This window comes from Vibrio sp. TAP-3B (assembly GCF_057784735.1).
Window position 1 is genome coordinate 2,133,671 of sequence record NZ_CM173495.1, and the last position, 230,686, is coordinate 2,364,356.

Consider the following 230,686-nt stretch of genomic DNA (forward strand, 5'->3'; position numbering starts at 1 on the left):
CCAAGAAACACCTTATCAATGGCCAGCACCATATCTCCGGTGCCGTATTTCCAATTTTCTCTTTCGTAATCAAGTTCTAAGCGATAGTGAATTTTGTCTTTCTTGCCTTTTACACCCATGGTGGCAAACGAATCATCAATAAAACTCTGATCAGTGTAAAACTCACCATAATTATAATTTGCACCAATATGCCCACCGACACCCACTTCGCCATACAGCTTGAGGAAGTCTCCATTTTCTTCTTTATATATGGTCGCAGCATTCACCGCAGACGCTACAAATAGCGAAGAGATCGCTATCGCCACTGCATTTCTTTTCAGCATTGTTATGTCCTTTATCTACTTGAAAATGTGATCTAACGGTTAAACCTTGCTTTGGTCACGGCTCATCTACAATTGGAAGTGGTGAATCGGTCGCAGTTCGCTCTAACTTATAAAGCAAGATCACGATTTATCTAAACTTGGCTTTATCGAGATAAATATCTCTTTTTAATGAAATTAATAAAGGTGCGTGCATTCTGAGTGCGATTCCTTTCACAAACATTTACTGGTTATTATGAATACACCGATACATCCAACACATATTGTTATTGGTAAAATTAACAAGGACATAACAGCATTATTTTTAGAGTTAAAACTCTGTTTTAGAGTGAGGGATATGCTATGAGAATCTGAATGAAAGATGCTTGGTATACGCATAAAAAAACCCTCGCCAAGGCGAGGGTTAGGAATGACAATGTCGTTATTCTTTAGGAGAGATGGTGTTATGGTCGAGCCACAAAACCGACTGCTTTGTATGCTTTTTTCAGCGTTTCAGCGGCACGAGCTGAGGCCTTTTCCGCACCTTGCTTCATTACGGCATCCATGTAAGTGCGATCAGCACGGATACGGTGATATTCTGCTTGAATTGGCTCCAGCATAGCAACAACCGCTTCGCCTACATCTTTCTTAAACGGACCATACATTTCAACGCCTTTGTACTTCGCTTCGATGTCTTCAAAGCTCATACCTGTCGCCGCAGAGTAAAGACCCATTAGGTTGGCAATACCCGCTTTGTTCTCGATGTCATGATGGATGCTCGGTGGGGTTTCGGTATCGGTTTGTGCCTTATTGATCTTCTTGATGATTGACTTTGGCTCTTCAAGCAATGTGATCACATTCTTACGGTTGTCATCTGACTTCGACATTTTCTTCACCGCATCTTGAAGGCTCATAACGCGTGCATTTACCGTAGGAATGTACGGCTCTGGCACAGTGAAGATCGGGCTTTCTGGCGCGTAGATATTATTGAAGCGCGTTGCTATATCCCGAGCAAGCTCAAGGTGTTGTTTCTGGTCGCTACCGACAGGTACTTGGTGCGCGCCGTATGACAAGATATCTGCCGCCATGAGTACAGGGTAATCAAACAGACCCACATTGACGTCGTTCGCGTAACGCGCCGATTTGTCTTTGAACTGGGTCATACGGCTCAATTCACCCATTTGGGTGTAACAGTTAAGAAGCCAACCTAGTTGAGCATGCTCTGGTACGTGTGACTGAACAAATAGCGTGCTCTTCTTCGGGTCAACACCAACAGCTAAACAGATCGCCAGTGCGTCTAGTGTCGCTTCATGCAGAGCTTGAGGATCCTGACGAACCGTAATCGCATGAAGGTCTACCACACAGTAGTGGCAATCATAATCGTCTTGCATCTGATGCCATTGACGTAGAGCACCCAAGTAGTTACCGATACTTAGTTCACCTGACGGTTGAACACCACTCAATACAATGGGCTTGCTCATTAGAATGATTCCTTTGACTTCTTAATCTAATTAAAATGAAAAAACCGTGCGATCGTTAGCGCACGGTTCACTCAGTGTACTCATTAACAAGTATTTTGGAAGATCTTTTGTTGTCGTTATACAGAAACGGCGACGACTTCCAATAATTCCGCTAATCGGTTCGCCACAACATCTGGACTCGATTCTGCAATTGGCTCACCATGGTTGTAACCGTAAGTTAAACCAAATGAAGCGCAGCCAGCGTTTTTCGCTGCCAGAATGTCGTTTTTTGAATCCCCAACCATCAGCATTTCAGTGGGTTTTACCTGATGTTTTTGCATTAACCAGTTTAACGCGACTGGATTTGGTTTTTTCTCAGGAAATGCATCACCACCCAGCACATCGACAAAATATTTCGCGATGTCATGTTGCTCTAAAATTTCTGGAACAAACTTCGATGGTTTATTCGTGACAATCGCCATGATAAAACCCGCTTGATGCAACTCTTCTAACGTCTCTTTTACCGTTGGGTAAAGATGGCTTAGCTTATGGCCGCTTTGCTTGTAGTATTCATCAAACAATGTACGAGCCTTGGCTCGTAGTTCGTCATTCAAGTCATCGTTGACGGTCATGCTTTGGCTTAGTGCTCGGCCAATCAGTACATCTGCACCATTCCCAACATAGTCGCGCACTTGCTCTTCAGATACCGAAGGGTAACCAAGAGCTTGCACAGTTTGGTCTGCTGCTACTGTCAAATCTGGCACGCTGTCTAGTAGCGTGCCATCCAAGTCAAAAGCAATCAGTTTAATCTCTTGTTGCATCGAAAATTCCCTAGCAAAAATAACCAAGGATGGTTTCCCACCCTATGGCCTTAATCTTTGATGCCACTCAGTGTCAAACTCAGCGACGTCTGGCTTTGCTCGCCTTATTTGGTTGCCAAACGCTGGCGAACCGATTCAAACAAACAGATACCAGATGCAACGGATACGTTCAAGCTTGATACGCTGCCGACCATTGGGATCTTGATCAGATCATCACAGGTTTCACGAGTCAGACGACGCATGCCGTCACCTTCTGCACCCATAACGATCGCCAGTGGCCCCGTGAGTTTGGCTTGATAAATATCGTGTGTCGCTTCACCTGCCGTGCCAACAAACCAAATCCCTTTTTCTTGTAACGTTCGCATCGTGCGCGCAAGGTTAGTAACACGGACCAATGGTACGACTTCGGCTGCACCACATGCCACTTTGCTGACGGTCGCATTCATTGGTGCCGAGCGATCTTTCGGGACGATGATCGCGGCAACACCAGCTGCATCGGCATTACGCAAACAAGCTCCGAGGTTATGTGGATCAGTGACCCCATCAAGAACCAACAGTAATGGCGATTCATGCTGTGCTAGGATGTCATCAATGTCATTTTCGTTCAGCTGTTTTGCTGGTTTTACGCGAGCAATAATACCTTGGTGATTGGCACCACGTGCTTTGTCGTCCAATGTTTTGCGCGTCATTTGCTGAATAGAAACGCCACACACCTGAAGATCATTCAGGATTGGCATCAGGCGATCGTCTTGACGGCCCTTAAGGACAAATGCTTCGATAAAACGCTCTGGTTCGCGCTCCAATACCGCCTTCACTGCGTGAATGCCGTAGATAAATTCGTTACTCATTATTTAACCTGTTGTTCTGGTCATATCGCCTACGCCAGCCGAGTTTGAACTTAGCTGGCGCTTCAGCCTACTGCGCTTCTTTTTTAGGGCGCTTGGTTTTCTTCGGCTTACTGTGTGGCTTTTTCTTGTTCGTTTTTTTCACCTTAGGCTTTTTTTTGCCTTCAGCGTCGTCACGTTTACCTGCCGCTCCCGTTTCTTCCGGACGTTTGGTTGGCTCAATCGCTGGGATGGCACGCGTAGCCCCTGCTTCTTTCGATGAAGAACGCGTCGCTGTGCGTTTTTTCTCTTTGGCTTTGCGCTTTGCGTCCGCTGCTCGCTTCTTCGCCGTCTTCCCTTCGCCGCGTAGCTTACGACTTGTTTCAGTCAATTCAAAGTCAATTTTCTTATCATCGAGGTTAACGGCCAGTACTTTAACTTTTACTGCATCACCCAGACGATAGATATTACCGAAGCTTTCACCGATAAGTCGTTGCCCAATAGGATCAAACTGATAGTAGTCATTCGCGAGTGCCGAAATATGCACCAAACCATCAATGTGGAGATCGGTCAAACGCACGAAAAAACCAAAACTGGTGACGTTCGCAATTACCCCGTCGAGTTCGTCACCAACGTGATCTTGCATGTATTCACATTTCAACCAATCGGCCACATCACGAGTCGCATCATCGGCGCGGCGTTCGGTCATCGAGCATTGTTCACCGTAAAAGTTCATGTCATCAAACGAGTAATGATAGCCACCCGTTGGTGTCCAGCGATCTTGATTTCGCCCTTCTTGCTTCGCGATGAGGTATTTAATCGCGCGATGAAGTAATAAGTCAGGGTAGCGACGGATTGGCGACGTAAAGTGCGCGTAACGCTTGAGTGCCAAACCAAAGTGACCCACGTTATCAGCACTGTACACCGCTTGCTTCATCGAACGTAATAGCATGGTTTGGATCAGCTCTTGGTCTTGACGTCCAGAGATTTGACGCGCGAGATCCGCATAATCCGTTGGCGAGGGTTCTAATCCACCTTTGAGATCCAAACCAAGCTCGCTCAAAAAGTCACGGAAACCTTGTAAGCGCAATTCGCCTGGAGATTCATGAATACGATATAACGCCGGCTCTTTGGCTTTCTCGACCAGCGATGCAGAGGCAATGTTCGCCATGATCATACACTCTTCGATGATCTTGTGCGCGTCATTGCGAATGACTGGCTCAATACTTTCAATTTTACGCTCGGCATTGAAAATAAACTTAGTTTCAACCGTTTCAAATTCAATCGCGCCGCGCTGATCACGTGCCTCTTTCAGCACTTTGTACATGTTGTGTAGCTCTTCCAAGTGCGAAACAACTGGCTGATAGCGTTGACGAAGCTCTTCGTTACCTTCAAGAATGCCACTGACTTTGTTGTACGTCAGACGAGCGTGCGAGTTCATCACTGCTTCATAATGCTTGTAGCCAGATAGTTTCCCTGTGTCAGAAATCGTCATCTCACACACCATACACAAGCGATCCACTTGTGGGTTAAGTGAACATAAACCGTTGGAAAGCACTTCCGGTAACATTGGCACCACTTGCGATGGGAAGTATACCGAGTTACCACGATTAATTGCTTCTTTATCTAGCGCAGAGTCTGGGCGCACGTAGTAACTAACGTCAGCAATCGCGACCCAAAGCCGCCAACCGCCATCTTTGTTCTTCTCACAATAAACGGCATCATCAAAATCTCGTGCGTCTTCCCCATCAATCGTCACCAGTGGCAATTCACGTAGATCCACACGACCCTCTTTGGCTTCCTCTGGCACTTCTTCGCCCAAGTTTGCGATTTGTTTATCGACGGCTTCTGGCCACTCGTGGGGAATTTGGTGGGTACGAATCGCAATTTGCGTTTCCATCCCTGGCGCCATATTTTCACCCAGAACTTCAACCACTTTACCCATCATGCCGCGTGAACGAGAGCCCCGATCGGTAATTTCAATCACGACCACATTACCCATGCGTGCACCTGCTTTGTGCTCATTTGGGATCAGAATATCTTGGCTAATACGCGAGTCATCAGGCACAACATATGAGTAGCCGTATTCTAAAAAGAAACGACCCACAATCTGAGTGTTGCGCTCTTCCAGCACTCGTACCAATCGCCCCTCGCGACGCCCACGTTTGCTGTTGTCTGTCGGTTGAGCAAGAACAAAGTCACCGTGAATGATGTTTTTCATCTGATGATGCGGTAACAGAATGTCATTATCCTTGCCGACGCTGCCTTCTGGACGCACCCAACCGTGGCCATCTTTATGACCAATCACGTAACCTTTTACCATTTCAAGTTTTTCAGGCAATGCGTAGCACTGACGGCGGGTAAACACCAGTTGGCCATCTCGTTCCATCGCACGCAGCCGGCGACGCAACCCTTCGTATTGCTCTTCGCCCTCAAGCTTTAGTGCCTCAAACAAGTCGTTGCGATTCATCGGAACGCCCGCTTGCTCCAGAAACTCGATGATAAACTCTCGGCTTGGAATTGGATTTTCGTAATTTTTCGATTCACGATCCGCAAAAGGATCGTTTGGGATATTGTCTGACATAGGCACGCCTATCTAGCAAGGAAGGTATAGAGTTAGTATATCTGAGTCTCTCGATAAGCTACAGAATTGCTTTGAAAAAAGAATGATCGCGTTCGACTCTAAGTACCCGAGTCAACTAAGGACGAGCCAGTAGGATCAAAAGTTCCGAATTACCACTAAGTAGGGATTCTATTGTGCTGTCATCTAGCTCCGCGAGAAAAGCGCGTTTCGCTTTGGCTAGCTTGTCTTTGAGTCGACATGCTGGCGTAATATGGCAAAAATCTACCCCACAGTTAACGAGCTCTAACGGTTCCAAATCACGCACCACACCTCCTACCGTTATCTCCGATGCGGGCTTCATAAGCCGAATACCGCCGTTCTTACCACGCACCGTGTGGACGTACCCTAACTGCCCTAAACGGTTGATAACTTTAACCATATGGTTACGAGAAACACCAAATAAATCCGTCACTTCCGTAATATTAGTTAATTCATCTTTTGGCAATGAAGCCAAGAAAATCAAGGTTCTTAACGCGTAATCAGTGAAGCTAGTTAACTGCATATTCTCTCCCAAAGTACGACCCGATAACTCACCACCGTGAGTAAAACGGCGAACTGAGGTTATCAATAAAAGTGTAAATCTTTTCTTGATCGAAAGATACATTTGAGATACAACTTTAAACATACATTATAAATACAAGTTTAAACAGGAACTCCTTATGCTCAGCAATCAAACCATTGAGATAGTCAAAGCGACTGCACCACTTATCGTAGAAACGGGGCCAAAACTGACCGCTCACTTTTATGATCGTATGTTTGCTCACAACCCCGAGTTAAAAGATATTTTCAATATGAGTAACCAGCGCAATGGTGATCAACGAGAGGCATTGTTCAACGCGATCTGCGCGTATGCTGCGAACATTGAAAACTTACCGGCCCTGCTTGGCGCGGTAGAAAAAATAGCCCATAAACATACCAGCTTTTTGATCACCGAAGATCAATATCAAATCGTGGGTCAGCATCTGCTTGCCACGATTGATGAGTTGCTTAACCCAGGTCAAGACGTATTGGATGCGTGGGCAGAAGCATACGGCGTGTTGGCAAATGTATTTATTCAGCGCGAAGAACAGATTTATCAGGTTAATGAAGCCGTAGAAGGCGGCTGGCGTGGTCTACGTGAATTTGAATTGGTTGGCAAGCAAGCCGAGAGCGAGCACATTTGCAGTTTTGTGTTTAAGCCTATCGACGGAAAAAAAGTGACGGCGTTTAAACCGGGGCAATATTTAGGTATCTACATCAATAGCGACCAATTAGAAAACCAAGAAATTCGCCAGTACAGTCTGTCCTCCGCTCCACAAGAAAATACTTACCGTATCTCTGTTAAGCGAGAGCAAGGTGGCAAAGTATCCAACTACCTGCACGATGCACTGCAAATTGGCGATAACGTTAAACTCGCTCCTCCTGCCGGTGACTTCTTTATGGATGTTGAACCGCAAACGCCAGTGGTTCTGATTTCTGCGGGTGTTGGACTTACGCCAACGCTGTCCATGCTAGAAAGTCTCTCAGCTCATCAAGCTCCCGTCACTTGGATTCATGCAACAGAAAATGGGCAACAACATGCGTTTAAGCAGCACGTAACCCAATTAATCGATTCAAAAGAAAACATGAACGCATTTGTTTGGTACAACCAACCAACGGCAGAAGATAAACTGGGTGAAGATTTCCACTTCACTGGCTTTGTGAATTTGCATGAAATTGAAGCAGCACTTAAGCAAAACAATGTGCAGGTTTATTTCTGCGGACCTGTGGGGTTTATGCAGCACGTCGCGAAGCAGTTACTTGATCTAAACGTACCGCAAGCGCAATTCCATTACGAATGCTTCGGTCCACACAAAGTGATATAGCGTACGCTGGTTTATCAGTAAAACAACCAAGCCCACATGATGTGGGCTTGGTTGTATGAAGTGACCATGTTTTACCGAGGAGTTCTACCAGAAGGTGTCGCGTCGTTTCGCTCGCGCAATAATATTCTGAGGCATACGCTGCTCAAGACCATTTCTTAACACACGAATACGTTTGTGTTGTCTTTTATCTGCTGTAACCGAATTATATAACCAACGATAAGCATCTTCATAATCAAGCGGACTGCCGTAATCACGCAGGAGTAACTCTGCAAGATGAATACGCGCATTCAAATTTCCCATCGAGGCTGCTTCTCGTAAATATGGAATTGCACGTTCTTTGTCTTGCTGCACTAAGGTACCACGTGAGTAATATCGACCTATCTGCTCCAGCGCCGCTGGCAAACCTTGGTGTGCGGCGTTTTCCATATAGTAAAGCCCGAGCTCTACGTCTTGCTCAATACACACACCCCACGCCAACATATCTCCGTACAGAAACTCATAAGCGGGTAGGCTAATTCGAGTCGCACGAGCAACGATATCCTCCACCAACTGGCAGTTATCAGCGCGCACACGTTGTAAATGCTTATTTTGCTCAATAAGCTTTATCAGCTCTGCTTCAGTGTAGATAGGGACTGGCGCACCTACATCAGCAACATTGGCGTTCGCGGTCGTGGAAACCAACGTCATTAACAGTGAAGCAGCCACTGTTCGTAACTTCATAAACGTACCCTTTAAGGTATCTCAGAAACCAAAGATCGGCGAAGGATCTCCTCTGCTCGATAACCTTATCGGCAAAGGTCAGCGAAGCTTTAGACAATTTTTGCCTCTTGTTTAAGCTTAACGGCAACAAATTGCCGTGTTACGTATATTTTTTCACCTACTTACACACACAAAAAAGCCGACTATCAAAGTCGGCTTTACAATCTCTAACGAGTATCAATTACGATTCGAATGGGTGAACCTTAATAATAGTTTCGTTACGGTCAGGGCCTGTTGAAACAATATCTACTGGTACGCCTGTCAGCTCTTCAATGCGCTTGATATAGTTTAGAGCCGCTTGTGGTAGCTCTTCTAATGTCTTAGCACCGAATGTGTTCTCAGACCAACCTGGCATGGTTTCGTAGATTGGCGTTGCTTTGTCGAATGCTTCAGCAGCCATTGGAGAAACTTGCAGTACAGAGCCGTCTTCCATCTTGTAACCAGTACAGATTTTTAGCTCTTCTAGGCCATCGAGTACGTCTAATTTGGTTAGACAGAAGCCCGTGATAGAGTTAATTTGGATAGCGCGACGCATCGCAACTGCATCAAACCAACCAGTACGACGTAGACGACCTGTGGTAGCACCAAACTCATGGCCAACGTCGCCTAGGTGCTTACCAATTGGATCTTGCTTATCGAGACCATCATATAGCTCAGTTGGGAAAGGGCCAGAGCCTACTCGTGTACAGTATGCTTTTGCGATGCCGAGGATGTAGCCAAGGTAACGAGGGCCGAAACCAGAACCAGGGGCAACACCACCAGCAGTCGTGTTAGAAGACGTTACGTACGGGTAAGTACCGTGGTCAATATCCAGCAGTGTACCTTGCGCACCTTCGAACATGATCTTGTCGCCACGCTTACGTGCTGCGTCTAATTCGTCAGTTACATCGATAACCATTGAAGTCAGTAACTCAGCGTAGCCTTTGGCTTGCTCAAGCACCTCTTCGTAGCTGACTGGGTCAACTTTATAGAAGTTAACGAGTTGGAAATTATGGAATTCCATGACTTCTTTTAGCTTCTCTGCGAAGGCATCCATATCGAATAGATCGCCAACGCGTAGACCACGACGAGCAACTTTATCTTCGTATGCTGGACCAATACCACGGCCTGTTGTACCGATGGCTTTTTTACCGCGAGCGATTTCGCGAGCTTGGTCCATTGCAACGTGATAAGGCAGAATTAACGGACATGCTTCAGAAATGAAAAGACGCTCGCGTACAGGAATACCGCGCTCTTCAAGAGGTTTCATTTCTTTAAGTAGAGCTTCAGGCGACAGTACGACACCGTTACCGATAACACATTTTACGTTATCGCGAAGGATACCTGATGGAATTAAGTGAAGAACGGTTTTTTCACCGTCAATTACGAGAGTGTGACCTGCGTTGTGACCGCCTTGGTAGCGTACCACGTATTTTGCATCTTCAGTTAAAAGGTCTACGATTTTACCTTTACCTTCGTCACCCCATTGGGTGCCTAGAACGACTACGTTATTTCCCATCTTTCCAAGTCTGATTGCTAGTTAAAAATGGATTCTAGCACCGAATTACGCTTCTTGCAGTCATTTTTGTTCACAGAGATGTGAGCAGAATGTAATCTTGCTACCTTATATATTTTGAAATCAGTGTATCATTGCTAGTATTTCATTTTCTTTATTCAACTAGGAACCTGTATGTCTGAGTCCATATGGCTGGCTATTGGGCTAGTACTGATAGTTGAAGGGATTGGCCCTCTCATCGCGCCCAACGGATGGCGAAACATGGTGGCCCAGTTAAGCGAACAACCCAATAATCAATTGCGTCGCATCGGTGGCTGCCTTGTGGTTGCAGGAGCAGTGATCGCCGTCATGATGAGCTAATGAGCTTGCCAATAAGATGTTATTGACAAATAAAAAAGGCTCCATCAAGGAGCCTTTTGTTTAATTAGACGCGGCGATCACTTCGCGGCCCCACCTTTCGACTGGTTCATGTACTGGAAGAACTCACTGTTCGGATCCAATACAAGAATGTCACTCTTCGAACTGAAGGATTTCTCATACGCTCTCAACGAACGTAGGAAGCTAAAGAACTCAGGGTCCTTATTGTAAGCTTCTGCGTAAATCTTCGCTGCTTCTGCATCTGCCCCACCTCGTGTCACACGAGCTGTTTTATCGGCTTCCGCCAAAATCGTTGCAACTTCCAGCTCAGCCTGCGCACGAATCACTTCCGCCTTCTCACGACCTTGAGAACGGTGCTTACGCGCTACTGACTCACGCTCCGCGCGCATACGACGATAAATTGACTCACTGATTTCATCAGGAAGGTTGATTTTCTTCATCCGGAAATCAACAACGCGAACACCCAAGTCTTTCATCGCACTTTGGCGAGTGTCTTTCAACACTTCAGACATGATTAGGTCACGCTCACCATCAATCTCCAGCGCTTGACGTGCCGCTTCAGTTGCCACGACATCGGCGCTTGCATCTTCTGGGAGTACAGCATCGTTACGTGGACCAGAAACAATTTGCTTGATTTCACGAGCACCGATTTCAGAACGAAGCACGTCCGTTACTTTACGCTCAAGAAGTGCTTCAGCCGTTAGCGAGTTACCACCACCGGTTGCTAGATAGTAACGACCAAAATCGTCGATACGCCATTTTACATAGGTATCAATGATCACGTCTTTTTTCTCTGACGTTACAAAACGGTCTGCACGACCATCCATTGTTTGAATACGCGCATCCAGTTGTTTCACACGGTCAAACAAAGGCATCTTGAAATGCAAACCAGGATCATAAATTCGAGTGATATCGTTGTTGTCTTTAAGAACACGACCAAATCGAACCACAATACCGCGCTCACCTTCAGGAATCACAAACAGAGACATCAATAACAATGCCAGTGCGATTACCAATACAGGGATCATTAACTTACGCATTCTTAGTATCTCCCTTGACGTGAACCAGTTGAACGAGGCTGCGTGTCCGAAGTATCTTGTGGTTGTGGGCGCTCAGACTCTAGTTGAATGTGATCGTAAGCTGAAGACGACTTCGATTTACGTTTGGTGTCGGTTTGACCTGCTTGACCTGCCAGCTTATCAATTGGAAGGTACAGTAGATTACCGCTTGATTTAGAGTCAATCAGCACTTTCGAGGTGCTTGAGTAGACTTCTTCCATCGAGTCAATGTACAGACGGTCACGCGTTACACCAGGCGCGGCTAGGTATTCTGGTAGTAGTTTTTCAAACTGCGCTACCTGACCAAGTGCTTCATTGGTGACACGCTCGTTATAACCTTGCGCTTCTTTCTTCAAACGCTCAGCACGACCTGTTGCTTTCGGCAAAATCTCGTTTTTATATGCTTCTGCTTCACGGATGAAACGCTCTTCATCCTCACGCGCTGCAATAGCATCATCAAACGCATCTTTCACTTGCTCTGGTGGACGTGCAGACTGGAAGTTCACGTCAACAAGCACCAGACCCATATCATAACTATCAATGATTTGGTTCAGTGTTTCTTGTGTAGTTTGACGAATTTGCTGACGACCACTGGTTAGGATGCTATCCATCAATGAGTCACCGATTACTGCACGAAGTGCAGAATCCGTCGCCTGACGTAAACTGTCGTCAGCATTAGTTACACGGTACAAGTATTTGTATGGGTCCGTAACACGGTACTGAACATCCATCCCGACCGTTACTACGTTTTCATCTTTAGTCAGCATCAGACCAGATGCACGTAGCGAACGAATCGCTTGCACATTTACCGCTTCATATTCATCAATAAAACGAGGACGCCAGTTAAGGCCAGGGTCAACGAGACGATCGTATTTACCTAAACGCAGTACAACACCACGCTCTGCTTCACCGATAGTGTAAAAACCAGCAAAGACCCAAACTGCAACAGCAATCAGAGCAATCACACCGAAGCCAATTGCACTACCACCACCGCCGCCGATTGGAGAACCACCGCCGCCTTTTTTACCAAACTTGCCGCCCAGCTTTTGACTCAGTTTATTGAACACTTCATCTAAGTCTGGCGGACCTTGATCTCGGCCACCAGGACGCTGGCCACCACGATTATCATTACCCCAAGGGTCTTTATCGCGGCCATTGTTGCCGTTATTATTTCCAGGCTCATTCCACGCCATTAGAAAGCTCCATCATTTGATATGACGTTATACTGTAGCAGTCCTTTAAGTGACTATAAAGCCAGTCAAAACTGCCCCTTCTCTTTTTTCAAGTCTAGACCAATCTACTTGCTGCATTCGAATATCGATCAGCAAGTTACCATCCGGGTCATATTCTTCACGTTGGATACACTTCATTTGAAAGAAGGTACTACGTAATCGTCCTTGAGACTGTGGAGGAATTCGCAACTGATACTCAACCATTTGGGACGCTAAACGTTCGGTCAGTGCCTCAAATAGCAGATCAATGCCTACTCCTTCCATTGCTGAAACCCAAACTGTACGAGGCACGCCTTCCTCATCTCGCTCTATACGCGGTTTCTGCGAATCTAGATTGTCGATTTTGTTCATGACGACTAGCGTCGGCACTTCGTGTGCGTCGATCTCTTCCAGTACTTCATGAACAGCTTGAATATTCTCACGAAAACGCTCGTCACTGGCATCAACAACATGTAACAAAATGTCAGCTTCTTGCGTTTCCTGCAAGGTTGCTTTGAAGGCAGCAACCAAATCGTGAGGCAAATGTCGAATAAAACCAACCGTGTCTGCCAATATGGCAGGGCCAACATCCGCTAATTCGATCTTACGTAAAGTCGGGTCCAAAGTAGCAAATAGTTGATCCGCGGCATATACGCCAGCTTCTGTAATACGGTTGAAGAGTGTCGACTTACCCGCGTTGGTGTAACCCACGAGAGAAACCGTTGGGATTTCAGCTCGATTTCGGGCACGGCGTCCTTGTTCACGCTGCTTGGATACTTTATCTAAGCGGCGCAGGATGGCTTTGATTCTGTCACGCAATAGGCGACGGTCGGTTTCCAGCTGGGTTTCACCCGGCCCACGTAAACCAATACCACCTTTCTGCCTTTCAAGGTGTGTCCAACCACGAATCAAACGACTAGATATGTGACGAAGTTGAGCCAGCTCTACCTGTAGCTTACCTTCGTGTGTTCGAGCTCGTTGAGCAAAGATATCGAGAATAAGACCAGTGCGGTCGAGAACTCGACATTGGCACAGTGCTTCGAGGTTGCGTTCTTGGGCAGGAGAGAGGGCGTGATTAAAAATCACAATTTCGGCACCCGTCGATTGCACCGCAGTAGCAATTTCTTGGGCCTTACCCTCTCCGACATAGTATTTCGGGTGTGGGGATTGACGACTACCAGTCACAACTTGTAGCGCCTCTACCCCAGCAGAAGAAACCAGCATTTCGAGCTCAGCCAGATCTTCCCACTCACCTTCTTGCGTGAAGTTGATATGAACAAGTACGGCTCGCTCACCGGATTCATAACGGTCAAACAAGCAATCAACTCCTTATTTTAAAAATACTCGATGAAAAATTAATCTTCTGTTTTCTCTTGTGGACGTTCACCTTGGCTACGTTCACCGCTGTGGTGGCTCACAGGACGAGCCGGCACAACTGTTGAGATCGCGTGCTTGTACACCATTTGATTAACTGTGTTCTTCAGCAGAATCACGAACTGATCGAATGACTCGATCTGACCTTGTAGCTTTATCCCGTTCACAAGGTAGATAGACACTGGGATACGCTCACGACGTAGAGCGTTTAGAAATGGGTCTTGTAAAGATTGCCCCTTAGCCATTTTTATTTTCCTTATTAATTTGTAGTTGTAATTATTTAGCTAGTGGTGCAATGCAAAAAATACTGCTTTTGCATCTGAGCTAAACGAATCAAAAATGCACTCTAAGTAATTAGCAGCATAGTATAAAAACTGCCAACAACAGATCCTTGGAGAGTGCATTCACGCAAAAACGATCACATTATACACAGCTATGTCAATCAGATGCTATTGCTTCTGACATCGTTTCCAGTGCCTGCTCAATGCTCTCGCTATCCAACCAAGTTAAGTCATCCCAGCTGCGTAACCAGGTGATTTGACGCTTGGCCAATTGACGAGTCGCGCATACACCACGAAACACAGCTTCGTCACGTGTACACTCCCCGTCTAAATACTCCCACATCTGCCGATAACCGACGCATCGTATTGAAGGAAGATCAGGGTGAAGATCTTCACGTGCATACAATGCTTTTATTTCATCTTCAAAACCCGCTTCCATCATCTTCTCGAAGCGCAACTCAATTCGGCGATGAAGTTCTGCCCTATCCTTGGGGGCTATTGCAAACTGTTTGACACGATATGGTAGGCTGTCGCCTTTAGTTTGAGTCAACTCAGTCAAAGTTTTACCTGAAATACGAAAAACTTCCAACGCCCTAGACAAACGCTGCGGATCATTGGGGTGAATTCTCGCAGCTGACACAGGATCAACCTCTTTGAGTTCATCGTGCAACACTGACCAACCTTTAGTCAATGCTTCTTGTTCAATTTGCTGGCGAATATCAGGGTTTGCAGCAGGAAGTGGGGATAAGCCTTCAAGTAACGCCTTGTAATACAGCATCGTCCCACCGACAAGAAGTGGGATTTTTCCTTCTGCAACAATATCATCCATCGCCTGTAATGCATCTCGGCGAAAGTCCGCTACTGAGTAAGATTCACTTGGGTCTAAGATATCAATCAAGCGATGAGGTGCTAAACTTAACTCTTTTTCGTCTGGCTTCGCCGTGCCGATGTCCATTCCCTTATATATCAAAGCAGAATCGACACTGATGATCTCAACAGGAAACTTTTGGCGAAGACGAATCGCAAGCTCTGTTTTGCCTGATGCAGTCGGCCCCATCAAGAAAAGAGCCAAAGGGAGTTTATCTGTCATGGTTTTAATTTGGCTATCGTGGCAGAGAAATCAACAATAGATACAAATTTCGTATCTTCTAATGGCAATTGACCATGCCTTAACTGTTCAAGTTCCGCAATAATTTGAATCGCTTCGGAAAAAGTATAGTGGCTCTTCACCTTTGTGACCTGCAATGCCAGCCAATCGATCAACTCGGATAGCATCTGAGCCGTAGCTATCTCTTCCTTCACACAAGATTGCACGTAAGATAACAGATCTGGTATCAAATTTTGTAAGTTTTGTTGGCGTAAAGGGGCTGGAACCCCCATGATCATTAAGGCTTGCTCATTTCTAGTCTTCAGTTGAACTCCTAACAAAGCCAAGTCTTGCTGGTAATCTTGAGCCAGCTTCACCAACTCGACATCCAACTTAATCGATAATGGCACCAGTAATGGCTGCGCCTTCAATGGGCCCTCACTTGGCGTGAGTTGCCCTTTTATGCGATAAAACTCCGCGCGTGGTAACGAGACTAAGGTCGTACCGCTGTCGCTACTCATCAATACGTACTGCTCTTCGACCATTGCCAACGCTTTACCCAATGCCTTTACTGGGGGTTGTTGAGCTTCAGCACTATAAGCAACTTCGGTTTTCTCAGCAGTCGTTTGAGGATGTGATTCCGGTGTTTTCAACAACTCATGATAGGCGCGAACTTCTTGCTTGTTTGGAGCAGATTCAATATGACGTGCTTGGTTTTGTGTTGGCTTGGAGTCCACCCAGTCATTACGTTTGAATGATTCGGCAACGCGCGGCTCTCTTACCGAGGAGTCGGCCGATGTATGCGAGGCGGATTTCGATTCGTAATCGCGGCGTCCTGGATAAGCAGGCGTGTTGTCTATCGCTTGATAGACACGTTCCGGTACAGGCGTCGCCTCAGCTACAGGCACTTCTGAAGGCGAGTTAATATCTTGCGCAGGCTCAGTGTGATGGAACGCTGATTCGTTAACGTGTGGCTTTTCTATCACTGCACTTTGCGCCAAGGCATCTGTGAGTGCTTGATATATAAAATCGTGCACTAAGCGAGCTTGATGGAAACGCACCTCATGCTTAGCAGGATGAACATTGACATCTACCTGATGCGGATCAAGCTCGATAAAGAGAACGTATGCGGCAAATTGATCCGGTTTTAAGCTGGTTTCGTAACTCTGACGAATCGCGTGATTGATCAGCTTGTCACGCATCATACGGCCATTGACATAACAGTACTGCAAATCGCTTTGCTGCCTTGCGCCATCTGGCGTTGTTATCCACCCATGTAGTTTTAAGCCTTGATGTTCCAGCTCAACCCTCAACATATGGCGGACAAAGGCATTGCCACATACCGCCGCAATACGCTTCTCGGTTTGCGGCTGATTTTTCGCCGCACGGTATTGACGAATGATTTTACCGTTATGGCGTACATTGATGGTGGCATCAAAACGACTTAAAGCGATACGCTTGAGTAGTTCATCAATATGAGCAAATTCAGTTTTCTCGGTACGAAGGAACTTACGACGAGCAGGCGTATTAAAAAATAAATCCAACACTTCGACAGTGGTGCCAATTGGGTGCGCGGCCGGCTGAAGTTTGACCTGCATATCTCGCCCTTCAGAGTAAGCACTCCAAGCCTCCTCTTGCGTCGCTGGTCGCGACGTGAGAGTCAAACGCGATACGGAGCTAATACTCGCTAACGCTTCCCCACGAAACCCTAAGCTCATGATCGCTTCGAGATCATCTAAGGTGTGTATCTTCGACGTTGCATGACGACTAAGTGCTAAGCCAAGCTCATCTTTCGTGATACCTTTGCCGTTATCGCGAACCCGAATAAGCTTAGCGCCCCCTTTCTCAATATCAATATCGATTCGAGTTGCACCTGAATCAAGGCTATTTTCAACCAGCTCTTTGATCACTGAGGCAGGTCTCTCGACCACTTCCCCTGCGGCTATTTGGTTTGCTAACCTCGCTGGCAAAATTTTAATCGTCATAATGACTTAAAAGCTCACTTACTTATTTGGAATGATCAAGAACTGCCCTACAGAAAGTTGGTCTGAGCGTAAGTTATTGGCTTTACGAATGCTTGAGACGCTGACTCCGTATTTAGCAGCTATCTTACCAAGATATTCACCTCGAGACACTTTGTGCTTACGAATCGGCTTGTCTTTGACTGCAACGGTAATTTTGAGCTTCTGTCCCACCCATAAGGTATCAGACTTCAAGTGGTTCTCACGCCGGATGTCAGATACTTTCACTTTATAATGGCTCGCAATTTTACCTAAGTACTCCCCAGGCTTAACCGTATGAGTAATGGTTTCTGTCTCAACCGTAATCGGTTTACTTGGCACCTTAATCGAGCCAGTCGAAGGAATTCTGAGTTTCTGACCTATTGCCAACCCTGTCGACTTCAATTTGTTTGCCGACATCAGCGCCTTTGAGCTAGTTCCATATTGATGCGCAATCACCGACAAAGATTCTCCGCGTTTAACTACGTGCACCAGCGGTTTCGCTGAAGGCGAAAATACCGTGCCTTCTGGTGGGTTCTTTTTCAAATATTGCACTACTGCCTTGGTGATCGCTTGGGCCAACTTATCCTGATGGGCTCGTTGGAAGAGCAATCGCTCTTCCGTAGGGTTGGAGATAAACCCTGTTTCCACCAGTACAGATGGAATTTGCGGAGAACGCAAGACCGCGAGACTGGTATTGATTGGCTTCGTATTGTGCAAGTGCGCAACGCGTCCCATTTCACCCAAAATCTCGGTCGCGAGGTTATAGCCTTCTTTCTTTGAATGACTAAACTGCAGATCCAATAAGGTTTGGTTCACGTTACGATCTTTGGTCTTAGTGGCAAAGGCATTACCCGAACCACCTAACAATTCCGATTGCTTCTCATGATTTTCAACCCAACGAGCAATCTCGGTGTTTGCACGGCGAGTGTTCAAAACGAAAACGGAACCTCCACGTGGCTTAGGAGACGTAAACGCATCTGCGTGAACAGAGATTAGCAAATGTGCGTCATTTTCCCGAGCAATCGCGACGCGACGATTCAAGTTAACAAAATAGTCCCCAGTACGAGTCATTCGGGTTTTGATTCCCGGCGTTGCATCAAGCTGAGCCGCTATTTTACGAGAGATACTTAATACCGCGTCCTTCTCATACTTACGACGAGACGGACCAATTGAACCGGGGTCTTCACCACCATGACCGGGATCGATCACAATCAACACTTCTTGAGCACGTTGCACTGTACTCATGTTTTTACTGTTTGCAGATGCTTTACTCGCCTTGGAGGCCGATGTCGACTTTTTCTTACCGTGTGATAGATCAAGCACCAAACGATGGCCATATTGCCCTCCAGGTGTCGGACTTAATGTAAATAACTCTGCTTGAGCACTTCTTTTGAGCTCAAAGACCAAACGATACGTCCCCTTTTCTGGCGGAGTGCTTTTACGTACGAGCTTCAGGACAGGGCTATCAGAAACCGTGACTGGCAACTTCGCTTGCATCGTGGTGTTTTTCAGATCCACCACAAGGCGATCCGGTCCAGATAATGAGAAATAGGAATAGTCCGCTTCCGAGCCTAAATCGATGACAACACGGGTTTCATCTGGTGAAGGCCAAACTCGAAAGCTCTTAACGACGTTAGCAAATGCTAAGTTGGGGATGATAAGGAGAAAAGTGGCGACAAACGTCGCCACCACTCTAAAATTTAAAAAACTCAACATTGCTCCAATCGACTAAGTAACTGCATGCCATAATTATTGTTCGCGGTTAGTTCGGCAACACGCTGCTCACCTTGATAGCGAAGGTTCACATCAAGATCCGGCTGAGGCAGCAAACCATGCCCTTTTTCAGGCCATTCAACTAAACAAATGGCATCGTCAGTGAAGTAATCTCGAATACCCATAAACTCAAGCTCTTCAGGATCAGCAAGACGATAAAGATCGAAATGATAAACTTGCCACTTATCCAATTGATACGGTTCGACTAAGGTATAAGTCGGACTTTTCACATTACCTTGATGCCCAAGAGCACGGACAAAACCACGGCTGAAGGTCGTTTTACCCGCCCCCAAATCACCATGCAGATAGATCGTGGTTTGTTGAGAACAAAGGTGAGCCAATGCGGCACCCAGAGCTACCGTATCGTGTTCATCTTTTAAATTAAATTGTTTCGTGCTCATTGATGCTTCTCTAACTAATGATCGCTGACTATATAAAAATCAAAAGAACAGGGATAGTAAACCGTGTTGGTTTTGAGAGACAAGCTTTCAAATGTCATATGTGCGAAAAAAGTTGTATCACAATTGTATCTTAACCTCCGCAATATCAGTCTAGATGTATAATATACTTAAATAACTTCAAAATGCAGGATTCAAAGCGATGCCACCGACACGAGCTCAAGAAGAAAAGTGAAGTGCTGTGGCAAGCCCAAAAACGAACATAACTAGGTAGCACCAAAGCTAGAGATCCGTTAAGATCCGCCCCCATTTATTTTGGTGGTTAACATGAACAACGAACAACTCGCACAACAAATCAAAATTTGGGGAAAAGAGCTTGGCTTTCAAAAAGTCGGAATCTGCGATGTTGACCTTAGTGAGCATGAAGCCGCACTCCAGAAATGGCTCGACGCCGGTTATCACGGTTCGATGGACTGGATGGCTCGTCATGGAATGATGCGCGCCCGACCTGCGGAGCTGTTAGCAGGAACGATGCGCGTCATTAGCGTGCGGATGGACTATCTCCCACCAGAAGCACAGTTTGCATCCAATCTCGCGAATAAAAATCACGCTTACATTAGCCGTTATGCGCTAGGACGCGATTATCATAAACTGGTACGCAAACAGCTCAGCAAGTTGGGGAAGTTAATCGAACAAGAGGTTGGTCAATATGGTTACCGCCCTTTTGTTGATTCCGCCCCGATATTAGAACGTCCTCTTGCCCAAAAAGCCGGGCTAGGCTGGACAGGTAAGCACTCTCTCATTTTAGATAAAGAATGTGGCTCGTGGTTCTTCTTAGGTGAACTTCTGATTGATCTGCCGCTACCAGTGGACGAACCCAGTACCGACCAGTGTGGGAAATGCACAGCGTGTATTACATCATGCCCAACTCAAGCGATCGTTGAAGACAAAGTCGTCGATGCAAGACGCTGCATTTCTTATCTGACGATTGAGTTTAATGGGGTTATCCCAGAAGAATTTCGCAAACCTATCGGTAACCGAATCTATGGTTGTGATGATTGCCAGCTGGTGTGTCCTTGGAATCGCTACGCCGATATAACCGAGCAAAGTGATTTTCATCGCCGTGAAAGTGTCAGCAATCCTGACCTAGTTGCTATGTTTTACTGGGATGAAGTGACCTTTCTAAAAGCAATGGAAGGCTCTGCTATTCGTCGAATAGGACATTTACAGTGGCTACGTAATATTGCTGTCGCACTTGGCAATGCCGAATACAGTCAACGAGTCATTGATGCTCTGGAAACTCGGCAAGGTGAAAGTAAATTACTTGATGAACACATCGAATGGGCGCTTGCCCAGCAACTGAATCAGCTCCCTATTGAAGACAAAATATCTATAGAGACAAAGAAAAAGCGCTTAATCAGAATTATCGAAAAAGGCTTACCAAGAGACGCATAGCGCGTAGCCTATATTCAAGAGATTGAAATGAATTTTGCATGATCAATTCATGACCTTGTTCTCAATTTTTAAATGTGGAAAAAATTTTGAGATTCAATAGAAAAGAACTTGTCGGGAAAAGTTAAACACATCTTGAATAAATGACTAGGATCAAAAAAACATAAGGTAATGATCCTATCGCAATACATCCGATCCGAAGAAAAACTTATTTTCTTTTTATTTAACAATGGTTTAAGAGTTATTTCTTCATCATCGCCGTTATTTAATAACGAAAAGATCTTTCTCTCCCCCCAAAAAAAGTTACACTAAAAACACTTTATCAACCAACTTATCCACAGAACGCCGTATGTGGATAACTCTGTTAATTAAAGTAGATAAAACACGCCAAACATCACTATTGCTTATACGCCAGCCGATTCATATCATGTTTTAAACACGAACAAAATCGTCCGACACCATATAATGCGGATTGAAACTTATTTTTAGGGATTGATGCTTCTCAGCATTATGAAAAGAGCGATGTGATTTGGTTGCGAGATATCCATATAAATCAGGTCACGCATCCGGAGACGAAATGAAGATTAGAGAAACTGTAACCACGTAAATTATCGTCTTGAATTGGTTGCGGGGGCTGGATTTGAACCAACGACCTTCGGGTTATGAGCCCGACGAGCTACCAAACTGCTCCACCCCGCGTCCGTATTGTGTCACCGTTGGGTACGATGAAGACCTGACTTTCTGTAAAGAAAGAAACTGGAGCGACACACGAGGTTCGAACTCGTGACCTCAACCTTGGCAAGGTTGCGCTCTACCAACTGAGCTAGTATCGCATATTAACAGCAATCGCTATTAATGAAATGTGGTTGCGGGGGCTGGATTTGAACCAACGACCTTCGGGTTATGAGCCCGACGAGCTACCAAACTGCTCCACCCCGCGTCCGTATTGTGTCACCGTTGGGTACGATGAAGACCTTACTTTCTAACGAAAGAAAGTGGAGCGACACACGAGGTTCGAACTCGTGACCTCAACCTTGGCAAGGTTGCGCTCTACCAACTGAGCTAGTGTCGCATATTAACAGCAATCGCTATTAATGAAATGTGGTTGCGGGGGCTGGATTTGAACCAACGACCTTCGGGTTATGAGCCCGACGAGCTACCAAACTGCTCCACCCCGCGTCCGTATTGTATCATCGTTAAGCACGATGAGGGCTTTACTTTCTAACGAAAGAAAGTGGAGCGACACACGAGGTTCGAACTCGTGACCTCAACCTTGGCAAGGTTGCGCTCTACCAACTGAGCTAGTGTCGCATATTAACAGCAATCGCTATTAATGAAATGTGGTTGCGGGGGCTGGATTTGAACCAACGACCTTCGGGTTATGAGCCCGACGAGCTACCAAACTGCTCCACCCCGCGTCCGTATTGTGTCACCGTTGGGTACGATGAAGACCTTACTTTCTAACGAAAGAAAGTGGAGCGACACACGAGGTTCGAACTCGTGACCTCAACCTTGGCAAGGTTGCGCTCTACCAACTGAGCTAGTGTCGCATATTAACAGCAATCGCTATTAATAAAATGTGGTTGCGGGGGCTGGATTTGAACCAACGACCTTCGGGTTATGAGCCCGACGAGCTACCAAACTGCTCCACCCCGCGTCCGTATTGTGTCACCGTTGGGTACGATGAAGACCTTACTTTCTAACGAAAGAAAGTGGAGCGACACACGAGGTTCGAACTCGTGACCTCAACCTTGGCAAGGTTGCGCTCTACCAACTGAGCTAGTGTCGCATCAACAACGTTTCCGCTGTTTAGGGCTGCGAATTATAAGAGCATTTTTTTGTGATGCAAGTCCTTCCTTCAAAAAAACTTTATTTTTTTACTGAACGATGAAAAAGCAACCAAAAGCAACACAAATACCTACACTTTGGATCGCAACCTTAACAGTTAAATCTTAAAAATGGTCTCTCGATAGTACTTAAGTTCCGCTATTGACTCCCGAATATCATCCAAAGCCATGTGAGTGCCTTTTTTCGTGAAGCCATCTAAGATCTCTGGCTGCCAGCGACGAGCCAATTCTTTCAGAGTGCTCACATCAATATATCGATAGTGGAAATACTCTTCTAATTCTGGCATGTGCTTGTACAAGAAACGGCGATCTTGGCCAATACTATTGCCACAAATTGGAGAAGCTCCCTTCGGCACCCACTCTTCTAAAAACTGAATCGTTTGTTTTACGGCGTCTTGCTCTGAGGCTTTACTGTTGCGAACGCGCTCCACCAAACCACTTGCCGTATGCGTATTGGTACACCAGTCATCCATTTTGGTCAGCTCTGCCTCTGGCTGATGAACCGCCAATACTGGACCTTCAGCTAAAATATTCAGCTCACTGTCCGTGACAATAGAAGCAATTTCGATGATTTTATGCGTTTCAGGATCGAGCCCTGTCATTTCTAAATCAACCCAAATTAGGTTTTGATCATTAAAGGACATGGTTACGCCGCCTATTTGTTTATCGATAAAAGAGGTACTATACCTGAAAATACTCGAAACACGATACTCTCACACGGAGCCTAAACTAAGGCTCACTCTTTTGAGTAAATTCACATAAAGTACAGAATTGTGGCAAAAAAGAAAAAGTTAACCAAAGGTCAGGTGCGACGCGTACGCAACAACCAACAAAAGCGCTTAAAAAAACAAGATGACTCCATTCAATGGGATGAAAACATGCTCGGCGCGAGCAAACAAGGCCTCGTGATCACTCGTTTTGGTCAACACGCGGACATCGAAGATCTTGAAACCGGTGAGATTCAACGCTGTAATCTTCGCCGTGGTATCGAATCTTTGGTCTCTGGTGATCGTGTGTTATGGCGCGAAGGGTTGGAGTCCATGGCGGGTATCTCTGGTGTTGTCGAAGCCGTTGAACCTCGAACATCAGTACTGACTCGACCTGATTATTATGATGGCCTCAAACCCGTAGCAGCAAACATTGACCAAATGATCATCGTCTCTTCGGTTTTGCCAGAACTTTCGCTTAATATTATTGACCGTTACTTAGTGGCCTCCGAGACCTTGAACATCTCGCCAGTATTGGTGTTAAACAAAGTCGATCTGCTGACAGCTGAAGACCGTGCCAAGTATGAAGAGTGGCTAAAGGCGTACGAACGTATTGGCTATAAAGTCTTATTGGTAAGTAAGAAGTCTGGTGAAGGTATTGTTGAATTAGAAGCGCTATTGAGTGATCGCATTAACATCTTTGTGGGCCAATCTGGTGTGGGTAAATCGAGTCTCGTCAATGCCCTGATGCCAGAGCTGGAACAAGAGATTGAAGAAGGTGAAGTGTCTGAAAACTCAGGCTTAGGCCAGCATACTACGACCGCTGCGCGTCTATATCATATTCCTACAGGTGGTGAGCTCATCGATTCGCCAGGAGTGCGTGAATTCGGACTGTGGCACTTAGAAGCCGAAGAAGTCACTAAAGCATTCGTTGAGTTTAGACCTTACTTAGGTGGCTGCAAATTCCGAGATTGTAAACATAATGACGATCCAGGCTGCATCTTACGCGAGGCGGTAGAGAAAGGTGATATCAGTAAAACTCGCTTTGACAACTACCATCGCATTTTAGAGAGCATGGGCGAGAACAAAGCGAATCGTCAGTACTCACGCAACAAGAAAGCAGATCTATAACTGAGTTACGCTTGCAACTGTGTAAGAATTCTTCAACTAATACTGACAAGCAAATTAAATTTCAGTAACATCACGCGCCCTAAAGCGCGTATCTAACAGAAATATCGGAAATATAAAGATGGACAAGTTTAAAGTTGGACTGCAGTACTGGATCCCACAACATGGCCTCACTCGCCTAATGGGCAAACTGGCTTCAGCCAAGGCAGGCAGTCTAACAACAGCGGTTATTCGTTGGTTTATCAAAAAATACAATGTGAACATGGATGAGGCAAAACACTCAGATCCTAAGCATTTCAAAACGTTCAATGATTTTTTTGTGCGTGAATTAAAAGAAGGCGCACGTCCAGTCACTGAAGGCGATGAGGTCATCACCCATCCTGCCGATGCTTGCGTTAGCCAATTTGGACCGATTGAAAATGGTCAACTGATTCAAGCAAAAGGTCATTATTTCTCGGCACAGGAATTACTTGGTGGCGATACTAATTTAGCCAACGAATTTCAAGACGGCTCATTCGCTACGCTGTATTTGTCACCGCGCGACTACCATCGTGTTCATATGCCATGTGACGGTACGTTACGTCAGATGATTTATGTTCCTGGTGACCTTTTTTCTGTGAATCCATTAACCGCTGAAAACGTGCCAAACCTATTCGCACGTAACGAGCGCGTGGTATGTATTTTCGATACAGATTTTGGTCCAATGGCACAAGTACTTGTAGGTGCGACTATTGTAGGTAGTATCGAGCAAGTGTGGGCAGGTACGATCACACCACCACGCGGAAATTCGGTCTACAAATGGGATTACCCAGCCCGAGGTGATAAAGCGGTTATCCTGAAGAAAGGCCAAGAAATGGGCCGATTCAAACTTGGCTCTACCGTTATCAACTTGTTCGCTAAAGATGCCATCTCTTTCGATGAAAGTATGGTGAATGGCAAGCTGACGGTTATGGGCACTTCTTACGCCCACAAAAAGTAACACTGAATCAATTGGTAAGAGCCCTAAAATTAGGGCCCTTTTTTTATTGATGAAAAGCAAAATTCCGACCGATATTCACACTCACTTTCTCAAACTCGTACTTGCCTCTAAGACCCTAAAAGCACAATCAATTACCCTGCGATTAGAAATGAATACGTAGAGGGATTGCCAATGCCAACGATGCATGTAAGTACCCTAGCAAAACTGCTGGTGTGCTTTTTTATTCCACTTGGTGTCTTAATGATGCCGATTGATGCCATACCCATCGAGGATCTCACGCTCATACAGCACCGCCTTTTAGCCATTTTTCTTCTCGCTGCGTTACTGTGGGTTCTTGAGCCTGTTCCTGTTTTTGCCACTTCCATTCTTATCATCGCGCTTGAACTGATCATGATTTCCGACAGAGGCTTACATCTCTTTCGTAAACCACCTCCGGGACATGATCTGGGTGAGTTGATTCCTTACACCGACATTTTCTCTGCCTTTTCTTCGCCGATCATCATTCTTTTCATGGGCGGCTTTGCGTTGGCGATTGCGGCCTCTAAATATGAGTTGGATAATAACCTCGCCCGAGTACTGCTTAAACCGTTTGGCACCCAACCTAAGTTCATTATGCTCGGTTTAATGTTGATCACCGCCGTTTTCTCGATGTTTATGTCGAACACTGCAACAACGGTAATGATGCTGGCGCTGCTTGGCCCTATTGTCGCTTCGGCACCCAAAGGCGATTTAGGCATTAAAGCGTTAGTTCTGTGCATTCCTATCGCGGCCAATACCGGCGGCATTGCAACTCCAATTGGTACCCCTCCCAACGCGATTGCGCTGCAGTATTTAACCGGAGAAAACGCGATCAACTTTCTTTCTTGGATGACAATGGGTCTGCCATTTGTGTTGATACAATTGACCATTGCTTGGTTCTTGCTCCAAAAATTGTTTCCGTCAAGCGAAGCTGAAATGCAACTCAAGCTGGACGGCACGTTCAAAAAGAGCTGGCGCGCGATGGTGGTTTATATCACTTTTGCCCTCACCATATTGCTGTGGATGACGACTCAAGCTCATGGGATGAACACTTATGTAGTGGCCATTATTCCACTCGCTGTTTTCACCCTAACGGGCATCATGGGTAAAGAAGAACTCAAGCAGATCAACTGGGATGTTCTGTGGTTAGTCGCAGGTGGTATTGCGATTGGTATCGCCTTAGACAAAACGGGGTTAGCAGAAGCGTTAGCCCACGCGATTAACTACGAAGCACTCTCGCCATTTTCGGTTGTATTGACGCTCTCTGTTGTCTGCTGGCTCATGGCAAATTTTATGTCGAACACGGCCACCGCCAACTTATTGATGCCTATTGCCGCAGCGATTGGAGCGTCAATGCCAAGCTTAGTCGCGATAGGAGGCCTGCAAGGCTTGCTGATTGTGGTGGCTTTCTCCGCTTCACTTGGCATGATCCTCCCCGTTTCGACTCCCCCTAATTCACTGGCTTATTCGACTGGCCTCATCGAAAGTAAAGATATGGCAAAAGTCGGCCTTATTCTCGGCTTAATGGGTCTATTCATTGTTTATGGTGCAATTCTAATTTTCTTCTAATCGCAAAGCTCCGTGACAAGGTGGGTTATCACGGAGCTTATATGCCCATCATTGCCATCACTGAGCGGCTTTTACATCGATAAAATTTCGTGCATATTAAGGCTTCTCGACTCTACAAGGACGTCATTAATCATGGGTTATGAATGGCTTGCTCTGGGCGCCGCTTTTCTGTGGGCGGTTTCTAGTCTAATTTCCGTCATTCCTGCGCAACATCTGGGCGCCTTTTCTTATAGTCGCTGGCGTATGGGCTGCACGGCAGCGATCCTATCCATCATGGCTTGGGTAACAGGTGGCTGGCTGACTGTTTCGATAGAACACGTTACTCCAATGATGGCTTCTGGTTTGATTGGTATCTTCATTGGCGATACCGCCCTGTTTGCTTGCTTGAATCGGATGGGACCAAGACAAGCAGGCTTACTGTTCTCGTGCCATGCGGTGTTCTCCGCTCTCTTAGGTTACTTCCTATTTAGTGAGAGCATGACCGCACTCGAATTGACTGGCGCAGCACTTGTGTTTAGTGGTGTTGTGATGGCCATTTTTTTTGGCCGGCGAGGACAAACCTATAATGTCCTTGAGGAGGTTAAGGGCAACCTCTGGGTAGGCGTAGGACTGGGACTAACGGCCGCAATGTGCCAAGCATTAGGAGGCATCATCGCTAAACCTGTGATGCAAACTAGCGTCGACCCTATCGCCGCTTCAGCGATTCGTATGATCAGCGCCTTTATTGCTCACGGCATGCTGCTAATCGTTGGAGTCAAAGTTGCCCGTTCTACTCAACGTATTACATGGCGCGTTTTCGGTATTACCGCACTGAATGGCTTTCTTGCTATGGCCGTTGGTATGACCTTAATTTTATACGCTTTGCAGCAAGGAAATGTCGGCATGGTTGCGCTGCTATCTTCCACCACTCCTATCATGTTATTGCCACTCCTCTGGGTTTATACCAAACGCAGACCCAATCGATTCGCTTGGTTGGGGGCGGCACTAGCCGTAGTCGGCGCAGGAATTTTAGTCCAGTAACATCACATCGCCCTTACGATCCCCTTAAGCATAAACCGTGTAAGCCCTCTTCTCTAAACAACAAAAAAGCCCGAGCTTTACTCGGGCTTGTGTCTTTTTGAATGTCCGTTAATTATTTAACGAGCACATCGCCAGACATTTCAGGCGGAGTTTCTAGGCCTGCGAGATAAAGCATGGTTGGTGCTAGATCAGACAGTTTACCACCTTCTTTGAACTCAACCGCTTTGTCGCCAACGTAAATGAGCGGTACTGGTAGGCTAGTGTGCGCGGTATGCGTGCCGCCCGTTTCTGGATCCACCATCATTTCTGCGTTACCGTGATCGGCCGTGATCAGTAACTGTCCTCCTACGGCTTTGATAGCTTCAACGACTTTACCCACACTTTCGTCTAGCGCTTCAATGGCTTTCTCCGCCGCTTCATAAACGCCAGTGTGACCAACCATATCGGCGTTCGGGTAGTTACAGATGATAGTGTCAAACTTACCAGACTTGATAGCCGCAACCAGCTTTTCGGTAAGCTCAGAAGAGCTCATCTCTGGTTGTAGGTCGTACGTCGCGACTTTTGGTGACGCGACAAGCTGACGCTCTTCGCCTTCAAACTCGCTCTCAACACCACCATTAAAGAAGAAAGTCACGTGTGCGTATTTCTCTGTCTCAGAGATACGAAGCTGAGTTTTACCTTGTTTAGATAACCACTCACCGTATGTGTTTTCTAGTGACGCTGGAGGAAAGGCAACGGCGAGAGGGATATCAGCCGCGTATTGTGTCAGCATTACGAAGTTAATGGCTGGGAATGCTGCACGCTCAAAACCGTCAAAGTCAGGCACGAATGCACGCGTGATTTGACGTGCACGGTCAGCACGGTAGTTCATGAAAATAACCGCATCGCCATCTTGCATGGCTGCATCTTCTTCGCCTTCCGCCTTGATGACGGTGGCTTTCACAAATTCGTCGTTTTCTTCACGAGCGTAAGCGGCTTCTAGACCCGCCACTGCCGTTTCAGCGGTGAACTCGGCTTTCGCTTGAGTAAGCAGATCGTAAGCAACTTGAACGCGGTCCCAGTTATTGTCACGGTCCATTGCGTAGTAACGTCCCACCAATGAAGCAACGCGCCCTTTGCCTAATTTCGCAAACAGATCTTGGAAACGTTGTAGAGAAGCTTCTGCGCTGCGCGGCGGCGTATCACGGCCATCTAAGAAGCAGTGTAGATAGATCTTTTCAGCGCCACGTGCTGCTGCCATCTCAACGGCGGCGTAAATATGATCTTCATGAGAATGTACGCCACCAGGAGACATAAGCCCCATAATGTGAACGGCTTTCTCTGCTTTCACTGCGGCATCAACCGCTTCAACTAGCGCTGGGGTTTCTGCAAACTCACCGTCAGCGATAGACTTCGTAATACGAGTTAAATCTTGGTATACAACGCGACCTGCGCCAATGTTAGTGTGACCAACTTCAGAGTTACCCATTTGACCGTCAGGCAGGCCAACATCTAAACCTGAAGCAGAAATTAGTGTATGTGGGTTGTTCGCAATCAGTGCATCCAATACTGGTGTTTTCGCATTCGCAATTGCGTTACTTGCTGTGTCTTCACGGTAACCGTAACCGTCAAGGATAACTAGAGCCAGTGGCTTCTTAGCTGACATAGTGATGACCTCATCAAATTTAAGTAACTTTTGGCGTAGAGCTTCGCTGCCCTTCTAACCTTGAAACAAAACTAGCGTAATTTTACTACACTTTGTAGCCAAAACTGTAGGTTAAGATCAAATAATGTTCGCGATTTATTGTTGTTATCTTACAAGTTACCGGGCAACAAGTCAGCGCCGACAAACATGTCCCACAAGCATAGTCATTCTCAATACGCTTTGTACACTCATGGCTACGTTTGATTTCCTTGCTCTCTATTTGCTCCGTTATCACAGACAAAATGCACACGTGACTAGGAGCGTCAAACGTTAATAGTGAGTACATAAGACCCATTGTTGTCTTTACTTCAGCAAAAAAGAAGTCACTTACACCGATGGACTCAATAGACAAAAACAATCAACAATCGTGGCGCCAGCCAAAGGACAGCAACGATGTAGGGAATTTATAGAGATCTCAATTATTCGTTAGAAAATTTTAACCCTCTCGCCTAAAACGCTTAACCTCGCTATACTCCTGCTTTATTTTTCCGCCAACAGCGTAAGAGCTCAAGACATGCAAGAGTACATTGAATTTTTCCAACAGAACATGATCCTATCTTTGGTTTGGGTAGGTCTTCTTGTCGCATTTATCATGAACCTCATGAAGTCAGCGACAGCGGCATACAAAGAAATCAACGTAAACCAACTGACTCACCTAATGAACCGCGAAAACGGCGTAGTCGTAGATATCCGTACGAAAGACGAGTTCAAAAAAGGTCACATCACCGACTCACTTCACATTTTACCGTCCGAGATTAAAGCGGGTAACTTCGGTAGCCTTGAAAACCACAAATCAGACCCAATCATTGTGGTATGCAAGACGGGCCAAAATGCTCAAGAAAGCGCCAACCTACTGGCCAAGGCAGGATTTGAAAAAGTCAGCCTACTGAAAAATGGCTTGACGGCTTGGAATGAAGCCAATCTACCTCTAGTTCGTGGTAAAAAGTAAGGCTCGTATTCACCGTAACTTTGCCAAGCCTCATGGGTAATAAACTGAGCAAATAGAAAGCACTTGAAGCATTAAGTTGTGACGCTTTGCACGTAATACATGCTTCATCTAGTCAAGGTAGGTTTGCTCAGTTAGTCTCAGGACAAACCAGTTTTCTGAGTTTAGACGGTTCTAGACTCAACCAATGTTTATTAAGGATTAAAAAATGGCTGAAGCAGCACCACAAGAAGCACAACAAAACTTCGCAATTCAACGTATCTTTCTAAAAGACGTTTCTTTTGAAGCGCCTAACTCTCCAGTAATCTTCCAAAAAGAATGGAACCCAGACGTTAAACTAGACCTAGACACGCAAAGCCGCGAGCTTGGTGAAGGTGTTTACGAGGTCATTCTGCGTCTCACCGTTACGGTTAAGAACGAAGAAGAAACTGCGTTTCTATGTGAAGTTCAACAAGGTGGCATCTTCACTGCTGAGCAAATGGAAGCGGGTCAACTCGCGCATTGCCTAGGTGCATTCTGCCCGAACATCCTATTCCCATACGCTCGTGAAACTATCTCAAGCTTAGTGGTTAAAGGTACGTTCCCTCAACTGAACCTAGCGCCCGTTAACTTCGATGCGCTATTCATGAACTACTTGCAACAGCAAGCTCAGCAAGACGAAGTTGAAGCGTAATTCACGTTTTGTTAGTGGCGTAGCGCAGTAAGCATTCCCGCCACACATCCGAATAAAATGCACATAGCGTCCACAATCTGATGCAATGTGCATTTTTTATTTCTGGTTCCTCATCGTCATAGCGCGTAAAATTTGACGATGAAGAACTAGATTATACTAGTAGAAAGACTATTAGGCGGTAGCATGACACAAGCAAACACTCACAATGCTTACGGTAAAGACATCGCTATGACGGTGATTGGAGCTGGCTCGTACGGCACATCATTAGCGATCTCTCTCGCTCGTAACGGCGCAAACGTTGTTCTTTGGGGCCACGAGCCAGAGCACATGGCTCGTCTTGAAGCCGATCGAGCAAACCACGCGTTTTTACCCGACGTTGATTTCCCTAAAAGCTTGATTATTGAATCGGACTTAGAAAAAGCCGTTCAAGCCAGTCGGGATTTGTTAGTGGTGGTCCCAAGCCATGTTTTTGGCATCGTACTTAACAGCTGTAAGCCTTTCTTACGTGAAGACTCTCGTATCTGTTGGGCAACCAAAGGACTTGAACCAGAAACAGGTCGCCTTTTAAAAGACGTGGCATTCGATATCATCGGCGAAAACTACTCTCTGGCAGTATTGTCCGGCCCGACTTTCGCGAAAGAATTAGCGATGGGTATGCCAACCGCAATTTCGGTTGCGTCTCCTGATGCTAAATTTGTTGTCGACCTACAAGAGAAGATTCACTGCAGCAAAACCTTCCGTGTTTACGCCAATAGTGATTTCATCGGCATGCAGCTTGGTGGCGCAGTGAAAAACGTGATTGCCATTGGTGCCGGAATGTCTGACGGCATCGGTTTTGGCGCCAACGCGCGTACCGCGTTAATCACCCGTGGCTTGGCAGAAATGAGCCGTCTCGGTGCCGCACTCGGTGCAAAACCAGAAACCTTTATGGGCATGGCTGGTTTGGGCGACCTTGTTTTGACGTGTACCGACAACCAATCTCGTAACCGCCGCTTTGGTTTAGCGCTAGGCCAAGGTAAAGATGTCGACATCGCTCAAGAAGAAATTGGTCAAGTGGTTGAAGGTTATCGCAACACCAAAGAAGTGTGGATGCTGTCTCAACGCATGGGGGTTGAGATGCCAATTGTTGATCAAATATATCAAGTATTGTATCAAGGGAAGGACGCACGCCTGGCAGCGCAAGATTTACTGGCTCGTGACAAAAAAGCCGAAGGGAAGTAACCCCTTCGCACCTCACCTGAAAGAAGAGAAGTTGTCGGGTCACGGAAGAACCACTCAGGACATTGAGAATGAAACACTGCGAAAAACAAAAAGTCTGGAACAAAATTGTCTCAGAAGCCCGTGAAATGTCAGAGCAAGAGCCCATGTTGGCCAGCTTTTATCATGCCACCATCATCAAGCATGACAGTTTATGTGCGGCGCTGAGTTACATTTTGGCCAACAAGTTAAATACGGCATCAATGCCCGCGATGGCAGTACGAGAAGTGGTAGAAGAAGCATTTGCTGCCGACCCGACCATTACCGATTTTGCGGCGTGTGACATTTGTGCAACCGTTAATCGTGACCCAGCGGTGTCTATGTACTCAATGCCATTGTTGTACTTAAAAGGCTATCATGCGCTTCAAGGCTATCGCGTCGCAAACTCGTTGTGGAAGCAAGGCCGCCATGCGCTGGCGACCTATCTGCAAAACCAAATTTCGGTCGCATGTCAGGTCGATATTCATCCTGCTGCTCGTATCGGTAGTGGCATCATGTTAGACCACGCAACGGGCATCGTTATCGGTGAGACTGCCGTTGTATACAATGACGTATCGATTCTGCAAGATGTGACTTTAGGTGGTACGGGTAAAGAATCTGGCGATCGTCACCCGAAAATTCGTGAAGGCGTGATGATCGGTGCGGGAGCCAAGATCTTGGGTAATATCACCGTAGGCGAAGGAGCAAAAATAGGCTCTTGCTCTGTGGTATTGCAAGCCGTGCCACCGCACACTACTGTAGCAGGCGTACCTGCAAAAATCGTCGGTCGTCCAAAAACGGACAAACCTTCTCTCGATATGGACCAAGGCTTTAATGGCACACAAAGCTTTATCCATGGAGATGGTATTTAATCATCACCTAGGGTCGATTGACCTTATGCTTTGAAATAATGTGGTAGGTCTCTCAAGTGCGAACAAAAAATCATCCAGTGCTACGCTCGGCTATTTTATTAACTTGTGCTTTATCTGCCACTTATCCCCTGCTCTCTTCTGCCGCTAGTCAGCAAGAGCTCAAAGGCGTATCCAGTGAGATAAGCCGCCAACGCCAAGCGCTCACTTCTCAAGAAAAACAACTTAACGATCTGCAAAAGTCCTTGAAAGACCAAGAGCTCGGTATTGCTAAGCTGGAACGAGAAATAAGGCAGACCAAAGCGGAGCTCGCCCAAGCCGATCAAAACATCAGCCGACTCGAAGAAAAAATTGCGCGACAAGAGACTCAACGCCAAGCACAGGAAGAAGAACTTAAACAACTGCTGCAAACGTACTATGTCACAGATCGTGCCAAAGCCAATGGTCACCTATTGAATCAAGGTGTGGAGGAAGACCGTATTAGCCAATACTTCCAACACTTAGCCAAAGCACGCGCAAAAGTGATTGATGCGATCACTACAACCACTCAAGATCTGGCGCACAACAAAAACCAGCTTGAGCTAGAAAAAGAGCAGATAGAAAGCTTACTCAAGCAGCAGTCACGCAAACGTACGGCGTTGGCAAGCACCCAATCGAAACGTAAACAAACACTGAATAAAATTCAAAGCCGCATCACAAACGACCAGCGTTACCTAGCAGAACTGCAACGCAACGAAACCCGCTTAAAAGCAGAAATCGCCAAAGCGGCGAAACGCAATGCCGTCCCCATGGATGGCTTGGGTAAACAACGTGGCAAGCTGCCATGGCCAGTGAACGGTAGAGTCCTGCATAATTTCGGCACTCGCCAAACCGGACAAGTGAACTGGAAAGGCATGGTGCTTTCTGCTAATTATGGTCAACAAGTCAAAGCCGTCTATCCGGGCACAGTGGTGTTTGCGGAGTATCTGCGAGGTTACGGTTTGGTGGTACTGCTCGATCACGGCCAAGGTGATATGACACTTTACGGCTACAATCAAGCTTTGACCAAAAAAGAAGGCGACAGAGTCACCGCAGGTGAAGTGATCGCCTTAGCAGGTGACACTGGTGGTCAAGACCGCGCATCACTCTACTTCGAAATTCGTCGTAATAGTAAAGCGCAGAACCCTAAGTCCTGGTTGAAGCGTCTATAAATACTAAATAAAACAGGAGCCGCTCGGCTCCTTTTTTATATTCAATTGTCGTGGCGGCGTGACGAGTAGTACGTTTCTACTGCATCAATAAACGCGTTCACATCGCCTTTGTTTAATGCGTTGATACCGGCCGCCGCCTCTCGACCGCCTCCCGTCGGGAACTGACCACACACCGCCATAGCACCTTGTTTGTTGTGTAACGGCGCGCGCAGAGATACCGTGTACGTGCTATCGGCATTTTGCGTTAATACGGCGTGAGCGACCTCTGGGGTCTGGTTGGCCAACCAGTTACCATACACTCCGCTGATTCGGCGTGAGGCTGCACAATTCGACAGTTCAAACAGCTTCAACTTATCGCTTTCATACGTCGCTCGTACTGCTTGCGCTGCATCCATATCTTGTTGATAAGCCGCTCGCAGTTGATAGTAAGGCGACCCTGTATCAGCAATTACATCAAATGGCGACGGGTATTGGAGTAAAGCTTGATACAAATCCGCAGGGTGAAAATGTAAATCCTCGACTTTCGATCCGTAGCCGTTGTAGTTGATCAGCGTGCCGAGCTCTTTAAGTTGCGCTTTCTGCTCCGATGACAAACCCGCTTGATCTGTCAACTCATCGGCCTTAGCTATCAGGTTATCGCCATAAGCCGCCGTAATCGCCCATGTGTGAAAACGTCCATTTAGCAATTGATCGACAATTAAAGCGGTACACATATTGGCATCGAGATCGATGTGTGACTCCAAATTGCCATGCAGAGGAATATTGCCCGCTTTATGGTGATCGACGTAAAACACGTGCGCGCCTTGAGCCAATGCTTGCTCTAGACCTGCCATGTTCTTTTCCATCGAGATATCTAACACTGTCAGCTCATCTCCCGCTTGCGCAGCCACTTTTTCCACCAGCTTACTATCACGTTTGACACCTGTGATTAACTGGGCGTCGATTGGCTCGATCAAACGCAATTGCAGCAAAGCGATGATGCCATCGGCATCACCATTAAAAATGTCGTAATTCATGAAGCGATAGTTCCTTTATCCTGAATCGAACCCCAACAAAAAACTGGGGACGGGATACATGCTGGCAAGTGCGATAAGTCAACTTAAGTTATGACCGAAGATGAACACAACTCTCGAAATATCGCGACAATTTGAAGTTTAACTATGCAGATTGCTGACCGCATCTTCTAACAATAGCAGCTGCTCTAAACCTTGCTCAGTCGCGACAGGCTTCACGACGTTAAGCATCTGCAACATCCCTTGCTTGACCATCTGCTCGGTAATACGAGTTTTCGATGCCATCGCTGATTGATACGCCAACCAGCTACAAGCAATCAAATGCAGCGTGCACACCAGTGACTTTAATTGTTGTTGATCAACATCAAGCAGTTTCAGCGACACAAATTCCTGCATGATCGCAATAAGGTTCGCTTGTAGCTTTTCTTGCACATCAATGTACTGCTCATGCAGTTGCTCATCACGTGATAAAATTTCTGGCAGATTGGCGTAGAAAAAACGGTATTTCCACATCAATGTGAAGATGGAGTCTAGGTAGCTCTTCAGCATCGTCAGGCTTTCTTGCGAGCCTTGGATAGGGGCAAACCTTTCTAACAGTTCTGCTGAATACAGCGCAAAGATCTCACGCACGATTTCTTGCTTATTACGGAAGTGGTAATAGAGATTACCCGGGCTGATTTCGATGTGCTCGGCAATGTGGTTAGTGGTGATGTTACGTTCACCATGTTGGTTAAACAACTCCAGTGCCGCGTAGACGATTTTATCGCGCGTTTTCATTGTTATCGTATTCCCTCTTCATTAACGAATCGAGTATAGCGACTTCACCAACCTAGGTCGATAGAGGCTCCAAATACGGTAACATAACAGACCAGTTAGCCTACCTATTAAGTGAGCGACAAGGTCTAACTCACAGGCTTGCTTTCCGAGGTATGCCCTTGCCACCATTGAATGGCGACACTCACCCGCAAAATGCCGATCGCCCACGCCATACTCAAAAAACAACCTAAAAGCGCTAAACTGCGATGACTAAGCAGAGCGAAGAATACAAACATGCCGCCGCCAAGTTCACCGTGTGTTCTTATGCGATTGGAAATGGAAAAGCGGTCACTTGATCAATATGGTCACAGCCAAGAGCGAGCATGATCAGGCGATCGATCCCTAGCGCCACTCCGGCACAATTTGGCAACCCTGCCTTTAGTGCAGCAATCAGGTGATAATCGATCGGCTGCGGTTTTAACCCCATCCCCACTCGCTTCGCGTTGTCTTGTTCAAAGCGCGCCAATTGTTCGTTCGGGTTGTCCAGTTCATGAAAACCGTTCGCCAGCTCAATGCCTTTAAAGTACACCTCAAAGCGATCCGCTACACGGTGATCGTGAAGATTGATTTTCGCCAGCGCGGCCTGCGATGCTGGGAAGTCGTACACAAAAGCCGGCGCATCCTGACCAATTTTTTTTTCCACTCCTACGCTAAACAGCAATTGCAGTAAGGTATCGCGGTCTTTTTCTTGCTCTGCGATGTCACTCAATCCTAGTTTCCCCGCTGCCGTTTTGAGCTCTGTCATGGTGCCGTCAAGTGGGCACACTCCCAATACATCCATAAACGCTTGTTGGTAAGTCAGTCGCTCGGCGGCGGCGCATTTCAACACCAGTTGCAGCAGATCATCCATTTCATCCATGAGCTTATGGTGATCAAAATCAACACGGTACCACTCCAGCATGGTGAATTCTGGATTATGATAGCGACCGTTTTCTTCATTACGAAACGCTTTGTTGATCTGATAAATGCAGCCACTGCCCGCTGCCAATAAGCGCTTCATATGGAACTCTGGGCTGGTCATGAAAAACAGTTTACTGCCATCGGCATAACCTGGGCCAACAAACTCGGTTTGAAAAGTATGCAGATGAATATCGGTGACGGTCGCGTGACTCATCGCAGGTGTGTCAACTTCCATCACCTGTCGTTCGGCAAAGAATTGGCGAATAGCCTCGATTAACCTCGCACGTTGACGCAGTTGTTCAATGGAAGCCGTTGGTCGCCAGTTAGGTTGCATAACAAGTCTCTCAAACTCTAATTTAGTAAAGAAAACCTTATTCTACATGCTTTTTCCTACTGAGGAGCAAGGAACCTCCTCTCTGTTGACTCGCTTCGCTTACTTTTGAAACAAGCATTACTCGTGCTGCAGTACAAAAATCTCTCAATCACAATGGGGATATCAATGCAATTAATATCAGCAACACACGCTTAACATTCGTTGCAATAAACGCTTAACCGTCAAGAACCTCGTGCCGTGATAGCAATCACATAACCTATAAATTCTATGCTCTTAAGTGCATTACCGGAGCAAAAACCCAAATACATCAATTTTTTTGCTATGTCGCTCCTCTACACTGGCCCTAATACTTTTGGGGAGTTCGCTTTATTGAGCACCTCGTAATGACAATAACAAGCGGTTTTCCGCAATCACACACTGGAGGATAACTGTGCAAATTATCACCACAGATATCGCAGTCATCGGCGCAGGCGGCGCTGGTCTTCGTACTGCTATTGCGGCGGCTGAAGCAAACCCTGACTTAGAAGTCGCGTTGATTTCTAAAGTCTATCCTATGCGTTCCCATACGGTCGCAGCAGAAGGGGGCTCAGCAGCAGTTATCAAGGATGAAGATAGCTTAGACAACCACTTCAACGATACCGTTGGCGGTGGCGATTGGCTATGTGAACAGGACGTAGTTGAATACTTTGTAGAGAACGCGACTCGCGAAATGGTCCAAATGGAGCAATGGGGTTGCCCATGGAGTCGTAAAGAGAACGGTGAAGTCAACGTACGCCGCTTTGGTGGTATGAAGGTTGAACGAACTTGGTTCGCTGCGGATAAAACTGGCTTCCACATGCTTCACACCTTATTCCAGACATCCATGAAGTACAGCAACATCAACCGCTTTGATGAGTATTTTGTGTTGGATCTGATTGTTGATGAAGGCGAAGTACAAGGCCTGATTGCGATTCACATGTCTGAAGGCGAACTTGTGACCATTAAAGCGAAATCGGTTGTACTTGCAACAGGTGGCGCGGGTCGTGTTTACCACTGTAACACCAACGGCGGTATCGTCACGGGTGATGGGATGGCAATGGCTTACCGTCATGGTGTTCCTCTGCGTGATATGGAATTCGTTCAGTACCACCCAACGGGTCTTCCAGGTACGGGCATTCTAATGACCGAAGGCTGTCGTGGTGAAGGCGGTATTATTGTCAACAAAGACGGTTACCGCTACTTACAAGATTACGGTATGGGCCCTGAGACACCAGTCGGTCAACCGAAAAACAAATACATGGAACTGGGTCCTCGTGACAAAGTTTCTCAAGCTTTCTGGCACGAGCAACAAAAAGGCAACACCATCAAGCACCCGCTCGGTGATGTGGTACATCTAGACCTTCGCCACCTAGGCGAAGAGTATCTGCAAGAGCGCTTACCGTTTATCTGTGAACTCGCGAAAGCTTACGTGAACGTTGACCCTGCGAAAGAGCCAATCCCAATCCGTCCAACCGTTCACTACACCATGGGTGGTATTGAAACCAACGGCGGCTGTGAAACTCGCATTAAAGGTCTGTTCGCCGTCGGTGAATGTGCTTCGGTTGGCCTGCACGGTGCTAACCGTCTCGGCTCTAACTCTTTAGCTGAGTTCGTGGTCTTTGGCCGTGTAGCCGGTGAAAACGCGGTGAAACGCGCGGCAGAATTCAAAGGCTGGAACGAGTCGGCAATTGATGCTCAAGTTAAAGCCGTTGAAGAACGCATCGCCACACTGATGAACCAAGAAGGTGACGAGAACTGGGCAAATATCCGTACCGAAATGGGTCATACCATGGAAGCGGGTTGTGGTATCTATCGACAAGAAGATTTGATGCAAGAAACCATCGACAAGATCACCGAGCTAAAAGAGCGTTACAAGCGCATCAGTATCAAAGACAAAGGCAAAGTGTTCAACACCGACCTTCTTTACGCGATCGAAGTCGGCTACGGCCTAGAAGTCGCAGAAGCAATGGTTCACTCTGCGATTCTGCGCAAGGAATCTCGTGGTGCGCACCAACGCCTAGACGAAGGCTTTACCGAACGTGACGACATCAACTACCTAAAACACTCGCTTGCTTTCTACCAACCTGATTCTTCACCAAGCATCGACTACAGCAACGTGACCATCACTAAGTCACAACCAAAAGCTCGTCTATACGGTGAGGCAGCAGATAAGGCTGCAGCGGCGGAAGAGAAGAACGCAGAGGAGCAAGTATAATGTCAGCAAATCGCATTCAAAAAGTAGACATTCTGCGTTACGACCCAGAAAAAGACGCAGAACCATATACTCAAACGTTCGAAGTACCATTTGATGAAACCATGTCGGTACTCGATGCGCTAGGCTACATCAAAGATCACCTCGATAAAGATCTGTCTTACCGCTGGTCTTGTCGTATGGCGATCTGTGGTTCTTGCGGCATCATGGTAAACAACGTCCCTAAACTTGCGTGTAAGAGCTTCCTCCGTGATTACCCCAATGGCGTGACTATCGAGCCATTAGCAAACTTCCCAATCGAGAAAGACTTGATCGTGGATATGACGCCATTCATTGAGCGCCTTGAAGCCATCAAACCCTACATCATTGGTAACGACCGCAAACCGGAAGACGGCACCAACTTACAAACGCCAGAACAAATGGCGAAGTACAAACAATTTGCCGCCTGCATCAACTGTGGTCTGTGCTACGCAGCCTGTCCTCAGTTTGGTTTGAACCCTGAGTTCATTGGCCCTGCGGCACTCACACTGGCGCACCGTTACAACCTAGACAGCCGTGATAACGGTAAAGACGAACGTATGACGCTGATTAACGGTGAAAATGGCGCTTGGGGTTGTACTTTTGTTGGTTACTGCTCTGAAGTTTGTCCGAAGAGCGTAGATCCAGCAGCCGCAGTAAACCAAGGCAAAGTGGAGTCTTCCATGGACTTCGTTATTGCGATGTTGAAACCTGATGGTTCGCCAAAGAAAGTGGAGGCATAGGATGAGCAACCGTAAACCTTACGTTCGTGAAGTAAAACGCACTTGGTGGAAGAACCATCCTTTCTACCGCTTCTATATGCTACGTGAAGCCACGGTGCTTCCGCTGATCTTATTCACGTTGTTCCTAACCTTTGGCTTAGGCTGCTTAGTCAAAGGTCCTGAAGCCTGGCAAGGTTGGTTAGCGTTTATGGCCAACCCTATCGTTGTGGCGATCAACATCGTTGCATTATTAGGGAGCCTATTTCACGCACAAACCTTCTTCAGCATGATGCCTCAAGTAATGCCTATTCGTTTAAAAGGCAAACTGGTGGATAAGAAGATCATCGTATTAACTCAGTGGGCCGCGGTGGCGTTCATCTCACTGATTGTTCTCATCGTGGTGTAAGGAGCGTTCGCAATGAAACCAAATTATAGTGTAAATAAAACACCAAAGCGTTCTGATGAACCCATCTGGTGGGGACTGTTCGGCGCTGGCGGTACGTGGTTTGCGATGATCACCCCAATCACGGTACTGGTGTTGGGCATCTTAGCACCATTAGGGGTGATTGATGCCGAAGCGCTAAGTTATGAGCGTGTCTCTGAATTCGCAACCAGCATCATCGGAGCATTGTTCATCATCGGTACGTTAGCCCTGCCAATGTGGCACGCCATGCACCGTTTTCACCACGGCATGCATGACCTTAAATTCCACACTGGCGTGGTGGGTAAAATCGCATGCTACGCGTTTTCAGGCCTGATTACTGCACTGGCGATTATTTTTATTTTCATGATTTAAGATACTGACGAAAAAGAAAAGCTGGCTATATGCCAGCTTTTTTATTGCTTTAGGTCAGCGAAGAACTTTTGGGCTTTTTAAGCTTTTAGTCATCCATGATCTATTTACTCTCTAAGCTATTTATCATTCTGCTTATGCCGCCTACATCACCAATGTGAAACGGATTATCTCACTGAGTCACCTTATCCTCAGGCAATAAAAAAGGTCGCTAACGCGACCTTTTCTTTTAATAAGTTTGAGGTGAATTACTTAACACGACCAACGTATTCGGCAGTACGAGTATCAACTCGAATCACTTCACCGATTGAGATGAACAGAGGAACACGAACAACTGCGCCAGTTGATAGTGTCGCTGGTTTACCACCCGTACCTTGTGTGTCACCTTTTAGGCCAGGGTCAGTCTCAACCACTTCTAACTCGACAAAATTTGGCGGTGTCACCGTAATTGGGTTACCGTTCCAAAGTGTTATCATACAAGTGTTGTTTTCTACCAGCCACTTGGCGTTTTCACCTACCGCTTTCGCATCAGCTGCGATCTGTTCAAAGGTTTCGTTGTTCATAAAGTGGTAGAATTCGCCGTCTGAATATAGATAATCTAGATCGATATCCATTACGTCTGCCACTTCACAAGTGTCACCAGATTTAAATGTTTTCTCTAGCACTTTACCAGAAAGAAGTTTACGAATTTTAACACGGTTGAACGCTTGGCCTTTACCTGGTTTAACGTATTCGTTTTCCAGAATGACACAAGGCTCATTATCAAACATTAACTTAAGACCGCCTTTAAATTCATTGGTGCTAACTGTAGCCATTTTTTCCTCTTACATTCTTAGAGCTAAATTCAATGCCGCACATAATAACCCGAAAAGTCGATTCTGTTGAGCAAAACTGGCTCAAACAATTGGCGAATGGGATCTCTGATCCCGCAACATTGCTCGAAATATTGGAAATTGATCCTTCACCGTGGCAAGACGGGTTTGCCGCGCGCAAGCTGTTTGCACAGCGCGTACCGCAAAGTTTTGTCGATAGGATGGAAAAAGGCAATCCTAAAGACCCTCTTTTACGTCAGGTTTTACCGTTAAGTGACGAATTCGAGGTTCATTCAGGCTATTCCAACGATCCGCTCGATGAGCAGGACAACAACGTTCCCGGTTTGCTGCACAAGTATCGTAACCGTGCGCTCATGATTGTCAAAGGTGGCTGTGCCGTCAATTGTCGTTATTGTTTTCGGCGCCATTTCCCGTATCAAGAAAATAAAAGCGGTAAACAGGCGTGGAGCAAATGCCTAGAATATATGGCTCAACAACCGGAACTAAACGAAGTCATTTTCTCTGGTGGTGATCCGCTAATGGCAAAAGATGATGAAATTCATTGGCTGTTAGAGCACATCGCTCAAATACCCCATATTAAACGTCTGCGTATTCACAGTCGTTTACCAGTGGTGATTCCTGCTCGCATCACCGACGAACTGTGCCAACTGTTGCAAGCATCGAGGTTACAAATCATCCTCGTCACCCACATCAACCACGCCAACGAAATCAATGACGAATTCGCTGAGCAGATGTTCAAGCTCAAACGAGCAGGCATCACATTGCTCAATCAAGGTGTACTGCTAAAAGGCGTGAATGACTCCATTGATACCCAAGTAGCACTCAGCGAAGCTCTGTTTGATGCGGGGATTCTGCCTTATTACCTTCACGTTCTTGATAAAGTGCAAGGCGCGGCGCACTACTTTATTTCGGACCAAGAAGCGAAAACGATTATGCGTGGACTCATCACACGTGTATCGGGTTATCTGGTACCAAAACTGACACGAGAAATTGGTGGCAGGCCAAGTAAAACGCCATTGGATTTGCATTTAGAATAGGTCCTGACGCTCAATTAAATTTGTCGTCACGACCGTTCCTTTTTGTTCGCTTTGCACGGTAAGTCTATGCATACTCCGCTCTTTTGGAGGTCAAGATGCATACAGCACTCGAACAAATTTTCGATCTTGGCCCATTCAGCTGGCCTGCCCTACTATGCTGCGCCATTAATGGGCTAATGATCGGTATCGAACGCCAAACTCGTGGTAAAGCTGTGGGGATCCGCACGGCAATTCTTATTATTTCAGGCACTTACCTGTTTATGTCGATGGCAGTATCGTTATCGCCAAATACACTCGATCAAGCACGCGTGCTTGGTCAGATTATTACTGGCGTCGGCTTCTTGGGCGCAGGCGTGATGATGACACTCGATGGAAAAATCCACGGCGTAACATCCGCAGCGGTTATTTGGGTACTGGCAGGATTAGGGTTGATGATCGGTTTGGGTTATTTAACGCAGTCGGTGGTCATTACCCTACTGGCTTTAACGGTGTTACTGGGCGTGGATAAAGCAGAAAACCACATCAAAGCATTGCGCCGTGGGGTTCACCAAAGAATTCAACAACGCAAAACCTCATCCCGCTTAATTAAATAGTTAACGCGCCGATAAACTCGCTTCACCCCATCAGTAATTAAAAAGCCCTCGACGAATATCGAGGGCTTTCGATATCTAAAGATTCTGACTTGCTCAGAGATTATTTAGCGAAGTTGATGAGTGGGAAACACTTGAAGAAGCCATTGTCGGCACAGTTCAAAAGACCAATTTGTACGCCATCAATTTGATCGGTCATGTTGAAGAAACCAAACTGGAAATTAGACTTTTTAGAGATGCTTGCTAAACCAACATCCGCCATGGTGTAACCTTCAGAGTAGTTCACCGCACTCCAGTTTAAGCCCTTCACGTTGTTGGTGATGTTTACCGCCCCTAAATTCACGCCAGTTGTTTGGCCTTGGTTCCAGTTGACTAAGCCCAGCGATGCGCCTTTCATTTCTTGATTTACTTTTGCTGCACCAAAAAACAGACCGAAGTTAACACCCGTCGTGCGATCCGTTTCAGACATACCAAGCAGTGAAAAATCGATACCTTTGACTTCATTTACCTGACCATGTAGCACCGCTAAACGAACGCCGCCGACCTCTGAATTAGAGGGTACGTTGGTATTATCGATAGTAGAAAACATCACAGGTGTGCTGTCAGCAAAGGAAACTGGTGATGCAATAGCGCCTGCAACAGCCAATGACGTAATAAGCTTTTTCATCTTCATCTCCATGATAGTAAGCAACAATTTACAACATAGTGTAATGTTCAGATTTTGCGCTATCTACACTCTAAAATTGTTAGCGGTCGGTCAGATTTAACCATCTGAGTAAAAAAGAAAAAAATTCTGCGACTATTGTCCTGTATTTACGCTGACATTTCGTAAACTTACCGCTCACACTCTAAAACGCTTTAACAAACCAAATTCAACATCTCTCACGCATAAAAAAAGTCGAGGCTAACAGCCTCGACTTTCATATGGTTTAATCGGTTATCTTTACACTATAAGGCAAGCCTCAAAGCGAAGAGATAGATGGCTACATCATGCCACCCATACCACCCATGCCACCCATATCTGGCATCGCTGGTGCATCTTTTTGAGGTAGGTCCGTCACCATGGCTTCAGTCGTGATCATCAGACCCGCGACTGATGCTGCGAATTGCAGAGCAGAACGCGTTACTTTTGTTGGATCTAGGATACCCATTTCTAACATGTCGCCATATTCGCCTGTCGCGGCGTTGTAACCGTAGCTACCTTCACCCGCTTTGACGTTATTCGCTACAACTGAGTCTTCCTCACCTGCGTTCTTCACAATTTGACGAATTGGCGCTTCCATTGCACGGAGTGCTACACGGATACCAACGTTTTGCTCTTCGTTGTCACCTTGAAGATCAACAATCTTAGAAGCCGCACGGATTAGCGCAACGCCACCACCAGCAACCACGCCTTCTTCAACTGCCGCTCGAGTTGCAGAAAGTGCATCTTCTACGCGATCTTTCTTCTCTTTCATTTCAACTTCAGTTGCGGCACCAACTTTGATGACAGCAACGCCACCTGCGAGTTTAGCAACGCGCTCTTGTAGCTTCTCTTTGTCGTAGTCTGAAGTCGCCTCTTCGATTTGTTGACGAATCTGCGCGACACGGCCAGAGATCATCTCTTCTTCACCGATACCGTCGATGATAGTGGTGTTCTCTTTCGTAATAGAAACACGCTTCGCTTGACCTAGGTCTTCTAGCGCGACTTTTTCAAGTTCTAGACCGATTTCTTCAGAAATGACCGTACCACCTGTTAGAACAGCGATGTCTTGTAGCATTGCTTTACGACGATCACCAAAACCAGGCGCTTTCACTGCAGCCACTTTCACGATGCCACGCATGTTGTTCACAACCAGTGTTGCTAACGCTTCGCCTTCTACGTCTTCTGCAATGATGAGCAATGGACGTGATGCTTTGGCTACGGCTTCTAGCGTTGGTAGAAGTTCACGGATGTTTGAGATCTTCTTATCAACGAGAAGGATGAATGGGTTGTCTAGCTCGACACTGCCAGCTTCTTGGTTATTGATGAAGTACGGGGACAGGTAACCACGGTCGAACTGCATACCTTCGACAACGTCTAATTCGTCTTGTAAGGCCTGACCTTCTTCAACAGTGATAACACCGTCACGACCTACACGCTCCATTGCCTCCGCAATGATGTTACCAACGCTGACATCCGTGTTCGCAGAGATTGTACCAACCTGTGCAATGGCTTTTGTGTCGTTACATTCAACAGACAGCTCTTTCAGTTGCTCTACCGCTGCAGTCACCGCTTTATCGATACCGCGCTTAAGATCCATCGGGTTCATGCCTGCAGCAACCGCTTTTAGACCTTCGTTGACGATAGATTGGGCGAGTACTGTTGCCGTTGTTGTACCATCACCCGCTGCGTCATTTGCTTTAGACGCAACTTCTTTAACCATTTGTGCGCCCATGTTCTGGAACTTGTCTTCTAGCTCAATTTCACGCGCGACAGATACACCATCTTTCGTGATGCTTGGTGCGCCAAAAGATTTATCTAGAACAACATTACGGCCTTTAGGTCCGAGGGTTACTTTTACCGCATCAGCCAGAACGTTCACACCCTCTAGCATTTTAACTCGTGCGTCATTACCAAATTTAACGTCTTTAGCAGCCATCTTTGATTTCCTTTCTAAAATTCTTTGTGTTTAATCTCGTTATTGAATCTGAGCAAAAAATTACCCAATGCTTGCTATTACTCAACGATTGCCATGATGTCGTTTTCAGACATGACAAGCACTTCTTTATCGTCGATTTTTTCAGTCTTTGTGCCGTAACCTTCGGCGAAGATAACGGTATCACCAACTTTAACGTCTAACGGTAGCACTGTGCCGTTTTCTAGGATGCGGCCTTTACCCACAGCTAGAACAACACCGCGAGTTGATTTTTCTGCAGCAGAACCAGTCAGAACGATGCCACCAGCAGACTTGGATTCAACTTCTTTACGTTCAACGATAACTCGGTCATGTAATGGACGAATGTTCATCGGTCGTCTCTCCTGAAAATTTCCATGTTTATTTGATAATTGCCCGCCTTAGGGCACGTGATCACTATATAAGGGGTCGAAGCAACGATCCCAAGGGGCGGGTATGATTTTTTTGTGACTTAGTTAAAAGATCGCAACGGTTTGCGCGAGAAATGCGCACTCGCTCACTTTCTTGGTTTCTTGTATCCTTGCAGTTTGCTCACCAGATAGACGTCCAACATGCAGGAAAATAACAAACCGGAAACTCAAGCGACCGATAAGCATGGTTTGTTGACCGCTCCTATTCCTGAAACACTGCGGAAAATGACCGTCCCAATGACCTTGGGCATGGTCGCTATTTTGATGTTTAACTTGGTCGATACATTCTTTATATCGCTCCTTGGCACCCATGCTCTGGCGGCGATCAGTTATACTTTTCCGGTCACTTTCGCCGTTAACTGTATCACGATGGGCATTGGGATGGGGCTTTCGACCAACATTGGTCGTCTACTCGGGCAAGGCCATGCGCCACAAGCCGCTCGGTTTACGACTCACGGCCTGCTGTTAGCCGTATTACTGGTGGCGATAGCATCTTCGGTTGGCTTCGCGACGATCAGACCACTGTTTCACTTTCTGGGCGCCACTGAAGACCTAATCCCGCTTATCGAACAATACATGCAGGTGTGGTACTTGACCATCCCTCTGTTGGTGATCCCAATGGCTGGCAACAGTGCAATACGCGCCTCTGGTGATACCAAAACACCGGCTAAGATCATGATGCTGGCAGGCCTGATCAATGGCATGCTAGACCCATTGTTGATTTTCGGCTTAGGTCCATTCCCAGAGCTTGGTATCCAAGGGGCCGCGATTGCCAGTGCGTTTAGCTGGTTAGGTGCCTTGTTGGGGTCCTTCTACGTATTGGTTAAACGCGAGAAGCTACTCGCTCAACCGCAATGGGGATATTTAAAGCAAGACTGGCAACAAACATTAAAGATCGGAACGCCCGCGGCTCTGTCCACTGCGATGAACCCGTTATCAGGGGCCGTTTTGATGATGTTATTATCACATCACGGAACCGCTGCGGTCGCGGCCTATGGCGCGGCACAGCGAATTGAGTCCATACTGATTCTGGTTTTGATGTCATTAACTTCAGCATTAACCCCCTTCATGGCGCAGAACTTAGGGGCAAAGAATCCTCAGCGGGCTTTCTCAGGGCTCTTTCTCAGCATGCGCTTTTCCGTCGTATTCCAAGGTTTCATTTTCTTAGCCATGGTGCCTTTGAGCATTCCTCTGGCGGCGCTGTTTTCACAAGAAGAGACCGTAAAAAACCTGCTGTGGCATTACTTGCTCGTCGTGCCATTTAGTTACGGTTTTCAAGGCATCGTGATGATGTTGATCAGCGGGCTCAATTCAATGCACAAGCCGTTGCGTGCGTTCCAATGGAGCTTCATGCGTCTGTTCGTCTTTACTTTGCCTTCCGCTTGGATCGGCAGTCAGATTTATAATATTGAAGGCTTATTCATTGGCATCGCCGTCGGTAATACGATCGGCGGAGTGTTGGGTTACCTGTTTGCGCTACGCGAACGAAGACGGATGCTTATGAAGCAAAACCTGACTTCTTAAAGATCATTATATTACGAGCCAACCTATTAGCACTAGAATACAAAAAAACCGCGGAGAGCCGCGGTTTTTGTATTTTTGATTGTCGAGTTCAACCTTACTTAGAATAGCTCTTCCGCAACTTTGTATAGATCACTACGTACTGGACGCTTCATGTTTTCGATAGCATCGATGATATCGTGGTGAACAAGCTGCTCTTTTACGATACCGACACAACGCCCGCCATGACCTTCGATCAATAAATGAACCGCGTAGTTACCCATACGAGACGCCAAAACGCGGTCGAAGGCCGTTGGACGACCACCACGCTGGATATGACCAAGTACGGTTGCGCGTGTTTCACGACCGGTTGCTGCTTCGATATCACGTGCGAGCTCGTTGGCGTCCATCATCAGCTCAGTAAGCGCGATAATGGCGTGCTTTTTACCTTTTGTGATGCCATCTTTGACGTTGCTGATCAGCTTCTCTTTATCAAGACCCGTTTCTGGGGTGATGATGTACTCACAGCCGCCAGCGATTGCAGACATCAGAGTGAGATCACCACAGTGGCGACCCATAATTTCTACAATTGAAATGCGTTGGTGAGATGAAGAGGTGTCACGTAGGCGGTCGATAGCATCAATAACTGTATTTAGCGCACTTAAATAGCCAACGGTATAGTCAGTACCCGCGATATCGTTATCGATGGTGCCTGGCAGACCAATACATGGGTAACCCATTTCAGTCAGCTTTTTTGCCCCCATGTACGAACCGTCACCACCAATAACAACCAGTGCGTCGATACCATGTTTTTTGAGGTTCTCAATCGCTTTTTCACGCACTTCCACTTCTCTAAATTCAGGGAAACGTGCAGAACCTAAGAACGTACCACCTTTGTTGATCACATCTGAAACACTAGAACGATCTAGCTTTTCGATGCGGCCTTCGTATAGGCCTAGGTAGCCGTCGTACACGCCACATACTTCCAATCCCTCGGATAGTGCTGTACGTACCACGCCGCGTATTGCAGCGTTCATACCAGGAGCGTCACCGCCACTTGTTAAAACACCGATCTTCTTAATCATGCTCACCCTCGATCTTTGGCAATCAATTATTTAATTTTCTTTTAGGCCCCTCGTTACCAAGCAACCTGCATAATCCAGAACTGTGCGTTATGTTACATTTCCTCTACCGGATTACCAATGAAAACGCACTTTTTTATGTAACTTTTCTACTTATGTAAGAGTATTACAGTTTCTCTATAAAACTTTGTTGATTCACATCAGGATCACGATTCTTAGCAAGTATAGTTGGAAAGATAGTCAATAAGCGCCTGTTTGTCGTCAGACACCGATTGATTTCTCGCACACTACCAATCTTGAGCTTTTTGCTCTTTCTCCGAGCCAAAAACCACCGACAATGGATCTTGGTGGATCAACACATCCGCTTCAGGAAACAAAGTCAGTAGACTTGCCTCTACTTTATCTGCGATGTGGTGCGCTTCAATTAAACGTAAGTTATCGTCAAGTTCTAAGTGCAACTGAATAAATCGCGTCGGGCCTGACATACGAGTACGCAGCTGATGCACCCCGAGAACCCCTGTCACTTTGAAGCACTCGGCTCGAATTTGCTGTAACTCCTCATCCGGCAACTTTCTATCCAGTAAGGTTTGGATAGCCTCGCTCACCATTTTGAAAGCGCTGTACAGAATATAGATGCCAATACCAATGGCAAACACCGCATCGGCCTGCGTCACCCCAAAATAACTCAAGCCAAGTGCAACCATAATCGCCGCATTCATATATAAATCGGTTTGATAGTGGAGTGAATCCGCCGCAATGGCTTGGCTGCCGGTCACGCGTACCACATGTTTTTGGAACATCACCAAGCCAAGTGTGACCACAATGGCAAACAGCGATACATAGACACCGAGCTCCGGCGCATGTAACGCATGCGGACGGAAAAAGCGATCGATCCCATTGAGGATCAAAAAGACCGCAGAACCGGAGATAAACATCGCCTGAGCCAAGGCCGCCAACGATTCAGCTTTACCATGACCAAAAGTATGTTCTCTATCTGCTGGCTGTAAGGCAAAGCGGACGACGATGAGGTTGACCACCGAAGCGGCGATATCCAACATCGAGTCGATCAGTGACGCCAACAGACTGACCGATCCTGTCACCCACCACGTGATGACTTTTACAATGAGAAGAAGCGTCGCCACAATGGTTGCCGTCCAAGCCGCCGTCGTAACTAATCGTGCATATTGCTGTTTCATAATCAAATAGTTAACTCAAACCATACGTTGAGTATATTGAATGCGTATGAAATAACCAGATCAAAAAGAGGCAACCCATGGCTGCCTCCTTAATATGATTCGATAATGGCTTAATTATTACGATGCTTACCCATGCGCTGCTGCATTCTGTCACCACACTCTTGCATGCGTTCGTTTTGCAGTTTCATAAATTCGGTTTTTTGCTCTGGCGTCAATACACTTAACATCTGATGTTTTCTTTCCAGCATTTTTACGCGGTGCTCAGTTTGGCGTTCCACCATTTCTTTGGCTAACGCCGTTGCCTGCGCTTGATCAAAATCATCTGCCATCATGAGGGATTGCATTTTTGCGTGGTGCGCTTGACGTTCTGCCTTATACGCTTGACGATTTTCAGCGTATTTACCTTTCATCTCAGCGCGGTTTGCATCACGGAAAGACTCAAACTGACCTTTTTGAGCATCCGTCAAGTTCAGTTCACGCATGATGCCACGGTCCATTCCCACACCGCACTCATCGCGTGCGCCTCTATGATGGTCTTTACCACCGTAAGCTAATGCGCTTGTAGCACCTAACGTGAGAGGTAGAACCACAGCAGCTAACACAAGTTTTTTTACAGATTTCATAATTCTATTCCTTACCCCGGTGAGTGATTTTTCTGAGCTGTTCTCACAGCGCTTGATTATAGAATACGACCTCCTAGGTAAAACGACGTATAGAGAGCGTAAAGAATCGTAAAGAGTGATTTTTATTCTCTCCGCAACCCCTCATTCCAATGTAATATGACATCATTGGTAACTTACGGCGGATGCCCCCATGGCAAACATTCTTTTGATTGATGATGATATTGAGCTAACCAGCTTATTAAAAGAAGTACTCAGTTTTGAAGGGTTTGAAGTCAGCGAAGCGAATGATGGTGAAGCGGGCTTAGCCGCCGTCAATCGCGAGATTGATTTGATTTTATTGGATGTCATGATGCCTAAACTCAATGGTATGGAAACACTCAAACGCTTACGTGAAAACTGGGACATCCCGGTCTTAATGCTGACCGCCAAAGGCGAAGAAATTGACCGCGTGATCGGTTTAGAACTGGGGGCAGATGATTATTTACCAAAACCTTTTAGTGACCGCGAGCTATTAGCGCGCATTCGTGCCATTTTACGACGTACTCACAGTACGCCCAAGCACACCAAAAGCAGTGACTTCATCGAATACCAAGAGCTTCGCCTTTACCCTGGAAAACAAGAAGCGTATTGCGACCAACAATTACTCGATCTCACTGCAACCGAATTTGCACTGCTGACGCACTTTGTTCAACACCCAGGGCATATCCTCACCAAAGAAACGTTGAGCTTGGATGTACTGGGTAAGAGACACGCAGCCTTTGACCGGGCGATCGATATGCACGTATCGAACTTACGTAAAAAATTACCAGATCAGAGCAATGGCAAACCACGCATCAAAACCCTGCGTGGTCGAGGCTATATGTTACTAGAGGAGGATTAATGCGCCTATCTCGCATCAAACTGCCCAGTATTAATAGCTTATATGGACGCATCTTTGCCATCTTTTGGTTCACGATGTTATTGGTGCTGATAGCGGTGTTGTCACTGCCACATTTGGACCCACGTAAAGCCCGAGACATTCCTGAAGAGCATTATCAACGCATGGTAGAAACGCGTGACGCGATTCAAACAAAATACCGGCAACAAACCGATTTAGGCCGGATTTTATTCCGCATCGAGGGCAATCGTCATGGCAAACATGACGCTCGTCCAAGAGTGTTTTTCTCAGACTACAATGGCAACGTACTCACAACGGATAAACGCAGTAATTTTCAGTTGCGTGCGATGCAAAACTTTGTCACCAGCATCGAAGATTACAACCACCCCAAACAAAAACTCTACGGTCGATACATGATTGCAGGCCCCATTCCCATCACTCTAGCTGAGTCAGAGATATTGATGTACGTAGGGTTTAAATGGAATGAGACCCCACCGCTGTTATTACGCCTGTTCGATCACCCATTACAGCTCCTGTTGGCCGTCATGCTGGCCAGTACACCGCTGCTATTGTGGCTTGCGTGGGCGTTAAGCCAACCTGCACGCCGCCTTGAAGAAGCCGCTCACCGTGTGGCAAAAGGGGAATTTGTCATTGATCCTAACCTAGAGAAAGGCACTGCCGAATTTCGCCAAGCAGGCAGCAGCTTCAACCAAATGGTCGAAGCCGTTAACCAAATGATTTCCGGCCAACAACGCTTGCTTTCGGATATTTCTCACGAGCTGCGCTCACCTTTAACGCGTTTACGCATGGCCAGTGCCTTAGCCACTCGTAAACAAGGGGAAAGCCCAGAACTGACGCGTATAGATACCGAAGCACAACGCCTTGAGCAGATGATCAGTGAACTGTTAGAACTGTCTCGCATGCAAGCGAACAGTCATATGACACGAGAAACTCAACCACTCGAAAGCTTATGGGAGGAGATCATTAAAGACGCGCAGTTTGAAGCCGAACAAATGGGTAAGCAGCTGCACTACTCAGATCTGCCTAAACGTAGTATCTCAGGCAACCCTAAATTACTCATGAGCGCCGTTGAGAACATCGTTCGTAACGCGATTTACTATGGTAAAGATCACGTGCAAATCGATATCCACGCAGACAACGACACTCTCCACATCATCGTCGACGACAATGGCGATGGGGTGCCAGAACAAGAATTGGAAGCAATTTTCCGCCCGTTTTATCGTGTATCCACCGCTCGCGACCGCCACTCAGGAGGCACAGGGCTTGGCCTAACGATTACCGAAAGTGCTATTCGCCAGCACAGCGGTACTATCATCGCCAGTCGCAGTCCGTTAGGTGGTTTACGAATGAGCATTACGTTACCGCTTAATACATGACCTGAGCTCGCAACACTCGAAGCCGAATACCTCACGTGGTGCCTAACGCGCCCGAACTCGAACGCAAGGCGTTAAGAGTAATGAGCGAACGGCAATCTAAAAAGCAGGCAAACACGTATAGGGTATCCGTCATTGGAAGGGTATTGGCTAGCCAGCCAGCGCCCTTTCCTATACCCAAACAGCCGCTTGGGTATATACTCCCTCTCTCTTTTGACTAATTCTATTTCCAGACCATGTTTGATATCGCTTTATACGAACCAGAAATCGCGCCGAACACCGGCAACATCATTCGCCTGTGTGCTAACTGTGGCGCCAATCTCCACCTGATTGAGCCTCTGGGTTTCGATCTTGAAGAGAAGAAAGTCCGTCGTGCCGGTTTGGATTACCACGACTTAGCCCGCGTCACACGCCATAAGAATTATCAAGCCTTCCTAGAGTATTTAGAGAAAGAGAAGCAAGGTAACTACCGCTTATTTGCGTGTACGACCAAAACCACTGGCCATCACGTCGATCGACAATACCGAGAAGGGGATGTCTTGATGTTTGGCCCAGAGACACGCGGCCTACCTGTGGCAGTGATCGATAGCTTGCCAATGGATCAACGCATCCGTATTCCAATGATGCCAGATGCACGCAGCCTCAACTTATCAAATGCAGTGGCGATCATCGCATTCGAAGCGTGGCGTCAAATGGGGTTTGACGGCGCGTTATAAGTCAAGCAACGAGCCTTCCAGACACAAAAAAGGGCGCTACTGCGCCCTTTTGCTTTTCTCTACTTGCTGAGTGAATCAGTTGAGCTTATTACGATCATTGTCGTCTTTACGCTCATATTCCCCTTCGAAGGTCTTGCCATCATCCGGTTTAGAATCAAATGGATCACGGCGAAACGGATCTTGTTCAAATGGATCTTGGCTAGAAAACCCACCGTGGAACCCTCCACCTTGGACCGTTTTAACCACTATCTTGCTCATCAAGTATTTCGCAATGGCCGCTCGAGGAGCTGGCACCAGCACTAACATACCAAGTGCATCAGTCATAAAGCCTGGAGTCAGTAGCAACACGCCAGAAACCGCTAACATCACGCCTTCAAAAATTTGCTGCGCAGGGATCTCACCTTGCTCAAGGCGACCTTGCACCGACATCAATGTTTGAATGCCCTGACTGCGCACCAATGACGCCCCCACAAATGCAGTGATTAAGACTAAGGCGATGGTCGGCCATAGACCTAAAAAGCCGCCCACCTGAATAAATAAGCCGATTTCGATGATCGGGACGAAAATAAACGCCAATAATAAGATAGGAAACACACGCCCTCCTTTGTTCAATTCAGTGTAATGGCAAAAGCCAGCTAACCTCAAACGAATCGTTGTAAAAAAGCGTGTTCATACTCTGCCTTTTTTATCGAAGACCTTTATACCAACAAAATTAGCACGCAAACACATTATGTTTAATACCATTACTATATGTGCATACGGTTTTTTCTGTGCTGAGCTCCCCAATTTCAGACTCTTAAAATTCAGATTTGTCGAGAAAAAATGCTTACCCACAAAGGGTTATTAATAACCCGTTCATAGTTTGCAAAGTATTGACTCATGAAAAACGAAAAAGGTGATCTAGTTACTATTTTTATGCGCTAGGTGCAGTATCATGTGCCACATAAGTCAGGACGGATTTTCCAGCCAAAAATTCTGATGAATGGATTCTAGATTGCAGAAATGGCTAATAAACAACGTTATTATCAGAATTATTATCTAAGGATCCTGCTATGGCTACTCTATCTGATGCTCCAAAAACAGCAAACCCAGCCACTCGTATTGAAGAAGATCTATTAGGTCAACGTCATGTCCCAGCAGATGCGTACTACGGTATTCATACGCTACGTGCGATCGAAAACTTCAACATCTCTAATATGACCATCTCTGACGTGCCCGAATTTGTACGCGGCATGGTCATGACCAAAAAAGCCGCAGCGTTGGCCAACAAAGAACTTGGCGCCATTCCAAAAGACGTAGCGAACTACATTCTAGAAGCGTGTGATTTGATCTTAGAAACAGGCAAGTGTATGGATCAATTCCCATCAGACGTATTCCAAGGTGGTGCGGGCACTTCTGTTAACATGAACACCAATGAGGTGATCGCGAACCTTGCGCTTGAACTCATGGGTAAAGCAAAAGGCCAATACGAGTTCATCAACCCGAATGATCACGTTAACAAGAGCCAATCGACTAACTGTGCGTACCCAACCGGTTTCCGTATCGCCGTTTACAACAGCATCCACAAACTCATGGAAGCGATTGAGTACCTAAAAGGCGCCTTTGAGCTTAAAGCAGTGGAGTTCAAAGACGTTTTGAAGATGGGTCGTACTCAGCTTCAGGACGCGGTTCCTATGACTGTCGGTCAGGAGTTTCACGCTTGGGCAGTCACGCTAAACGAAGAGATTCGAGCGCTTGATTACACCTCGAAACTGCTCCTAGAGGTCAACCTAGGCGCAACCGCGATCGGCACCGGTTTAAATACACCAACAGGCTACCAAGCACTCGCCGTAAAACACCTCGCGGAAGTGACAGGCCTAGAAGTTGTTGCGGCAGAAGATCTTATCGAAGCAACATCTGACTGTGGTGCATACGTCATGGCGCATGGCGCGCTAAAACGCCTTGCGGTTAAGCTCTCTAAAGTTTGTAATGATCTTCGTCTGCTGTCTTCTGGCCCTCGTGCAGGCCTCAACGAATTAAACCTACCTGAAATGCAAGCAGGTTCTTCAATCATGCCGGCAAAAGTCAACCCGGTAATCCCTGAAGTAGTCAACCAAGTTTGCTTCAAAGTGCTCGGTAATGATAACACGGTCTCTTTCGCAGCCGAGGGCGGTCAGCTACAACTGAACGTCATGGAGCCGGTGATTGCTCAAAGCATGTTTGAGTCTGTCTCTTTGTTACACAATGCCTGTGTGAACCTACGTGATAAATGTATCGACGGTATCACGGTAAACAAAGAAACGTGCGAGAACTACGTTTACAACTCTATCGGCATCGTCACTTACTTAAACCCATACATTGGCCACCACGAAGGTGACATTGTGGGCAAAATCTGTGCAGAAACAGGTAAGAGTGTTCGTGAAGTCGTCCTTGAGCGCGGCCTACTAACCGCAGAAGAGCTTGATGAAATCTTGTCAGTAGAAAACTTCATGCATCCAACTTATAAAGCAAAACGCTACGAGTAATCATTTATTAAAGGGGGCCAACTAGGCCCCTTTTTTAGAATTTCATACGGTTAAGTGCATTTTCTAGGCCTTTATTACCGTAATACAATAAGGCTCTGATTCTCTGAGCATTTATTCCTTTCCTGAGTGTTCAAAAAATCAGAATCAATAAAAAAACTAAAGAGGTATCAATATGGTCATGTTCGAACTATTCGTGGTCCTGCTCTTCATTTATTTGGGGGCAAGAATCGGCGGCATCGGCATTGGTTTTGCTGGTGGCGCCGGGGTCATTGCGTTGTCTTTGATCTTGGGCGTACCAACAAGCCAAGCCTACATTCCCGTTGACGTCATCTTAATCATCATGTCGGTTATCACTGCTATCGCTGCTATGCAGGTAGCGGGTGGTTTAGATTGGATGGTACAAGTGGCAGAAAACTTTTTGCGCAAGCATCCTGAACGCATCACCTTTTACGCACCTATCGTCACCTTTCTAATGACACTCTTGGCGGGTACTGGCCACACCGCGTTTTCGACACTGCCTGTTATCGCTGAAGTAGCGAAAGGCCAAGGTGTTCGCCCGTCTCGTCCTCTGTCTATTGCCGTAGTCGCATCACAAATCGCTATTACAGCATCGCCAATCTCAGCGGCCGTTGTCGCATTTGCCGCAATGCTGGCACCGGTGGGGGTGGATTACCTTACGCTGTTAGCGGTTTGTATCCCAACCACGTTCATCGCTTGTATGATCGGCGCATTCGTAGCCAACTTTATGGGTAGCGAGCTGAAAGACGACGCCGAATACCAAGACCGTTTAGCAAAAGGTCTCATCAAGCTTAATACTGAGTCTAAGCGTGAAATTTTGCCAACAGCGAAGAAAGCAACGTTTATCTTCCTAGGTGCGATCGCATTCGTAGTGTGCTATGCCGCGGCCATTTCTGGCTCTGTGGGTCTCATCGAGAACCCGGCACTAGGTCGTAACGAAGCCATCATGAGTGTCATGCTTGCAGCCGCCGCTGCGATCGTATTGAGCTGTAAGCTTGATGCGGCGAAAGTGCCCGCAGCCGCGACATTCCGCTCAGGTATGACGGCGTGTGTGTGTGTGCTGGGTGTGGCATGGCTAGGTTCTACGTTCGTTAACGCGCACGTTGACGGCATCAAAGAAGTGGCTGGCGCGCTATTGGCTGACTACCCATGGATGCTGGCACTGGTTCTGTTCTTCGCGTCGATGCTGCTTTACTCGCAAGGTGCGACCACGGTGGCGCTAATGCCAGCCGCATTAGCCATTGGTGTGGCGCCGCTAACCGCCGTTGCGTCTTTCGCAGCCGTTAGTGCGCTCTTCGTACTTCCAACTTACCCAACGCTACTGGCGGCGGTTGAGATGGATGATACCGGTTCAACTCGTATCGGTAAGTATGTCTTCAACCACCCATTCTTTGTACCCGGCGTGGTTACCATCGCATCTGCCGTTGCGCTTGGCTTCGCATTCGGTGGGCTGTTGATCTAGTCACAAAGAGTCTTACTCGGGGAGCTTCGGCTCCCTTTTTTATTGCCAACAGTCTTGAATTGCGCTCAACAAATCTTCACATTGATGAAACTTATTGACCCGCCTACAGGTCTGATTGAGTTACACTAACGGCAATTATCTAAGATGAATTGAACCTTTTTATGCGTGCATTATTCTCCGTTTTACTCTTAGGGCTTATTACCTTCTCCGCACCGTCTCTTGCATTATTTGGCAAAGACCAGCTTAACAATCCCCAAAACAACAGCTTTGCTAGCAGCAGCGACAGTTTTGTTCCGGTCGATCAAGCGTTTCCGTTTAACTTCTACCAACAAGATGACCAATTGATGCTCGACTGGCAGGTGCGTGACGGGTACTACCTGTATCAAGAGCGTTTGTCTGTCGCGGGAGAAAATATCACTCTCGGCGAACTGCAAATGGAAAACGGTACGCCGCATAAAGATGAATTCTTTGGTGATGTACACATCTATACCACCCCTTTATTCGTAAATGTGCCGCTAAAAGAGTGGCAAGAAGGTGCTCGCGTGGTGGTTCAGTACCAAGGCTGCGCTAAGGCTGGCTTTTGCTACCCACCGGAAACTCGTGTGATACCGATTAGTGCATTCACATCATCGGGATCAGACGCATCAGCAGACCGCGCGCTAAACACGCCGAAGGTTGAGCCCGTTCCATCTATCGCCCCTGCAACGACCAGCAACACCACGCCGGTGACAGAACAAGACCACTTGGCAGCGAACCTAGCGGATAACTGGTGGACTCCCCTGCTATTTTTAGCTCTCGGCGCTGGCTTGGCATTCACTCCATGTGTACTACCGATGTACCCGATTTTGACCAGTATTGTACTGGGTAGCGGAAAGCTCAACCAACGCCGTGCTCTGGGTTTATCATTCGTATACGTGCAAGGCATGGCGTTGACTTATACCTTACTCGGCCTCGTTGTGGCATCAGCAGGCATGCAGTTTCAAGCGGCCATGCAGCACCCATACGTCTTGATCGGTTTGAGCGTATTGTTCCTCACTCTTGCAATGTCGATGTTTGGGCTTTACTCACTGCAACTACCGAGCAGTGTGCAAACTTGGCTGAATAACGTAAGTAATAAACAACAAGGCGGCAGCAGCGCAAGCGTCTTTGCGATGGGCGCGATTTCAGGCCTCGTTTGCTCTCCGTGCACCACCGCACCGCTGTCAGGCGCCCTACTTTACGTGGCACAAAGTGGCGATCTACTCACTGGTGGTATCGCGTTGTACGCCCTCGCAATGGGAATGGGGATTCCTCTGATCCTCATTGCTGTATTTGGCAACAAGCTACTCCCAAAAGCAGGCGCTTGGATGGCTCGCGTGAAGACGCTCTTTGGCTTCATTCTTCTTGCGGCGCCACTCTTTTTACTTGAACGCATCTTGCCAGAATTGTGGTCGACGATGTTATGGTCTGCCCTAGGGATTGCCGCGTTTGGCTGGTTATATCACGTAAAAAATAGCTTAGCGTTTGGCGGTTGGAAGCAGAGCACCATTGGCATCATTGCAGTGTTAGGTTTGCTTGCTTCAGCACAACCGATCATGAACTACTGGTTTGGCAACGGAACAACACACACTCAACAAGCGACGGTGAGCTTTACTCGTATTACGAATGTGGCGGCACTGGAAGAACAACTCGCTCTCGCCAAAGCGGCAGGCAAGCCTGTGATGCTCGATTTCTACGCCGATTGGTGTGTGGCTTGTAAAGAGTTTGAGAAGTACACCTTCCACAACCCGAGTGTAGCCGCCAAGCTCAAAGACTTTGTGTTACTCCAAGCCGATGTGACCAAAAACCAAGTACAGGATATCGAATTACTCCAACACATGAACGTGCTTGGCTTACCAACCATTGAGTTCTGGAACAGCCAAGGGGAACATGTTTCAAACGCTCGTTTAACCGGTTTTATCCAAGCCGAGCCTTTTTTAGAGCACATTAACCAATTCTGAGTACCATCAATTCAAACGCCAGTGAAAGTCATTGGCGTTTTTTGTTGCACAGATTTGAATGATAAAATTGAGCTTATATGCATTTTTACTAATAAAAGTCGATTTGGTTCAGACTTTTAGCGAATAAATATTGTCCACTTTCTCTAAGCTGGACAATAATAAATTTAACGAAACAGTCAAAAGTGTTTAACGTCATGGATTCGACCTACACCATCATCATCGCCGATGATCACCCCCTCTTCCGCAATGCCTTGTTTCAATCGATCCACATGGCAATCAGTGGGGCAAATTTGCTTGAAGCCGACTCGCTAAATGCTCTATTAGCTTTGTTAGAAAAAGAAGAAGAGCCCGATTTGGTGCTATTGGATCTCAAAATGCCGGGCGCCAATGGGATGTCCGGTTTGATTCACTTACGCGCTGAATATCCTGATTTACCTATTGTCGTCGTCTCCGCCAGTGAAGAGCCTGCGATTGTGACGCAAGTAAAAAGCCATGGTGCCTTTGGCTTTATTCCTAAGTCGAGTGACATGCGTGAACTGGTTAATGCGCTTAACCAAGTACTCAACGGTGACCCCTACTTCCCAGAAGGGCTGATCACCAATAACGCGGCGTGCAATGACTTGGCAGAAAAGATTGCCGCGCTCACACCGCAGCAATATAAAGTGCTGGGCATGCTGTCAGATGGCTTGCTCAATAAACAAATCGCTTATGAGTTGAATGTGTCAGAAGCCACCATAAAAGCGCACATGACGGCGATTTTCCGGAAACTTGGGGTTAAAAATCGCACTCAGGCGGTTATCATGCTAACGGAGATGAGCAGCTAGAGTGACTGCTCATCGATGAGTTCCTCTTCTTTAGGTAAACGTACACCGACCTTCGTCACTTGTCGGTCGACAACATCGGCAATAATCCATTGCAATCCTTGCCATTCAAACTGGTCACCTAACACCGAGGTTGTACCCAGTTGCTCCTCGACTAAATTACTTAAGTTTTTGTCCTGCAGATCATCGCCCAGATTCAAACCATACATCATCGCGACATCGGCCAGCATTACGTCGCTATCCAAAAAGAAGTCACCAAAGAACCGGGTGTGTGAGGCTTTTTCTGGCGCTTCACTGAACAGCAAACTGAGCGCATCCAAGTCCTTCTCTTGTGCAAAGACACACAAGGTGTCGCCTTCTGCCAATCGGGTACTGCCTGACGGGTGCAATAACTCTTGGCTACGAAAAACCGCGACAATGCGAGTCCCTTCTGGCATCGATAGACTGCGCAGCGGCTCCCCGATGCACCATTTATCCACTTTTAGCTTGTAGATAAACAGCTCCCACTCACTTGTTGGATAGATGTCCACTCCCGTACGAGAAATGGGTTCTGGCTTTGGCGGCAGTTCCACCTTCGCAAGCGACATCGCTTTGGTCAGGGTTCCCCCTTGAACAACCAAAGACACCATGACGACGAAGAAAGCTAAATTGAAGTACAACTGCGCATCCGGTAGCCCAGCCATCATAGGGAACACGGCCAAAATGATCGGCACCGCACCGCGTAACCCCACCCAAGAGACAAACCATTTCTCACGTGGCGTGAAACTCTTGAATGGCAGTAAACCGATCCAAACCGAGATTGGACGTGCAAATAAAATCATCCCGAAGGCCAGCGCTAAACCTGGCAACGCAATAGAGAGCAAGTTGGAAGGCGTGACCAACAAGCCAAGCACGAGGAACATGCCGATTTGAGCTAACCATGTCATGCCATCCAGCACATGAAGAATCGAATGGCGGCTGCGTGTTGGACGATTCCCCAACAACAGGCCAACTAAGTAAATGGATAAAATTCCACTGCCGCCCAACGTGTTGGACAAAGCGAAAATCAATAGGCCCCCACTGACCGTAAGAATCGAGTACAAGCCTCCCGGTAATTGATTGCGATTAATAACTTGCCACAATACCCAACCACCAGCAAAACCGAGCAAAGCACCGATACCAAACTGTTTCACAAAACTCAGAGCGACAAAAACCGCGCTCAACTCCGAGCCTTGGTTGGTCAAAATAGCAATCAGGGTAATGGTCAGAAAGACTGCCATTGGATCGTTGGTGCCAGACTCAATTTCTAGCGTTGCGCCAACACGTTCGTTGAGGCTACGACCTTTTAGTAGAGAAAAGACCGCGGCGGCATCAGTCGAGCCAACAATCGCGCCAACCAGTATCCCTTGCAGTAAATCCAGATCAAACAACCAAGTCGCCATCAACCCAGTTAAGATTGTAGTGATCGCAACACCAAACGTGGCCAGTGACACCGAAGGCCATAACGCCACCCGAAAGCTGGCAACCCGTGTTCGCATGCCGCCATCGAGGAGAATAATGGCTAACGCGAGGTTGCTGACCAAATACGCAATAGAAAAATTATCAAATAAGATCCCACCTAAGCCGTCTTCCCCCGCCAGCATCCCTACCGCTAAAAACACCAAAAGAATCGGAATGCCCAACTTAGAGGAAACCGGGCTTAAAAGAACGCTAACTGCGATTAACAACGCCCCTATAAGAAAAAAACTGTTAATGCTGTCTGCATCCATTCTCACCCTCCCTTAATGAAAACAATAAACCACCTCAACATGTAAGGTCCTGCGAGGATAACCTAGCAATATTACTTTATTGTGCATGAAAACGGTTCTACGGCTCGAAAACTTTATGTAAATAAATCCATTGTGGGCACTCCACTTCCTCGTTCAACGTCATTGCCAAGAAAATCTTTGGACAGACGCTCTACAATCCATGACGAAAAGGGGCATGACTGCAACTTATTGAAACTTTTAACGCGGTCCATATTAGACCTTAGGCTAATTTAACACATCGTTAACATTAAAAATCTATCAACATTCCTGTATAAATGCCCATATCACTGCGATTTTTTGTTTTTATCGCCCCGACTAAAGTTGAAAAGAGTTATTGCCAACACCTTGCTAAGGTACATGATGAAACATTCTTTTAACAACAATACCAATCGTAAGGAGACGGCAATGGCATTTGAAAGCAAAGAAAAAGCCAAAGCCTATTGGGACAAAAACGTGAAACTCATGATCGGCCTAATGGTCATCTGGTTCCTCGTGTCTTTCGGCTGCGGCATTTTATTTGTCGACGTACTGAATCAATTTCAATTAGGTGGATACAAACTGGGCTTCTGGTTTGCTCAGCAAGGTTCCATCTATGCGTTCCTCGGCATTATTTGTTACTACGCATGGAGAATGCGCAAAATTGACCGTGAATTCGGCGTAGATGAGTAAGGAGTCACTCAGATGGATTTGAAAACAATTACCTACCTCGTTGTTGGGGCAACGTTCGTCCTGTACATCGGTATCGCGATCTGGGCGCGCGCTGGGTCAACAAAAGAGTTTTACGTTGCCGGTGGCGGCGTCAACCCTATCGCTAACGGGATGGCAACCGCAGCCGATTGGATGTCAGCGGCCTCGTTTATCTCGATGGCAGGTTTAATTGCCTTCATGGGTTACGGGGGGTCCGTATTCCTAATGGGTTGGACCGGTGGTTACGTTCTGCTTGCTCTGCTGCTGGCACCTTACCTACGTAAATTCGGTAAGTTTACCGTGCCAGAGTTTGTCGGTGAACGTTTCTACTCTAATACTGCGCGTATCGTGGCGGTAGTATGTCTTATCATCGCATCGGTGACCTACGTTATCGGTCAGATGAAAGGCGTAGGGGTGGCGTTTGGCCGCTTTCTAGAGGTGGATTACTCTACAGGTCTACTTATTGGTATGTGTATCGTCTTCATGTATGCAGTACTTGGCGGCATGAAAGGCATCACCTATACGCAGATTGCTCAATATTGCGTACTCATTTTAGCTTACACTATCCCAGCAATCTTTATCTCTCTGCAATTAACGGGCAACCCATTGCCACAGATCGGACTCGGAAGCACGATTTCAGGCACCGATGTCTATCTGCTCGATAGGCTCGATCAAGTGGTAACCGAACTCGGCTTTAGTGAGTACACCACGCAAGTTCGTGGCGATACGCTGAACATGTTTGCTTACACTATGTCTCTGATGATAGGTACAGCAGGTCTGCCACACGTTATCATCCGTTTCTTTACGGTGCCAAAAGTGCGTGATGCGCGAACCTCCGCTGGTTGGGCATTATTCTTCATCGCGATTTTGTACACCACAGCACCTGCGGTATCGGCAATGGCGCGCCTAAACCTAATGGATACGGTGAATCCTGCACCAGGGCAGCATCTTGCGTATGACGAGCGTCCCGCATGGTTCAAGAACTGGGAAACCACGGGCTTGCTTGGCTTTGATGATAAGAACAGTGACGGTAACATTCAGTACACCTCAAACCCAGAAACGAATGAGCTAAGAGTTGACCGCGACATCATGGTACTGGCAAATCCAGAAATCGCGAAGCTACCCAATTGGGTAATCGCGCTGGTGGCAGCCGGTGGTCTCGCCGCGGCACTCTCTACCGCCGCTGGCTTGCTATTGGCAATTTCTTCGGCCATCTCGCACGACTTGATTAAAGGGGTGATAAATCCCAATATTTCCGAGAAGAAAGAGCTACTCGCCAGCCGGATCTCGATGGCGGTCGCGATTGCAGCCTCAGGCTATCTCGGATTAAATCCACCGGGGTTTGCCGCTGGTACGGTAGCGTTGGCCTTCGGGCTCGCCGCATCGTCCATCTTCCCGGCCTTGATGATGGGTATCTTCAGTAAGACCATCAATAAAGAAGGTGCAGTGGCGGGGATGATCACCGGTATCAGTATCACGCTGTTTTATGTATTCCAACACAAAGGCATCCTGTTCGTGGCTGACTGGAAGTTCTTGGAAAGCTGGGGCACAAACTGGTTCTTAGGTATTGAGCCAAACGCATTTGGTGTCATCGGGGCCATATTTAACTTCGCGGTGGCGTACGGTGTGTCTAAAGTGACCAAAGAAACCCCACAAGAAGTAAAAGACTTAGTCGAGCACGTTCGCGTACCAGTTGGTGCTGGCAACGCTGTGGACCACTAAAACATAACCAAAACCACAAAAGCCCCGTCTGGGGCTTTTTTATTCTTATTTTTCAGTTACCGTATTCATAGTCTGTTGTTGCAAGGAAGCCAAGATGTTCAAAAATAAGCACTTTATTCTCGCCCTGTTGATAGCGCCGGTTCTTTCTTTGATCGCCTACTTTGGCGCGGATATGGCGCTCAGTGAGAAGCCGCATGCTGCAAAGGAAGGCGAAAGCTACAAGCTGGCAGGTCAGTCAAACTGTCGCTACACCAGTGGCTTGTGTGATATGAAAAATGGCGATTTTAAAGTTAAATTTCGCTCAGAGCGGTTAACATCAGACAGTCTCGAATTGTCTCTCAATGCCGCTTATCCGCTGGAAGGGGTAAAAGTCTCGCTCGTTGACGATCCTGAGCAAACCTCACAACCCATCGCGATGCAGCCAGCCGACCAAGCCGGAAAAAACTGGTACATCACTTTGCCAAAACCGGCCTCTGAAGAAAGCTGGTTGAGGGTTGTTATTCAATCTGAGGGCACCCTTTACTACGGTGAAACTCAAACGGCATTTGTGAAATACGAAACCTTATTTACTGAATAGCACTTAAGCGATCACTGAACGCGAAGTCAAACATCTGAGCTTTAACGTATAGAGACCAAGCTCAACTGTTGCTGCCGGCGCCCTGCGTCGGTTTTTTTATCCCCATCAACTCACTGCTCAAATAAAGTACTAACCTATAATACATTGACCATCATGATTACAACAAAGAGGTTTATGACCCCGACAGGCCACCTTTACGCCTTTTTGAGCCCATTTAAAACTCAACATGTTGACCGTGTCTGTCTCGACTTGATTGATAGGTCATTATTTTGCCTCAAACATGATAACTCACAATGTGAACAGAGCGACGTAACGTTTCTCGCATTGCCACAATCATGACGTCTGATTTAAATCCGACTCGATTAACCAAAGGACCCGACCATGAGCCGCGAATTCCGTATAGAAACCGACAGCATGGGCGACGTGAATGTTCCATCAGAGGCGCTATATCAAGCCCAAACCCAGCGAGCAGTCGACAATTTCTCCTTCAGTCGACATGTTATGCCAACCGGCTTCATCCAAGCCTTAGCCCACATTAAACAGACGGCAGCACGAACAAATGCACAATTAGAGCGACTCGACGGCGATATTGCGAAGGCCATTGATGAAGCCGCTCAGGCCATCATTGAAGGTCAACACATCGACCAATTCCCAATTGATGTGTTCCAAACGGGGTCAGGGACCAGTTCAAATATGAACGCTAACGAAGTGATTGCGACGTTGGCTTCGCAGCACTTGGGCGGCACCGTGAACCCGAATGACCACGTCAACATGGGGCAAAGCAGTAACGATGTGGTACCAACCGCCATCCAAGTCAGCTCGGCATTAGCCATCGAAAAGCAGCTATTCCCGGCACTCTCTCATCTCAGCCAAACGTTAGAGTCCAAGCGGCAAGCATTGCAAGGCATCGTCAAGACAGGTCGTACGCACCTAATGGACGCGATGCCAATTACCTTTGCTCAAGAACTCGGCGGTTGGCAATTCCAAATTGAACACGCGAAACAGGCGATTGAGCATACGCTCCCAGCCGTGAAAGCGCTCGCACAAGGTGGCACGGCAGTCGGCACCGGAATCAACGCGGATCCACGCTTTGCCGATTTATTCGCGAGTAATTTGACTCAATCGACTCGGATTCAATTCACGGCCAGTAATAACTTCTTTTTCAACCTCAGCAGCCAGGACGCGATCGTGGCACTATCTGGACAACTCAAAACCGCAGCCGTCGCGATCATGAAGATCGCCAACGATCTCCGCTGGATGAACTCCGGCCCACTGGCTGGCTTGGGTGAAATCGAACTGCAAAGCTTGCAGCCAGGCTCTTCCATCATGCCGGGTAAAGTAAACCCCGTGATCCCAGAGGCGGCAGCGATGGCCTCGGCACAGGTAATCGGCAATGACACCACCATTACCGTGGCAGGCCAAGCGGGAAATTTCCAGCTCAACGTGATGCTGCCCGTGATTGCTTATAACGTATTAGAGAGTGTCGAGTTACTTTCTAATAGCGCAATTGCATTGGCAGACAAAGCCATCGCCACGTTCGACGTTCGCCAAGATAACTTAAACATTGCCTTGGCTAAGAATCCGATTCTGGTGACCGCACTGAATCCCGTGATCGGCTATCTCAAAGCGGCAGAGCTGGCAAAGGAAGCGTATCAACAAGGCCGTGCGATCATTGATGTCGCAGAAGAAGAGACCGATTTAGATCGAGCGACACTAGAACGCTTGTTAAATCCTGCTAAGCTGACCCAAGGCGGCGTTGCTAAATAAGCGGAAGACGCAGAGACCGCCATCAGGAGGTCTCTGTCGGTTCAATCGTTGAACTATCCAAACCTACGCAACTCGATTGAGTATCGAGCGTAACTTGAGTGGTTTCACAGGCTTGGCAATAAAGCTGAACCCATCTGCTTTGATCCCATCGAGCATTTTATCTGTACGATCGGCACTGATGATCACCCCTTCAAAACGGTCACCCAACCGCAAGCGACATTGTTGTAGCACTTCCAGACCGGTTCGACCATCATCGAGTCGATAATCAGAAAAAATGACATCCGGAACCCAGTCATCCTCTAACGCTTGTAAACTTTCCACCAAATCGAGCGCCACGCGCGTATCGCATCCCCAGCGAGAAAGCAGGTTCTCCATGCCAACCAGAATATCCGGCTCGTTATCGACGCATAAAATTCTCAGATGACATAATTCAGATTGAGGGCTTGCTGCGGCCTGAACAGGATGCGGCTGAACATAATCCGCCTTATCCAACGTGATGGAGAATACGCTGCCTTTGCCAAACCAAGAACGCATCGAAATTTCATGCCCAAGCACTTGGGCAATGCCTTTAGAAATCGCCAAACCAAGCCCCAAGCCTTGATCGGAACGCACCTGCGTACCGCGGTTAAACTCTTCGAAAATCTCTTGCTGCTTTTCCTCTTCAATGCCCACACCGTTATCCCACACATCAATGCGCACGCGCCCTTTCACGCGGCGAACCCCCAAGGCGACCTTGCCATTGGGGTTATAACGAAACGCATTGGTCAGAAAGTTTTGCACCACCCGGCGCAACAGTTTCGGATCAGATTTGACCATTAAAGAAGAGGGGATCATCGAGAACGCGATTCCCTGTTGTTTGGCCAGAGCACTGAATTCAGCATTCAAATTCGACAACACATCATTAACCGCAAAGCCATGTCGATTCACTTCAAGCTTGCCAGATTCGAGACGAGAAATATCCAGCAGATCACCAATCAAATCTTCAGCAGCGCCGAGTGCACTTTCAATATGTGCCGATAACCGTTTCGTTTCATTGTCTTTCGCGACTTCAGAAAGAGAAGAAGCAAAAAGTCGCGCTGCATTAAGCGGCTGCATCAAGTCATGACTCACCGCAGCCAAGAAACGTGATTTAGATTTGGACTCCAAATCTGAGCGCTGAGTTGCTGCCACCAGCTGTTTATTAAGTTGCTCCAGCTCCCGCGTCCGCAGTCGTACTCTTTCTTCCAGGGTCTCGTTGGCGTCTTTCAACGCTTGTTCTGCATTACGAAACACGGTGATATCGGTAAAGCTCATGACAAAGCCCCCACCCGGCATTGGGTTGCCCTGCACTTCAATCACTCGTCCATCGGGACGCACTCTCGAAGAGGTATGCCGCGAGCCTTGCTCTAAGTAATGGACCCGGCGACGCACGTGATCATCAGGGTCACCAGGACCACACAAACCTTGCTCCGCATTATGCCGAATCACGTCCGCTATCGGTCGCCCAACTTGGATCAACCCAGGCGGAAATTCAAATAACTCTAAGTAGCGTTGGTTCCACGCTACCAAGCGTAATTGCTTATCGACGACCGCAATACCTTGACCAATATGCTCGATCGCACCTTGGAGCAATCCACGGCTAAAATCGTACAGTTCAGAGGCTTCATCGACGATGGTCGCGACCTCTTCCAACTGCATGTTTCTTCCTTGCAACGCGGAAGTGAGTACTAACTTAGCAGAAGAGGCCCCAAATACCCCGGCGAGCACACGCTCGGTATGCCGAATCAAGGAAGATGGCGCTTGCTGATTTGGCATCAACTCTTCTCTCTGCTGACTCCAGTAAGCTTGAAACGCTGCCTTCACTCGCGTTCGCCCCACAAAGCGCGATGCCAGCATTTCTAATTCTGCCACCGTCACTCGACTCTGATAAAGGCTCATGTTTTCGCTTTCAGGGAGCGGGGTTCCAACAAAGGAAGCCGATTGTAAGCGCTCACTTAGGCTTGGCTTGGTTGCCATCGACACCACCAAAAAACACACAGCATTGGCGACGACACTGAGGATCATCCCCCAATCTGAAATCGCCACGTCAAAGCGCGTGAATACATCTGGTGGCGTGATTAACCAAATCAAAAGATTATTGCTGGCATCCCCCGCAAGCATGTCGGTTTGACTCATTAACGTGACTAACCAAATCGTGAAGCCAACCGCGAGCCCAACGTATACCCCTTTCTTATTACCCCGACGCCAATACATGCCACCAATCAACGCTGGCGCGAACTGGGTAATAGCAGCAAACGAGAGAAACCCTATCGCCGAGAGTGAATGAATCGTATCTAACGCTTGATAAAAGCCCCACGCGCCAATCAACAAGATCAAAATCAGCGCGCGGCGGATACGCAACAACAATTCAGAAAAGTGATGATGGTTGCGCTGAGTTAGGCGCATACGACGCAGCAAAAGTGGCATGACCAAGTCATTCGACACCATGATCGCGAGTGCAATCGTGGATACGATCACCATCCCACTCGCGGCCGATGTGCCGCCTAAAAACGCCAGCAAGGCGATTTCACTGGCACCCACCGCCATCGGCACACTGATCACATAAGTATCTGGCGCCGTGCCGCTTAACAGACCTTGCCCTACCCACGCGATGGGTAAAACGAAAATGCCCATCAGGATCAGATAAATAGGAAACAACCAGCGCGCGGTATGCAAATCTTGCGCACGTTCGTTTTCGACAACCATGGTGTGGAACTGGCGTGGCAAACAGACAATCGCCAACATGGTCAGTACGGTATGAATCAGTAAGGTCGGCACGTTAGGAGATTGATAGGTCTGCGCCGCCACGTTCATTAAGCTGAAGTTATCGGTATTCATCGCTAACCACACAATGAAAATCCCGACCACCAGAAATGCCAACAGCTTGATGATCGATTCAAACGCAATCGCCATCATCATTCCTCGGTGATGTTCAGTATTATCAATATGGCGAGTCCCGAACAACATGGTAAAAATCGCCAGCGCGACAACCACAAACCAAGACACACTGTCGTTTTGATATCCAAAATCGCTGGCTAGCTCAGGGGCTATGATTTCTAATCCCATCGTAATACCACGCAGCTGCAACGCGATGTAAGGCAGGATACCGACAACGGCAATAAGGGTGACGATCACAGCCAACCCTTGGGATTTGCCGTAACGCGCACCGATAAAGTCAGCAATGGAGGTGATGTGCTCTCGTTTAGCAATCAAGATAAGCCGAGCCAGAACGCGCCAACCAATGGTGAAGACCAAGATTGGCGCAATATAGATGGGCAAGAAGGACCAAGGGTTATTGCTGGCCTGCCCGACCGTGCCGTAGAAAGTCCACGAGGTACAGTAGACCGCAATGGAAAGGCTATAAATCCACGGCCGCCAACGCGCTAACCATTTTTTCTGAATGTCGCCGTACCACGCGATGATAAATAAGGCCCCCAAATACGCCAAAGAAACGGGAACCACCAGCCATCCTTGCATTCGATATCCTTTCTTACAGAAATAAAAAAACCTCTCCACCGGGAGAGGTTTTATTTAACACTGCTTTCACAATGGTGACAAAGCTTAGTTTTTAACCTTTGTCACAGAAGTCTAATTCTGTGTTTCAAGAGACTTGTCAGAGACATCAACCACATGAGGCTCTTGCGGGTCCAGCTTGATGAACAACGCCAACAATCCCATCGCGGCCATACCCCAGAACACAAGCGCTCCCCAATGCTCATAACCCCAGCCGCTGAGCACTGTCATTAACGCGATAAAGGCCCCTAGTGGAATCGCGTTATACAACGCTTGCAGCGCCACCATTTTATTTTCTTCCGAGTATTGGATGTATTGGATGGCAGCGATGTGCGCCGTCGCAAACGTCACACCATGCAATAACTGAACAACCACAAGCGCAACAATTGATGTGGTCGATGCGGTGATGCCCCAACGCATCATCACGCCAAAGGCCGCAACAAGAAACAGAGCGCGCAGTGTCCAACCGACGAACAAGCGCTTACTCAATGCAAATATCGCCACCTCGGCCGCCACACCTAAGCTCCACAAATACCCAATCACATCTTCTGAGTGACCTGCTGCTTTCCAGTGAATGGCACTAAAACCGTAATACGCAGCATGACTGCCCTGAATCAATGACACTAACACTAAGAACTTAACGACGGGTTTATCGGTCAAGAGTGCAGTCAACTTGGGACGTTCAGCACTTTGCCCACCAAGAGTGACAGGCATGGGATTGGTCGCCCGCATCACGAACAGTAACGAAACGAAAACCCCCACCATCGCGGTGTACAGAATCATATCAGAGCCAAACTCGGCCACCAGATAACCCACGACGGTCGATCCTGCGATAAAGGCTATCGACCCCCATAGCCGTGTGCGGCCGTAGTCGAGCATTTTCAAACGCGCATAGTAGTTTGCCATTGCATCAGATAACGGCACAATCGGTCCACAGCAAAGGTTAAACAACACCGTGGCTAACGCCATCAACCAAAAACTGCCCCCTGTAAAAAAGTGAAATCCAACAAAAAGGAGGGCAGCAAAGCTCAACCAACGTAAAGCCGGCATAAGGTGCTCAACTTTATGAACTCGCGGAGTGATAACGATATTGGCCACGCAACGCGTCGCCAGACCTAACCCGACCAACAGGCCGATGTCTGTCGAGGAGACCCCCTGTTCTTTAAACCATAACGACCAGAATGGCAGGTACACGCCATACGCAAAAAAGAATCCGAGAAAGTACTGGGAAATCCAGCCATACGGAGAAGGTTTCAACATTTCTAATATCCTAAAATGGGAACATCAACGTTCGAACCATGAATTATGGATCGCTATGCGTATTAGAAAAAGGGAAGAATAGACAACTTATCATTTCCTCGATGGAAGACCAATATTGCGACATTCAGTCTCTTGCAGCGAAATCAGCCTGATTAGACCAAAGTCGTCTGGCTTCCGAGAGGAAATTTGTCAGACTTAGAATGTGTTCCTTACACTACTGGTGCTCTCATGCCTGACAAATTTAACATGCAGTCTCCACCGTTCGACCGTCTGACCGAGGCGCAGCAAGCGCGACTTCGCTCGTCCCTTGATGTGGCCTACTATCGAGCTCGAGATGTCATTTTGTCTTGTGGGCAAACCAATTCACACCTGCATATTCTCATAAAAGGTGCGGTTGAAGAACGTTCAGAAGATCAACAAGAAGTGTTCGCGCATTACGCCAATGACGATATGTTCGATGTACGCTCGCTGTTTGAAGACAACATCCGCCATCAATATATTGCGCTTGAAGACACACTTTCTTACTTGTTACCCAAAGAAACCTTCCTCGAACTTTACAACCAGAATGGTCAATTCGCGGCCTATTTCGATAACAACTTATCAAAACGACAAGAACTCATCGAAGCGGCGCACCAACAACAGAACTTGGCGGAGTTTATTCTGACCAAAGTTGATAGCAGCATTTATCACCCACCAATGCTCCTTACTCCAGAAACGCCGATAAACGAGGTGACACAAACCCTTAAAAAGAAAGGGATTGATGCCGCACTGGTCGAACTCAATCTAGACGACCCGCGCGTTGAGCAATCACCGTCGGCCCATCCTTACGCCATTGTGACTCGAACCAATATGCTTCACTCCGTCATGTTAGATGGCTGCGCGCTAGACACGCCTGTGGGTGACATCGCCACGTTTCCGGTTTACCACGTAGAGGAAGGCGACTTTTTGTTTAATGCCATGATCACCATGACTCGCAATCGAATGAAGCGACTGATGGTATGTGATGGCAACCAAGCCGTCGGCATGTTGGATATGACTCAAATACTCAGTGCGTTCTCGACCCACTCTCACGTGTTAACGCTCAGCATTGCCAGAGCCAGCAGCGTCGAAGAGCTCGCGCTGGCGGCTAACCGACAACGTCAATTAGTCGAAAGCTTATTGAAAAATGGCATTCGAACCCGCTTTATCATGGAACTGATTTCTGCGGTGAATGAACAAATTATTGAGAAAGCGTTCGAGTTGGTTGTTCCTCCAGCTATGCATGACCATTGCTGCTTAATCGTGCTCGGCTCTGAAGGGCGTGGAGAACAAATCCTCAAAACCGACCAAGACAATGCCCTCATCCTTCAAGATGGGGTGGAATGGCCACAATGCGAGCCAGTGATGCAATCTTTCACGCACACTTTACAGCAACTCGGCTATCCACTTTGTCCGGGCAACGTGATGGTCAGCAACCCTAAATGGGTCAACACCCAACAAGCATGGATCAACACCTTAGATGCTTGGATTAATAAAGCCGAGCCAGAACAGATCATGGATTTGGCGATTTTTAGCGACGCGCATGCGGTGGCGGGGAATCGTGAACTGCTCACCCCAATCGCCACGCACCTTCGAGACTCCATGAAAGGCCGCATGTTAATCTTGTCTGATTTTACTCGTCCAGCATTACAATTTTCAGTGCCCCTTACCCTGTTTGGTAACGTAAAAAGTGCCAAAGGTGGACTCGATATTAAGCGGGGCGGTATTTTCCCGATTGTACATGGAATTCGCACCCTCTCTTTGGAATACGCCATTGAAGAAAAGAACACCTTTGAGCGCATCGAAGCACTAAGAAAAAAACGCATCTTAGAGTCAGAAACTGCGGATAACCTTAATGAAGCGCTGAAACTGTTCTTCAAAATCCGTCTCAGTCAGCAGCTTAAAAAACAAGAAGCGCTGAATAATATCGATATCAAACCACTCGATAGAACCGAACGCGATTTACTGCGCCATAGCTTGCATGTGGTGAAGAAATTTAAGCAATTCTTAGGTTTTCATTATCAAATTCGTGATTAAGAGTGTTTTGAATAAGTCAGACATAAGGCGTCAGCGATGAACTGGTTACAACGCAAATATTGGCACTACAAACTGAAAGGCTCGCCTTATCAGTCATTGTTTTGTACCCCGTGCAAAACTGAATTCGTCTCTCTTGACTGTGAAACCACCAGCCTTGATCCCAATCGCGCCGAGTTGGTGACCATTGCGGCAACGAAGATCATCGATAACCGCATCATCACCAGTCAGCCGTTTGAAGTGCGATTACGTGCGCCGCAATCGCTCGATTCAGGATCGGTAAAAATACATAAAATTCGCCATCAAGACCTCGTCGATGGGATCAGCGAAAAACAAGCGCTGCTTAAGCTGCTCGACTTTATCGGCCACCGCCCTCTTGTCGGCTATCACATTCGTTACGATAAAAAGATCTTAGATCTGGCGTGTCTAAGGCAATTCGGATTCCCACTGCCAAACCCACTCATTGAAGTCAGTCAGATTTATCATGACAAGCTAGAACGACATTTGCCCAATGCGTACTTCGACTTAAGTCTGGATGCCATTTGTAAACATCTTGAGCTACCGATCCAAGATAAGCACGATGCATTGCAAGATGCGATTTCAGCCGCATTAGTCTTTGTCCGCTTAACCAAAGGTGATTTGCCGAACCTCACGGCGCCGTATCCTTAAACCAGTTGACCTGGCTCCCAGAATCACCTCTGTTTCCGCTATTTCCCTGCACTCTGCTCACTCTCATCCTAAAGTCTAATTGTAGAAATGCGCGCGGTGACTGACAGTTATAGGCACAACAACGCCGTGTTGGTCACGGCACGTCTTAAGAACCAAAAACAGCCCTACAAAATGCATACTCAAAATCTTATCTAGATTGGTGTAAGGCCGAAAAATAAAGGCACAAGGAGAGAAGCCATGAGCGAAGCCCACGTTTATCCGGTAAAAGAAAATATTAAAACTCATACCCATGCGGATAATGACACTTACTTAGCCATGTATCAGCAGTCGGTCACCGATCCAGAGGGCTTCTGGAACGAACACGGCAAAATTGTTGATTGGATCAAACCTTTCACCAAAGTAAAAAGTACCTCTTTCGACACTGGCCATGTCGACATTCGTTGGTTTGAAGATGGCACACTGAACGTCTCTGCCAACTGCATTGACCGTCACTTAGCAGAACACGGTGATGACGTGGCAATTATCTGGGAAGGCGATGATCCAACCGACGACAAAACACTCACGTTTAACCAGCTTCACAAAGAAGTGTGTAAGTTCTCCAACGCATTAAAAGAGCAAGGTGTGCGCAAAGGCGATGTGGTGTGTTTGTATATGCCAATGGTACCCGAAGCGGCTGTCGCCATGCTCGCTTGTACTCGTATTGGCGCGGTTCACACGGTTGTTTTTGGCGGTTTCTCACCAGAAGCACTATCTGGTCGTATCATAGACTCCGACGCTAAAGTGGTGATCACGGCTGATGAAGGCGTACGTGGTGGACGCGCTGTGCCACTAAAAAAGAACGTAGATGAAGCCTTAACCAACCCAAACGTAAAAACCATCGACAAGGTTATCGTATTTAAACGCACTGGTGGCGATGTTGAATGGCATGATCATCGCGACGTTTGGTGGCATGAGGCAACCGCCAAAGTCTCTGACGTTTGTCCACCAGAAGAGATGAAAGCCGAAGACCCACTGTTCATTCTTTATACTTCCGGTTCAACTGGTAAGCCGAAAGGCGTACTGCACACGACTGGTGGTTACCTCGTCTACGCCACGATGACTTTTAAATATGTGTTCGACTATCAGCCAGGTGAAACCTTCTGGTGTACCGCCGATGTAGGTTGGATCACTGGCCATACCTATCTGATTTACGGACCACTCGCGAATGGGGCAAAAACCATCTTGTTCGAAGGGGTGCCAAACTACCCAAATACTAATCGCATGAGTGAAGTGGTTGATAAGCATCAAGTTAACATTCTGTATACCGCACCAACGGCAATTCGTGCGCTAATGGCAAAAGGTAATGAAGCGGTTGCAGGAACGTCTCGAACTAGCCTGCGGATCATGGGTTCAGTAGGTGAACCTATTAACCCAGAAGCATGGGAGTGGTACTACAAAACGATTGGTAATGAGAACTCTCCGATCGTCGATACTTGGTGGCAAACGGAGACAGGCGGCATTTTGATCGCCCCACTACCTGGCGCCACGGACCTAAAACCAGGTTCTGCAACCCGTCCATTCTTCGGTGTACAACCGGCGCTTGTCGACAACATGGGTAACATCATTGAAGAAACCGTCGCAGAAGGTAACTTGGTGATTCTCGATTCTTGGCCCGGCCAAATGCGTACGATTTATGGCGACCACGAGCGCTTCGAACAAACTTATTTCTCAACCTTCAAGGGTATGTACTTCACCAGTGATGGTGCGCGTCGTGACGAAGATGGCTACTACTGGATCACTGGTCGTGTCGATGACGTGTTGAATGTTTCTGGCCACCGAATGGGGACCGCAGAGATCGAGTCGGCTTTGGTCGCACACCATAAGATTGCAGAAGCCGCGATTGTCGGTATTCCTCACGATATTAAAGGCCAAGCGATCTACGCTTACATCACACTCAACGATGGCGAATTCCCATCCGCAGAGCTGCACAAAGAAGTCAAAGATTGGGTGCGTAAAGAAATTGGCCCAATTGCCACACCTGACGTGCTGCACTGGACGGATTCCTTACCGAAGACTCGCTCTGGTAAAATCATGCGTCGCATCCTACGTAAGATTGCGACAGGCGACACCAGCAACTTGGGTGATACCTCAACCCTCGCAGACCCAGGTGTAGTGGATAAACTCATTGCAGAAAAAGCAGAACTGTCCTAATTTCAACCGACTGTTTTAAAAACGTTAAAAACCGCCATCACTTATGGCGGTTTTTTTGCTTATGCGTTCAAATTGCCATAAAAAATACTGGGTTGTTATATGGTTTTTGTTAACTTGGTTACAGAAACGAGGAAGGCCACTAGGTGATTAGACCAGTAAATTGCTGCTAATTGCTGTGAATTAGCTATAATCTTGGTCGATTTTTAAAAAACTGTTCGATTTTAACAAAAAAATCGTGCTGAATTATCGTATATTTGGGAATATACACGCTTCACTCACGATAAGGGAAGATAGCCACATAATGTCTGCCAAGTTACGGATTCTTGTCCTAAACGGACCAAATATTAACCTATTAGGCCTGCGCGAACCGACGCACTATGGAAACAATACCTTAGTACAAGTGGTGGGGACTCTTACAGAGCAAGCTCACAACGCTGGGGTAGAGCTTGAACACCTGCAATCCAATCGTGAGTACGAACTGATTGAAGCCATTCATGCCGCATACGGCAAGGTTGACTTTATCATCATCAACCCAGCCGCTTTCACTCATACCAGTGTGGCGCTGCGAGATGCATTACTTGGCGTGGCCATCCCATTTATTGAAGTGCACCTATCAAACGTTCACGCACGTGAACCATTTCGCCATCACTCTTATCTGTCTGATAAAGCAGAAGGCGTAATTTGCGGTTTAGGCGCACAAGGTTATGAATTCGCTCTGTCTGCAGCGATTACCAAGCTACAGACGAAGTGACCCTAACACTCTGCAACCTCAAGGGGTTGTCTTAATCACAAGATAAAAGAGAAAGAAAAGATGGATATTCGTAAAATCAAGAAGCTAATTGAATTAGTTGAAGAGTCTGGCATTGCTGAGCTAGAGATTTCTGAAGGTGAAGAGTCCGTACGCATCAGTCGTCACGGCACAGCACCAGCTCCAGCACCCATTCACTACGCTCCAGCTCCAGTAGCGGCACCTGCACCTGTTGCAGCTCCAGTAGCCGAAGCGCCTGTGGCAGCAGAAGCACCAGCGGCGCCTACAGGTCACCAAGTTCTGTCTCCAATGGTTGGCACTTTCTACCGCTCTCCAAGCCCTGAGTCGAAGTCATTCATCGAGGTGGGTCAGAAAGTCAGTGCTGGTGATACTCTATGTATCGTTGAAGCAATGAAAATGATGAACCAAATTGAAGCGGACAAATCTGGCGTTGTAACAGCAATCCTTGCTGAAGACGGCCAACCAGTTGAATTCGATCAACCTCTTGTTGTAATCGAATAAGCGAGGCTTGCCTTATGCTAGATAAAATAGTCATCGCGAACCGAGGTGAAATTGCACTTCGTATTCTTCGCGCTTGTAAAGAGTTAGGTATTAAGACCGTCGCTGTTCACTCAACCGCTGACCGTGACCTTAAGCATGTCCTACTTGCCGATGAGACCGTATGTATCGGTCCTGCTCGTGGTATCGACAGCTACCTAAATATCCCACGCATTATTTCTGCGGCAGAAGTCACCGGCGCCGTTGCGATTCACCCTGGTTACGGTTTCCTGTCTGAGAATGCAGACTTCGCAGAACAAGTTGAGCGCAGTGGCTTCATTTTTGTTGGCCCTAAAGCGGAAACGATCCGCATGATGGGCGACAAAGTGTCCGCGATCAATGCCATGAAAAAGGCGGGCGTGCCTTGTGTTCCTGGCTCTGATGGCCCTCTAGACGACGATGAAGATAAAAACAAAGCGTTTGCTAAACGCATTGGTTACCCAGTCATCATCAAAGCATCTGGCGGCGGTGGTGGCCGTGGTATGCGTGTGGTCCGTTCAGAGAAAGAACTGATCCAAGCTATCGCCATGACCCGAGCGGAAGCAAAATCAGCCTTCAATAACGATGTGGTTTATATGGAGAAATTCCTAGAAAACCCTCGTCACGTTGAGGTGCAAGTGATCGCTGACGGTCAAGGTGGTGCTATTCATCTTGGTGAACGTGACTGTTCGATGCAGCGTCGTCACCAGAAAGTTGTGGAAGAAGCGCCAGCACCAGGCATCACTGAAGAGATGCGTAAGTACATCGGTGAACGTTGTACTCGTGCGTGCGTCGAGATTGGTTACCGCGGTGCAGGTACGTTCGAATTCCTATACGAAAATGGTGAGTTCTACTTCATCGAAATGAACACTCGTATTCAGGTAGAGCACCCAGTGACAGAAATGGTAACGGGCATCGATCTTATCAAAGAGCAACTGCGCGTTGCTGCAGGTCAGCCGCTGTCATTCACTCAAGATGCCATTAAGATCCGTGGCCACGCGATTGAGTGTCGTATTAACGCTGAAGACCCAGAACGCTTCCTGCCTTCTCCAGGAAAGATCGAACGTTTCCACGCCCCTGGCGGCATGGGCGTTCGCTGGGAATCGCACATTTACTCTGGCTACACAGTACCGCCTCATTACGATTCAATGATTGGTAAATTGATCACTTACGGTGAAAACCGTGATGTTGCGATTGCGCGTATGAAGAATGCCCTTGGTGAGATGATCATCGAAGGTATCAAAACGAACATACCGCTTCAGTTCGCGATTATGAATGATGAGAGCTTCCAGCATGGCGGCGCAAACATTCATTACCTAGAGAAGAAGCTCGGCCTACAATAAGCGGTGTTAACCTCATAAAAATGCCCACAATGGTGGGCATTTTTGTTTTGTACACTGTCTATACTGAAACAATTCATGGAGTTCTGGTAAACTCTGCCCTACTTCATTCACTTTGAGATAAAAAATCAATGCCTTGGATTCAAATCAAACTCAACGCGACCAATGAAAACGCTGAACAAATCGGCGACATGCTAATGGAAGAGACTGGTGCGCTGTCTGTGACGTTCCTAGACGCGCAGGATACACCTGTATTCGAACCTCTACCTGGCGAAACTCGCTTATGGGGCGATACTGATATTCTGGCACTGTATGACGCAGAAGCGGACACCAACTTCATCATCGACCAAATCAAAGCAAGTAACATGCTTGCCGACAATTTTGCTTACAAAGTTGAACAACTCGAAGACAAAGACTGGGAACGTGAATGGATGGAAAACTTCCACCCCATGAAGTTTGGTGAGCGTTTATGGATTTGCCCAAGCTGGCGTGACATTCCTGAACCCGACGCGGTTAACGTAATGCTTGACCCTGGCTTGGCATTTGGTACTGGTACTCATCCAACCACGGCCCTCTGCCTTGAATGGCTAGAAACGCTGGATCTCTCAGGTAAAACCGTTATCGACTTTGGCTGTGGATCGGGCATCCTAGCGATCGCTGCGATCAAGCTTGGGGCAGAAAAAGTAGTCGGGATCGACATCGATCCTCAGGCACTACAAGCTTCTCGCGACAACGCTGAACGTAACGGCGTTGCAGACAAGCTAGAAGTTTACCTACCGCAAAATCAACCACAAGGTCTGATTGCTGACGTGGTAGTCGCCAACATTTTGGCAGGCCCCTTACGCGAATTGGCCCCTGTCATCAAAGGTCTAGTTAAGCCAAATGGCGACCTCGCCATGTCCGGCGTATTAGATACTCAAGCCAAAGATGTTGCGAATTATTACCGTGACGAACTTCATCTTGACCCTATTATTGAGCAAAGTGAGTGGTGTCGCATCTCTGGTCGTAAGTAAGGCTAAATAAGGTTTTTAAAGTTAATTGCTTGAAATTCATACGATTTACAAAACAATTTGTAAATGCTCAAATATTAGTCTTTTCACGCAGTGAAAAAATGCGTAAAATGCGCGCCCTTGCTAGTACAGAACTGTGATGACGTTTTGAAAATCGGAAACTATCAACTTAAGAACAATCTAATCGTAGCCCCTATGGCTGGTGTAACGGATAGACCGTTCCGCGAGTTGTGTCTTCGGTATGGTGCGGGAATGGCCGTCAGTGAAATGATGTCTGCCAACCCAAAACTATGGAAAACGTCGAAGTCGAAACAGCGCATGGTACACGAGGGCGAATCGGGCATTCGCTCTGTACAGATTGCCGGTTCCGATCCACAGCTTATGGCGGACGCGGCTCAATTCAGTGTTGAAAACGGTGCGCAAATCATCGACATCAACATGGGCTGCCCGGCAAAAAAAGTGAACAAGAAGCTGGCGGGCTCTGCTCTGCTTCAATACCCAGACATTATCGAAGAGATTTTGAAAGCGGTCGTGAATGCAGTAAACGTTCCTGTAACGTTGAAGACTCGAACTGGCTGGGATACAGAAAACAAAAACTGCATCCAAATCGCTAAATTAGCCGAAGACTGCGGCATACAAGCTTTCGCTCTGCATGGCAGAACAAAAGTCTGTATGTACAAAGGTGAGGCCGAATATGACAGCATTAAAGCGGTAAAAGAGGCTATATCCATTCCGGTTATCGCGAACGGTGATATCGATAGTCCGGAGAAAGCCAAGTTTGTACTGGAGTATACCGGTGTGGACGCTTTAATGATTGGACGTCCTGCCCAGGGTCGTCCTTGGATTTTCCAGGAAATCCATCACTATTTGGAAAACGGCACCGCAATGGATGAACTTCCAAAACAGGAAGTAAAAGCCATTATGCTTGGTCATGTGAATGCTCTGCATGCATTTTATGGAGAGTACTTAGGGCCGCGTATCGCGCGCAAGCACGTAGGGTGGTATCTAAAAGAACATGAGCAGGCCAGTGAGTTTCGCCGTACCTTCAACGCACTCGATGCAGCTCCGCTGCAAATTGAGGCGCTAGAAGGTTATTTTGATAACGTTGCATCATAATTAAGAGAAGAGCTAGACCGAATATGTTCGAACAAAATCTGACTTCAGAAGCATTAACAGTAACTACAGTAACGTCACAAGACCAGATTACTCAAAAACCTTTACGTGACTCTGTTAAGGCGTCTCTTAAAAACTACCTTGCTCAACTCAATGGCCAGGAAGTAACTGAACTATACGAATTAGTTCTAGCTGAAGTTGAACAGCCATTACTAGATACCATCATGCAATACACTCGCGGCAACCAAACTCGCGCAGCAACAATGATGGGTATCAACCGCGGTACTCTTCGCAAAAAACTTAAGAAATACGGCATGAACTAAGACCGAATTTCAGAAGTATTTGGAACAAGCCGTTACCTTTTAAAGTAACGGCTTTTTCTTTATCTACAGCTCCCTCTCTGTATGAGCAGCGTTCACTTTGCAAAATAACGGACTCGCTTGAGATAGCGATAACAAAGATGTACCCTCTCTACCACGCCCTCCCCAGCAAGCTGGGCACTGACCTAAATACATAGTTAAAATCGCTCTAAAGACACAGGAGCCTCAAATACTCTCCATCACAGTAGTAGTTCACTGACTGATACAAACCTAAATTACAATCACCATCGAATTAAGGTTTTTATTAAGTGCGATTCGCTTTGTAAAACCTCAACAATATCGACTTTAAAAGCTCGCCAGCCAAACACAAACCACCCAAATAAAATAAGATAACTCGCCTTAATACACTTCAAAGAAGATCCACCTAAAATGACTAAATGGTTAAAGGTCAGTCACACAAGCGTCAATAAATGAGTTCAGAAATGAGTTCAGAATGCTTAAAGAAGGATGACGGCCTGCAAGAAAAGACACAGATGGATTCGTGCCCCTCAGGAGCCGATTCATTGGTAATGATATTCACGCCCGAAACAATCACAACAAACCCCGCCGGAACTTGACCTAAAACGGCAAAGTCTCAATACTCAATAATTCGAATACACTCATCTACTTGACTCTCTCTCCTTTCAAGGGGTTTTGGTAAGGTATCGTTGTATCTTGGTGTAGAGCAAGACATCACGAATGAGCCTCTAGCACATGCATCAGAGGCGACAGCAAAAGGCCGTCATGCTGTTGTGATAAAGGATAGCCTAGGTTTAGAGCTGGCGGCGTGCGAACCAAAGCTCCACAGGTTCCAGTATATTGGCAGGATTTGTGCGGTATGAAATCGCTTTCTAGAATGTAATTGCCGTCGCATTACCAAATGGTATCCGAGTAATTGGAGAGACCTAAACCGTTACTTTTCCAAACTGGTATAAATAAGAAACGATACACTAGAAACGACAAAAGCCCAGTCTTTCGACTAGGCTTTTGAATAAATGGCGGAGTGGACGGGACTCGAACCCGCGACCCCCGGCGTGACAGGCCGGTATTCTAACCAACTGAACTACCACTCCGCAGTGGTATCACCCGTTGTAAAAACGAATGTCCATAATGTAAAGCCTGGCGATGTCCTACTCTCACATGGGGAAACCCCACACTACCATCGGCGCTATTTCGTTTCACTTCTGAGTTCGGCATGGAAGTCAGGTGGGTCCAAAACGCTATGGTCGCCAAGCAAATTCTTTTTAACTACCGCCAACGCAGTAATTAATAATCTGGAAAGCTGTTTCAGTTCTTAACACAATCAAGTTTTCTTGTATTGAGCCCATCAAAACCCCTTGGGTGTTGTATGGTTAAGCCTCACGGGCAATTAGTACAGGTTAGCTCAATGCCTCGCAGCACTTACACACCCTGCCTATCAACGTCGTAGTCTACGACAACCCTTTAGGATACTTAAAGTATCAGGGAGAACTCATCTCAAGGCTCGCTTCCCGCTTAGATGCTTTCAGCGGTTATCGATCCCGAACTTAGCTACCGGGCAATGCGTCTGGCGACACAACCCGAACACCAGAGGTTCGTCCACTCCGGTCCTCTCGTACTAGGAGCAGCCCCTTTCAATTCTCCAACGCCCACGGCAGATAGGGACCGAACTGTCTCACGACGTTCTAAACCCAGCTCGCGTACCACTTTAAATGGCGAACAGCCATACCCTTGGGACCGACTTCAGCCCCAGGATGTGATGAGCCGACATCGAGGTGCCAAACACCGCCGTCGATATGAACTCTTGGGCGGTATCAGCCTGTTATCCCCGGAGTACCTTTTATCCGTTGAGCGATGGCCCTTCCATTCAGAACCACCGGATCACTATGACCTGCTTTCGCACCTGCTCGAATTGTCATTCTCGCAGTCAAGCGGGCTTATGCCATTGCACTAACCACACGATGTCCAACCGTGTTTAGCCCACCTTCGTGCTCCTCCGTTACGCTTTGGGAGGAGACCGCCCCAGTCAAACTACCCACCAGGCACTGTCCTCACCCCCGATAAGGGGGCTAAGTTAGAACATCAACACTACAAGGGTGGTATTTCAAGGTTGCCTCCACACATACTGGCGTACGTGCTTCAAAGGCTCCCACCTATCCTACACATGTAGGGTCAATGTTCAGTGCCAAGCTGTAGTAAAGGTTCACGGGGTCTTTCCGTCTAGCCGCGGGTACACTGCATCTTCACAGCGATTTCAATTTCACTGAGTCTCGGGTGGAGACAGCGTGGCCATCATTACGCCATTCGTGCAGGTCGGAACTTACCCGACAAGGAATTTCGCTACCTTAGGACCGTTATAGTTACGGCCGCCGTTTACCGGGGCTTCGATCAAGAGCGTCGACCGAAGTCTAACCCCATCAATTAACCTTCCGGCACCGGGCAGGCGTCACACCGTATACGTCATCTTACGATTTTGCACAGTGCTGTGTTTTTAATAAACAGTTGCAGCCACCTGGTATCTGCGACTCCTAGTAGCTCCATCCGCAAGGGACTTCACCGCCAAGAGCGTACCTTCTCCCGAAGTTACGGTACCATTTTGCCTAGTTCCTTCACCCGAGTTCTCTCAAGCGCCTTGGTATTCTCTACCCGACCACCTGTGTCGGTTTGGGGTACGATTCCATCAAATCTGAAGCTTAGAGGCTTTTCCTGGAAGCATGGCATCAATGACTTCACATCCGTAGATGCTCGACGTCGTGTCTCAGCCTTAAAAAGAGCCGGATTTACCTAACTCTTTAGCCTACGCACTTGAACCTGGACAACCGTCGCCAGGCCCACCTAGCCTTCTCCGTCCCCCCATCGCAATTTGATTGAGTACGGGAATATTAACCCGTTTCCCATCGACTACGCCTTTCGGCCTCGCCTTAGGGGTCGACTCACCCTGCCCCGATTAACGTTGGACAGGAACCCTTGGTCTTCCGGCGTGGAGGTTTTTCACCCCCATTATCGTTACTCATGTCAGCATTCGCACTTCTGATACGTCCAGCATGCCTTACGACACACCTTCAACCGCTTACAGAACGCTCCCCTACCCAATACTCGAAGAGTATTGCCGCAGCTTCGGTTTACTACTTAGCCCCGTTACATCTTCCGCGCAGGCCGACTCGACCAGTGAGCTATTACGCTTTCTTTAAATGATGGCTGCTTCTAAGCCAACATCCTGGCTGTCTGAGCCTTCCCACATCGTTTCCCACTTAGTAGTAATTTGGGACCTTAGCTGGCGGTCTGGGTTGTTTCCCTCTCCACGACGGACGTTAGCACCCGCCGTGTGTCTCCCGGATAGTACTTACTGGTATTCGGAGTTTGCAAAGGGTTGGTAAGTCGGGATGACCCCCTAGCCTTAACAGTGCTCTACCCCCAGTAGTATTCGTCCGAGGCGCTACCTAAATAGCTTTCGGGGAGAACCAGCTATCTCCAGGTTTGATTGGCCTTTCACCCCTAGCCACAAGTCATCCGCTAATTTTTCAACATTAGTCGGTTCGGTCCTCCAATTGATGTTACTCAATCTTCAACCTGCCCATGGCTAGATCACCTGGTTTCGGGTCTATATCCAGAGACTAAGTCGCGCAGTTAACACTCGCTTTCGCTACGGCTCCCCTAGATGGTTAACCTTGCCACTGAATATAAGTCGCTGACCCATTATACAAAAGGTACGCAGTCACACCACGAAGGTGCTCCTACTGCTTGTACGTACACGGTTTCAGGTTCTATTTCACTCCCCTCACAGGGGTTCTTTTCGCCTTTCCCTCACGGTACTGGTTCACTATCGGTCAGTCAGTAGTATTTAGCCTTGGAGGATGGTCCCCCCATATTCAGACAGGATATCACGTGTCCCGCCCTACTCGATTTCACTGCATATGCGTCGTCAGTTACGGGGCTATCACCCTGTATCGCCAAGCTTTCCAGCTTGTTCACCTGACGCCTATAAAGCTTAAGGGCTAGTCCAATTTCGCTCGCCGCTACTTTCGGAATCTCGGTTGATTTCTTTTCCTCGGGGTACTTAGATGTTTCAGTTCCCCCGGTTCGCCTCGCTACGCTATGTATTCACGCAGCGATACTTACTTATGTAAGTGGGTTTCCCCATTCGGAAATCCCAGACTCAAGTGGCTTTTACTGCCTAATCTGGGCTTATCGCAAGTTAATACGTCCTTCATCGCCTCTGACTGCCAAGGCATCCACCGTGTACGCTTAGTCACTTAACCATACAACCCGAAGGAGTTTCGAGTTGATGTTCAAATCACCAAAGTTGTCTCTCATTATTTGAATGAGCGAGAGACATTTCGATTTTGCCGGACTCAATTTCGAATAATCACTGCAATAGTGATATTCCCAAGAACACTTGAATGTGTTGTTTTGGTGTTTATCTTAAAGATAAACATTGAGAACTTTATTTGATAACAACGTTGTTGTTATCAGTCAGCTTTCCAAATTGTTAAAGAGCTAGATTTTCTAATGAAAACCATGTTTAAGCACACTCATTAAATGCACTTAAAGATGGTATCCCGTAGGGGAGTCGAACCCCTGTTACCGCCGTGAAAGGGCGGTGTCCTAGGCCTCTAGACGAACGGGACACAAAAACATTATGGTGGAGCTAATCGGGTTCGAACCGATGACCTCTTCACTGCCAGCGAAGCGCTCTCCCAACTGAGCTATAGCCCCACATAAAATTGCTTCGGCATTTTATGCAGAACCAATTGTTTTGCTCTGAATTTAAACCATATCAATCTGTGTGAACACTCATCGCAATAATCTTTCGTATAAGGAGGTGATCCAGCGCCAGGTTCCCCTAGCGCTACCTTGTTACGACTTCACCCCAGTCATGAACCACAAAGTGGTAAGCGTCCCCCCGAAGGTTAAACTACCTACTTCTTTTGCAGCCCACTCCCATGGTGTGACGGGCGGTGTGTACAAGGCCCGGGAACGTATTCACCGTGGCATTCTGATCCACGATTACTAGCGATTCCGACTTCATGGAGTCGAGTTGCAGACTCCAATCCGGACTACGACGCACTTTTTGGGATTCGCTCACCATCGCTGGCTCGCCGCCCTCTGTATGCGCCATTGTAGCACGTGTGTAGCCCTACTCGTAAGGGCCATGATGACTTGACGTCGTCCCCACCTTCCTCCGGTTTATCACCGGCAGTCTCCCTGGAGTTCCCGACATTACTCGCTGGCAAACAAGGATAAGGGTTGCGCTCGTTGCGGGACTTAACCCAACATTTCACAACACGAGCTGACGACAGCCATGCAGCACCTGTCTCAGAGCTCCCGAAGGCACACCAGAATCTCTTCCGGCTTCTCTGGATGTCAAGAGTAGGTAAGGTTCTTCGCGTTGCATCGAATTAAACCACATGCTCCACCGCTTGTGCGGGCCCCCGTCAATTCATTTGAGTTTTAATCTTGCGACCGTACTCCCCAGGCGGTCTACTTAACGCGTTAGCTCCGAAAGCCACGGCTCAAGGCCACAACCTCCAAGTAGACATCGTTTACGGCGTGGACTACCAGGGTATCTAATCCTGTTTGCTCCCCACGCTTTCGCATCTGAGTGTCAGTATCTGTCCAGGGGGCCGCCTTCGCCACTGGTATTCCTTCAGATCTCTACGCATTTCACCGCTACACCTGAAATTCTACCCCCCTCTACAGTACTCTAGTCTGCCAGTTTCAAATGCTATTCCGAGGTTGAGCCCCGGGCTTTCACATCTGACTTAACAAACCACCTGCATGCGCTTTACGCCCAGTAATTCCGATTAACGCTCGCACCCTCCGTATTACCGCGGCTGCTGGCACGGAGTTAGCCGGTGCTTCTTCTGTCGCTAACGTCAAAGAATACCGCTATTAACGATATCCCCTTCCTCACGACTGAAAGTACTTTACAACCCGAAGGCCTTCTTCATACACGCGGCATGGCTGCATCAGGCTTGCGCCCATTGTGCAATATTCCCCACTGCTGCCTCCCGTAGGAGTCTGGACCGTGTCTCAGTTCCAGTGTGGCTGATCATCCTCTCAGACCAGCTAGGGATCGTCGCCTTGGTGAGCCCTTACCTCACCAACTAGCTAATCCCACCTAGGCATATCCCGACGCGAGAGGCCCGAAGGTCCCCCTCTTTGGCCCGTAGGCATTATGCGGTATTAGCCATCGTTTCCAATGGTTATCCCCCACATCAGGGCAATTTCCTAGGCATTACTCACCCGTCCGCCGCTCGACGCCCAACAAATCACCCGAAGGCTCAATGTTGTCGTTTCCGCTCGACTTGCATGTGTTAGGCCTGCCGCCAGCGTTCAATCTGAGCCATGATCAAACTCTTCAATTTAAGATTTTGTCGGCTCAACGAATACTGACTTCAAAACTACAAACGTAATTTTAAAGCTATTATCGTTCCAACAGAACGATAATGAATTGACTGTGCCAAGATTAAACAAGTTAATCTCGATTGGTCACTCAGTTCATTGAAACCATATTTGAAGCAAAAGCTTCTAATTTGATTATCATCAACGAGTGCCCACACAGATTGATAGGTCTATATTGTTAAAGAGCTTGGCTTTCAGTGCCTTAGCACTTAAGCGAGGTGCGTATAATACGCTTCCCACTTTGAAAGTCAACATAAAATTCTAAACAAATTTAGAACTCTATGGTGACTTGCTTAACGAATAAGCAAAGTCGAGATTAAAGCCTGGCGATGTCCTACTCTCACATGGGGAAACCCCACACTACCATCGGCGCTATTTCGTTTCACTTCTGAGTTCGACATGGAAGTCAGGTGGGGCCAAAACGCTATGGTCGCCAAGCAAATTCTTTTTTAACTACCGCCAACGCAGTAATTAATAATCTGGAAAGCTGTTTCAGTTCTTAACACAATCAAGTTTTCTTGTATTGAGCCCATCAAAACCCCTTGGGTGTTGTATGGTTAAGCCTCACGGGCAATTAGTACAGGTTAGCTCAATGCCTCGCAGCACTTACACACCCTGCCTATCAACGTCGTAGTCTACGACAACCCTTTAGGATACTTAAAGTATCAGGGAGAACTCATCTCAAGGCTCGCTTCCCGCTTAGATGCTTTCAGCGGTTATCGATCCCGAACTTAGCTACCGGGCAATGCGTCTGGCGACACAACCCGAACACCAGAGGTTCGTCCACTCCGGTCCTCTCGTACTAGGAGCAGCCCCTTTCAATTCTCCAACGCCCACGGCAGATAGGGACCGAACTGTCTCACGACGTTCTAAACCCAGCTCGCGTACCACTTTAAATGGCGAACAGCCATACCCTTGGGACCGACTTCAGCCCCAGGATGTGATGAGCCGACATCGAGGTGCCAAACACCGCCGTCGATATGAACTCTTGGGCGGTATCAGCCTGTTATCCCCGGAGTACCTTTTATCCGTTGAGCGATGGCCCTTCCATTCAGAACCACCGGATCACTATGACCTGCTTTCGCACCTGCTCGAATTGTCATTCTCGCAGTCAAGCGGGCTTATGCCATTGCACTAACCACACGATGTCCAACCGTGTTTAGCCCACCTTCGTGCTCCTCCGTTACGCTTTGGGAGGAGACCGCCCCAGTCAAACTACCCACCAGGCACTGTCCTCACCCCCGATAAGGGGGCTAAGTTAGAACATCAACACTACAAGGGTGGTATTTCAAGGTTGCCTCCACACATACTGGCGTACGTGCTTCAAAGGCTCCCACCTATCCTACACATGTAGGGTCAATGTTCAGTGCCAAGCTGTAGTAAAGGTTCACGGGGTCTTTCCGTCTAGCCGCGGGTACACTGCATCTTCACAGCGATTTCAATTTCACTGAGTCTCGGGTGGAGACAGCGTGGCCATCATTACGCCATTCGTGCAGGTCGGAACTTACCCGACAAGGAATTTCGCTACCTTAGGACCGTTATAGTTACGGCCGCCGTTTACCGGGGCTTCGATCAAGAGCGTCGACCGAAGTCTAACCCCATCAATTAACCTTCCGGCACCGGGCAGGCGTCACACCGTATACGTCATCTTACGATTTTGCACAGTGCTGTGTTTTTAATAAACAGTTGCAGCCACCTGGTATCTGCGACTCCTAGTAGCTCCATCCGCAAGGGACTTCACCGCCAAGAGCGTACCTTCTCCCGAAGTTACGGTACCATTTTGCCTAGTTCCTTCACCCGAGTTCTCTCAAGCGCCTTGGTATTCTCTACCCGACCACCTGTGTCGGTTTGGGGTACGATTCCATCAAATCTGAAGCTTAGAGGCTTTTCCTGGAAGCATGGCATCAATGACTTCACACCCGTAGGTGCTCGACGTCGTGTCTCAGCCTTAAAAAGAGCCGGATTTACCTAACTCTTTAGCCTACGCACTTGAACCTGGACAACCGTCGCCAGGCCCACCTAGCCTTCTCCGTCCCCCCATCGCAATTTGATTGAGTACGGGAATATTAACCCGTTTCCCATCGACTACGCCTTTCGGCCTCGCCTTAGGGGTCGACTCACCCTGCCCCGATTAACGTTGGACAGGAACCCTTGGTCTTCCGGCGTGGAGGTTTTTCACCCCCATTATCGTTACTCATGTCAGCATTCGCACTTCTGATACGTCCAGCATGCCTTACGACACACCTTCAACCGCTTACAGAACGCTCCCCTACCCAATACTCGAAGAGTATTGCCGCAGCTTCGGTTTACTACTTAGCCCCGTTACATCTTCCGCGCAGGCCGACTCGACCAGTGAGCTATTACGCTTTCTTTAAATGATGGCTGCTTCTAAGCCAACATCCTGGCTGTCTGAGCCTTCCCACATCGTTTCCCACTTAGTAGTAATTTGGGACCTTAGCTGGCGGTCTGGGTTGTTTCCCTCTCCACGACGGACGTTAGCACCCGCCGTGTGTCTCCCGGATAGTACTTACTGGTATTCGGAGTTTGCAAAGGGTTGGTAAGTCGGGATGACCCCCTAGCCTTAACAGTGCTCTACCCCCAGTAGTATTCGTCCGAGGCGCTACCTAAATAGCTTTCGGGGAGAACCAGCTATCTCCAGGTTTGATTGGCCTTTCACCCCTAGCCACAAGTCATCCGCTAATTTTTCAACATTAGTCGGTTCGGTCCTCCAATTGATGTTACTCAATCTTCAACCTGCCCATGGCTAGATCACCTGGTTTCGGGTCTATATCCAGAGACTAAGTCGCGCAGTTAACACTCGCTTTCGCTACGGCTCCCCTAGATGGTTAACCTTGCCACTGAATATAAGTCGCTGACCCATTATACAAAAGGTACGCAGTCACACCACGAAGGTGCTCCTACTGCTTGTACGTACACGGTTTCAGGTTCTATTTCACTCCCCTCACAGGGGTTCTTTTCGCCTTTCCCTCACGGTACTGGTTCACTATCGGTCAGTCAGTAGTATTTAGCCTTGGAGGATGGTCCCCCCATATTCAGACAGGATATCACGTGTCCCGCCCTACTCGATTTCACTGCATATGCGTCGTCAGTTACGGGGCTATCACCCTGTATCGCCAAGCTTTCCAGCTTGTTCACCTGACGCCTATAAAGCTTAAGGGCTAGTCCAATTTCGCTCGCCGCTACTTTCGGAATCTCGGTTGATTTCTTTTCCTCGGGGTACTTAGATGTTTCAGTTCCCCCGGTTCGCCTCGCTACGCTATGTATTCACGCAGCGATACTTACTTATGTAAGTGGGTTTCCCCATTCGGAAATCCCAGACTCAAGTGGCTTTTACTGCCTAATCTGGGCTTATCGCAAGTTAATACGTCCTTCATCGCCTCTGACTGCCAAGGCATCCACCGTGTACGCTTAGTCACTTAACCATACAACCCGAAGGAGTTTCGAGTTGATGTTCAAATCACCAAAGTTGTCTCTCATTATTTGAATGAGCGAGAGACATTTCGATTTTGCCGGACTCAATTTCGAATAATCACTGCAATAGTGATATTCCCAAGAACACTTGAATGTGTTGTTTTGGTGTTTATCTTTAAGATAAACATTGAGAACTTTATTTGATAACAACGTTGTTGTTATCAGTCAGCTTTCCAAATTGTTAAAGAGCAATTATAGCTCGAAGCTTTCGCTTCTAAACCATCAATCTGTGTGAACACTCATCGCAATAATCTTTCGTATAAGGAGGTGATCCAGCGCCAGGTTCCCCTAGCGCTACCTTGTTACGACTTCACCCCAGTCATGAACCACAAAGTGGTAAGCGTCCCCCCGAAGGTTAAACTACCTACTTCTTTTGCAGCCCACTCCCATGGTGTGACGGGCGGTGTGTACAAGGCCCGGGAACGTATTCACCGTGGCATTCTGATCCACGATTACTAGCGATTCCGACTTCATGGAGTCGAGTTGCAGACTCCAATCCGGACTACGACGCACTTTTTGGGATTCGCTCACCATCGCTGGCTCGCCGCCCTCTGTATGCGCCATTGTAGCACGTGTGTAGCCCTACTCGTAAGGGCCATGATGACTTGACGTCGTCCCCACCTTCCTCCGGTTTATCACCGGCAGTCTCCCTGGAGTTCCCGACATTACTCGCTGGCAAACAAGGATAAGGGTTGCGCTCGTTGCGGGACTTAACCCAACATTTCACAACACGAGCTGACGACAGCCATGCAGCACCTGTCTCAGAGCTCCCGAAGGCACACCAGAATCTCTTCCGGCTTCTCTGGATGTCAAGAGTAGGTAAGGTTCTTCGCGTTGCATCGAATTAAACCACATGCTCCACCGCTTGTGCGGGCCCCCGTCAATTCATTTGAGTTTTAATCTTGCGACCGTACTCCCCAGGCGGTCTACTTAACGCGTTAGCTCCGAAAGCCACGGCTCAAGGCCACAACCTCCAAGTAGACATCGTTTACGGCGTGGACTACCAGGGTATCTAATCCTGTTTGCTCCCCACGCTTTCGCATCTGAGTGTCAGTATCTGTCCAGGGGGCCGCCTTCGCCACTGGTATTCCTTCAGATCTCTACGCATTTCACCGCTACACCTGAAATTCTACCCCCCTCTACAGTACTCTAGTCTGCCAGTTTCAAATGCTATTCCGAGGTTGAGCCCCGGGCTTTCACATCTGACTTAACAAACCACCTGCATGCGCTTTACGCCCAGTAATTCCGATTAACGCTCGCACCCTCCGTATTACCGCGGCTGCTGGCACGGAGTTAGCCGGTGCTTCTTCTGTCGCTAACGTCAAAGAATACCGCTATTAACGATATCCCCTTCCTCACGACTGAAAGTACTTTACAACCCGAAGGCCTTCTTCATACACGCGGCATGGCTGCATCAGGCTTGCGCCCATTGTGCAATATTCCCCACTGCTGCCTCCCGTAGGAGTCTGGACCGTGTCTCAGTTCCAGTGTGGCTGATCATCCTCTCAGACCAGCTAGGGATCGTCGCCTTGGTGAGCCCTTACCTCACCAACTAGCTAATCCCACCTAGGCATATCCCGACGCGAGAGGCCCGAAGGTCCCCCTCTTTGGCCCGTAGGCATTATGCGGTATTAGCCATCGTTTCCAATGGTTATCCCCCACATCAGGGCAATTTCCTAGGCATTACTCACCCGTCCGCCGCTCGACGCCCAACAAATCACCCGAAGGCTCAATGTTGTCGTTTCCGCTCGACTTGCATGTGTTAGGCCTGCCGCCAGCGTTCAATCTGAGCCATGATCAAACTCTTCAATTTAAGATTTTGTCGGCTCAACGAATACTGACTTCAAAACTACAAACGTAATTTTAAAGCTATTATCGTTCCAACAGAACGATAATGAATTGACTGTGCCAAGATTAAACAAGTTAATCTCGATTGGTCACTCAGTTCATTGAAACCATATTTGAAGCAAAAGCTTCTAATTTGATTATCATCAACGAGTGCCCACACAGATTGATAGGTCTATATTGTTAAAGAGCTTTTCTAACGCTTTCAGCAGCTTGCTTACTCGACGTTAGGGGTGCGTATCTTACTTTGCACCGTGAGAGAGTCAAGCATTTTTTCAAGTTTCTTTTCTCTCTTTTCCGACTCTCAGTGTGACTCTCGTCTCACTCCGTGTCGGTGGATGCGCAGTATAGGGAGCTGAGAAATTAGCACAAGCGTTTTTTACAAAAAAAAAACCAAGTGAGCAAATAACGAGCAGGGCGGACAAATAAGCAACAAACCGAGCTGTTCCTAAGGGGCTTGTAAGACTTTTTCACTCCAGATAACAGAGCTTACATAGGTTCGCCTTCTTATAAGCTTGGTTCTAGGCTCCAACATTTGTTGTATTGATTCTTCCTGTTGAACCAGCTATTGCTATCAACTTCTACACATTTAGCCTCTGTATATGCGTAATCTAAATGAACTGCTATATCGATAGAGTCTTGCATTATAAATACTTCGTTGAAAGAACCTTTATCGAAATCATCTTTCATCTGAGTCATTGTTACTTGTGATAATCGAGCTAACGGACAGTTTGTGTATAATTGTGTCTGGTAAACACTTTGCCTTGAACATTTGAAGTTAATGTAAAGCATCCAAGCACTGTCTAAATAGATGTGTTTACAATCTAACAACTCTTTAATGAACTTCGTACTGTAAATAAACTGTCGAAAACCGAGTTTGTCACTACCGATCGTTATTTTAGGGCATCAAATGAAGACGAGAACCTGTTAAGCAGCAGCCCTCTCTCTGTCTACTGCCTATTCAAGGGCAGCTAAAATCGAGCAATGACCAGCATCGTCATGAGTATGACCACAGCAAGCATCATTGATCTTCTTCAATGCTCGACGAATTTTCGTTAGCTCGTTAATTTTCCCATCAATCAGCTCTAACTTAGCAGAAGTAATGGCTTTTACCTCTGCACAGCTGTGTTCTGTCGCTTCTAACTTAATTTCTAACAGGTCTTTAATTTCATCCAGACTCAAGCCAAGATCTTTACCTTTGAGGATAAAGTGCACCTGCTTTTGATTCTCTTCATCATATAAGCGATAGCCTGACTCACTTCGTCCTGCGGGTTTTATTAGCGCGTTTTTCTCGTAGAAACGTAATGTATCGGCAGTCACACCACAACGTTTTGCCAGTTCACCTATCTGAAACATAACTTTCCCTATTAACTATCTCGTTACTTTTAAAGCTAAATAACGACTTTTTTGCAATTATTTTTGAGATACCAAACGATTGCGCGAGCTTTTTTGTAATGAATTGGTTAGAATACGCGCCATCAAATGTGGAGACTGTTTTCTAACCAGAAAACATCCGGCAAAGGTCTTTACCAAAACTGGCCAATATTTTACCCCAAGAGGTAAAAACAAGTTCATTTTTGGCAAACATCTTTAACTCCGTGAATTTGAGGAAAATGGAAGCATGAATAACGCTCGTCCTATTCGCCGTGCGCTTATCAGCGTATCAGACAAAACAGGTATTGTTGAGTTTGCACAAGCTCTTGCTGAGCGCGGTGTCGATATCCTATCTACTGGTGGTACAGCTCGCCTACTTGCCGAACAAGGCATCGCCGTAACCGAAGTCTCTGACTACACTGGTTTCCCAGAAATGATGGACGGCCGCGTTAAAACGCTTCACCCAAAAGTTCACGGTGGGGTTCTGGGTCGTCGTGGCCAAGATGATGACGTGATGGCAAAACATGGCATCAACCCAATAGATATGGTTGTCGTTAACCTGTACCCATTCGCAGAAACCGTCGCCAAAGAAGGTTGTACACTGGCTGACGCGGTAGAAAATATCGATATCGGCGGCCCAACGATGGTTCGCTCTGCTGCGAAAAACCACAAAGACGTGACTATCGTAGTTAACGCAGGTGATTACGACCGCGTGATTGCAGAAATGGACGCAAACGGCAAATCTCTTACGCTTGAAACACGCTTCGACCTTGCTATCGCAGCATTCGAACACACTGCGGCTTACGATGGCATGATCGCAAACTACTTCGGCACTATGGTTCCATCTTATGGTGAGAGCAAGGAAGGTGACAAACCTTCTCCTGAAAACAAGAGCAAATTCCCTCGTACATTCAACCAGCAATTCGAGAAGAAACAAGACATGCGCTACGGTGAGAACAGCCACCAAGCTGCAGCTTTCTACGTCGAAGCCAACCCACAAGAAGCGTCTGTTTCAACTGCTCGCCAAATCCAAGGTAAAGCCCTTTCTTACAACAACATCGCAGACACGGACGCCGCACTTGAGTGTGTGAAAGAGTTCGACGAGCCAGCATGTGTGATCGTTAAACACGCCAACCCATGTGGTGTCGCGCTAGGTAAAGACATCTTAGAAGCATACAACCGTGCTTACCAAACTGACCCAACATCTGCATTCGGCGGCATTATTGCATTCAACCAAGCGCTAGATGCAGAAACGGCTAGCGCTATCGTTGAGCGTCAATTCGTTGAAGTGATCATTGCACCTTCTGTTTCTGCTGAAGCGATTGAAGTTGTTGCGACGAAGAAGAACGTTCGCCTACTCGAGTGTGGCGAATGGTCAACGAAGACAACGGGCTTTGACGTGAAACGCGTCAACGGTGGTCTACTGGTTCAAGACCGCGACCAAGGCATGGTAAGCCTAGACGACCTTAAAGTGGTTTCTAAGCGTCAACCGACAGAAGAAGAGCTCAAAGACGCCCTATTCTGCTGGAAGGTAGCGAAATACGTAAAATCAAACGCGATTGTTTACGCGAAAGGTGACATGACTATCGGTGTGGGCGCAGGTCAAATGAGCCGCGTTTACTCAGCAAAAATCGCCGGTATCAAAGCGGCAGACGAAGGTCTAGAAGTGGCGGGCAGCGTAATGGCATCTGACGCTTTCTTCCCATTCCGCGACGGTATCGATGCCGCTGCAGAAGCTGGCATTAAGTGCGTAATTCAGCCAGGTGGCTCAATGCGTGACGACGAAGTTATCGCAGCAGCAGATGAGCACGACATGGCGATGATCTTTACCGGTATGCGCCACTTCCGCCACTAATCCTCTCGTCTTCACTGAATTAGAGAGGCCATACTCAGGTCTTTTCGAAATATCTGAGGTTGAGCAAACGGTATTTATAAGATTAAGGATTTTCATATGCGAGTTTTAATCATTGGTTCAGGCGGTCGTGAACATGCGCTAGGCTGGAAAGCGGCACAAAACCCAAATGTTGAGACTATCTACATTGCACCAGGCAACGCAGGTACGGCTCTAGAGCCAAAACTAGAGAACGTAAACATCGATGTAGAAGACATCGCAGGTCTGGTTGATTTTGCAAAAGAGAAAGCCATTGAACTGACTATCGTTGGCCCTGAAGCACCACTTGTGATTGGTGTGGTTGATGCGTTCCGAGAAGCTGGTCTGTCAATCTTCGGCCCGACACAAGCCGCAGCGCAGCTTGAAGGCTCTAAAGCGTTTACTAAAGACTTCCTTGCTCGTCACCAAATCCCAACGGGTTCATACGCAAACTTTACTGAAATCGAGCCTGCTCTTGCTTACGTGCGTGAACAAGGTGCGCCAATTGTGGTGAAAGCTGACGGCCTTGCTGCCGGTAAAGGCGTTATCGTTGCGATGACACTAGAAGAAGCTGAAGACGCAATCAAAGACATGCTCGCAGGCAATGCATTTGGTGACGCTGGTAGCCGAGTAGTTATCGAAGAATTCCTAGATGGCGAAGAAGCAAGCTTCATCGTGATGGTGGATGGTGAGAACGTTCTGCCAATGGCCACCAGCCAAGATCACAAACGTGTCGGCGATAAAGACACGGGCCCTAATACGGGTGGTATGGGCGCTTACTCACCTGCTCCAGTCGTGACACAGGAACTCCACAACCGCATCATGGAAGAAGTGATTAACCCAACCGTACACGGCATGGCTTCTGAAGGTCACCCGTATACAGGTTTCCTATACGCGGGCCTGATGATCGACAAAGACGGCACACCGAAAGTGATCGAGTACAACTGCCGCTTTGGTGACCCAGAGACGCAACCGATCATGATGCGCATGCAATCGGATCTGGTTGATCTTTGCTTGGCTGCGGTTGACCAAAAACTGGATCAAGTGGAATCAAAGTGGGATCCGCGTGCATCGATTGGTATCGTGCTAGCGGCTGGCGGCTACCCAGCAGCGTACAACAAAGGCGACGTGATCTCTGGTCTGCCTCAAGTTGAAATTGAAGGCGACAAAGTCTTCCACGCGGGTACAGATAACAAAGATGGCGACATCGTGACAAATGGTGGTCGCGTACTTTGTGCAACAGCACTGGGCAACAGTGTATCAGAAGCGCAGCAACGCGCTTACGAGCTTGCAAAACAGATCAGTTGGGACGGCATGTTCCATCGCAGTGACATCGGCTACCGTGCGATTGCACGTGAGCAAGAAAAATAAAAACAACTTAAGTTGGCTAAAAAAACAAAAGGCGCATTAGCGCCTTTTTTATTACTCTGTCAGCAAATAAGTCTAACCTAGCTTACTCAGTGAGTAATGCAGGTCGTGGTACACAATCAAAGTCATCATCATTGAGCATCAACAGTTCATCTACCGTTGCTTTATTTCGTGACTGCTTGCCGACAAAAGCCACATAACTATCTACGGATGACAATCGCTCGATGATAAATTTTGGCAGTGTCTGATTAAACTCGAGTGTCGAGAACGCTTTACCTTTGCAGGTTTCAAACGATTGACCATTCCAATAACCTTGAATGAGTCTCTGACTGTTACGAGACTGCGCCTTAACCGACGCCACGACGTCATTCGCTTCTGCTTTGTAGCGTTCTAGTTGTTCATGCTGAAGTGGTAAAACTTTACGGTTAACGCGATATTGTTGGTAAACCGCTTCGCCATCTTTATTAAAACGGATGTGGATTTGAAAAGGCACCAACGCTTGCTTGGTATCAACTTGCTCACCTTTTCGAATCAACTCTCGCAGCTCACCTTTATCCCAACGATAATCACTTTGAAACCAGCCATTGTCCCTCATAGACACATAATCAGCCGCCGTACTCACGCGAGTGAGTTTCTCGGTCACCCAGTACAAGCTACTTGCGTCTCCAGCAACTTTTCCGCCAGAGAAGTGAGTGAATTGTTCTAAATTAGGGGTTTCAACCGACGAACAGCCAAAAAGGCTAAGGCTAGATAAGAGAAGTAAAGTGAGTAGATGTTTTTTCATGAAGTTGCACCGAGGCAGGATACCTCGGTGCATTCTAACTTAGTTTACTGATTCTTTCAGCGCTTTACCTGCTACGAATGCAGGTACGTTAGCTGCTGCGATTTGAATCTCGTCACCAGTCTTAGGGTTACGACCAGTACGTGCAGCGCGGTGGTTTACTTTGAATGTACCAAAACCAATTAGTTGAACTTGGTCACCCTCTTTCAGTGCGCCAGTTACACCATCAAGAGTCGCTTCAAGAGCAGCTTTGGCTTGTGCTTTTGATAGGTCTGCTTTCTCTGCGATAAAGTCGATTAATTGGGTCTTGTTCATTAGGTTTCCCTTCTTATATGTTATCGAATCGTCTCACTCTAAAGCATAAATGCCCTGTCTGGCAAAGGTTTGTGGGCGATCTTTCGATTTTCTGACGTACTTTTAGCCACAATATGAGCAACAACTCACAATTTGTTACCACATACTCACTGAAACCCCTTGCTTTCCGAGGTATTTGGACCAATTTATAAGGCACTTTGGCGGTGATAATCACTGCGAATATCACTATTTAACTACTTTCAAGGGCAACTATGCTGCTGTTATCCATTTATATCTCTATTGCTATCGGCGTTTCGTTTATCTGTTCGGTACTGGAGGCGGTACTACTCAGTATCAGTCCGAGCTACATTGCACAGCTCAATCAACAGAAGCACCCTGCAGCGGAGCAACTTGCGAAACTCAAGTCAGACATCGATCGTCCATTAGCGTCGATTTTGACCCTCAATACCATTGCCCATACCATTGGTGCGGCCACTGCAGGCGCACAGGCGGCCGTCGTGTTTGGCAGTGAGGCGCTGGGTATCTTCTCTGCGGTTCTGACACTAGCGATCCTTGTGCTATCAGAGATCGTACCGAAAACAATAGGTGCGACGTATTGGCGTCAACTCGCCCCTACCGCGGCAGTGTCACTGCGCTGGATGGTGTGGGCGCTAACGCCATTCGTGTGGTTCTCTGAGCAAATCACCAAGCGTCTTGCGCGCAACCATCAAGCTCCTAAGATGCGTGATGAACTGTCTGCGATGGCGATCCTTGCTCGTGAAAACGGTGAATTTGCAGAAGGTGAATCAAAAATCCTAAGCAACTTATTAGGTATCCAAGATGTGCCAGTGACTCACGTCATGACGCCTCGTCCAGTGGTATTCCGTGTCGATGCCACCATGACCATCAATGAGTTTCTAGAAAAACATCAGGATACCCCTTTCTCTCGCCCATTAATTTACAGTGAGCAGAAAGACAACATCATTGGCTTTGTACACCGCCTAGAGCTATTTAAGTTACAGCAGTCAGGCTGTGGACAGAAACGGCTGGGCGCCATCATGCGTCCTATCCAAGTGGTTCTGAATAACACGGCGTTACCTAAAGTGTTCGACCAAATGATGACTCACCGTCTGCAGCTCGCGATTGTGGTTGACGAATACGGTACGGTACAAGGCTTAGTGACTTTAGAAGATATTTTTGAGCACCTATTGGGGGAGGAAATCATCGACGAAGCAGATAAAAGCACCGACATGCAAGAACTGGCTTACCAACGTTGGGAAAGTTGGAAAGAGATGCATGGCGTGATTGAAAGCCGTGATGACGATGATGAGGAAGAGATGCAGGAAACGCCAGAAACTGAACATGAAGCAGCAGAGTCTGACTCCAAAACAACTTCGCAACTAAACCCATAGAAGGTAAAAAGGCATCCAACGGGATGCCTTTTTGATCTTCGCTAAATGATTACAGTGCGATGCCGATATTGCTTACGCCTTCTTCACGTAGTTCTTCACGCAAGTCTTTAATCAAGCTGATATCACGCTCAGTGGCGGCACGTAGCGGACGAAAAATCGCCCACTGTATGTCCCACTCTTCGCACACCGCTTGGTTTTCTTTTTGGTTGTCGTTGGTGATAGGTTCACTGCCTTGTGCTTGCTCTAAATCTGCAACGGTTTGTACCGACTGCTGACTCACTTTCAGCATGGAGTCAAAAAGGTAATCACGGTCCAATAGACCATGCAGCAGTGTCGACAGCGCCTGACACGCATCCATCGCTGGATATACGCCGTAAAAGTCATACTCATCTGAACTTGGGAACAGCTCTTCAAGCTTTTCTAATTGACGTTCGAAGTTCACTTTGGCGTTCTTAACTGTCAGAATTTCCCATACACTATCAAGAATCGCTCGGTAAGCACGCGGGTCAGCAAATTCTGTATTGTCACAAAACAGCGCATAGTTTGGGTACATGCGTTCACACAGACACGCCATAAAGGTAATTTGTTGCCAAGGTTCTAGTTTTTCTAAACGAACCTGAAGAGGATTCTTAAGCATAGTTACTCAATCATTGAAGAAGAAAACAGCGAAAGTGTACTTGATTCATCACAGGGAAAAAAGTTAATGCCTCATTCCAATCAGATTTTCCTGCTCTCGGAGCATCGTGACACCTACGAAACATTACTAACGGAGAAAAACCTGCCAGATCTTCGTATTACAGATAAGCCACAGGAGGCTCAAATAGCCCTTGCGGATCCGCCCTTATTATCTCAAAGGTTAGACGAGTTTTCGCAACTTGAGTGGGTACAATCCACATTTGCTGGCATAAACGCATTAATATCTCCTAATCTTCGCCAAGACTACTCGCTTACTAATGTACGAGGGATTTTTGGCCCACTCATTGCAGAGTATGTAATGGGTTATAGTCTCGCCCACTACCGCCACTTTGCCTGCTACCACCAGCAACAACAAAACAAACGATGGCAGCCTCACCTCTATACATCATTACAAAGTAAAACCATGGTGATTCTCGGTACTGGTAGCATTGGGTGTTATTTGGGCAATGCCGCTAAAGCAATGGGGATAAAAACCATCGGCATTAACCGCACAGGTATTCCGACCTCCGGTGGTGAGTTTCATCAGACCTTTCATATCAATGAACTAAGTAAAGCATTTGAACAAGCCGACATCGTTGTGAATACTCTACCAAGTACACCTGAAACGCGACAGTTACTCAATCGCCAGACACTCAGCCAACTGAGTCAGGCATTATTGTTTAACGTAGGCCGTGGCGACGTACTGGATGAGGCTGGGTTGCTCTTCGCTCTGAAAAACCATTGGGTAGAACACGCCTTTTTAGATGTGTTTGAGCAAGAACCGTTATCGGTAAAGCATCCGTTTTGGAAACTACCGCAAGTCACTATTACTCCCCACATTGCTGCACTGAGTTTTCCAGAGCAAGTCATAGAGATTTTTGCTGACAATTATCGACGCTGGCACGATGGGTTTTCACTCAGTTATCAAGTAGATTTCGAAAAGGGCTACTAACAATGTCACTAGAAGCACTGTTGCAGCAAGTTAGAGCCTGCCAGTTGTGCGCTAAAGATTTACCTTTAGGGGCGAACCCTGTTGTACAAGCCGGCAAAGAAGCACGCATACTCATTATCGGCCAAGCCCCAGGAACACGAGTGCACCAAACCTCAATTCCATGGAATGACCCCAGTGGGGACAGGCTACGCCAGTGGTTAGCTATAGATAAAGACGTTTTTTATGATTCGAGCAAGGTCGCGATTATTCCAATGGGCTTTTGTTACCCAGGCAAAGGGAACTCTGGTGATTTACCGCCTCGCAAAGAATGTGCGCCCACTTGGCATAAAAAGATTCTTGAGCAACTGCCCAATATAGAGCTGACTCTACTAATTGGTCAGTACTCGCAGCAGCACTACCTCTCCAACAAGCCCAAGACACTTACGCAAACCGTTCAGCAATGGCAAGATTGGGAGCCGGACTTTATCCCGCTCCCTCACCCTTCTCCACGCAATACATTGTGGTTAAAGAAGAACCCTTGGTTTGAATCAGACGTTGTGCCATACCTTAAAAAACGCGTTCGCTCGATACTTTAGGTTACCCATGCTCTCATTGCTTGATAATCTGCACAAGAGAAGCATCGCACAAACATCACAACCATAAGGCATTGTTTATAAAGAAATTTAATCCAAAATGTACAGCTTGGACGGTAATTAGATCATAGTAGACCAAATGCTAATTAAGCTGCACAAGCCTGAATTTTAGACAAAAAAATACCGGCACTCAGTGCCGGTATTGGATTTCAATAAGCCGAGATTACTTGTGGTATGGCTTAGATAGCTCATGTACCGCTTCAACAAACACACCTGCGTTTTCTGGTGGTACATCCAAATGAATGCCGTGACCAAGGTTAAATACATGGCCCGTACCGGTATCACCAAAGCCTTCCAGAATTGACGCCACTTCTTGACGAATACGCTCAGGCTGGGCATAAAGCATGGACGGGTCCATATTTCCTTGCAGTGCAACTTTGTCACCAACACGCGCTTTCGCATCAGCAATATTGATTGTCCAGTCGAGACCAATCGCATCACACCCGGTTGCCGCGATTTTTTCGAGCCACATACCACCATTTTTAGTGAATAGTGTCACTGGCACACGACGGCCATCGTTTTCACGGATCAGGCTATCGACGATTTTTTGCATGTATTGCAGTGAGAACAAATTGTAATCACGCGGAGTCAATACACCACCCCACGTATCAAACACCATCACCGATTGTGCGCCCGCTTTGATTTGTGCATTTAGATACTCAATCACACTGTCAGCCAGTTTATCAAGCAGCAGGTGCAGCGTTTGAGGCTCTGCATACATCATCTTCTTAATCTTAGTGAACGCTTTTGAGCTTCCGCCTTCAATCATATAGGTAGCAAGTGTCCATGGACTACCAGAAAAACCGATCAATGGCACTTCACCTTTTAGGTCTTTACGGATCTGGCGTACCGCATTCATGACGTACTGCAATTCACCCTCAGGATCGGGTAAACCAATTTTTTCCACATCGGCTTTGCATGTAATAGGGTTATCAAAAACAGGGCCCTCACCAGCCGCAAAGCGCAAACCAAGCCCCATTGCATCTGGGATCGTTAGGATGTCAGAGAACAAGATCGCTGCATCAAGCGGAAAACGGCGTAGTGGTTGAAGTGTCACTTCGGATGCTAATTCTGCGTTTCGACACAAAGACATGAAATCACCCGCTTCTGCACGGGTCGCTTTGTATTCTGGTAGGTAACGACCTGCTTGGCGCATCATCCATACTGGCGTGTAATCTACTGGCTCTTTTAAAAGTGCACGCAGATAACGATCATTTTTTAGTTCAGTCATTCCGTAATTCCAACTGTTGGGCTTTCTGTGTAAGGAAGTATTCTATCACTGATTTCAGTCCAATAGAGGTGTGCTTTGCAATCTGGATCAAGTTATTAACTTTTAAATCAATGCTTAATTTGCACCCAATCAATATCAGTGTTAAAAATTTATTCGCTAGCGAAAACTATAATTATAAACTGAGTACCTAGTACTCAGCATCTCATAACGACATCTTACTTACCCCCTCCCTCTCGGAGGGTTTTTTTTATCTATTATTCAAATCATTTTCTTCGATGGCTCCTAGAGTCTGCTCTATCAGTGCCCTCGCAATGGTACCTTTTGGTGCAACTGGTGGTATCTCGTTAACGTTGAACCACTGAGCGTCCGACAACTCGGTATAATCAGGATTCAATTCACCAGATTCATAATCCGCTAAAAAAGCCATCATCATGCTGGAAGGGAATGCCCACGGCTGGCTACCAAAATAACGAATATTTTTGACATGAATCCCCGTTTCCTCGTGTATTTCGCGCGCGACGCATTCTTCCAGCGTCTCACCTACTTCTAGAAAGCCAGCAATCACGGTGTACATACCATTTCTGTGTCTTGGGTGCTGGGCCAGTAAGATTTGATTGCCTTTCCGTACGGCCACGATGATGCATGGAAAGATACGAGGATAGTGCAGCGTTCTACACTCGCCACACTGCATAGCCAATTGATTATTGTTAAGGAAGTTTCTACCACCACATTGTGGGCAAAAGCGCAGACTTTGCGTCATGTGCCCATATTGTACCGCTCTACTCAACAACATGAATAATGGCTCATGAAAATGCAGACAATCACGAAGTGAAACTAACGGCAAATCTTGCACCAAATCTGAAAAATTAAGCCACATAACTGGCGAATCTAAATACTCACCGATTTGTCTCGCACTCGCTTCAGGTAGTGATAACTGCTCCGCAGACCCAAAAGGCACAGCACCATCCACCAGCCAAATTTCACTTCCAGAAACAACACACCAATAAGCATTTATTGCGCGGTTAACATCACCTTTTCTTAACATTAAACCATCCCTTTGCTTGAAGTTCATTCATTTTACTGGCAATCTAATTTCATACTAGAGTTTGTCGTTAGACAAGTTTGCAACTATAAATTCTAGTAAGGACAAGCGTTTGTAATAACTTTACTAACTTTGCTATGCAAAGGATACGTTCGTCAACGGACGATCAGATCATGAGGGCATGGTCATGCTAAAAAAATTCAAACAAACACAAGACCAGTGGGGTGGCTACAGTGATGTTATTGATCACTGGCTAGAAATGAGACAATCCTTGATTGTTGAATATTGTAAGCTTGCAGCACTGCAACCTTGTTCGAAAACAAACGTTATTGAACTCCCATCTCCTTCAGAATTGCAGAATTTCTGTCAGCACCTAGTCGATTATATCTCCGAAGGCCATTTCAAAATTTACGATATGGTCATGGATCGTTGGAAAGCAACGGGCTTTGTCGTCACAGATGAGATCAATCAAACCTACGAGCAAATTATATTTACCACAGATCCCATATTAAACTTTAACGATAAGTACTCAGATGTCACCGAATACGATGAGTTAGCCGACTTTGACTCGGATATGTGTTTAATCGGCGAGACTCTTGAGACTCGCTTTGAAGTCGAAGACTACTTAATCCAACAAATCGCAGAAAGTTTGTCTATGCCACCAGGAGCCTAGTTATCAACAGGCTAGAAGAGACTTAATTGACATCAAGAGCTGACGCTAAACGTCAGCTTTTTCTTTTTCTGAACAACCGCCAGCTAATGCTGTGCGGTAATGCAAACAGTAAAAAACCAAAAAGGCACCCGAAGGTGCCTTTTTTCTTAAACGATTACTCGTTACAAAGCTTTATTCTTCCGAAGAAAAACCAGCGTTTAGAAGTGCTGCTAGGTTATCCGTTGCTTGTTCAGCAGAAGGGCCATCTTGCGCTTCAGAACGTTTAGCTTGACGCTCTTGGTGGTATGCGAAACCTGTACCTGCTGGGATCAAACGACCAACAATTACGTTTTCTTTCAGACCACGTAGGTCATCGCGTTTACCAGAAACGGCTGCTTCTGTTAGTACGCGAGTTGTTTCTTGAAACGATGCCGCAGAAATGAACGACTCAGTCGCAAGAGATGCTTTCGTGATACCTAAAAGCTCACGCTCAAAACGTGCAGGCTCTTTGCCTTCTGCTTCTAGATCACGGTTAGCAATCTTAACTTGTGAGTATTCAATTTGCTCGCCAGGCAAGAACTCAGAGTCACCAGTGTGAGTAATTGTACACTTACGTAGCATCTGACGAACGATAGTTTCAATGTGCTTATCGTTAATCTTAACGCCTTGTAGACGGTAAACTTCTTGAACCTCGTTCGCGATGTATTCCGTCACAGCGTGTACGCCACGCAGACGTAGGATGTCATGTGGCGATTCAGGACCATCTGCAATCACATCACCACGCTCAACTTTTTCACCTTCGAATACGTTAAGCTGACGATGCTTAGGAATCATCTCTTCGTAAGCTTCACCGTTTTCACGAGTGATCACAAGACGACGTTTACCTTTGGTCTCTTTACCAAAGCTCACTGTGCCAGTGTGCTCAGCAAGAATTGCAGGCTCTTTCGGTTTACGAGCTTCGAATAAGTCAGCAACTCGTGGAAGACCACCAGTGATATCTTTGTTACCGCCAGACTTCTGAGGAATACGTGCTAGTGTTGCACCTACGCCTACTGCAGCGCCATCTTCGATGTTCACAATCGCCTTACCAGGTAGGAAATAGTGAGCTGGCATATCGGTGCCAGGAATCATTACATCTTTACCTTGTTCATCGACAAGTTTGATAGCTGGACGCATATCTTTACCTGCTGATGGGCGAGCGGCTGGATCAGTGACTTCGCTTGAAGATAGACCGGTTAGGTCATCTGTCTGACGAGAAACTGTTACACCGTCGATCATGTCTACAAACTGGATACGGCCAGCTACCTCAGTGATGATAGGTAGTGTATGCGCTTCCCAGTTTGCGATAGTTTCACCCGCTTGAACTGAGTCACCATCACCTTTGCTTAGCAGTGTACCGTAAGGCAGTTTGTGCTTCTCTTTCGTACGGCCAAACTCATCGATGATGGTTAGCTCTGTCGCACGAGAGGTGATAACGATCTTACCATCATCCGCCACTACTGACTTAGCATTGTGCAGTTTGATAGAACCATTGTTCTTCGCTTGAACGCTGTTCTCTGCTGCTGCTGTCGATGCTGCACCACCGATGTGGAACGTACGCATAGTAAGCTGAGTACCCGGTTCGCCGATAGACTGAGCAGCAATAACGCCAACTGCCTCACCTTGGTTCACTAGGTGACCACGCGCTAGATCACGACCATAACACTGTGCACAACAACCGAAGTCAGAATCACAAGTAACTACAGAGCGAACTTTCATGTTGTCGACTGAGTTCTCTTCCATGATCTGACACCACTTCTCATCAATTAGAGTATTACGTGGGATCAGAACATCTTCTGTACCTGGTTTAAGCACATCTTCAGCAACGACACGACCCAGAACGAGCTCAGTAAGTGCAACTTTAACATCACCACCCTCGATATGAGGCATCATATCAACGCCCTCGTGAGTGCCACAGTCATGTTCAGTAACAACAACGTCTTGAGCTACGTCTACGAGACGACGAGTTAGATAACCCGAGTTCGCTGTTTTCAATGCTGTATCCGCAAGACCCTTACGAGCACCGTGCGTTGAGATAAAGTACTGAAGTACGTTTAGACCTTCTTTAAAGTTTGCAGTGATTGGCGTTTCGATGATTGAACCATCCGGACGCGCCATCAGACCACGCATACCAGCAAGCTGACGAATCTGCGCAGCGGAACCACGAGCTCCCGAGTCAGCCATCATGTAGATGCTGTTGAACGACTCTTGTTGTTCCTCTTCACCGTCACGGTTGATTACCGTTTCAGAGGAAAGGTTTGCCATCATTGCTTTCGCAACGCGGTCGTTGGTCGATGCCCAGATATCGATAACTTTGTTGTAACGCTCACCCGCAGTAACAAGACCAGACTGGTATTGCTCTTGGATTTCACGTACTTCTTCTTCCGCTTCGGCGATTTCAGTGTACTTCGCAGCTGGAACAACCATATCGTCGATACCAACAGAGACACCAGAAAGTGCTGCGTAAGCAAAACCTGTGTACATGATTTGGTCAGCGAAGATAACCGTATCTTTAAGACCTAGCTTACGGTATGCCTCGTTAAGTAGGTTAGAGATTTGCTTCTTACCTAGTTTTTGGTTAACGATGCTAAATGGTAAGCCTGTTGGTACGATTTGCCATAGCATTGCACGACCGACAGTGGTATCCACCATCTTAGTTTCGGTTGTGCTATTGCCGTCTTCGTCGACAACGGTTTCTGTAATACGTACTTTAACGCGTGCGTGAAGTTCAGCTTGTTTCGTGCGGTATGCTTTCTCGGCCTCAGCTGGCCCAGAAAGGTACATGCCTTCACCTTTCACGTTGATCTTTTCACGAGTCATGTAGTACAGACCCAATACAACGTCCTGAGAAGGTACGATGATCGGATCACCTGACGCTGGCGACAGAATGTTGTTTGTCGACATCATCAGCGTACGAGCTTCAAGCTGTGCCTCTAGAGTTAGAGGTACGTGAACCGCCATTTGGTCTCCATCGAAGTCCGCGTTGTACGCCGCACACACAAGTGGGTGTAGCTGAATCGCTTTACCTTCGATAAGTACCGGTTCAAACGCCTGGATACCAAGACGGTGAAGTGTCGGTGCACGGTTCAATAGTACTGGGTGTTCACGGATGACTTCATCTAGGATATCCCAAACAACCGCTTCTTCACGCTCGACCATCTTCTTAGCAGCTTTGATTGTCGTCGCAAGACCACGAGTTTCTAGTTTGCTATAGATAAATGGTTTGAATAGCTCAAGTGCCATCTTCTTAGGAAGACCACACTGGTGTAGACGCAGGTATGGACCTACTGTGATTACAGAACGACCAGAGTAGTCTACACGTTTACCTAGAAGGTTCTGACGGAAACGACCCTGTTTACCCTTGATCATATCAGCAAGAGATTTCAGAGGACGCTTGTTTGAGCCTGTAATCGCACGACCACGACGACCGTTATCTAGTAGCGCATCAACAGACTCTTGCAACATACGTTTTTCGTTACGTACGATAATGTCCGGAGCCGCTAGCTCTAGAAGACGCTTCAAACGGTTGTTACGGTTGATCACACGGCGGTATAGATCGTTCAAATCTGAAGTTGCGAAGCGACCGCCATCTAGTGGTACTAGAGGACGTAGATCTGGCGGAAGTACTGGAAGTACAGTCAAGATCATCCACTCAGGATTATTACCTGATGAGATGAACGCTTCTACCAACTTCAAACGCTTCGTGACTTTCTTGCGCTTAGTTTCAGAGTTTGTGGTCTCAAGCTCTTCGCGCATTTGTTCAGCTTCAGCGTGCATATCCATAAAACCTAAGAGGTCTTTGATAGCTTCTGCACCCATCTTAGCAGTGAACTCGTCGCCCCACTCTTCTAGACGGTCTAGATACTCTTCTTCAGTAAGCATCTGACCTTTTTCTAGATCCGTCATACCTGGTTCAGTTACAACGTACATTTCGAAGTAAAGAACACGTTCGATATCACGTAGAGGGATATCCATTAGTAGACCGATACGAGACGGTAGCGATTTTAGGAACCAGATGTGAGCTACTGGTGAAGCAAGTTCGATATGGCCCATGCGGTCACGACGAACTTTAGTTTGTGTAACTTCTACACCACACTTCTCACAGATAACACCACGGTGTTTCAGGCGCTTGTACTTACCACAAAGACACTCGTAGTCTTTAACTGGACCAAAAATACGCGCACAGAACAAACCATCGCGTTCAGGTTTGAACGTACGATAGTTGATCGTTTCAGGTTTTTTAACCTCACCGAAAGACCACGAACGGATCATGTCTGGTGAAGATAGACCGATTTTGATTGCATCAAACTCTTCGGTCTTATGCTGTGCTTTTAGAAAGTTTAATAAGTCTTTCACAATCAGCTCCTGTAAGGAGTTAAAAGGAGCTCACCCGCAAAAGTGAGCACCTTTCTACCGATAATCAGCTTTCTCTGTTAAGGAAAGGGATTACTCTTCGTCTTCTAGCTCGATGTTGATACCTAGCGAGCGGATCTCTTTCAACAGTACGTTGAATGATTCTGGCATGCCAGGTTCCATGCTGTGGTTACCGTCAACGATGTTCTTGTACATCTTAGTACGGCCGTTAACGTCATCCGACTTAACCGTTAGCATTTCTTGTAAAGTGTAAGCTGCACCGTATGCTTCTAGTGCCCATACTTCCATCTCACCGAAACGCTGACCACCGAACTGAGCTTTACCACCAAGTGGTTGCTGAGTTACTAGGCTGTACGAACCAGTTGAACGAGCGTGCATCTTGTCATCAACAAGGTGGTTCAGTTTGAGCATGTACATGTAACCAACGGTTACCGGACGCTCAAATTCATCGCCTGTACGACCATCAAATAGCGTTAGCTGACCAGACTCTGGTAGGTCACCTAGTTTTAGAAGCTCTTTGATTGATGTCTCGTTTGCACCATCGAATACTGGCGTTGCGATTGGTAGACCGCCACGTAGGTTCTTGATCAGCGTGCGTACTTCGTCATCTGATAGAGAAGCAATGTCTACTTTCTGACGTGTATCGCCGAGATCGTAAACTTTCTGCAGGAACTCGCGGAATTTCGCCAGTTCTTGTTGCTCTTTCACCATTTGAGTGATCTTGTCACCGATACCTTTCGCTGCCAGACCTAAGTGTACTTCTAGGATCTGACCGATGTTCATACGTGAAGGTACACCCAATGGGTTAAGTACGATGTCGACAGGCTGACCTTTTTCATCGTATGGCATGTCTTCAACTGGGTTGATCTTAGAGATTACACCCTTGTTACCATGACGACCCGCCATCTTATCACCCGGCTGGATACGACGTTTAACCGCTAGGTAAACCTTAACGATCTTCAGTACGCCAGGGGCGAGATCATCACCTTGAGTGATCTTACGACGCTTGGTTTCGAATTTCTTATCGAAATCCGCTTTTAGTTCGTCCCACTGCTCTGCAAGTTGTTCTAGCTGAGTTTGTAGGGCGTCATCTTCAAGCGTTAGCTCTAGCCACTTCTTACGATCGATAGAGTCAAGCTTCGCTTCGGTGTAACCACCGTCGATCAATACAGCTTTCACACGGTTTAAAAGGCCACCCTCAAGAATCTGGAATTCTTCAGTTAGGTCTTTCTTCGCTTCTTTCAGCTGCATTTGCTCGATTTCAAGCGCACGCTTGTCTTTCTCTACGCCATCGCGAGTGAAGACTTGAACGTCGATAATTGTACCTGACACAGAGTTAGGTACACGTAGTGAAGTGTCTTTAACATCAGATGCTTTTTCGCCGAAGATCGCTCGTAGTAGCTTCTCTTCAGGCGTTAGCTGCGTTTCACCTTTAGGTGTCACTTTACCAACGAGGATGTCACCACCCTTAACTTCAGCACCGATGTAAACGATACCTGACTCGTCTAGTTTAGACAGAGCAGACTCACCTACGTTTGGAATATCTGCGGTGATCTCTTCAGAGCCCAACTTAGTATCACGCGCCACACAAGTGAGTTCTTGAATGTGGATTGTCGTGAAACGATCTTCTTGAACTACGCGCTCAGATACTAAAATCGAGTCCTCGAAGTTGTAACCGTTCCAAGGCATAAACGCGATACGCATGTTTTGACCAAGCGCTAGCTCACCTAGGTCTGTTGAAGGACCATCAGCAACTACGTCACCGCGAGATACAGGTTCACCTGGCATCACACATGGGCGTTGGTTAATACATGTGTTCTGGTTAGAACGTGTGTATTTAGTCAGGTTGTAGATGTCGATACCTGCTTCACCAGGTACTAGTTCTTCATCGTTCACTTTAACAACGATACGAGAAGCATCTACAGACTGGATGACACCACCACGTTTAGCAACAGCAGTTACACCTGAGTCAACCGCTACGTTACGTTCGATACCAGTACCAACAAGCGGTTTATCCGCTTTCAGTGTTGGAACAGCCTGACGTTGCATGTTCGCGCCCATCAATGCACGGTTCGCATCATCGTGTTCTAGGAACGGGATAAGCGAGGCAGCGATAGATACAACCTGGTTTGTCGCAACGTCCATGTACTGAGCGTGCTCACGAGGGTGTAGACCAGATTCACCTTTCTGACGAGCGGTGATCAACTCATCGGCAAACGTGCCATCTTCGTTAAGCATAGCGTTCGCCTGGGCGATAACGAATTGACCTTCTTCGATTGCAGATAGGTAATCGACTTCGTCTGTTACAACACCATCTACCACGCGACGGTAAGGCGTCTCTAGGAAACCGTACTCGTTACAGCGCGCAAACGCAGATAGAGAGTTGATCAGACCGATGTTTGGACCTTCCGGCGTTTCGATAGGACATAGACGCCCGTAGTGCGTTACGTGTACGTCTCGAACTTCAAAGCCAGCACGTTCACGAGTCAGACCGCCAGGACCCAATGCAGAAATACGACGCTTGTGCGTTACTTCTGATAACGGGTTGTTTTGGTCCATGAACTGTGAAAGCTGTGAAGAGCCAAAGAATTCTTTCACTGCCGCAGAAATTGGCTTAGCGTTGATAAGGTCTTGAGGCATGATTGCATCAAGATCGCCTAGGCTTAGACGCTCTTTAACTGCACGCTCAACACGTACTAGACCGACACGGAACTGGTTCTCAGCCATTTCGCCTACAGAACGGATACGACGGTTACCTAAGTGGTCGATATCATCGACTTCACCGATACCGTTACGGATTCCGATCAGCTTCTTCATCACTTCGATGATATCGTTTTCATCAAGTGTGCCTTGCTCTTGGGCATCTTCACGGCCGATAGAGCTATTGAACTTCATACGACCAACCGTCGATAGATCGTAACGTTCTTCAGAGAAGAATAGGCTTTCGAATAACGCTTCTGCAGCTTCTTTTGTTGGCGGCTCACCAGGGCGCATCATGCGGTAGATTTCTACCAACGCAGAAATACGATCAACGGTACTGTCGATTCGCAGTGTTTCTGACATGAATGGACCGTGGTCTAGATCGTTCGTGAATAGAACCTCTAGCGCTTTGTGGCCAGCCTGAGATAGATTTGCTAATGCTTCCAGGCTGATTTCCTGGTTAGCGTTAACAATGATCTCGCCCGTTGCATCGTTGATGTAATCTTTCGCTGCAACTTTACCAACGATGTACTCAACCGGTACTTCGATGTGATCAATGCCATCTTTTTCTAGTTGGCGGATGTGACGAGCCGTCACACGACGACCTTGCTCAACGTAAACTTTACCATTCGCTTCGATATCAAATGACGCAGTTTCACCACGTAGGCGATCTGGCACCAACTCCATCAGTAGAGTTTGGTCTTTCACTTCGAAGTTCACTTTTTCGAAGAAGAGATCTAAGATTTCTTCTGTCGACTTACCTAGTGCACGAAGGATGATCGACGCTGGTAGCTTACGACGGCGGTCGATACGAACGTACAGGTTATCCTTAGGGTCAAACTCGAAATCAAGCCATGAACCACGGTAAGGAATAACACGTGCGTTGTATAAAACTTTACCTGAAGAGTGGGTCTTACCCTTATCGCTGTCGAAGAACACGCCTGGGCTTCGGTGCAGCTGGGATACGATAACCCTCTCGGTACCGTTGATTACGAAGGTACCATTGTCTGTCATGAGTGGGATTTCACCCATGTAGACTTCTTGCTCTTTAATATCTTTTACAGTACCTGCTGGCGCGTCTTTATCAAAGATAACTAGGCGTAGTTTTACACGTAGTGGCTTTGAGTAAGTTACACCGCGGATTTGACATTCTTTAACGTCAAAAACTGGCTCACCAAGACGGTAGCTAACGTATTGCAGCTCAGAATTGCCGTTGTAGCTCTGAATCGGAAATACAGAACGGAAAGCGGCTTCAAGACCGTATTGACCTTCAGGATCCTGTTCGATGAATTTGTCGAACGAATCGAGCTGGATCGATAGCAGGTATGGAATGTCCAAAACTTGTGGACGAGTACCAAAGTCCTTACGGATGCGCTTTTTCTCGGTATAAGAGTAAACCATGGGGTTCCTCAGCTCGCTGATAAGTGACCCAAACTGTCCGCCCGTTCCTAGTTACTTAAGGGGGGTAAGGGACAGTGACTAATATAGCTGTTTACTGTAGTGACATTTCATTTCGTAAGAATGAAATGTTTTTTGCTCGGGTATCAGGCGCTTAAACAGCGGGGAAATTCACCTATACCCTACAGCGCAAAAAGGCCGGTGGTTAAAAACCACCAGCCAGTTAGCCGTTAGGCTAAGAAACTAAGCAATAATTACTTAACAGCAACAGTTGCACCAGCTTCTTCTAAAGTCGCTTTAAGCGCTTCAGCTTCTTCTTTCTCAACACCTTCTTTAAGAGGTGCAGGAGCGCCGTCTACAAGAGCTTTAGCTTCTTTAAGACCTAGACCAGTTGCAGCACGTACTGCTTTGATTACAGCAACTTTGTTACCGCCAGCAGCTTCTAGGACTACATCAAATTCAGTTTGCTCAGCAACTTCTTCGCCTGCGCCTGCGCCGCCAGCTACAACAGCAGCAGCAGCAGAAACACCGAATTTCTCTTCCATTGCTTCGATTAGTTCAACAACTTGCATTACAGACATTTCTGCAACTGCATCTAGGATTTGCTCGTTAGTAATAGACATAACAATTCTCTTTTAAGTCAACAATAAGTTTATTAAGCAACCAGTAAAAAGCAAGGCCTATGCCGCTGCTTCTTGTTTTTGATCGCGGATAGCTGCGATAGTACGCGCCAGCTTGCCAGCCGAAGCTTCTTTCATGCACATCATTAGGCGTGCAATTGCTTCGTCGTAAGTTGGTAGTGTTGCTAGTACTTCAGCGTCAGTTAGAGCGCCTTCATAAGCAGCAGCTTTGATCTCGAAGTTTTTATTCTCTTTAGCGAAGTCTTTAAAAAGACGCGCTGCAGCACCTGGGTGCTCGTTAGAGAATGCGATCAGAGTAGGACCAGTAAATGTCTCAGTAAGACATTCATAATCTGTACCCTGAACCGCACGACGCATTAGAGTGTTACGAACAACTCGTACATAAACACCAGCTTCACGAGCCTGTTTACGTAGAGAAGTCATCGCGCCCACTTCAACGCCACGAGAGTCAGCTACAACTGCAGAAAGTGCACCACTGGCAGCTTCGTTGACTTCAGCAACAATTGCTTTTTTGTCTTGAAGGTTTAAAGCCATCTTGGATTTACTCCTGGTTGTCGTTACACCACTCACTATTATCACAACAGTGAGAGCTATTGAGGTGCTTCCCAGAAGAAAGGTAACTATTTACATAGAGCTTTCTGTCAGTTCGGGCACCATCTACGTAGGAACATTAAGCCTATTTTAAAAATAGGCACCTACGGTCTTGGATGGAGACTGGGTCATAATTCACAGTGAACTCTTAACGAATTCGATGAACCAAAGTTCAGCCCCAACCACAAATATTAGGCGCAAAATTATACACTAATTTTACGCCTAATCAAATAAATTATGCTTGCGTGCTCAGGCTAGCCTGATCAACAGCAACACCAGCACCCATTGTCGTAGAGATGCTTACTTTCTGAAGGAATGTACCCTTAGCAGAAGATGGCTTAGCTTTCTTCAGAGCCACTAGAAGTGCTTCTAGGTTCTCTTTGATCTGCTCAGCAGAGAAGTTTGCTTTACCGATAGTAGTATGGATGATGCCGTTCTTGTCGTTACGGTAACGAACCTGACCTGCTTTAGCATTCTTAACTGCTTCAGCGACGTTAGGAGTTACAGTACCAACTTTAGGGTTTGGCATTAGACCGCGAGGACCTAGGATAGTACCTAGTTGACCTACAACGCGCATTGCATCAGGAGAAGCAACAACTACGTCAAAGTTCAGTTCGCCTTTTTTCACTTGCTCAGCAAGATCTTCCATACCAACAATGTCTGCGCCAGCTTCTTTAGCCGCTTCAGCGTTTGCACCTTGAGTGAACACTGCAACGCGAATGTCTCGGCCAGTACCGTGAGGTAGTACAGTTGCACCACGTACGTTCTGGTCAGATTTACGAGCATCGATACCTAGGTTAACAGCAACGTCAATAGATTCAACGAACTTAGCAGTTGCTAGTTCTTGAAGAAGAGTTACAGCTTCGTTGATTTCGTACTCTTTAGTTACGTCAACTTTTTCGCGGATTACGCGCATGCGCTTAGTTAGTTTAGCCATCTTATTAACCCTCTACCACTAGGCCCATTGAACGAGCAGTACCCGCAATTGAACGCTTCATTGCTTCGATATCAGCACCAGTCATATCAGCAGCTTTAGTTTCTGCGATTTCTTGGATTTGAGCGTCAGTTACCGTACCCACTTTTTCAGTGTTTGGACGACCAGAACCAGACTTAACGCCAGCCGCTTTCTTAAGAAGAACTGCTGCAGGTGGAGTCTTAGTTACGAACGTGAAAGAGCGGTCGCTGTATACAGTGATAACAACTGGGGTAGGAAGACCTTTCTCGACAGATTCTGTTTTTGCGTTGAACGCTTTACAGAATTCCATGATGTTAACACCGTGTTGACCTAGTGCAGGACCAACTGGTGGACTTGGGTTTGCAGCGCCAGCAGCAACCTGTAGCTTGATGTAAGCTTCAACTTTCTTAGCCATGATTATTCCTAATTTTGGGTACCAGCGCTAATCAACTGATCAGCTCCCCGTTTCAACAAAAGCTTTTCACTTCAAGAGAAGTAAAAAGGCGCGAAATTATAGTCATAATCCGCGCCTGATACAACCCTAAAAAGGTGATTTTTTATACTCTTTTAAGTAAGAGTATTAGTCCAGTTTTTCAACCTGACCAAATTCAAGCTCAACTGGTGTTGCACGACCAAAGATCGAAACAGACACTTTCAGGCGGCTCTTCTCGTAATCCACTTCTTCAACAGTACCGTTAAAGTCAGCAAATGGACCTTCGTTAACACGTACCACTTCACCCGCTTCGTACATAGTTCGTGGGCGAGGCGCTTCACTCGCTTTCTCAAGACGATTAAGAATCGCGTCAGCTTCTTTATCCGTGATCGGTGCAGGACGATCTGAGGTACCACCAATGAAGCCCATGACACGCGGCACACTACGTACTAAGTGCCATGATTCATCGTTCATAATCATCTGAACAAGGACGTAACCTGGGAAGAACTTACGCTCAGATTTGCGACGCTGACCCGCGCGCATTTCCACTACCTCTTCAGTAGGAACCAGTACTTCACCGAATAGTTCTTCCATGCCGTGCATTTTGATGTACTCACGCAGAGATTGAGCTACACGACCTTCAAATCCAGAGAAGGCTTGAACCACATACCAGCGTTTTTTTGGAGCTTCACTCATGAATAAAAACCCTCTATACCCCAGTTACTAGAGATACTAGACGAACCATAATTCCGTCAATACCCCATAGCACTAGAGCCATTACAATACTTACAGCTAAAACGATCAGTGTGGTTTGCATGGTTTCTTGGCGCGTAGGCCAAACAACTTTACGTACTTCCATACGTGATTCTTTTGCAAAACTGATCGCTGCTTTACCTTTAGTCGTTGTTGCTGCAACGCCTAAGGCAGCTGCAATAAGAACAACAACGCCTGCAGCACGAATGACTACAGACATTTCACCATACAGGTAATTACCCACAACAGCGGTAGCTGCTAATACGAAAGCGGCTACCCACTTAAACGTATCTGCTGCGTTTGAGCTATCAGGAGTTTCAGCATTATTTGCTTTCATAAAACCAACCTGTTACAAGTCTTAATATAGACGACGACGACCCCGCTGTTGCAGGGCAAACTCCATATCGCTGAAAAAATCAGCGTACACTTCTTAAGATTAAGCCTCTTTGCTTAATCTTGCTCTACACTCAACTCACTTCTGAACAAGAAAACAACAAAAATAATATTGAGTGCAGAAAAAGGGCATCAAATGATGCCCTTTTTGCTACTGGTTCGTCAAATCTAATTCAAGATTTTCCGAAAACATCTCCTAATTCGCTATGAATTAGTCAAAGATCTTAGCAACAACACCAGCACCTACTGTACGGCCACCTTCACGGATCGCGAAACGTAGACCTTCGTCCATTGCGATTGGTGCGATTAGCTCAACAGTCATTTGTACGTTGTCACCAGGCATTACCATTTCTACGCCTTCTGGTAGCTGGATGTCACCAGTTACGTCAGTTGTACGGAAGTAGAACTGTGGACGGTAGCCTTTGAAGAATGGAGTGTGACGACCACCTTCATCTTTAGACAGTACGTATACTTCTGATTCGAACTTAGTGTGTGGGGTGATTGAACCAGGCTTAGCCAGTACTTGACCACGCTCTACGTCGTCACGCTTAGTACCACGTAGAAGTGCACCAACGTTTTCACCAGCACGGCCTTCGTCTAGAAGCTTACGGAACATCTCTACACCAGTACATGTTGTAGTCGTTGTTTCCTTGATACCTACGATAGCAACTTCGTCACCAACTCTTAGGATACCACGCTCAATACGACCTGTTACTACTGTACCACGACCTTGAATTGAGAATACGTCTTCGATAGGCATTAGGAATGGCTGATCTACTGCACGCTCTGGCTCTGGGATGTAAGAGTCTAGTGCTTCAGCTAGTTCAACGATTTTCGCTTCCCACTGCTCTTCGCCGTTTAGTGCGCCTAGTGCAGAACCTTGGATAACTGGTAGGTCATCACCTGGGAAATCGTACTCAGATAGAAGTTCACGAACTTCCATTTCTACTAGCTCTAGTAGCTCTTCATCATCAACCATGTCACATTTGTTCATGAATACGATGATGTATGGGATACCAACCTGACGGCCTAGTAGGATGTGCTCACGAGTTTGTGGCATTGGGCCATCTGTCGCAGCAACAACTAGGATACCACCGTCCATCTGTGCAGCACCGGTGATCATGTTTTTAACGTAGTCAGCGTGTCCTGGACAGTCAACGTGTGCGTAGTGACGAGTTGGAGTGTCGTACTCAACGTGAGACGTTGCGATAGTGATACCGCGCTCACGCTCTTCTGGAGCGTTATCGATAGAAGCAAAGTCTTTTGCAACACCGCCGTACACTTTAGCTAGAGTAGTACAGATTGCAGCAGTTAGAGTTGTTTTACCGTGGTCAACGTGGCCGATAGTACCAACGTTAACGTGCGGTTTCGTACGTTCAAATTTTTCTTTAGACATGAGTGGTCCCTCTAGGTACGGATTTAGGTGGCCCAAATTGACCACGCAACCAAAAAATAATAATTGGTAAATCTAATATCAAAAGGAAATAAACTTGAGAGCTGGTGCTGATAGGCAGACTCGAACTGCCGACCTCATCCTTACCAAGGATGCGCTCTACCGCCTGAGCTATATCAGCACTCAAATTAGAGTGGAGCGGGCAGCGGGAATCGAACCCGCATCATCAGCTTGGAAGGCTGAGGTAATAGCCATTATACGATGCCCGCAACACGTAACTCTGAGAGCTATTTCCTAAAGAATATGGTGGAGGGGGACGGATTCGAACCATCGAAGGCAGTGCCGGCAGATTTACAGTCTGCTCCCTTTGGCCACTCGGGAACCCCTCCAAATTTTCAAGCCATTCAGACTACTAAAGGAAAGAATGGTGCCGACTACCGGAATCGAACTGGTGACCTACTGATTACAAGTCAGTTGCTCTACCTACTGAGCTAAGTCGGCATAAGTGGTGCGCATTCTATTGAATGATTTTCTAGGTTGCAATAGGTATTTAAAAAAAAATCACAAATTTCGATTTTTTAGATTCGTTTGCTGCAAATTCGTACAAACCACGTTTTTTTTAAAGTAAACTTCGACCTTTGTCGTTTGCTTTGAAGTGCGCTTGATGTATGTTCTTGTTCTACTAAACCAAGGATAAAAGAGACCCATGAGTCCATTTTTGTCATTTGACCGTGCAAATTGGGCAGAACTGAGAAACTCTGTACCAATGACACTTTCTGAGGACGACTTGACTGCGCTTCAGGGCATCAACGAAAATTTAACCATGGAGGAAGCGGTAGAAATCTACCTTCCTTTGTCTCGCCTATTGAATTTGTATGTACAAGCCCGCCAAAGTCGAAATTCAGTTTTACAGCAATTTTTGAATACCGAAGAGCACGCCCCTCCCTTTGTTATTGGTATTGCTGGGAGCGTCGCGGTCGGTAAAAGTACAACGGCGCGTATTCTCAAAGCGCTGCTTTCACGCTGGGAAAATCATCCGAAAGTGTCATTAGTCACAACGGATGGTTTTTTATATCCCAAAAAAGTACTCGAAGAGCGCGGGATTATGCATCGTAAAGGTTTCCCTGAATCCTACGACATCAAGCGTCTAGTGGAATTTATGTCCGACGTAAAAGCGGGAAAACCTGACCTTGAAGTGCCGACTTACTCTCATATTACGTATGATATTACTGACGAACTGAAGGCGGTAGATCGACCTGATGTGCTCATAATTGAAGGTTTGAATGTACTACAAAGCGGTATGGACTACCCACACGACCCCCATCGTGTATTTGTGTCTGATTTCTTAGACTTCTCGATTTACGTCGATGCAGAAACGGAGACTATTGAGCGGTGGTATGTGGAACGCTTTTTAAAGTTTCGCCAAGGGGCTTTTACTAAACCAGGCTCATATTTTAGTCACTATAAACAGCTGTCTGTCGAACAAGCGACGAACAAAGCGAAAGAAATTTGGCATAATATTAATGGGCTCAACTTAGAGCAGAACATTCTCCCTACCAGAGAAAGAGCTCATCTAATTTTACACAAAGGAATCAACCACTTGGTTGATTATGTGTCGTTAAGAAAATAATGAGAGTTACTCCCCTTTACGTAATGAGATCTCTCCGCCAATGTAAGTCTCTACCCCTTGCTCGGTCTCAAGTACAATACCACCTTGATGGTCAATTCCTCTCACCACCCCATGAGCTTCTCTAGGACCGATTAATAGCTTAACTTGGCGATCAAGAAAATTATCTAATCGATTCCAACGCTCCACAAAACCTGCTAACCCTTTCATCTCATAATCTACTAATGCCAGGTTCCAATGTTTGATTAAGCTGGCTGCAAGTGTATTTCTATCAATTTCTCGTGCACCACAAATTTGGTTTAGTGTCGTCCATGGTTGATCAATTTCAGGCTGAGTATCAGGCATTCCTATATTAAGCCCCATGCCAATCACTAGATGAGCAGCGCCGCCAGCTTGGCCTGACATTTCAACCAAGATCCCAGCAAGCTTTTTGTCTTGATAGTACAGATCATTGGGCCACTTAAGTTTAACGCCTTGTATACCCATTTCTTCTAGTGCTTCAACAGCCGCAATACCAATAACAAGGCTCAACCCCATGGCCGCTGCCATTCCTGCATCCAACCGCCAGTACATCGACAAGTATAAGTTAGAACCAAACGGTGAAACCCACTGACGACCACGGCGACCACGACCGTGAGCTTGATATTCCGCCAAACAAACACGCCCTTTCTCAGATTGGCTGACTCTCTCGAGCAAGTACTGGTTAGTCGAGTCAATGACGGGAATCAGCTCAAGCAGCGCTGTTGATTCAGCAGAAAGCCTCACTTCATCCAAAAGTTGTAGCGGTGATGCGAGTTGGTAACCACGCCCCTGTACCCGGTAGATGTCGATGCCCCATTCACTCAAGCCTTTAACGTGCTTAGCAATCGCAGCTCTAGATACATTGAGCTCTTGACCTAATGCCTCACCCGAGTGAAAGTCTCCGTCGCTCAGTGACTGCAAAATATGTAGTTTCGCTGAGTGGTCTTTTCTCATTCGACCGCCTCAATCTGATTAAGGCTGGTTTCGCCAGTACGATTCATAAAGCGAACTTCATGCTCGAGTTCAATCTGATACTTGTCCCACACGCTTTTTTTCACCAAAGATGCCAATGCAACCACATCATTTGCACTACAGTTATCGACATTCGTCAGCACCAAAGCTTGCATTGGGTTAACTTGAGCACCATTCACAGACTTCCCTTTCAAACCGCACTGGTCGATAAGCCAGCCAGCTGCGACTTTCACTCCTCCGAGTGTAGGATAAGCCATCAAATTATCATGTTGCTTTAAAAGTCGTTCATAATGATCTTGCGTGATCACTGGGTTTTTGAAAAAACTTCCTGCGTTACCCACTTTGGCTGGATCTGGCAGTTTTTCCATACGCACTTGGCAAACACGCTCAAAGACAGAAGCAGGAGTCAATTGTTCATCCGGAATACTCTGTAGTGGACCGTATTGGTTAATGGCTTGCCATTGCTTGTCTAACTTAAGCCCTACCGCTGTAATAAAGCACTTGTCATGCAATGCATGCTTGAAAATGGAATCACGATAACCAAACTCACACGCATTTACACTCATTCTTCTGCTTTTGAATGTTGAAAGATCCAATATATCGACATAATCACAGATATCTTTTAGCTCCAAGCCATAAGCACCAATATTTTGAATGGGAGCCGAACCAGCGCAACCCGGAATCAACGCCAAGTTCTCTATTCCGCCTATTCCATGCGCTACACACCAAGAAACTAACTCTGGCCAATCTTCACCACCGGCGATATGTAGTAAGTAATTCTCATCGGTTTCTGTCACCGTTTTGCCAATAAGTCGGTTAACGATCACAAGGCCATCAAAATGTTCCGTGAACAGAACATTACTGCCTTTGCCTAGAAAAAGTTTTGGTAAGTTTTTAAACATAGCGCTTTGAAAAAGATGAATAACATCATCGACTGATTCAACGATGACTAAGTAGGAACACGATTGTTCAATACCAAAAGTGTGATAAGCCTTAAGGCTAGCATTTTTTTTAATTTGCATAGTAGGTTTGCAACGCCAGATAAGATTCTCTTAAACTGAGGTTATTCTACATTAGTTATCTTTTAACCGCAGTGACAATGCCTAACTCATTAACCATAGAAGTGTTAAATCCTATCAAGCTTCCTCTTATTAAGAGGTTATACAAAGCTCATTATCCTTCAGGACGAGCTAAAAGAGATGAATTGATCCTTACTGCCAGCGATGAAAGTAAGATAGTGGCCCTACTGCGCCTGAAAACCGTCGAAAATTCCCGTTTATTGACGGGTATGTTGGTGCTCCCAGAGTTCAGAAGCACTGGAGCAGGAAGAGCGTTATTAAGGCATTGCGAAAACAAAGTTTTCAATGACGGCGACTATTGCTTTGCGTTTAAGTATTTGGAAGCCTATTATTCACAACATGGTTTTAAAACCATTGAGAGTTCTGAATTACCGAACTCACTCAAAATAGCCTTTCAACGCTATGTCGGTAGCGGCAAAGATCTCATTCCAATGCAATTCGTCCCATCTATGGCATCAAAGTGCGTGCTTTTGTAGCCAGAGAAATCATATCTTTGGTAAAATGGTAGGTTCGCAATATTGCACTAAATTAAGGTACTCATACCGATATGATAGTAAGTAGGAATCCATTCGAACAGTTGCCAAGTTTCGCCGTAAATCCTGAAGGCTTTGAGGTTCTGCATTCAGCAGAAGCATTCAGAACTCGTCTTTTGGATGCCATCAGCAAAGCAACGTCGCGAATTTACCTAGTCGCTCTATATCTGGAAGATGATGAAGCTGGACGTGAGATTCTCACCGCGCTTTACGAAGCAAAGCAGCGCAATCCTGGGTTGGACATCAATATCTGTGTAGATTGGCATCGAGCTCAACGCGGTCTCATTGGTGCGGAAACATCAGAAGGCAACTCAGCGCTTTATAAAGCGTATGCCAAGAAGTACCAGCATTCGATTCCCGTATATGGGATCCCAGTTCGTGGACGAGAAGTCTTCGGAGTACTTCATTTAAAAGGCTTCATTGTCGACGACACAGTGATTTACAGCGGCGCGAGTCTGAACAATGTCTACCTTCAATATCACGGTCGTTATCGCTTTGACCGCTATCATGTCATCCAACATGCACCTTTAGCAGATTCAATGGCGCAATTTCTTCGTGATGAAATGATTGCCCACCCTGCGGTCAATGATCTCGCAGACCAAAACAAACCAGAGACAAAAGATATTAAGTCGGCAATTCGCCAATTACGCTCGTCGCTTACTCAAGCCAATTATCAATTTGAGCATGAGGCTGCAACGGAAGAAAATGTAAAAATCACGCCGCTAGTGGGCCTAGGAAAACGCCGTAACCTGTTAAACCAACAGATAGTAAAACTTCTGGCAGCCGCTAAAAACGAAATTTTCATTTGCACGCCATATTTTAATTTCCCTAAACCGCTTCATCGTGAAGTAAAACGAGCAATGAAACGTGGGGTTAAAGTGACCATCGTCGTTGGTGACAAAACTGCGAATGACTTTTATATTGCGCCAGAAGAAGACTTTAAAACCATAGGTGGTTTGCCTTATCTTTATGAAGTGAATCTACGCCGCTTCGCAAAAGCGAATGAAGCGAGTATTGCCGCGCGTAAATTGTCGATTCATTTATGGAAACACGACAACAACAGCTTCCATCTCAAAGGCATTTGGGTCGATAAGCGTTATATGCTGCTGACAGGTAATAACCTCAATCCAAGAGCTTGGTCGCTCGATCTAGAAAATGGTTTACTCATTCAAGATGATTACGCCAAACTGACTCATAAATTTGAAGACGAAGTCTCTCGCATTCTTGAGCACACTCACCTCGTATGCACCTACAAACAGCTCGAAAAATTAGAAAACTACCCTATCGACGTACAACGGCTGGTAAGAAAAATCACTCGCTTAAAGGCAGATGGCATCTTAAAGCGCATTCTGTAAGGCTCTGCTTAAGCCCAACCACCATTCTCGTGTTGGGCTTTTTTATTTGGATTAGTAAGCACAACATCAGAGAACGTTTACTTTCCTTCTTTACATCTTCGTTTATTAGCTCTCCACACATTTGCTTCTTCGTCATTTAATTTTTTTAATAAAATGTCGCATTGTTTTGTAATAGACACATGTTCTTAAAACGAAGAAACTCTGAACTTAGCTTATAAGGGGGGTATTGTTGCTTACCCTGTTCAAGTCTTTCATTCACAAAGATATCTAGCCAAACTAACCTCTCGTTGCATCGTTACTCTATTAAAACCTCAATGATTTCCTCATTAATATCATTTAGCTAATTTCATTAATGGTACCAAATATGCGCACTAATACAGTATGCCTTATCGCTTTTACGCTCTCGATCGCTAGTCCTATTCGTTTAGCAATCGCCAAACCGAATACAGATTTTTTTTTGGGGAGCAGATGCAAGCCATTTAAAATATGACCAATTTATGGGAGACACCTCTCCAAGGTATGTGGTTGGTTTTAAAACAAATGTGTCTAGCCGCTTTGAACTTTCATACCAAGAACCTCTTGTCGAACTAAACTACAAAAAGAGTTTTGTCGATTATTCGATTGATGGGTTTGTTCCTTTTATCACTGTTGGCTTTGGCGGAGGAACTGAGTCTTTCGATAATATCACCGGTAATATTTATAAACTTCAAAGCTATATTGGTGCCGATTATCGCTTAAACTCGCTTTTCGAATTAACTTCTGGGTTGGGCTTTGGAGTTGCCCGGTTAGAATTTCAAGATAATATTGGAAACGAAGTCACGGACAATGGCTTAACAGTTCAAGCTTATGCTGGGCTAAGAGTATTTCCTTTTCAGTAAGACTTATACTAATCTAAAAGATAATATGGCCGAATTAAGACTATTCAAAAACAACAGTATTCGCTATGGATAGCCTTAATGATATCAACTTCAAGAAGCTTGCGAGCTAACAAAAAGTCTCAACCGAATTTGAGGCTCAGACTGATGACGTCCCCAGTTTTTAAAGTTGGGACGTTTTTATGTGTGGCCGGCCATCGTGATCATGGATGGTGCAGGGTGGCATACAAAAGATGTTCCAATGAGTTTAATATAATCAAACGCCTGCCCTATTCTTCAGAGCTGAATGCTATCGAATAAATATGGCGTTGGTTGAGACAACACTATCCCAACAATCAGTTCTTTGCGGATTACGACGAGATCATGTCCAACGAGTATGGAACTTGGAATAGTTTTTTGGATTGCCCGACCAGAGTCAGCAAGGTATGTTCTAAAAGATAGATCCGTCATTCCGCGCCTAATTCAGGAATTTTAATAGTGTGACCCAGTGATCATTTATAACAGTTAGCACGACAAGACCTCTTGACCGCGATCCCCAGTTTTGATCTATTACTGTTATTTATCGGTCGTTTATTATGTCTGCACGTCAACCTGTCATTAAACGTCTAGATCACCTAGGGCTAATCGCTGCTTTCTGCCATGAAATCGATTTACCAAGCATTCTCGATCATATCATTCCTAAGTACTCCGAGCATAACGTCTCACATAGTGATGCCGTCTTAGCAATGATTTTAAATGGCCTCGGTTTTCACAGTAGAACATATATGGACGCCTCAGCTTTTACAACACTTTTGAATGATTGGTTCACTACCATATATTCGGCGTCGTTACAGACTCTTTCGCCTGCGCCTTGATGTAAATCCGAACCTATTGCCTAATCACTACATTGGCATTTAATGCCTTGGTCAACTCAGGTTACAAATTGCCTTACTTTATCAAGTAGCTTATTGAATCTAACTTTTTGATTACTTTTAATTGAATGATCTACAAGACAAACACAGACCTGAAAAATGCATTTTTGGCTAAATCAATTCCAACAACTTTTATATCCATAATGGCAGCCCTTTATGTTTACTTTCCTATCGAACACTATCGCGCGAACCAAGACGCACTTGAGATATTAGATAAATAGATAAATAGATAAATAGATAGACTTTAACCGGTTTATTTTCTAGGTAGGTATTAATTTTCAGATTCACTAAACGTAAAAAAGCCCGCTCTTTGAGCGGGCTTTTTTACTTCTGTTTTCACCTGCATAAGGTAAAAACTAAAATTAAAGCCTGGCGATGTCCTACTCTCACATGGGGAAACCCCACACTACCATCGGCGCTATTTCGTTTCACTTCTGAGTTCGGCATGGAAGTCAGGTGGGGCCAAAACGCTATGGTCGCCAAGCAAATTCTTTTTAACTACCGCCAACGCAGTAATTAATAATCTGGAAAGCTGTTTCAGTTCTTAACACAATCAAGTTTTCTTGTATTGAGCCCATCAAAACCCCTTGGGTGTTGTATGGTTAAGCCTCACGGGCAATTAGTACAGGTTAGCTCAATGCCTCGCAGCACTTACACACCCTGCCTATCAACGTCGTAGTCTACGACAACCCTTTAGGATACTTAAAGTATCAGGGAGAACTCATCTCAAGGCTCGCTTCCCGCTTAGATGCTTTCAGCGGTTATCGATCCCGAACTTAGCTACCGGGCAATGCGTCTGGCGACACAACCCGAACACCAGAGGTTCGTCCACTCCGGTCCTCTCGTACTAGGAGCAGCCCCTTTCAATTCTCCAACGCCCACGGCAGATAGGGACCGAACTGTCTCACGACGTTCTAAACCCAGCTCGCGTACCACTTTAAATGGCGAACAGCCATACCCTTGGGACCGACTTCAGCCCCAGGATGTGATGAGCCGACATCGAGGTGCCAAACACCGCCGTCGATATGAACTCTTGGGCGGTATCAGCCTGTTATCCCCGGAGTACCTTTTATCCGTTGAGCGATGGCCCTTCCATTCAGAACCACCGGATCACTATGACCTGCTTTCGCACCTGCTCGAATTGTCATTCTCGCAGTCAAGCGGGCTTATGCCATTGCACTAACCACACGATGTCCAACCGTGTTTAGCCCACCTTCGTGCTCCTCCGTTACGCTTTGGGAGGAGACCGCCCCAGTCAAACTACCCACCAGGCACTGTCCTCACCCCCGATAAGGGGGCTAAGTTAGAACATCAACACTACAAGGGTGGTATTTCAAGGTTGCCTCCACACATACTGGCGTACGTGCTTCAAAGGCTCCCACCTATCCTACACATGTAGGGTCAATGTTCAGTGCCAAGCTGTAGTAAAGGTTCACGGGGTCTTTCCGTCTAGCCGCGGGTACACTGCATCTTCACAGCGATTTCAATTTCACTGAGTCTCGGGTGGAGACAGCGTGGCCATCATTACGCCATTCGTGCAGGTCGGAACTTACCCGACAAGGAATTTCGCTACCTTAGGACCGTTATAGTTACGGCCGCCGTTTACCGGGGCTTCGATCAAGAGCGTCGACCGAAGTCTAACCCCATCAATTAACCTTCCGGCACCGGGCAGGCGTCACACCGTATACGTCATCTTACGATTTTGCACAGTGCTGTGTTTTTAATAAACAGTTGCAGCCACCTGGTATCTGCGACTCCTAGTAGCTCCATCCGCAAGGGACTTCACCGCCAAGAGCGTACCTTCTCCCGAAGTTACGGTACCATTTTGCCTAGTTCCTTCACCCGAGTTCTCTCAAGCGCCTTGGTATTCTCTACCCGACCACCTGTGTCGGTTTGGGGTACGATTCCATCAAATCTGAAGCTTAGAGGCTTTTCCTGGAAGCATGGCATCAATGACTTCACACCCGTAGGTGCTCGACGTCGTGTCTCAGCCTTAAAAAGAGCCGGATTTACCTAACTCTTTAGCCTACGCACTTGAACCTGGACAACCGTCGCCAGGCCCACCTAGCCTTCTCCGTCCCCCCATCGCAATTTGATTGAGTACGGGAATATTAACCCGTTTCCCATCGACTACGCCTTTCGGCCTCGCCTTAGGGGTCGACTCACCCTGCCCCGATTAACGTTGGACAGGAACCCTTGGTCTTCCGGCGTGGAGGTTTTTCACCCCCATTATCGTTACTCATGTCAGCATTCGCACTTCTGATACGTCCAGCATGCCTTACGACACACCTTCAACCGCTTACAGAACGCTCCCCTACCCAATACTCGAAGAGTATTGCCGCAGCTTCGGTTTACTACTTAGCCCCGTTACATCTTCCGCGCAGGCCGACTCGACCAGTGAGCTATTACGCTTTCTTTAAATGATGGCTGCTTCTAAGCCAACATCCTGGCTGTCTGAGCCTTCCCACATCGTTTCCCACTTAGTAGTAATTTGGGACCTTAGCTGGCGGTCTGGGTTGTTTCCCTCTCCACGACGGACGTTAGCACCCGCCGTGTGTCTCCCGGATAGTACTTACTGGTATTCGGAGTTTGCAAAGGGTTGGTAAGTCGGGATGACCCCCTAGCCTTAACAGTGCTCTACCCCCAGTAGTATTCGTCCGAGGCGCTACCTAAATAGCTTTCGGGGAGAACCAGCTATCTCCAGGTTTGATTGGCCTTTCACCCCTAGCCACAAGTCATCCGCTAATTTTTCAACATTAGTCGGTTCGGTCCTCCAATTGATGTTACTCAATCTTCAACCTGCCCATGGCTAGATCACCTGGTTTCGGGTCTATATCCAGAGACTAAGTCGCGCAGTTAACACTCGCTTTCGCTACGGCTCCCCTAGATGGTTAACCTTGCCACTGAATATAAGTCGCTGACCCATTATACAAAAGGTACGCAGTCACACCACGAAGGTGCTCCTACTGCTTGTACGTACACGGTTTCAGGTTCTATTTCACTCCCCTCACAGGGGTTCTTTTCGCCTTTCCCTCACGGTACTGGTTCACTATCGGTCAGTCAGTAGTATTTAGCCTTGGAGGATGGTCCCCCCATATTCAGACAGGATATCACGTGTCCCGCCCTACTCGATTTCACTGCATATGCGTCGTCAGTTACGGGGCTATCACCCTGTATCGCCAAGCTTTCCAGCTTGTTCACCTGACGCCTATAAAGCTTAAGGGCTAGTCCAATTTCGCTCGCCGCTACTTTCGGAATCTCGGTTGATTTCTTTTCCTCGGGGTACTTAGATGTTTCAGTTCCCCCGGTTCGCCTCGCTACGCTATGTATTCACGCAGCGATACTTACTTATGTAAGTGGGTTTCCCCATTCGGAAATCCCAGACTCAAGTGGCTTTTACTGCCTAATCTGGGCTTATCGCAAGTTAATACGTCCTTCATCGCCTCTGACTGCCAAGGCATCCACCGTGTACGCTTAGTCACTTAACCATACAACCCGAAGGAGTTTCGAGTTGATGTTCAAATCACCAAAGTTGTCTCTCATTATTTGAATGAGCGAGAGACATTTCGATTTTGCCGGACTCAATTTCGAATAATCACTGCAATAGTGATATTCCCAAGAACACTTGAATGTGTTGTTTTGGTGTTTATCTTAAAGATAAACATTGAGAACTTTATTTGATAACAACGTTGTTGTTATCAGTCAGCTTTCCAAATTGTTAAAGAGCTAGATTTTCTAATGAAAACCATGTTTAAACACACTCATTGAATGCGCTTAAAGATGGTGGAGCTATGCGGGATCGAACCGCAGACCTCCTGCGTGCAAGGCAGGCGCTCTCCCAGCTGAGCTATAGCCCCATCAGGTGTCGATACTGTATGCCAATTTTCTGGGAAGGAAATTGGTGGGTCTGAGTGGACTCGAACCACCGACCTCTCGCTTATCAGGCGAACGCTCTAACCACCTGAGCTACAGACCCAGTATCGTCTCTTAAACTTTATAAACCGTATCAATCTGTGTGAACACTCATCGCAATAATCTTTCGTATAAGGAGGTGATCCAGCGCCAGGTTCCCCTAGCGCTACCTTGTTACGACTTCACCCCAGTCATGAACCACAAAGTGGTAAGCGTCCCCCCGAAGGTTAAACTACCTACTTCTTTTGCAGCCCACTCCCATGGTGTGACGGGCGGTGTGTACAAGGCCCGGGAACGTATTCACCGTGGCATTCTGATCCACGATTACTAGCGATTCCGACTTCATGGAGTCGAGTTGCAGACTCCAATCCGGACTACGACGCACTTTTTGGGATTCGCTCACCATCGCTGGCTCGCCGCCCTCTGTATGCGCCATTGTAGCACGTGTGTAGCCCTACTCGTAAGGGCCATGATGACTTGACGTCGTCCCCACCTTCCTCCGGTTTATCACCGGCAGTCTCCCTGGAGTTCCCGACATTACTCGCTGGCAAACAAGGATAAGGGTTGCGCTCGTTGCGGGACTTAACCCAACATTTCACAACACGAGCTGACGACAGCCATGCAGCACCTGTCTCAGAGCTCCCGAAGGCACACCAGAATTTCTTCCGGCTTCTCTGGATGTCAAGAGTAGGTAAGGTTCTTCGCGTTGCATCGAATTAAACCACATGCTCCACCGCTTGTGCGGGCCCCCGTCAATTCATTTGAGTTTTAATCTTGCGACCGTACTCCCCAGGCGGTCTACTTAACGCGTTAGCTCCGAAAGCCACGGCTCAAGGCCACAACCTCCAAGTAGACATCGTTTACGGCGTGGACTACCAGGGTATCTAATCCTGTTTGCTCCCCACGCTTTCGCATCTGAGTGTCAGTATCTGTCCAGGGGGCCGCCTTCGCCACTGGTATTCCTTCAGATCTCTACGCATTTCACCGCTACACCTGAAATTCTACCCCCCTCTACAGTACTCTAGTCTGCCAGTTTCAAATGCTATTCCGAGGTTGAGCCCCGGGCTTTCACATCTGACTTAACAAACCACCTGCATGCGCTTTACGCCCAGTAATTCCGATTAACGCTCGCACCCTCCGTATTACCGCGGCTGCTGGCACGGAGTTAGCCGGTGCTTCTTCTGTCGCTAACGTCAAAGAACACCGCTATTAACGATATCCCCTTCCTCACGACTGAAAGTACTTTACAACCCGAAGGCCTTCTTCATACACGCGGCATGGCTGCATCAGGCTTGCGCCCATTGTGCAATATTCCCCACTGCTGCCTCCCGTAGGAGTCTGGACCGTGTCTCAGTTCCAGTGTGGCTGATCATCCTCTCAGACCAGCTAGGGATCGTCGCCTTGGTGAGCTCTTACCTCACCAACTAGCTAATCCCACCTAGGCATATCCCGACGCGAGAGGCCCGAAGGTCCCCCTCTTTGGCCCGTAGGCATTATGCGGTATTAGCCATCGTTTCCAATGGTTATCCCCCACATCAGGGCAATTTCCTAGGCATTACTCACCCGTCCGCCGCTCGACGCCCAATAAATCACCCGAAGGTTCAATGTTGTCGTTTCCGCTCGACTTGCATGTGTTAGGCCTGCCGCCAGCGTTCAATCTGAGCCATGATCAAACTCTTCAATTTAAGATTTTGTCGGCTCAACGAATACTGACTTCAAAACTACAAACGTAATTTTAAAGCTATTATCGTTCCAACAGAACGATAATGAATTGACTGTGCTAAGATTAAACAAGTTAATCTCGATTGGTCACTCAGTTCATTGAAACCGTATTTGAAGCAAAAGCTTCTAATTCGATTATCATCAACGAGTGCCCACACAGATTGATAGGTCTATATTGTTAAAGAGCTTTTCTAACGCTTTCAGCAGCTTGCTTACTCGACGTTAGGGGTGCGCATCTTACTTTGCACCGTGAGAGAGTCAAGCATTTTTTCAAATTTCTTTTCTCTCTTTTCTCCGACTCTCGTGTGACTCTCGTCTCACTCCGTGTCGGTGGATGCGCAGTATAGGGAGCTGAGAAATTAGCACAAGCGTTTTTTTACAAAAAACACTTAACCGGTGATTAATTCACCAAAAGAACAGGATTTGCATATTTCTTCGTCACATTTGAGACATATCACAGCAATTGGTTGGAAAAAAACCAGCCATATACGTAAGATTCATATGTCTATTCTATTAATGGACCATCGATCTCTTTATCACTATGTGTAGTAATTAAAATGACATCTAAAAAAAATCTAATTTTATGTGCCGGGTTGGCCATCATTGGGGGAATTGTATTCTCTCAAGTTACCATCCCACCTGCTTTAAGCTTTCTCATCGGTGTTGCCGCTACTGCTTTTTTATTTTCACTTTCTAGCCGAACACCCTCTATTCAATCAACGGACTCGGACCCATCGACCAAAACTTTATATGTCGGCAACCTTCCTTATAAAGCAAATGAAAGTCATGTTAGAGATTTGTTTTCTAACTATGGCCAAGTATATGCAGTACGCTTAATGAAAGATAAGCGTACTGGTAAAAGAAGAGGTTTCGGCTTTGTTGTTATGGCAGCGGCTGATGCTAAACCCGCTATCGCGAAACTCAATGAAAAGGAATATATGGAGCGGACGCTGAAAGTTAGAATCGCGAACGATCCTAAACACCCGGATGGCGATAAACTTGAACAGGATTAAATCCTAACTCCGCTAGACAGATATTCAGTGCATCTTCTTCCCAAGGAGGTGCACTGGCATAAATCGTCTTAGCCCCCTCTTTGTTACCTACTTCTAATGCGTCATTTAATAGTAGCCCCTTCACTCGGCGGGCAATTGCTTGCCCAGAGTCCACGAGTACAACTTCTCCACCCAAGGCTTGATGGATTTCATCTTTAATCAATGGGAAATGTGTGCAGCCAAGTACCGCAACATCCACTTTATCGCGTAAAGGTTGAAGAATATTTTTCAACTCTGAAGCCGAAACCCTTTTACCACGTAGCTTTTCTTCTGCCATATCGACTAGACGGGTAGACCCTAATAACTCAACTCGTTTGTTTTGAGCAAACTCGCGTATCAGTTCGTGAGTGTATTGGCGCGTGATGGTCGCTGGTGTTGCGATAAGACCGACACCTTTTGATGCCAAAAATGAGGCAGGCTTGATCGCGGGAACGACTCCAACCACTGGAATAGGTAGATTCTCGCGTAGGGAGGGAAGCACAATGGTGCTCGCCGTGTTACAAGCAATCACGACAATATCTACTTGGTGCTCTTCTACTAGTGAAGTAACAAGCTGATTAACGCGTTTGATCAGTACATCTTGATCGAGTTCACCATAAGGATAAGCCTGATTATCGAATAAGTATAAGTAGTCTAGTTGCGGTAAAAGACGGTGTATTTCTTGGAATACAGATAACCCCCCGACACCGGAATCAAATACTAGGACTTTTTTCTTACTTGCTACTCGCACGAGCCTTACCTAAAGAACAAAAACGTTGCGATCATACTGGTTAGATTTGTTTTGGCAATGCTTTGGCGTGGTATCTTTGATGGCTGAATCTATCTCCAGATTCTACATTTCGCTTTGTCAGCTCAATATGTCCTTGAAAAGACGGCGAAGACGTGACCAATGTGTGAAATTCACCATTTTCCCCACAGGGATCAATCTGGCCTGGTAATGACTTTATTAGGGCTTTGTCATACCAACGCCCGCACCATTCTGAAGGGAGGACACTTCCGTCGGTGGTGATCAACATGGTTTGAATGCCACGCTCTATGATTTCCATCGCTAGCTTTTCACTGCTCTCCCCTAACAGGGGAAAGACGCACTCCCAACCTGCAGGTTCAATATAACAGCGTCGGTAATCGGCAATGCCATTGCAGAACATATCGCCAAACGCGACGCCTTCTATCTCAAGCTTACTTTCAGTTAATGCATTCACGATTATCGATTGATAAATGTCGTGACTCGGAAATACTTCAGGCAGTTCAATCGTAATAAGCGGAAGCGCAAGTAAGTCTGCTTGCATTTGTACCACTTCAAGCGGCGTTGCTTGAAAAGGTACTTCTTTCCCTACGTAAGTCGTGTACAAACCAACAACTTGATAGTTTGGATTCTCGTTAAGGCGCTCAAGCGTTAGTGTCGAATCTTTACCACTGGACCAACTGATCACCACTTGCTTAGGTTTCGTCATTCTATTTCCATTACAATGATAATAAGTAAAAACCGCCCGAAGGCGGTTTGTTTTCATTCTCGATTAGAATTCGTAGCCAACGTTTAGATAGTATGCTCGCTCTGCGGCAGTATAGGCTTTTGCCATCTCATACTCTTCGTCAAATAGATTATCGATACGAGCACTAATGGAAGTTGATTCGTTCGGGTAATAACTCACTGCGGTATCAACCAACGAGTAAGAAGACAGCGTGATATTTTGTGAAGGCCAAATGCTGTAATCCACATCTGGACGCTTACCTACGTACTGATAGCTAATCGACCAGTCCACTTGATCGAAGCTCACTAAAGCGTTCCACTTATACATTTCTTTAGCGCGGCGCTGCAACTGATGCCCTTTATCGTCTTCCGCATCTTTGTAATCCGCACTCAACTGGTGCTGCACAATCCCTGTATCAAACTCAGCAACGAGCTCCACACCTTGGATATGTGTTTCACCATCAACATTCAAATATTTGTATGTGGTTGGATGGTAATCGATAAGATTCGTGATTTTATAGTCATAACCCGTTAAGGACCAAAAAACGCCTTGGACATCACCGCTGAATGTTAGCTCCCAAGCATCTGACTCTTCCGGCTTCAGATCTTTCTCGCCGTACGTTGGGTCATACTGTTGATATAGGTTTGGCGCCTTAAACGCAGTACCAAAAGAGGCTTTAACCCCAAACTCCGGCACAAACTGGTAACCAGCCGCTAAGCTGTAAGTGAACTCACTGCCGTATTCTTCGTTATCATCAAGGCGAGCACTGCCCTCAAGCATTGCTTTATCAATACTGGTGGTTGCCATACCAAACAAAGCGCCATGGGTACGATCAAACGTTTTATTCGCACTCTTGTCTTTATAAGATTCGTTGCGCCAATCAATACCACCAGCAAACGTCGTATTGTTGTTTAGCAAGTAACTGTTAGTCCACTGTACATTTTGCTGCTCAAGTTCATCTTCAGTACCTGAGTGTTTACCTTTTGTTTGCTCGTAGTCCCAAGACTGCTGTTTCTGTGCCGTCACTTGTAGTTCTGACATCACATTATCAGACTGATACTTACCGCCAAGAGTGGCAGAAAGATCGTCTTTTTCTGCTTCGTAATAACCGCGACTGCCGTAGCTGCTGTCATATTGATAAACATTTTCGTAAGCACGTAGGTTACCAAATGCGGACCACTGGTCATTGAAGTTATGCACGTAACCTAGCAGACCGTTCTTAGTCTCAAAACCATGGCGATCGCCGTCATTAACTCCCGGTACAGGACGAACGTTATAACCATCATCATTTTCACTACCAAGCGCGATATTCAGCTGGCCGCTATCACTGACTTTAATACCAGATGCCACACTCAATTCTTGATAATCTAAGCTACCTAAACCCGCGCTTAACTTCGTTCCTTCTTCGTCAGCACGCGCAATGGTGATGATATTGATCACGCCACCAATCGCTTCTGAACCATAAAGTGACGCACGCGCACCACGCACGTATTCAATGCGTTGAACGTAAGTAAGTGGGATTTGGTTGAAATCCACCGCCCCTTTCGCTGCACGCGCAAAACGTACGCCATCAACCAGCACCAGTACTTGGTCTGAACTTGTACCACGAACAAATAAAGAAGCTAACTGACCACGACCACCATTTTGCGAAACTTGAATACCCGTAAGGCGGCGAAATACATCCGGTAGGGTTTTCGCTTGAATACGGTCGATATCTTGTCGAGTAATAACTTCGAGTTCCGCCAGAGTGTGGCTTTCTGCTTGCTCAAAGCGGTTCGCGGTGACAACGATGGTTTCGTCAATAGAGGTTTCTTTGGCCTGTAGATAAGCGGTGGGTAAAAGCAGCGATGCACACGTGATCGCAAGAAATGTTTTTCTCATTATATTATCCTAAATCGCGTAAATCCTACCGAGCTTGAAGCGAAGGCTTCGAATGATTGAGACTCGGTTGCTGGCAGGTATTCGGACTTAAGAGCGAGGTTGGTACCGCCTAGTTGCTCGACTTCCCACATAAACTAATGCAGTGTCTGAATGAGCGTTCGTTCTCTTTTACCGCTGCGCGTCAGTTCTGGAGTTGCACCAGATTCCCTTTTAGCCATCTAGATTTCCAGATAGCACCAGCTATCGCCGATAGTATTCAGCTATGGTTCATTTGTCTAGTTTCCGTTGCCATCCACCACTATTTTTAAAGCTGATAGCAAGGTGAATCCGACACAAAACTGGACATCCTATTGAGATTGAATAAAATCTGCGCTCTTAAATTGAATGCACCATAAAAGGTAAGATCATGGCGACTCTTGATGTAAACCCACAATGCTACCAAGAACAACTGGCTGAAAAAGTCGAACGTCTCACTGACATGTTCGCTCCATACAAAGTGCCAGAACTGGAAGTGTTTGAATCACCAGAGCAGCATTACCGTATGCGTGCTGAGTTCCGCGTGTGGCATGAAGGTGAAGACCTTTACTACATCATGTTCGATCAGGAAACCCGCGAGAAATATCGCGTTGACCAATTTCCGACGGCCAGTCGCCTGATCAATGACTTGATGCCACTATTGATTGAAGCAATGAAAGACAACGACTCACTACGCCGTAAGTTGTTCCAAGTGGATTTCCTATCGACGCTAAGCGGTGAGATTCTGGTTTCACTGCTTTACCATCGTCAGCTCGATGACGAGTGGATTGAAAACGCAAAAGCACTGAAACAGCGTTTGAATGATGAAGGTTTTAATCTCAACATCATTGGTCGTGCACGTAAGATGAAAATCGTTCTAGACCGCGATTACGTGATTGAGAAGCTGGACGTGAATGGCCAGACTTACATCTACCAACAGGTAGAAAACAGCTTTACCCAGCCTAACGGCAAGGTAGCAGAGAAAATGTTGGAGTGGGCGGTAGACTGTACTCAAGGGAGCACAGGTGACCTACTCGAGCTTTACTGTGGTAACGGTAACTTCTCTCTGGCGCTGGCACAGAACTTCGACCGCGTTCTGGCGACAGAACTTGCCAAACCATCGGTCGTATCTGCGCAATACAACATTGCCGCGAACGAGATTGATAATGTACAAATCCTACGCTTATCAGCCGAAGAATTTACTCAGGCGATCGAAGGTAAGCGTGAATTCCGTCGTCTACAAGATGCAGGTGTGGATCTGAAGAGCTACAACTGCAACACCATCTTTGTCGACCCTCCACGTGCTGGGATGGATGTCGATACTTGTAAAATGGTACAAGGTTACGAACGCATCATGTACATCTCTTGCAACCCTGAGACTCTAAAAGAGAACTTGGACATTCTATGCGAAACACACAATGTGACGCGTTTTGCTCTGTTTGACCAATTCCCATTTACCCACCACATGGAAGCAGGGGTATTTTTAGAGCGAATTAAATAAAGCCCCCACCCAAAAAACAGATACAAAAAAAGCCACGACGGAAATGTCGTGGCCAATGCGGGGGATAAAGTGAGTAAGTGTATTAATGAGACTCGAAGTCATATTCTGGATAACGTTTGTTTAGCTCACTACGCAACATGCCGTTATGACCCACAGTCACGTGGCAAGAAACACACTGAACCGGATCACCGGCATCACGCTGCTTTTTGTAATGCGCATGCGTCTGCAATGACTTGGGGTTGTCGGCTTCTGTCTTATCAAGCAGTTCTTGGTGACAGTTTAAACACCCACTATCAAAGACAAAGCGCTCTCGCTCTTCTCTTCGCGCAATCCAATCAATGTCATCAATGTCGGTAAAGTTTTCAACATAGACATCATTGATTCCATGAGCAGTTTTAGCAAGCATGTAATCAAGCACGGAGTCCTGTGGTAGGTGGCAGTCGGCACACTCCGCAACAAAGCCATGTTCATTTTGTCCGCCATGAATATCTAGCTTGAATGTCTTCGCCATTGGCTCCATGGAGTGACATGATCCACAAAACTCTGCATCTCCTGTCTGATGTGCGATTTCCGCGGTAATAAGACTTGCTCCCGTTCCTAGCAAACCGCCAATAATAATCAAAATAACGAAAAACCACTTTTTATTCATAATGACGTCCTATGGCACCTTGCCCATCCAAGGGGTTGTGTTATGACACTCCGAACACAAGTTGAGTGACGGTTGATGCTCGGCATGGCATTCATAACAATCCAAATCGAGCCCATCATGGAAAGAGTTATGTGGATTCGTATGGTTTTTATCCATGAACTTCAATCGATCCGCCACTTTTTGCGCACTACCATGGCAACTCAAACAGTTCTCTGTCTCTAGTGGCTGAAACTCATCAGGGTCATTTCCTTCATGGCACATGACACATTCAAACTTCAGTGCTTTATGATGCGGTTGTAAGGTGAAATCTTCTGATAGTTGTTTCCAATCGTGTTTTTGTTCTGCATATGTCGGTAACGCTGCCAACGAAGAGAACAGAACAAATAGGCAAATTAAAACTATTTTTTTCATAAGGTTAACTTTCACTGACCAATTTGAGGTAGGAAAAAGGCGGCACACGACCACCTTTAAACGAGATTAAGCCCACGATGTTGCTTTCGCTGCGTTTTCACCCGCAATGATGCCGAATGTGCCACAATCGATGGTCGAGCAAGCCGTTAAGCGAATGTAACCATAAGTACCAGCAGATGCTTCACCACATACAAATGCGCCTTGAATTGGCTCACCTGTGCTCACATCTATCGCTTCCGCTTGTTCTGTGATCATCGCACCGCCTTGTGCGTAGTTGTATCTTGGGTTCAATTGCATCGCATAGAAAGGTGCTTGCGAGATGGAAGTGGCGCCTTGAAGTAAACCTTTTGGTTTATGAAACTCATCTTGGTCAAGCTCCATATTGGAGTTGTACTTGTCGATATTTGCTTTTAATTTATTGATATCCATATTAAAGTTCGATGCCAGATCTTCTAACGTATCAAACTTCCAGATCGTACCGTTAGTACCGTTTTTACCCTCTAATGAGAGGTGGAAACGCTGTTGGTCGTGGTAATGTTCCGCCCCTTTCTGGTCGTATAGCAACACAGTATGCTCACCATCGATCTGACGACGTTCTTCCAGAATCGCCATACCAATGGCTTGACGGTCATTGTTGTTGTATTCATCAACGAAGCGTTCACCCGTGCGTGGGTTAACCAGAATCCCCCAAAGGATATCTTCCGTCGGGATTGGGAATGCAAAGCGGAATAACGTCATGTGAATAGGCTTAAAGCCAGCGTTGATCATCGCCTTAATTGCCCCTGCCGTGGCGCCCGGTTGCGTCGTTGAGGCTGCGTTGTACATCGTGCCAACTTCATCACCACGGAATTTGCGATCTTGGTTATAACCACCAGTTGCCATGACCAAACCACGCTTGACCTTGTAGAACTTAACCTTACCTGATTTATTGATCTCAGGGTTATCGTTGTCACCTAAGTCATCATGTCTGCGGTTAAAGCGATACTTCTCACGCACTTTCACACCAATGACACGGCCTTCTTCATTGCGTAAGATCTCATCAAGCAAAACCTTCTTACGTACTTCTACATTGCTGAGCTGCGTGTCGCAGAAATCTTGTAGCTTTTTGATAACCTCGGTACCGCCGCCTTTTGGCCATACACAACGCGCTCGAGAGTGACCACCTAGCTTTTTAATACCAGTACCACCACCAATGGACATGTCGTACTCTACGCCATGATCTTTTAGAAAGTTGTATAGTTTCAACGTGCCCTGAGCGGCAACTTTTGTCAGCTCTCGGTGGTTGTAACCTTTCGCTTCACGCTCGATATCTTTAAGCAGCAGTTCCCAAGAATCATCTTCGATCCCGATGTTTTTTTGCAGGTCTGAGCCAACGACGGACATGTTCAGACCAGAAATGAGAGATGAACCACCCAAGCGTGACATCTTATCAGCCACGACAACTTTAGCGCTTGGGTCAATTTCAGCAGCGCGGATCGCGGCAATCATGCCCGCCATACCAGAGCCAATAACCAAGACATCCATCTCTTCATCCCATTGGATATCACTCGGGTTGGTTGCTGCAAAAGCAGGGTTTGCCAATCCTAAAGCTGAGACAGGTACCATTGCGGCTGCTCCCAAGCCCATTTTAAGAAAATTACGGCGTGAGTTTTGTTCAGACATAATTTTTTGCTCCATACGCACTGAGATGTGCTTATTCTTATTTCGATGGAGTCGATTGTTAGACAGACGAAACGATACCTCTATAGTGGTAAACCGCAGTTCACTGCCTTGATTGATCTGAAACAAATAACCTATCTATTCATATGAGATGCTTAACACAAAATTGGAATATCAACCCTTTGGACCTCTCTTTTTGAAAGCAAAAATACTACTCCTATTCGCTTGTATCACATTGAGTTTCACAAGCTATGCAGAACAGAAATTAGTGCGAATTGGTGTGCTTGCTTTCAACGGTGCGGCTTATACGTTAAAGCGTTGGCAACCAACGATTGATTACCTCAATCTTGCACTTCCTGATTATCACTTTGTGATTGTGCCAGCCGATATTCCTACACTGGATAACTTGGTAGAAAGCAATTTGGTAGATTTCACTCTAACCAACGGTATCCAGTTTCTCTTCTACAAATACAACCATCAAGCAGTGAAAATGCTCAACCTCAACCCTTTTCATGGAGAAGCGAAATATGCGATCGGATCTGCTCTTATTGGGCGAGTTGACGAGCCTGAAATTGCCTCTCTGACAGAGCTCAAACACCGCTCGATTGTTTCGGTGAGCGAGGACGCCTTTGGTGGTTTTAGGATCATGCTTAGAGAATTTTTGTCGGAAGGAATCAAAAAGAACGATCTCACTCACCTCAAATTCATTAGCTATCCACAGCAAAAGTTATTGACGAAAGTGCTTAATGGAGAAGCCGATTTTGCCATTGCCCCAACATGCCTTTTAGAGCGAAAAGTGCGAGATGGCACCATCGCACCAAACCGTCTCAAGGTAATACGTAGACAAGAACCACCATCTTTCTTTGCTTGCCATACATCCAGTCAGCTATATCCCAACTGGACATTAGCACGGATGAAGCATGTGCCTGCTGACTACGCAAACCACATAGCTCGGATTTTTCTCACCATACCAGCGAACAGTACAATTGCCGTTGCAGGGCTCTATGGTGGCTGGTCAGTACCGATTGACGATAGTGCTATCTATGCATTGATGGATGACATTGACGTTAATATTCAACCTTCATATGCCAGCAAACTGTGGCTAAAGTATCGAGGTTGGGTATTCACTTTTGCCGGGCTTTTGACTTTGTTTGTCGCCTATCATTTTCGTGTGAATTATCTGGTTTATGTTCGCTCAAGTCAGTTGAGAGAAGAGATCAAAGAACACAATAAAACCTCCGACCTGCTTGAAAGCGAAACCAATCAACTGTTTAAGGCCCAGCGTATTTTACTGAGTGGGGAGATGGCTGCGGGGCTAGCGCATGAGTTAAATCAACCTCTGATGGCGATTAGCTCCTACGCAACTGGCTGTAAAAATAGGCTTGAAAAAGGTACGCTCAGCCAAGAGCAATTGCTAGAAAATTTAGTGAAAATTGAGCAACAAACCCTAAATGCAAGTGGCATTATTCAGCGTATGCGTCACTTCATGAAGGTTAAAAATAGTAGAAGAGAGATTGTCTCAACCAAAGAGCTCCTCTCTACCACTCTTCTCCTCTTCAAGCACACCTTTGAGCGGCAAAATATTTCTATCGAACAAGATATTGAAGATGTAGATTTGTTAATTGATCCCATTTTAATTCAGCAAGTTATGGCAAACTTGATACAGAACAGTATTGATGCGCTTAAAGAAACCTCCAGAAAACGAGTCATATCGATTCAGGTTAAACAGTCCGAGCACCTCGTCACGATAGAAGTAAAGGACAATGGCAGTGGAATAAATGATGAGCAACTACGGCAACTCTTTATGCCATTTCAAAGTAGCAAAGAGTCAGGGTTAGGACTTGGAATGGTCATCTGTAAACGGATAGTTGAGGCGCATCAAGGCTCAATCTCTGCCAAGCAACTAAAGCAAGGAACGGCTTTTATGATAACTCTACCACTGCCTCAGCTTGAGGAATAATCATGTCTTGCCCTATCTATTTGGTTGATGATGACCCCGCCATTACCGATTCAGTTTCTTGGCTATTAGAAGGAGAAGGGCTTGACGTGCAATCGTACCACTCAGCATTCTCCTTTTTTCAAAATGCGAATCTACTCAAACCAAGTGTTGTACTACTTGATATTAACATGCCCGATATGGATGGTATCGAGGTACAAGAGGTATTGTGCAGGCAGGATTCTAACGTAGTCATCGTATTTTTAACCGGACATGCCGATGTAGAGATCACAAAACTCGCTTTCAAATGTGGCGCCCATGATTTATTACAAAAACCCGTACAAGGCGACCTTTTGTACCAAACTTTAAAACAGGCGCAAGAGTTAGCCTTAAGCTCATTTACGGCTAAACAACAAGATGGGGATTTGGAGACGAGAGTAAACTCCTTAACAGAAAGAGAAAAGATGCTTGTTCCTCTCATCATCGAAGGAAAGCCAAATAAAGTGATCGCCGATGAACTGTGTATTGCACTGAGAACCACTGAAATACACCGGCATAATTTATTTAAGAAGATGGGTGTCTCTTCTGGGATTCAATTAGCATTCCAAGGAAAGAAACTGCTCCGCTTAATCGCTAAGCAGCTTAATTAGTTGTATCAATACATAATATTTCCAGTCCCTCACGGTCATGACCCATCCCCCCGTTTGAGCCTCTTCTTTCTCCCTTTCCTCTCATCAACTCAGCTTGAGACTGTTACCCTTTGCCAAAGTGGAGGCTAATGGAGCGAGTGTATTTTTAGAACGTAAATATAACTGCATTAGCGAAAAGACATAAAAAAAGCGAGCATTGTCGCTCGCTTTTTGTTGGGTTCGGTTTGCTTACTCAGCTGAGGTCTTCTTATTGACGAAGCCTAATTTCTTACCAATCCAGGCCAGTAGGACCATAGATACCAGAATGGCGAAGAAGTTAGACCCTGCATCTGGGTATTGCGCTTTGATAAACGCTGAGTGGCCAAATGCTCCGACAAAGAAGCACGCCAAACCCACTAACGGGATATCTTCCGATACTGGGTTGTTTAGGTATTCTTGGTAAAGAGCTTGTACCGCTAGTACGAGTGCAATCAGAGGAAAGATTGAAAAAGACACTTCGCTCATGGTCAACCATGACAACAAAGCATCACCACACACACCAGCAACCAGTGCCAAAATCAGCGTTTTCTTTTCAGATTGATTTCCATTCGACATTATTCTATCCCGCCTTTTAATCGGTTACGTTCACGTTCTTTGCGATACCAATAGGCCCCTTTGGCTATTATTCGCAATTGCATGATCAATCGCTCGGCGAGTTCATCGCGCTCACGTCGATCTAAATCTAACACTTCAGCGCCCGAACTAAAGACCAACGTTACAGATGCCTCTGCTTGAGTATACGCCTCTTCTCTGGTCACGCCGGTGCTCATTAAGTACTCAGTTAATTCTGCCGCAAAATGCTGAATTTCTCGAGCGACAGCAGTACGAAATTCAGCAGAAGTGCCGGAGCGCTCACGCAATAGCAAACGAAACACGTTCGGGCTACTTTCAATGAACTCCATAAAGGTTTCCACTGAGGTACGAATGACACTCCCTTCTTTCACTATACGTTGACGTGCCTGACGCATCAGTTGACGTAATAGCAAGCCACCTTCATCGACCATGGTTAAGCCTAGTTCATCCATGTCTTTGAAGTGGCGGTAAAAAGAAGTCGGTGCAATGCCTGCCTCTCGGGCGACTTCTCGTAAGCTGAGGCTGGAAAAGCTGCGATCCGCACTTAATTGACTAAATGCCGCATCGATCAGTGATCGACGTGTCTTTTCTTTTTGTTGCGCACGGATGCCCATCGCTTTCATTTTTAACGTGCTCTTTTTTCTGTCGGGTACAAGAGGCCCAATATAACGCAATTTGCTCCTGCGTAGAAAGATATGTTGCGGTACTAATCTTAACCGTGAGAACGTTACTATTGGGATGTCTCTAATTGCAATGTTCTCGATGTGATTTATTGACATATAACATCCCCCCCACCCTTTTGGTCAAATCTACGTGATCACTTCCACTCTCTCGCCGCCATGACGTGTACCAATAGCATAAATGAGTTAAAATCGCGCTAAAGCAATGTTAAGCAAATATAACAAGGAAGACATCATGCCGCATGTTAATCATTATGACGTAATCGTAATTGGTAGTGGCCCTGGCGGAGAAGGGGCTGCGATGGGATTAACCAAGGCGGGACTGAATGTAGCCATTGTCGAGAAAGAAAGCAGTGTCGGCGGCGGTTGTACACACTGGGGAACGATTCCATCAAAAGCGCTGCGCCATGCCGTCAGCCGAATCATCGAGTTCAATAGTAACCCGTTATTCTGTCGCAATAACTCCAGCGTACATGCCACCTTTTCTGACATTTTAGGCCATGCAAAATCGGTCATCGATAAACAAACACGTCTGCGACAAGGCTTCTACGACCGCAACCAGTGCAGCTTACTCTTTGGTACCGCCCGCTTTATTGATGACCACTCTATCGTCATCACGCAAAATGATGGCACAGAAGAAGTGTATTCTGCCGACAAGTTTGTGATTGCGACTGGCTCTCGTCCATACCAGCCTAACGACGTTGATTTCTTGCATGAGCGCATCTACGACAGTGATTCCATTTTGAGCCTGAAACACGACCCTCGCCATATCATCATTTACGGTGCGGGCGTTATCGGTTGTGAATACGCTTCTATCTTCCGAGGACTTGGCGTGAAAACCGACCTTATCAATACCCGGGACCGCTTGTTGGAGTTCTTGGATAACGAAGTGTCAGATGCGCTGTCTTACCACTTCTGGAACAGCGGTGTGGTGATTCGTAATGATGAAACCTATGAAAAAATCGAAGGCACAGAAGATGGCGTGATTATTCACCTGCAATCAGGCAAGAAGATGAAAGCAGATTGTTTGCTGTATGCGAACGGTCGAGCGGGTAACACTGATAAGCTAAACTTAGATGCTGTCGGTCTAGAAGCAGACTCGCGCGGACAGTTAAAAGTAAATCGTAACTATCAAACCGATATCGCTCACATATACGCGGTGGGTGATGTCATTGGTTACCCTAGCCTCGCGAGTGCGGCTTACGATCAGGGACGCTTTGTCGCACAAGCGGTCACCAAAGGTCAGGCTGACAACTATCTGATTGATGACATCCCAACGGGTATCTACACCATCCCAGAGATCAGCTCAGTGGGTAAAACAGAGCAAGAACTGACGGCCGCGAAAGTACCGTACGAAGTGGGCCGTTCCTCGTTCAAACACTTAGCGCGCGCGCAGATCGCAGGCAAAGACATCGGCAGTTTGAAAATTCTCTTCCACCGTGAAACCAAAGAGATCCTCGGCATTCATTGTTTTGGTGAGCGCGCCGCAGAAATCATCCATATCGGTCAAGCCATCATGGAGCAAAAAGGCAAAGCCAATACGATTGAATACTTCGTCAATACGACATTCAATTACCCCACCATGGCAGAAGCGTATCGCGTAGCAGCGTTAAATGGCCTGAATCGATTATTCTAGATGAACAAGTTCGTCGTCGATAACAAAACAGCAGCCCATGGCTTGCTGTTTTGTCTTTATGCTCTCAGGTAATTAAACGAGAAAAGTGTCTTTACGCCATTGATAAAGAAAAATCACACCAAGACCAATACCACGCATCAACATAAAACTGGTCATAGCCAGCCAAAGCGCATGGTTCTCCCAACCCGAAAATAGATAAAAGACCACGAAGAAGAGGCTGGTTGCCATAAACATACTGTTACGCATGTCCTTCCCTTTGGTCGCTCCGACAAAAATACCATCTAATAGAAAGCACCACATGGAAGCCAGTGGCATCACCACCAACCAAGGCAGATACACCGCCGCTTGCTGTTGCACAGGCTCAATAGTAGTGATCATAGCGATCAACGGCGATCCCGCCAACCCAAAAACCGCCGTAAGCCCCAAACAGATAATCAAACTCCAAAAAAAAGTGCCCACCAGCGAGGCGCTGAGTTGTTGCCTATCTTTGGCGCCAATGGCTTTTCCGACCATCGCCTCCATCGCATAAGCAAAGCCGTCCATACCATACGAGATGATCATCAGAAAACTCATCAGTACCGCATTGGCTGCCACCACATCATCGCCAAAGCTTGCACCTTGAAAAGTCATAAAGCTAAACGCAGCTTGTAAGCACAAAGAGCGCAAGAAAATATCGCGATTGAGCTTCACAAAACGTCCGAGTCCGTGCTGGGTATCGACAAACAAACTTTTCGGTAAGGGTAACGCTCTCTCTCGCCAAGTTTTCCACACGCAAACAAGCCCAAACGCCATACCTGAGTAATCGGCAATGACCGAGGCTAATGCCGCGCCCTCGACTTTCCAGCCCAAACCAAGCACAAACAGAACATCCAGAGCGATATTAATCAGATTAGTGATGATCACCATCCACATTGGGGCTCGCGCATTTTGCGTACCCAGCAACCATCCGAGCAGCACAAAATTCATCAACGCGGCAGGTGCGCTCCACACTCGGATAGAAAAGTATTGCATCCCATAGCGTTTCACTTCTGCGCTGGCATCACTCCAACCAAACACTAAATCTGCAACGGGGTTGTGAGCCAATAAAAATCCCACCGCAAACAATACGGCCATTAAAGTGCCTTGCATGAATACCAAAGCCAGTTGCTTACGATCATCACTGCCATACGATTGTGCGGCCAATCCCGTGGTCGACATACGTAAAAAACCAAGCAGCCAAAATGTCACACTGATCATGGTACTCCCCAGCGCAACACCACCGAGATACCAAGCATGTTCTAAGTGGCCTATCACCGCCGCATCCACCAAACCAAGCAGTGGGACGGTAATATTCGACAACACCATAGGAATCGCTAAGGCTAAGACTTGGCGATGTACTTTTGGGTTAGATAAAGGAGAGAAAATTGAATTTGTCACAGGCACCTCATCAATAAGATCGACGAGTGTACCTGAGGGTTTAGGAACGCGCCAATTACCACTTAATATGAACGAGAACTGGGGTAAGGCGATATTTCAACGTTGGGATTTTGTTCAACCAACGCTGCCATACTTTCCAACGAGAGCAAAAGCGGTCAAACGGTGAGAATGCTCTGACCCATTGCCCCCACGGTATCCATTGCCAGACCTGTTCCGCAGGAGCTTCAAAACCGTGAGCATAGCAATCTGAGCCTAACTTTTGCCCCCACTTAGTTGCGGTTAAATCCCCGGCGAGTACCATACAAAGTTCAGCCGAAACAAAATAGCGGCCCAAGGTTTGAATAAACTTGGCAATTGCACGTTCAGTACAATCCAATAGCGCCATTTCACACAAAATGAGTACGGGTGCGTTCTCTGGAATGGCCAGAGATTCTAACCACGAGACCTCCTCCACACTCCCACAGCGATGCTCATAACGCTCATTTTTGTGGAACAAACGCTGGCGCCATATCAGGTTTTCCGTCACGTCGAGCTCTATCCAATGGCAGCGTCCGTTATCTAGACGGTAAAATCGGGTATCGAGCCCCGCGCCCACATTAATGATCCACGCATCAGGAGACTGCTGTAAGAAATGGCTAATCTGTTGATCACATAACTGAGTCAATGTCACATGCAGCAGTTGCTTCTGCGCGATATCCCCATTCAGACAGTCTGGGGCCATCTTACAGCTCAGGCACGCTTTAGCCGCGATAGGATCATACACCAAGCCATTCTCAACCATACTTTCACGGCTACGCCATAATAGAGGTTTTAATAAATGGTTAGGAACTTGATGTTTAGACTGAGACATGAGCATTTCCTGCGCCAGAAAGAAAGCATTGATATGATGCAGATGATAATAAATATCAATTGCATTATCAAGCTCATAAGTAAGTCGACTGATTACGAGAGGAAATTACGGCGAGTTTGCAAAGACAGCAGAAGAAAAGGAAAGGGAAATAGAATATAAACAGCCCAGCAAGGCTGGGCTGTTATGCGAGCTTACATCCAGTCAGTATTACGAATAATCCCGACGGCTAGGCCTTCAATCGCCAAGTGTTGAGATGTTAAATCCACTTGAATTGGCGCAAACTCTTCGTTCTCGGCATGCAGTAATATGGTTGAGCCTTTACGCTCTAAACGCTTCACCGTCACATCATCATCAACGCGTGCAACGACAACTTGGCCATCTCTTACGTCCTGCGTTTTGTGCACAGCAAGCAAATCGCCATCCATAATCCCGATGTCTTTCATACTTTCGCCGTTGACACGAAGTAGGAAGTCAGCTTGCGGTTTAAACATCGCTGGATCGACTTGATAATGGGCTTCTACATGTTCCTGAGCCAGAATCGGCTCACCTGCAGCAACCTGACCAATCAGCGGTAACCCCTGAGCATCATTTGCGGCAGTCTCGTCTAATAGGATACGGATCCCACGAGAGGCACCAGGAATAATTTCAATCGCTTGTTTACGGGCAAGCGCTTTTAGGTGTTCCTCTGCGGCATTTGCAGAGCGGAAGCCAAGCTCACGCGCAATCTCTGCACGAGTGGGTGGCATTCCAGTATCTTCGATTTTACTCTTAATTAAATCGAAAACTTGTTGTTGGCGTGGCGTTAACGGCTTCATGTCTCACCTGTCTTTTTATACAGTTAACTGTGAGTATATCCAGTAAATGTTCAAATGAAAACCCAATTGATTGTTTTTTAATTTATTTGCTCGGCTTTATGTACTCGTCCACCAGCGCCCAATCAAAGCATTTAAAACACCATGACTAAAGTTAATCAATGTAAAGCAACAACTTAGAAGTTAGACTAATTTGCAGCCAATAAAATTAAAAGGTTTGACCTGTTTCTGGTATCCTTTGCGCTTAAAATTTATCGCCTAGGCTTATTTCTATTGTCGAACTCCTATCTTTGCTCGAAAAGATGCGCTTTACGGACACAGAAATAAGGTTAGTCCTGTTTGAATACCTATTGAGGCTGTGAACTTTATGTCTTCTGGACCATCATTTTCACGTTCATTACTAAAAATACCTTTATCGGTAATGGTAAAGGGCACTGCAATCCCGTCGAACCCGATTGAAGATCTAAGCATCGACCTAGCTAAACCGATTGTGTATGCCCTACCGTTCCGCTCGAACGTGGATTTGCTGACACTGCAAAAGCAAGCCATGATTCTTGGCCTGCCCGACCCGCTCAGTCCACTGGAAATCAATGGCAAAACACTAAATCGTTTCGTCTTCATCGCTGCTCGTCCTACGGTGATGCACAACGACAACGATGTACCAACCGACTCTGTTTCTCTATTTACTGACTTACTTGAACTGCACAAACTGGACAGCGAACTGGATGTTCAAATGATCCCGGCGACCGTACTTTGGGGCCGTAAACCCGGTAAAGAAGAAAATCAAAAGCCTTACCTTCAGCCAATGAATGGGCCGCAAAAAGCAAAAGCGGTCATGGCGGCAGGTCGCGATTGCTTGGTCCGTTTTAGCCCGGTAGTATCGCTGCGTTACATGGCCGACTCCCACGGCACGGATAGCGCAATTGCACACAAACTTGCGCGCGTAGCTCGTATCCATTTCTCACGCCAAAAACTAGCCGCGTCTGGACCGAACCTTCCACAACGCCAAGTATTGTTTGCTCGCTTAATGAAGTCACCTGCGATTGAGCAAGCGATCGCCGATGAGGCAAAGAGTAAAAACATCTCTATTGATAAGGCCCGTAAAGAAGCCCATGACATCATGGATGAGATCGCCGCAGACTTTTCTTACAGTTTGGTGAAAAACGGTGATCGTATCCTTAGCTGGTTGTGGACCAAACTCTACCAAGGCTTGCACATCAATAACGCTTCGACAGTACGTCGCCTAGCGCAAGATGGGCACGAGATCGTGTACGTACCATGTCACCGCAGTCACATGGATTACCTTCTGCTTTCTTACGTGCTGTACCATGAAGGCATGGTGCCTCCACACATCGCAGCAGGCATTAACCTGAACTTCTTCCCCGCGGGTCCTCTGTTCCGTCGTGGGGGCGCATTCTTTATTCGTCGTAGCTTTAAAGGCAACAAACTGTACTCAACGATTTTCCGCGAGTACCTCGCTGAATTATTTGCTAAAGGTTATTCAGTCGAGTACTTCAGTGAAGGCGGCCGTTCACGTACTGGCCGTTTACTACAAGCAAAAACGGGCATGTTAGCAATGACCATCCAAGCCATGTTACGTGGTCTAAACCGTCCCGTTACGTTAGTGCCGGTATACATCGGTTACGAGCACGTAATGGAGGTGAGCACCTACGCCAAAGAGCTACGAGGGAAACGCAAAGAAAAAGAGAACGCTGGCCTGGTTCTGCGCACCCTACGCAAACTGCGTAACTTTGGCTTAGGTTATGTGAATTTTGGTGAGCCAATTCAGCTTAACCAATACCTCAATGAACATGCGCCAGAGTGGACCAAAGACATCGACCGCATGGGGGCTAACAAACCACAATGGATGAACCCGGTGGTCAACGACCTTGCGAACAAGATGATGACACATATCAACGATGCCGCGGCGGCAAACCCCTTGACACTGTGTGCGACTGCACTGCTTGCGTCTCGCCAGCGAGCCTTGTCACGTGACTCGCTGATCAACCAGATTGAGTGTTACTTAAAGCTGCTAAAAAACAACCCTTACTCGAGCACGTCGACGATTCCGACCGAAAGTGCCGAGGAGTTAGTCGATCACGCGCTGTCTTTGGATAAGTTTGTGATTGAAACCGACAGCATGGGTGACATTATTTCACTGGATCGCAGCCAATCGATCCTGATGACCTACTATCGTAACAACATTATTCACTTGTTTGCGCTACCGTCATTGATTGCTCAAATGATTATTCGTCAGCGCAACCTCTCCGTCGAGAATATCCAAACGAATGTTACTCAAATCTACCCATTCTTGAAAAAAGAGCTGTTTCTCAGCTACCAAGAAGAGGAGTTGGATGAGCTTGTCGTCAAAACGCTGCATGAATTTGCCGAGCAGAACATGATCAGCCTAGATGGTGATAAGCTAGAAATTAATCAGTCCAATAACCAACCTTTAGTTCTGTTAGGCCGTACGATTACCGAAACGCTACAGCGCTACTCTATCGCGGTGAACTTATTGGTCGCTTACCCTGAACTGGGTAAGTCGGATCTTGAGCAAAAGAGCCAAGATATTGCTCAGCGTTTAGGTCGGTTGCATGGCATCAATGCACCAGAGTTCTTCGATAAAGGGGTGTTTACTGCGATGTTCAACACGCTGAAACAACAACGCTACTTAGATCATGGTGGTAACTGTGATACGAAGAAAACTCAGCAATTCGCAAGGCAGTTGTTCAGCCTGCTTTATCCAGAAGTGAGATTGACGATTGAAGAGAGTATCCATCAGCTTCAGTCGTAACCGTTTTATCATCTTCTAAAAGAAGAAAAAAGGCATCCAATCGGATGCCTTTTTCATTTTCATGTTGATTACCAGAACGCGACCAATAAACCTACCGCAATCACCATTCCCACATAGTTGTTATTTAAGAACGCTTTAAAACACAAATCACGCTCACGATGACGAATTAAGTGCTGTTGATACACAAACAACGAAGCGGCAAGGAGAATCGTCCAATAGTAGCTTTGACCCAAATGATAAAACTGACCTAGCCCCACCAACATCACTAGAGTAATTAACTGCAATACACCGATAATAAGCTTGTCATGGCAACCAAACAGAATCGCCGTTGATTTGACGCCTATTTTTAAGTCATCATCTCGGTCTACCATCGCATACTGCGTATCATAAGCGATAGTCCACAAAGCATTAATCACAAATACAAACCACACAATGATCGGTAACTCACCCGTTTGCGCAGCCCAAGCCATGGGGATAGACCAACTGAAGGCTAAGCCTAAAAACAACTGTGGGATGTGGGTATAGCGCTTCATAAATGGATAAATAAAGGCCAAAGTCATGCCGGCGAATGATAACTGGATGGTGAGCGGATTCATGGTAAGCACCAGCAAAAACGAACTAATGCCTAATAAGAAGAATAACCCAATCGCCTCTTTGGCCGTCACTTTCCCAGATGGTAATGGACGTTGCTTGGTGCGTTTTACATGACCATCGACCTTACGATCGGCAAAGTCATTAATCACGCAACCCGCGCTGCGCATCAGGAAGACCCCTAACACAAACACGATAAGAACATCCCAATGCGGCATCCCTTGCGCCGAAATAATCAGCGCCCAAATTGTCGGCCACATTAACAGTAATGAGCCAATCGGACGGTTCATTCGCGTCAGTTGCCAATATGCTTTGGCTTTTTCTGCGGACATTTACACTCTCTCCTTAGCGTAAACTGGTGAATTAGATAAAAACAACTCGGCAACTAACATTGGTTTGTGATTCATCCACAACCTTGAACGTCGCGCTAGCAAACGTCCTTGCGGCAAGTTCACCCATCCCATTTGCAGCGAGTCACGCTCCACATTATCTGCATTAAATACCGTTAACCCTAAGGGAATATCCCCCTGCTGAGCCAAGTCATATTGCTGATCGACAAGCGTAGTTCGAGGAATAAGCGTACGTCCGATGACCCACTTGTTATTGTCACCACGCAAAATCACCTCTCTCAATAAGCAATCTTGCTCTGACAATAACTGACTTTCATCCGGTTTTAACGTCTTCGCAGTGACGATTTGATTTTGTAGCAATTCCACCGTTAATGTTTGGCAATGTTGCTTTAAACGACGTGACAAAGACCCTTGCTCTTCAAGCCAGTGCTTGGCAAATGTATTCGGAAATTCAAATTCTTCGGGGTTTTGCCACTCTACTTCCAATAAAGAAGCGAGATAGAGTGATGTTGGCTGATTCATACTAGTATTCAATTGGAGGCTTTATGCGTACAATAAAGCAACAACTTACCGTTCATATAAAAACATGTCACCGTAAGTCCTGTTATTTGTTATAGACGAGCCATTGTATCAAGACTGAAGCGATTCGAATATCGTGATCAAGAGAAAGAAAAGTTAGAAATATGCACAAACGTTATATCGCCCAGATTATTTTTGCGTTAACCATGCTGTTCGCTGCACCAAGTTGGGCTGAAACGGGAGATGCAGACTCCAAGTTGGCGTACTTCACCCTTGAACCCAACCTAACCACGAACTTTCACACCAAAGGTAAAAAGTTGGGCTTTGTACAATTACGCATCGATATCATGGTAATGAGCCAACAAGATTTATCTATTGTTGAACACCATCAACCTTTGATTCGTGATGCAGTGATTGAATTACTCGGTAAACAAACGGAAGATACGATCAAGTCACTCTCCGGTCGAGAGGATCTGCGTAAAACTTTGGTCACAACGCTCAACGAAACGCTATTGCCAGAAACCGGCAAAACGATCATTGCGGATTTATTGTTTACGAAGTACCTCTATCAATAAGCTTCGCTTCTGCAAGCACAAAAAAGACCGCTTTTTAGCGGTCTTTTTGCTTTACCCCAGACTCAGCACGTCATCATTCTTACGGGTTGATATTATGCGTGCTGTTGGTATTTCTTTTTACCTGAGTCAAACAACGCAATGGCCATCCCTGATAACAATCCGACTAAATGGGCGGTATTGGCAATCGCCATAAACGGCTGAACAAAGCCAAGAACCAACCACACAAGCATAAACACAATGATCGGTTTTGGTAGTGTGAGCCCTAAGTGCGGAAGTCGATACCCCAACACCCACAAGTAACCAAGCAACGCATACACGACACCAGATAACCCGCCAAAGTTCGCCCCTTCAACGTAAAATTGCCCTACACCAGATAGCGCAGCAGAAATCAGAAAGATTTGTAATAGCTTGCCAGAGCGAAGACAACGCTCAATGTCGCCGCCCAATTGCCACCACCACAATAGGTTAAATACGATATGCGCAACAGAGAAATGCAACAGAGCATGGCTCACCCATCGCCAAACTTGCCATTGTTGGCCTTCAAAGGCAGGAAAATGCAACGCAGTAAACACACCATGGCCAAATCCTATCATCTGTAAAAGATAGATAACCGCGCACACCATCATGATCAATAGCGTTACTGGCCCCGCTTTCGCTTTGATCATGCTCATGATACTTGGGCTTGAGTAATGAAATTGACTCTTACGAGTATCGGCAACGTCCCACGAGGCAGCACTGTATTTTGAATCCGACGGATTCGCCAAAAATTGCTTCAGTTCGGCTTGTGCTTCGATGTCGTACTGACTGTCCGTCAGCCAAAGCGCAAATTGTCCATCACCTTCAGGCATCATTTGGATGTCGATCTGGCGAGAAGCCATATAATCGATGAAGGCTTGTGCCATGCGTGGATTATTTAACGTTACCAATCTCTTCATTAACTTCTCACTACCGGTAGTTCTGCTCGATGCCAGGCTTCAAAGCCTCCATCTACACTGTACACCTGTTCAAAGCCTTGGTTAACTAAATATTGCGCCGCACCTTGGCTACTAATCCCGTGGTAACACATCACCAAAACCGGCTGTTCAAACTCCACCTCATCCATAAACGGAACCATCGTATCGTTGGTTAAGTGAAACGCAGACTCAGCATGCGCAACGGCAAACGATTGAGGGTCACGGATATCGACAAGTTTAGCCTCATTCTGTTCGAGCAGCGCTTGCGCACCTTGTACATCGATATGCTTAAACTGATCCATTTACTTTCTCACTGTCTTATTAATATACCCAAACAACCTCGAGATGAAATGCTTTAGCAAGCACCGACGACGTCACGTAAAATCTTTATCTTGAAGTCGTTTGGGTATACTGCCGCTATTGTAACCTATCCAAGGATAAACTTAGACACATGGATAGTCAGGGCTTTTAAAACTGAACATATTACAACCAGTTGTGGATAAAGCTGTGCATTACGTTGATAAAGTGTATTTGGATCTTTTGATCCACAACATGTAGTAATGATCCTGATCTAACTGTGTGTACTTTTATAACTATCCCCAGCGGGTAAAGGGCTTGAACCCCTTGCTTTGCCCGAGTTTCGAACAGTTGATAAATAATTAACACACAGACTTATACACAGGTAGAACATAAAATTAGATCGCAACCTGCCTCGATTTTCGATCGACAACAAAAAAGCCGAGATCATATGATCTCGGCTTTTTATACAATCTTAGCTTACGTCAAACGAAATTTAGAATTCGCCGACTGCCAGTTTGAGTTTTTTCATGGCATTTTTTTCTAGCTGACGGATACGTTCAGCAGAAACACCAAACTCATCCGCCAAATCTTGCAATGTTGCCTTATCGTCATCTAACCAGCGGGAACGAACAATGCGTTGGCTACGATCATCTAGGGTCGCTAATGCATAACCTAATCGATTGTTGGTGTGCATTTCCCAGTTCGCCGCTTCGATATTATCTGCCACGTCAGAAGACTTATCTTCTAGGTACAAGATTGGTGCCGTGTAGGCATTCGAGCTATCATCTTCATCAGTCGGCATATCGAAAGTTGAATCAATCGCCGCTAGCCGTGATTCCATTTCACGAACTTCAGAAGGCTCAACACCTAACTCGCGAGCAACGGTTTCTACTTCGCCGTTATTGAACCAACCTAAGCGTTTTTTCGACTTACGTAGATTGAAAAACAATTTACGTTGCGCTTTGGTGGTCGCGATTTTGACGATACGCCAGTTGCGCAGCACATATTCGTGAATCTCGGCTTTAATCCAGTGAACAGCAAAAGACACCAAACGCACTCCCACTTCTGGGTTAAAACGCTTAACGGCTTTCATTAGACCGATATTGCCCTCTTGGACTAGATCTGCCATTGGTAGACCGTAGCCTGAGTAGCCACGAGCAACGTGAACAACGAATCTTAGGTGTGACAAAATTAGCCCCTTTGCCGCTTCAATCTCACCTTTGTAGTGTAATCTTTCTGCCAGCTCACGCTCTTCATCTGCAGTCAGCATTGGGTAGCTGTTTACAGAACGAATATAACTATCAAGGCTATCTTGCGTGACTAGAGCCATCGGATACGCTTTTTTTGTCATTCAATTCCTCATCAATCTCTGATCTGGAGTATTACATTGCAATTTAGCTTCGATATCTTGAACTCAAAATGAACAAGTTTCAAGAAGGGCAAGCAATTATCCATAAACAAATGGTCTAAACAAGGGAGCAAGATTAGCTTGTGCTAATAAATCCCGAGTAATAAGACCTCCATCACTTAAACTGGTTCAATTTCTTTTAAATGGCGCTGCGCAGAAATACGAGCAGCGATGCAACCTAAAAGGCTACCTAGGATGATTAACAGCAGAGATTCATCCCAGCTCAAACCAATCAAACTGAACTGGCTGTCATATAGTGCCGCTAAATTTTCTACCGCACTATTCATGATGATGGTCACCAAAGCCGTGACTAACCAAGCTATAGTCGCACCGAGTACACCAAACCACATGCCAGTGTATAGGTAAGGACGTAGAATAAAACTGTCAGTGGCACCGATCAGTTTCATGGTTTGAATCTCTTCTTTATTCGCTAATACATTAAAACGCAATGTGTTGCCAACGATTAAAAATACCGCGCCCAACATCAGTATTGTCAGAGTAATAACAATAATACCAGCCAAGGTTTTGATCGCATCAAGTCGCGCTAGCCAGTCTTCGTCGAGCCGAACATCGGTCACATCTTGTTGCTGTCGCATGTCTTTGGCTAACGATTGAATATCGCCTTTCAATTCGGTGTCTGGCGTAATAACTAACACACCAGGTAACGCATAGCCGCTCAACAGACTGATTGCCTGATCAAACCCTGCATATTGGCTTAAATCGGACAGACCTTGCTGCGGAGAAATATATTCCACTTCTTTGACCAATGGCCAGGTCTCAATATCATCTTTGAGGACCATCACACGAGCATCAGGCATGCCTTCCACTAAGTAAGCACTAACTTGCGAGGGAGAAGCCACATCTTCCGCGGCTTCTGACGCATTCTTTCCTAACAGGTACAAACACGCAGGCATCGCAAGTGCCATAGAGATCACGGCTAAAGTGAGAATGTTGCCTAAGGGCCTTTGCCATAACGCTGAAAAAGAAGTTTTCGCCTGTTTGCCATGAATAGAGAAAAAACCGTCGGTATTTACACGCTTGACACTACGGCTTTTGCCTTTCTTTTGGGAGCGATGATTACCGGCCATAGTCTTCTACCTCGCTCAGGAAGCCTTGGTTTAATTCAAAATGACGATATTGTGGGCGAGTGTTTACTAATCCAACATCATGCGTGGCGAGTAAAATGGTGACACCCGCCCGGTTAAATTCTTCAAATAAACGCAACACACGGTTAGACAGTTCTGGATCAAGATTACCCGTTGGTTCATCGGCCACTAATAACGTTGGTCGGTTGACCACCGCACGGGCAATACCGACACGTTGTTGCTCACCGCCGGAAAGCTGGCTCGGTAAGCAACGGGCTTTATCAAGCAAATCCGTTTTGTCTAACGCCGCAGAAACACGGCGTTTGATTTCATTTTCAGAAATCGATTCGATGCGCATTGGCAGAGCGACATTGTCGTATACGCTGCGATCCATCAATAGGCGATGATCTTGGAAAACAATCCCAATATTGCGGCGCAAAAACGGGATGTCTTTGCTTGGAATGCGCGTGATATCGTGACCATTGAAATGGATTTTTCCATCGGTTGGGCGCTCTATCGCACATATTAGTTTCAACAAGGTACTTTTACCGGCTCCGGAATGTCCGCCTAAAAACGCCATCTCTCCGCGCCTAAGATGAAAGTCGACCTTCTGCAGTGCTTGTCGACCACCACGGTAAGCTTTACTCACTTGCTGAAATTTGATCACCGTTGCTTTCCTCTACGTTAAATTACTCTTCACGGCTAAACAGCGCGTCAATGAACTCTTGTGTTTCAAAAGGACGTAAGTCTTCGATGCCTTCACCCACACCAATGTAACGAATTGGAATGCCGAATTGATCAGCAATAGCGAAAATCACCCCTCCTTTCGCGGTACCATCTAATTTCGTTAAGGTAATCCCAGTGATCGGCGCCACATCACTGAAAAGTTTCGCTTGGCTAATCGCATTTTGGCCCGTAGCTGCATCCAACGTTAACATGATCTCGTGGGGTGCCGAGTCATCAATTTTCTTCATGACACGCACAATTTTACGCAGCTCTTCCATTAGGTTCGCTTTGTTTTGCAGACGACCCGCCGTATCAGCAATCACCACATCCACACCACGGGCTTTTGCCGCTTCAATCGCATCATAGATAACCGAAGCGCTGTCGGCACCAGAGTGCTGGGCGATCACTGGCACGTTATTACGCTCGCCCCACACTTGGAGCTGCTCTACCGCAGCCGCACGGAAGGTATCACCTGCCGCCAGCATCACTTTCTGGCCTTGATTTTGGAATTGTTTTGCTAGCTTACCGATCGTAGTCGTTTTACCTACGCCATTTACACCCACCATTAAGATCACGTAAGGCGTTTTGTTGCTGTCGATTTCTAGTGGCTGCTCTACTTTAGCAAGAATTTCTGCCATCTCTTCTTTCAGCAAACCATAAAGAGCTTCACCATCTTTTAAATCGCCGCGAGAGGCTTTCTCTGTCAGGTTGTTAATGATTTTCGTAGTGGTGTCCATGCCCACATCAGCAATAAGCAGTTGCTCTTCTAGTTCTTCAAAAAGATCGTCATCAATTTTTTTACCACTGAATAGACCAAAGAAACCGGCACCGATATTCGCTTTGGTGCGGCTTAGGCTACGCTTAAGTCGCGTAAAAAAGCTCTCAGTTGGCTTTTCTTGCTCTTGAACACGAGGCGCAGCTGGCACTTGTGGCTCTTCTGCTTCTGCTTCTGCTTCTGCTTCTGCTTCTGCTTCTGCTCGGGCAGCCTTTGTCTTTTCAGGTTCTGGTTCAACTACTGGTGTTTCTTCGGTTTGCTCTGCAATGCCTTCGTCTTGTTGCTCTTTCGAAGACTCGTCCACGACTTCTTCTGTTACAGTTTCTTCATTATTTGGTTTTGGGCTTTGTTCTTCATCGCCAAAACCTAGCCACGAAAGTAGTCCGCGCTTCTTTTTTTCCGTCATCTGGGGCTATCCTAGATTGTTCTTTTATCTATTAATAACTCTTTTTTGACAAGATTATTATCTGTCAAAAAGGCTAATGACAAAGTGGTGAAAACTGTCCAATTAGGCAATTCTAATCTTATTAGTGTTACACTCTGTCACCTTGAATGTTCTGGGCTGTATCCAAGCTCCAAGCGCAATACTTGGGCGATTAGATATAGTATCACTTTATTAGCGGTCAAAAAATCTATGGTAAGACGTCGCCAGCAAAACTCATCACAAAAAAAGCCAACAACAGGCTTTGTTCGCATTATTAGTGGTTTATGGAAAGGCAGAAAACTCCCTGTTCATGACGCAGAAGGTTTGCGCCCAACCACTGACCGCGTCAAAGAAACCTTATTTAACTGGCTCGCGCAAGAGGTACCACAAGCGAAATGTCTCGACTTGTTTGCCGGCTCTGGCAGTTTAGGCTTTGAATCGGCCTCTCGCCAAGCAGAACACGTGACCATGGTCGAGCTCAATCCGCACGCCTTTCAGCAACTCCAAAAAAATGTCGCGTCACTGAATGCACGCAATATTCAAGTAGTGAACACCGATGCGCTAAGTTTTTTAAAGCAGTCAGGTACTGCGCATCATGTGGTATTTATTGACCCACCGTTTCGCAAAGGTCTACTGGATGAAGCTGTGACCTTACTGGAACAAAATGGTTGGCTCGCCGACGATGCGATGATTTATATTGAAACAGAAAAAGAACTCAATATTGCCGACTTACCCGAAAACTGGCAGCTACATTGAGAAAAAACCGCAGGCCAAGTGAGTTACCGTCTGTATGAACGAACCTCAGCATAACGCCTCGATTGAAAAGGACACTTAATGAAAGCACTAATTATGCTGGCCAAAACAGCTATCGCCTTTGTTTGGCTCGTATTGATCCTCAATATTTTTATGCCGTTCCCTGGCAATGCCGCCATCGCACTGTACATCATGACGGCGTTTTTATTCATCATGCATGGCTTACAAATGGCCATCTTCATCGGCGCATTTGGCGATAAAATCAACATGAGCAGTTGGGAGAAATATTCCATCCTTATTTTCGGCATTTTTGCCCTGCTTGATATTCGTCGTAAACACATGATATAAAAATTCAAATACAATAAAGCCGCTCACAAGAGCGGTTTCTTGATCAAGTTCATTCGCTTAACCAAGGTAACTCTTTACCCCATCCAAGAACATTTGGGTTGAAATCATTACCAGCAACAAGCCCATTAAGCGCTCAACCGCTTTTAGACCACGCTCTCCCAATAAGCGATTGAAGAAACTATAAAACATGAGAATAAAGCACGTCGCGCCCCACGCTATAATCACTGCAATTGACATGTCCAGCTTGTTATTCGGCTGTTGAGCAGCCAGTAGAAGGAGCGCGGCAATCACCGACGGGCCCGCGATCATCGGAATGGCCATCGGTACAATGAAGGGCTCTTCACCCGCCGCGAGTCCAGTAATACTACCAGCACTGGGGAAAATCATCTTAATTGCGATGATGAATAGGATAATACCACCCGAGATGCTTAGGGTTTCTGGTTGGATACGCAAAAAGCTTAGAATGCTTTGTCCGGCAAACAGAAACAGCATTAAGATCAGTAAGGCAAATAGCAATTCGCGGATCAGCACCTTACGTCGACGCTTGGGATCAATGTGCTTGAGGATAGACAGCACTATCGGCAAATTACCGAGAGGGTCCATGATAAGAAACAGCATGGTCGCTGCAGAGAGAATGTCCATATTCTAGCCTCATTTCAAAATGCCGGCCAGTTTATAGCAAAGTCATCATCTAAGTACATGACTAAGGGCGAAATCTAACCACTCACCCTCATGTCAAGCCCGCCGCTTAGTGATTGCAGACACGCGCCATATTAACCAAAAATTTGCCGTTTAATTCACGGATCTTGTCGCGCTTTAGTAAAAACGCTAACAAGGCATCCAAGTCTAAACCATTCAATTTGCAGGTATGGAAACGCACAGTTGGGCCAAAGTGCTCAGCAAGCTCTTCGCGGCCCATTGACGTTTCACGAAGCAGGTTTAGTAGGTCGTGGGCATGGATTTCACTCATTATTGACTCCAGTCATCAAGAACAACCCGACCAGTTTACTCAGAAACCAGAACCATACTTTGACTTAAATTAGGGTCTTCAGTAAATAATCGAAGCTACGATTAAAGCGTGGGCAAAGAAGTAGCTACCACTGACCCAGAGATAGGCATGTTTCATTGGTTTCCGGTAACCGTGAATAGCATAAGCCAACGCAGAATAGGCCATGACTAAAGTACCACTGAAGCCCATAGCATTCGCATAGATCGGTGCTTGTAACCAAACTTCACCCGCCGCCCAGGCAAGCTGCACCAACATGATGCCCATGGTCACGACAGGAAAAACCAAAGAGTCGAGTTGAGGCAATAATAAAAAAAACGCCACAATGCTAGCCGCCAACAATAAGGCTAATAGCCACCAGATAATATCGCCATTCAGTTGCACCCAAAACGATTTGCTATAACAAACTTGAACAACCAGATAAGCAGCAAAATAAATCAGCTTACGGACTCTAAACGAATGCAGCGTATCTGCCAGCATAGACACAACCAGCCCACCCGCGACCCAGTAAGTATGCGAAGCTGCGGCTCCTTGTGTCAAGACAAGCACCAGTAGAAGAAACAGAGTCAAGATTTTAAACACGAGCGATTGTGTCAGGCTTGCCTGTTTTGCTCCCAACACTGAATACATACCTGATAGCCCTATCGCCAGCCAACTCCACATGCTGTATACACCTTTTACGTAAACTCGCCGCTAGTCTAGATAGACCAGTTTTGATGTAAAGTCACAATCTGTGAAAGTTGGAGCTCGCTAGCGATTCGAAACATTTTGTCGCCCTCAATACGCCAATCCACATAAGGGCTAAACCCGATTTCACGACCAATCAATGACACTAAAAACTGGTTACCCAACCAGCACTTTGTACGTGTATAAAACAATAAGAACAAATAACAAACACACACAAGAAAATCATAGCCCTAGCGGTCCAAGAAGAAAAAAACCATCGGCTATAGATCACAAAAAAACACTAAGTGGCCCATTATTTTAGTCACAAAAATGTCAGGAAAAATAATAAAGCAATGATATATAAGCACATAAAAACCATAAAACACAAAAACACAACCTTCATTAATGCTTAAGCTGCTAAGGCTCTTTTCCCATTACAATCTTATCTCCAGATAAGAAGCCGACGCTTTGAACACCACTCCTTACTTTCACTTGGCATAGCACAACTTAATATTTTCTCAACTTTCTAGAAACACAGACAAAATAACAACCAACCTAACTCCTGAAGCAAAAATCAATTAAAACCAATTCTGTTAACTACTTTTAACACATTAAAAACAACAACTTAAGCTAGGATAAACGCTTGCAGCATAAAGAAAAACCTTTAAGAGCAGAACAAAAATACAATTTACTTAGTCAAAAATAGGCAAATTAAGACAGGTTAAGTGTTGTTTTTGAAAAGATCTCACCACATATGTTGATCAACCTACAAAAACAGTGCTATATTATTAACATCAAGTTCATCAAAGATTAAGGGGTAGTGTTATGATTTCATCTTCTCAAAAACAAGGGCTGGTAATGATCGCAGTGGTTATGGGTTTAATGACACTGCCGATGATGTACTGACCAATAATTGATAAATAAAAAAGGACGCCTTGGCGTCCTTTTTTATTTATCAATTTTTCTACTGTATATACTTGGACAAAATATCCCAATGCATATAGTAAAAGCCAAGAGCAGCAAGCGTGATCAGCGTCATTAATAAAATAGCCACACGCCAAATAAAGCGAGAACTTCTTGGTGTGAGCTCTTTCTCACAAGCGTCACATGCCGCCATGAAACCGGTGCGGTCATTCAGCTTATAATCGTCTTCGTGAACCACTTTATTGCGCACGGTAGCGATAAAGCGAAGTTTTGCTATCACATCGTGTGGTAAACGTTCTTCACAACTGTTGATCAGTTGATGTAACCCTTTCCCTTCTGCATGGTATTGAGTACGCAAAAGCTTTTCGATCGTTCGGGTACGCATGACTACCTTTTCAATATCTGACATCGCAACCCTCCTTACCAGACCCTTCCTATTTTCATCATTTTTATTCTTCTATAAATTTAGAGCTTTTTCGAGCCGTTAAGTGCAATTTTACTTTCAATTTGCGCCCTTGAACGCATATAACCAGACAAGTGCAGGCAGCTTGGTTCAGCTAATCATGACTTGACTGGTAGACGGCGCAACGATTGACGGCTCCTCTTGGAGATAAACCGTGAAGTGTGCCGAATAAAATTCACATCTCTCTCATTAGATGATGAATAAGTTACCTCAACTCATCGATTAATCAATGAGTTCTGTAGAATAGAAGCTAATGAAACATTGGAGGTTAACATGCCAATCTCACTTATTGTGGCGCTTTTCGCTCTTATCTCTTTGGGCGCATGGGTCTTTTTTCGTTTCTATAGTAAACACTATGTAGGCGAAGAGGCTCCCGAGCAAAGTGCACAAGTGACCATTTTAGATAAACAGACTATCGACATCCCTGACGCACCACCAAGTCAAGACGACCACGAGTATTGGATTTACGTCCAGCGTGGGCCGATTGGACCTAAGCGTGAATTCCAAATTGGAGTACACTATTACCATGCACTCAACCCAGGCGACAAAGGGACATTAACGTACCGTGGTGACAAGTTTCTTCACTTCGCCATTAAACGTTAAGGTAATAACCAACGAGTCTTGGCAGAGCGAGAAACGAGATAACTCATCGCCAAGGCTCCTGCTCCACTGAGCACAACCCACAATGGGATCACCCATCCGGGATGTCCGCTATACCAACCAAACTCTTTCATCGGCCACAAGAAAATCGGATGAAGCAAATAGATCCCCAAACTATGCTGGCTGATCACGCTCACCACTTTTTGTACTTTTGGCCACAACCCTTCCCCGAAGTAACGCCCCAACATGAACATCATCGAAGCCGCTAAAATAACGTTAAGCGTTTTGTAGGATAACCAGCGTCCAACGGTGTACTTCTCCGCTTCTAAGCTATTTGTGACCACCATGGTAAACGTCAGAGCAAGAGCGACGACCCCAAACCCAGTGAATAACGAGACCATTGAGCGATGTAATGGCACCTTCTGAAACAGTACATAACCTAATGGTAAGTAGCCCATATACAACCACATTTGGTTGCTCCAAGGGCCGTCTATCTTGAACAAGAACAAGGTACTCGTGAAAAGCCAAAACGCTAAATAAGTATAAAGTACATTGTCATCCACATTACGCACCATCCATTGGAATAATGGGATCACCAAGTAAAGCGGAATGAAGTAATAGAAAAAACCCAGATGGTAATAAGTAGCGTGAAACGGGCTATTGGTCACAACTTCTTTTACGGTTTCAAAGTCAAACCCTTGCGCCGTCCAACCTGATAAGTACGCATAAAATATCGACCAAACAAGAAAGGGGACCAGCACCTTCCCCAAGCGCCTCTTGATATAATACTTGCCATCAAAGGGCCGAGTATCACTGAGCATCAAAGCACCTGTAATCAAAATAAATACAGGCACCGCCCATCGGGTGACACTGTTCACCCCAACGGCCGTGAGCCATTGGTCAAACGCGATTACGCCTAATTCATTTCGATAAGGCGCCAAGACATGAATAGCGATCACGGCCGCCGCCGCTATACAGCGCAATAAATCAAAAAACAGAACCCTTTCTCTCATAGCTGTGCCTATTTTGAATCGCTTATCGTTTATAGCATAGGGCAAATTTCAGTCAGTGAAATGGTTAACAATCTGTTTTTGCTTATTTTTAACTCAACAATGACCTGTAGCGTGGATTTCATCAGTAGCCCAATCAATGACTAGAGGGCAGAACAAAGCATGTATGTAGCATCAACACCGATTGATTAGATCGCTTATGCTCCAATAAACTCAAAATGGCTCCAAATCGGAGCCATTTTTATCTGCATGTGCAGGAACCGTTTTGCCGATATTTAAGCCGTAACAACGTTGGATTTTGGCAACTTGATCGAGATCAGCGTCGTCAGCGCTAAGAACACACAAGACACCCACAAACATGCCGCTAAACCCGCTTCTTGATAAACCCAGCCCGACAGCACGGTCCCAATCAACCGTCCCATCGCGTTGGCCATATAATAGAAGCCTACATCCAACGAAACACCATCACCTTTGGCATAACTGACAATCAGATACGAATGCAGAGAAGAGTTGATGGCAAAAACGGCACCAAAAATCATTAAGCCAACCACAATCACTCGCTCAGGTTGCCAGGCAATTTGTACGCCGTAAGCAATAAAGCCAGTGACCAATGCAAGCATGCCCGCCCAAACTAATGCCGCCCTACCATCAGGCACACGGCCTTGCGCTTTGCCAGTAATACGCGGCGCGAAACCTTGCACAAAGCCGTAAGCAATCACCCACGTTGCTAAGAACCCTCCAACCCATAAGTGATCCCAGCCGAACACACTGCCAAGATACACTGGCAGAGCGACCACAAACCAGACATCACGAGCTCCAAATAAAAACATTCGCGCGGCAGACAAGATATTCACTGATTCTGATTTGGAGAAGATTTGGCGAAATTTCGGTTTGCTTTTCGCTTTGCCCATATCAGCTTCTAGCCAGATTAGGCTGCAAACAAACACGACCGCCAACACACCCGCCATAATAAACATCGAGTTTTGGAAGCCAACCCAAGACAGCAGTAAGCCACCAACAAAAAAACCGGCACCTTTGAGCGCATTTTTCGACCCTGTCAAAATCGCCACCCATTTGTACAGTGCCCCCTGCTGCCCATCTGGGACTAATGTTTTAATCGCGCTCTTTGCACTCATCTTGTTGAGGTCTTTGGCAATACCAGACATTGCTTGCGCCGCCATCACCCAAGGGATCGTCAGCCACGCATTCGGTACCGTGAGCATCAGCAACGCAAAAACTTGCATCGCCAAACCGATATTCATGGTTTTATTCAAACCTAGTCTGGCGCCAAGCCAACCACCAATCAGGTTGGTAAGCACACCAAAAATTTCATAGAACAGGAAGAGTGAAGCAATGGCTAAGGTGGAATAGCCTAAGTCGTGGAAATAGAGCACCACCAGCATACGTAGCGCACCATCTGTCACCGTAAAGTTCCAATAATTAAACGTCACTAACATGTACTGACGAATACTTTTGCTCAGTTGAGAAATCATATTGACCTCATAAGTACAGCGATAGAAGCATTTGGTTCGCCATGTCCTAAATACCTCTTAACCTGTACACCAACATTGAGGTGTTCAATGCGGGTGTAATTTCACAAATAGCTCAGACTCAACAGAAAAATAAAATTCACAATAAAAACAAAGAACCAATTAAAGTCACTCTTACCTTATTGCAGACACACTTTTCTAAACCAGCCCGAACATCGCTTTGGGATCATGACATTCCAAAAACGATTTAAGCTGTTCAAACGCCTCGAGCTACGCGTTCGATGTACTCCACTTGCACAGGTTTAGTAAACGCACCAGGGCGTAAGGCCTGCACTTCACGTACGATGTCGTCCAACGCCCACTCTTTCTCAAGCAGCAAGTGGGCCGCGAACAAACCTGTGCGACCCGATCCGCCCATACAGTGCATCGCGACTTTGCCACCTTGAGCCAGAATGGCATGCAACTCCGGGCTCAGTTGTTGCCATTTAGCGGCAAATTCTTCGCTTGGTGCGCAGTCATCCTCAATCTCGATCTGGAACCATTTCATCTCCAGATGCTGCGTCACATCACCGAGTTCAGAGACGCCTTTTGACGCCAACTCGCGATTGTCTAATGCGGTTACCACAGCTTGAACGCCTTGCGTTTTTAACTGCTGTAAAGACGTTTGCAAATCCACGCCTTTGGTGCCGGGGCATGGTGTCAGTACCAAGGCACCTAAATCTAACTCTAATTGCCATGTAGGATGAGCCATCTTGAACTCCTGTTATGCTAAGCCAACGTTACGAACCAGCTCTGCGGTGCGTGTCGCGTAGCCCATTTCGTTGTCGTACCACGCATAAATTTTCACCATCCGTGATCCCACCACCATGGTCGACTGCGCATCAACGATGGTTGAGCGTTGGTCGCCTTTATAGTCGATAGACACCAATGGGCGCGCTTCAAAACCAAGGATGCCTTTCAACTCCCCTTCGGATGCAGCTTGCAATAGCGCGTTGACTTCTTCGACGGTGGTATCACGTTTCACATCAAAAATAATGTCGGTCAGCGATGCGTTAGCCAAAGGCACTCGTACGGCATGGCCATTAATTTTGTCTTTCAAGTCTGGGAAAATTTCGACAATCGCCGTCGCACTACCTGTTGTGGTCGGGATAAGGCTCATGCCACAAGCGCGGGCTCGGCGCAGATCTTTATGTGGTGCGTCTAAAATGGTTTGCGTATTGGTTAGATCGTGAATCGTAGTAAAAGAAGATTGCGCAATCCCCAACTTCTCATGAATCACTTTCACTACTGGCGCAATACAGTTGGTGGTACAAGACGCTGCGGTCACAATGCGGTGTTTCTCTGGGTTGAAGATATGATCGTTGACCCCCACCACAATATTCGCTACCCCCTCTTCTTTAACTGGCGCACTCACGACCACTCGCTTCACGCCTTGAGCAAGATATTGATCTAAGAGTGACGTTTTACGATGCACGCCCGTTGCTTCAATCACCACATCACAGCCCGACCAGTTGACGGTATCAATATCGCGCTGTTGTGTCGTGGCAATACGCTTGCCGTTGATAACCAGCGCATTGTCTTCAACTTGCACTGCATGGTGCCAGCGGCCCTGAACGGAATCGAACTCCAATAAATGGCCCAGAGTGGTAGCATCACCCGCGACATCGTTGATCTGCACAAATTCCAGCTCTGGCCAGTCAAACGCTGCACGTAATGCCAAACGGCCGATTCGACCAAACCCGTTGATTCCTACTTTAATCGCCATAATTCTCCCCTTTAAACTCTTTTAACTTGAAATATCTGTGTGTGCTTAGCAGCAAGCCTCACGACTTTTATCCTGCAGGCGTGCAATGTCATCTTGGTACTCTTGCTTCAAGCAATTCGATGCGACTAAGTCGTCAATTAACTTGCGCATCCAACCCGGCAGCTGCTGCGACAGTTGGTAATACACCCACTGTCCCCGGCGCTTATCCACCACGATGCCATTGGATCTTAACTGGGCTAAATGACGCGACACTTTGGGTTGGCTTTCTTGCAAGGCAAACGCTATGTCACCGACGCAGGTTTCGCCTTCGCGGGCCACCAGCATTAAACAACGCACCCGAGTCTCATCGGACAAAAGCTTGAAAAATTGATGTGGAAGCATAATGAATATACTCATATATGGATATGCGAATATATTTATTTAAACACGCTCAACCGTCAAGAGTTGAGCGCTTATCTTCATAAAAGTTTAATCTTCCAGAAAATCGAAGAGGATTGGTTCTGCGGCAAGAGTTTGAGGCCATTCATCGTTACGATTTACACCGTAATGCTTTGGCTCCAACGTACCGCCTCACCCAATGAAAGTTTGACCTCTTCTAAAGAGAGCCCCAATTGGGTAGACAATTTCTCGACTCCCAACCAGTCAGCGCGCTCATAGCACTCTTCAAGAGAAATGAGCGCTCCATACTCTCCTTCTCGATGTAACAGAGCCTGCTGGGTTGTGTCGCTCAGTGGCAGCTGTTGGACTAAAGCTTCCACCGATAAATCGATCATTGCTCCTAACATGGACAATAGACCAATCATGAAGCCTTGCTCATTGAGGCGGGAAAAGGGCTGGTAACGTGACATCAGTTGACAAAATTGCGCACGCTGTAAGGAGAGATGATAAAGTTCTCGAGGCTTATTGCTGGAGATGTACGACGCCACCACCAAAGAGACAAATTGTTTGAGGTTATCTTGACCAAGGTAAATTAATGCTTGACGAAACGAACGGATTTCAACCGCCAGATTCGGTGCCTGTGTATTCACAAAGCGCAATAATTTATACGACAACGCAATATCTTGGATAATGATGGCTTCAATGCGTGCGAAGTCTGGCTCTGGGAGACACACTTCGCGAAACAGCTGCAGCGCCAACACTTGCTTTGGGCTAACGTAGTTCGTTTTTGAGACCAATGGCTTACTAAAAAAGTAACCTTGGAAGAATTTAAAACCCGCCGCTTTGGCCTGCTCAAACTCTTGTTCGGTTTCGACACGCTCAGCAAGAAAGTGGTATTTGACCCGCTTAGCGAGGTGCACTTTCACCAGTTCACACGCTTTTTCTAGCCCCATGGCCATAATATCGAGTTTCACGATATGCACATAGGGCAAAAAACGCCGCCACTCTGGCGTTAAGGTGAAATCATCTAGGGCGATCAAATACCCCTCTCGATACAAGTCGCGAATGACTTCGAGAAGCTCCTCGGTCGGTTGGCAAGTCTCTAACACTTCCACGACGATTTTGTTTTTCGGCAAACTGTGTGGCAGACGACGCACCAAGCTTTGATGAGGAAAGTTGATGAAACATCGCGACGAGGCAATTATCGGATTGGTGCCTAACGATAAGAAGTTTTCGACAATCAATCGGTATGTCGCTCGGTTTGACTCAATATGTGCAGGGTATGCGTTACTCTCCCCATCTCGAAACAACAATTCATAGCCCAGTGTTTGTCTTTTGCGGTTAAAGATAGGCTGGCGAGCGACATACGTGGTATTCATACTAAAGAGGACCTATGAATGACTTATGATTTTGCAACCGCTAATAATGCGCCACAACTCATAAACATGGAACCGAAGACTTTGTTTATTTTACCCATGACTTTGTCTGAACGGATAAAGCGCCCCATTTGCGCCGCTAAGGTGGTGTAACCCAACATCACACAAGCATCAATGACGACCGTTGTAATGCCCAACACCAACAACTGCGTTAATTGATCTTGGCTCGGGTCAATAAATTGTGGGAAGAGTGCCACCAAGAAAACAATCGATTTAGGGTTGGTCAAGTTGATTAAAATGGCCTTGTATAACAGTGCGGTGCCTGACATGGCCTTGTGACTTTCAGCCGTGACTAAACTGGACGTATCACGCCATTTTTGAATACCCAGCCACACTAAGTAAGCCGCGCCCACCCATTTAATCACAGTAAATGCCGTTGCTGATTGCGCCACCAAAGCGCCTATGCCCGCCCCAACTAACGCAATGTGGATCGCTAATCCAATTTGTAGACCAATAATCGCCCCTAGTGATTTGCGCGTACCATAGCTCAAGCCATTACTGATGGAATTGACGGTACCCGACCCCGGTGCCAAACTAAAAACGATTGCTGTTACCACATAAGCGAACCAGACGTGGGTATCCATTGCATTTCCTCATTAATTCTTCGATGATACATCGCGTCAACAACGTATCTTCAGGTAATCGACTAATGGCTACTAACCATTCACCTTTGACTTATACTCAAGAGACTTTATTTGAGCAAGCAATTGGTGGGCCAATCGCTGCACTGTGGCAAACTCGCCAAGAAGGCTTTGTTAAAGGGACAGAGAAAAAGAACATCTACTGGTGCAAACTCACCCACCCTGAACACAAAAAAGCCGTGCTCGTCGTCAATGGACGCATCGAGTCTTCCTGGAAGTATCAAGAGCTATTTTACGATCTCTATCGCCAAGGCTTTGATGTCTACTCATTTGACCACCGTGGACAAGGTTTATCAGATCGCCTGTTGTCTGACTCTGACATGGGTCACGTCTATGACTTTACGGATTATATCGATGATATGGACGTGGTGGTAAAAAAACACGACCTTAACCAATATCAACAATGCTTTATAATCGCCCACTCTATGGGCGGCGCAATCGCGACACGTTATCTGCAAACCCACCCAGAGCATCACTTCACTGGCTTGATTTTAAGTGCACCTATGCTCGGGATTAACCTGCCATGGTACTTATCACCTATCGCGATTCCGGTGACACAAATCATGTCTGCCGTCTCCACATTACCACGTTACGCACCCGGTCATAAACCGTATTTCCCTAAGCCATTTGAAGATAATCCGCTTAGCCAAAGTCAAGGTCGTTACCAATGGTTTCGTAATCTCTACACAGAAAAACCAGAGCTTCAAGTTGGTGGACCAAGCACTCGCTGGGTATGGCAAGGGCTGATGGCAGCCAAACAGTGCTTCCTGTTAACACGCCAAGTCAAAGTGCCCGTATTACTTATCCAAGCGGGAAATGACCGTATTGTCAGCAACCTTGCGCAACAACGTTTTATCGATAAGTTGAGTAAAACCAACCCTCACACCCAACTGCTTTCAATTGAGGCGGCGCAGCATGAGATCCTCTTCGAGTCGGACCAGTATCGCAACCAAGCGTTAGACGCCATCTTCCGTTTTATGCATGATCCCAACAAAAAAATACACCACAATTAACCATAATAGGCGTCCTTTTCACGGCAATAATTAAAGAGGAAATGTTCACTGTGTGATTTGCCCTCTTTTTCATCCTTATTTTGGCGTACACTGCCAAGGCCTGTTGGGGTTTGGCCGTATTTTTCGCCGTAAACCCCACGACGTGAAAAGTTCCCCCGCATTCGGAGCAGTATGATCGAGTCAATCTATTGTACTCCGTTTGCAATTGACCTGTTCCACTCTATCCACACCGTTTACGAGGACTTCATGAGCACATCGCTACCTTGCAAAGAGATCACTAAAATCGTTGCCTCAGATCTGGATGGCACGTTACTCGCCCCCAATCATCAGCTCAGCGCTTACTCAAAAGAAACGCTGAAAGCATTACATGAACAGGGTTATACCTTTGTCTTTGCCACAGGTCGTCACCACGTAGACGTCGCAAGCATTCGTCGTCAAGTGGGCATTCCTGCTTACATGATCACCTCAAACGGTGCTCGAGTGCATGACCAAAAAGATCAACTGATGTACAGCGAAAATGTCCCTGCTGAGTTGGTACAAGACGTGATCGACACGATCAAACACGATCATGAAATACTTATTCATATGTATCAAGATGACCGCTGGTTAATGAACAAAGATGATCAAACACTGCGTGATTTCCATGACGAATTCACTTATGTGTTGTTCGATGAAGACCAGGCGCCAACTGATGGTATCGCGAAAATTTTCTTTACTCACGCGGCGCAAGACCACGAACGCTTGGTTGTGTTTGAGAACAAACTGCGTGAGCAATTTGGTGACAAATTGAATATTGCGTTCTCGACACCTTGGTGCTTGGAAGTCATGAGTGCTGGCGTCTCGAAAGGCCACGCACTTCAGGCAGTCGCTGAAAAACTCGGCCTCACACTAGAAAACTGCGTGGCATTTGGCGACGGGATGAACGACGTTGAAATGCTGTCGATGGCGGGTAAAGGCTTGGTGATGGGCACATCACACGAGAAAGTAATGCGAGCATTACCCAATAATGAAGTGATTGGTAGTCACGCTGACGATGCGGTCGCACACTACCTTCAAAAGCATTTGTTATAACCCCCTTCAACGTCATAAAGGGCTGCAACTTCAGCCCTTTTTTTCTTTTTGGTACAACCCATTAGCGCTGACTTGGCAACGTCTCTTTGCCCAAAATCGCGTCCCACTCTTCTGCCGTTACTGGCATTATCGATAAACGATTTCCACGCTTCACCAGTGGCATGTTCTCAAGCTCTGGCATCACTTTCATCACCGATAACGGAATCACCCGCGCCGTTTTACGCACGAATTCGATATCCACCATAATCCAGCGGGGATTGTCTGGATCTGACTTTGGGTCGTAGTAGTCGCTTTCGGGATCGAACTGGAAATGGTCGGGATACGCTTCTCTCACGACTTTGGCAATACCGGCAACGCCAATATTTTTGCAAGAAGAGTGATAAATCAGGACTAAATCGCCCAACTTGACTTGGTCACGCAGCATATTGCGTGCCTGATAATTACGAACTCCCTCCCAACATGAAACCTTTTGAGTTCGAAGCGTGTCAATAGAAAAGGTATCTGGTTCAGTTTTAAATAACCAATATGCCATAATGCCATCCGATGCCGATTGAGTAACAATAATGAGGAAGATATAACATGAAGGCTTTGAAAAACCCAGTGGCGTTCGCCACCCTGCTGCTTCTGCAAGCATGCAGTTTGCAACTGCCACCATCTGGCCCAGAGACACTTACCGCCCCACCCGCCAGATTAGATAAGCCTACAACGATTCAACCTCAAACCTTTATGTTACGCGGAAAAGTGGTTGTGGGTCATGAAAGCCAATACATCATGCCCTGTGGCAGTGATAAGCAGTACTGGCTGCAACTGTCACCTCAGCAAAGTCAACGTGCAATCAAGTTAACTAGTGAACCTTACCAGACGATGTATGGGGAGATGATCGGCCATCTTAATCCGCCCGGCATCGACGGATTTTCTGCCGATTTTGATGCCAATTTTGTCGTCGAACAAGTGAACTTCCTCACGGCGGAAAATCCAAATCGTTGTGGTCAACCGAACAACCCCACCCGTGTGTTTGGTAATGAGCCATCTTGGTCGGCTAGCTTTGAATCACGTGGACTGACATTCCAGAAAATGGGCGAAGAAGCAGAAAACTTAGCGATTCAAAGCAGTCAGATCCAACCCCGCCAACGCACCTATCAATTACAGGATGGAGAACTTCGTCTAACAGAGAATCTCTGCTCAGATACCATGAGTGATACGTTGTATGGCTGGAAAGCCACACTCAAACATGATGGCGATACCTACCAAGGCTGTGGCATGGCATCGAATGTCGATGCTAGCCTAAAGTGGGCCAACACTTACGTGGCAACTTCGACCCAATCGCAAGGCTTCGAGGTGAGCATGACTTTAAATTCTGACCACAGTGCCATGACCAAATACAGCTACGCCAATGGACAAGCGCCACTGGTGGAACGTGGTTACTGGCAACAGTTGAGTCCATCGCAGGTTCAAGTGGTTATGACGCATCACCAACAGCAACGTTTGATGTCAGAGCGACTGTTCACCCGTGAAGGCAACCAGTTAACCGCAACCAAAGAGAAAGTCGGCAACATGGTTTACCCTATTGCGGATGGCGGCTTAGTACTGTATCCCGCAACCGTACGTGATCAAGGTATTGAGCAGCGAGCACCGGAGCGAGCCAGTAAGCCTATCGGGAGCGCGGATATACCTTCTAGCGCGGAGTTCGACTCAAGGGTCGATGCCGCTGTGCGCAACTACTTTTTCATTCATCAAACCAATCCAAATAACAACCAATACCGTTGGCTGACATACGATCTCAACGGTGATAATAATGAAGAATTACTAGTGCAACTGGATTGGTGCGGATCTGGTGGCTGTACCTTATTGGTATTTGAGAACCATGAAAAAGAGTGGCGTTTTAATAGCCGTATGACCTTAGTCCGCAGCCCTATTATGCTCGGCCAGCACACATCCCACGGCTGGCGAGACCTGATTTTTAATGTCAGCGGTGACGGCGCCACACCCGCTCAACACGTAATGCAATATACCGGCGTCAGCTACCCAATCAACCCAAGCATGGCGCCAACGGCGACTGCAGAACAAGTCAGCGGTGTGCGTTTGTTCTCGGATGACATTAGCCCTGTCCGTGAAGGAGTACGCTTGTAATGTCGCAACCGTGTCCTCATTGCGGTTTTCAGTTCAACTGTATTTGCTCACTGCTACCGACACTCACCAGTGAGCACACCATCTTGCTGTTGATGCATCCGAACGAACTGGCGCGCGACACTAATACGGGCAAGCTATTGCAATATTGCCACTGTAATGTGGAACAATCCGTTTGGGATAGAAAGCAGCCACCAGCCGAGTTGCTGGTACGCTTCGCGGATCCGACGCTGTATCCTGTGTTGCTGTATCCCAGTAAGGGCAGCGTGACGCTAGAGCAAGTGAGTCGACAATCCCAACAACAAAACAAAAAACCACTGTTTATTGTTTTGGATGCCACTTGGCAAGAAGCGCGCAAGATGATCAATAAAAGTCGCTGGTTAGAAGGCATTCCAGCCATGGGACTTTCTACGCAGGCCGATTCACAATATCGGCTCAGACGTAACCAACAGCAAGGTAATTTGTGCACGTTTGAAGTCGTCGCTCATTTGTTAGGTCAACTTGGTGAACAAGACAACCAAAAGCAAATGCTGAATTTGTTGACTCACTACCTCGCGGCATTTCAAGCAGAAAAAAGTGGGCATGTACTCAAGCAATAAACGTCACGGACGCCATCGATTGGTACAAAAAACGCAGCGCTGGCTGCGTTTTTATGCGTCATGGTTTCACGTGAAACACGCTTAAAACAGCCGCGTTGGCGCACCCAAGTAGTACCCTTGTAAATAATCCACGCCCATCTCTTGTGCGATTTTGCACACTTCTCGGTTGTGAACAAATTCCGCGACTGTCTCAGCATTAAACACCTGACACAAGCGAACAAGCTGAGAGGCTATTTTGCGCTGCTTTAAGTCTTTATCGATATCGCGAATCAAACTGCCATCGAGCTTTATCACTTCAGGCTCAAGCTTTAGGATCTCATCAATATTAGAGTAACCGGAACCAAAGTCATCAACAATGATGCGTGCGCCTAAGCTTCTGAAGTGGCTGCATACTTCGATCATTCGACCATAGTCTTTGATTTGCTCCGACTCCAACACTTCCAAGCCAATCCGCCTTGGATCGTTAAGCTGACAGATTTGGTGCTCCAGCAGCATTAAGGTCTTATCACTTAATAAGTCTTGCGGAGATAAGTTAATCGAGAAGTCACCTTGCTTGTCTCGCATGTAATGCAGCGTGGCGTGAATCATGTGACGACTCAATCTGGTATACAAATGGGTATCTGCAATGATCGGTAAAAAATGTCCCGGTGCAATTACTGACCCATCCTCTTCCTGAATCCGAACTAAGCACTCTTGGCTAGCCAAACGATGACTGTCCGCATGCACAATTGGCTGACTATAGGTGAGGATGTTCTGCTTGAGAATCGCCCGACTGACACAGCTCAACCAGCCTAACTGCTCTTTACGTACATCTTCGCTGACTTCGATGTCTTTTGCATTACAGATATGGGTATTACTGCGAACGCCAGCACGACGGGCTTCTATGCCCTTGAGTAATAATTCATCCGGCGAAGCCGAGAGAAAATCTCGACGACTGACCAAACCTCCGCACAGAGAAATAGAAAGATAATCAATTTCTCGTAGACCCATCGGTTCAAAGTTGATTTGCTCCACCGCATCGGTAAAACGAGTAAAGTGTTGCTTAATAGTTTCACTGCTTGCATCCGCCTTAAACACAAACGCCCACTCTCCGACTCCAATGCTATAGAGCTGCAAAGCGGCAAGCATGCCAAAACGTTTTCTTAGTCGGTTGGTAAAGTGCATGGAGAGATCTTTCAGTAACTGGTCACCAACGCGATAGCCGTATTTTTCATTAATGTGGCTAAAGTTAAGTAACTTAATCGTCAGTAAGTGCTCATCGGCAGCAACGCTATTTAACCGTTCTTGTAACGCAATGCGGTTTTGCAATCCGGTTCGGTTATCGCAACGATAGCTCTCTTGCAACTTCTTTGTTTGCCTGTCCAGTTGGTAGCCCATGTGCGCATTCATATGATTGAGATCGCTAATCGCATTCCGGATCAGGCTAAACAGCGGTGAGATGGAGGAACTAACCGGTGGCTCAGGAAGATTGAGAGATTGAACTTCATCCCCTTCTCGCATCGCTAAGTAAGTCAGACTGTGATGGAGAATTTCGGGCTGCCCCACCTCTCCATGTAACTCTCCCATGCAATAACTGCCGAAAGTAGTGGCGATCCCTTTAAAGGCATCCACCTCATCACTGCTGTCGATAAAGTCTAACCGTGAGGCACAATTAAAAATCATCACCACTTCGGGTTGATGCATGCCAAGTTCAACGACTCCATGTCGTACTTGCTCTAGCGTCAGTGATGGATGGTTATAGCAAAACTGGACTTCATCACCAAGACACCAAGGCTTATCAAAACTCATGCTCCCATCTGAGTGCAAGTCCGTCACGCTGCACACTTCTTTACGACCGAGCGATTCTCGGTATAACGGAAAACTCAGAAGCTGGCTGAGCGTTATATCATGCCCATCCGCCAGATAACGCTGATAAACCTCTAGGGCTTTATCTTCGCCTAAGCAATACAAGCGAGTCCCTTCGGCATGAGTGACATAGTGTGGTATACCAATCGGATTCCACTCTGAATACGCGTCTGTCCATATCTTTAAACTATCGCTGTGCAAAGCGACCGCCACAACGGCGTTCTCGAAAATTTGATTTTGATGCAATACCCAACAACCATCATCGATGCTTTGTGCCAACCCACCAGAGAGCGCAACATTCTCAGTGGCAAATGTTTGGAACAGCGGATAATCACGACGCTCAACTTGCACGCCAAAACTGATGATGACTTGAGAGTGGTGCTGCAATAAGAGTGAGCGCTTGAGTTCTCCACCATCGATATCAGGTGAATAAGAGTAGGTTTGCACGGCCGACGTGATTGTGGTGTGCTCAAATTCAATCAGGTTAACGAGACAGCCTGAAGTATATATCTCCCCTTCGTGGATAACGTTGCGGGTGCTGTGCCCGATGATGTCCGCGTTTGGCACCACCATTAAAACGGCCTCTGCGAGTACAGCTGTAAGGTCTCGTGGCTGAGTAGACAACATTTGCACCAAGCATTGTCTATCTGGAGAAATCTGAGAAGCGATTAAAAAATCATTCAGCTGACTGACATCGTGAACCAGTTTGGAAAAAGATCGCATACACCTACCACTGCCGTAATACTGTTTTCACCACGACGCGTGGCGTTACTTTTTTACTTAATAGTGAATAATTTACGTGGCTTTACGCTGCTTTTCTAGACACAAAATGAGTTCAGACTGGATTAATGCGAAAGCCATTAAAAAAGTGTGAGTAACGGCTGCAAACTGTTGATTTCAACATCAGGCAACATGCGTGCTTTTGCATGATTCATGACATTTTTATTCATATCATTAAACCAACAAGCTGAAAATCCAGCAGATTTTGCACCATGCACATCCGTCACTAAATGATCCCCCACATGCAAAATATTCACTGCCGGACAAGCTAAAAACTGCTGCGCCTTAATAAACATGTCCGTTGCGGGTTTCGCCAAACCATCTGGTCCCGCTTTAAGTACGGATTGGAAATACGGCGTTAACCCAACTTTATCTACATCGACGTTACCATTGGTGATGGCCACCAGCGGAATCCGCTCACCCAGTTGCGCTAACAGGTCGAGGGTTGGCTGTGGTACGGCAAATCGGCTGCGCCAGTCGAGCGCCAGCTGCACGCCCTCTTCAGCGGCGGCTAACGCTTGCTGGTCGTTATAACCCGCGTGAAGAAAACCGTGTTTAAGCTGCACCAAACGCCACAGCGTGACATCACTTTTTAACTCTGGGTTCTGCTGCACAACATGCCGCTTCACTTGTAACCACTCGGCCTTACCCATGTGTGCAACCGCTGGGTGAGTTTGCTGTAACCAGGTCAGTAATTCACGCTCCATACGGACTATGACCGGATAGTTATCATAAAGCGTGTCGTCGAGGTCAAACGTCATCGCCTTAACAGGCGCGATTCGACGGTAGAATTTCATCGGTGATTCAGCCTCCACGCTTTTTACGAGCACGGGGATGTGCTTGGTCATAGGCTTGCGCCAAATGTTGGAAATCCAAGTGAGTATAAATCTGGGTAGTCGAGATATTTTCGTGGCCTAATAACTCTTGCACCGCTCGCAAATTATTGCTCGATTCCAACATGTGGGTCGCAAATGAGTGACGCAACTTGTGTGGGCTGATGTGACTGGCGACCGATTGTTTCTGTCCCCATTCTGCCATGCGTTTTTGCACACTACGATGCGAGATCCGTGTGCCCAGTTTGGAGACAAACAACGCAGGCTCACCCGGCGCCGCAAGGCCGCCACGCACTTTCAACCATTTTGCGACCCACTCGGTCGCCATTCCGGAGAACGGGACTTTGCGTTCTTTATCACCTTTACCGATAACACGAAGTTCGCCACTGCGCAGGTGGACATGGCGTACATCGACACTGACCAGTTCGGCTAAACGCAACCCCGCACCATACATCAGCTCCATCATTGCACGATCACGCACCGAGAGCGGGTCGTCTTCATTCACGTCGAGTAACTGACTCACTTCATCCACATCGAGGTTTTTCGGTAACGGACGCTGCTTGCGTGGCGCAGAAACCCCTTTAGCGGGATTGGCTGACATTTCACCTCGAAGGATAAGAAAATCAAAAAAGCTACGCAGTGACGAAAGCCGCGTCGCTAGGCTACTGGCTTTCATGCCTTCTCGCATGCCTTTACCCGCCAGTTGACGTACCCAACCCGCGTCGACTTGAGACCAATCTTTGAGTCCCATTTCAACTAAGTGCTGAGCCATGGTTTCTAATTGTTGTTTGTAATTACGTTGAGTATGTAAGCTCAACCCCTTTTCGCTTCGTAGAAATTCATAAAAACGTTCAAGGGGCTTTCGTAAACTATTTGGCAGAGGAGTGTTGGGCGTTGTCGTCATCGTAACTTTGCCATACCAGTGTTTGAGCGAGATGTGCCACGATTAATGATAGGTGACGTAAAAACAAGGTGTCCATCTCTGGTTGAAAATGACCACCATCTTCGCTCGAGAAGACCAATACCCCAAGCGTCTGCTGTTTGACTAACGGCAGGACCACATACGATCCCATTTCAGGCACTTTCATATCGCCGAACAAAGCTTCACGGTCGACTTTGCGTAGGCGGCCTAAATACGCCTCTTTTCCGTTTAAATGAGTGGTCGCAAAACGTTGGTAGTTTTCTTTGCTCAATTGGCTCGATGCGTCGCATTGGCTAAACAATCGCACAAAGGCGCGCAAGCCCAGCGCTTGGGCTTTCTCTTCGATAGCGTGAATGACTTGTTTGAAGTCACCGCATTTTAGAATCAGCCCCTGTAAATCCATAAACTCGTAAAACGTGCGATCATTATTGGCTGCAAGCGACATCAAGGTCGTGATTTCTTCTTCCAACTCTTCAATGCGCTGACGTTGGCGGTTCATTTGAATATGAACCAGAGAAACCGCGCCCAAATCACGATGCGGAAACGACAAGCGATCCACTAACTCTGGACGCTGGACAAAAAAATCAGGGTGATCTTTAAGGTAACCGGCAACCACTTCCGCCGTTAATGCATCGGCTTCTATTTGAGACAAACCGTTTCCTTTTTCTTCCACTAACATGATAATTGACCATCAAACACGTGTGTTGTTGGGCCAGTCATAAACAGCGGCTTCCCTGGACCTTGCCATGCAATACGCAGCTCTCCTCCAGGCAGAGAAACCGTCACATTCTCATCCAGCAAGCCTTGCAAGATCCCCACCGCAACCGCGCCACAAGCACCGCTACCGCAAGCTTGAGTTTCACCCGCACCACGTTCATAAACACGCAAGCGAATCTGATTGCGACTTACGATTTGCATAAAACCGGCATTGACGCGTTCAGGGAAACGTTCGTGAGATTCGAGTAACGGGCCTAACGTATCGACATCGGCAGTATCCACATCATCCACAACCGTTACGACATGCGGGTTACCCATGTTCACGGCACCACAAAACAGAGTTTTGTCGCCAGCACGCATGATGTAGGTTTTCTCTTTCTGTTTGGCCTTGAAAGGAATTTTATTCGGCTCGAATTCTGGCACCCCCATGTTGACCGTCACGTCCCCGTCATCCTCGATGTTGAGAGTCATCTTGCCTCTCTTGGTACTGACGCTGATGCTGTATTTATTGGTTAGTCCTTTCAAGCGGACAAACCGAGCAAAACAACGAGCGCCGTTCCCACACTGCTCAACTTCACTGCCATCCGCATTAAAAATACGATAATGGAAGTCGGTTTCTGGATCATATGGCGCCTCAACCACGAGCAATTGGTCAAAGCCGACCCCGGTATGACGATTCGCCAAACGACGGATCAAATCTTGCGAGAAAAACACGTTTTGGGTAATACAGTCGACAATCATAAAGTCATTGCCCAAACCGTGCATTTTGGAAAAGTGGAAATGCATTTTGTGTGTGTTACTCCGGTAGAATCTGTTCCAGCTGCCACAAACTGGTCAGCTCTTCACGCTGGCGAACAAGGTGGCTCTGCTTACCATCCACCATCACTTCCGCCGCTCGGGTACGAGTATTGTAGTTCGAAGACATCACGAAACCATAGGCACCCGCTGAACGAACCGCGAGTAGATCACCTTCTTGCAAAGCGAGTGCGCGATCTTTACCCAAGAAGTCGCCCGTTTCACAAATAGGGCCAACCAAATCGTAAGTCTGCACGTCACCCCCACGCGGTGAAACGGGCACGATATCTTGCCATGCTTGGTATAGTGCAGGACGCATCAAGTCATTCATGGCGGCATCAATAATGGCGAAGTTCTTGTGTTCGGTGTGTTTTAAAAATTCAACACGCGTTAACAAGATACCCGCGTTCGCAGCTATCGCACGACCTGGCTCGAAAATGAGCTCTAGGTCTTGGTGATTATCAAGCCGGCCTAGCAGCGCTTTCGCGTAATCTGAAGGCTGAGGCGGCAGCTCATCTCGGTATACCACGCCAAGGCCACCACCAACATCAAGGTGACGAATATTGATACCTTGCGCTTTTAAATCATCAATCAGGGTCAGCAAACGATCGGTCGCGTCGATAAACGGCTCGATGTTCGTGAGCTGTGAGCCGATGTGACAGTCGATACCTTGCACATTCAAATTTGGCAAACTCTGCGCGAATTGGTATACCTCTGGCGCACGTTCAAATGCAATGCCAAATTTATTATCGCGAAGGCCTGTCGAAATATAAGGGTGTGTTTGTGCGTCGACATCAGGGTTAATACGCAATGAAATCGGCGCCATCACACCCAGTTCACCTGCCACTTTGTTCAAGCTTTCAAGTTCGGGTTCAGATTCGACGTTGAAGCACTTAATCCCTAACTCCAGCGCACGTTTCATTTCTGCTGCGGTTTTACCAACGCCAGAGAACACGACTTTTTTCGGCTCACCACCAGCAGCTATCACACGTTCGAGTTCCCCCCCCGACACGATATCGAAACCTGACCCTAAGCGTGCCAGCGCATTCAATACCCCTAGGTTTGAGTTGGCTTTAACGGCATAACACACCAGATGAGGATGCTGACCCACGGCACTATCAAACGCCTTCCAATGGCGCTCTAACGTGGCTCTAGAGTATACGTAAAGAGGAGTGCCATATTGCTCGGCCAGAGCTTGAAGTGGGACGTCTTCGGCCCAAAGCTGGCCATCATCCTGATAGTTGAAGTAATCCAAAATTCGCTTCCCTTATTTTATTCGACTGCTGTACCCTGATTTCACCCTAAGGTGCGGTTATTATTGTGATTGCTCATTCTGTTGAGTGTCGTCTGGAATGTATAGTGAGCCAGATTGGCCACATCCCGCTAACGCCGCGGAAACCATCACAAACAACACAGTAACTAATTTTTTCATTTCGCATATCGTGATTATTGAATCAATGCCCCCTATAATCGCACCACACTCAGGAAAAGCAATAGGATAGACGGATGAACGATACTGAATTTCATCAACTGGTGGATGCGCAGATGCAACTCATCGAAGAATCCATCGATGATTCAGGCGCAGACATCGATTTTGAGGTGTCTGGCAATGTCATGACATTAGAGTTTGAAGACCGCAGCCAGATCATCATTAACCGCCAAGAGCCGATGCATGAGATTTGGTTGGCATCAAAATCGGGTGGTTTCCACTTCAAGCTTATTGAAGACAAATGGATCTGTTCAAAGACAGGTATGGAGCTGTTTGAGATGGTCAAACAAGAGTGTGAAAAACACGCTGGCGAAGCCATTGATTGGGCGTGATGCTTCTCCATCCTCACCCAAACACCAAGAGCACTGATGTGTTCTTGGTGTATTTAATCGTCCATGCTTTTAAGCATTGATTGCTTTCGTCGGACGACGAGGCGAACAAGCGTCATTGCGATAAGGAATAATGTAAGCATTCCCCTCTTTAGGATGAATAATTTGGTAGTACTGCGGTAAGTTGAAGTTAATAAACTTAGAGGCGACACGACTCTCACCTTTCACCGAAGTATAGAAACTGTTCACTGACGAGATCATCTCATCTTTCGAGCCACTGAACTGGTGATAAACCTCGACTTGGTTCGACTCATCCAATACATAAATGTTGAAACCGCCATCGTTATCGTTGTCTTCAAAGAAGAACTGCACCAAGCCTTCACTGGCAAACCCATCCACTGCTTCCGGCATCTGATACTCTTTCTCTCTATCCAGCATTAACAATGGCGAGCCTTGTAATTTATTGGTCGAGATGCTGCGGTAGAAATCGATGGAGTTTTCCAGTTTCTGTACTGATACACCACGACGCTCGAAGAACAAACCGTAGGTTTGATTACCAAGGCGCATCGCTTTAAAGCGGCGACGTTTCTCTTGCTCTACCGGCTTCAAACGTAAATCAATACACTCTGCTAATAGCTGGTACACCATATTACGCATCACACCGCGCATGTTCTTGGCGTAACAAAACACATCCACCGACTCAGGGGGGAGTGCGTCTTGGTGCATCTTGCCCAAAATAGTTTTCAATGCATCCAGTATTGCCGTTTCGCCTTTAAAGTGCAGTGTTCGCACTTCATGCCATGAGTTGCGATACACCAAATCGACACTGCCGACCAAGTTCTTATGCTGAGAACTAAAACTGAAAATATCGGTGTTTTTTACATCCACTTTAAGTGAACGACCAGATAATTCCGTGGTCGGATCGCTTTCAAAGTTAATGAACATCGCAAGCTGACTGATTTCACATGGGCTTCCTAACGCTTGCATTGTTGGGCGGCGCTTACGCAATGCAAAGGTATTACGTAGGTCACTCACCATTTGATAGAACTTATCGATATCTAGCTGCGCTTCGCGTACGACAGCATGCAAACGGGTTGATTCAGTGATCAGCCCATTAAAAAATGCCCACGACACCAGTTTACTTAAGTATTCATGATGCTCTAGGTATGGTTGACCCATAATCCGGTGTGCAATCAATGGCTGTTTGTAAAGATACCAGCCAGACTTATTCGCACTGCCTTCTTTCACTTCAATGAAGCTCAAATCCGGCTCATGTAAATCAGGCGAAATCTGTGGGTTAAGCAATGTTACTTTACCGGGCAATACTTCAAATGCCGCATACAACTTGCGCGCCAGAATGCTGATATCTTGTGGGCTGATGGCCGATGTAATGTCGTTACGACGGGCAAATTGGATAAGGTTTCGATAACTCTGCATCAACGCATCAAGCAGCGCATGATGCACCTTGGTTACCTGCTCAACCTTCCAGTTACGGCGGTCATCTAATTCCGCCACCACACTTTCATCCCAATTCCATTTCGCGATCATGTCGCTGAGCGCCGCACGACGCCATGCAACCGATCCGACATCCGGTTCACGAGAAAGCTTTTCATGGGTTTTGAGGTAGAAGCAACGACGTACCAAATCCAGCCGTGTGTAATCCTGAATACGTTCTAGGTAACGCGTCACTTTTTCCAACATCAAGTAATACGCGTCCATACCATAGAGATCGGGCTCATGAGCAAAGAAACGACGCTTGGTATCAATACTTAATAATTGGGTATGTGGGTATTCCCACGAGTAAGCTTCCAGCAAAATCGCTTTTAGTACCGATTTGTAGGGCGAATCGATACTTTTATATAACTGCCACAAGTTCGAACCAAAGTATTCTTCAGCAGGAATGCGATGCAGTTTACCAAAGTCGATCCAATCACTACAGTCGATGTAGCCATCGCGACAAAGCTGTGAAACGTACTCGTCGTAACACTCTTCCATTTCTGGCGGCACAATTTGCCATAGCAAACGCTGTCCGGCGATACGAACTGCGCTGCGATAAAATTCATCAAGCAAAAGGAGATGTTGAGAAGAGCCGCAGTTATCACCGGTCATCTCTTCCGAGTGATTGCTACGAAAACGATCTTCATCCATCAAAAAGAAGTTTGCTTCAACACCTTGGCTTTGTGCCCAATCGGTGATCAGCAAGCATTTGTTGGTCAACAGTTCACGCTCGTCACAATCCATCTCTGGTGAAATACAGACCCAAATATCTAAATCACTTGACGTACTTTGACCAATCGACGAGGTGCTGCCCATCGTGTACAACCCAAGTATAGCTGGCGCATCTGCCGTCTTTAACGGCTGGCCAATAGCCAATTGAGTATCATCAATGAATTGCTGTTGGATGTTATTCAGCTCAAGCCCGAGCACCCCAAACGGGACGTCGGCGTCGTAGTAACCAGGAATAACAGGATGGTTGTAGTTGAACAAGGCAGGAATCAAGTGGAACACTTGCTGGCTTTGCGCATCCATAAGCGCCAGCGCGCGATCAATTCGCTGCTGGTTCAAATTATCTAATCGCTGAATGATTTTATGGGTGTAAGCCTGCAAGGTAAATCCTTGGTTGAACAATCACGGAAATCTGCTGACGTTTTAAACCAATACGGCTTAAAAACGTGATCAATTTAACACTTTTATTAGTATGGGTAAAGTTTCGCTCTGTGAATCGCTTCGGTTCCAAAACCATACTTTAGTCACAAAATAGGCCGCGCGGTAGTGTCGCTTGTAATGCCTATTACTAATAATAGTCCTTAGTCTAATTGAGAATCCAGTCACACTATTTTCATAACATCATGTTATCCCATTCATACTATTCGGAGATAACCAACTAACAGTAAGCATTTCTTGGTGAGAATGGTAGGATAAACCCAAATCCAAACAGCATTGAGAAGATCATGACACAATCCACACCTATTCGCATTGCAACTCGAAAAAGCCCGCTTGCTTTGTGGCAAGCTTATTTTGTTAAAGATGCCCTTCAAGCCGCTCACCCTGGTTTAGAAGTCGAGTTAGTAACTATGGTGACCAAAGGTGACGTGATTTTAGATACTCCACTGGCCAAAGTGGGTGGTAAAGGCTTGTTCGTTAAAGAATTGGAAGTCGCAATGTTAGAGGGTCGCGCAGATCTTGCCGTCCATTCGATGAAAGACGTACCGGTTGACTTCCCTGAAGGGCTTGGGCTCGTAACCATTTGTGAACGAGAAGACCCACGCGATGCTTTTGTTTCTAATACCTACAGCAACATTGATGACCTACCTCAAGGAGCTATTGTCGGGACATGCAGTTTGCGTCGTCAGTGCCAACTGAAAGAATACCGTCCAGACATCATTATTAAAGAGCTACGTGGTAATGTTGGAACTCGCCTTGGTAAGCTGGATGCCGGTCAATACGACGCCATTATTCTTGCAGCGGCTGGCCTAAAGCGTTTGAAACTGGAAGAACGAATTCGCAGCTTTATCGAACCCGAACAATCATTGCCTGCGGTCGGCCAAGGTGCGGTGGGTATTGAGTGCCGACTCAACGACGAACGACTGCTGAAGCTACTTGAGCCACTTAATCACCCAGATACAGTCGATCGCGTCTTGTGTGAGCGTGCAATGAATCTGACCCTAGAAGGCGGCTGTCAGGTACCCATTGGCAGTTATGCTCTGCTTAATGGTGATGACATTTGGTTACGTGCACTGGTCGGTGAGCCTGATGGCAGCAAAATTGTACGAGGTGAAATTCGTGGCCACCGTAAAGATGGCGAAACCTTGGGCGTTCAGCTGGGCAACCAGCTACTCGAAAACGGCGCTCGTGAAATTTTAACTAAGCTGTACGCAGATCACGAATAATCATGGCAGTGTTGGTCACTCGGCCGGGAGAGCAAGGCACTGCGCTTTGCTCTCTGCTCGAAAGGCACGGCATTTCTGCACATCACCATCCGCTGATCGACATCGTTACCGATCTCACGGATACGCACCTATCTCAGCATCTTCCCCAAGCTCAAATCGTTATCGCGGTCAGTCGACATGCGGTGCAATGTGCGCAGCAAATCTTAACAAGTCACGGAGCATCATGGCCGAAACAGGTTATTTACCTTGCCGTTGGTCAAAAAACAGCACACTATTTAAGCAAATGCACTCAACAGAAAGTACACTATCCCCAAGTCAGTGATAGTGAACATTTATTGCGACTACCAGAGCTCAACAATGTGGCACAACAACAGGTTCTCATTCTTCGTGGTAACGGAGGGAGAGAGCTGATTAAAGATGCATTGATGAAACGTGGAGCAAAAGTTCACTATAGTGAGACTTACAAGAGAGAATTCATCCCATTCGATCCAGTAAGCTGTATCTCACTATGGAAAAATCTGCAAATTAACCAGATCATCGTCACGAGTGGTGAGCAACTGGATTATTTGTGCCGCCAATTAACGTCAGAACAATTGACTTGGCTTAATCAACAAAGGTTGTATATCCCCAGTCAACGCATTGCTGATATCGCAATTCAACGGGGGTTCACTCGAGTGAGATGCACAGGAAGCGCATCCAATCAAGAATTACTGGCTGCTCTCCAGCCCTAGCTACACAGGATATAGGCATGACAAGTAAAAATAACGACCAAAAAAATAACGATAAAAACCTTTCCGAAGAAACTTCCTCGGCAGCGCTAGCTGAAAAAGACGCAGCGAAACAGGAGCCAGAACCGGAAAAAGAGTCCCCTAAAATTGCTGATACACCAAAAAAAACTGAGTTTGAAGAAAAACAAGGCAAGCGCGGCGTTAAACTTGGTACTGTGGCTATCATCCTATCTATTATTTTTGGTGGCGGCCTAGCGTACAAACTTCATCAGCAACAAACCGATTATCAAGCCAAAATTGCTCAACTTCAAAAGCAGATAAAACAAACGCAAGCTTCAATGCAGCAAGAGTTGACTCAGGTAAAAAAAGAAACCATTGAAAAAACAACATCGGTAACACATCAAACCGAAGTCATTCTTGGTCAGCAGCAAAAAAGCATTGAAAGCCTGCAACTGGCAATGGCAGACGTGAAAGGTCGTCGACCAAATGACTGGCTACTGGCAGAAGCCGACTATTTAGTCAAACTCGCGGGTCGTAAATTGTTCCTTGAGCATGACGTTGAAAGCGCGACCCAATTAATGGAAAGTGCGGATCAACGTATTGCCGCACTCAATGACCCTAGCCTAGTGACACTACGCAAAGCGATGGCCAACGACATCACCAAACTTCGCACCATCCCTTTGATTGACCGAGACGGTCTTGTGCTACGTTTGACCGCTCTACAACAACAAGTAGACAATCTGCCGCTCGCGAATGCACTGCTTCCAGAAGCAAAAGTCGTCGAGAAAAACGAAGTGTCTGAAAATATTGCCAACTGGCAAGATAACCTAATGACCTCGTTGAAAGACTTCTCAGAGAACTTCATTACCTTTCGTACTCGAGATGGCAATGCTATCCCACTGCTCTCTCCAACTCAGCATTTTTACCTAAAAGAAAACATTAAAGCGAAGCTGGAAACGGCCATCAAAGCCGTCTATCAAGAACAAGGCGAAATTTACACTACCTCTTTAAAAACAGCCGATAAATGGGCATTGGCGTTCTTTAACCAAGAAGATAACTCGGTGAAGGAGTTCAATAAAACCATCAACCAATTGAGTCAGCAAAATATTCAGGTGGAATACCCAACAAAACTGCACAGCCAGTCTCAACTTTCCGATGTCATTCGTGAGCGCTTACGTCGTGAAGTCACCACAATGACAGGTATGGAGGGTAAATAATGGTTCGTTTTATTTTCCTGTTTGTTGTTCTAGGCGCAGGCCTATTTGTTGGTACTCAATTCTCTGGTCAACAAGGCTATGTATTGATCTCCATCGCCGGAAAAACGATCGAGATGAGTGTAACGACTTTAGTTGTTTTCGTTATCGCTGCGCTTGCTGGCCTATTTCTGCTTGAATATTTAATTAAGAAACTTATCTATGCAAGCTCAAGTACATGGAACTACTTCAGCGTGCGCAAAATGCGTCATTCACGTCGATACACCAATGAAGGGATTATCAAATTACTTGAGGGCGATTGGAAAGGGGCAGAAAAAAAAGTAACACGCTGGGCAAATCACCACGATATGCCTCTATTATGTTATTTGGTCGCTTCTGAAGCGGCACAAGGTCAAGGCGATAAAGCCAAACGTGATCACTACCTCGACTTAGCTAGCCAACAAAAAAACGCTCACCTCGCGGTTGAATTAACTCGTGCGAAACAGTTTATTCGCGATAACGAGTTCGAAGCGGCTTTTGATACTTTGCAATCTCTAAAAGGTCAGTATGCTAACAATTCGATAGTTTTGAACTTGCTAAAAACCACCTATATGCAGTTAAAGCTTTGGCAACCACTGATCGATCTAATGCCTCAGCTAACTAAAGCGAAATTGATAACGGAAGAAGAGCAAGCAGAATTGATACAAAAAGCACAATGCGGTTTAATGCACGAGGTGGCACAACAACAGGGCAGTGAAGGGCTCATATCTCATTGGAATGGCTTGTCGCGTAAAGTGAAGCAAGAGACAGCCCTTATCGCATGCTTTGCTCGTGAGCTTATCGCTCGCAAAGCGGATGCTGAAGCCTTTACCGTACTGAAAGAATCTTTGAAAAAGCAAGCAGAGCCAGAACTATACCAGCTTTTGCCAGAGCTTAACCTTCCGGACATCCATCCAGTAGTGGTATTGCTTGAAGGAACCGTCAAGAAAGAACCAGACAATGCCGAGGCGCACAGCGCACTGGCTCACTTCTATTTCCGCCAAGCGAAGTGGAAAGAAGCTCAAGAGCACTTTGAAGTTGCTTTGAAACTTCGGTCAGACGTCTCTGATTACGCGTTCTTAGCTGACACACTAGAGAAGCAAAACCTGACTAAAGCGGCTCATGAAGTCTCTCGTAAAGCATTAGCTTTAGTGCAAAGTGACTAATGTATTACAGTTCTAATTAGCCGGCAGTGAAAACTGCCGGCTGCTGTAATGCATCACTTTTTTCCTAAGGATTCCTAGCCTAGCCTCTCATATCGACTTTACAAACTCGCCAGCCAAACACAAACCACCCAAATAAAAATAAGGTAACTCGCCTTAATACACTTCAAAGAAGATCCACCTCAAATGACTAAATGAATAAAGGTCAGTCACACAAGCGTCAATAAATGAGTTCAGAATTTTTAAAGAAGGATGACGACGGCCTGCAAGAAAAGACACAGATGGATTCGTGCCTCCCAGGAGCCGATTCATTGGCAATGATATTCACACCCGAAACAATCACAACAAACCCCGCCAGAACTTGACCTAAAACGGCAAAGTCTCATACTCAATAATTCGAATGCACTCATCTACTTGATTCACTCTCCTTTCAAGAGGGTTTGGTAAGGTATCGTTGTACCTTGGGTAGTTCAAGACATCACGAATGAGCCTCTAGCACATGCATCAGAGGCGACAGCAAAAGGCCTTCATGCTGTTGTGATAAAGGATAGCCTAGGTTTAGAGCTGGCGGCGTGCGAACCAAAGCTCCACAGGTTCCAGTATATTGGCAGGATTTGTGCGGTATGAAATCGCTTCTAGAATGTAATTGCCGTCGCCGTCGCCGTCGCATTACCAAATGGTATCCGAGTAATTGGAGAGACCTAAACCGTTACTTTTCCAAACTGGTATAAAGAAGAAACGACACACTAGAAACGACAAAAGCCCAGTCTTACGACTAGGCTTTTGAATAAATGGCGGAGTGGACGGGACTCGAACCCGCGACCCCCGGCGTGACAGGCCGGTATTCTAACCAACTGAACTACCACTCCGCAGTGGTATCACCCGTTGTAAAAACGAATGTCCATAATTTAAAGCCTGGCGATGTCCTACTCTCACATGGGGAAACCCCACACTACCATCGGCGCTATTTCGTTTCACTTCTGAGTTCGGCATGGAAGTCAGGTGGGGCCAAAACGCTATGGTCGCCAAGCAAATTCTTTTTTAACTACCGCCAACGCGATAATTAATAATCTGGAAAGCTGTTTCAGTTCTTAACACAATCAAGTTTTCTTGTATTGAGCCCATCAAAACCCCTTGGGTGTTGTATGGTTAAGCCTCACGGGCAATTAGTACAGGTTAGCTCAATGCCTCGCAGCACTTACACACCCTGCCTATCAACGTCGTAGTCTACGACAACCCTTTAGGATACTTAAAGTATCAGGGAGAACTCATCTCAAGGCTCGCTTCCCGCTTAGATGCTTTCAGCGGTTATCGATCCCGAACTTAGCTACCGGGCAATGCGTCTGGCGACACAACCCGAACACCAGAGGTTCGTCCACTCCGGTCCTCTCGTACTAGGAGCAGCCCCTTTCAATTCTCCAACGCCCACGGCAGATAGGGACCGAACTGTCTCACGACGTTCTAAACCCAGCTCGCGTACCACTTTAAATGGCGAACAGCCATACCCTTGGGACCGACTTCAGCCCCAGGATGTGATGAGCCGACATCGAGGTGCCAAACACCGCCGTCGATATGAACTCTTGGGCGGTATCAGCCTGTTATCCCCGGAGTACCTTTTATCCGTTGAGCGATGGCCCTTCCATTCAGAACCACCGGATCACTATGACCTGCTTTCGCACCTGCTCGAATTGTCATTCTCGCAGTCAAGCGGGCTTATGCCATTGCACTAACCACACGATGTCCAACCGTGTTTAGCCCACCTTCGTGCTCCTCCGTTACGCTTTGGGAGGAGACCGCCCCAGTCAAACTACCCACCAGGCACTGTCCTCACCCCCGATGAGGGGGCTAAGTTAGAACATCGACACTACAAGGGTGGTATTTCAAGGTTGCCTCCACACATACTGGCGTACGTGCTTCAAAGGCTCCCACCTATCCTACACATGTAGGGTCAATGTTCAGTGCCAAGCTGTAGTAAAGGTTCACGGGGTCTTTCCGTCTAGCCGCGGGTACACTGCATCTTCACAGCGATTTCAATTTCACTGAGTCTCGGGTGGAGACAGCGTGGCCATCATTACGCCATTCGTGCAGGTCGGAACTTACCCGACAAGGAATTTCGCTACCTTAGGACCGTTATAGTTACGGCCGCCGTTTACCGGGGCTTCGATCAAGAGCGTCGACCGAAGTCTAACCCCATCAATTAACCTTCCGGCACCGGGCAGGCGTCACACCGTATACGTCATCTTACGATTTTGCACAGTGCTGTGTTTTTAATAAACAGTTGCAGCCACCTGGTATCTGCGACTCCTAGTAGCTCCATCCGCAAGGGACTTCACCGCCAAGAGCGTACCTTCTCCCGAAGTTACGGTACCATTTTGCCTAGTTCCTTCACCCGAGTTCTCTCAAGCGCCTTGGTATTCTCTACCCGACCACCTGTGTCGGTTTGGGGTACGATTCCATCAAATCTGAAGCTTAGAGGCTTTTCCTGGAAGCATGGCATCAATGACTTCACATCCGTAGATGCTCGACGTCGTGTCTCAGCCTTAAAAAGAGCCGGATTTACCTAACTCTTCAGCCTACGCACTTGAACCTGGACAACCGTCGCCAGGCCCACCTAGCCTTCTCCGTCCCCCCATCGCAATTTGATTGAGTACGGGAATATTAACCCGTTTCCCATCGACTACGCCTTTCGGCCTCGCCTTAGGGGTCGACTCACCCTGCCCCGATTAACGTTGGACAGGAACCCTTGGTCTTCCGGCGTGGAGGTTTTTCACCCCCATTATCGTTACTCATGTCAGCATTCGCACTTCTGATACGTCCAGCGTGCCTTACGACACACCTTCAACCGCTTACAGAACGCTCCCCTACCCAATACTCGAAGAGTATTGCCGCAGCTTCGGTTTACTACTTAGCCCCGTTACATCTTCCGCGCAGGCCGACTCGACCAGTGAGCTATTACGCTTTCTTTAAATGATGGCTGCTTCTAAGCCAACATCCTGGCTGTCTGAGCCTTCCCACATCGTTTCCCACTTAGTAGTAATTTGGGACCTTAGCTGGCGGTCTGGGTTGTTTCCCTCTCCACGACGGACGTTAGCACCCGCCGTGTGTCTCCCGGATAGTACTTACTGGTATTCGGAGTTTGCAAAGGGTTGGTAAGTCGGGATGACCCCCTAGCCTTAACAGTGCTCTACCCCCAGTAGTATTCGTCCGAGGCGCTACCTAAATAGCTTTCGGGGAGAACCAGCTATCTCCAGGTTTGATTGGCCTTTCACCCCTAGCCACAAGTCATCCGCTAATTTTTCAACATTAGTCGGTTCGGTCCTCCAATTGATGTTACTCAATCTTCAACCTGCCCATGGCTAGATCACCTGGTTTCGGGTCTATATCCAGAGACTAAGTCGCGCAGTTAACACTCGCTTTCGCTACGGCTCCCCTAGATGGTTAACCTTGCCACTGAATATAAGTCGCTGACCCATTATACAAAAGGTACGCAGTCACACCACGAAGGTGCTCCTACTGCTTGTACGTACACGGTTTCAGGTTCTATTTCACTCCCCTCACAGGGGTTCTTTTCGCCTTTCCCTCACGGTACTGGTTCACTATCGGTCAGTCAGTAGTATTTAGCCTTGGAGGATGGTCCCCCCATATTCAGACAGGATATCACGTGTCCCGCCCTACTCGATTTCACTGCATATGCGTCGTCAGTTACGGGGCTATCACCCTGTATCGCCAAGCTTTCCAGCTTGTTCACCTGACGCCTATAAAGCTTAAGGGCTAGTCCAATTTCGCTCGCCGCTACTTTCGGAATCTCGGTTGATTTCTTTTCCTCGGGGTACTTAGATGTTTCAGTTCCCCCGGTTCGCCTCGCTACGCTATGTATTCACGCAGCGATACTTACTTATGTAAGTGGGTTTCCCCATTCGGAAATCCCAGACTCAAGTGGCTTTTACTGCCTAATCTGGGCTTATCGCAAGTTAATACGTCCTTCATCGCCTCTGACTGCCAAGGCATCCACCGTGTACGCTTAGTCACTTAACCATACAACCCGAAGGAGTTTCGAGTTGATGTTCAAATCACCAAAGTTGTCTCTCATTATTTGAATGAGCGAGAGACATTTCGATTTTGCCGGACTCAATTTCGAATAATCACTGCAATAGTGATATTCCCAAGAACACTTGAATGTGTTGTTTTGGTGTTTATCTTAAAGATAAACATTGAGAACTTTATTTGATAACAACGTTGTTGTTATCAGTCAGCTTTCCAAATTGTTAAAGAGCTAGATTTTCTAATGAAAACCATGTTTAAACACACTCATTGAATGCGCTTAAAGATGGTGGAGCTATGCGGGATCGAACCGCAGACCTCCTGCGTGCAAGGCAGGCGCTCTCCCAGCTGAGCTATAGCCCCATCAGGTGTCGATACTGTATGCCAATTTTCTGGGAAGGAAATTGGTGGGTCTGAGTGGACTCGAACCACCGACCTCTCGCTTATCAGGCGAACGCTCTAACCACCTGAGCTACAGACCCAGTATCGTCTCTTAAACTTTATAAACCGTATCAATCTGTGTGAACACTCATCGCAATAATCTTTCGTATAAGGAGGTGATCCAGCGCCAGGTTCCCCTAGCGCTACCTTGTTACGACTTCACCCCAGTCATGAACCACAAAGTGGTAAGCGTCCCCCCGAAGGTTAAACTACCTACTTCTTTTGCAGCCCACTCCCATGGTGTGACGGGCGGTGTGTACAAGGCCCGGGAACGTATTCACCGTGGCATTCTGATCCACGATTACTAGCGATTCCGACTTCATGGAGTCGAGTTGCAGACTCCAATCCGGACTACGACGCACTTTTTGGGATTCGCTCACCATCGCTGGCTCGCCGCCCTCTGTATGCGCCATTGTAGCACGTGTGTAGCCCTACTCGTAAGGGCCATGATGACTTGACGTCGTCCCCACCTTCCTCCGGTTTATCACCGGCAGTCTCCCTGGAGTTCCCGACATTACTCGCTGGCAAACAAGGATAAGGGTTGCGCTCGTTGCGGGACTTAACCCAACATTTCACAACACGAGCTGACGACAGCCATGCAGCACCTGTCTCAGAGCTCCCGAAGGCACACCAGAATTTCTTCCGGCTTCTCTGGATGTCAAGAGTAGGTAAGGTTCTTCGCGTTGCATCGAATTAAACCACATGCTCCACCGCTTGTGCGGGCCCCCGTCAATTCATTTGAGTTTTAATCTTGCGACCGTACTCCCCAGGCGGTCTACTTAACGCGTTAGCTCCGAAAGCCACGGCTCAAGGCCACAACCTCCAAGTAGACATCGTTTACGGCGTGGACTACCAGGGTATCTAATCCTGTTTGCTCCCCACGCTTTCGCATCTGAGTGTCAGTATCTGTCCAGGGGGCCGCCTTCGCCACTGGTATTCCTTCAGATCTCTACGCATTTCACCGCTACACCTGAAATTCTACCCCCCTCTACAGTACTCTAGTCTGCCAGTTTCAAATGCTATTCCGAGGTTGAGCCCCGGGCTTTCACATCTGACTTAACAAACCACCTGCATGCGCTTTACGCCCAGTAATTCCGATTAACGCTCGCACCCTCCGTATTACCGCGGCTGCTGGCACGGAGTTAGCCGGTGCTTCTTCTGTCGCTAACGTCAAAGAATACCGCTATTAACGATATCCCCTTCCTCACGACTGAAAGTACTTTACAACCCGAAGGCCTTCTTCATACACGCGGCATGGCTGCATCAGGCTTGCGCCCATTGTGCAATATTCCCCACTGCTGCCTCCCGTAGGAGTCTGGACCGTGTCTCAGTTCCAGTGTGGCTGATCATCCTCTCAGACCAGCTAGGGATCGTCGCCTTGGTGAGCTCTTACCTCACCAACTAGCTAATCCCACCTAGGCATATCCCGACGCGAGAGGCCCGAAGGTCCCCCTCTTTGGCCCGTAGGCATTATGCGGTATTAGCCATCGTTTCCAATGGTTATCCCCCACATCAGGGCAATTTCCTAGGCATTACTCACCCGTCCGCCGCTCGACGCCCAACAAATCACCCGAAGGCTCAATGTTGTCGTTTCCGCTCGACTTGCATGTGTTAGGCCTGCCGCCAGCGTTCAATCTGAGCCATGATCAAACTCTTCAATTTAAGATTTTGTCGGCTCAACGAATACTGACTTCAAAACTACAAACGTAATTTTAAAGCTATTATCGTTCCAACAGAACGATAATGAATTGACTGTGCCAAGATTAAACAAGTTAATCTCGATTGGTCACTCAGTTCATTGAAACCGTATTTGAAGCAAAAGCTTCTAATTCGATTATCATCAACGAGTGCCCACACAGATTGATAGGTCTATATTGTTAAAGAGCTTGCTTTTCGAGAAGCGTTTCTCTCAAAGCGGAGGTGAATTCTAGCGATTTAATTGAAAGTGTCAAACACTTTTTTCAATTTACTTTCCGTAGAAATTCTTTACCTCTCCGACCATGCTGAAGCTTTATCGCATCTGCCGTGTCGGTGGATGCGCATTATAGAGAGTTGAGTTCGGAGCGCAATCCTTTTCTTGGAAAAAAACAATCGTTCGACGATTATTTCATCAAAAATGCATAAAAGAGGGCTTTTCGCCCTCTTTTATGATCTGATAAGCCGAGTTTAAATGAATGTGTACGCGTCTGCGAACATTCGCTCACTCTTCGCTTTCTTATTCTGAGTGAACTGTTCACGTGCTGCGCCAGCCATTTCAAAACGACCCGCAATATAGATATCGTAGTTTTCTAGGCTTTCGAAGTCTTCACTCACCGCTTGTAGCACATTACCAACTTTACCTTGCCAATCTACAGACGCCTCTTCTACAACAGGAACAAAATGAACATTAACAAATTTCTCTGTGATTTCGAATAATTCATCTTTTGCGTAAAGTTGGCAGTTGTCACGAGCCCCCCAATATAAATAAATAGAGTTAGTTTTATTCTGCGCGACGCAATGATCTAAAATAGAACGAACATAGCTAAAACCGGTGCCGCCAGCAATGAGCAATAGTGGACGTTCACTTTCTTCTTGAACCCATGCGTCGCCATGAGGCGCATCAATTTCAATCTGGCCATCATTTTCAAGCGCTGTTTGCATTGCTTCGACAACTGCTTGGGCGTAAGCGTTGTGCTCTGCCGCACCAATGTGCAGCTCAAGTTCACCTTCATGACGGCAAGGGCTGCTCGCGATAGAGAAAGGACGTTTGTCTTTTTCACCCATCACCACCATTAGGTACTGGCCCGCTTTAAAAGGCACAGGTGATTCTGGGTGAAGAAGGATTTGGTAAGTATTACAAGCTAACGGCTGAATAGACTTTACTTTACATTGGATGGTCATGGTGTTCCTCTCGCTTACTCGTCAAAAGTAAGCACTAAATTACTTTCTGTATAGGCTGGCAAGGGAATATCCAACCTTGCTGTTGCTCTTTTTCGGTTAGCATCGGTTCGAGGTGGTAACTCACTTCGCCCGTTAGCTTTTTACACATGCACATGGCGCAAGCGCCAACTTGGCAACGGTGCGGGAAGCGAATATTGTTGTTGAGCGCGGCTTCCAATACCGTCTCCCCTTCTTTTACTTGGAACGTAACGTCCATTGGTAGAAGGTGGACTTGATGACTCATAGAATACCTAACTGGTCCCAAATCTCATCGACTTTAGCCACAAGTTTAGGATCTTTTTTGATAGGCGTTCCCCATTCGCGCGTGACTTCAGATTCAATCTTGTTGGTCGCATCCAACCCTAATTTAGATGAACTCTCCGTTTTACTACGTACTTGGATAGTGTCTCTATCTGGATCCATTCGGGTTGTTACCGCCCAAATGATGTCATTCCAATCTCGTGCATTGACGTCATCGTCGCATAAGATAACGAATTTGTTATCTACGTAACCTGTCAAAAAATCCCATAGGTATTCCATCAATTCTTGAGACTGACCCGCTTGGTCTTTCTTCATCGTAACCACAACAAATTGATTATTTGTTGTGGGGGGTAAGTAGATATCGACGATGTCAGGACGTTGCTGTTTTAACGCATCCAGATCCGCTTCGGTAATCGCTTTATTATCACGTTCGGTTACCTTAGTTCTGGTCGCCAGCTCAGCATCCCATTTAATCGTCGCATCTAAGCCCATCTTAGAGCCAAGCCCAACCACAGGTGAGGCGAAATCAAGTGAGTCAATTGGTGTGCTATCAATCATCAAGGTATCTCGCACCGGATCCATATGCTCTGACATGGCTTTAACAACATCGTTCCAATCACGCGCATTCACCGACTTATCACACACAATCACAAATTTGGTGTACATGAACTGACGTAAGAATGACCAGACGCCCATCATCACTCGTTTAGCATGACCTGGATACTGCTTCTTCATCGTAACCACGGCCATTCGATATGAGCAACCTTCTGGCGGTAGATAAAAGTCTTCAATCTCAGGAAATTGCTTTTGCAGAATAGGCACAAACACTTCGTTCAGTGCTACACCCAGCACAGCTGGCTCATCTGGCGGACGGCCGGTGTAAGTGCTGTGATAAATAGGGTCTTTACGCATGGTGATATGCGTAATAGTGAAGACGTGATGTTTCTCTTTTTCGTTGTAGTAGCCAGTATGATCGCCATATGGACCTTCATCGGAAAACTCTGTTGGGTCAATATAACCTTCTATTACGATTTCAGCACTTGCTGGTACTTCTAAATCGTTACTGAACGACTTTACTACTTCGGTTTTGCTACCACGTAGCAAGCCTGCAAAAGCATACTCCGATAGAGTATCTGGCACTGGCGTGACCGCACCAAGAATGGTTGCCGGATCGGCGCCAAAGGCGACTGACACCGGGAAAGGCTTACCCGGATTGGTTTCCACCCAGTCACGTAAATCTAACGCGCCGCCACGGTGAGCGAGCCAACGCATGATAATTTTGTTCTTCGCAATTTTTTGCTGACGGTAAATACCTAGGTTCTGACGCTTCTTATTCGGGCCTTTAGTCACGGTTAAGCCCCACGTTAATAGTGGTGCCACGTCTTCCGCCCAGCAGCTCATCACTGGAATCTTATCCAGATCGACCTGCTCTCCCTGCCAAACAATTTCTTGGCATGGCGCTTTACGTAGACGCTTGGCTGGCATGTTCAATACTTGCTTGAACACGGGCAGTTTTTCCAAAGCGTCTTTGAAGCCTTTTGGTGGTTCAGGTTCTTTTAAATAAGCCAGCAGTTTACCAACTTCGCGCAGTTCTTTTACGTCTTCGCGTCCCATACCTATCGCGACACGCTCTGGCGTACCAAATAAGTTAGTCAGAACGGGGACGTTGTAGCCGATCGGATTCTCGAATAACAAAGCAGGGCCACCAGCACGCAAGGTGCGGTCACTGATTTCTGTCATTTCGTAAGCGGGATCGACAGGGTGAGCAATGCGTTTAAGTCGACCGGTCTGTTCTAGGTGATCGATAAATTCGCGTAAATCCTTAAAACTCATAGGCCTTCATGACTGGCTGATTAAACTGTTTGCAGTATAACAAATAGAAGGAGACAAAGATCCCCCTATTTTGTGTGGGTATGTGAGCCAGATTACTTTAATGCTTGTTCAATCTGGCGAGCTTTAACTTGATGATTGGTTGACATTAACTCTTCCAACCAATTCTGATGGCCTTGCTGAGCCAACTTTCTCGCCACTAACGCAGCCTCTTCTGATAACGCCATTTTGCTTATCAAGAACTGTTTGACTGTGGGAGATAACGGATTGGATTTAGTAAGTAGACGAATAGCATCAGGTTTAAGCGTTGGATTGACGGTGGAGTTCATCAATTGTTGCAATGAAAACGCATCTCCCACTTTCGATAAGCGCGCTAACTCCGATTGGCTATTATAGTCCGCTTTCATACGCCAAAGTAAATCGTATACCTCTTTATCTTGACTCACCTGCGCTAACCTGACAATAGCAGCTGTCGATGGTAGCCAACTAGTGACATTAGCTTGAGTCAGTTGAGTCGCCAGTGCGGCTAAAGCGCGTGGTGATAAGCTGTCTAATTCACGAATGAATAGAGCTTCTCTCGTTTGGACTTGATGAGAGGATCCCGTCAGCCATTGTTTAAGGTTGAGCTCTTTACGTTCAGCTTGTAGGACAAAATCTAACGTGCTTTGATCTTGCTTCCGACGCTTAATTAAGCGACTCGCTATCGCAGGAAAGTTAAAAGCTGGCACACTAAACTCATACCCGTCACCTCGCTTCAACACCTGATAAGTCGGGGTCATGCGTATCTGAGATTCAACAAAAAGTGCCATTCTAGGCGTAAGAATGACATCTTGTTTCTCAAGCTTTTTCAACAAACGAAAGCGCACCACTTCTTGTTGAGGCAAAGCAAGCCGATCAAGGGCAAACTTCAGTGAATCAACTTCATCTCTGGCGGCATAGGTGAGCAATTCAGAAACTTTGGACTGTATTTGAGTATCCTGAAGCCACTGTTCTACCACAGACTGCTGCATTTCCATTGCAGATAGCGCCGTTGATACAGTCATCAGTGACAAATTCAGGAGTAGTGACGACAACATTCCTTGTTGCATGTTAACCTCCCGATAACATTTATTCTCATTCTGATGCTTCTATCGGTAGAAAGCAATAAAAAAAGCCACCGTAAACGGTGGCTTTTTGGAATCAGAATTCAGTCGTTACTGGCGGCGCATAGCATCAAAGAACTCATTGTTAGTCTTCGTCATGGCAAGCTTGTCGATAAGGAATTCCATGGCGTCAGTTTCACTCATTGGGTGAACAATCTTACGCAGAATCCACATCTTTTGTAGCTCATCCGTCTTCGTCAGTAATTCTTCGCGACGTGTGCCTGAGCGGTTAAAATCAATCGCAGGAAATACGCGTTTTTCGGCAATCTTACGATTCAAGTGCAGTTCCATGTTACCTGTACCCTTGAACTCTTCGTAGATAACTTCATCCATCTTAGAACCGGTATCAACCAGTGCTGTTGCAATGATAGTCAAGCTACCGCCTTCTTCTACATTACGTGCTGCGCCGAAGAAACGCTTAGGACGATGTAGTGCGTTTGCATCGACACCACCCGTTAGAACTTTACCTGATGAAGGTACTACGGTGTTGTATGCGCGCGCTAGACGAGTGATAGAGTCCAAAAGGATAACTACATCTTTCTTGTGTTCAACCAAGCGTTTCGCTTTTTCGATAACCATTTCTGCCACTTGTACGTGGCGCGATGCTGGCTCATCGAACGTAGAAGCAATCACCTCGCCTTTTACTAGACGTTGCATTTCGGTCACTTCTTCTGGACGCTCGTCGATAAGAAGTACCATCAATTCACATTCAGGATGATTGTACGCAATGCTTTGTGCAATGTTTTGCAGCAGCATTGTTTTACCGGCTTTTGGCGGCGCAACAATCAGGCCACGTTGGCCTTTACCGATTGGCGATGCCAAATCTAATACACGTGCTGTAATGTCCTCTGTAGAACCATTACCACGCTCCATAACCATACGCTCATTGGCGTGAAGAGGGGTTAAGTTCTCAAATAGAATTTTGTTACGAGCATTGTCTGGTTTGTCGGCGTTAACTGTGTTGACTTTAAGGAGGGCAAAGTAACGTTCACCGTCTTTTGGTGGGCGAATCTTACCCGCGATTGAGTCACCCGTCCGTAGGTTGAAACGACGAATCTGACTTGGCGATACGTAAATATCGTCCGGACCAGCAAGGTATGAGCTATCTGCACTGCGTAGGAAACCAAAGCCGTCTTGCAGAATTTCCAGAACCCCATCGCCAAAGATGTCTTCGCCGCCTTTCGCGTGCGCTTTTAATATCGCGAAGATGATGTCTTGTTTTCTTAAGCGCGCTAGGTTCTCTAAACCTAAGCTCTCGCCCAGCTTTACAAGGTCAGACACAGGTCTGTTCTTCAGTTCGGTAAGATTCATGGTGGTGGATTCTTGTTTAGTCAAAATAAGATCTGTTTTCTAGTTAAGATGGATTTGGTCTCAGGATCGACCAAGAAGAGGAGTTTGTTCAATTAACGTGCAATAAATTAGCACTAATTAGTATTCTAGTCCAGAGTTAGAGAAACAAAACCGTGCGTTGCTATGCTGCACGGTTTTTTATCTGTAATCACTTAGTGATTATAAGTTTGCGTCCAAAAACTCTTTAAGCTGAGTTTTAGACAAAGCACCAACTTTCGTTGCCGCTACGTTACCGTCTTTGAATAACAGTAGCGTTGGAATGCCACGAATACCAAACTTAGGCGGAGTGCCTGCGTTATGGTCGATGTTTAGTTTACCGATAGTGAGTTTGCCTTGGTATTCTTCTACGATTTCATCCAGAATCGGGGCAATCATTTTACAAGGACCACACCATTCTGCCCAAAAATCCACAAGAACTGGGCCTGCAGCGTTGATTACATCGTTTTCAAAACCATCATCAGTTAGCTGCAAAATCTTATCACTCATCTTCCACTCCACTGTGTTTTTCGAAACTGGTTGGATGATAACCAGTAATTAGATGCCCTATTGGAATGTATTTACTTTCGTATTGCAAGCTTTAGCTGATATTCTATAGACATGAAAAAGACACATATCACAGAGCAAAAGTTCGCCGATTTGGGCTTAAAGCCCCAAGTTACTGAAGGATTGGAAAAAAAAGGGTTCGAATACTGTACCCCTATCCAAGCTTTGGCGTTGCCGGTACTGCTCACCGGCCAAGACATCGCAGGCCAGGCCCAAACGGGCACTGGTAAAACGCTCGCGTTTCTTACTGCTACATTCAACCACCTTCTGACCACACCAGAGCATGAAGGTCGTCAACCAACGCAACCGCGTGCCATTATTATGGCACCAACGCGTGAGCTAGCGATTCAGATCTACAACGATGCGGAATCATTAATAGAAAGCACGGGGTTAAAAGCCGCTTTAGCTTACGGTGGCGAAAGCTACGATAAACAATTGAATAAGCTACAAGATGGTGTGGACATCCTGATCGGTACGACTGGCCGTATCATCGATTTCTATAAACAGCGCGTGTTCAACCTGAATAACATTCAAGTGGTTGTTTTGGACGAAGCGGACCGCATGTTCGATCTTGGCTTTATTAAAGACATCCGCTTCTTGTTCCGTCGTATGCCAGAACCTAAAGAACGTTTGAACATGCTGTTCTCTGCGACGCTATCTTACCGCGTTCAAGAACTGGCGTTTGAACACATGAACACTCCTGAGCACGTGGTGGTCGAGCCAGAACAAAAAACTGGTCACCGCATTCAAGAAGAGCTGTTCCACCCGTCTAATGAAGACAAAATGGCACTACTTCAAACTCTAATCGAAGAAGAATGGCCAGATCGTGCGATCATTTTTGCTAACACAAAACACAAATGTGAATCCGTTTGGGGCCATTTAGCGGCCGATGGTCATCGTGTGGGCTTGCTAACGGGTGATGTGCCACAGAAGAAGCGTGAAAAAATTCTTGAGCAATTCACTAAGGGTGATCTCGATATTCTGGTTGCTACCGATGTAGCCGCTCGTGGCCTGCATATTCCACAAGTGACACATGTATTCAACTACGATTTACCCGACGACTGTGAAGATTACGTACACCGCATCGGTCGTACCGGTCGTGCAGGAGAAAGTGGTCATTCAATTAGCTTTGCGTGTGAAGAGTACGCTGTTAATTTGCCAGCGATAGAAGAATACACTGGACACACTGTCCCTGTATCAGAGTACGATGCATCAGCCCTGCTCCAAGATCTGCCAGCACCGATTCGTATGCGCGCACCACGTAACCAACAGCGTCGGACCAATACTGGTGGCACTCGTTCAGGTAACCGTAAACCGCAAGGACGTCGCCCACGCCAACCGCGTCAATCAGCGCCGAAACAGTCATAAAAGGAAACTGAAGTCGTTTATGAGTCAAGCAGGATCATCGCCGCTATACGCCGCCATCGACCTTGGGTCGAACAGCTTTCACATGCTCGTTGTGCGTCACATCGATAGCAGCGTTCAAACCATGGCTAAAATTAAGCGCAAAGTTCGTCTAGCGGCAGGCTTAGATGAACATAATTCGCTTAGCCTAGAAGCGATGCAGCGAGGATGGGACTGCTTAAGTCTATTTGCAGAACGATTGCAGGATATTCCTAAGCAAAACATTCACATTGTCGGGACGGCAACATTGCGAACCGCGACCAACGTGGATGTATTTCTTGAAAAGGCGAACCAGATCCTTGGCCAGCCAATCGAGGTCATCTCTGGAGAAGAAGAAGCGGCCACTATCTATAAAGGCGTCGCCCACACTTCTGGTGGTTGTGGCCGTCGCTTGGTCGTCGATATTGGTGGTGCAAGCACTGAGTTGATCATTGGTGAAGGTTTCGAAGCCAAAGCCTTAACCAGTTTGAAAATGGGGTGTGTTACTTGGTTGGAAAACTTTTTTAAAGATCGTCAATTGAGTGCTCGTAACTTCGATGCAGCGATTCAAGGTGCTAAACAAACCATCACGCCTATTCTGGAACAGTATACAGACTTAGGTTGGGATATTTGTGTGGGTGCCTCTGGTACCGTTCAAGCACTACAAGAAATAATGCTGGTGCAAGGTATGGATGAAGTGATTACTCACGCCAAACTTAAGCGTCTGCAAAAGCAAGCCATGCTCGCCGATCATTTAGAAGAACTAGATATAGAGGGATTAACGCTTGAACGCGCCCTAGTCTTCCCAAGTGGTCTCTCGATTTTGATCGCCATTTTTGAACTGCTCGAAATCGATACAATGACGCTAGCCGGTGGCGCTCTGCGTGAAGGTTTGGTCTACGAGATGGTTGATGAACTGCGTCAGAACGACATCCGTGTCCGTACTATAAGTAGTGTGCAAAGCCGCTATCAACTCGATTGCCAATATGGTGAACAAGTGGCGGCACTTGCACACAAGCTGCTTGAACAAGCCGGGGGGGATGCCTGGATAACAGAACCGCAGGGTAGAGTCCTTCTGGAAACCGCGGCCAAGTTACACGAGATAGGTTTAACTATCGACTTCAAAAAAGGTGGTCAACACAGCGCTTACCTACTCCAGAACCTCGATTTACCTGGCTATACTCGCGCGCAAAAATTCTTTCTTGGCGAGATCACTCGTCGTTATCGCGAACAATTAACATCGTTGCCAGAGCAGCACGCCCTGCCAGGTACCAGTGCAAAACGCGTACTACGTTTGTTGCGGCTGGCGGTATTGTTGACTCATCGTCGCAACCCAAGCTTGGAACCTAACGTTACGCTCACGGCAAAAGACGACAACCTGACATTAAACATTGATGCGCAGTGGCTCACCGCAAACCCACTGACAGCTGCTGAGTTGGACATTGAGTCCAACCGTCAAACCGACATTGGCTGGCCATTAACGATTACCGCTGATTAATGATAACCATCAAATAAAAGCCTCCTTAGCGCCTTTTAATCACCTCGACTCTTATTGTGTGCAACTCAAGTCCGCTGTTGGGTACCGATGTTCTCTATACTCACTTCGCTGTGCATTCCTTCAAATACAACAAAGCCGCTATAAACAAGCGGCTTTGTTGTTATTAGTCAATGCCTAACACTAAGACGCCGTAGTGACTTTAAAGTTAGGGTTCACTGCGGTCAGCTTTTTAATGAGATAATTCAATAACACGCCGTACATCGGCACAAACAAACCAAGACTGATCACCAGTTTAAAGCCGTAATCCACCAGCGCAATTTCCGTCCAGTGTTCTGCCATAAACGGGTCTGGACTTTGGTAGAAGGCAATCGCAAAGAATGCCATTGTATCAAGTGCGTTACCAAACAGAGTTGAACATGTCGGGGCTACCCACCATTGTTTCATTTGGCGCAAGCGGTTAAACACGTGCACATCCAGAATTTGCCCAAACAAATAAGCCATAAAGCTCGCAATCGCGATTCGAGCCACGAACAGATTCAACTCCCCAAGGTGGTTGAAGCCTTGGAATTGACCTTCGAAAAAGACGACCGAGAGAAAGTAAGAGACCGCCAAGGCTGGCAACATCACTAAAAAGATAATCTTACGTGCTAACGGTGCACCGAAAATACGTACCGTTAAATCAGTCGCTAAGAAAATAAATGGGAACGTGAATGCTCCCCAAGTGGTATGCAAGCCAAAAATGGTAAACGGTAGCTGAACGAGATAATTGCTGGATGCAATAATGGCTAGGTGGAATAGAACCAGATAAATAAGGGCGTTGCGCTGCTGCGCAGGGGTAAAGTGACTCATGCGATACCTTTTTAGTTTGGTTTGGGGGCGAGGGAACCCAAATTGAGTGCTTAATCAAAGCGACTCTTACCAACAATGTAAATGAAAAATAAGCTGGCTACGCTCATTCAGAGCAAAGCGGTGGGCGATTATACATTAACCACTTTACTCTGCAAGCCATCTGTTTCGCGCAAACGTTTGAGCATAAAAAGGAGTGTTTCATGTGGAACACCCCTTAAGAGATCGCTGCCAATGTAGAACTTAGAACCCGCGTTGAAACAATCCGGCGAGATAATCAAGCTCTTCCTTACTCTCTTCAATCGCGAGAGTTTCAAACCAAATCGCTTCACTGTAGTGCTCTGCTTTCATAAATAAGCGGCAGCCTTCAAAGTCAATCAACCATGAATGAACATCTGCATCCCACTGCTTTTCCACCACAGAAGCAGACAGTAACTTAACGAGATATTCACCTAACGTCGGAAACGTATCGAGATCGAAGCTTGGCGCGGCAATAATTAAGCGCCCTTCTTCGGCCATGTATTCTACTAAGCCAAATTCCTTTTGCATTTTGGTCTCTTATCCTTGGTGGGTAATGTGTTCTTGAACCAGATCTAAGAATGGATCAGCATATTTCTCTAACTTACGTTGACCCACGCCGCTGACCGCAAGCATTTCACCGTATGAAGTCGGCAACATTTCTGCCATATCAATCAACGTCGCATCACTGAACACGACATACGGTGGTAAGCCATCTTCATCAGCAATCGACTTACGCAGCTTACGTAGTTTAGCAAACAGTTTTTTATCGTAATTCTTGCTGGTGAGTTTATCCGACTTCGCCGCCCTTGCAGCCGTATCGAGACGCGGCACCGCGAGCTCTAACGCCACATCACCACGCAATAACGGACGTGCTTCTTCCGTCAATTGCAACGTCGAGTTACGGGTTATGTTTTGAAACAGTAACCCTTTATGAATCAGTTGACGGAAAATACTGACCCAATAATCATGACTATGATCGCGACCAATACCATAGGTCGAAATTTTATCGTGGCCATGCTCACGTACGCGAATGTTATGCATACCACGCAACACTTCGACCACATAGGTCATACCAAAGCTTTGGTTAACGCGATAAACACAAGACAATGCCTTGCGTGCTTCTTCGGTCGCATTAAAATGTTTTGGTGGATCAAGGCAGATATCGCAATTACCACAAGGCTTCTCGCGATACTCGCCAAAGTAATTGAGTAACACTTGGCGACGACAGGTTTGCGCTTCGGCAAAGGCGCTCATGGCTTGCAGTTTGTGGCTTTCTACCTGCTTCTGCGGACCTTCGGTTTTTTCATCTAACATGCGGCGCAACCAACTGATATCGGCAGGGTCGTACAACATCATTGCTTCGGCTGGCAAACCATCTCGCCCTGCTCGGCCTGTCTCCTGATAGTAGGATTCGATATTGCGTGGGATATCAAAGTGCACCACAAAACGTACGTTTGGTTTATTGATCCCCATGCCAAAAGCGACGGTCGCCACCACAATTTGAATATCGTCACGCTGGAACGCTTCCTGAACATACGCACGTTCATCTGTCTCCATTCCCGCATGATAACCTGCTGCACGTATATGGTTATTACATAATTTCTCGGTCACCATTTCGACTTTCTTCCGGCTACCACAATAGATAATACCGCAGCTCCCTTTTTGGGTGGCAAGGTAGCGAATGATTTGCGAAACCGGTTTATGCTTTTCAACCAAGGTATAGCGGATATTGGGGCGATCAAAACTGCCCAAATAAATCTGAGGCTCATGCAAACGTAAGCGCTCTAGGATATCTCGACGCGTAGCGTCATCCGCCGTTGCCGTTAACGCCATGAATGGCACATGTGAGAAATTCTGTTTCAGCTGACCCAATGCCGCGTATTCTGGACGAAAATCGTGTCCCCATTGTGAAATGCAGTGCGCTTCATCCACCGCAATCATCGACAACGCAAGGTTCTCTAAACGCTCGATAAAGTCACGCATTAAGACACGTTCAGGTGAGACATACACCAATTTAAGCTGCCCAGAATGCATACGGTTATACACACTTAACAGCTCCTCTCTGCTCATCGTCGAGTTGACACACTCCGCCGCCACACCGTTCGCTTTGAGCTGATCAACTTGGTCTTTCATCAGCGAAATTAACGGTGAGATGACCAAGGTGATCCCAGGTAGCACCAAAGCAGGAATTTGGTAACAGAGAGACTTACCGCCCCCCGTTGGCATGATGACTAAGCTGTCCTTGCCTTCGATAGCCGCGTCAATGACTTCTTGTTGGCCGTCACGAAAGGTCTGATAACCGAACACTTCCTCCAACACACGTCGGGGCGTTACAGGGATATCTGATGGTTCGGCTAACAAGGTCGAGGTCATGGATAATCTCAGATTGAGTGATTATAGAAATGCTTTTGCATGCCACCGGCACACAAAGTGAGGGCACATTGTAATGGGGTTTCGTGGCGAATAAAACCGCAAATTATTAGGTGTTTCCCAGTGCGGCTCGTATACTCCTTTTCTGCTCTATAAACACACAATTAGGTGACAATTCATGACACCAGAACAACAACGTGCACGGCAAGGCACTCTGCTTGCTATTGGGGCTTACACCATGTGGGGCATTGCGCCAATGTACTTTAAGTCCATCGCACAAGTGTCTCCTTTAGAGATCTTGAGTCATCGTGTGATTTGGTCTTTCTTTTTGCTCGCCGCCCTTCTCCATTTTGGTCGTCATTGGCGCTCGGCTTACCACATTGCCAAAGACAAAACGAAAATCGCTTACCTCCTCTGTAGCTCAGTGCTGATAGGTGGTAACTGGCTCATTTTTATCTGGGCGGTCAACTCCAACCATATGCTCGATGCCAGCTTGGGTTATTACATCAACCCACTGCTCAACGTTTTGCTTGGAATGGTCTTCCTCGAAGAACGACTACGTAAACTGCAATGGCTTGCTGTCGTACTAGCGGCCTGTGGCGTGTTGGTCCAGCTGATTGTATTTGGATCCGTGCCCCTCGTGGCGATTGCGCTGGCAATGAGCTTTGGACTTTATGGCCTGTTACGCAAAAAAGTCAGCGTTGACGCTAAAACAGGGTTATTTATCGAAACCTTACTACTGTTGCCAATAGCTGCGGTTTATCTGCTCTTTTTTGCCGAGACTCCAACTTCGAACATGCTAAGCAACCCACTGCACTTGAACAGCTCGTTGGTTGCGGCAGGCATCATTACTACGCTGCCTTTACTTTGCTTCACTGGCGCAGCAACAAAGCTAAAGTTATCTACTCTGGGCTTTTTCCAGTACATCGCCCCAAGTTTGATGTTCTTGCTCGCAGTACTGATTTACGGTGAACCCTTTACCATGGATAAAGCCATCACCTTCGCCTTTATTTGGAGCGCGTTAGTCGTGTTTAGCTTTGATGGACTGCGCAACAACCGTCGCTCACGCCGAATCGTTCAGCCACAGTGATCGTTTTTTACAAGACAAGTTAGAAATTGCCAGATAAGCTTGGTCATAATGTGACCAAGCTTTTTTGTATGTAATGGAACAGATTCAATACTACGCAACCGACCATGATCAGCTGAGCCTGATCGAGGCGAAATACCAGAAGTTTGCTTTTCAAAGGCACTATCATCTGGATTTTCACCTCGGTCTGATCACGCATGGCACGCAAAAGTTCCAATATCAAGGCTGTAGCCATCAAGTGGGTCATGGCCAAATCGTAATTATGCCGCCAGATGAACTGCACGATGGGCACTCTAAGCTCGAAAGTGGCTATGAAGTGAATGTATTTGCGATCGAGCCGCACCTACTCAGCGATCTTGCCGATCTTAGTAAAAATGGTCAAATAATCCGCTTTAATGAATTGATCATCTCCGATCCACAGATATTTTCACAACTTAGTAACTTGCATGCTCTTCTTCGCCGCGAGAACCTCAGCCAACTCACCAAAGATTGCCTTCCTTTTGAAGGATTTAATCAACTTTTTGATCGCTACGGATCACTCGCGAGGCAAAAAGTGGTCCCTCTTGGGAAACAGTCTTTGCATACCTTAAAAGATTACTTAATGGCGAATCTCGACCAAACGGTTCGTTTAGATGCACTATCAGAGCTCTGCCAACTGAGCCCCACGCAATTTCAACGCCATTTCAAAGCGCAAACTGGGATGACTCCCTACGCTTGGTTTGCTCGCTTGCGATTAGAGCAAGGAATGAAACTACTCCAAGCAGGATGGTGTGGTACGGACGTCGCCTATCAAGTGGGCTTTTATGATCAGGCCCACTTTAGTAAAGCGTTTAAACAAACCTATGGCGTCTCGCCTTCACAAGTGGCACGCTAATATCTCATACGCTGTGGTATTCAGTACTGCTAGTTTTTTACAAGCACTACCGAATAAGAATCACGACAATAGCTCATATCCACTATGTTTTGAGATGTGTTATGAATGAATCGACTATCCTGTTGACGCTCGCCAGCATTCACTTTATCGCTTTGATGAGCCCGGGTCCCGACTTTGCGCTTGTGGTACAAAATGCGACCCGTCACGGCCGTCAAACTGGCTTGTACATCGCGCTGGGGTTGTCTGTTGGTATTTTGCTGCATTCTTTATTCAGCCTAACCGGGGTGAGCTATTTGGTTCACCAGCATCCGGTGCTCTACTCCGTCTTACAATTGCTTGGGGGTAGTTATCTGCTGTATCTGGGTATCGGTGCACTGCGCAGTGTGATCGCGATGATCAAAAATCCACTTTCTGATCAACCGAGCAACACCAATAACCTTGTGATCAGTAATAAACGTCAGGCGTTTACCAAAGGGTTCGCAACCAATATTCTCAACCCCAAAGCCTTAGTGTTTTTTGTGAGTTTAATGTCGAGCCTTGTCCCAGTGGGCATGTCGGTGACAGGAAAAGGGATTGCTCTGGTGGTTTTGTTTTGTTTGTCGCTGTTCTGGTTCTCCAGCCTTGCATGGATGCTATCAACGCAGCGCTTGCAAACAAGATTGCAGCAAGCTGGCATCTACATTGATGGCTTATGTGGTGTGGTCTTTACTTTAGTTGGCGGTAGCATTTTACTTCACACTGTTCGTGCTTTTATCGAATAGCATACTGATTTTATAGGCTGTACACTCGACATTTCTTCAATCAGAAACTCGACGACTATCTCCATGGCTGCCAAGCTGAATAACCTTAGTTGGCAACATGGAGAGTCATCATGCAATGGACGTTTAACCGACTCGTACTTTCGGGTCTTTTTCTTACTTCCCCTTTAACCTTCACTGGACAAGCCTTCGCTAACCAAGCTGCAGATTCTGTCGCACCAGAGCACAGCACTGGCATTGAGCAAAAGCAACTGGTCACAGCTAAAGATTATATGGTTACCGCCGCGAACCCACTGGCGACCCAAGCGGGTGCAAACGTGCTTGAGCAAGGCGGGAACGCGATAGATGCCATGGTCGCGGTGCAATTGATGCTTGGCTTAGTTGAACCCCAGTCATCGGGTATTGGTGGCGGTGCGTTCTTAGTGTATTGGGATAGCGAAAAGCAAAAACTGACCACTTACGACGGGCGTGAAACCGCCCCCCTCGCCGTAACGCCAAAGCTATTTTTAGATGAGAACGGTCAGCCATTGCAATTCTACGATGCCGTGGTTGGTGGACGCTCTGTCGCAACACCAGGCACCGTGAAACTATTATGGGATACCCACCAGAAATACGGCAAGTTGGAATGGAAAAAGATCATTCAGCCTGTTATCTCGCTTGCAGAGCAAGGATTCAAAGTCAGTCCTCGCCTAGCAAGCTTGATAGAAAAAGACGCCGAGCGTTTATCACGCTTTCCAGTCACAAAAGCCTATTTCTTTAACTCGGATGGCTCGCCAAAAACCGAAGGTACGCTATTAAAAAACCCTGAATACGCACAAACACTGAGTGCTATTGCTAAGCAAGGCGCCCAAGCCTTCTACCATGGGGATATCGCCAGAGACATTATCGAGACGGTACAAAAAGCGCCGGGCAACCCCGGTGTATTAGCCCAACCCGACTTTGATACCTACCAAATCAGACAACGTGAGCCGGTTTGTGCTGCATACCAAAGCTATGACATTTGCGGCATGGGACCACCAAGCTCTGGCGCGCTCACCATTGGTCAGATTTTGGCGATCACTGAACAGTACGATCTTAAAGGCTGGGGGGCTAACAGCATTAAATCTTGGCAAGTACTCGCCGATGCATCGCGTCTAGCGTTTGCTGACCGTGGTAAATACATGGCAGACCAAGATTACGTGCCAATGCCAACTCAAGGCTTGCTTGATGAAAGCTACCTCCAGCAGCGAGCAGAGCTGATCCAAGTCGGCAAAGCACTAAGCAAAGTTGAAGCAGGCAATCCTCCGTGGTCGCACGCAATGAACTTAAGCATGGACGAGTCCATTGAGCTTCCTTCCACCAGCCATTTCAATATCGTCGATAAGCAAGGCAATGTGGTGTCAATGACCACCACCATTGAGAACGCCTTTGGTTCGCGTTTAATGGTGCGTGGTTTCTTACTTAATAATGAACTGACTGATTTTTCTTTCCGTACTCATAATGACGGAATCCCAATCGCCAACCGTATAGAACCAGGCAAGCGTCCACGATCTTCAATGGCCCCGACCATTATGATGAAAGATAACAAACCTTACATGGCGATAGGCTCTCCGGGTGGCAGTCGCATTATTGGTTACGTGGCTCAAACAATCATTGCCCATACGCAATGGGATATGGACATTCAACAAGCGATCAATCAACCACGATTACTCGACCGTTTTGGTACCTTAGATATTGAGCAAGGTACCGCCGCAGAGCGCTTGCAGCCTGAGTTGGATAAGCTTGGCTTGAAAACCAATATTCGCGATCTCAACTCGGGGTTGCACGCGATTCGAATCACCAAAGATGGGCTAGAAGGTGCCGCTGATCCTCGTCGAGAAGGAGTAGCGATCGGCAAATAGGCCTGTTTTGCTCGCCCCCTTGTGCGAGATATCTCACAAGGGGGTAAGCCAACCTCTCTTTCTTTATAGGTAAAAGAGAACAAAAATACACATAAGACTTTGAATAAAAAGGACATGTTTCTTTTTTAAACATATGAGATTTAGCAAAATGTGAGTTGTGACCGTTGTGGGGCATCGTGAAACGCGTAATATTAATCGTGTCGGAAGGATGCTGACACGGAACAGGAAAAACCACGGACTTGGTGAACTTCAGGAAGAAGAAACGGTTATTCAGGATGAATAGTCGGGCATGGATTGCAAAATAGGACATTGAACGGAATCAATAGTGACTAGGATGGTTGCTACTAAGGACGGCAATGGACACCTCTGGACGAGGCAAGGACTGAACATCAGGATGATGTCATGGACACCGCTCAGGGAACAAGTGATGATAGCTAACGAGGATGGTTAGCAGACCAGGATAAGGTCAAGGACACCGCTAGGATGGCGATGAAAGGATTAAGCTGAAGGAATACAGCACGCTATCAAGGATTTGATGCAAGGAGCACTTTGAGTAGCTGGATTGCTGCAAGTAAGACCACAACCCCGATGGGCGCAAGCCCTCGGGGTTTTTCTTTGTCTGCGTCGCAACTGAAGCCTATCCTACTCAGAGACCACAAGAGCTGCCAAAGCAGCACTTTTTTATGTTAAACAATAAAAATCAAAAACTTACAAAAAATGAAGAACTCACAGCCTCTCAAGTCTCGCGTAAGCAGTCACTAACCACTTAATACCTTCACCATTGAACGCAATCTGTACTCGGCTTTGTGGCCCACTGCCTTCAAAGTTGATGATCGTCCCCTCACCAAACTTTGGATGCATCACCCGAGCCCCCAAGGCAAAGCCCGTTTCATTAAAGTTTTCTTTGACTGCAGTCTGGCTAAATCGACCAGTGGTCGAAGGTCGGCTGACTTGCGCCTTCATTCGAACTTCATCCAAACACGTTTCTGGTAATTCACGAATAAAACGTGACGGTTTGTGGTATTTATCCTGACCATACAGACGGCGCATCTCTGCGTAAGTGATGTACAGTTTTTGCATTGCACGCGTGATGCCTACGTAGCAAAGGCGGCGCTCTTCTTCTAGGCGTCCAGCCTCTTCAGCCGACATCTGGCTTGGGAACATGCCCTCTTCCACACCCACCATAAACACCAACGGAAATTCCAGACCTTTCGCGCTGTGTAATGTCATTAACTGAACCGCGTCCTCGAATTCGTCTGCTTGGCCTTCCCCCGCCTCCAGTGCCGCATGGGTTAAGAAAGCCGTCAGCATTGACATCTCTTCCGCTTCTTCTGGTTTCTCAAATTGACGCGTTGCCGTCACCAATTCTTCCAAGTTTTCAATACGCGCTTTAGACTTTTCGCCTTTCTCTTGCTCGTACATCGCAAACAAACCTGAATACTTAATGACGTGGTCAGTTTGCTCGTGCAATGGCATTTCGAGCGTATCATCTTCCAGTGCCGTAATTAACTCAATAAAACGACTTAACGCCCCTGCAGCTCGGCCTGATAGCACTTGCTCATCAAGCATCGCCACACAAGCTTCCCACATCGTGCAGCCACGATCGCGCGCCGCACGACGAATGGTTTCCAACGTTTTGTCCCCCAAACCACGTGTCGGGGTATTCACCACACGCTCAAAAGCCGCATCATCATTTCGGTTACCGATCAAACGCAGGTAACTCAGTGCATCTCGAATTTCCAACCGTTCGAAGAATCGCATACCGCCATAAATACGGTATGGCAACCCCGCCTGAATTAACGCTTCTTCAAGAACACGAGATTGTGCGTTATTACGATACAGCATCGCGGCCTCACTCAAAGCTCCGCCGTTCTCCTGCCACTCTTTGATTTTGTTTACCGAAAAACGGGCTTCATCCAGTTCATTGTAAGCACTGTAAACCGAGATAGGCTCACCCTCGAGGCCATCAGTCCAAAGCTCTTTGCCCATGCGTTCAGTATTATTGGCAATCAAGGTGTTTGAAGCTTCGAGAATCGTCTTTGTGGAACGGTAGTTTTGCTCCAGACGAATAGTATTGACGCTTGGAAATTCCAGAGTGAACTTCTCAATATTCTCCACTTTTGCACCACGCCAGCCATAAATCGACTGATCGTCATCCCCCACGATCATCACGTGACAATCAGGGCCAGCCATCATGCGCAGCCAAGCGTACTGGATGTTATTGGTGTCTTGGAACTCATCGACCAAAATGTGCTTAAAACGCGCTTGGTAATGCTCACGGACAAATTTATTATCGCGCAGTAGTTCGTGTGCGCGTAGAAGAATTTCCGCAAAGTCGACTAAGCCCGCACGATCACACGCCTCTTGGTAAGCAGTGTACAGCTGTAGGTTCGTTTTGGTCACGGGGTCGTGGTAGGCGTCGATATGCGATGGGCGTAATCCTTCGTCCTTCTTACCATTGATCCACCATGAAACTTGGCGTGCAGGCCACTGCTTTTCATCCAAGTTTTGTGCTTTGATCAAACGCTTCAACAAACGTTGCTGATCATCACTGTCGATAATTTGAAAGTCTTCCGGTAGCTTGGCATCAAGATAGTGTGCACGCAAAATGCGGTGACAAATGCCGTGGAAGGTGCCATTCCACATGCCAGATGCACTACCCATCATCAATTCTTCAATACGACCACGCATCTCTGCGGCGGCTTTATTAGTAAAGGTGACGGACATGATCGAGAACGGAGAAGCTTGCTCGACTGACATTAGCCAAGCGATACGGTGAACAAGAACGCGAGTCTTACCGCTCCCTGCACCAGCAAGGACGAGTAAGTTTTCTAGAGGAGCTGCGACGGCTTCACGCTGTTTATCGTTCAAGCCGTCGAGTAATAGAGATGGATCCATCATGATGAGCTACTGGTTTTTTATACATAAAAACCGATTATAACCTAAACAACTGGGTGCTGTTTAGACAAAAATTGATAAAAAATTCGTTGTTTTTTTGAACTGACATTCAACTGGTTATCTCGATTCGCACCCCCAAAAACCATTCACGCGATCAATTTCAATGAAAGTTTTCTCTTGCTGTGTCTATCTTTTATTCTAAGCAAGTGGATAAATATTGTGCATTAACATGAAAATTGGCTTGCTTACCGGAAATTAAAGGAAATCATTCAGAGGAAATTGTTATGAAAAAGTCGAATCTTGCAGTTACTGCGGCTGTTACTGGCCTTCTCGCGCTTGGTGGCACCATGCTCACCGCAGCCCCTGCTGTCGCAGCAGAAAAAGAAAAGTGTTATGGCGTAGCGAAAGCCGGTAAGAATGACTGCGCAACGAAAAACAGCTCTTGCGCGGGGACCTCGAAAGAAGACCACCAAAAAGATGCCTTTGTTGTCGTTCCTAAAGGATTGTGTGACAAATTGGCTGGCGGTAGCACCAGCGAATCATAACTCAACGTCACAAGTTTCTGTGGGGCGCGTTGCACTTTAACCAACGCCCCCAGTTACTCGCCAATCAGAAAAGGAGTTTCACGTGAAACATCACTCTTTCCATCCTCTTGCTGGCGTCGGATTACGCTCCCCTCATCTCGATTATTTTAGCCAACATAAACCTGAGTTGTCGTGGTTAGAAGTCCACAGCGAGAACTACTTTCAACCCAACTCAGCAGAGCATCATCAACTGCAAGCACTGCGCGAGCATTACCAAATCAGTTGCCACGGTATTGGTTTATCGCTGGGCTCGGTGGAACGTGTGAATCCGAAACATTTAGCGCAACTAAAAGCATTGATAAATACAATGGATCCGCTCTTCGTCTCTGACCATTTAAGCTGGAGTGAAAATGGTGGTCACTACTTCAATGATCTACTTCCCTTGCCTTACACGGAAGAAGCGCTGCAAGTCTTCACTCGCAACGTGCTTGAAGTGCAAGAACATCTACAACGTGAAATCCTCATTGAGAACCCATCTAGTTATGTGCAGTTTCACCATTCAATCATCAGTGAATGGGACTTTCTTACCGAAGTACAAAAGCGCACCGACTGTCGTTTATTGCTCGACTTAAATAACGTATATGTTTCCGCCTTCAATCACGGTTTTGATTGCGACACATACCTAGATGCGATTCCAGCCGACAAAGTCGATGAGATCCATTTGGCAGGTTTTACTATTAAGCCGTTGGATAAAGGTGAGATTTGGATTGATACTCATAGCCGTCCCGTCAGTGATGAAGTATGGCAGCTGTTCGTTAATTGCACACAAAAACACGGCCCTCGCCATACGCTGATTGAATGGGATTTGGATATTCCAGCTCCAGAAATCCTTCTTGGCGAAGCAGAAAAAGCGTCCTCACTATTGCAGCAAAACCATTTAATTGACCAAAAGAGCAAAAGGAAAGCGTCATGAATCTTGCGACCTTGCAGAGTCAATTTGCTAAAGCCCTACATTATCAAGCGCTCGGTGAAGAATGCGACATTGTGAGTGACAAGTTTACCGCAGATGAACGCATACAGATTTACCGCAATAACTTTATCATCAGCTTGAGTGAGGTATTGGCAGCGACCTACCCAATGGTTGAAGCCTTAGTTGGAAAAGAATGCTTCGATCAAATTGCTCGCCAACACGTGCTTTCTCACCCCTTAGCAGAAGGTAATGTCGTACATTATGGTGCGGGCTTTCAAGATACGATTATGCAGTTTAGTCAGGTCATGACCCAAGCTCCGTACGCACCTGAAGTCGCAAGGTTTGAATGGCATATGGACTTAGCTCGACAAATACAGAATGAGAAAGTCGAAAAACCAAATCGAATCCCTTTATCTGCACTTACCCAAGTGACGGAAGAACAACAGCCTCAATTGGTGTTTCATTTGCGTACCGGCAGCCGCAGCTTTGACTCCAACTACGCCGTGTTTGATTTATTCCGTGCAATGCAAACCCAAGACTTTGAACAGCTCAATATCAATCAATTACAGCAAGGGGTCATCTCGATGCAAGCCAATGGAGAAGCCTTATGTCACGCACTCGATACCGATGTTTTCCAACTGCTGCAATGTTTAGAGCAGAAGCAGAGTTTGAGCGAAATACCCGAAGCATTGCTCACTCACCTTAATAGCGTCATGGCACTCGATCTCGTTGACGGTTTTACATTGAAATCAATCTAAGGAGCACTCTATGACGAATACGGTTAAACACTTAGTCAATCGGTACGACGATTTGATCAGTACCTTACAAGCTGGCTTTGTCCCTTTACTACTTCTCTTTTGTCGCTTGTGGGTTGCATGGGTGTTCTTCAATTCAGGGCTAATCAAAGTTTCTTCTTGGGATAGCACGCTGTATCTATTCGAATTGGAATACCAAGTGCCACTTTTGCCTTGGGATCTAGCGGCCTACATGGGAACGGCTGCTGAGTTAATTCTACCAGTATTTTTAGCGTTGGGATTGATTACCCGCCCGATGGCAGCGATTCTGTTTGTATTCAATATTATCGCGGTCATCTCTTACCCTGTCTTGTGGGAAAAAGGGTTCTATGACCATCAGTTGTGGGGATTCATGATTTTAGTGGTTATCGTATGGGGACCGGGAGTCATCTCCATCGACCATGTTATAAAGAACAAATTGACGCAATAAAAAATCCCCGCCATGGCGGGGATTTTTTATTGTTTATTCAAGTAAGCAAGAAGCTCATCGGCTGAGATACCCTGTTGAGCAAGATCTTTTGCTAACAGCTCAACTTGCTCACCTTTGCGCGACTCAATCACTTGTTGAAATTGGTACACAATATCACGCAAGATTGGTAAAGGTACTTGTTTTGCCGCACTACGAATGCGCTCGGAGCTTTGGTTACCCAGCTCATTCAGCAACTTGCCAAACATCACCTTTTCCGGCGATTCTTCCATTTGCTCTAGAATACGAGCCATTTCATACGTGGTTAACGACATTACTTTTTGAGTTCCGTTATGATGTCAGGAAAAGTCTGAACAACAAATATACACGCGTTAGTCACATTGGAAAATACTAAATTGCACTGATTTACGCTTTAACAAAGCTCGCGTGCCAATTCTTACCCGCTTTTGTAAATAGAATAACCAACGCCGGTAATAAAGCCCACATATGAATTGCAATCAGAGTTTGTGGTTCCAGTGACGCACGCTGCAATGTGCCCACCAATAACCCAGAACCACTCATTTGGAACATGCCTAACAGGGCTGCGGCTGTTCCCGCTTTATCACCAAAAGGTTCCAGTGCTTTACCAGCCGCAGCGCCAAGAATGAACGCAAACCCCACCGACGCCATAAAGATAGGCAACATGAAAGACAGCGCAGTATTCTGACCATTCATGACCATCATAACCACCCCTGCCAAACCAAGCGTCGAAATGCCTACCACAAGCGTATTGTGTGTACCGACGCGATCCATAAACTTAGGCGCGAGCATACAAGCCGTAATGTTTATCACCGCATTTACACCAAACCAAAAGGTGAATTCATTCATCGACAGTCCCATACCTGTCATCAAAACAGATGGCGCTGAAGTCACGTAAGCAAGAATCACCGCCATCGCCATTAAGCACAGCGAAGCATGAAAGATAAATGACGGGGTGCTCAATACAGCCCAGTAGCGACTGGGTTTAAAATAAGCCTGACCCTTTGTCGAGGGATTGGTCTCCTTCATCATAAAGAACATCAGTGCACCAGATACGAAGGCAAAACCAGCCATAAAGCTAAAGTTAGCGCGCCAATCAAATTGCTGGGTTAACCAGCTACCAAGAATAGGGGCCAATGCCGGAATAAAGCAGATCGCACCATTGAGATAGCTGATCATCTTACCGCTTTTTTCCGGCCCAAAAAGATCGCGAACTGTTGCAAAGGCTGCTACCGATGTCGCACACGCACCTAAGCCTTGTAGCAGTCGGGACACCAACATCCACTCAATATTCTGAGCACTCCACGCCAATAAAGCGCTCATTGCGTAAATGGTGATACCGCCCAATGCAACAGTTCGACGTCCGAGTTTATCTGCCAAAGGGCCAGCAAATAGTTGCCCGACACCCATCGCAAATAAGAACCAAGTGATCGTGTCTTGTGCTAAAGCATCATCTACCTGAAAGGTGGAAGCGATAAGAGGTAACGCGGGTAGATAAATATCAATCGCAAGCGGACTGAAAAGAACCAAAAGGGTCAATAACGCCATTTGCTTTTTACGATCAGAAAACTGGCTAGGCACACAACACTCCAAATTGAACAAAGAACTTCGCCTGAGTTTAATCGTCTAATGATATGAATAGAAATGATGTATAATCATGATCATTATTCCCCTGAGGAAATTCATTGTGAACATCGAAAAGCTGGCTCGTATTGATTTCAACCTACTGGTTTGTTTTAAAGTATTGATAGAAGAGCTTAACGTCACTCGGGCGGCACATCGACTGTGCTTGAGTCAATCCGCGGTAAGCAAGTCACTCGCCAAGTTACGCATCCAATTCAATGATCCGCTGTTTACTAGAAACTCGCATGGATTGACGCCCACGCCCCGGGCTTTGTTCTTAAAACCGAAACTGGATTTGTTGATAAATCAATTAGAAGCGCTCACACAACCCGAAGAATTTTGTCCACAAAGCAGTGAATATCGTTTTCAAATTGCGGCGGTCGAAAGCATATATTCGCTTATTCTTCCTCATTTCTTACCCGCTATATTTCAGCAGGCACCTGGGGTCACGATCAGTACTCATCCTTGGTTAGATAGCACCTTTAAAATGCTCCAACGCGGTGAATTAGATTTCGGTTTAACTGGAAAAGACATCGACATTAATGATGCAAAACTAACCCTGTTGCCACCAAACGACATTAGCGAGCTGGAAATTTATCGCGACCATCAAATGTGTATTATTCGTAAAAATCATCCGGCACTAAAACAACCTTGGAACCTAGAAGCGTATCTCGCCCTGCGTCACGTACAAGTCCGCTGTGATGGTAACGAACGATGGCTGTTGGATTATCGTCTTGCCGATATCGGAGCCGATCGTGATATTGCCGTGACCGTACCCGATTTCAATAGTGCCGCTAGCCTGTGCTCATATACCGACTTTATCTTCACCGCCCCAAGTCACTTTGTGCAGCTCGCAGCCAAACAGCTTGACTTGGTGGTGCTTCCCCTACCGCTGGAATTTCCGCCGATGGCATACACTTTATTCTGGCACCGAGACAGAGAAAATGACCCGGCACTGAATTGGTTACGCGCGATGATCACGCAAAAAACCGATCACCTTAGATAAAAAGTACCGCTCTCAATTTGCGCTTCAGTGGTAAAATGAGTAGCTTAACTGTCGTCGTCCTTTTGGCTCATCTATGGCTCAGTTGTACTCCGGCTCAGCCAAAGTCATTGCAAACTTTGGTTGATCATACTGCATGGCAGAAGGAAACAGCTCCCAAACCTGAGCATAAAGGAGCCGTAATTTGAAGGAATAAAACAGATGCACAACGATACCCTAAGCCGAGTGAATGCGATTCGCGAATGGCTTGTAAAACATAATATTGATGCCCTACTGGTTCCACACGAGGACGAGTATTTGGGTGAATACGTACCAGCGCACAACGAGCGCTTGCATTGGTTAACTGGCTTTACAGGCTCTGCTGGTGCCGCCGTCATCACCAAAGAGAAGGCAGCCATGTTTGTCGATGGTCGCTATACCGTTCAAGTCACCAAACAAGTCTCTGGTGACCTCTTTGAATATCACCACCTTATTGAAGAACCAGCTTTAGATTGGGTTCTAGATAACCTGCCAGCAAACGCTTCTGTCGCAATTGACCCTCGCATGCACAGCTCAGCTTGGCTAGATATGGCACAAGCTAAACTGGCCGGAAAGCTTGAGCTCAATATTCTGACCAACAACCCAATTGATGCGTTGTGGCAGGATCGCCCAGACCCTGTTGTCTCAGATGTTCGCCTAATGCCTACAGAAGCTGTCGGTCAATCAAGTGAGAGCAAGCGTCAAGCAATCGCCCAACTGGTTAAAAAAGCGGGTGCAGATAGCGCTGTGATCACAGCACTAGATTCTATTTGTTGGCTGCTGAATGTCCGTGGTTTGGATGTATCACGCCTGCCTGTATTACTTTCACATGCGATTCTGCATGCCGACTCAACCGTTGAATACTTCCTCGACCCTGCTCGCCTACCTGCTGAGTTTGATGCGCATGTCGGTGCCGGTGTGACCGTTCATCACCCAGAAGCACTTCAATCTCGCCTTGAAGCCATGACAGATAAAAAGGTATTAGTTGATCCTGCAATCAGTAACGCTTGGTGTAAGCTGGTACTACAAAACTCTGGTGCGTCCGTGATTGCAGCAGCAGATCCATGTCTGATGCCAAAAGCGGCGAAGAACGCAGTTGAAATTGCGGGTATGAAGGCGTGTCATATCCGCGATGGCGTGGCGATGAGCAAGTTCCTATGTTGGTTAGATGCGGAAGTTGCTGCTGGCAACCTGCATGACGAAGCGACATTGGCAGACAAACTGGAAGCCTTTCGTAGCGAAGACCCTACGCTAATGGATCTCAGCTTCGATACCATTTCAGCGGCAGGCGGGAACGCGGCCATGTGTCACTACAATCACGAGAACCAACCTGAACCTGGTAAGTTAGCACTGAACACGCTTTACCTTGTGGACTCAGGCGGTCAGTACCTCGATGGCACCACAGATATCACGCGTACTATCGCGATTGGTCAACCTTCTGCAGAAATGCAGAAGCAATTTACGTTGGCGCTGAAAGGTCATATTGGCGTGGCTCGAGCTCGCTTCCCGAAAGGCACTCGTGGTTATCAAATCGATACGCTTGCTCGCCAACACTTATGGGCAGAAGGTTATGATTACGATCACGGCACGGGCCACGGTGTGGGCCACTTCCTAAGTGTGCATGAAGGCCCAGCAAGCATTTCGAAGAAGCAAATTGATGTGCCTCTATTAGAAGGCATGGTGCTATCAAACGAGCCAGGTTACTACCGTGCAGACGCGTTTGGTATTCGTATCGAGAATCTGGAACTTGTTGTTGAAACACCAACTAAAGGTGACTTCCCTGTTCTGTCATTTGAGTCGCTAACACGCTGCCCAATCGACAAGCGCAACATCAATGTTGATATGCTTACTCGGCCTGAACTCGCTTGGCTGAATGATTACCATCAGAAAGTATGGGATGAGATCAACCCGCTAGTTGAAGGTGATGTGAAAGAGTGGCTTCGTCAAGCAACGTTACCTATAGCACACAGCTAGAAGATAGAAAAAGTAGAGGGTTGATGTTTTGCATCAACCCTCTTTTTTTGCCTATGTTTCACGTGAAACATAACGATGACCAGTGGCTTTCTTTGTTACTTAACCAGAATACGCCGAGTGCCAATCTCGCCATACAGGGTCAAACCCTTTCGCCCGGATCATATCTTCTACTGAACCCGCACTTCGCTCGTCGCTGATTTCAAACTGCTCGAGAGCGACTTCTTCCGTAGCATAACCTCCTGGTTGGGTTTTCGATGCGGCAGACATGCTCGTGATGCCTAACGGTAAAACATTGTCTCGGAACGTTGCTGACTCACGAGTGGATAAAGACAACTCGACTTCTGGATTCAGCAAGCGATATGCGCAAATCAATTGCACCAATTGCTTATCGGTCATTACCGACTTTGGCTGTAATACATTGGCAGAGCTCGAACCTTCACAAGGTCGTAAACGCGGAAAGGAAATCGAGTATCGTGTTTGCCAGTATGTATGCTCTAGGTAATTGAGGTGTGCCGCAACATAAAAACAGTCCGTTCGCCACTCTTCCAAACCAATCAGAGCACCAATACCAATTTTATCAATTCCGGCTCTTGCTAACCTATCGGGCGTTTCTAAGCGATAGCGAAAATTCGTTTTATTACCGCGAAGGTGATGCTGCGCGTAGGTTGATGGATGGTAAGTTTCTTGATACACCATCACCGCGTCCAACCCCAAGCTCTTCAGCTCGGCGTAGTTATCTTGATCTAAAGGCTGAACTTCCATGGCTAAATAATTGAACCGCTGCTTAATCAAAGGCAACATCTCACGAAAGTAGTTCATCCCTACTTTGGTTTCATGCTCTCCTGTGACCAACAATACGCTGTCGAATTTCATACGCTTAATGGCTTCCACTTCAGCGGCAACTTCATCTTTATTCAACGTCCTACGCTTGATGCGGTTTTCCATTGAAAAGCCGCAATAGGTACACGCATTCGCACACACGTTAGAAAGGTACAACGGTATATAAAGCGACATCGTATTACCAAAGCGCTTACGTGTTAGCGCGTAAGATTGTTGTGCCATCTGCTCCAGATAAGGCTCTGCCGCTGGTGAGATCAACGCTTTGAAATCTTCCAAGTCACGTCTAGTTTTACTTAATGCTCGCTCCACATCTTGGGCCGTTTTCGCATAGATCGACATGGAAATGTCATCCCAATTAAGCTGCTTAAACCGTTCATAAAAACTCATGTTATGACTCCACCATTACAGCTCATCCAGAAATGAGGTCAAAGGACTCGACGCCACAGCATGAGAAACCTTGCCAGCAAGTCCCGCTTCATAAGCTAAACGGCCCGACTCAACGGCCAACTTAAATGCCTTCGCCATCGCCACGGGATTGCTCGACGCTGCAATAGCGGTATTCACTAGGACGGCATCGGCGCCCATTTCCATCGCACGCGCCGCATGAGAAGGCGCGCCAATCCCTGCATCCACAACCACTGGAACGTTGGCTTGATCGATAATGATTTCAAGAAAGTCGTGCGATGCGATCCCTTTGTTAGAGCCGATCGGCGCACCTAATGGCATCACAGCCGCACAGCCTACTTCTTCTAAACGCTTACACAAAACAGGGTCCGCATGGCAGTATGGAAGAACAATAAAACCATCACGTACCAACCGCTCAGCGGCTGCAAGTGTCTCAATTGGATCGGGCATCAAGTACTTCGGATCTGGGTGAATTTCCAGTTTTAACCAGTTAGTACCTAACGCTTCTCGCGCTAGTTGTGCAGCAAATACGGCATCTTTAACATTCTTTGCACCCGAAGTGTTCGGCAATAAGTTCACACCCGCTTGTACTAACGGCAGCAAAATATCGTCTTGTTGGTCGTTCACATTTACACGCTTCAACGCCATAGTTGCAAGTTGAGAACCCGACACTTGAATCGCTTCAGCCATTAATCGGCTGTTGGCAAACTTGCCTGTTCCAGTGAACAGTCTTGATTCGAATTGTTTATCACCAATTTTAAGCATCGACGTTAACCCCCTGCGATTGCTTGAAACAAAGAGAGGCTATCTCCCTCGGAAAGGTCTGTGCTCGCCCATTCACTGCGCGGTATCACATAGTTATTAATAGCGAACACACAGCCTATTTCTGGCAGAGAAAATCGCACAATGATCTGCTGTAAGTTCACTCCAACTTCCACTTTGTGTCGCTGTTCATTGATGGTAATCGTCATGTGCTGATTGTCCGCACCTTGAGATGAATTTAGTATTGAATTGTTAGATTTAGATAATGTCATTGCTTTCGACTCTCTATGCTCTGACTTGTATTACTCGTGGCTAGCTCTGTCCACAAACCTGACATTGACGGTCCTTACCTATCGCTAAGTGATTCCAGCTCATCAGTAGACCATCAAAAATATGTAACTGATTCGTCGATACATGGAATGCCCCAGTGGCCAGTTTTTGGATAGCCGCCATTGCTTGATAATTACCAAGCGTTCCAACGACCGGACCAATCACACCACGCTCACTGCACGTTTTAACCTGCTGAAGTTCGTCAAAAGGATATAAGCAACGGTAACAGCCTGAGTCTTTAGACTGATAATCAAACACTGCAAACTGACCTTGCCAACCAATAGCTGCAGCAGAAATGAGTGGCGTGCTTTGCTCAAAACACACTTGATTGATCAGCTGTCTCGTAGGCAGGTTATCGCAGCAATCCAATACTACATCCGCCAACATGACTTCGAGTTGTAGCGGTAATTTATCCAGTCGCTTAGCAATGGTACGCACTTGAACCATGGAATTGAGCGCAGCGAGTTGTTGTGCGGCTGCATCGACTTTGGCCATGCCAAAATCGTGCTCACGATAGATTACCTGCCGCTGTAGGTTACTGTTATCAACGTCATCGTCATCCACCAAAACCAACTTACCAACCCCAGCGCCGGCTAAATACAGACTCGCCGCGCTGCCAAGTCCACCACAACCGACTATCAGTACATGCGACTGGCCTAGCTGAACTTGACCCTTTTCACCCACCTCAGGTACAGCAATCTGACGCTGGTAACGCACAAATTCTTTATCTGTGGGCACTATCGTCTCCCGTCTTGAAGCTTTGATTCAACGAAGTTTCATCAACTGTGCGCTGTTCTTCTGTCATTAAATAAGCAAAGAAGTGAATCACTGATTGTGGAGACTTAGCCAAAGTAATCGCTCGCACGACGGCTAAACTCGACACTCCACATTGCCAAACTTGCGGCGCGTTGGATTGGTCAACACCACCAATAGCCACCGTCGGATAACCAAGCACTTCACTGCCGCTTTCATTACGGTAAGGAATACTATTAATCAACTTTTGGTACAGAGCTAAACGAATAAGCCCTTGTGGCTTTGAAGGCATTTGCTTTGTCGTCGTTGGAAAAATATGCCCGAGGGCAATATAGCTTGGATGGATTTGGACAATACGGAGCAACTCGTAATAACCATGGGTTGATAAGCCCAAGCGAATGCCAGCTTGGCTCAACTCGCTCAGGTTAGACTCTTCAATATCTTCCTGACCAAGATGGACACCAAACGCACCATACTTAATGGCTAGCTCCCAGTAATCGTTAATAAATACCTGCGCGTTGTACTGTTGCCCAAGTTCAATAGCACGCGCCACCTGTTGTTCTAAATCAGGTTGGTCTGGATTTTTGATACGCAGCTGAATGGTATTAATGCCTAATGGCAATAAACGTTCGACCCAAACAACATCATCAACAACCGGATAAAGTCCCAAACGGTTCCTGTTCAACGTTGGAAAACGTAGTTCGTGACCTTTTGTCGCCCAGCCGACTTGCATACCTAAACGCTCATCTTCAAAGACTGGGATTGGAAAATCGGAAAACTCACACGCCCAAGACTGTGAAACCATAGCTTCACCATCAATGGATGTTTCACGTGAAACATTGGTCATGGCACGAGCAAACGTCAGCGCATCCTCGATAGGAAAACCCAAGACTAACAATGTTAAGACCCAAGCCAAATGTAACTCAGGTTTAAAATAATGAGAGGAATCAAACGAACTAGAGAGCGCTCTCACCTCACCGTTGATCGGATGATGCCAGATATCGAGTTGTGCTTGTCGGCTCACCTGCCGATCATCAATACCGATGTAGACGTCTGGAGAGGCTTGTTTAAGGTATTCCTTAACGGACAGCGAGGAGCGATAATAAATTACATGTTCGCTATCATCATTCAAATGATCAGTACAGAGGTCGGTGCTTACGCTCTTAATTTGTTGGTCACAAATAAGCTGAATAGACTGAGTTGGGCTCACACCCAACTCAATCATTTCAATGCTAAAACCCTGCTCTTTCGCCAACAACAAGCACTGCTGAACTAACCCCGTTAATTCAATTAATGATGACGGAATAAGGATTTTCATCATTACTCGTCAACCTCTGCATGTGCGGCTGGATGATATAATTCAGAGCCAGTAGCTCGAAATTCTTCCGACTTTCTGCGCATTCCTTCCAGTGGATCATCTAACATTTTGATAGAAACCGCCTGATCCGCTGCCACTTGCTCGGTGTCTTTCGCGTACTCTCTTACCTCTTGCGAAATCTTCATCGAGCAGAACTTTGGTCCGCACATTGAACAAAAGTGGGCAACTTTGCCCGACTCTTGAGGCAAGGTTTCATCATGGAAAGCGCGAGCGGTTTCTGGGTCGAGTGACAAGTTGAATTGGTCTTCCCAACGGAACTCGAAGCGAGCTTTAGAAAGCGCGTTATCACGAACTTGTGCGCCAGGGTGTCCTTTCGCCAAATCAGCAGCGTGAGCAGCAAGCTTATAGGTGATCATGCCCGTTTTTACGTCTTCTTTATTTGGTAAGCCAAGGTGCTCTTTTGGGGTGACGTAACAAAG

Annotated in this window: 186 protein-coding genes, 22 tRNA genes, 12 rRNA genes, 3 pseudogenes and 1 riboswitch (2 of these 224 cut by a window edge); of the genes and pseudogenes, 81 read left to right on the forward strand and 142 right to left on the reverse strand. The window is 46.7% G+C overall.

From position 1 onward, the window contains the following. The 6 genes from AC3D28_RS10050 to nsrR all read right to left on the reverse strand — a co-directional run. A protein-coding gene (locus tag AC3D28_RS10050; RefSeq protein ID WP_488534672.1) for a porin crosses the window boundary here: on the reverse strand, nucleotides 1-323 show its beginning. Its footprint begins 754 nt before the window's first position; 323 of the gene's 1,077 nt are visible here — the first part of the coding sequence; the start codon lies at nucleotides 321-323; the stop codon falls past the left edge of the window. 440 nt (nucleotides 324-763) lie between these two features. Beyond that, nucleotides 764-1,780, reverse strand: coding sequence for a tryptophan--tRNA ligase (trpS, locus tag AC3D28_RS10055; RefSeq protein ID WP_488534673.1), 1,017 nt, complete (start codon nucleotides 1,778-1,780; stop codon nucleotides 764-766). Nucleotides 1,781-1,896: 116 nt separating this feature from the next. Continuing rightward, nucleotides 1,897-2,580 (reverse strand): phosphoglycolate phosphatase, encoded by a 684-nt coding sequence (locus AC3D28_RS10060; protein ID WP_488534674.1) that lies wholly within the window; start codon nucleotides 2,578-2,580, stop codon nucleotides 1,897-1,899. 104 nt (nucleotides 2,581-2,684) lie between these two features. Next, nucleotides 2,685-3,428: a 23S rRNA (guanosine(2251)-2'-O)-methyltransferase RlmB gene (gene rlmB, locus AC3D28_RS10065; RefSeq protein WP_488534675.1), complete on the reverse strand. Its 744-nt coding sequence runs from the start codon at nucleotides 3,426-3,428 to the stop codon at nucleotides 2,685-2,687. A 67-nt stretch (nucleotides 3,429-3,495) separates the two neighbouring features. Further along, complete coding sequence (gene rnr, locus AC3D28_RS10070) at nucleotides 3,496-5,988, reverse strand: ribonuclease R (RefSeq protein ID WP_488534676.1); 2,493 nt, start codon at nucleotides 5,986-5,988, stop codon at nucleotides 3,496-3,498. A 115-nt stretch (nucleotides 5,989-6,103) separates the two neighbouring features. After that, a complete protein-coding gene (gene nsrR, locus AC3D28_RS10075) occupies nucleotides 6,104-6,529 on the reverse strand; it encodes a nitric oxide-sensing transcriptional repressor NsrR (protein WP_488534677.1) in 426 nt (141 codons plus the stop codon). A gap of 157 nt (nucleotides 6,530-6,686) precedes the next feature. On the opposite strand from nsrR, the gene hmpA reads away from it, so the two are divergent. Further along, nucleotides 6,687-7,871 (forward strand): NO-inducible flavohemoprotein, encoded by a 1,185-nt coding sequence (hmpA, locus tag AC3D28_RS10080; protein ID WP_488534678.1) that lies wholly within the window; start codon nucleotides 6,687-6,689, stop codon nucleotides 7,869-7,871. An 84-nt stretch (nucleotides 7,872-7,955) separates the two neighbouring features. On the opposite strand, the gene motX is transcribed toward hmpA, so the two are convergent. Together motX and AC3D28_RS10090 are read right to left on the reverse strand one after the other, a co-directional pair. Further along, a complete protein-coding gene (gene motX, locus AC3D28_RS10085; protein ID WP_488534679.1) occupies nucleotides 7,956-8,591 on the reverse strand; it encodes a flagellar protein MotX in 636 nt (211 codons plus the stop codon). 220 nt (nucleotides 8,592-8,811) lie between these two features. Next, nucleotides 8,812-10,128: an adenylosuccinate synthase gene (locus AC3D28_RS10090; RefSeq protein WP_098414599.1), complete on the reverse strand. Its 1,317-nt coding sequence runs from the start codon at nucleotides 10,126-10,128 to the stop codon at nucleotides 8,812-8,814. A 171-nt stretch (nucleotides 10,129-10,299) separates the two neighbouring features. Between AC3D28_RS10090 and AC3D28_RS10095 the strand changes: the two genes are divergently transcribed. Further along, nucleotides 10,300-10,485 (forward strand): DUF2065 domain-containing protein, encoded by a 186-nt coding sequence (locus AC3D28_RS10095; RefSeq protein WP_098414598.1) that lies wholly within the window; start codon nucleotides 10,300-10,302, stop codon nucleotides 10,483-10,485. Between the two features lie 77 nt (nucleotides 10,486-10,562). Here the strand turns inward: AC3D28_RS10095 and hflC are convergent, their stop codons facing one another. From hflC to tsaE, 8 genes are all read right to left on the reverse strand, one after another. Next, nucleotides 10,563-11,543 (reverse strand): protease modulator HflC, encoded by a 981-nt coding sequence (hflC, locus tag AC3D28_RS10100; RefSeq protein WP_098414597.1) that lies wholly within the window; start codon nucleotides 11,541-11,543, stop codon nucleotides 10,563-10,565. Nucleotides 11,544-11,545: 2 nt separating this feature from the next. Further along, the gene (hflK, locus tag AC3D28_RS10105) at nucleotides 11,546-12,754 is read right to left on the reverse strand and encodes an FtsH protease activity modulator HflK (RefSeq protein WP_098414596.1); all 1,209 of its coding nucleotides are present in this window, start codon (nucleotides 12,752-12,754) and stop codon (nucleotides 11,546-11,548) included. 45 nt (nucleotides 12,755-12,799) lie between these two features. Beyond that, nucleotides 12,800-14,089: a ribosome rescue GTPase HflX gene (hflX, locus tag AC3D28_RS10110; protein ID WP_488534680.1), complete on the reverse strand. Its 1,290-nt coding sequence runs from the start codon at nucleotides 14,087-14,089 to the stop codon at nucleotides 12,800-12,802. 38 nt (nucleotides 14,090-14,127) lie between these two features. Then, entirely contained in the window at nucleotides 14,128-14,391 is a 264-nt protein-coding gene (gene hfq / locus AC3D28_RS10115) for an RNA chaperone Hfq (protein ID WP_098414594.1), read from the reverse strand. Between the two features lie 193 nt (nucleotides 14,392-14,584). Then, nucleotides 14,585-15,517, reverse strand: a complete 933-nt coding sequence (gene miaA / locus AC3D28_RS10120) for a tRNA (adenosine(37)-N6)-dimethylallyltransferase MiaA (protein WP_488534681.1) — start codon at nucleotides 15,515-15,517, stop codon at nucleotides 14,585-14,587. Next, complete coding sequence (mutL, locus tag AC3D28_RS10125; protein WP_488534682.1) at nucleotides 15,514-17,499, reverse strand: DNA mismatch repair endonuclease MutL; 1,986 nt, start codon at nucleotides 17,497-17,499, stop codon at nucleotides 15,514-15,516. Before mutL ends, miaA begins: the two co-directional genes overlap by 4 nt. A gap of 18 nt (nucleotides 17,500-17,517) precedes the next feature. Then, complete coding sequence (locus AC3D28_RS10130; RefSeq protein ID WP_098414591.1) at nucleotides 17,518-19,233, reverse strand: N-acetylmuramoyl-L-alanine amidase; 1,716 nt, start codon at nucleotides 19,231-19,233, stop codon at nucleotides 17,518-17,520. Next, nucleotides 19,227-19,691, reverse strand: coding sequence for a tRNA (adenosine(37)-N6)-threonylcarbamoyltransferase complex ATPase subunit type 1 TsaE (tsaE, locus tag AC3D28_RS10135; protein WP_098414590.1), 465 nt, complete (start codon nucleotides 19,689-19,691; stop codon nucleotides 19,227-19,229). The genes AC3D28_RS10130 and tsaE overlap by 7 nt, the downstream gene beginning before the upstream one ends. A gap of 324 nt (nucleotides 19,692-20,015) precedes the next feature. Between tsaE and queG the strand changes: the two genes are divergently transcribed. After that, nucleotides 20,016-21,143 (forward strand): tRNA epoxyqueuosine(34) reductase QueG, encoded by a 1,128-nt coding sequence (queG, locus tag AC3D28_RS10140; RefSeq protein ID WP_488534683.1) that lies wholly within the window; start codon nucleotides 20,016-20,018, stop codon nucleotides 21,141-21,143. A 619-nt stretch (nucleotides 21,144-21,762) separates the two neighbouring features. Here queG and AC3D28_RS10145 read toward each other — a convergent pair. The 11 genes from AC3D28_RS10145 to orn form a co-directional block, all read right to left on the reverse strand. Next, nucleotides 21,763-21,839 (reverse strand) — tRNA-Met (locus AC3D28_RS10145). A 58-nt stretch (nucleotides 21,840-21,897) separates the two neighbouring features. After that, a tRNA-Gly gene (locus AC3D28_RS10150) sits at nucleotides 21,898-21,973 on the reverse strand. 30 nt (nucleotides 21,974-22,003) lie between these two features. Then, nucleotides 22,004-22,080: transfer RNA gene (locus AC3D28_RS10155), tRNA-Met, on the reverse strand. 56 nt (nucleotides 22,081-22,136) lie between these two features. Then, nucleotides 22,137-22,212 (reverse strand) — tRNA-Gly (locus AC3D28_RS10160). Nucleotides 22,213-22,242: 30 nt separating this feature from the next. Beyond that, a tRNA-Met gene (locus AC3D28_RS10165) sits at nucleotides 22,243-22,319 on the reverse strand. Nucleotides 22,320-22,375: 56 nt separating this feature from the next. After that, nucleotides 22,376-22,451, reverse strand: a tRNA-Gly gene (locus AC3D28_RS10170). A 30-nt stretch (nucleotides 22,452-22,481) separates the two neighbouring features. Beyond that, nucleotides 22,482-22,558, reverse strand: a tRNA-Met gene (locus AC3D28_RS10175). A 56-nt stretch (nucleotides 22,559-22,614) separates the two neighbouring features. Further along, nucleotides 22,615-22,690: transfer RNA gene (locus AC3D28_RS10180), tRNA-Gly, on the reverse strand. Nucleotides 22,691-22,720: 30 nt separating this feature from the next. After that, nucleotides 22,721-22,797 (reverse strand) — tRNA-Met (locus tag AC3D28_RS10185). Nucleotides 22,798-22,853: 56 nt separating this feature from the next. After that, nucleotides 22,854-22,929, reverse strand: a tRNA-Gly gene (locus tag AC3D28_RS10190). A gap of 156 nt (nucleotides 22,930-23,085) precedes the next feature. Next, a complete protein-coding gene (gene orn / locus AC3D28_RS10195) occupies nucleotides 23,086-23,631 on the reverse strand; it encodes an oligoribonuclease (protein WP_488534684.1) in 546 nt (181 codons plus the stop codon). Between the two features lie 129 nt (nucleotides 23,632-23,760). Here orn and rsgA point away from each other — a divergent pair, with 129 nt between their 5' ends. The 4 genes from rsgA (at nucleotide 23,761) to AC3D28_RS10215 (ending at nucleotide 28,408) form a co-directional block, all read left to right on the forward strand. Then, entirely contained in the window at nucleotides 23,761-24,825 is a 1,065-nt protein-coding gene (gene rsgA, locus AC3D28_RS10200; protein ID WP_098414587.1) for a small ribosomal subunit biogenesis GTPase RsgA, read from the forward strand. 118 nt (nucleotides 24,826-24,943) lie between these two features. Continuing rightward, nucleotides 24,944-25,801 carry an archaetidylserine decarboxylase gene (asd, locus tag AC3D28_RS10205; RefSeq protein ID WP_488534685.1) on the forward strand — a complete coding sequence of 286 codons (858 nt, stop codon included), beginning with the start codon at nucleotides 24,944-24,946 and terminating at the stop codon, nucleotides 25,799-25,801. Between the two features lie 171 nt (nucleotides 25,802-25,972). Continuing rightward, complete coding sequence (locus AC3D28_RS10210) at nucleotides 25,973-27,388, forward strand: SLC13 family permease (RefSeq protein WP_098414585.1); 1,416 nt, start codon at nucleotides 25,973-25,975, stop codon at nucleotides 27,386-27,388. 132 nt (nucleotides 27,389-27,520) lie between these two features. Continuing rightward, a complete protein-coding gene (locus AC3D28_RS10215; protein ID WP_098414584.1) occupies nucleotides 27,521-28,408 on the forward strand; it encodes a DMT family transporter in 888 nt (295 codons plus the stop codon). 112 nt (nucleotides 28,409-28,520) lie between these two features. Here AC3D28_RS10215 and gpmM read toward each other — a convergent pair whose 3' ends face one another. Further along, entirely contained in the window at nucleotides 28,521-30,053 is a 1,533-nt protein-coding gene (gene gpmM, locus AC3D28_RS10220; RefSeq protein WP_098414583.1) for a 2,3-bisphosphoglycerate-independent phosphoglycerate mutase, read from the reverse strand. A 553-nt stretch (nucleotides 30,054-30,606) separates the two neighbouring features. Here gpmM and AC3D28_RS10225 point away from each other — a divergent pair. The 5 genes from AC3D28_RS10225 to AC3D28_RS10245 all read left to right on the forward strand — a co-directional run bounded on the left by AC3D28_RS10225 (nucleotide 30,607) and on the right by AC3D28_RS10245 (nucleotide 35,006). Then, entirely contained in the window at nucleotides 30,607-31,041 is a 435-nt protein-coding gene (locus AC3D28_RS10225) for a rhodanese-like domain-containing protein (protein ID WP_488534686.1), read from the forward strand. 205 nt (nucleotides 31,042-31,246) lie between these two features. Continuing rightward, nucleotides 31,247-31,711, forward strand: a complete 465-nt coding sequence (gene secB / locus AC3D28_RS10230) for a protein-export chaperone SecB (protein WP_098414581.1) — start codon at nucleotides 31,247-31,249, stop codon at nucleotides 31,709-31,711. 183 nt (nucleotides 31,712-31,894) lie between these two features. Continuing rightward, a complete protein-coding gene (gene gpsA / locus AC3D28_RS10235; RefSeq protein ID WP_098414580.1) occupies nucleotides 31,895-32,932 on the forward strand; it encodes an NAD(P)H-dependent glycerol-3-phosphate dehydrogenase in 1,038 nt (345 codons plus the stop codon). Nucleotides 32,933-33,000: 68 nt separating this feature from the next. After that, nucleotides 33,001-33,819: a serine O-acetyltransferase gene (cysE, locus tag AC3D28_RS10240; RefSeq protein ID WP_098414579.1), complete on the forward strand. Its 819-nt coding sequence runs from the start codon at nucleotides 33,001-33,003 to the stop codon at nucleotides 33,817-33,819. A 56-nt stretch (nucleotides 33,820-33,875) separates the two neighbouring features. Continuing rightward, nucleotides 33,876-35,006 carry a murein hydrolase activator EnvC family protein gene (locus AC3D28_RS10245; protein WP_488534687.1) on the forward strand — a complete coding sequence of 377 codons (1,131 nt, stop codon included), beginning with the start codon at nucleotides 33,876-33,878 and terminating at the stop codon, nucleotides 35,004-35,006. A 41-nt stretch (nucleotides 35,007-35,047) separates the two neighbouring features. Here AC3D28_RS10245 and AC3D28_RS10250 read toward each other — a convergent pair whose 3' ends face one another. The 4 genes from AC3D28_RS10250 to epmA all read right to left on the reverse strand — a co-directional run bounded on the left by AC3D28_RS10250 (nucleotide 35,048) and on the right by epmA (nucleotide 38,069). After that, nucleotides 35,048-36,022 carry a DHH family phosphoesterase gene (locus AC3D28_RS10250; RefSeq protein WP_488534688.1) on the reverse strand — a complete coding sequence of 325 codons (975 nt, stop codon included), beginning with the start codon at nucleotides 36,020-36,022 and terminating at the stop codon, nucleotides 35,048-35,050. A 138-nt stretch (nucleotides 36,023-36,160) separates the two neighbouring features. Next, a complete protein-coding gene (locus AC3D28_RS10255) occupies nucleotides 36,161-36,796 on the reverse strand; it encodes a TetR/AcrR family transcriptional regulator (protein ID WP_098414577.1) in 636 nt (211 codons plus the stop codon). A 125-nt stretch (nucleotides 36,797-36,921) separates the two neighbouring features. Continuing rightward, a complete protein-coding gene (locus tag AC3D28_RS10260; RefSeq protein ID WP_179885616.1) occupies nucleotides 36,922-37,071 on the reverse strand; it encodes a hypothetical protein in 150 nt (49 codons plus the stop codon). 26 nt (nucleotides 37,072-37,097) lie between these two features. Beyond that, nucleotides 37,098-38,069 (reverse strand): elongation factor P--(R)-beta-lysine ligase, encoded by a 972-nt coding sequence (gene epmA, locus AC3D28_RS10265; protein ID WP_488534689.1) that lies wholly within the window; start codon nucleotides 38,067-38,069, stop codon nucleotides 37,098-37,100. Nucleotides 38,070-38,499: 430 nt separating this feature from the next. On the opposite strand from epmA, the gene frdA reads away from it, so the two are divergent. The 4 genes from frdA to frdD are packed head-to-tail and all read left to right on the forward strand — an operon-like array spanning nucleotide 38,500 to nucleotide 41,835. Continuing rightward, nucleotides 38,500-40,302 (forward strand): fumarate reductase (quinol) flavoprotein subunit, encoded by a 1,803-nt coding sequence (gene frdA / locus AC3D28_RS10270; RefSeq protein ID WP_098414575.1) that lies wholly within the window; start codon nucleotides 38,500-38,502, stop codon nucleotides 40,300-40,302. Beyond that, nucleotides 40,302-41,060, forward strand: coding sequence for a succinate dehydrogenase/fumarate reductase iron-sulfur subunit (locus tag AC3D28_RS10275; RefSeq protein ID WP_098414574.1), 759 nt, complete (start codon nucleotides 40,302-40,304; stop codon nucleotides 41,058-41,060). The genes frdA and AC3D28_RS10275 overlap by 1 nt, the downstream gene beginning before the upstream one ends. A gap of 1 nt (nucleotide 41,061) precedes the next feature. Then, nucleotides 41,062-41,445: a fumarate reductase subunit FrdC gene (frdC, locus tag AC3D28_RS10280; protein ID WP_098414573.1), complete on the forward strand. Its 384-nt coding sequence runs from the start codon at nucleotides 41,062-41,064 to the stop codon at nucleotides 41,443-41,445. 12 nt (nucleotides 41,446-41,457) lie between these two features. Beyond that, the gene (gene frdD, locus AC3D28_RS10285) at nucleotides 41,458-41,835 is read left to right on the forward strand and encodes a fumarate reductase subunit FrdD (protein ID WP_098414572.1); all 378 of its coding nucleotides are present in this window, start codon (nucleotides 41,458-41,460) and stop codon (nucleotides 41,833-41,835) included. 245 nt (nucleotides 41,836-42,080) lie between these two features. Here frdD and efp read toward each other — a convergent pair whose 3' ends face one another. After that, nucleotides 42,081-42,647 carry an elongation factor P gene (efp, locus tag AC3D28_RS10290; protein WP_098414571.1) on the reverse strand — a complete coding sequence of 189 codons (567 nt, stop codon included), beginning with the start codon at nucleotides 42,645-42,647 and terminating at the stop codon, nucleotides 42,081-42,083. Between the two features lie 32 nt (nucleotides 42,648-42,679). On the opposite strand from efp, the gene epmB reads away from it, so the two are divergent. Further along, complete coding sequence (epmB, locus tag AC3D28_RS10295) at nucleotides 42,680-43,702, forward strand: EF-P beta-lysylation protein EpmB (RefSeq protein ID WP_488534690.1); 1,023 nt, start codon at nucleotides 42,680-42,682, stop codon at nucleotides 43,700-43,702. Between the two features lie 95 nt (nucleotides 43,703-43,797). After that, nucleotides 43,798-44,295 carry an MgtC/SapB family protein gene (locus AC3D28_RS10300; protein ID WP_488534691.1) on the forward strand — a complete coding sequence of 166 codons (498 nt, stop codon included), beginning with the start codon at nucleotides 43,798-43,800 and terminating at the stop codon, nucleotides 44,293-44,295. Nucleotides 44,296-44,395: 100 nt separating this feature from the next. Here the strand turns inward: AC3D28_RS10300 and AC3D28_RS10305 are convergent, their stop codons facing one another. From AC3D28_RS10305 to AC3D28_RS10315, 3 genes are all read right to left on the reverse strand, one after another. Then, nucleotides 44,396-44,959 carry a VC2662 family protein gene (locus tag AC3D28_RS10305; protein WP_488534692.1) on the reverse strand — a complete coding sequence of 188 codons (564 nt, stop codon included), beginning with the start codon at nucleotides 44,957-44,959 and terminating at the stop codon, nucleotides 44,396-44,398. Nucleotides 44,960-45,275: 316 nt separating this feature from the next. Then, a complete protein-coding gene (gene groL, locus AC3D28_RS10310) occupies nucleotides 45,276-46,913 on the reverse strand; it encodes a chaperonin GroEL (RefSeq protein WP_098414567.1) in 1,638 nt (545 codons plus the stop codon). A 77-nt stretch (nucleotides 46,914-46,990) separates the two neighbouring features. Continuing rightward, a complete protein-coding gene (locus tag AC3D28_RS10315) occupies nucleotides 46,991-47,281 on the reverse strand; it encodes a co-chaperone GroES (protein ID WP_098414566.1) in 291 nt (96 codons plus the stop codon). Between the two features lie 219 nt (nucleotides 47,282-47,500). Here AC3D28_RS10315 and AC3D28_RS10320 point away from each other — a divergent pair, with 219 nt between their 5' ends. Then, the gene (locus AC3D28_RS10320) at nucleotides 47,501-48,883 is read left to right on the forward strand and encodes an MATE family efflux transporter (RefSeq protein WP_488534693.1); all 1,383 of its coding nucleotides are present in this window, start codon (nucleotides 47,501-47,503) and stop codon (nucleotides 48,881-48,883) included. 98 nt (nucleotides 48,884-48,981) lie between these two features. On the opposite strand, the gene pfkA is transcribed toward AC3D28_RS10320, so the two are convergent. The 3 genes from pfkA to AC3D28_RS10335 all read right to left on the reverse strand — a co-directional run bounded on the left by pfkA (nucleotide 48,982) and on the right by AC3D28_RS10335 (nucleotide 51,760). After that, nucleotides 48,982-49,944, reverse strand: coding sequence for a 6-phosphofructokinase (gene pfkA / locus AC3D28_RS10325; protein WP_098414564.1), 963 nt, complete (start codon nucleotides 49,942-49,944; stop codon nucleotides 48,982-48,984). A 284-nt stretch (nucleotides 49,945-50,228) separates the two neighbouring features. Next, nucleotides 50,229-51,137 (reverse strand): CDF family cation-efflux transporter FieF, encoded by a 909-nt coding sequence (fieF, locus tag AC3D28_RS10330; RefSeq protein ID WP_098414563.1) that lies wholly within the window; start codon nucleotides 51,135-51,137, stop codon nucleotides 50,229-50,231. A 110-nt stretch (nucleotides 51,138-51,247) separates the two neighbouring features. Then, on the reverse strand, nucleotides 51,248-51,760 hold the full coding sequence (locus AC3D28_RS10335) for a CpxP family protein (RefSeq protein ID WP_488534694.1): 513 nt from the start codon (nucleotides 51,758-51,760) through the stop codon (nucleotides 51,248-51,250). Nucleotides 51,761-51,950: 190 nt separating this feature from the next. Here AC3D28_RS10335 and AC3D28_RS10340 point away from each other — a divergent pair, with 190 nt between their 5' ends. From AC3D28_RS10340 to trmL, 3 genes are all read left to right on the forward strand, one after another. Beyond that, nucleotides 51,951-52,640 carry a response regulator gene (locus tag AC3D28_RS10340; RefSeq protein WP_098414561.1) on the forward strand — a complete coding sequence of 230 codons (690 nt, stop codon included), beginning with the start codon at nucleotides 51,951-51,953 and terminating at the stop codon, nucleotides 52,638-52,640. Beyond that, the gene (gene cpxA / locus AC3D28_RS10345) at nucleotides 52,640-54,034 is read left to right on the forward strand and encodes an envelope stress sensor histidine kinase CpxA (protein WP_488534695.1); all 1,395 of its coding nucleotides are present in this window, start codon (nucleotides 52,640-52,642) and stop codon (nucleotides 54,032-54,034) included. The genes AC3D28_RS10340 and cpxA overlap by 1 nt, the downstream gene beginning before the upstream one ends. A gap of 233 nt (nucleotides 54,035-54,267) precedes the next feature. After that, a complete protein-coding gene (gene trmL / locus AC3D28_RS10350) occupies nucleotides 54,268-54,747 on the forward strand; it encodes a tRNA (uridine(34)/cytosine(34)/5-carboxymethylaminomethyluridine(34)-2'-O)-methyltransferase TrmL (protein WP_098414559.1) in 480 nt (159 codons plus the stop codon). Nucleotides 54,748-54,822: 75 nt separating this feature from the next. Here trmL and AC3D28_RS10355 read toward each other — a convergent pair whose 3' ends face one another. Continuing rightward, nucleotides 54,823-55,341 carry an FxsA family protein gene (locus AC3D28_RS10355; RefSeq protein ID WP_488534696.1) on the reverse strand — a complete coding sequence of 173 codons (519 nt, stop codon included), beginning with the start codon at nucleotides 55,339-55,341 and terminating at the stop codon, nucleotides 54,823-54,825. A 458-nt stretch (nucleotides 55,342-55,799) separates the two neighbouring features. Between AC3D28_RS10355 and aspA the strand changes: the two genes are divergently transcribed. The 4 genes from aspA (at nucleotide 55,800) to AC3D28_RS10375 (ending at nucleotide 61,534) form a co-directional block, all read left to right on the forward strand. Continuing rightward, nucleotides 55,800-57,251: an aspartate ammonia-lyase gene (gene aspA / locus AC3D28_RS10360; protein WP_488534697.1), complete on the forward strand. Its 1,452-nt coding sequence runs from the start codon at nucleotides 55,800-55,802 to the stop codon at nucleotides 57,249-57,251. A 172-nt stretch (nucleotides 57,252-57,423) separates the two neighbouring features. Continuing rightward, a complete protein-coding gene (locus AC3D28_RS10365) occupies nucleotides 57,424-58,731 on the forward strand; it encodes an anaerobic C4-dicarboxylate transporter (protein WP_098414556.1) in 1,308 nt (435 codons plus the stop codon). A gap of 161 nt (nucleotides 58,732-58,892) precedes the next feature. Beyond that, complete coding sequence (locus AC3D28_RS10370) at nucleotides 58,893-60,710, forward strand: protein-disulfide reductase DsbD (RefSeq protein WP_488534698.1); 1,818 nt, start codon at nucleotides 58,893-58,895, stop codon at nucleotides 60,708-60,710. A gap of 194 nt (nucleotides 60,711-60,904) precedes the next feature. Continuing rightward, a complete protein-coding gene (locus AC3D28_RS10375; RefSeq protein ID WP_098414554.1) occupies nucleotides 60,905-61,534 on the forward strand; it encodes a response regulator in 630 nt (209 codons plus the stop codon). On the opposite strand, the gene AC3D28_RS10380 is transcribed toward AC3D28_RS10375, so the two are convergent. Then, nucleotides 61,531-63,279: a potassium/proton antiporter gene (locus AC3D28_RS10380; RefSeq protein ID WP_488534699.1), complete on the reverse strand. Its 1,749-nt coding sequence runs from the start codon at nucleotides 63,277-63,279 to the stop codon at nucleotides 61,531-61,533. The two genes, AC3D28_RS10375 and AC3D28_RS10380, sit on opposite strands and share 4 nt — an antisense overlap. Nucleotides 63,280-63,723: 444 nt before the next feature. On the opposite strand from AC3D28_RS10380, the gene AC3D28_RS10385 reads away from it, so the two are divergent. From AC3D28_RS10385 to AC3D28_RS10400, 4 genes are all read left to right on the forward strand, one after another. Next, nucleotides 63,724-63,987 (forward strand): DUF4212 domain-containing protein, encoded by a 264-nt coding sequence (locus AC3D28_RS10385; RefSeq protein ID WP_098414552.1) that lies wholly within the window; start codon nucleotides 63,724-63,726, stop codon nucleotides 63,985-63,987. Nucleotides 63,988-63,999: 12 nt separating this feature from the next. After that, on the forward strand, nucleotides 64,000-65,727 hold the full coding sequence (locus AC3D28_RS10390) for a sodium:solute symporter family protein (RefSeq protein ID WP_488534700.1): 1,728 nt from the start codon (nucleotides 64,000-64,002) through the stop codon (nucleotides 65,725-65,727). Between the two features lie 94 nt (nucleotides 65,728-65,821). After that, nucleotides 65,822-66,304 carry a hypothetical protein gene (locus AC3D28_RS10395; RefSeq protein WP_098414550.1) on the forward strand — a complete coding sequence of 161 codons (483 nt, stop codon included), beginning with the start codon at nucleotides 65,822-65,824 and terminating at the stop codon, nucleotides 66,302-66,304. 381 nt (nucleotides 66,305-66,685) lie between these two features. Beyond that, complete coding sequence (locus AC3D28_RS10400) at nucleotides 66,686-68,071, forward strand: class II fumarate hydratase (protein ID WP_488534701.1); 1,386 nt, start codon at nucleotides 66,686-66,688, stop codon at nucleotides 68,069-68,071. A 63-nt stretch (nucleotides 68,072-68,134) separates the two neighbouring features. On the opposite strand, the gene AC3D28_RS10405 is transcribed toward AC3D28_RS10400, so the two are convergent. Together AC3D28_RS10405 and AC3D28_RS10410 are read right to left on the reverse strand one after the other, a co-directional pair. Further along, complete coding sequence (locus tag AC3D28_RS10405; protein ID WP_488534702.1) at nucleotides 68,135-71,566, reverse strand: hybrid sensor histidine kinase/response regulator; 3,432 nt, start codon at nucleotides 71,564-71,566, stop codon at nucleotides 68,135-68,137. A gap of 111 nt (nucleotides 71,567-71,677) precedes the next feature. Beyond that, nucleotides 71,678-72,862 carry a 3-phenylpropionate MFS transporter gene (locus AC3D28_RS10410; RefSeq protein ID WP_488534703.1) on the reverse strand — a complete coding sequence of 395 codons (1,185 nt, stop codon included), beginning with the start codon at nucleotides 72,860-72,862 and terminating at the stop codon, nucleotides 71,678-71,680. A gap of 228 nt (nucleotides 72,863-73,090) precedes the next feature. Between AC3D28_RS10410 and AC3D28_RS10415 the strand changes: the two genes are divergently transcribed. From AC3D28_RS10415 to fis, 9 genes are all read left to right on the forward strand, one after another. Then, the gene (locus AC3D28_RS10415) at nucleotides 73,091-74,917 is read left to right on the forward strand and encodes a DUF294 nucleotidyltransferase-like domain-containing protein (RefSeq protein WP_488534704.1); all 1,827 of its coding nucleotides are present in this window, start codon (nucleotides 73,091-73,093) and stop codon (nucleotides 74,915-74,917) included. Between the two features lie 36 nt (nucleotides 74,918-74,953). After that, nucleotides 74,954-75,583 carry a 3'-5' exonuclease gene (locus tag AC3D28_RS10420; RefSeq protein WP_488534705.1) on the forward strand — a complete coding sequence of 210 codons (630 nt, stop codon included), beginning with the start codon at nucleotides 74,954-74,956 and terminating at the stop codon, nucleotides 75,581-75,583. A 237-nt stretch (nucleotides 75,584-75,820) separates the two neighbouring features. After that, the gene (gene acs, locus AC3D28_RS10425) at nucleotides 75,821-77,773 is read left to right on the forward strand and encodes an acetate--CoA ligase (protein WP_488534706.1); all 1,953 of its coding nucleotides are present in this window, start codon (nucleotides 75,821-75,823) and stop codon (nucleotides 77,771-77,773) included. A gap of 301 nt (nucleotides 77,774-78,074) precedes the next feature. Beyond that, nucleotides 78,075-78,524 (forward strand): type II 3-dehydroquinate dehydratase, encoded by a 450-nt coding sequence (gene aroQ, locus AC3D28_RS10430; protein ID WP_488534707.1) that lies wholly within the window; start codon nucleotides 78,075-78,077, stop codon nucleotides 78,522-78,524. Between the two features lie 60 nt (nucleotides 78,525-78,584). Further along, complete coding sequence (gene accB, locus AC3D28_RS10435) at nucleotides 78,585-79,043, forward strand: acetyl-CoA carboxylase biotin carboxyl carrier protein (protein ID WP_098414542.1); 459 nt, start codon at nucleotides 78,585-78,587, stop codon at nucleotides 79,041-79,043. 14 nt (nucleotides 79,044-79,057) lie between these two features. Then, entirely contained in the window at nucleotides 79,058-80,401 is a 1,344-nt protein-coding gene (gene accC / locus AC3D28_RS10440; protein ID WP_098414541.1) for an acetyl-CoA carboxylase biotin carboxylase subunit, read from the forward strand. Nucleotides 80,402-80,529: 128 nt separating this feature from the next. Then, the gene (prmA, locus tag AC3D28_RS10445; protein ID WP_488534708.1) at nucleotides 80,530-81,411 is read left to right on the forward strand and encodes a 50S ribosomal protein L11 methyltransferase; all 882 of its coding nucleotides are present in this window, start codon (nucleotides 80,530-80,532) and stop codon (nucleotides 81,409-81,411) included. 144 nt (nucleotides 81,412-81,555) lie between these two features. Continuing rightward, the gene (gene dusB / locus AC3D28_RS10450) at nucleotides 81,556-82,524 is read left to right on the forward strand and encodes a tRNA dihydrouridine synthase DusB (RefSeq protein WP_488534709.1); all 969 of its coding nucleotides are present in this window, start codon (nucleotides 81,556-81,558) and stop codon (nucleotides 82,522-82,524) included. Between the two features lie 23 nt (nucleotides 82,525-82,547). After that, nucleotides 82,548-82,844: a DNA-binding transcriptional regulator Fis gene (gene fis / locus AC3D28_RS10455; protein WP_000462885.1), complete on the forward strand. Its 297-nt coding sequence runs from the start codon at nucleotides 82,548-82,550 to the stop codon at nucleotides 82,842-82,844. A 1,032-nt stretch (nucleotides 82,845-83,876) separates the two neighbouring features. Here the strand turns inward: fis and AC3D28_RS10460 are convergent. The 10 genes from AC3D28_RS10460 to zntR all read right to left on the reverse strand — a co-directional run bounded on the left by AC3D28_RS10460 (nucleotide 83,877) and on the right by zntR (nucleotide 95,957). Then, nucleotides 83,877-83,953, reverse strand: a tRNA-Asp gene (locus AC3D28_RS10460). A 44-nt stretch (nucleotides 83,954-83,997) separates the two neighbouring features. Beyond that, nucleotides 83,998-84,114 (reverse strand): 5S ribosomal RNA (gene rrf, locus AC3D28_RS10465). A gap of 114 nt (nucleotides 84,115-84,228) precedes the next feature. Continuing rightward, nucleotides 84,229-87,118: ribosomal RNA gene (locus AC3D28_RS10470) — 23S ribosomal RNA — on the reverse strand. Between the two features lie 293 nt (nucleotides 87,119-87,411). After that, nucleotides 87,412-87,487, reverse strand: a tRNA-Glu gene (locus AC3D28_RS10475). Nucleotides 87,488-87,499: 12 nt separating this feature from the next. Then, nucleotides 87,500-87,575, reverse strand: a tRNA-Ala gene (locus AC3D28_RS10480). Between the two features lie 99 nt (nucleotides 87,576-87,674). Next, nucleotides 87,675-89,227 (reverse strand): 16S ribosomal RNA (locus tag AC3D28_RS10485). 358 nt (nucleotides 89,228-89,585) lie between these two features. Beyond that, nucleotides 89,586-89,702 (reverse strand): 5S ribosomal RNA (gene rrf / locus AC3D28_RS10490). A gap of 115 nt (nucleotides 89,703-89,817) precedes the next feature. Continuing rightward, a 23S ribosomal RNA gene (locus tag AC3D28_RS10495) occupies nucleotides 89,818-92,707 on the reverse strand. A 309-nt stretch (nucleotides 92,708-93,016) separates the two neighbouring features. Beyond that, nucleotides 93,017-94,569, reverse strand: a 16S ribosomal RNA gene (locus AC3D28_RS10500). The 16S, 23S and 5S rRNA genes sit together here with 3 tRNA genes alongside, the layout of an rRNA operon. A gap of 989 nt (nucleotides 94,570-95,558) precedes the next feature. Further along, a complete protein-coding gene (gene zntR / locus AC3D28_RS10505; RefSeq protein WP_488534710.1) occupies nucleotides 95,559-95,957 on the reverse strand; it encodes a Zn(2+)-responsive transcriptional regulator in 399 nt (132 codons plus the stop codon). A gap of 265 nt (nucleotides 95,958-96,222) precedes the next feature. Here zntR and purH point away from each other — a divergent pair, with 265 nt between their 5' ends. Together purH and purD are read left to right on the forward strand one after the other, a co-directional pair. Continuing rightward, nucleotides 96,223-97,830, forward strand: a complete 1,608-nt coding sequence (gene purH / locus AC3D28_RS10510; protein WP_488534711.1) for a bifunctional phosphoribosylaminoimidazolecarboxamide formyltransferase/IMP cyclohydrolase — start codon at nucleotides 96,223-96,225, stop codon at nucleotides 97,828-97,830. Nucleotides 97,831-97,926: 96 nt separating this feature from the next. After that, a complete protein-coding gene (gene purD / locus AC3D28_RS10515) occupies nucleotides 97,927-99,216 on the forward strand; it encodes a phosphoribosylamine--glycine ligase (RefSeq protein ID WP_488534712.1) in 1,290 nt (429 codons plus the stop codon). 82 nt (nucleotides 99,217-99,298) lie between these two features. Here purD and AC3D28_RS10520 read toward each other — a convergent pair whose 3' ends face one another. Next, nucleotides 99,299-99,997 carry a DUF1481 domain-containing protein gene (locus tag AC3D28_RS10520; RefSeq protein ID WP_488534713.1) on the reverse strand — a complete coding sequence of 233 codons (699 nt, stop codon included), beginning with the start codon at nucleotides 99,995-99,997 and terminating at the stop codon, nucleotides 99,299-99,301. Between the two features lie 39 nt (nucleotides 99,998-100,036). Next, nucleotides 100,037-100,309, reverse strand: a complete 273-nt coding sequence (gene hupA / locus AC3D28_RS10525) for a nucleoid-associated protein HU-alpha (RefSeq protein WP_005382524.1) — start codon at nucleotides 100,307-100,309, stop codon at nucleotides 100,037-100,039. Nucleotides 100,310-100,560: 251 nt separating this feature from the next. On the opposite strand from hupA, the gene AC3D28_RS10530 reads away from it, so the two are divergent. Then, nucleotides 100,561-101,700, forward strand: a complete 1,140-nt coding sequence (locus AC3D28_RS10530; protein WP_488534714.1) for a CNNM domain-containing protein — start codon at nucleotides 100,561-100,563, stop codon at nucleotides 101,698-101,700. Between the two features lie 49 nt (nucleotides 101,701-101,749). On the opposite strand, the gene AC3D28_RS10535 is transcribed toward AC3D28_RS10530, so the two are convergent. After that, entirely contained in the window at nucleotides 101,750-102,337 is a 588-nt protein-coding gene (locus tag AC3D28_RS10535; RefSeq protein WP_098413525.1) for a YjaG family protein, read from the reverse strand. 66 nt (nucleotides 102,338-102,403) lie between these two features. Here AC3D28_RS10535 and AC3D28_RS10540 point away from each other — a divergent pair, with 66 nt between their 5' ends. Both AC3D28_RS10540 and AC3D28_RS10545 read left to right on the forward strand, forming a co-directional pair. Beyond that, the gene (locus AC3D28_RS10540; RefSeq protein WP_488534715.1) at nucleotides 102,404-103,327 is read left to right on the forward strand and encodes a D-2-hydroxyacid dehydrogenase; all 924 of its coding nucleotides are present in this window, start codon (nucleotides 102,404-102,406) and stop codon (nucleotides 103,325-103,327) included. A gap of 2 nt (nucleotides 103,328-103,329) precedes the next feature. Continuing rightward, a complete protein-coding gene (locus AC3D28_RS10545; protein ID WP_488534716.1) occupies nucleotides 103,330-103,902 on the forward strand; it encodes a uracil-DNA glycosylase family protein in 573 nt (190 codons plus the stop codon). A gap of 220 nt (nucleotides 103,903-104,122) precedes the next feature. On the opposite strand, the gene hemE is transcribed toward AC3D28_RS10545, so the two are convergent. Then, entirely contained in the window at nucleotides 104,123-105,190 is a 1,068-nt protein-coding gene (hemE, locus tag AC3D28_RS10550) for a uroporphyrinogen decarboxylase (protein WP_098413522.1), read from the reverse strand. Between the two features lie 247 nt (nucleotides 105,191-105,437). Next, entirely contained in the window at nucleotides 105,438-106,235 is a 798-nt protein-coding gene (gene nudC, locus AC3D28_RS10555; protein ID WP_488536080.1) for an NAD(+) diphosphatase, read from the reverse strand. A 178-nt stretch (nucleotides 106,236-106,413) separates the two neighbouring features. On the opposite strand from nudC, the gene rsd reads away from it, so the two are divergent. Next, the gene (rsd, locus tag AC3D28_RS10560) at nucleotides 106,414-106,905 is read left to right on the forward strand and encodes a sigma D regulator (RefSeq protein WP_098413520.1); all 492 of its coding nucleotides are present in this window, start codon (nucleotides 106,414-106,416) and stop codon (nucleotides 106,903-106,905) included. 171 nt (nucleotides 106,906-107,076) lie between these two features. Here the strand turns inward: rsd and rpoC are convergent, their stop codons facing one another. The 13 genes from rpoC to AC3D28_RS10625 form a co-directional block, all read right to left on the reverse strand. Next, nucleotides 107,077-111,279 carry a DNA-directed RNA polymerase subunit beta' gene (gene rpoC, locus AC3D28_RS10565; protein ID WP_098413519.1) on the reverse strand — a complete coding sequence of 1,401 codons (4,203 nt, stop codon included), beginning with the start codon at nucleotides 111,277-111,279 and terminating at the stop codon, nucleotides 107,077-107,079. 90 nt (nucleotides 111,280-111,369) lie between these two features. Then, on the reverse strand, nucleotides 111,370-115,398 hold the full coding sequence (gene rpoB, locus AC3D28_RS10570) for a DNA-directed RNA polymerase subunit beta (RefSeq protein ID WP_098413518.1): 4,029 nt from the start codon (nucleotides 115,396-115,398) through the stop codon (nucleotides 111,370-111,372). A 251-nt stretch (nucleotides 115,399-115,649) separates the two neighbouring features. Beyond that, complete coding sequence (gene rplL / locus AC3D28_RS10575; RefSeq protein ID WP_098413517.1) at nucleotides 115,650-116,018, reverse strand: 50S ribosomal protein L7/L12; 369 nt, start codon at nucleotides 116,016-116,018, stop codon at nucleotides 115,650-115,652. A 57-nt stretch (nucleotides 116,019-116,075) separates the two neighbouring features. Beyond that, nucleotides 116,076-116,570, reverse strand: a complete 495-nt coding sequence (rplJ, locus tag AC3D28_RS10580; RefSeq protein WP_098413516.1) for a 50S ribosomal protein L10 — start codon at nucleotides 116,568-116,570, stop codon at nucleotides 116,076-116,078. Between the two features lie 292 nt (nucleotides 116,571-116,862). Beyond that, complete coding sequence (gene rplA, locus AC3D28_RS10585; protein ID WP_098413515.1) at nucleotides 116,863-117,564, reverse strand: 50S ribosomal protein L1; 702 nt, start codon at nucleotides 117,562-117,564, stop codon at nucleotides 116,863-116,865. Between the two features lie 4 nt (nucleotides 117,565-117,568). Beyond that, nucleotides 117,569-117,997: a 50S ribosomal protein L11 gene (gene rplK, locus AC3D28_RS10590; RefSeq protein WP_488534717.1), complete on the reverse strand. Its 429-nt coding sequence runs from the start codon at nucleotides 117,995-117,997 to the stop codon at nucleotides 117,569-117,571. A gap of 165 nt (nucleotides 117,998-118,162) precedes the next feature. Beyond that, nucleotides 118,163-118,711: a transcription termination/antitermination protein NusG gene (nusG, locus tag AC3D28_RS10595; RefSeq protein ID WP_098413514.1), complete on the reverse strand. Its 549-nt coding sequence runs from the start codon at nucleotides 118,709-118,711 to the stop codon at nucleotides 118,163-118,165. A gap of 13 nt (nucleotides 118,712-118,724) precedes the next feature. Further along, nucleotides 118,725-119,105, reverse strand: coding sequence for a preprotein translocase subunit SecE (gene secE, locus AC3D28_RS10600; protein WP_098413513.1), 381 nt, complete (start codon nucleotides 119,103-119,105; stop codon nucleotides 118,725-118,727). A gap of 267 nt (nucleotides 119,106-119,372) precedes the next feature. Continuing rightward, the gene (gene tuf, locus AC3D28_RS10605; RefSeq protein ID WP_098413512.1) at nucleotides 119,373-120,557 is read right to left on the reverse strand and encodes an elongation factor Tu; all 1,185 of its coding nucleotides are present in this window, start codon (nucleotides 120,555-120,557) and stop codon (nucleotides 119,373-119,375) included. A gap of 102 nt (nucleotides 120,558-120,659) precedes the next feature. Further along, nucleotides 120,660-120,735, reverse strand: a tRNA-Thr gene (locus AC3D28_RS10610). Between the two features lie 13 nt (nucleotides 120,736-120,748). After that, nucleotides 120,749-120,823 (reverse strand) — tRNA-Gly (locus AC3D28_RS10615). A gap of 35 nt (nucleotides 120,824-120,858) precedes the next feature. Continuing rightward, nucleotides 120,859-120,943 (reverse strand) — tRNA-Tyr (locus tag AC3D28_RS10620). A gap of 36 nt (nucleotides 120,944-120,979) precedes the next feature. Further along, nucleotides 120,980-121,055: transfer RNA gene (locus tag AC3D28_RS10625), tRNA-Thr, on the reverse strand. A gap of 205 nt (nucleotides 121,056-121,260) precedes the next feature. Here AC3D28_RS10625 and coaA point away from each other — a divergent pair. Next, complete coding sequence (coaA, locus tag AC3D28_RS10630; protein ID WP_098413511.1) at nucleotides 121,261-122,184, forward strand: type I pantothenate kinase; 924 nt, start codon at nucleotides 121,261-121,263, stop codon at nucleotides 122,182-122,184. A gap of 6 nt (nucleotides 122,185-122,190) precedes the next feature. On the opposite strand, the gene birA is transcribed toward coaA, so the two are convergent. Next, nucleotides 122,191-123,156, reverse strand: a complete 966-nt coding sequence (gene birA / locus AC3D28_RS10635; RefSeq protein ID WP_488534718.1) for a bifunctional biotin--[acetyl-CoA-carboxylase] ligase/biotin operon repressor BirA — start codon at nucleotides 123,154-123,156, stop codon at nucleotides 122,191-122,193. Continuing rightward, the gene (gene murB, locus AC3D28_RS10640) at nucleotides 123,153-124,196 is read right to left on the reverse strand and encodes a UDP-N-acetylmuramate dehydrogenase (protein WP_488534719.1); all 1,044 of its coding nucleotides are present in this window, start codon (nucleotides 124,194-124,196) and stop codon (nucleotides 123,153-123,155) included. Before murB ends, birA begins: the two co-directional genes overlap by 4 nt. Before the next feature lie 101 nt (nucleotides 124,197-124,297). On the opposite strand from murB, the gene AC3D28_RS10645 reads away from it, so the two are divergent. The 4 genes and pseudogenes from AC3D28_RS10645 to AC3D28_RS10660 all read left to right on the forward strand — a co-directional run. Next, nucleotides 124,298-124,729 (forward strand): GNAT family N-acetyltransferase, encoded by a 432-nt coding sequence (locus tag AC3D28_RS10645; RefSeq protein WP_179885602.1) that lies wholly within the window; start codon nucleotides 124,298-124,300, stop codon nucleotides 124,727-124,729. A gap of 71 nt (nucleotides 124,730-124,800) precedes the next feature. Beyond that, entirely contained in the window at nucleotides 124,801-126,141 is a 1,341-nt protein-coding gene (gene pssA, locus AC3D28_RS10650; RefSeq protein WP_098413507.1) for a CDP-diacylglycerol--serine O-phosphatidyltransferase, read from the forward strand. Nucleotides 126,142-126,638: 497 nt separating this feature from the next. Beyond that, the gene (locus tag AC3D28_RS10655) at nucleotides 126,639-127,019 is read left to right on the forward strand and encodes a hypothetical protein (RefSeq protein WP_488534720.1); all 381 of its coding nucleotides are present in this window, start codon (nucleotides 126,639-126,641) and stop codon (nucleotides 127,017-127,019) included. Between the two features lie 572 nt (nucleotides 127,020-127,591). Further along, a pseudogene (locus tag AC3D28_RS10660) lies at nucleotides 127,592-127,804 on the forward strand (DUF4277 domain-containing protein); the annotation flags it as partial. 131 nt (nucleotides 127,805-127,935) lie between these two features. Here AC3D28_RS10660 and AC3D28_RS10665 read toward each other — a convergent pair. The 6 genes and pseudogenes from AC3D28_RS10665 to AC3D28_RS10690 all read right to left on the reverse strand — a co-directional run. Next, nucleotides 127,936-128,069, reverse strand: a pseudogene (locus tag AC3D28_RS10665) (IS110 family transposase); the annotation flags it as partial. A 225-nt stretch (nucleotides 128,070-128,294) separates the two neighbouring features. Further along, nucleotides 128,295-128,411 (reverse strand): 5S ribosomal RNA (gene rrf / locus AC3D28_RS10670). A gap of 114 nt (nucleotides 128,412-128,525) precedes the next feature. Next, nucleotides 128,526-131,415: ribosomal RNA gene (locus AC3D28_RS10675) — 23S ribosomal RNA — on the reverse strand. Nucleotides 131,416-131,708: 293 nt separating this feature from the next. Then, nucleotides 131,709-131,784 (reverse strand) — tRNA-Ala (locus AC3D28_RS10680). Between the two features lie 42 nt (nucleotides 131,785-131,826). Next, a tRNA-Ile gene (locus AC3D28_RS10685) sits at nucleotides 131,827-131,903 on the reverse strand. Nucleotides 131,904-131,971: 68 nt separating this feature from the next. Continuing rightward, nucleotides 131,972-133,524 (reverse strand): 16S ribosomal RNA (locus tag AC3D28_RS10690). Nucleotides 133,525-134,118: 594 nt separating this feature from the next. Between AC3D28_RS10690 and AC3D28_RS10695 the strand changes: the two genes are divergently transcribed. After that, a complete protein-coding gene (locus AC3D28_RS10695) occupies nucleotides 134,119-134,574 on the forward strand; it encodes an RNA-binding protein (protein ID WP_488534721.1) in 456 nt (151 codons plus the stop codon). Here AC3D28_RS10695 and murI read toward each other — a convergent pair. The 3 genes from murI to btuB form a co-directional block, all read right to left on the reverse strand. Continuing rightward, nucleotides 134,537-135,343 carry a glutamate racemase gene (gene murI, locus AC3D28_RS10700; protein ID WP_488534722.1) on the reverse strand — a complete coding sequence of 269 codons (807 nt, stop codon included), beginning with the start codon at nucleotides 135,341-135,343 and terminating at the stop codon, nucleotides 134,537-134,539. The genes AC3D28_RS10695 and murI overlap by 38 nt on opposite strands. A 40-nt stretch (nucleotides 135,344-135,383) precedes the next feature. Further along, the gene (locus AC3D28_RS10705) at nucleotides 135,384-136,067 is read right to left on the reverse strand and encodes a Dph6-related ATP pyrophosphatase (protein ID WP_488534723.1); all 684 of its coding nucleotides are present in this window, start codon (nucleotides 136,065-136,067) and stop codon (nucleotides 135,384-135,386) included. A gap of 63 nt (nucleotides 136,068-136,130) precedes the next feature. Continuing rightward, nucleotides 136,131-137,966 (reverse strand): TonB-dependent vitamin B12 receptor, encoded by a 1,836-nt coding sequence (btuB, locus tag AC3D28_RS10710; protein ID WP_488534724.1) that lies wholly within the window; start codon nucleotides 137,964-137,966, stop codon nucleotides 136,131-136,133. Between the two features lie 55 nt (nucleotides 137,967-138,021). Next, nucleotides 138,022-138,222: riboswitch (cobalamin riboswitch) on the reverse strand. 150 nt (nucleotides 138,223-138,372) lie between these two features. Between btuB and trmA the strand changes: the two genes are divergently transcribed. Continuing rightward, nucleotides 138,373-139,482: a tRNA (uridine(54)-C5)-methyltransferase TrmA gene (trmA, locus tag AC3D28_RS10715; protein ID WP_488534725.1), complete on the forward strand. Its 1,110-nt coding sequence runs from the start codon at nucleotides 138,373-138,375 to the stop codon at nucleotides 139,480-139,482. Between the two features lie 82 nt (nucleotides 139,483-139,564). Here trmA and AC3D28_RS10720 read toward each other — a convergent pair whose 3' ends face one another. From AC3D28_RS10720 to AC3D28_RS10730, 3 genes are all read right to left on the reverse strand, one after another. Further along, entirely contained in the window at nucleotides 139,565-140,131 is a 567-nt protein-coding gene (locus AC3D28_RS10720) for a cytochrome c3 family protein (RefSeq protein WP_488534726.1), read from the reverse strand. 9 nt (nucleotides 140,132-140,140) lie between these two features. After that, nucleotides 140,141-140,542 (reverse strand): cytochrome c3 family protein, encoded by a 402-nt coding sequence (locus AC3D28_RS10725; protein WP_488534727.1) that lies wholly within the window; start codon nucleotides 140,540-140,542, stop codon nucleotides 140,141-140,143. 66 nt (nucleotides 140,543-140,608) lie between these two features. After that, nucleotides 140,609-142,204: an FAD-binding protein gene (locus AC3D28_RS10730; protein ID WP_488534728.1), complete on the reverse strand. Its 1,596-nt coding sequence runs from the start codon at nucleotides 142,202-142,204 to the stop codon at nucleotides 140,609-140,611. A gap of 193 nt (nucleotides 142,205-142,397) precedes the next feature. Between AC3D28_RS10730 and AC3D28_RS10735 the strand changes: the two genes are divergently transcribed. Both AC3D28_RS10735 and AC3D28_RS10740 read left to right on the forward strand, forming a co-directional pair. Then, on the forward strand, nucleotides 142,398-144,161 hold the full coding sequence (locus tag AC3D28_RS10735; RefSeq protein WP_488534729.1) for a sensor histidine kinase: 1,764 nt from the start codon (nucleotides 142,398-142,400) through the stop codon (nucleotides 144,159-144,161). 2 nt (nucleotides 144,162-144,163) lie between these two features. Next, on the forward strand, nucleotides 144,164-144,787 hold the full coding sequence (locus AC3D28_RS10740; RefSeq protein WP_488534730.1) for a response regulator transcription factor: 624 nt from the start codon (nucleotides 144,164-144,166) through the stop codon (nucleotides 144,785-144,787). Nucleotides 144,788-145,015: 228 nt separating this feature from the next. On the opposite strand, the gene AC3D28_RS10745 is transcribed toward AC3D28_RS10740, so the two are convergent. Together AC3D28_RS10745 and fabR are read right to left on the reverse strand one after the other, a co-directional pair. Further along, nucleotides 145,016-145,381, reverse strand: a complete 366-nt coding sequence (locus AC3D28_RS10745) for a YijD family membrane protein (RefSeq protein ID WP_488534731.1) — start codon at nucleotides 145,379-145,381, stop codon at nucleotides 145,016-145,018. Next, the gene (gene fabR / locus AC3D28_RS10750; protein ID WP_098413481.1) at nucleotides 145,381-146,022 is read right to left on the reverse strand and encodes an HTH-type transcriptional repressor FabR; all 642 of its coding nucleotides are present in this window, start codon (nucleotides 146,020-146,022) and stop codon (nucleotides 145,381-145,383) included. The genes AC3D28_RS10745 and fabR overlap by 1 nt, the downstream gene beginning before the upstream one ends. Nucleotides 146,023-146,314: 292 nt before the next feature. Between fabR and sthA the strand changes: the two genes are divergently transcribed. Beyond that, complete coding sequence (gene sthA, locus AC3D28_RS10755; RefSeq protein WP_488534732.1) at nucleotides 146,315-147,715, forward strand: Si-specific NAD(P)(+) transhydrogenase; 1,401 nt, start codon at nucleotides 146,315-146,317, stop codon at nucleotides 147,713-147,715. Nucleotides 147,716-147,787: 72 nt separating this feature from the next. Here the strand turns inward: sthA and dinF are convergent, their stop codons facing one another. The 3 genes from dinF to lexA all read right to left on the reverse strand — a co-directional run bounded on the left by dinF (nucleotide 147,788) and on the right by lexA (nucleotide 150,796). After that, complete coding sequence (gene dinF, locus AC3D28_RS10760) at nucleotides 147,788-149,131, reverse strand: MATE family efflux transporter DinF (RefSeq protein ID WP_488534733.1); 1,344 nt, start codon at nucleotides 149,129-149,131, stop codon at nucleotides 147,788-147,790. Between the two features lie 55 nt (nucleotides 149,132-149,186). Next, nucleotides 149,187-149,981 carry a class I SAM-dependent methyltransferase gene (locus AC3D28_RS10765; protein ID WP_488534734.1) on the reverse strand — a complete coding sequence of 265 codons (795 nt, stop codon included), beginning with the start codon at nucleotides 149,979-149,981 and terminating at the stop codon, nucleotides 149,187-149,189. 191 nt (nucleotides 149,982-150,172) lie between these two features. Then, complete coding sequence (gene lexA, locus AC3D28_RS10770) at nucleotides 150,173-150,796, reverse strand: transcriptional repressor LexA (RefSeq protein ID WP_488534735.1); 624 nt, start codon at nucleotides 150,794-150,796, stop codon at nucleotides 150,173-150,175. A 364-nt stretch (nucleotides 150,797-151,160) separates the two neighbouring features. Between lexA and plsB the strand changes: the two genes are divergently transcribed. Beyond that, complete coding sequence (gene plsB, locus AC3D28_RS10775) at nucleotides 151,161-153,587, forward strand: glycerol-3-phosphate 1-O-acyltransferase PlsB (protein WP_488534736.1); 2,427 nt, start codon at nucleotides 151,161-151,163, stop codon at nucleotides 153,585-153,587. Between the two features lie 68 nt (nucleotides 153,588-153,655). On the opposite strand, the gene ubiA is transcribed toward plsB, so the two are convergent. Next, on the reverse strand, nucleotides 153,656-154,510 hold the full coding sequence (ubiA, locus tag AC3D28_RS10780) for a 4-hydroxybenzoate octaprenyltransferase (protein ID WP_098413475.1): 855 nt from the start codon (nucleotides 154,508-154,510) through the stop codon (nucleotides 153,656-153,658). Continuing rightward, the gene (locus AC3D28_RS10785; RefSeq protein ID WP_488534737.1) at nucleotides 154,511-155,050 is read right to left on the reverse strand and encodes a chorismate lyase; all 540 of its coding nucleotides are present in this window, start codon (nucleotides 155,048-155,050) and stop codon (nucleotides 154,511-154,513) included. Nucleotides 155,051-155,211: 161 nt separating this feature from the next. Here AC3D28_RS10785 and AC3D28_RS10790 point away from each other — a divergent pair, with 161 nt between their 5' ends. After that, nucleotides 155,212-155,622, forward strand: coding sequence for a flagellar basal body-associated protein FliL (locus tag AC3D28_RS10790; protein ID WP_098413473.1), 411 nt, complete (start codon nucleotides 155,212-155,214; stop codon nucleotides 155,620-155,622). Nucleotides 155,623-155,714: 92 nt separating this feature from the next. Here AC3D28_RS10790 and glpG read toward each other — a convergent pair whose 3' ends face one another. From glpG to ftsY, 6 genes are all read right to left on the reverse strand, one after another. Beyond that, nucleotides 155,715-156,557, reverse strand: a complete 843-nt coding sequence (glpG, locus tag AC3D28_RS10795; protein ID WP_098413472.1) for a rhomboid family intramembrane serine protease GlpG — start codon at nucleotides 156,555-156,557, stop codon at nucleotides 155,715-155,717. After that, complete coding sequence (gene glpE, locus AC3D28_RS10800) at nucleotides 156,557-156,877, reverse strand: thiosulfate sulfurtransferase GlpE (RefSeq protein WP_098413471.1); 321 nt, start codon at nucleotides 156,875-156,877, stop codon at nucleotides 156,557-156,559. Before glpE ends, glpG begins: the two co-directional genes overlap by 1 nt. A gap of 491 nt (nucleotides 156,878-157,368) precedes the next feature. After that, nucleotides 157,369-158,226 carry an RNA polymerase sigma factor RpoH gene (gene rpoH / locus AC3D28_RS10805; protein ID WP_098413470.1) on the reverse strand — a complete coding sequence of 286 codons (858 nt, stop codon included), beginning with the start codon at nucleotides 158,224-158,226 and terminating at the stop codon, nucleotides 157,369-157,371. A 176-nt stretch (nucleotides 158,227-158,402) separates the two neighbouring features. Next, on the reverse strand, nucleotides 158,403-159,371 hold the full coding sequence (ftsX, locus tag AC3D28_RS10810; RefSeq protein WP_488534738.1) for a permease-like cell division protein FtsX: 969 nt from the start codon (nucleotides 159,369-159,371) through the stop codon (nucleotides 158,403-158,405). Further along, nucleotides 159,361-160,035: a cell division ATP-binding protein FtsE gene (gene ftsE / locus AC3D28_RS10815; RefSeq protein ID WP_488534739.1), complete on the reverse strand. Its 675-nt coding sequence runs from the start codon at nucleotides 160,033-160,035 to the stop codon at nucleotides 159,361-159,363. The genes ftsX and ftsE overlap by 11 nt, the downstream gene beginning before the upstream one ends. Nucleotides 160,036-160,057: 22 nt before the next feature. Further along, entirely contained in the window at nucleotides 160,058-161,275 is a 1,218-nt protein-coding gene (gene ftsY, locus AC3D28_RS10820) for a signal recognition particle-docking protein FtsY (protein WP_488534740.1), read from the reverse strand. 228 nt (nucleotides 161,276-161,503) lie between these two features. Here ftsY and rsmD point away from each other — a divergent pair, with 228 nt between their 5' ends. Both rsmD and AC3D28_RS10830 read left to right on the forward strand, forming a co-directional pair. Further along, nucleotides 161,504-162,049, forward strand: coding sequence for a 16S rRNA (guanine(966)-N(2))-methyltransferase RsmD (rsmD, locus tag AC3D28_RS10825; protein ID WP_488534741.1), 546 nt, complete (start codon nucleotides 161,504-161,506; stop codon nucleotides 162,047-162,049). A 78-nt stretch (nucleotides 162,050-162,127) separates the two neighbouring features. Beyond that, entirely contained in the window at nucleotides 162,128-162,394 is a 267-nt protein-coding gene (locus tag AC3D28_RS10830) for a DUF1145 domain-containing protein (protein ID WP_098413466.1), read from the forward strand. A gap of 57 nt (nucleotides 162,395-162,451) precedes the next feature. Here AC3D28_RS10830 and AC3D28_RS10835 read toward each other — a convergent pair whose 3' ends face one another. The 4 genes from AC3D28_RS10835 to AC3D28_RS10850 form a co-directional block, all read right to left on the reverse strand. Continuing rightward, nucleotides 162,452-163,036 (reverse strand): YhgN family NAAT transporter, encoded by a 585-nt coding sequence (locus AC3D28_RS10835; RefSeq protein ID WP_098413465.1) that lies wholly within the window; start codon nucleotides 163,034-163,036, stop codon nucleotides 162,452-162,454. Between the two features lie 106 nt (nucleotides 163,037-163,142). Next, nucleotides 163,143-163,364, reverse strand: a complete 222-nt coding sequence (locus tag AC3D28_RS10840) for a YecH family metal-binding protein (RefSeq protein ID WP_179885551.1) — start codon at nucleotides 163,362-163,364, stop codon at nucleotides 163,143-163,145. Between the two features lie 78 nt (nucleotides 163,365-163,442). Beyond that, nucleotides 163,443-164,063 carry a lysoplasmalogenase gene (locus AC3D28_RS10845; RefSeq protein ID WP_488534742.1) on the reverse strand — a complete coding sequence of 207 codons (621 nt, stop codon included), beginning with the start codon at nucleotides 164,061-164,063 and terminating at the stop codon, nucleotides 163,443-163,445. 967 nt (nucleotides 164,064-165,030) lie between these two features. After that, nucleotides 165,031-165,399: a DUF4145 domain-containing protein gene (locus AC3D28_RS10850; RefSeq protein WP_098413462.1), complete on the reverse strand. Its 369-nt coding sequence runs from the start codon at nucleotides 165,397-165,399 to the stop codon at nucleotides 165,031-165,033. Between the two features lie 327 nt (nucleotides 165,400-165,726). On the opposite strand from AC3D28_RS10850, the gene AC3D28_RS10855 reads away from it, so the two are divergent. Next, nucleotides 165,727-166,056, forward strand: a complete 330-nt coding sequence (locus AC3D28_RS10855) for a DUF2500 domain-containing protein (protein WP_488534743.1) — start codon at nucleotides 165,727-165,729, stop codon at nucleotides 166,054-166,056. Here the strand turns inward: AC3D28_RS10855 and AC3D28_RS10860 are convergent. The 7 genes from AC3D28_RS10860 to rhtB all read right to left on the reverse strand — a co-directional run bounded on the left by AC3D28_RS10860 (nucleotide 166,053) and on the right by rhtB (nucleotide 172,716). Beyond that, complete coding sequence (locus tag AC3D28_RS10860) at nucleotides 166,053-167,066, reverse strand: acyltransferase (protein WP_488534744.1); 1,014 nt, start codon at nucleotides 167,064-167,066, stop codon at nucleotides 166,053-166,055. The two genes, AC3D28_RS10855 and AC3D28_RS10860, sit on opposite strands and share 4 nt — an antisense overlap. A gap of 272 nt (nucleotides 167,067-167,338) precedes the next feature. Continuing rightward, a complete protein-coding gene (arsJ, locus tag AC3D28_RS10865) occupies nucleotides 167,339-168,556 on the reverse strand; it encodes an organoarsenical effux MFS transporter ArsJ (protein ID WP_488534745.1) in 1,218 nt (405 codons plus the stop codon). A 253-nt stretch (nucleotides 168,557-168,809) separates the two neighbouring features. Continuing rightward, nucleotides 168,810-169,304, reverse strand: coding sequence for a cyclin-dependent kinase inhibitor 3 family protein (locus AC3D28_RS10870; protein WP_488534746.1), 495 nt, complete (start codon nucleotides 169,302-169,304; stop codon nucleotides 168,810-168,812). A gap of 12 nt (nucleotides 169,305-169,316) precedes the next feature. Next, on the reverse strand, nucleotides 169,317-170,318 hold the full coding sequence (locus AC3D28_RS10875) for an ArsJ-associated glyceraldehyde-3-phosphate dehydrogenase (RefSeq protein WP_488534747.1): 1,002 nt from the start codon (nucleotides 170,316-170,318) through the stop codon (nucleotides 169,317-169,319). A gap of 45 nt (nucleotides 170,319-170,363) precedes the next feature. Continuing rightward, nucleotides 170,364-170,699: a metalloregulator ArsR/SmtB family transcription factor gene (locus tag AC3D28_RS10880; protein WP_488534748.1), complete on the reverse strand. Its 336-nt coding sequence runs from the start codon at nucleotides 170,697-170,699 to the stop codon at nucleotides 170,364-170,366. 155 nt (nucleotides 170,700-170,854) lie between these two features. Continuing rightward, entirely contained in the window at nucleotides 170,855-172,075 is a 1,221-nt protein-coding gene (locus AC3D28_RS10885; protein ID WP_488534749.1) for an EAL and HDOD domain-containing protein, read from the reverse strand. A gap of 23 nt (nucleotides 172,076-172,098) precedes the next feature. Next, nucleotides 172,099-172,716: a homoserine/homoserine lactone efflux protein gene (gene rhtB, locus AC3D28_RS10890; protein ID WP_098413454.1), complete on the reverse strand. Its 618-nt coding sequence runs from the start codon at nucleotides 172,714-172,716 to the stop codon at nucleotides 172,099-172,101. A 65-nt stretch (nucleotides 172,717-172,781) separates the two neighbouring features. On the opposite strand from rhtB, the gene AC3D28_RS10895 reads away from it, so the two are divergent. Both AC3D28_RS10895 and AC3D28_RS10900 read left to right on the forward strand, forming a co-directional pair. Further along, the gene (locus tag AC3D28_RS10895; protein WP_488534750.1) at nucleotides 172,782-173,786 is read left to right on the forward strand and encodes an alpha/beta fold hydrolase; all 1,005 of its coding nucleotides are present in this window, start codon (nucleotides 172,782-172,784) and stop codon (nucleotides 173,784-173,786) included. A gap of 246 nt (nucleotides 173,787-174,032) precedes the next feature. Next, nucleotides 174,033-174,857, forward strand: coding sequence for a Cof-type HAD-IIB family hydrolase (locus AC3D28_RS10900; protein WP_488536081.1), 825 nt, complete (start codon nucleotides 174,033-174,035; stop codon nucleotides 174,855-174,857). Between the two features lie 61 nt (nucleotides 174,858-174,918). Here the strand turns inward: AC3D28_RS10900 and AC3D28_RS10905 are convergent, their stop codons facing one another. After that, nucleotides 174,919-175,389 carry an EVE domain-containing protein gene (locus AC3D28_RS10905; RefSeq protein ID WP_098413452.1) on the reverse strand — a complete coding sequence of 157 codons (471 nt, stop codon included), beginning with the start codon at nucleotides 175,387-175,389 and terminating at the stop codon, nucleotides 174,919-174,921. A 47-nt stretch (nucleotides 175,390-175,436) separates the two neighbouring features. On the opposite strand from AC3D28_RS10905, the gene AC3D28_RS10910 reads away from it, so the two are divergent. Together AC3D28_RS10910 and AC3D28_RS10915 are read left to right on the forward strand one after the other, a co-directional pair. Further along, complete coding sequence (locus AC3D28_RS10910) at nucleotides 175,437-176,987, forward strand: COG3650 family protein (protein WP_488534751.1); 1,551 nt, start codon at nucleotides 175,437-175,439, stop codon at nucleotides 176,985-176,987. After that, on the forward strand, nucleotides 176,987-177,583 hold the full coding sequence (locus AC3D28_RS10915) for a tRNA-uridine aminocarboxypropyltransferase (RefSeq protein ID WP_488534752.1): 597 nt from the start codon (nucleotides 176,987-176,989) through the stop codon (nucleotides 177,581-177,583). Before AC3D28_RS10910 ends, AC3D28_RS10915 begins: the two co-directional genes overlap by 1 nt. Before the next feature lie 81 nt (nucleotides 177,584-177,664). Here AC3D28_RS10915 and AC3D28_RS10920 read toward each other — a convergent pair whose 3' ends face one another. From AC3D28_RS10920 to lptM, 7 genes are all read right to left on the reverse strand, one after another. Further along, on the reverse strand, nucleotides 177,665-180,151 hold the full coding sequence (locus AC3D28_RS10920; RefSeq protein WP_488534753.1) for a bifunctional diguanylate cyclase/phosphodiesterase: 2,487 nt from the start codon (nucleotides 180,149-180,151) through the stop codon (nucleotides 177,665-177,667). A gap of 137 nt (nucleotides 180,152-180,288) precedes the next feature. Continuing rightward, nucleotides 180,289-181,005 (reverse strand): 5-amino-6-(5-phospho-D-ribitylamino)uracil phosphatase YigB, encoded by a 717-nt coding sequence (gene yigB / locus AC3D28_RS10925; RefSeq protein ID WP_488536082.1) that lies wholly within the window; start codon nucleotides 181,003-181,005, stop codon nucleotides 180,289-180,291. 7 nt (nucleotides 181,006-181,012) lie between these two features. After that, nucleotides 181,013-181,945, reverse strand: coding sequence for a tyrosine recombinase XerC (xerC, locus tag AC3D28_RS10930; RefSeq protein ID WP_488534754.1), 933 nt, complete (start codon nucleotides 181,943-181,945; stop codon nucleotides 181,013-181,015). Further along, the gene (locus tag AC3D28_RS10935; protein WP_488534755.1) at nucleotides 181,911-182,642 is read right to left on the reverse strand and encodes a DUF484 family protein; all 732 of its coding nucleotides are present in this window, start codon (nucleotides 182,640-182,642) and stop codon (nucleotides 181,911-181,913) included. Before AC3D28_RS10935 ends, xerC begins: the two co-directional genes overlap by 35 nt. After that, nucleotides 182,636-183,466 (reverse strand): diaminopimelate epimerase, encoded by an 831-nt coding sequence (dapF, locus tag AC3D28_RS10940; protein WP_098413447.1) that lies wholly within the window; start codon nucleotides 183,464-183,466, stop codon nucleotides 182,636-182,638. Before dapF ends, AC3D28_RS10935 begins: the two co-directional genes overlap by 7 nt. A gap of 10 nt (nucleotides 183,467-183,476) precedes the next feature. Then, entirely contained in the window at nucleotides 183,477-184,730 is a 1,254-nt protein-coding gene (lysA, locus tag AC3D28_RS10945) for a diaminopimelate decarboxylase (RefSeq protein WP_488534756.1), read from the reverse strand. 60 nt (nucleotides 184,731-184,790) lie between these two features. Continuing rightward, on the reverse strand, nucleotides 184,791-184,907 hold the full coding sequence (gene lptM, locus AC3D28_RS10950; RefSeq protein WP_488534757.1) for an LPS translocon maturation chaperone LptM: 117 nt from the start codon (nucleotides 184,905-184,907) through the stop codon (nucleotides 184,791-184,793). Between the two features lie 74 nt (nucleotides 184,908-184,981). Between lptM and cyaY the strand changes: the two genes are divergently transcribed. Then, a complete protein-coding gene (gene cyaY / locus AC3D28_RS10955) occupies nucleotides 184,982-185,296 on the forward strand; it encodes an iron donor protein CyaY (RefSeq protein ID WP_098413445.1) in 315 nt (104 codons plus the stop codon). A 69-nt stretch (nucleotides 185,297-185,365) separates the two neighbouring features. On the opposite strand, the gene AC3D28_RS10960 is transcribed toward cyaY, so the two are convergent. After that, nucleotides 185,366-187,900: a class I adenylate cyclase gene (locus AC3D28_RS10960; protein ID WP_098413444.1), complete on the reverse strand. Its 2,535-nt coding sequence runs from the start codon at nucleotides 187,898-187,900 to the stop codon at nucleotides 185,366-185,368. Between the two features lie 344 nt (nucleotides 187,901-188,244). Between AC3D28_RS10960 and hemC the strand changes: the two genes are divergently transcribed. Genes hemC through AC3D28_RS10980 form a run of 4 tightly spaced genes read left to right on the forward strand, consistent with a single transcriptional unit; the run spans nucleotide 188,245 to nucleotide 192,309 of the window. Further along, nucleotides 188,245-189,183 carry a hydroxymethylbilane synthase gene (hemC, locus tag AC3D28_RS10965; protein WP_488534758.1) on the forward strand — a complete coding sequence of 313 codons (939 nt, stop codon included), beginning with the start codon at nucleotides 188,245-188,247 and terminating at the stop codon, nucleotides 189,181-189,183. A 2-nt stretch (nucleotides 189,184-189,185) separates the two neighbouring features. Continuing rightward, a complete protein-coding gene (locus AC3D28_RS10970) occupies nucleotides 189,186-189,914 on the forward strand; it encodes a uroporphyrinogen-III synthase (RefSeq protein ID WP_488534759.1) in 729 nt (242 codons plus the stop codon). 17 nt (nucleotides 189,915-189,931) lie between these two features. Further along, nucleotides 189,932-191,128 (forward strand): uroporphyrinogen-III C-methyltransferase, encoded by a 1,197-nt coding sequence (locus AC3D28_RS10975; RefSeq protein WP_488534760.1) that lies wholly within the window; start codon nucleotides 189,932-189,934, stop codon nucleotides 191,126-191,128. Next, complete coding sequence (locus tag AC3D28_RS10980) at nucleotides 191,128-192,309, forward strand: heme biosynthesis HemY N-terminal domain-containing protein (protein WP_488534761.1); 1,182 nt, start codon at nucleotides 191,128-191,130, stop codon at nucleotides 192,307-192,309. The genes AC3D28_RS10975 and AC3D28_RS10980 overlap by 1 nt, the downstream gene beginning before the upstream one ends. A 789-nt stretch (nucleotides 192,310-193,098) precedes the next feature. On the opposite strand, the gene AC3D28_RS10985 is transcribed toward AC3D28_RS10980, so the two are convergent. The 12 genes and pseudogenes from AC3D28_RS10985 to trxA form a co-directional block, all read right to left on the reverse strand. Further along, nucleotides 193,099-193,175: transfer RNA gene (locus tag AC3D28_RS10985), tRNA-Asp, on the reverse strand. A 44-nt stretch (nucleotides 193,176-193,219) separates the two neighbouring features. Beyond that, nucleotides 193,220-193,336: ribosomal RNA gene (gene rrf, locus AC3D28_RS10990) — 5S ribosomal RNA — on the reverse strand. Between the two features lie 115 nt (nucleotides 193,337-193,451). Further along, nucleotides 193,452-196,341 (reverse strand): 23S ribosomal RNA (locus AC3D28_RS10995). 293 nt (nucleotides 196,342-196,634) lie between these two features. Then, nucleotides 196,635-196,710, reverse strand: a tRNA-Ala gene (locus tag AC3D28_RS11000). A 42-nt stretch (nucleotides 196,711-196,752) separates the two neighbouring features. Further along, nucleotides 196,753-196,829, reverse strand: a tRNA-Ile gene (locus AC3D28_RS11005). A gap of 68 nt (nucleotides 196,830-196,897) precedes the next feature. After that, nucleotides 196,898-198,450 (reverse strand): 16S ribosomal RNA (locus AC3D28_RS11010). 504 nt (nucleotides 198,451-198,954) lie between these two features. Next, the gene (gene fre / locus AC3D28_RS11015; RefSeq protein WP_488534762.1) at nucleotides 198,955-199,668 is read right to left on the reverse strand and encodes an NAD(P)H-flavin reductase; all 714 of its coding nucleotides are present in this window, start codon (nucleotides 199,666-199,668) and stop codon (nucleotides 198,955-198,957) included. Nucleotides 199,669-199,682: 14 nt separating this feature from the next. Then, nucleotides 199,683-199,951, reverse strand: a pseudogene (locus tag AC3D28_RS11020) (2Fe-2S iron-sulfur cluster-binding protein). Further along, a complete protein-coding gene (gene ubiD / locus AC3D28_RS11025) occupies nucleotides 199,948-201,801 on the reverse strand; it encodes a 4-hydroxy-3-polyprenylbenzoate decarboxylase (protein ID WP_488534763.1) in 1,854 nt (617 codons plus the stop codon). Before ubiD ends, AC3D28_RS11020 begins: the two are co-directional and overlap by 4 nt. Nucleotides 201,802-201,893: 92 nt before the next feature. After that, nucleotides 201,894-202,886: a hypothetical protein gene (locus AC3D28_RS11030; protein WP_488534764.1), complete on the reverse strand. Its 993-nt coding sequence runs from the start codon at nucleotides 202,884-202,886 to the stop codon at nucleotides 201,894-201,896. A 105-nt stretch (nucleotides 202,887-202,991) separates the two neighbouring features. After that, nucleotides 202,992-204,251 (reverse strand): transcription termination factor Rho, encoded by a 1,260-nt coding sequence (rho, locus tag AC3D28_RS11035; protein WP_098413435.1) that lies wholly within the window; start codon nucleotides 204,249-204,251, stop codon nucleotides 202,992-202,994. Between the two features lie 198 nt (nucleotides 204,252-204,449). Further along, nucleotides 204,450-204,776 carry a thioredoxin TrxA gene (trxA, locus tag AC3D28_RS11040; protein WP_098413434.1) on the reverse strand — a complete coding sequence of 109 codons (327 nt, stop codon included), beginning with the start codon at nucleotides 204,774-204,776 and terminating at the stop codon, nucleotides 204,450-204,452. A 111-nt stretch (nucleotides 204,777-204,887) separates the two neighbouring features. Between trxA and rhlB the strand changes: the two genes are divergently transcribed. Both rhlB and gppA read left to right on the forward strand, forming a co-directional pair. Beyond that, on the forward strand, nucleotides 204,888-206,201 hold the full coding sequence (gene rhlB, locus AC3D28_RS11045) for an ATP-dependent RNA helicase RhlB (RefSeq protein ID WP_488534765.1): 1,314 nt from the start codon (nucleotides 204,888-204,890) through the stop codon (nucleotides 206,199-206,201). A gap of 19 nt (nucleotides 206,202-206,220) precedes the next feature. Then, complete coding sequence (gene gppA / locus AC3D28_RS11050) at nucleotides 206,221-207,714, forward strand: guanosine-5'-triphosphate,3'-diphosphate diphosphatase (RefSeq protein WP_488534766.1); 1,494 nt, start codon at nucleotides 206,221-206,223, stop codon at nucleotides 207,712-207,714. Between the two features lie 180 nt (nucleotides 207,715-207,894). Here the strand turns inward: gppA and AC3D28_RS11055 are convergent, their stop codons facing one another. From AC3D28_RS11055 to recQ, 3 genes are all read right to left on the reverse strand, one after another. Next, nucleotides 207,895-208,563 carry a 7-cyano-7-deazaguanine/7-aminomethyl-7-deazaguanine transporter gene (locus AC3D28_RS11055; protein ID WP_488534767.1) on the reverse strand — a complete coding sequence of 223 codons (669 nt, stop codon included), beginning with the start codon at nucleotides 208,561-208,563 and terminating at the stop codon, nucleotides 207,895-207,897. Nucleotides 208,564-208,803: 240 nt separating this feature from the next. Next, nucleotides 208,804-209,109, reverse strand: a complete 306-nt coding sequence (locus tag AC3D28_RS11060; RefSeq protein WP_488534768.1) for a DUF3630 family protein — start codon at nucleotides 209,107-209,109, stop codon at nucleotides 208,804-208,806. Nucleotides 209,110-209,118: 9 nt separating this feature from the next. Next, nucleotides 209,119-210,954, reverse strand: coding sequence for an ATP-dependent DNA helicase RecQ (recQ, locus tag AC3D28_RS11065; RefSeq protein ID WP_488534769.1), 1,836 nt, complete (start codon nucleotides 210,952-210,954; stop codon nucleotides 209,119-209,121). Between the two features lie 175 nt (nucleotides 210,955-211,129). Between recQ and rarD the strand changes: the two genes are divergently transcribed. From rarD to ggt, 4 genes are all read left to right on the forward strand, one after another. Then, nucleotides 211,130-212,041 (forward strand): EamA family transporter RarD, encoded by a 912-nt coding sequence (rarD, locus tag AC3D28_RS11070; protein WP_488534770.1) that lies wholly within the window; start codon nucleotides 211,130-211,132, stop codon nucleotides 212,039-212,041. A gap of 73 nt (nucleotides 212,042-212,114) precedes the next feature. Further along, nucleotides 212,115-212,912, forward strand: coding sequence for a helix-turn-helix domain-containing protein (locus AC3D28_RS11075; protein WP_488534771.1), 798 nt, complete (start codon nucleotides 212,115-212,117; stop codon nucleotides 212,910-212,912). Between the two features lie 101 nt (nucleotides 212,913-213,013). Beyond that, nucleotides 213,014-213,673, forward strand: coding sequence for a LysE family translocator (locus AC3D28_RS11080; protein ID WP_488534772.1), 660 nt, complete (start codon nucleotides 213,014-213,016; stop codon nucleotides 213,671-213,673). A 110-nt stretch (nucleotides 213,674-213,783) separates the two neighbouring features. After that, entirely contained in the window at nucleotides 213,784-215,550 is a 1,767-nt protein-coding gene (gene ggt, locus AC3D28_RS11085) for a gamma-glutamyltransferase (protein WP_488534773.1), read from the forward strand. 726 nt (nucleotides 215,551-216,276) lie between these two features. On the opposite strand, the gene uvrD is transcribed toward ggt, so the two are convergent. Further along, on the reverse strand, nucleotides 216,277-218,451 hold the full coding sequence (gene uvrD, locus AC3D28_RS11090; RefSeq protein ID WP_488534774.1) for a DNA helicase II: 2,175 nt from the start codon (nucleotides 218,449-218,451) through the stop codon (nucleotides 216,277-216,279). A 281-nt stretch (nucleotides 218,452-218,732) separates the two neighbouring features. Between uvrD and AC3D28_RS11095 the strand changes: the two genes are divergently transcribed. From AC3D28_RS11095 to AC3D28_RS11110, 4 genes are all read left to right on the forward strand, one after another. Next, nucleotides 218,733-218,993, forward strand: a complete 261-nt coding sequence (locus tag AC3D28_RS11095) for a BufA1 family periplasmic bufferin-type metallophore (protein WP_488534775.1) — start codon at nucleotides 218,733-218,735, stop codon at nucleotides 218,991-218,993. A gap of 82 nt (nucleotides 218,994-219,075) precedes the next feature. Continuing rightward, complete coding sequence (gene bufB, locus AC3D28_RS11100) at nucleotides 219,076-219,945, forward strand: MNIO family bufferin maturase (protein WP_488534776.1); 870 nt, start codon at nucleotides 219,076-219,078, stop codon at nucleotides 219,943-219,945. After that, nucleotides 219,942-220,700: an HvfC/BufC N-terminal domain-containing protein gene (locus AC3D28_RS11105; protein WP_488534777.1), complete on the forward strand. Its 759-nt coding sequence runs from the start codon at nucleotides 219,942-219,944 to the stop codon at nucleotides 220,698-220,700. The genes bufB and AC3D28_RS11105 overlap by 4 nt, the downstream gene beginning before the upstream one ends. A gap of 10 nt (nucleotides 220,701-220,710) precedes the next feature. Next, nucleotides 220,711-221,166: a DoxX family protein gene (locus tag AC3D28_RS11110; protein WP_488534778.1), complete on the forward strand. Its 456-nt coding sequence runs from the start codon at nucleotides 220,711-220,713 to the stop codon at nucleotides 221,164-221,166. Nucleotides 221,167-221,192: 26 nt separating this feature from the next. Here the strand turns inward: AC3D28_RS11110 and tsrA are convergent, their stop codons facing one another. After that, complete coding sequence (gene tsrA / locus AC3D28_RS11115; protein ID WP_005458563.1) at nucleotides 221,193-221,477, reverse strand: H-NS-like global regulator TsrA; 285 nt, start codon at nucleotides 221,475-221,477, stop codon at nucleotides 221,193-221,195. Nucleotides 221,478-221,568: 91 nt separating this feature from the next. Further along, complete coding sequence (locus AC3D28_RS11120) at nucleotides 221,569-222,729, reverse strand: multidrug effflux MFS transporter (RefSeq protein ID WP_098413501.1); 1,161 nt, start codon at nucleotides 222,727-222,729, stop codon at nucleotides 221,569-221,571. Between the two features lie 139 nt (nucleotides 222,730-222,868). Between AC3D28_RS11120 and AC3D28_RS11125 the strand changes: the two genes are divergently transcribed. Together AC3D28_RS11125 and AC3D28_RS11130 are read left to right on the forward strand one after the other, a co-directional pair. Further along, nucleotides 222,869-223,810: a LysR family transcriptional regulator gene (locus tag AC3D28_RS11125; RefSeq protein WP_488534779.1), complete on the forward strand. Its 942-nt coding sequence runs from the start codon at nucleotides 222,869-222,871 to the stop codon at nucleotides 223,808-223,810. 198 nt (nucleotides 223,811-224,008) lie between these two features. Beyond that, nucleotides 224,009-225,799, forward strand: coding sequence for an aminopeptidase P family protein (locus AC3D28_RS11130; RefSeq protein ID WP_488534780.1), 1,791 nt, complete (start codon nucleotides 224,009-224,011; stop codon nucleotides 225,797-225,799). A 99-nt stretch (nucleotides 225,800-225,898) separates the two neighbouring features. Here AC3D28_RS11130 and thiH read toward each other — a convergent pair whose 3' ends face one another. The 6 genes in view from thiH to thiC are tightly spaced (at most 40 nt apart) and all read right to left on the reverse strand, a layout consistent with a single transcriptional unit that may run on beyond the window. Further along, nucleotides 225,899-227,026, reverse strand: a complete 1,128-nt coding sequence (gene thiH, locus AC3D28_RS11135) for a 2-iminoacetate synthase ThiH (RefSeq protein WP_488534781.1) — start codon at nucleotides 227,024-227,026, stop codon at nucleotides 225,899-225,901. A 15-nt stretch (nucleotides 227,027-227,041) separates the two neighbouring features. Further along, nucleotides 227,042-227,809, reverse strand: a complete 768-nt coding sequence (locus AC3D28_RS11140) for a thiazole synthase (protein WP_488534782.1) — start codon at nucleotides 227,807-227,809, stop codon at nucleotides 227,042-227,044. A 5-nt stretch (nucleotides 227,810-227,814) separates the two neighbouring features. Then, nucleotides 227,815-228,078 (reverse strand): sulfur carrier protein ThiS, encoded by a 264-nt coding sequence (gene thiS / locus AC3D28_RS11145; protein ID WP_098413417.1) that lies wholly within the window; start codon nucleotides 228,076-228,078, stop codon nucleotides 227,815-227,817. A 40-nt stretch (nucleotides 228,079-228,118) separates the two neighbouring features. Next, nucleotides 228,119-228,874 (reverse strand): HesA/MoeB/ThiF family protein, encoded by a 756-nt coding sequence (locus tag AC3D28_RS11150; protein ID WP_488534783.1) that lies wholly within the window; start codon nucleotides 228,872-228,874, stop codon nucleotides 228,119-228,121. Continuing rightward, nucleotides 228,861-230,210: a thiamine phosphate synthase gene (locus AC3D28_RS11155; RefSeq protein WP_488534784.1), complete on the reverse strand. Its 1,350-nt coding sequence runs from the start codon at nucleotides 230,208-230,210 to the stop codon at nucleotides 228,861-228,863. The genes AC3D28_RS11150 and AC3D28_RS11155 overlap by 14 nt, the downstream gene beginning before the upstream one ends. Further along, nucleotides 230,210-230,686: the 3' end of a phosphomethylpyrimidine synthase ThiC gene (gene thiC, locus AC3D28_RS11160; RefSeq protein WP_488534785.1), read on the reverse strand. Its footprint extends 1,464 nt past the window's final position; the window shows 477 of its 1,941 coding nt (coding positions 1,465-1,941); its start codon lies off the right edge, out of view; its stop codon occupies nucleotides 230,210-230,212. Before thiC ends, AC3D28_RS11155 begins: the two co-directional genes overlap by 1 nt.

Bases quoted from the DNA above. Each gene is read 5' to 3' on its own strand.
- trpS (WP_488534673.1), bottom strand. From the start codon at position 1,780: ATGAGCAAGCCCATTGTATTGAGTGGTGTTCAACCGTCAGGTGAACTA.
- AC3D28_RS10060 (WP_488534674.1), bottom strand. From the start codon at position 2,580: ATGCAACAAGAGATTAAACTGATTGCTTTTGACTTGGATGGCACGCTA.
- rlmB (WP_488534675.1), bottom strand. From the start codon at position 3,428: ATGAGTAACGAATTTATCTACGGCATTCACGCAGTGAAGGCGGTATTG.
- rnr (WP_488534676.1), bottom strand. From the start codon at position 5,988: ATGTCAGACAATATCCCAAACGATCCTTTTGCGGATCGTGAATCGAAA.
- nsrR (WP_488534677.1), bottom strand. From the start codon at position 6,529: ATGCAGTTAACTAGCTTCACTGATTACGCGTTAAGAACCTTGATTTTC.
- hmpA (WP_488534678.1), top strand. From the start codon at position 6,687: ATGCTCAGCAATCAAACCATTGAGATAGTCAAAGCGACTGCACCACTT.
- motX (WP_488534679.1), bottom strand. From the start codon at position 8,591: ATGAAGTTACGAACAGTGGCTGCTTCACTGTTAATGACGTTGGTTTCC.
- AC3D28_RS10090 (WP_098414599.1), bottom strand. From the start codon at position 10,128: ATGGGAAATAACGTAGTCGTTCTAGGCACCCAATGGGGTGACGAAGGT.
- AC3D28_RS10095 (WP_098414598.1), top strand. From the start codon at position 10,300: ATGTCTGAGTCCATATGGCTGGCTATTGGGCTAGTACTGATAGTTGAA.
- hflC (WP_098414597.1), bottom strand. From the start codon at position 11,543: ATGCGTAAGTTAATGATCCCTGTATTGGTAATCGCACTGGCATTGTTA.
- hflK (WP_098414596.1), bottom strand. From the start codon at position 12,754: ATGGCGTGGAATGAGCCTGGAAATAATAACGGCAACAATGGCCGCGAT.
- hfq (WP_098414594.1), bottom strand. From the start codon at position 14,391: ATGGCTAAGGGGCAATCTTTACAAGACCCATTTCTAAACGCTCTACGT.
- miaA (WP_488534681.1), bottom strand. From the start codon at position 15,517: ATGACAGATAAACTCCCTTTGGCTCTTTTCTTGATGGGGCCGACTGCA.
- mutL (WP_488534682.1), bottom strand. From the start codon at position 17,499: ATGACGATTAAAATTTTGCCAGCGAGGTTAGCAAACCAAATAGCCGCA.
- AC3D28_RS10130 (WP_098414591.1), bottom strand. From the start codon at position 19,233: ATGTTGAGTTTTTTAAATTTTAGAGTGGTGGCGACGTTTGTCGCCACT.
- tsaE (WP_098414590.1), bottom strand. From the start codon at position 19,691: ATGAGCACGAAACAATTTAATTTAAAAGATGAACACGATACGGTAGCT.
- queG (WP_488534683.1), top strand. From the start codon at position 20,016: ATGAACAACGAACAACTCGCACAACAAATCAAAATTTGGGGAAAAGAG.
- orn (WP_488534684.1), bottom strand. From the start codon at position 23,631: ATGTCCTTTAATGATCAAAACCTAATTTGGGTTGATTTAGAAATGACA.
- asd (WP_488534685.1), top strand. From the start codon at position 24,944: ATGGACAAGTTTAAAGTTGGACTGCAGTACTGGATCCCACAACATGGC.
- AC3D28_RS10210 (WP_098414585.1), top strand. From the start codon at position 25,973: ATGCCAACGATGCATGTAAGTACCCTAGCAAAACTGCTGGTGTGCTTT.
- AC3D28_RS10215 (WP_098414584.1), top strand. From the start codon at position 27,521: ATGGGTTATGAATGGCTTGCTCTGGGCGCCGCTTTTCTGTGGGCGGTT.
- gpmM (WP_098414583.1), bottom strand. From the start codon at position 30,053: ATGTCAGCTAAGAAGCCACTGGCTCTAGTTATCCTTGACGGTTACGGT.
- AC3D28_RS10225 (WP_488534686.1), top strand. From the start codon at position 30,607: ATGCAAGAGTACATTGAATTTTTCCAACAGAACATGATCCTATCTTTG.
- secB (WP_098414581.1), top strand. From the start codon at position 31,247: ATGGCTGAAGCAGCACCACAAGAAGCACAACAAAACTTCGCAATTCAA.
- gpsA (WP_098414580.1), top strand. From the start codon at position 31,895: ATGACACAAGCAAACACTCACAATGCTTACGGTAAAGACATCGCTATG.
- cysE (WP_098414579.1), top strand. From the start codon at position 33,001: ATGAAACACTGCGAAAAACAAAAAGTCTGGAACAAAATTGTCTCAGAA.
- AC3D28_RS10250 (WP_488534688.1), bottom strand. From the start codon at position 36,022: ATGAATTACGACATTTTTAATGGTGATGCCGATGGCATCATCGCTTTG.
- AC3D28_RS10255 (WP_098414577.1), bottom strand. From the start codon at position 36,796: ATGAAAACGCGCGATAAAATCGTCTACGCGGCACTGGAGTTGTTTAAC.
- AC3D28_RS10260 (WP_179885616.1), bottom strand. From the start codon at position 37,071: ATGTTTGTATTCTTCGCTCTGCTTAGTCATCGCAGTTTAGCGCTTTTA.
- epmA (WP_488534689.1), bottom strand. From the start codon at position 38,069: ATGCAACCTAACTGGCGACCAACGGCTTCCATTGAACAACTGCGTCAA.
- AC3D28_RS10275 (WP_098414574.1), top strand. From the start codon at position 40,302: ATGTCAGCAAATCGCATTCAAAAAGTAGACATTCTGCGTTACGACCCA.
- frdC (WP_098414573.1), top strand. From the start codon at position 41,062: ATGAGCAACCGTAAACCTTACGTTCGTGAAGTAAAACGCACTTGGTGG.
- frdD (WP_098414572.1), top strand. From the start codon at position 41,458: ATGAAACCAAATTATAGTGTAAATAAAACACCAAAGCGTTCTGATGAA.
- efp (WP_098414571.1), bottom strand. From the start codon at position 42,647: ATGGCTACAGTTAGCACCAATGAATTTAAAGGCGGTCTTAAGTTAATG.
- epmB (WP_488534690.1), top strand. From the start codon at position 42,680: ATGCCGCACATAATAACCCGAAAAGTCGATTCTGTTGAGCAAAACTGG.
- AC3D28_RS10300 (WP_488534691.1), top strand. From the start codon at position 43,798: ATGCATACAGCACTCGAACAAATTTTCGATCTTGGCCCATTCAGCTGG.
- AC3D28_RS10305 (WP_488534692.1), bottom strand. From the start codon at position 44,959: ATGAAAAAGCTTATTACGTCATTGGCTGTTGCAGGCGCTATTGCATCA.
- groL (WP_098414567.1), bottom strand. From the start codon at position 46,913: ATGGCTGCTAAAGACGTTAAATTTGGTAATGACGCACGAGTTAAAATG.
- AC3D28_RS10315 (WP_098414566.1), bottom strand. From the start codon at position 47,281: ATGAACATTCGTCCATTACATGACCGAGTTATCGTTGAACGTAAAGAA.
- AC3D28_RS10320 (WP_488534693.1), top strand. From the start codon at position 47,501: ATGCAGGAAAATAACAAACCGGAAACTCAAGCGACCGATAAGCATGGT.
- pfkA (WP_098414564.1), bottom strand. From the start codon at position 49,944: ATGATTAAGAAGATCGGTGTTTTAACAAGTGGCGGTGACGCTCCTGGT.
- fieF (WP_098414563.1), bottom strand. From the start codon at position 51,137: ATGAAACAGCAATATGCACGATTAGTTACGACGGCGGCTTGGACGGCA.
- AC3D28_RS10335 (WP_488534694.1), bottom strand. From the start codon at position 51,760: ATGAAATCTGTAAAAAAACTTGTGTTAGCTGCTGTGGTTCTACCTCTC.
- AC3D28_RS10340 (WP_098414561.1), top strand. From the start codon at position 51,951: ATGGCAAACATTCTTTTGATTGATGATGATATTGAGCTAACCAGCTTA.
- cpxA (WP_488534695.1), top strand. From the start codon at position 52,640: ATGCGCCTATCTCGCATCAAACTGCCCAGTATTAATAGCTTATATGGA.
- trmL (WP_098414559.1), top strand. From the start codon at position 54,268: ATGTTTGATATCGCTTTATACGAACCAGAAATCGCGCCGAACACCGGC.
- aspA (WP_488534697.1), top strand. From the start codon at position 55,800: ATGGCTACTCTATCTGATGCTCCAAAAACAGCAAACCCAGCCACTCGT.
- AC3D28_RS10365 (WP_098414556.1), top strand. From the start codon at position 57,424: ATGGTCATGTTCGAACTATTCGTGGTCCTGCTCTTCATTTATTTGGGG.
- AC3D28_RS10370 (WP_488534698.1), top strand. From the start codon at position 58,893: ATGCGTGCATTATTCTCCGTTTTACTCTTAGGGCTTATTACCTTCTCC.
- AC3D28_RS10375 (WP_098414554.1), top strand. From the start codon at position 60,905: ATGGATTCGACCTACACCATCATCATCGCCGATGATCACCCCCTCTTC.
- AC3D28_RS10380 (WP_488534699.1), bottom strand. From the start codon at position 63,279: ATGGATGCAGACAGCATTAACAGTTTTTTTCTTATAGGGGCGTTGTTA.
- AC3D28_RS10385 (WP_098414552.1), top strand. From the start codon at position 63,724: ATGGCATTTGAAAGCAAAGAAAAAGCCAAAGCCTATTGGGACAAAAAC.
- AC3D28_RS10390 (WP_488534700.1), top strand. From the start codon at position 64,000: ATGGATTTGAAAACAATTACCTACCTCGTTGTTGGGGCAACGTTCGTC.
- AC3D28_RS10395 (WP_098414550.1), top strand. From the start codon at position 65,822: ATGTTCAAAAATAAGCACTTTATTCTCGCCCTGTTGATAGCGCCGGTT.
- AC3D28_RS10400 (WP_488534701.1), top strand. From the start codon at position 66,686: ATGAGCCGCGAATTCCGTATAGAAACCGACAGCATGGGCGACGTGAAT.
- AC3D28_RS10405 (WP_488534702.1), bottom strand. From the start codon at position 71,566: ATGCAAGGATGGCTGGTGGTTCCCGTTTCTTTGGCGTATTTGGGGGCC.
- AC3D28_RS10410 (WP_488534703.1), bottom strand. From the start codon at position 72,862: ATGTTGAAACCTTCTCCGTATGGCTGGATTTCCCAGTACTTTCTCGGA.
- AC3D28_RS10415 (WP_488534704.1), top strand. From the start codon at position 73,091: ATGCCTGACAAATTTAACATGCAGTCTCCACCGTTCGACCGTCTGACC.
- AC3D28_RS10420 (WP_488534705.1), top strand. From the start codon at position 74,954: ATGAACTGGTTACAACGCAAATATTGGCACTACAAACTGAAAGGCTCG.
- acs (WP_488534706.1), top strand. From the start codon at position 75,821: ATGAGCGAAGCCCACGTTTATCCGGTAAAAGAAAATATTAAAACTCAT.
- aroQ (WP_488534707.1), top strand. From the start codon at position 78,075: ATGTCTGCCAAGTTACGGATTCTTGTCCTAAACGGACCAAATATTAAC.
- accB (WP_098414542.1), top strand. From the start codon at position 78,585: ATGGATATTCGTAAAATCAAGAAGCTAATTGAATTAGTTGAAGAGTCT.
- accC (WP_098414541.1), top strand. From the start codon at position 79,058: ATGCTAGATAAAATAGTCATCGCGAACCGAGGTGAAATTGCACTTCGT.
- prmA (WP_488534708.1), top strand. From the start codon at position 80,530: ATGCCTTGGATTCAAATCAAACTCAACGCGACCAATGAAAACGCTGAA.
- fis (WP_000462885.1), top strand. From the start codon at position 82,548: ATGTTCGAACAAAATCTGACTTCAGAAGCATTAACAGTAACTACAGTA.
- zntR (WP_488534710.1), bottom strand. From the start codon at position 95,957: ATGTTTCAGATAGGTGAACTGGCAAAACGTTGTGGTGTGACTGCCGAT.
- purH (WP_488534711.1), top strand. From the start codon at position 96,223: ATGAATAACGCTCGTCCTATTCGCCGTGCGCTTATCAGCGTATCAGAC.
- purD (WP_488534712.1), top strand. From the start codon at position 97,927: ATGCGAGTTTTAATCATTGGTTCAGGCGGTCGTGAACATGCGCTAGGC.
- AC3D28_RS10520 (WP_488534713.1), bottom strand. From the start codon at position 99,997: ATGAAAAAACATCTACTCACTTTACTTCTCTTATCTAGCCTTAGCCTT.
- hupA (WP_005382524.1), bottom strand. From the start codon at position 100,309: ATGAACAAGACCCAATTAATCGACTTTATCGCAGAGAAAGCAGACCTA.
- AC3D28_RS10530 (WP_488534714.1), top strand. From the start codon at position 100,561: ATGCTGCTGTTATCCATTTATATCTCTATTGCTATCGGCGTTTCGTTT.
- AC3D28_RS10535 (WP_098413525.1), bottom strand. From the start codon at position 102,337: ATGCTTAAGAATCCTCTTCAGGTTCGTTTAGAAAAACTAGAACCTTGG.
- AC3D28_RS10540 (WP_488534715.1), top strand. From the start codon at position 102,404: ATGCCTCATTCCAATCAGATTTTCCTGCTCTCGGAGCATCGTGACACC.
- AC3D28_RS10545 (WP_488534716.1), top strand. From the start codon at position 103,330: ATGTCACTAGAAGCACTGTTGCAGCAAGTTAGAGCCTGCCAGTTGTGC.
- hemE (WP_098413522.1), bottom strand. From the start codon at position 105,190: ATGACTGAACTAAAAAATGATCGTTATCTGCGTGCACTTTTAAAAGAG.
- nudC (WP_488536080.1), bottom strand. From the start codon at position 106,235: ATGTTAAGAAAAGGTGATGTTAACCGCGCAATAAATGCTTATTGGTGT.
- rsd (WP_098413520.1), top strand. From the start codon at position 106,414: ATGGTCATGCTAAAAAAATTCAAACAAACACAAGACCAGTGGGGTGGC.
- rpoB (WP_098413518.1), bottom strand. From the start codon at position 115,398: ATGGTTTACTCTTATACCGAGAAAAAGCGCATCCGTAAGGACTTTGGT.
- rplL (WP_098413517.1), bottom strand. From the start codon at position 116,018: ATGTCTATTACTAACGAGCAAATCCTAGATGCAGTTGCAGAAATGTCT.
- rplJ (WP_098413516.1), bottom strand. From the start codon at position 116,570: ATGGCTTTAAACCTTCAAGACAAAAAAGCAATTGTTGCTGAAGTCAAC.
- rplA (WP_098413515.1), bottom strand. From the start codon at position 117,564: ATGGCTAAACTAACTAAGCGCATGCGCGTAATCCGCGAAAAAGTTGAC.
- rplK (WP_488534717.1), bottom strand. From the start codon at position 117,997: ATGGCTAAGAAAGTTGAAGCTTACATCAAGCTACAGGTTGCTGCTGGC.
- nusG (WP_098413514.1), bottom strand. From the start codon at position 118,711: ATGAGTGAAGCTCCAAAAAAACGCTGGTATGTGGTTCAAGCCTTCTCT.
- secE (WP_098413513.1), bottom strand. From the start codon at position 119,105: ATGAAAGCAAATAATGCTGAAACTCCTGATAGCTCAAACGCAGCAGAT.
- tuf (WP_098413512.1), bottom strand. From the start codon at position 120,557: ATGTCTAAAGAAAAATTTGAACGTACGAAACCGCACGTTAACGTTGGT.
- coaA (WP_098413511.1), top strand. From the start codon at position 121,261: ATGAGTCCATTTTTGTCATTTGACCGTGCAAATTGGGCAGAACTGAGA.
- birA (WP_488534718.1), bottom strand. From the start codon at position 123,156: ATGAGAAAAGACCACTCAGCGAAACTACATATTTTGCAGTCACTGAGC.
- murB (WP_488534719.1), bottom strand. From the start codon at position 124,196: ATGCAAATTAAAAAAAATGCTAGCCTTAAGGCTTATCACACTTTTGGT.
- pssA (WP_098413507.1), top strand. From the start codon at position 124,801: ATGATAGTAAGTAGGAATCCATTCGAACAGTTGCCAAGTTTCGCCGTA.
- AC3D28_RS10655 (WP_488534720.1), top strand. From the start codon at position 126,639: ATGGGAGACACCTCTCCAAGGTATGTGGTTGGTTTTAAAACAAATGTG.
- AC3D28_RS10695 (WP_488534721.1), top strand. From the start codon at position 134,119: ATGACATCTAAAAAAAATCTAATTTTATGTGCCGGGTTGGCCATCATT.
- AC3D28_RS10705 (WP_488534723.1), bottom strand. From the start codon at position 136,067: ATGACGAAACCTAAGCAAGTGGTGATCAGTTGGTCCAGTGGTAAAGAT.
- btuB (WP_488534724.1), bottom strand. From the start codon at position 137,966: ATGAGAAAAACATTTCTTGCGATCACGTGTGCATCGCTGCTTTTACCC.
- trmA (WP_488534725.1), top strand. From the start codon at position 138,373: ATGGCGACTCTTGATGTAAACCCACAATGCTACCAAGAACAACTGGCT.
- AC3D28_RS10720 (WP_488534726.1), bottom strand. From the start codon at position 140,131: ATGAATAAAAAGTGGTTTTTCGTTATTTTGATTATTATTGGCGGTTTG.
- AC3D28_RS10725 (WP_488534727.1), bottom strand. From the start codon at position 140,542: ATGAAAAAAATAGTTTTAATTTGCCTATTTGTTCTGTTCTCTTCGTTG.
- AC3D28_RS10730 (WP_488534728.1), bottom strand. From the start codon at position 142,204: ATGTCTGAACAAAACTCACGCCGTAATTTTCTTAAAATGGGCTTGGGA.
- AC3D28_RS10740 (WP_488534730.1), top strand. From the start codon at position 144,164: ATGTCTTGCCCTATCTATTTGGTTGATGATGACCCCGCCATTACCGAT.
- AC3D28_RS10745 (WP_488534731.1), bottom strand. From the start codon at position 145,381: ATGTCGAATGGAAATCAATCTGAAAAGAAAACGCTGATTTTGGCACTG.
- fabR (WP_098413481.1), bottom strand. From the start codon at position 146,022: ATGAAAGCGATGGGCATCCGTGCGCAACAAAAAGAAAAGACACGTCGA.
- sthA (WP_488534732.1), top strand. From the start codon at position 146,315: ATGCCGCATGTTAATCATTATGACGTAATCGTAATTGGTAGTGGCCCT.
- AC3D28_RS10765 (WP_488534734.1), bottom strand. From the start codon at position 149,981: ATGTCTCAGTCTAAACATCAAGTTCCTAACCATTTATTAAAACCTCTA.
- lexA (WP_488534735.1), bottom strand. From the start codon at position 150,796: ATGAAGCCGTTAACGCCACGCCAACAACAAGTTTTCGATTTAATTAAG.
- plsB (WP_488534736.1), top strand. From the start codon at position 151,161: ATGTCTTCTGGACCATCATTTTCACGTTCATTACTAAAAATACCTTTA.
- ubiA (WP_098413475.1), bottom strand. From the start codon at position 154,510: ATGTCCGCAGAAAAAGCCAAAGCATATTGGCAACTGACGCGAATGAAC.
- AC3D28_RS10785 (WP_488534737.1), bottom strand. From the start codon at position 155,050: ATGAATCAGCCAACATCACTCTATCTCGCTTCTTTATTGGAAGTAGAG.
- AC3D28_RS10790 (WP_098413473.1), top strand. From the start codon at position 155,212: ATGCACAAACGTTATATCGCCCAGATTATTTTTGCGTTAACCATGCTG.
- glpG (WP_098413472.1), bottom strand. From the start codon at position 156,557: ATGAAGAGATTGGTAACGTTAAATAATCCACGCATGGCACAAGCCTTC.
- glpE (WP_098413471.1), bottom strand. From the start codon at position 156,877: ATGGATCAGTTTAAGCATATCGATGTACAAGGTGCGCAAGCGCTGCTC.
- rpoH (WP_098413470.1), bottom strand. From the start codon at position 158,226: ATGACAAAAAAAGCGTATCCGATGGCTCTAGTCACGCAAGATAGCCTT.
- ftsX (WP_488534738.1), bottom strand. From the start codon at position 159,371: ATGGCCGGTAATCATCGCTCCCAAAAGAAAGGCAAAAGCCGTAGTGTC.
- ftsY (WP_488534740.1), bottom strand. From the start codon at position 161,275: ATGACGGAAAAAAAGAAGCGCGGACTACTTTCGTGGCTAGGTTTTGGC.
- rsmD (WP_488534741.1), top strand. From the start codon at position 161,504: ATGGTAAGACGTCGCCAGCAAAACTCATCACAAAAAAAGCCAACAACA.
- AC3D28_RS10830 (WP_098413466.1), top strand. From the start codon at position 162,128: ATGAAAGCACTAATTATGCTGGCCAAAACAGCTATCGCCTTTGTTTGG.
- AC3D28_RS10835 (WP_098413465.1), bottom strand. From the start codon at position 163,036: ATGGACATTCTCTCTGCAGCGACCATGCTGTTTCTTATCATGGACCCT.
- AC3D28_RS10840 (WP_179885551.1), bottom strand. From the start codon at position 163,364: ATGAGTGAAATCCATGCCCACGACCTACTAAACCTGCTTCGTGAAACG.
- AC3D28_RS10845 (WP_488534742.1), bottom strand. From the start codon at position 164,063: ATGTGGAGTTGGCTGGCGATAGGGCTATCAGGTATGTATTCAGTGTTG.
- AC3D28_RS10850 (WP_098413462.1), bottom strand. From the start codon at position 165,399: ATGTCAGATATTGAAAAGGTAGTCATGCGTACCCGAACGATCGAAAAG.
- AC3D28_RS10855 (WP_488534743.1), top strand. From the start codon at position 165,727: ATGCCAATCTCACTTATTGTGGCGCTTTTCGCTCTTATCTCTTTGGGC.
- AC3D28_RS10860 (WP_488534744.1), bottom strand. From the start codon at position 167,066: ATGAGAGAAAGGGTTCTGTTTTTTGATTTATTGCGCTGTATAGCGGCG.
- arsJ (WP_488534745.1), bottom strand. From the start codon at position 168,556: ATGATTTCTCAACTGAGCAAAAGTATTCGTCAGTACATGTTAGTGACG.
- AC3D28_RS10870 (WP_488534746.1), bottom strand. From the start codon at position 169,304: ATGGCTCATCCTACATGGCAATTAGAGTTAGATTTAGGTGCCTTGGTA.
- AC3D28_RS10875 (WP_488534747.1), bottom strand. From the start codon at position 170,318: ATGGCGATTAAAGTAGGAATCAACGGGTTTGGTCGAATCGGCCGTTTG.
- AC3D28_RS10880 (WP_488534748.1), bottom strand. From the start codon at position 170,699: ATGCTTCCACATCAATTTTTCAAGCTTTTGTCCGATGAGACTCGGGTG.
- AC3D28_RS10885 (WP_488534749.1), bottom strand. From the start codon at position 172,075: ATGAATACCACGTATGTCGCTCGCCAGCCTATCTTTAACCGCAAAAGA.
- rhtB (WP_098413454.1), bottom strand. From the start codon at position 172,716: ATGGATACCCACGTCTGGTTCGCTTATGTGGTAACAGCAATCGTTTTT.
- AC3D28_RS10895 (WP_488534750.1), top strand. From the start codon at position 172,782: ATGGCTACTAACCATTCACCTTTGACTTATACTCAAGAGACTTTATTT.
- AC3D28_RS10900 (WP_488536081.1), top strand. From the start codon at position 174,033: ATGAGCACATCGCTACCTTGCAAAGAGATCACTAAAATCGTTGCCTCA.
- AC3D28_RS10905 (WP_098413452.1), bottom strand. From the start codon at position 175,389: ATGGCATATTGGTTATTTAAAACTGAACCAGATACCTTTTCTATTGAC.
- AC3D28_RS10910 (WP_488534751.1), top strand. From the start codon at position 175,437: ATGAAGGCTTTGAAAAACCCAGTGGCGTTCGCCACCCTGCTGCTTCTG.
- AC3D28_RS10915 (WP_488534752.1), top strand. From the start codon at position 176,987: ATGTCGCAACCGTGTCCTCATTGCGGTTTTCAGTTCAACTGTATTTGC.
- AC3D28_RS10920 (WP_488534753.1), bottom strand. From the start codon at position 180,151: ATGCGATCTTTTTCCAAACTGGTTCACGATGTCAGTCAGCTGAATGAT.
- yigB (WP_488536082.1), bottom strand. From the start codon at position 181,005: ATGAAATTCTACCGTCGAATCGCGCCTGTTAAGGCGATGACGTTTGAC.
- xerC (WP_488534754.1), bottom strand. From the start codon at position 181,945: ATGACGACAACGCCCAACACTCCTCTGCCAAATAGTTTACGAAAGCCC.
- AC3D28_RS10935 (WP_488534755.1), bottom strand. From the start codon at position 182,642: ATGTTAGTGGAAGAAAAAGGAAACGGTTTGTCTCAAATAGAAGCCGAT.
- dapF (WP_098413447.1), bottom strand. From the start codon at position 183,466: ATGCATTTCCACTTTTCCAAAATGCACGGTTTGGGCAATGACTTTATG.
- lptM (WP_488534757.1), bottom strand. From the start codon at position 184,907: ATGAAAAAATTAGTTACTGTGTTGTTTGTGATGGTTTCCGCGGCGTTA.
- cyaY (WP_098413445.1), top strand. From the start codon at position 184,982: ATGAACGATACTGAATTTCATCAACTGGTGGATGCGCAGATGCAACTC.
- hemC (WP_488534758.1), top strand. From the start codon at position 188,245: ATGACACAATCCACACCTATTCGCATTGCAACTCGAAAAAGCCCGCTT.
- AC3D28_RS10970 (WP_488534759.1), top strand. From the start codon at position 189,186: ATGGCAGTGTTGGTCACTCGGCCGGGAGAGCAAGGCACTGCGCTTTGC.
- AC3D28_RS10975 (WP_488534760.1), top strand. From the start codon at position 189,932: ATGACAAGTAAAAATAACGACCAAAAAAATAACGATAAAAACCTTTCC.
- AC3D28_RS10980 (WP_488534761.1), top strand. From the start codon at position 191,128: ATGGTTCGTTTTATTTTCCTGTTTGTTGTTCTAGGCGCAGGCCTATTT.
- fre (WP_488534762.1), bottom strand. From the start codon at position 199,668: ATGACCATCCAATGTAAAGTAAAGTCTATTCAGCCGTTAGCTTGTAAT.
- ubiD (WP_488534763.1), bottom strand. From the start codon at position 201,801: ATGAGTTTTAAGGATTTACGCGAATTTATCGATCACCTAGAACAGACC.
- AC3D28_RS11030 (WP_488534764.1), bottom strand. From the start codon at position 202,886: ATGCAACAAGGAATGTTGTCGTCACTACTCCTGAATTTGTCACTGATG.
- rho (WP_098413435.1), bottom strand. From the start codon at position 204,251: ATGAATCTTACCGAACTGAAGAACAGACCTGTGTCTGACCTTGTAAAG.
- trxA (WP_098413434.1), bottom strand. From the start codon at position 204,776: ATGAGTGATAAGATTTTGCAGCTAACTGATGATGGTTTTGAAAACGAT.
- rhlB (WP_488534765.1), top strand. From the start codon at position 204,888: ATGAAAAAGACACATATCACAGAGCAAAAGTTCGCCGATTTGGGCTTA.
- gppA (WP_488534766.1), top strand. From the start codon at position 206,221: ATGAGTCAAGCAGGATCATCGCCGCTATACGCCGCCATCGACCTTGGG.
- AC3D28_RS11055 (WP_488534767.1), bottom strand. From the start codon at position 208,563: ATGAGTCACTTTACCCCTGCGCAGCAGCGCAACGCCCTTATTTATCTG.
- AC3D28_RS11060 (WP_488534768.1), bottom strand. From the start codon at position 209,109: ATGCAAAAGGAATTTGGCTTAGTAGAATACATGGCCGAAGAAGGGCGC.
- recQ (WP_488534769.1), bottom strand. From the start codon at position 210,954: ATGACCTCGACCTTGTTAGCCGAACCATCAGATATCCCTGTAACGCCC.
- rarD (WP_488534770.1), top strand. From the start codon at position 211,130: ATGACACCAGAACAACAACGTGCACGGCAAGGCACTCTGCTTGCTATT.
- AC3D28_RS11075 (WP_488534771.1), top strand. From the start codon at position 212,115: ATGGAACAGATTCAATACTACGCAACCGACCATGATCAGCTGAGCCTG.
- AC3D28_RS11080 (WP_488534772.1), top strand. From the start codon at position 213,014: ATGAATGAATCGACTATCCTGTTGACGCTCGCCAGCATTCACTTTATC.
- ggt (WP_488534773.1), top strand. From the start codon at position 213,784: ATGCAATGGACGTTTAACCGACTCGTACTTTCGGGTCTTTTTCTTACT.
- uvrD (WP_488534774.1), bottom strand. From the start codon at position 218,451: ATGATGGATCCATCTCTATTACTCGACGGCTTGAACGATAAACAGCGT.
- AC3D28_RS11095 (WP_488534775.1), top strand. From the start codon at position 218,733: ATGAAAAAGTCGAATCTTGCAGTTACTGCGGCTGTTACTGGCCTTCTC.
- AC3D28_RS11105 (WP_488534777.1), top strand. From the start codon at position 219,942: ATGAATCTTGCGACCTTGCAGAGTCAATTTGCTAAAGCCCTACATTAT.
- AC3D28_RS11110 (WP_488534778.1), top strand. From the start codon at position 220,711: ATGACGAATACGGTTAAACACTTAGTCAATCGGTACGACGATTTGATC.
- tsrA (WP_005458563.1), bottom strand. From the start codon at position 221,477: ATGTCGTTAACCACGTATGAAATGGCTCGTATTCTAGAGCAAATGGAA.
- AC3D28_RS11120 (WP_098413501.1), bottom strand. From the start codon at position 222,729: ATGGCGTTATTGACCCTTTTGGTTCTTTTCAGTCCGCTTGCGATTGAT.
- AC3D28_RS11130 (WP_488534780.1), top strand. From the start codon at position 224,009: ATGCACAACGATACCCTAAGCCGAGTGAATGCGATTCGCGAATGGCTT.
- thiH (WP_488534781.1), bottom strand. From the start codon at position 227,026: ATGAGTTTTTATGAACGGTTTAAGCAGCTTAATTGGGATGACATTTCC.
- AC3D28_RS11140 (WP_488534782.1), bottom strand. From the start codon at position 227,809: ATGCTTAAAATTGGTGATAAACAATTCGAATCAAGACTGTTCACTGGA.
- thiS (WP_098413417.1), bottom strand. From the start codon at position 228,078: ATGACATTATCTAAATCTAACAATTCAATACTAAATTCATCTCAAGGT.
- AC3D28_RS11155 (WP_488534784.1), bottom strand. From the start codon at position 230,210: ATGATGAAAATCCTTATTCCGTCATCATTAATTGAATTAACGGGGTTA.